Raw genomic sequence first — 230,686 nt, 5'->3', positions numbered from 1 at the left:
TACTTACCCGCAGGTTGTGAATAAATAAATATACTACAGCGCCCGATTTTTACCTAATCGTTGTATTTTTGTCCGACTGGGGTTATTTTTTCACTAAAAAATGGAAAATTAATATTAAACAATTAAAAACAGTTATATGTTGCTGTTTAATTGTGAACTATTAATTCTTTAATTACTGGCGCTCATGAAATATACCTGTTATGGCCATTCCTGTTTTGCGGTAGAGATCAAGGGCAAGAAAATCCTTTTTGATCCGTTTATTACACATAATGAACTGGCAGCAAAAGTAGCGATAGACACGATCACGGCAGATTATATTTTTGTTTCACATGGACATGATGATCATGTAGCAGACCTGGTGACCCTGGCAAGGCGTACCAATGCTACGGTGGTATCCAACTTCGAAATTACAGTTTGGGCAGGTAAGCAGGGTATTGAAAAGGTGCACCCGATGAATACCGGTGGTAAATGGCAGTTTGAATTCGGGACGGTAAAATGTGTCACTGCGCATCATTCCAGCGGCCTGCCGGATGGCTCCTATGGCGGCAACCCTATGGGCTTTATTTTCACAACAGAAGAAGGCAACTTTTACTATAGCGGGGATACTGCGCTTACCCTGGATATGCAACTGATACCCAGGTATGCCACTTTGGATTTCGCCATACTGCCCATAGGTGATAACTTTACCATGGACATAGCAGATGCCGCTATAGCAGCGGAATTTATTAAATGTAAAAAGATCATAGGCGTTCACTATGATACTTTCGGTTTTATTAAAATAGATAAAGCCGAAGCCCGGCAAAAATTTGATGCAGCAGGCCTCGAATTGTTACTCCCTGAAATCGGAAGTACAATAGACGTATAGCCGCAAATAGTTAATAAATCACACAATGGCTAGAGTAATCGCAATCGCCAATCAAAAAGGTGGCGTAGGTAAAACAACAAGTGCTATTAACCTGGCAAGCAGCCTGGCAGTGTTGGAGTTTAAAACACTGCTCGTGGATGCCGACCCTCAGGCAAACAGCACTACTGGTTTGGGTTTTGACTTGCGCAATATCCAGCAGAGCTTATATGACTGCATGGTAAACGATATTCAGGCAAAAGACGTGGTATTGGAATCCGATACCCCTAACCTGAAAGTATTACCCTCACATATTGACCTGGTGGGTGCAGAACTGGAGCTTATTAACCATCCTAACCGGGAACGGGTGATGAAGCAGGTGATAGATTCAGTGAAGGACGATTACGATTTTGTTATTGTGGATTGCTCCCCCTCCCTGGGCTTAATTACTGTAAATGCCCTGGTAGCTTCCAATTCTGTAATTATACCGGTACAATGCGAGTTTTTTGCACTGGAAGGTTTGGGTAAGCTCCTGAATACTATTAAAATAGTACAAAGCAGATTAAATACTGACCTGGAAATAGAAGGTATTTTAATGACCATGTATGATGGCCGTTTACGCCTCAGCAACCAGGTAGTGGATGAAGTAAAACAACACTTTGAAGAAAGTGTGTTCAATACCATCATTCACCGCAATACCAAATTAGGAGAAGCACCGAGCTTTGGTAAGTCAGTTATTATGTATGATGCTGCCAGCACAGGCGCCATCAATTACCTGAACCTGGCTAAAGAAATCCTGCAAAAGCATAACTTCACACACATTAAATCAGCAGATAAAATCCTGGCTATAAACGATGACCAATCCAAGTAAAAAAGAAGCACTGGGAAAAGGCATCCGCTCCCTTTTGCAAAATATTGATACTGATCTGAAGCACACGTCCAACGCGCTCGGAGAACAGGTAGTAGCTACTGTTACCGGTATAGAGCGGATTTTGCTGAGCCAGATTGAAGTAAACCCCAAGCAGCCCAGAAGGGATTTTGATGAACAGGCCTTACAGGAACTGAGCCAGTCTGTCAAACTGCATGATATTATCCAGCCCATTACAGTTGCCAAAATAAACAGCAAAAAATACCAGCTGATAGCTGGTGAAAGGCGTTTACGGGCTGCTAAAATGGCTGGACTAAAAGATATTCCGGCCTATATCCGCCAGGTAAATGACCAGGAACTGCTGGAGCTGGCATTGCTGGAAAATCTTCAGCGCGAAAACCTGAATGCCATAGAAATCGGCCTGAGCTACAAACGGCTGATGGACGAATGTACCCTTACCCAGGAACAGGTGGCAGACAGGATGGGCAAAGAAAGAAGCACCGTTACCAACTATATACGCCTGCTTAAACTTCCGCCTGATATCCAGGTGGCCGTACGCAATGCCAAACTAAGCATGGGGCATGCCCGCGCCTTAAGTGGTGTGGAAGATGTTGAAAAACAACTGTTCGTTTTTAATGAGGTGATGAAAAATGGCCTGTCTGTAAGACAAACAGAAGAACTGGTCCGTAAAATGAACCAGCCATCTGATAAAGGCCACGCTAAAAACTCCGTTAAAAATAAACTGGCGCCTGCTTACCAAAGAATAGAATCCAGCCTCGCAACACATTTTTCTACCAAAGTAAAACTGGAACGTAGCAAGAATGGTAAAGGAAGTATCAACATTGAATTTTATTCGGACGAAGAACTGGATAGTATCCTGGAAAAAATAGATTTATACGGTGGCTAACGGCACAGGAAACATATTTTTTTTACTGCGTAACTCTTTATTAATACTGCTGGCAGTGATTGGCTGCCATACACTGCAGGCACAGGATACCCTGGCGCCCGTAAAAAGGGTTGCAGACACCCTTGGTCATCCACCAGCTTTAGCAACAGATACGGTAAAAACAACTGTACGGAAAGATTCTACTACCATCAGTTTCCATCCTGCGCCGGCTCCGCACAGCCCCAGAAAAGCCACGCTGTATTCCGCAGTACTCCCCGGTTTAGGGCAGTACTATAACCGGGAATACTGGAAATTACCATTAGTATATGCCGCATTGGGTACCTGTACCTACTTCTTCATTACTAACCTGGACCAATACAAAACCTACCGGGATGCCTACCGCTTAAGAATGGATGGCAACCCAGATACACACGATAAATTTGAGGATATTTACAAAAATCCCCAGTCACTGAAAATATTAAGAGATGGTTACCGGGAGTATGTAGACTATTCCGTATTGTTTTTTGTGCTGGCTTACGGACTGAATATTATTGATGCTACGGTATTTGCCCACCTCAAACAGTTTGATATGTCCAACGACCTGAGTATGCGGATAAGCCCAACGATCATTAATAACCAGGCTATAGGCATAGGATTGCATATTCAGCTGGGCAAACAGAAAAAGAGCAAACAGGCCTGGGCCTATACGGTTAAATAACCTGTAATAAAAGCACTTCATCCGGAAAATATCCCACTTCCAGTATTTTTACATTACTAATCAACATAACTTAATAGCAGGTCATGAAAATAGCACTTATCGGATATGGAAAAATGGGACAAGCCATAGAAGCAATAGCGGTTTCCCAGGGCCATGAGGTAATTATCAAGATAGATATCAACAGCCAGCACCTGCTGGCCAAAGAACATCTTGGACAGGCAGATGTAGCGATTGAGTTTACAACACCTGAAACAGCTTATGACAATATCCTGAAATGTTTTGAGGCAGATGTACCTGTAGTTTGCGGTACTACCGGCTGGCTGGAAAAATTGCCTGATATCAAATCCAGGTGCCTGGCAGAAAACAAGGCCTTCCTGTATGCCAGTAACTTCAGCGTAGGGGTAAATATCTTTTTTGAGATCAATAAAAGACTGGCGGCATTAATGGCTTCTCAGCCCCAATATGATGTATGGATGGAAGAAATTCACCATACCCAGAAAAAAGATGCTCCCAGCGGTACTGCCATTACCCTGGCAGAGCAGGTACTGGAAAAACTGGACCGCAAATCCGGATGGGTAAACCAGGAAAGTAACCAGCAACAGGAACTTCCTATTATCTCTAAAAGAGAGGATCCTGCGCCTGGTACACATATAGTAACCTACACCTCTGCCATTGATGATATCACTATTACCCACACCGCACACTCCCGCCAGGGATTTGCTGCCGGCGCTGTAATAGCGGCTGCATGGCTGAAAGATAAAAAAGGTATCTTTACGATGAAAGATGTACTTGCCCTATAACTAGATGGTAAGCATCTTGTTAGGGCAAAACGTTAAATAATGCAGGAAGCTCTTATATTTGCCGAAATGTTCACCGCAAGTATTGCACATCCGCATAGGAATGCAAATCGTACTATATGTTATCTAAAAAAACACAATACGCTTTTCACGCATTGATTCATCTGGCCGAGCATGTGGATAAAGGTCCCATTCTTATTTCTGAGATTGCCCAGGAGAAGAATATCTCCATCAAATTCCTGGAAAATATCCTCCTGGAGTTAAAGAATGCAGGTATCCTTGGCAGTAAGAAAGGAAAAGGAGGTGGTTATTACCTCCTCAGGCCGCCGAAAGAGATCGCACTGGCCAAAATTATCCGGTTGCTCGATGGGCCTATTTCCCTGCTTCCCTGCGTAAGCCTGAACTACTATGAGCGTTGCGACAATTGTCGCGATGAAGCCGTATGTGGGCTCAATGAAGTCATGTCCAAAGTAAGGGATGCCAGTTTGAAGATACTGGAGAGCAAAACACTGAAAGATATACTGACCAGACAGCAGTAAAACAGGGACGCTCCTTCCCTGATGCACAGGCATGCCTCCGGCAGCACCTGCTGGTTCATCAACTAAATAAAACCACCAGGGTTCCTCCTAACAGGAACCCTGGTGGCATTTATAGCCCATAGCCCGCTCCGTCGGGCTATATTTTTTTCTCCCCCCTGTTTCCCTCCAACATATTAGTATTAATACCTCTTTATTAGCCCTCCCGGCCTCGCTGGATGGTAAACCCTTTTCAGGATTAACTAACAAAAGATGTAAACCTCTGGCAGGACTAGACCAAAATCAGGGTTACCCCTGCCATGGGCCTACGTTTCGTTAGGGATATCCCGTATATGTCCCGTATATGTCCCGTAGATATCCCGTAGATATCCCGACAATATAGCTGGTCGGGATATCTACGGGACATCTACGGAATATGTATGGACTATTTATAAGTACACATAGCACTACTGGTAGGTATTGTTGGGAGTAAAGCAGGGAATGACATAAAGTTGCCTAGTAATTACAGCATCCCTCCCCTGTAATTCCCTATTTATCCACAAAAGTGTTTTCCCGGGAAATAATTTCTTTCAATAGTCTATCTTTTTTATAGGTTTTATGTATTTTTGTATTAGCAGTACGTTTCAAAAGGGCTCGTTACTGTTGCTGGCACAATGTTTAATTTAAGGAAGTTACATGACAGACATTACTACCGCACTGGCCAATAAATCTGAGGCCGAAGCTATACAGTACCTGGTGGAGCAATACCCGGGGGCAGTAGCTTTTTCTACCTCCTTTGGCCAGGAAGACCAGGTAATTGCAGATATTATCTGGCGAAATAAGCTGCCCGTCAGGGTTTTTACGCTTGATACCGGCAGATTGTTCCAGGAAACCTATGATGTGATGGATCTTACCCGGGCGCGCTATAAGCAGCCTATTGAGGTGTATTTCCCCGAATCAGCAGATGTGGAAAGACTGGTGGCCGAAAAAGGTTTTAACAGCTTTTATGACTCTGTGGAGAACCGGAAAGAGTGTTGTCATATCCGGAAGGTCATCCCGCTTAACAGGGCACTGGAAGGGGTCAAAGTATGGATTACCGGCTTAAGAGCAGAGCAATCTGACAACCGGCATGATATGCAAACGCTGGAATGGGATAACAATCGTGGGTTGTATAAATATAACCCATTGATACACTGGGGATTTGATGAAGTATTAAGCTACCTGGACAAATACAACGTTCCATTCAACAAGTTACATCAGCGGGGTTATGTAAGTATTGGATGTGCGCCCTGTACACGTGCGATAGAACCAGGTGAACATCCCAGGGCTGGCCGCTGGTGGTGGGAACAATCGCACAAAGAATGCGGCCTCCACGGGTAAACCAACAACCACATAGTAGCCCCTTGCTATTATGCCACAATAAACGAATTTATGCTGGCAGCATACCGCTTACAGCTAACATCATTTGAACTTCTGATAATATGAGCAATAAAATACAATGGGAATTTCCGCAGGCACTAGAAGATGAAGCTATTTTCATACTTCGGGAAACAGCCGCCCAGTTTGAAAAACCGGCTATCTTGTTCTCCGGTGGTAAAGATTCTATTACTATCGTCAGATTAGCACAAAAGGCATTTTACCCTGGTAAGATACCTTTTCCGTTGCTGCATATAGATACTGGCCATAATTTCCCGGAAACCCTGGAATTCCGCGACTGGCTGGTCAACTCCCTGGGGCTGGATATTGTGGTAAGAAATGTGCAGGATAGTATTAATCAGGGCAAAGTACAGGAAGAAACCGGTAAATACGCCAGCAGAAATGCTTTACAAACCGTAACGTTACTGGATGCCATTGAAGAACTGAAATTTGATGCTTGTATAGGTGGTGCACGCCGGGATGAAGAAAAAGCCAGGGCCAAGGAAAGGATCTTCTCTGTAAGAGATGAGTTTGGCCAATGGAATGCCAAAATGCAAAGGCCTGAATTATTTGATATGCTTAACGGCAAAATCAACATAGGTGAAAATGTGCGGGTATTCCCCATTTCCAACTGGACTGAGCTGGATGTATGGAATTATATCCGCCGGGAAAAACTGGAAATTCCCTCCATCTACTTCTCCCATGAAAGAGAAATCATAGAACGGGATGGGCTGTACTGGCCTTATTCTCCTTTCCTGAATACTACAGAGGAAGAAGTGCCTTACCGTCAGAAAGTACGTTTCCGTACCGTAGGAGATATGACCTGTACAGCGGCAGTGATTTCTGAAGCAGACAAACTGGAAGATATTATTGCAGAAATCATGGAAGCCAAAATTTCCGAAAGAGGCGCCCGTATAGACGACAAACGTTCTGAGGCTGCAATGGAAAAAAGAAAACAGGCCGGCTACTTTTAACAGTACCATTCCCGTAGGGATGCCACCCTGGTTTTATCAAACCGCTCAATGATTAATTAAACAGATAAATCACCAAAGCTAAAAGCACATTGCAGCTAGCCTAAAATATAAAAATATGGAGGTTTTACGTATAGCCACTTCTGGTAGTGTTGATGATGGAAAAAGTACACTGATAGGCCGCTTATTATACGATACCAATTCTATTCCACAGGATAAAATGGATGCCCTGCATGCTGCCAGCAAGCGTAAAGGTCTTGATTTTACCGATCTTTCTTTATTAACAGATGGATTGGTGGCAGAAAGAGAACAGGGTATTACCATTGACGTGGCACATATTTACTTTTCCACGCCTGCACGTAAATATATTATTGCTGATACCCCCGGTCATATTGAGTACACCCGCAATATGGTAACCGGTGCTTCCAATGCGCAGGCTTCCCTGATATTGATTGATGCCCGTAAAGGTATCGTGGAACAAACTTACCGCCACTTCTTTATCTCTAATATGCTGCGCATTCCTTACCTGGTAGTGTGTGTAAATAAAATGGACCTGGTTGAGTATGATCAGGCGCGTTTTAACCAGATAGTGGAAGACTTCCAGCAACTCCTGGATCAGGCTCCCTTCAAAGTGCAGGAAGTGAAATTCATTCCTATTTCTTCGCTTTATGGAGAGAATGTAGTCAGCAAAACAGGTAAAATAGACTGGTATAGTGGCGAAACCTTGCTGGAATACCTGGAACAGGTAGCATTTGATCATGAAGACAGCAGCCACCCTGCCCGTTTCCCGGTACAACAGGTAATACGCCCCCGAACAGAAGCTTATCACGACTTCCGCGGCTTTGCAGGCAAAGTAGCCAGTGGCCATTTTAATGTAGGGGATGAAATTGTATCGTTGCCTTCCATGCAACAAAGCAGGATCAAAACAATTGAACAATTTGAAAAGCAATTAACCACCGCACATGCGAGAGAAAGTGTGGTCATCACACTGGAAGATGAAATAGATACCAGCCGTGGCAATATGCTGGCTAAAAAGGACAGCGCTCCTTCCCAGCTCAAGGAAATTACCGCACATATCTGCTGGATGGATCAGCAAAAATTACCCCTGGGCAAAACCTACCTGCTGCAGCATGGTATCAACCGGGTAAAAGCCAAGGTGCAAAGTATCCATCATGTGATAGACGTAACCTCCAATCGTACGTTAGAAGATAAAAAAGAACTTGGACTCAATGATATAGGCAAAATTACGCTGAAAACAGCGCAGCCGATCTTTGCAGACCCTTATCATATTAACCCCGCCAATGGCGCATTCATACTGGTGGACGAATCCAGTAATGCTACCGTTGCTGTAGGGTTTGTAGAATAGCAGGCACTGTACAACATACCGCTTTGTAACATACATCTTAAGCCAGCTTTAAAAAGAAAAAGCATTCAGATAATCCTGAATGCTTTTTCTTTTAGAAAGAATTGGTGTATGCGGAATATTTTATTTTTTCAGATTGTTTAACATATCTGTAGTCATTTTAGTCAGATCATATTCCGGCTTCCAGTGCCAGTCATTACGCGCTAGTTCATCATTAATACTTTCAGGCCAGCCATCTGCAATCTCCTGCCGGTAATCCGGTTCATAGCTGATCTCAAACGCGGGGATATGCTGCCTGATTTCTGCTGCTATTTCTTTGGGGGAAAAGCTCATGGCAGCAAGGTTATAACTGGAACGTACCGTTATTTTTGAGGCATCAGATTCCATTAATTCTATAGTAGCCCGGATAGCATCCGGCATATACATCATAGGCAGGTAGGTATCTTCTTTCAAAAAGCATTTGTATTTCTTTTCTTCCAGCGCTTCATGAAATATTTCAATTGCATAATCCGTAGTACCACCACCAGGAGCTGATTTATAGCTGATCAGACCAGGATAACGTAAACTCCTTACATCTACTCCATAGCGGTGATGATAATATTCGCACCAGCGCTCTCCTGCAAATTTGCTGATACCATAAATGGTGGTAGGCTCGATCACGGTATGCTGTGGTGTATTTTCTTTGGGGGAGGTAGCACCAAATACAGCGATGGAGCTGGGCCAGTATACTCTGTCAAGGCTTTCTTCCTTCGCAATATCCAGCACATTCAACAAGCTCTGCATATTGATGTGCCAGGCCAGTAATGGGTTCTTTTCACCGGTAGCAGATAAGATCGCTGCCAATAAATAAATCTGGGTAATATTGTGCCGGATCACCAGCACGTGCAACATCTCCTTATTCATCACATCCAGCGATACATAAGGTCCGGTACCTTTCAGCAGTTCATGTTCTTCCCGCAAATCAGACGCCAGTACGTTGGCATCTCCATACATTTTCCTTAACGCCAGCGTCAACTCCACTCCTATTTGTCCACAGGCACCTATGACCAATATCTTATCTTTCTTCATGCTTTATTAATTGAAGCCTTCTGTTTAATTCGTTGCGTAATATTACTGGCTTCCCGGATAATTATAAACAAAGCCAGATACGCATGACAATGCGGTAACAATTTTTAAATCCCCTACTTTAAAATAACAAGTTTAGCTCCTCTTTGTTTACAATATTATGACAAATTACCAGATCCCTAAAATGAAGTACCAGCGCGTACAAATGACAGATATGCACCTCCACTCTATTAACTTTCGTACCTTTGTGCACTTCAAGTAAAGTCCAATAGCGAAATATTATGAAACATTTAAAGTCATTGTTCAAGGACCAATATAATCCCGATAACTTTTTTCTGATTGCAGGTCCGTGTGTAGTAGAAGATGAAGCCTTACTGGTAAAAGTAGCAGAGAAAGTATCTGCTATCTGCAAGAGACTGGCCATCCCATATATTTTTAAAGCGTCTTACCGCAAAGCTAACCGTACCAGCATCCACTCGTTTACAGGGGTGGGAGATGTAGAAGGACTGGACCTGTTACAGAAAATGGGCCAGCAGTTTAACCTGCCGGTCACCACAGATATACATTCTGCTGCCGAGGCCGCGATGGCTGCTGCTTATGTGGATGTATTACAGATTCCTGCCTTTTTATGCAGGCAAACGGATATCCTGCTGGCTGCCGCAGAAACCGGTAAAGTAGTGAATGTAAAAAAGGGCCAGTTTGTAAGTGGGGAAGCCATGAAATTTGCGGTAGAAAAAGTAAAGGGTGCAGGCAATGATAAAGTGATGCTGACAGAACGTGGAACTACTTTTGGCTATCAGGATCTGGTAGTGGATTACCGTAATATTCCTATCATGCGGCACCACGGGGTACCTGTGATCATGGATTGTACCCATTCCCTGCAACAGCCTAACCAAAGCAGTGGTGTTACCGGCGGCAATCCGCAGATGATCAGTACCATTGCTAAAGCAGCTATTGCAACTGGCGCTGATGGTTTATTTATCGAAACACACCCTGACCCTGCCAATGCCAAATCTGATGGTGCCAATATGCTCCACCTGGATCACCTGGAAGCGCTGTTGGAACAGCTGGTAAAAATCAGGCAGGTGATTAAGGCTTAAATAAGTTTTGCAACGATACTCCCGGAGCTGGCTATTTATTTAGCCAGCTCTTTTTTATGCCGGATATAGCTATCCTGCTCCATACAACTTCCCTGGTAATTGAAATGGTGTCTTTAAAATTTTTCCGTAAATTCATAGTACACTTAAATTCATTCCCGCTATGATTAGTTTACACGAATTAAAGGCAGGCGACACTGTGCTCGTTTCTTATGAAGGACAACTCCAGGAAGGCAAAGTGATGGAACTGAATCCGGAAGACAAACAGGTATGTGTGCTTACGGGTGAAGAAAATGAGTTCTGGTATGACCTCGAAAGCCTCTTCCCCATCCCGCTGGATGAAACCCAGCTATTAAAACTTAAGTTCAAAAAAGACGAAGCGCTTTCCGGTAACGGTGGGGGGCAGGTATTTGTAAGAGGCCCCTTTTCAGTAAGGATCCGCAATGAAAATGGCCAAAAGCTGATTGACCTGCATTACCGGGATGAAACCCGTGCGCTTAAAGGTGATTTAACGGTGAATGAGCTGCAAAACCATTATATCGGAATGACCAATTTCCACCTGGAATAGCATATTAAACAGCATATAAAAGCAAAACCATGCGCCCACTAGCTCCGGACGCATGGTTTTGCTTTTATATGAAACAGGATTATTTCTTTTGTAACCGTAAGGTGTCTACTGTAGTCACACTGCCTACATTTACGGTAATACCATCTTTAATGGCGGCATTGTATGTGGTATCTGTAGGCAGGTAATGCAACGCGTAAGTGGCGGCATTTACGCCTTTTATAGTATACGCCCCACCCGCGCCGGTGTAGGTACTGGCTACCGTATCAGCCCCATTCAGGACAATAATAGCAGTTTTCACACTATCGGGCCATACAGCTCCCTGGATTGTACCTCCCTGAGCCGCCAGAATAGTACGGATTACAGGGTGCAACATGTATTTACCGCTATTACCGGCTTCATGAATGGACTTTGCTACATCAAAATCCAATAATAATTTATACAGGATACCATCTGTAACCGGCATGTTTATTTTCAGTTTCACCCCGGAGGATTGGCCACTGGGCGTTTGTAACTTAACAGAGTCGCCCCGGTTGGTTACTACCCAGTTATTATCTCCCAATACCAGGCGGATCTCTTTAATAGTACCGCTATTGATAGTGGCATCAGCCAGCACGGTATCTTTATCATTTACCAATGTCAATAAATTGTACATGCCCTTTTTGATGCCGGGTAAAGGCAGCCAGCCGTTATCATCATCTTCGGTGTAGCTGATGTTCACATCCTGAACGTCGATATAAACAGCCCTGAAATCGCCAGGATCATCTGTAAGGGCTACCTGTAAGCGGGATTTCCCGATCATGCTATTGGTATCATCATTTGTGCAGGATGAAAAAAACAAGGCGCCTGCAAGCACGAATAGGCCTGGCAAAACATGTTTCATTGTAGGTTTCATAAACTCGTTTTAGATTTTCAATAAAAAAATGGTACTCCCTGATAAAATATGGCATTCTCCCACATGACAATGGGCAGCTGTTAGACTATTTAAAACAGGAAAAGTTTAAGTATGCAGTATACAAACTTGTAAACTGGCGTTCAATCAGTTATTAATCAGGCGACTATAACGTTAAATTATTGAGCGGGTACTTACAGATAGCGTAACGGGTTTCTTCTGGCGTTCAGAATATAGTTTTTCATATTTACCCAGAAAGCAAGGATCATGTATACGATAACGGGCGACCCCATTGTAAGAAAGGAGGCATAGATAAAAAACAGGCGAATCCGCGAGGTTGCCACTCCCAGCTTTTCGCCTATAGCGGCACACACACCAAACGCGCGCCATTCCACGAAACCTTTAAAACGATTCATATATCAAATTTATCACAATCCATTGGTAAAAACAAATGGTTCCTCTTCCGGGAACGTATCCATTATGCAGGAATCATGCCTGACTATGGTAAATGCTTATAGGTAAATTATTTCATATAAGTATTCCAGGTCAGGTAATCCGGATAAATCGCGTTATTTCAGATTTTTTGCATAATTGGCATATTGTGTGCGTAATAAAACTGTCATACGCCAAAGGCCTCTACTATGGCTAATGTAAAGGGCATAAGCTCCCCCTGGTAAGCTGAAACAGCATAGTTGCTTATTACTATTTCTTTAAAAACTTGCTGAATTTAGTTAATTTCGCGGTGCAATTTTTAACCGCTCTTAAATAATTATTTCCCATGGTGTTTGATATTGACATGATTAAAAAAGTGTATGCGGCACTCCCGGGTAAAGTGGAAGCTACCCGTAAAATGTTAGGTCGTCCGCTTACGCTGGCCGAAAAGATCTTATATGCTCACCTGTACACCGCTACCACTTCTCCTTTTGAAAGGGGAAAATCCTATGTAGAATTTGCACCGGATCGTGTAGCCATGCAGGATGCAACAGCTCAGATGGCGCTGCTGCAGTTTATGACTTGTGGACGTGATAAAGTAGCGGTTCCTTCTACAGTACACTGTGATCACCTGATACAAGCAAAAGTGGGAGCTGCAGAAGATCTGGCCACAGCGATTGACACCAACAAAGAAGTATACGACTTCCTCTCCTCTATCTCCAATAAATATGGTATAGGTTTCTGGAAACCCGGTGCAGGTATCATTCACCAGGTAGTACTGGAAAATTATGCTTTCCCTGGTGGTTTGATGATTGGTACGGATTCCCACACTCCTAACGCGGGTGGTTTGGGTATGCTGGCTATCGGTGTTGGTGGTGCTGATGCGGTAGATGTAATGGCAGGATTACCATGGGAACTTAAAATGCCTAAACTGATAGGTGTAAAACTGAATGGTAAATTAAGCGGATGGGCTTCCCCTAAAGATGTAATTCTGAAAGTAGCTGGTATTTTAACCGTAAAAGGTGGTACCGGATGTATTGTGGAATACTTTGGTGAGGGAGCAGACAGTATGAGCGCTACCGGTAAAGGTACTATCTGTAACATGGGTGCGGAAATCGGTGCTACCTGTTCTGTTTTTGCTTACGATGATAAAATCAGCCAGTACCTGAAATCTACAGAGCGTGCGGAAGTTGCTGCCCTGGCAGATGGCATCAAGGAACATTTACGTCCGGATGCGGAAGTGTATGCTGATCCTTCCAAATACTATGACCAGGTAATTGAACTGGACCTGAGCGAACTGGAACCCCATGTAAACGGACCATTCACACCGGATCTGGCATGGCCTATTTCTAAATTTGCACAGGCAGTAAAGGAAAACAACTGGCCCGAAAAGCTGGAAGTAGCCCTGATCGGTTCCTGCACCAACTCTTCCTATGAAGATATTTCCCGTTCTGCCTCTCTGGCCAAACAAGCCATTGACAAGAACCTGGAAATGAAATCTGAGTTTACCATCACACCCGGTTCTGAGCTGGTACGTTTTACCATTGAAAGAGACGGTTTACTGAATACTTTTGACCAGGTAGGCGGTGTAGTACTGGCAAATGCCTGCGGCCCCTGTATCGGTCAATGGGCACGTCATATAGACGATCCTACCCGTAAAAACTCTATCATCACTTCCTTTAACCGCAACTTTGCGAAAAGAAATGATGGCCTGGCTTCTACCCATGCTTTTGTAGCTTCTCCGGAAATCGTAACTGCACTGGCCATTGCTGGTGATCTTACTTTTAATCCGCTGACCGATAAGCTGAAAACCAAAGATGGTAAAGAAGTAATGCTGGATGAGCCTACCGGTTATGAACTGCCTGTAAAAGGCTTTGCAGTGGATGATCCTGGTTACCAGGCGCCAGCTGCTGATGGTCGTGGCGTTCAGGTAGCAGTATCCCCTTCTTCCGACCGTTTACAATTACTGGAACCATTTGCTGCATGGGAAGGTACTGATCTGAAAGGATTGAAACTGCTCATTAAAGCAAAAGGTAAATGTACTACTGACCACATCTCAATGGCGGGTCCATGGTTAAAATACCGTGGTCACCTGGATAACATTTCCAACAACATGCTCATTGGTGCAGTAAATGCATTTAACGATAAAACAGATACCGTTAAAAACGAACTTACCGGCGAATACGGTCCTGTACCAGCTACACAGCGTGCTTACAAAGCTGCTGGTCTTGGATCTGTGGTAGTAGGTGATGAAAACTACGGTGAAGGCTCCAGCCGCGAACACGCTGCAATGGAACCCCGTCACTTAGGCGTGAGAGCGATCCTGGTAAAATCATTTGCCCGTATCCACGAAACCAACCTGAAAAAACAAGGTATGCTGGGTCTTACTTTTGCCAATAAAGAAGACTACGACAAAATCCAGGAAGATGATAACATCGATATCATTGGCCTGACTACCTTTACTCCAGGCAAACCACTGACAGTAGTACTGAATCACAAAAACGGTACTAAGGATGAAATACAGGTAAACCATACCTACAATGAACAACAGATTGAGTGGTTCAAAGCAGGTGGTGCACTGAACGTAATCCGCGCGCAAGCCGCAAAAAAGGCCTAATGCCTGATGAATAAATAAAAAAAGGCTGTTCCTGGAGGAACAGCCTTTTTTTATACCGTTTATGATCAGCAAAGTCACTACCTGTTTAAAAATTCCATTTGCGGATAATAGGCCCTTTCAAAGCAAATCTTCTCACGAGGCTCACCCGGAAGTTGCCCGTACCAAAAGTCTGGAAAGTGTTGGGGATGGGCATTTCACTACGTGTGGTCATGCTTACATAATGGATTCCCGCAAAGTACAGGCTGGAATTATAGCCAATGGAAGCCCTCACTGTATTATTCAACTGCCAGCCACCATCTCTGCTGATATAACCGTCTACCATATACAATTTAGTGTGGTTTACGCCCAGTCCACCGGTAAGTGAAAGTGTTAAAAAGAAGTGCTGTTTATAAACAAACGTATAGGCATATCCTGCGTTTATGGCAGCACTGATAATGGCGGTACGGTAATAATGCTGATCTCTTAAAAAACTTGCATCTGCAATATTGGTGGGAACCAGGGAAGAGTCTGCTTTGATTTTCACGCCAAAAATCTCTCCTCCCAATATAAAAGAGCCAGCACTTTTTTTCTGATATTCATTTTGCAGGTAAGCTGCCCTGTATGAAAAGCGGCTATCATTGAAGATATACTGCACACTCAGTCCCAGATCCAGGTTATACAGATCGGGCCGCAAAGGCAGTCCCTTTGCAGGGTCGTAATTACTTAATACCTTCCTGGGATTGTCCATATAATACCCCTTGTAATACTGGCCATAAAAGTCAATAACGAGTTTACGTAGATATAAGTGAGACTGGAGGTCCAGGTATTTAGTTTTACCAAACTTATCATCATTGTCATTAATAAAAGGCAGGTTAAATCCAAAATTAAGACCAATAAACTTATAGTTAAACCCAAATCCCACATTAAAATTACTATTAGGCCGGTATTCTATCTGCCGCTTATTTTTGGTATCTACAATGTCGTAATAGGTATACTTACGGGAACCGTACAAACGAAAGGTGATATCTTTAGAATGATCTTCTATATAACTGGAATCATTGATGGTTTCAAACCATTTGGGCATTTTTTGCCCCAATACCGGCGCAACCAATCCACATAAAGCTCCCGAAAGTAGTAAAATTTGTTTTTGCATACGCTTACAAACAACTGTATATCAATACACAAGATACATCACGAACACTTAATAATGGCAAAAACCATGCACATTGCCGGGGCATTTATTTAGGCAGCTCTATGACTTCCAGCTGTTGGATACGTCCTGCTTCCAGTTCAAACCGGACCAGGGTCTTTACTTTATGCCATCCTTGTTGCCCGCAGGCACCTGGATTGATATGCAATAACTGAAAAGCCGGATCGGGCATTACTTTCAAAATATGGGAATGCCCGCAAATAAATAGTTTAGGCGGTTGTTGTTTGATCTGCTCTCTTACTCCGGGAGCATATTTCCCCGGATAGCCACCTATATGTGTCATGAAAACAGCTACCCCCTCCATTGTAAACCGGAGTTGTTCAGGATACCGTACACGGACGTCTTTTCCATCAATGTTTCCAAAAACTGCCCTGAAGGGTTTAAATGCTTCCAGCTCATCTGCCACTTTGATATCACCAATATCTCCGGCATGCCATATTTCATCTACCTTATCAAAATATTGCATCACCTGCGGATGTAAATAACTATGTGTATCAGACATCAACCCTATCTTTTTCATATCAGCATTTTAAGAATTCCGACAGCCCTGCCTTTGCTGCAGGCTTATTCCTGCAATGATACAATTAATCCTAAAATCTTAGGATGATCGCTAAGAAACGCAGAGATTATATCGTATTTTATCCCCCTAAAACAACACCATTTCATGTATCATCATTCAGGCATTACTGGGAGATTATTGATTTTATGTCCGGACCGGCCAGGCATTGTTGCGGGAGTTTCTCAATACTTATATACATTGGGGGCTAATATCCTGGATGCCAGCCAGCACAGCACTGATCCCAGGGAAGGGCTGTTTTTTATGCGGATGGAGTTTCAGCTGGAGGGCTGTGAAATTACGGTACAGCAACTGGAAGCATCCTTTCAGGAACAGGTAGCCGGGCCATTGCAGATGGAGTGGCGTATTGACTATATCCACCGCCGCAAACGTATGGCCATCATGGTATCCAAATATGATCATTGTTTGATGGAACTGTTGTGGCGCTGGCGTAGTGGAGAACTGGAAGCAGATATCCCGTTTATCATTTCCAATCATCCGGACCTGCAGAAAATAACAATGGATTTTGATATTCCATTTCACTATCTGCCGGTAAATCCTGCGGATAAAAAGGCACAGGAAGCAGAAGTGATCCGGCTGATGCATTCCCATCAAACGGATTTTATCGTACTGGCAAGATATATGCAGATCCTCTCCCCTGCTTTCGTCAGCACTTTTCCCGGCAGGATCATTAATATACACCACTCCTTCCTGCCAGCCTTTGCCGGCGCCCGGCCTTACCTGAATGCCTATAACAGGGGGGTAAAACTGATTGGCGCCACAGCACATTATGTTACCAATGAACTGGATGAAGGCCCCATCATTGAACAGGATGTGGCCAGGGTAAGCCATAAGCAATCAGTAAACGATCTGGTAATGTTGGGGCGGGATATAGAAAGGCAGGTGCTTACCAGGGCTGTGAAAGCCCATATAGATGACCGGGTAATCATTCATGGCAACAAAACAATTGTATTTTAAGCAGCAGCATACCTGATAAAATACAGGGAACAGCGGGGCAATGCCTTGAACTGTTCCCTGTATTTTATACTAAAGTTGTTTTCTGATGTATTTAGCGAGCGCCTTGGCAGCATCCGCATAAGCTTCCTGAATACGCAAACCGGTATCAAAGTCGAATCCCATTAAACGGCCTTTGGCATCATTTACAGACAACTTAGCTACCACCTTTTCTTTATTGGCTGTTTCTACAATCCAGGCTTCCCCATCCATTTCTGCATTCTGGCGCCATACTCCCACATTAAAACCAGGCTCCGTGAAAGCTGTTTTAAAAATGAGGGTATACTTTGCAGCAGGTTCATTGCCAGCCGTTATCCCACCACTGTTGTCAGTAAACAGCTGGTTAAACTTAGGCTCAAAACGCCCTGCACGATCACTTACCCAGGCTTTTGCCCAGGTATCTCCCTTACCGGGTTCTTTCTTATTGTACTCTGCTGTTTTCTTTTGAATGTATTCCTCTTCGGAATCAAATTTCCCTACTTTCATGTGATCATAGGTAAATTCGGTATTGATTTTAGTTTCACCTTTCAGCTCAGCAAGGCTGCCGTCGGTTAATTTAATGCGCTGGGCAGATGCAGGAAGTACCAGTGCCATCAGCGCAAGGCCAGCCAGTACTTTTGGGATTAATTTCATGACTTGTGTGTTTTTGAGGCCCAAACTTATGAAAAATTCTGACTCCCAAAATCAGTTATACTACTGATTTTATAATATGTTAACCAATTCTGTCATTTGATAACCACCACGGATTTCTTTGTAACTTTAATACAGCCCCTTATGTTTTAAAGCTCCTATATGCTACATCAGGTATTACACGACTATTTATCGGAACAATGCCAGTCTGTTGCGGATGCTATACCCGCATTAACAGCCACTTCCAATGAAAAGGCCATTCATACACTCCGGGTAAGCGTAAAAAAAATAAGGGCGCTCTTTACCCTGGTGGCACACTTGCCGGGTTATTCCTTTGAGCTAAAAAAAACATTGAAAACATTAAAGCTATTGCAGGATGCCGCTGGTCATCTGCGGGACTTACAATTACAATCCAGCCTGCTGAAGGGTTATGAGCAACAATTTAAAACAGGCTATCCTTTACTGCGGTTGCTGCTTCGTAATAACCAGGCATTAGCCACCGCACAATTACAGGAAACCGTAGCCCGTATACCGGCGAAACTACCGGAACAGCTGCCTGAAAAACTACAGTTAAATAAGCAACATCATAAGCATACAAAAGCCACGGCAGAGATGGTAGCTTACCTGCAGCAGCAATATGAGGATCTTATCGTCCCTCCCCGCAATGCCCCGCATGAAGCATGGCATAGCTTAAGAAAAAAAGCAAAACGGCTACATTTCCAGCTCCACATCCTCCATACACATCTGCCGGATAAGATCAATGAAGCCGCCTTACACGCTTTAACAAAAAAAATGGGGGAGTTGCTGGGCAAGTGGCATGACCATCATGAGCTGTTATTGTTTATAAAACATAGTATACAACTGGCCAGAAAAGAAAAGATAGCTATTTCCACGGCTACTACCGGGCTGGTAAAGCAGGTAGCTGCCGATTGCCGCAAATACCTGGATGGCTGCACTGCTTTAATGCAAAAGGTGCCCGCTTTTTACATAACGGCTGCGCGAATTAAGAGATTATAGCGCGTGATAAGCCTGCACCGCTTCAAATATAATAGCAGCCCCCAGCTTAGCGGTACGATTATCGATATCCAGTGATGGATTTAACTCGGCCACATCTATTCCACGGACCTTACCACTTTGCAGTATATTTCTATAGCACTCCAGAAAAAGCCCGCCGGGCATAATCCCATTAAAAGCGGTAGCGCTCACCCCTGGGGCAAAGGGAGCTGCAAACACATCCATGCAGGTAGTTAAATATACGTGATCCACACTTGCAAGGAAGTGGGCTATTTCGGCCGACAGTGCCGTTTTATCCTGCAAATGAAAAGCATCTGCACTTACGTATGTAGCTCCGGCGGCTGTTGCCAGCTCAAACAATTGCCGGGTATTCCCCATTTGCTGTATCCCTAATGCCAGGTAATGAAAAGGTTGTTTCAACTGCAGGCTGTTCTGCCACAGCTGCCAGAACCCTGTACCTGAGCTCGGCCCTTCTGTACCGGGGATACGGATATCAAAATGAGCGTCAAAATTAATAAAGCCTACAGTCTTCCCCTGTTGTGCAGCATATTGGCTGATGGCACGTGCATGACCATACGTGATTTCATGGCCTCCACCTAATAGCATAGGTAAATATCCCGCCGTCAGGATGCCCGTGACCGCAACAGTAAGTGTTTCCTGTGCCTCTTCCAGGCTGGTGCCCTGACAGATGACATCTCCCCCATCCAATAGGAGCAGCTGTTCTTCAAAATGAACCGGAAAATTAGCACAGGCCTTACGCAAAGCCAGCGGGCCAGCGGCAGCCCCTACCCTGCCTTTATTACGACGTACGCCCTCATCACTGGCAAACCCCAGGAAAACAATACCTTTTTGCCCGGCAGATAATGCAGGGAGCTTTTCTGTCAGCAGATCCACCGGTTTGATCACCTGATGCCATCTTAAAAGGTCGGCCGCAGTTCCATCTACCCTGCCAGCCCACGCACCGGTTGCCGGTGCTGTGTAAAATGCTGCTGTTATCATACTGCAATAATTAGATCAGAACACCTCTTTTCCAAACCATGGCAGGCTTCATCTTGCCCTGAAAATAAAGGATATCCCGGTAATCAGGTGTAGGATAAGCCTGCATATCCGCCACGTACCCATTTTTTAATCCGGCTGTTTCAGATAACTGCAATGCTGCTGCTGCACGGGTAGTAAGTCCAGTCAATACTTCTGCGGTAGATAATTTTTCTGCTGCACTGATTACAGCAGCCTGTACCAGCAAGTCGCCCATTGGGGCAGATCCAGGATTCCAGTCACTTGCAATAGCAACACTGGCGCCGGCATCCAATAACTTTCTGGCAGGTGCATACTGCATCCCCAGGCCTAAAGAAGCGCCAGGTAATACTACCGCTACCGTATCTGCTGCAGCCAGCAAAGCAATTTCTTTTTCGCCACTGGCTTCCAGATGATCGGCAGAGAGGGCACCAGCGGCAACCGCTACTGCTGTACCGCCTGTACTAAACTGGTCGGCATGAACAGTAGCTGCCAATCCCATCTGGTGCGCCGCTTGCAAAAATGCTAATGCATCCCCCGCAGCAAATGCGGTTTCTTCTACAAAAATATCTACCCGGTCAGATAACCTTTCCTGTTTGACTACCGGTAGTAATTCCTTTAAAATCCAATCCAGATAATCCTTTTCGGTACCCGTGAAATCTTTTGGTTTCATATGTGCTGCCAGACACGTAGGAATAAGGCTGGCCTTTGTTTGCGCAGCAGCTGCCTGTATTGTACGCAACATCTTCAGCTCGCCATCCATATTCAACCCATATCCACTCTTCACTTCAATGGTAGTCACGCCCTCTTTCAGGTGGCGGTTAGCCCTTTCCACGAGGCCAGCCAATAAAGTATCTTCATCTGCCAACCGGGTTTTGGTAACGGAATCCCATATACCGCCACCTGCACGGGCAATCTCCAGATAAGTTTTACCCGCAATACGCATGGCATAGTCCCTGCTGCGGTTACCATCAAAACAAATGTGGGTGTGGCAATCAATAAACCCTGGTAACAGTACCATTGGCTTATCTATAAAACAAACTTCACAAGCAGGATATGCTTCCCGCAGGCTTTTAAACAAGCCTGTTGTGACAATCCTACCCCTGTCTACCACAATTCCACCTCCTGCAATCACCGGCAATTGCTCATCTGCTATAGCGCCCTTATGGGGCAAATCCACCATAGGCAATATCTGACTGAAAGGTCCTATCAATAGCATATTAGCTTCTAGCTTTTAGCCGTTAGCTTTTAGCTGCAGGCAATGAAAAAATGAGTTCTTTGCTTTTATCGGTCAGGCACATAACGCACCCTAATAGCTAACAGCTTATTACCAGACGTTGATTCCAAATCGTTCCCCCATCTCCTGTGCTTTTTCATAACCAGCATCTGCATGGCGGAAAATACCCAGTGCAGGGTCGTTGAACAGTACACGTTTCAGGCATTCAGCAGCACGGTCGGTACCATCTGCGATTACTACCATGCCTGCATGTTGGGAATATCCCATACCTACACCACCACCGTGGTGAAAAGATACCCAGGTGGCCCCCCCTGCAGTGTTGGACATCAGGTTGAGTAATGTCCAGTCGCTTACAGCATCAGAACCATCCTTCATCGCTTCGGTTTCACGATTAGGGGAAGCCACAGAGCCACAATCCAGGTGATCACGGCCAATTACGATCGGTGCTTTTACTTTTCCTGTTCTAACCAGCTCATTAAAAATGAGCCCTGCTTTTTCTCTTTCTCCCAATCCCAACCAGCAGATGCGGGCAGGTAATCCCTGGAATGCCACCTGTTGCTGTGCCTTCTGCAGCCAGTTAATAAGTCCGGTATTTTCAGGAAAAGCTTCCATCAATGCACGATCCGTGGTATAAATATCTTCTGGGTCACCGGATAAAGCAACCCAACGGAAAGGACCTTTTCCTTCGCAGAATAAAGGCCGTATATACGCTGGCGTAAAACCAGGGAAATCAAAGGCAGCAGGTTCTCCCCCTTCTTTTGCAAACTCCCGCAGGTTATTTCCATAGTCAAAAGTAACAGCACCTTTACGCTGCAAGGCCAGCATCAGCCCTACGTGACGGGCCATGCTCTGTAACGACTTTTGTTTATATGCCACCTCATCCTTTTTACGCAATGCAGCCGCTTCTGCCAGCGACAAACCATTGGGCACATAGCCGTTAATCGGATCGTGTGCAGAAGTCTGATCTGTCAGGATATCCGGGATAATATTATCTCTCAGCAATTTTTCAAGCAAATCACCTGCATCACTGACCAGGCCAACCGACAATGCTGCTCCTTTAGCTTTGGCTTCCATTACCCATTGAATGGCTTCCTCATAAGAATGTGTCATGCGGTCGATATATTTTGTATCCAGTCTTTTCTGAATACGCGCGGGGTCCACATCTGCCCCAAGAAAAACAGCCCCTGCCATGGTAGCCGCCAGTGGCTGTGCTCCTCCCATGCCGCCAATACCTGCAGTGACCAGCAGCTTACCGCTCAGGTTGCCATTGAAATGCTGGCGGCCGCATTCCATAAAAGTTTCATAGGTACCTTGCAAAATACCTTGTGTACCAATATAAATCCAGCTGCCTGCTGTCATCTGCCCATACATCATGAGGCCTTTGGCGCGCAGCTCATTAAAATGCTCCCATGTAGCCCATTTGGGTACCAGGTTGCTGTTGGCCAGCATTACACGGGGCGCCTGAGGATGTGTGCGTACAATACCCACCGGTTTGCCGGACTGTACCAACAGGGAGTGATCTTCGTCCAGTTCCAGTAATATTTCTATGATCTTTTGAAGCGATTCCCTGTTACGCGCAGCCTGACCAATCCCCCCATACACCACCAGCTCCTCAGGATTTTCCGCTACGGCTGCATCCAGGTTGTTCAATAACATCCGCAAGGGAGCCTCCGTTTGCCAGGACTTTGCATGTAATTGTGTGCCATGAGGCGCTTTATAATGCGGGTGCGCTGCAAAGGTTTTAATAAAGTCCGAACTGGTCATGATAAATACCGTTTAAAGATAAATGATGATGGGCAGCGGCCTCATTGGCTACTTCCACAAAAGATTGATTGGTGATGATTTCATGTAATGCCTGAATGTCATTGGCAAAAATGCGGTCTTTCTGTGCAAAGGAAACTTTCTCACGTGCGTAATTATGACAAGCCTCCAATACCGGGCCGGATTTAAGCGGCCTGCGGAAATCCAGTGCCTGTGAGGCATACAACAATTCTATAGCCAGTATATATTCCAGATTACCAATTACCTGGTTCAGCTTACGGCCGCTGACAGACCCCATAGATACGTGGTCTTCCTGTCCTAAAGAGGTAGGCACGCTATCTGCGCTGGCGGGGAAACAAAGTGTTTTGTTTTCAGTCACCAATGCTGCAGTAGTATACTGTGGTATCATGAAGCCGGAGTTCAGACCAGCGTCTTCAATCAATAATTTGGGTAATCCATAGCGGCCTTCCAGCATCATATAACAACGACGGTCAGCAATATTACCCAGCTCGGCCGCAGCTATGGTAGCATAATCCAGCGGCAATGCCATAGGCTGTCCGTGGAAATTACCGCCGCTGATCGTATCCTCCGCACTAAAAATGATGGGATTGTCTGTCACCGCATTCAGCTCTATCGTTGTTAGCTCTAGTAAATGCAGCCAGGCTGTTCTGGAAGCACCATGCACCTGAGGCATACAACGCAGGGAATATGGGTCCTGTACACGCCCGCAATCAGCATGAGAAGCCATAATCGCTGATCCGTCTACCAATGCTTTCAGACGGTGTGCGACCAGCTGATTACCCGCATACGGGCGGATGGCATGTAACCGGGGATCAAAGGGTTTGGCAGTACCCATCAGCCCTTCCAGCGACATGGCACCTATTACATCTGCTGCTTCCAGGGCGTTATACAAACGTTGTACTGCCTTCACTGCAAATGCCAGGATAAACTGTGTACCGTTAATAAGTGCAAGTCCTTCTTTGGGCCCCAGGACTACTGGCGCTATTCCTTCCTGTTGCAGTACAACCTCCATGGGTGTCTTTTGTCCTTTGTACCACACATGGCCAAGGCCTATTAATGGCAGGAACAAATGAGATAATGGCGCGAGATCACCGGAAGCTCCAACAGAACCTTTCTCCGGTACCAAAGGAGTGATACGCGCTTCTATATGCCAGATGATACGCTCCAGCGTAGACAATGCCACACCGGAATACCCCTGTGCCAGGGCCTGTACTTTGGTAATCATCATTATACGGGCAATTTCTTCCGGAATATTATCCCCTACGCCTACACTGTGGCTTTGCAATATATTGTACTGTAATGCACGGGTATCATCCTCTGATATTTTGGTATCACACAATGGCCCAAAGCCGGTATTAATGCCATATACGGTAGTATGGCTGGCTACAATGGTTTGTACATAACCATTACTGGCCCGTACTTTGGTAATGACTTCAGGTACCAGTACGCCCTTTAGCTTCCCGGCAGCAATATCCAATGCCTTACCTACTGTAAGCTGGTCTATACCATATTTAAAAATCTTGCTCATATGGTGGGTTCGTTAAAAAGATTGTTTTGGTGTATGATGCTCTTTATTTTATGGCGGAGATAATACGTTCCGAAAGAGGGGTTTCCTGCACCGCCCTTTCTACCTGCGCTATTGCCTCCAGTATTTGCTGACTCTGTTTGTTTGCTGTTACAAGCTGTGTCATGGCAGTGGTAATCGCTTCCCATACAGGCTGTATCTGATGCAACAGCTCCTCCCCTTTTTTCGTAAAAGCAACTAATTGTCTGCGGCCATCTTCCTTACAGGGTGCTGTCTTGACCAGACCTTTTTTCTTCAGGTTGGTGACCAGCTGGCTAACAGCGGAATGGGATACTTCCAGCTGAGTGGCAATATCTGTCATAGGCACAGATTGTTCCCTGGACAATACATAAAATACGGGAAACCAGCTGGCATCAAAGGCAATACCCGCCTGTTCATATACCTTATTCACCTCCATAAGAAAGTATTCACTTAACCTCCTTAAACGGCTGCCAAATACCAGATAACCTAATGACGGATAAAAACTCATATGCTATTGTTTATTGCAGGGGTGCTATTGCACTGTAACGAAGTTAACCCTGTCAGCGCTATTTATATAAGCACTTATACAATTTAACACAATAATAGGAAATATTATGCAATTATATAAGCACTTATATAATTATCTTTAAAAAACAGGAACCAGTCTTTTGGGTGGGTAGTTGGTATTACACTTCAGGAAATAAAGCGGGATTATTTCTTTTTGACATCAAACCAAACCGGGGAAGTATCTGTAACCTCCCCATTGTAATTGATACAAAGTTCTTCACCTTTTTTAATTTCGCGGCGGGTCATGATACTCATTGTATCCGCCTCAAAGTCCATCTCGTACTCACAGTTGGGTTCGTAGGAGTGGTTATAGATGGAACAATATCCTAAAGCCACGCAGGAACGTGTTTCCCGTGATCCCCACAGGAAAATATAGTTATGCAGCTTTGTTTTGTCTACTATGGCAGTATCATCGTACGACAATACCAGCACAGGAGAAACTTCAAGCAAGGTACCCGCCGGGATATTTTCTTTTGTAAAAACCCCACGGCCTTTGCCCTTTATTTTGTCGATATACAAGTATGGCTTAATCATAGCACTAAATCAGTAAAGAAGGCGTAAAGTAAAGGTAAAGCAGTAAGTTATCAAAATCAGGCATAAAAATTTTAGGTTTGCAACCCGAAAGGGCCGGAACCGGTTCAGGACAAAAGCAATAAGTATACCACGATGGGCCATACCAGGGCTCCATGTGTTTTAAAACAATCGTATGATCAATTACAATCCAAAAGAGTGGTTTACTTTTATTTTCCGTATCCACAAAGCGGATACCGTGCGGAAGCTATTCCCCATGTTCATCGCCCTGTCGCTTTATGCAGGACTTGTAGCGTTTCTCGAACTGGAAGTATGGAAGTTATCCGGGAACAGTGACCTTAAAAACATTTCTGTCATACACGGATTACTGGGCTTCGTCATTTCCCTGCTGCTGGTATTCCGTACCAACACTGCATATGACCGCTGGTATGAAGGCCGGAAGCAGTGGGGTACTCTGGTAAACAGCAGCCGCAACCTGTCGATGAAACTAGGGGCTATCCTGCCAGCTACCGACACGGCTGCCAGAGCATTTTTTAAGGTAATGATCCCCAATTATGCTTTTTGCCTTAAAAGTCACCTGCGCAATACCTATTTACCGGAAGAAATAATGCCCCTGCCCGGAGATATCCCCTTTAACCCAGACCTGGGAAAACACGTTCCTAATCAGGCCGCCATAATGCTAATGAACAGGATACATGAATTATACCGGCAAAATCACATTACGGGCGACCAGCTGATTGTCATTAACCAGGAACTACAATCCTTCACGGATGTATGCGGCGCCTGTGAACGGATCAAGAACACCCCTATTCCTTTTTCCTATAGCGTATTTATAAAAAAGTTTATCTTCTTTTATGTAATGACGATGCCATTTGGGTACGTTTTTGGCTTAGGGTACCTGATTATCCCCATGGTGGTATTTATATTTTATGTATTGGCCAGTCTGGAGTTAATTGCCGAAGAAATAGAGGACCCGTTTGGCCTGGATGCTAACGACCTCCCGGCAGATACTATTTGCGCCAATATCCGCAAACATGTATCCGAAATATTGTAGGGTATTGCTCTGGCAGCATCTTTATTATTGTTTACTTTCGTTCACAGAGTCAAAGGAATATGGAAAACGAAGCACTACTGGAAAAGTTCAGGACATTAGCGGATGAAAGCAATTTCCGTGAATTAAGTGTATACCTGGATGACCAGCTTATTACAGATATTGCTGAATTAATTCATGAACTGCCGGAAGATGCGGGAGCGATTATCAATCATCTGTCCATCGGCCGTGCTGCTGCGGCTTTCCGTATCCTGGAATTTCCCCAGCAGGAAGATGTGATCCGGTCATTGTCTGCAGCTAAAATTGCGGAACTCATGAATGAGCTGCCTGCGGATGACCGTACCGCCTTCCTCGAAGAATTACCCAGTGAGGCTGTAAAAGAACTCATTAAACTACTGGATCCTGAAGAAAGAAAAATCACCTTGTCACTCCTGGGCTATCGTGAAAACAGCGTAGGCCGTATCATGACCCCCGACTACATTGCAGTCAGGGAAGAATGGACAGTAGGGCAGGTATTAAACTATATCCGGGAATATGGGAAAGACAGTGAAACCATTGATGTAATTTATGTAATTGATGACAAAGGCCGCTTACTGGATGATTTCCGGATCAGAGAGTTTTTACTGGTATCACCGGATACAGTAGTACATACCCTAATGGATGACCGTTTTGTTACCCTTCACGCCAATGATGATCAGGAAGAAGCGATCCAGGTATTCCGGATGGAAAACCGGGTGGCCCTTCCGGTAGTGGATGATCAGGGCATCCTGTTAGGGATTGTTACCATTGATGATATGCTCTGGATTGCCAACGAGGAACATACAGAAGATATTCAAAAGATTGGTGGTACCGAGGCATTGGATGAGCCTTACCTCGACATGCCCTTACTGAAGCTGGTTAAAAAGAGAGCCGGGTGGCTGGTAGTGCTTTTCATCGGTGAAATGCTCACTGCTACGGCCATGGCATTTTTTGAAGATGAAATTGCTAAAGCAGTAGTACTGGCACTATTCGTACCCCTTATTATTTCCAGCGGAGGAAACAGTGGTTCACAGGCTTCCACACTTATTATCCAGGCAATGGCACTGGGAGAAATCACGTTGAGTGACTGGTGGCGGGTGATGCGCAGAGAAATATCTTCCGGCCTGTTATTAGGCAGCATCCTGGGCATTATCGGATTTACCCGAATTATGCTCTGGAATGCCATCAAACCTACGACTTATGGCCCGCATGCTCCTTTAATCGGAGCAACCGTTGGGGTATCACTGGTTGGGGTAGTACTTTGGGGTACCCTTTCCGGCTCCATGCTGCCATTGATACTGAAAAAACTTGGGGCTGACCCTGCTACCTCTTCTGCTCCATTTGTGGCCACCTTGGTGGACGTAACCGGACTACTGATTTATTTCTCCGTAGCATTTGCCTTTATGAGAGGCATACTACTTTAAGATACCCGGAAGACGGAGCATTATTCCCCGTCTTCTTCTGTCATCGCTTGTTTTTGCCGGATCAATTTAAAAGCCGCTGCTATTTCATCTACCGTTTGATCTACTATTACTAATTCCGGCTTCGTTACTACTTTTCCTTCCTCATACATGGTAAGTGTATAAGTTCCTTCTTTGGCCCCCTTCTGATACATCATCCCATAAATTTTCCCATCCCAGGATTCACAGGTACCCAGAAAATCGTCATCCTTAAAATACATGTTTGCAACAAAATACTGCAGGTCCTCTACCTCCAGAGAGGGCGTATTGCGCAAAAAGCTTAGTGCCATCCGGGATACAACGCTGCTGCCATCATTATCTTCTGCCAATTCATGAAAAGCCATTAACTGCGCCGCATCTGTTGCCTGCTCTATATACAACTGATGGTTTTTCCTGAAATAAGAAAAAGACCGTTGCTTATCTACTCCCTCCTGTTGGGCGAATGGATGATGAGAAAAATTCACCGTATTTTTCAACCGGCCATTGCGATCAAAACTTTCTATCTTCCTGCCATTAGGGTGATAAGTAATGCTTACGCTGTTCTTTCCAAAACTCGCTATCTTGTACCCATTCTCAATATGGCTGACATTAATAAACTCCCCATAATGCATGGCAAAAAGGCCGATGGTGTAAACGGTAGTTTTTTTATTCCTGACATACTGCACAATTTCCGCTACCCCACCCTGTACACTTGCAGGAATGATAGCCAATCCATTTTCCAATACGCCATCGGCAAACGTATTTTTAACATTCAGGGTAGTGGCAGTAATCTGATCATCTTTCTCCGCTTTCATCGTCATGTAAAGATCATTCAACACCTGAGATGTTCGTTGTCCATCTTTATAAAAATCGTATATCAGCCATTCACCCGACTTCGTCTTATGCTTAAAAAAGCCATTGTAGGGTTTTCCATTTTTATATACTCCCAATAAAAAAACACCTTGCTCTCCCAAATGACCCACAAATGGTTTGTTGTCATTTTCCATAACTGCATTTGTAATATACAATTGGGTATTGAGCTGTTTTACCAGCTGTTGCGTATTGTCAAAACAATCATAGCAATTGCTATATCCTTTAGACAGTTGTTCATTTTTCTGACATACATAATCACTCTTAGCTGCAGTGATTTCATTGTTCTTATTTAAATACAACATATTTTTCTGGGCTAAACCTGTGAGTGGTAAAAAAAGCAATAAAAACCAATACCGGTACATTATTTTACTTTATTTGTTAATAGGCAATCCTGCTTATCTATACAATGATAAACGATCATTGCTCACCAATACAAAGTAATGTATATGTGCCGGTATAGCATGCAAATCCGTATATAGTTTATCTTTTTCCGTTATATCCTTCGTAATGTTTATGCTCAAGGAGGGAATTATCCCGGTATTTATGAACGATGAACAGGTTACTAAAATCGGCCCTTCCGATAGAATCTACCAAAGGGTTGGCTTTCAGGGTATGTATAATAGGCAGGAGAGTATTACTATGCCCAATTACCAGCAAGCGCTTTCCCCAGTCGCCATGCCTGGAGATTTCATAAATCAGTGATTCTCCGGTAGTATCCGCAGCATAGAACACGGTATCCAGGTGTAGCTGTAATCGCATGGAATCGGCAGTTTGAATACTCCTTTCATAAGTGGTGGTATATATCTTAGCGATCCCTGAATCTTTGAGTAAGTGGTACAATGCCCCTGCCCTTTGCTGCCCCTGCAAGGATAAAGCAGGATTTTTTCCGGACTCAGTTTCTGCATGTCTGACCACAAAAAAGGTGCCTGTAAGAAAAGTGCTGTCTTCTGTGACCGGTATGGACTGATGCGCCGGCGATTTGGGCTGGCAAGCCACAAAAAGCAGCAGCAAAACAAAATATCTGGTCATTTTAGCTACATTTAATCTACAACAAAATAAAGCACTGCCATGAAAAAGTGGTTACCTCTTATCATTATTTTATTTGTATACGTCCCTGTTGCTGCCCAACAAATAACCCCGCTTACCGTAGAGAAAATCATGCAGGATCCCAAATGGATAGGCACTTCGCCGGATCATGTATTTTGGGGAACTGATAACCAAACCATTTATTTTGACTGGAATCCCGAAAAAGCACCCACAGATTCATTATATGCTGCAAGTACTAAAACAATACTCCCTCATAAAACAGCGGCATCAACAAGAGCCTTCATCAAAGCCAAAGCCGAAGGTACTTACAATAATAATAAAACGTTCCTTACCTACAGCCTCAACGGAGATATTTACCTTTTGAATATCAGCACTGATAAAACAATCCGCATTACACAAACTACCTCGCAGGAAAGCAATCCATTATTTCTGAAAGGAGATCAACAGATTGTTTATCAACTGCATAATGATCTTTTCCTGTGGGATAAAATAAATGGCACGACTACCCAGCTGACCAATTTTCAAAAAGGTAATAAACCAGATGAAAATCCACCCGTATTAAACCAGCAGGAAAAATGGTTACAGGCGCAACAACCTGAGTTACTGCAAATTGTGAAAGACAGGCAGGAAAAATCAGATGCTGCCAAAGCTTTCAACAAAACATACGCCCCTATACCATTGCGCGCGCTATACTTACAAGACAAGCGCCTGCAGAATGTAACAATAAGTCCGGACGGCAGGTTTGTTACTTACACTTTGTTTAAAGCACCTGCTAATGCCCGCAATACTATTGTACCTGATTATGTCACTAAAAGCGGCTTTACAACCGACATCCCCTCCAGGGAAAAAGTAGGCGCACCGCAGGGAACTTTTGAGAGTTTCATTTATGACCGGCAGCAGGATACTGTATTGGCTATCAAAACAGCTGCCATTCCCGGCATTAAAGATGTACCTGATTATGTAAAAGACTATCCCTCAAAAGATACCGCTGTTAAGAAAGTGGCCGACAGGGAAGTTATTATTAACGGACCGTATTGGTCGCCAGAAGGCAGTCGTGCGATGGTAGATATCCGTTCCCAGGATAACAAAGACCGTTGGTTAATGCTGCTGGACGCCACCAATGGTAATCTTCAGCTATTGGACCGTCAGCGGGATGAAGCCTGGATAGCAGGACCAGGCATAGGCTGGAGCTTTGGCGGTGCTAATCTGGGCTGGATAAATGAAACCACCTGCTGGTTTCAATCTGAAACCAGTGGTTATTCTCATTTGTATAAAATGGTCGTTAATTCGGGACAAAAAACAGCATTAACTACCGGCAATTATGAGGTACAGGAAGCCCAGTTATCGGCAGATAAAAAGTTTTTCTACATCATTACCAATGAAGTAGATCCCGGCGAAAAGCAACTATACCGGCTGGCGGTTAACGGAGGTGCTCCACAACGGCTTACCCAAATGTCCGGGGCGCATGAAACCAGTATTTCCCCTGACGAAAAGTGGATTGCCTTCCGTTATTCTTTTTCCAATAAACCATGGGAATTGTACCTGCAACGAAATGAGCCAGGTGCCAAAGCGATACAAGTCACGCACCAGGCCATGTCCGCAGCATTCAATACCTATGCCTGGCGGGTACCGGAAATAATTAAAGTTACCGCCCGCGATAATGCTCCTGTATATGCCCGCTTGTTTACGCCTGCACCTGGCAAGAAGAATGGTGCGGCAGTCATATTTGTACATGGAGCCGGTTATCTGCAGAATGCGCACAGGTGGTGGAGTAGTTATTTCAGAGAATATATGTTTCACAATATGCTTACTGATCAGGGATATACCGTACTGGATATGGATTACCGGGGCAGTGCCGGCTATGGCCGCAACTGGCGCACCGGCATCTACCGGCACATGGGCGGTAAAGACCTCGATGATCAGGTAGATGGTGCCAGGTACCTGGCTGACAAGATGGGGATTGATCCCAAACGTATAGGTATCTACGGAGGAAGTTATGGCGGATTTATCACGCTGATGGCACTATTTACCACACCAGATGTGTTTGCAGCCGGCGCAGCACTCCGGTCTGTTACTGACTGGGCCCACTATAACCATGGTTATACCAGCAATATTCTGAACGAACCCTACACTGATAGTATCGCCTACCGCCGCTCCTCTCCTATCTATTATGCCAATGGATTAAAAAACAGGTTACTGATGTGTCATGGAATGGTGGATACCAATGTACATTTTGAAGATATTGTCAGGCTCACCCAAAGGTTGATTGAGCTGGGAAAAAATAATTGGGAACTGGCAGTATTTCCTGTAGAAGATCATGGTTTTACCACACCAAGCAGCTGGACCGATGAATATAAACGTATAAAAAAACTCTTTGACGAAACACTTTTAAAATAAAATAACAATACCCGTAAAACGCCTGCTCACGCGTAATCTAATGGTGATCATACGGTTATCTTTATCCTTTCTTCTCCATTACCAATAGTATTTTGACAAAAAAATAGCATATTGCAAGGATAAACCTCATCAAATAATATTTTAACCATATGTGTGGAATCGTAGCTTACATAGGACAACGGGAAGCTTACCCCATCGTACTAAAAGGCCTCAAAAGACTGGAATACCGCGGTTATGACAGCGCTGGTGTTGCCATTATCAACAACGGATTACAGGTATACAAGAAAAAAGGAAAAGTAGCCTTACTGGAAGAAGAACTTGTTGGCAAGGATATGCATAGCCATATTGCCATCGGTCATACCCGCTGGGCTACCCATGGCGAACCCAGTGATGCCAATGCCCATCCTCATATTTCCGGTGATGGTAAACTCGCCATGGTGCATAACGGTATCATTGAAAACTATGCTCACCTCAAAAAAGAATTGCAAAACCTTGGGCATGTTTTTAAAAGTGATACGGATACGGAAGTGCTGATGCATTTCATTGAAGAAATCAAAAAAAGTAATCAGTGTTCTTTAGAAGAAGCATTACGTATCGCACTGAAAAGAGTAGTAGGTGCCTATGTAATCCTGATCGTGGATCAGGATAATCCTGGTACACTCATCGCCGCCCGGAAAGGAAGCCCGCTGGTAATTGGTGTTGGTAAGGGAGAACATTTTTTAGCTTCTGATGCTTCCCCTATTGTAGAATACACCAAAGAAGTAGTTTATGTAAACGACTACGAAATTGCCATTTTAAGGGAAGATGAACTGATCCTCAAAAATATTTCCAACGAAATACAGACACCCTATATTCAGAAACTGGATATAGAACTTGCCGCTATCGAAAAAGGTGGCTATGATCATTTCATGATCAAGGAAATATTTGAACAGCCACAAACCATTTTTGATAGTTTGCGCGGCAGGCTGGATGCCAAAAAAGGAACACTTACTATGGGTGGTATCCGCGAATATGCCGATATGCTTAAAAATGCTAACCGCATTATTATTGTGGCATGTGGTACCTCCTGGCATGCAGGCCTGGTGGCAGAATACATGATTGAAGAATTATGCCGCATTCCGGTAGAAGTAGAATACGCTTCTGAGTTCAGATACCGTAATCCTGTAGTGGGCCCCGGCGATGTGATCATTGCAGTATCACAGTCAGGCGAAACAGCGGACACCCTGGTAGCTATTGAAAGCGCCAAGGAAAAAGGAGCTATTATTCTTGGTATCTGTAATGTAGTAGGCTCTTCCATTGCCCGCGCCTCCCATGCCGGTGCATATACACATGCAGGCCCTGAAATTGGCGTAGCCAGCACCAAAGCATTTACCGCCCAGCTTGCCGTACTTTGTCTGGTAGGCTTAATGGTAGCCAAAGAAAAAGGAGCTATTACCCCACAGCGCTTCCAACACTTACTGGATGAGTTGGAAAATGTTCCGGAAAAAGTGGCAACCACACTGGAACTGAATGAGCAGGTAAAAAACATTGCGGCCAAATATAAAGATGCCCGCGATTTCCTCTACCTGGGCCGCGGATATAATTTCCCGGTAGCACTGGAAGGGGCATTAAAACTGAAGGAAATATCTTACATACATGCGGAAGGCTACCCTGCTGCTGAAATGAAACACGGTCCGATTGCCCTGGTAGATGAAAACCTGCCGGTAGTATTTGTAGCTACTAAGGATAGTTATTATGAAAAGGTAGTTTCTAACATACAGGAAATAAAAGCCCGTAAAGGTAAAGTAATTGCTGTCATTACAGAAGGGGACACTATTATTCCGGGAATGGCAGATGATATCATTGTAGTGCCTGAAGCAGATGAGCTGGTAGCCCCTATGATATCTGTTATCCCGTTGCAGCTGCTTGCTTATCATATTGGCGTACTCAAAGGGCTGGATGTAGACAAGCCAAGGAATCTGGCGAAATCAGTAACCGTAGAATAACATTATCATCAATGATCCCTCCGGGGGATCAGCAAATACTTCAGGAATATTCACGTAAAAGCAACTGGTGACAGGTAGTTTGCAGCAATGTAACTACCTGTTGCCGGTTATAACCGTTACAACATTATATCCATGAATAACATACAGAAAAAACCGCTTACAGCCTTGGGTTATAATTTTGTAGAAACCCCGCATTTACCCAAAGGAAAAGATGAATATTATCTTCGTGAGCAACAATGGGGGAAACATGGCGTATATCGTAAATTGACCGCTTATGAAATTGAGGCACTGGTAAGAAATGATAATACCTCCGACGACTGGAACAGTATTTTCGTTGCCAATGAATTTGACCCGCAGCTGGTACAGCACTGCCATTTTTTTGGAATGGTGCGGATAGGTAAACTGGAGCCGTACTACCTGGAATTTCATAATTTACGCCTGCCTGTAGGCTTGTATAACAGTACCATATGCGCCTGCGACTTTGGCGATAATGTAGTGGTCTATAACGTAAATTTTCTTTCTCATTATATACTGGGCAATGAAGTAATCGTAGCCAATGTTAATGAAATGGCTACTACTGACTACGCCAAATTTGGTAATGGCATTGTCAAAGATGGGGAGCCGGAAAATGTACGGATCTGGATGGAATTGTGCAATGAAAATGGTGGACGCAGTGTAATGCCCTTTGACGGTATGCTGCCGGGTGATGCCTATCTCTGGACACGTTATCGTGATGATGCTGCCCTGCAACAAAAGTTTAAATTATTTACCGAGAAACAGTTTGATAAAAAGCGTGGGTATTATGGCATGGTAGGTGACCGTACAGTCATAAAAAACTGTAAAATCATCAAAGATGTTACCATCGGTACGGATGCCTATTTAAAAGGCGCCAACAAGCTCAAAAACCTTACTATTAACAGTATGGCAGGCGCTGCTTCCCAGATCGGTGAAGGCTGTGAACTTGTAAATGGAATTATGGGTTATGGCTGCCGGGTATTCTATGGTGTTAAAGCCGTTCGTTTTGTAATGGCCTCCCACTCCCAGTTAAAATATGGCGCCCGTCTCATTAACTCTTATCTGGGCAATAATGCAACCATTTCCTGCTGTGAGGTGTTAAACTCTCTTATTTTTCCTGCGCATGAACAACATCATAACAACTCCTTTTTATGTGCAGCACTGGTGATGGGACAAAGCAATATGGCCGCAGGAGCTACGATAGGCTCCAACCATAATTCCCGGGGTGCTGATGGAGAAATCATTGCCGGACGAGGGTTCTGGCCGGGTCTTTGTGTAAGCCTCAAGCATAATTCAAAGTTTGCCTCTTTTACCATTATCTCTAAAGGCAACTATATGTCTGAAATGAATATTCCCATTCCTTTCAGCCTTATCCTCAATGATGAACATACCAACTGTCTGAAAATCATGCCAGGCTATTGGTTTATGCACAACATGTATGCATTGGCCCGCAACTCCTGGAAGTATGTAGACCGCGATAAGCGTACCGATAAAATACAAACAATAGAGTATGATTATCTCGCACCCGACTCCGTAGAAGAGATGATTGCTTCGCTTACGCTTATGGAAACAGCAGTAGGAAAAGCATGGTATGTATCTAAAGAAGAAAGCACAGATAAATTAACCGGGCAAACTATCCAGCTTAAAGGCCGGGAGTTACTAACACAGCATCCTGATGAAGTAGCCCGGCTGCAGGTATTTGCAGAAAACATGGAAAACAGCCACCGCCGGGTACAATTGTTGAAAGTACATAAAGCTTATGCCTGGTTCAAAGACCTCATTTTACTTTATGGTATTCGTAATATCATAGACTATGTAGACCAACAGGATCTTAATTCCCTTACCGCATTACAAACCATCGTTAAATCGTCCAAACGTGGTGCCTGGCACAATATAGGTGGTCAGCTTATGAAAGCAGATACACTGGAAGAATTAAAAAACAAAATCAGAAAAGGTAAAATCAATAGCTGGGACCAACTGCATGATAACTATATACAAATAGGGGAAGACTATTTTTATGATAAACTGCAGCATGCCATTGCAAGTATGTTACATGTACTTGAAATATCCCCCCGGGAATTTTCTACCCTCCATTTAAAACAATGCCTGCAACAATCTGTAAATACATTGGGTATACTCACGGAGAATATCTACCAGTCGCGCGAAAAGGATTACAATAACCCTTTCCGTAAAATGAGTTATGAAAACGAAGCCGAAATGGATGCTGTTATTGGCAAACTGGAAGATAATGGTTTCATTCAGCAAACGCGGTCATCACTTAAGGAGTACAAAAAGCAGGTAAAAGATATGATCAGAAAATGGGAGCTGTAAGGATAATGTACTATTCAATCCTGATCTCACTTAATGCCGGATTGTTGATAAAGCCCGGATCTGTAAGCGTATTCAGGAAGAAATACAATTCTCTTTTTTCCTTTTCGCTGAGAGGAATGCCATTCCGTACTAATGGATCTGTGGTATCCGTTTGTTCTACTCCATGGTCATAAAATTCAAATACTTTGGTAATATCAAAGAAACGCCCATCATGCATATATGGTGGGCTTTTAAGAATATTCCGCAGAGAAGGCACCTTAAATTTCAGTTTATCGCCGGTACTGTTGGTAATTCGCATGCGGCCTACATCATTGAGGGCTGGCAGATAGGGTAAGCCATTGCTGCGATAACTGAGATCGGTAAACAAGGGTTCTTTGTGGCAGGTTGCACATTTTTGCTGGAAAGTAGCATAGCCTCCCTGTTCTTCCGGCGTAAAACTAACCCCTGGCGCTTTACGCATGACGCTGTCATACTTGGACTCTCCGGATATCATGGTAGCCATAAACTGCACCAACGCTTTAAACAACCGCTCACTGTTAATTTCCTCTGAACCAAAGGCAGCTTTAAATTTTTGCCTGTACCCGGCATCTGCCTGTAAACGAGCAATCAACCGGCTCAGATCTTCCCCCATTTCATTGGGATCAGTAATAGGCGTGAGTGGCTGCATTTCCAGGTGATTAACGCCACCATCCCACATAAATTCCTTTTGCCATATCAGATTAAACAAAGAGGGTACTGTACGGAAGCCTATCCGGCTGTCAATACCGTGGCTCAAGGCATGATCAAAGTGGCCAAATGCAGCAAATTGCTGGTGACAAAAACCACAGGAAATAGTGCTATCCCGGGAAAGCCGGTCATCATAAAATAAATACCGCCCTAATGCAATACCCTCTCTTGTCAATTGATTTTTCGAAAAATCATATACCGGGGCGGGAAAGCCAGGAGGTAACTTCAAAACATAAGGTACAGGGCCGATATTACTGCTCTCCCCGTTACGACGGCAAGCCCAGGATAATACCAACAGGAACAGGCAGAATATTCCCAAGAAACATGTTGCTTTCCTGTACATCACAATGTATTATTGATTTTGGTATAGCTGTATTTAATTCAAAACACTTTTGATGGCAAACATTTTCCGGTAATTGTCGGCGATCTTCATTGCATCTGCACCAGGCACATGGCAGGCCGCAAACTCCTTAAAGCTGATGCGGTTCGGTTGATCAAACCAGGTATAGGCATCTGCGGTTACACTCACCTCTGGTATCTTTCCTTTGTCTACATTGACCGGTTCAGGAAAGCCCAGGGTTACCTGCCGCAAAGCATTTGTAGTACCTTTAAATCCTCCCACATGAAATTCCAGCAGATTCATCGTCGCATTGGAGACTGGTGATGTACCCTCCAGTTTGGCCATAATATAGCCACTATTCCAGGTCCAGAACATCCCGTTAGCCGGGTCTAATGCGCCGCTTTGCACCCCGCTTACATTGCGCGTACTATCTACGCCTATCCACCAGGAAATCCCCTTATATATCCCCGCAGGAACACCATCCAGCAAGATAGTCTTTGATCCCGGCTTCGCTTCATCTATCAGAAAATAAGCTGCTGGTTCTAGTACCACACTGGATCCATCCGTTTTTATTAATGAAAAATTACTCAGGTAGTATTTAAAGGTGGTAATGTTAAAAGATTCTCCTGCTGCATTTTTGTAGGTGGTGTTACCGAGTACTAATGGCTGCGTATTTACGAGGTGCGAAAAGGAGAGCTGTATAGTATCAGCAGGTGCAGGAGGCATTCCTTTTCCGGTATCACTTTTTGAGCAGGAAGTGAAGATGGCCGACAGGCTAAAAATTCCTGCAACCACCCAGGGCATGGTTATAAAATTCCGCAAAATCATAGTAATGCTTTCTGGTATTAAGTTACGATGATTTCGCGGAATTCCTGGATATAATTAGCTTCTCTTATAGCCTCTCCAGCCAAAGAAGAATACTACTACAAAACAAATTAACGGAACAACATAGGAAACAGCCGTACCTTCCTTATCCGCGATCAATCCCATCACCACAGGCACTAAAGCACCTCCTACAATGGACATGATCTGGAAAGAGGCCCCTTTTTTGGTATTTGCGCCCAATCCCTTGATCCCTAATGCGAAAATAGTCGGGAACATGATAGACATAAAGAAGAAGGTACCAATTAAAGCATAGGAAGCCACTGCACCATTTCCGGTCATTACCACTGCACACAAAACAATATTGATCACCGCATAAAGTGTCAATAACTTATTAGGTGCAATTGTTCGCATCAACGCTGTTCCTACAAAGCGTCCGCCCACAAACAATCCCAATCCCACAGAAAGTAAAAAGGAACCTTCCTGGCTGGAAGTGCCGGCCCAGTATTCTGTTACATAGTTAATAAACAAGGCCCCTACACCTACCTGTGCAGCAACATAAAAGAATTGCGCAATGATAGACCATACGAAATGCTTATGCGCAAACAAGGGGCGTGTATCCGCTTCCACTTCCGGTCCTTCTACCTTATCTTCCTTTATTTCAGGTAAAGGTGTTCTGTAAAAAAAGCCAGCGATCAACAGTACAATGACACCTATGATCACATAGGTCAATTGCACGGAAGACAAGTCATTTGTATTTTCACCAAAGAAAAGTGCACCGCCGATAATGGGGCCTAAAAAGGAACCCAGACCATTAAAACACTGCGACAGGTTTAATCTTTGTTCAGAAGTTTCTTTGGGGCCTAAAACAGTAACGTAGGGATTAGCCGCCGTTTCCAGAAAAGCAAGCCCGCTGGCCAGAATAAATAATGCCAGTAAAAAAGAATCAAAACTGGTGAAATGTGCTGCCGGATAAAACAGGAAAGCACCTATTGCATACAGCAACAGCCCTAAAATAATCCCTCTCTTATACCCGTACTTATTCATCAGCAACCCGGCAGGGAATGCCATCAGGAAATAAGCACCAAAATAGGCTGCCTGCAAAAGGGTAGACCTCATTTTAGTGATGTTCAACACTTCCTGGAAATGCTTATTCAATACATCTAACAGGCCATAAGCAAGGCCCCATAAAAAAAACAAGCTGGTTACCAGTATAAAGGGTATTAAATAACTACCCTGCTTTGCATTAGTACTGGTATAGGTGGAATTACCGACTGCGCCTCCGGCCATAACGGGTGAATTTATATGTTTACAATTAAAACGTGCTGTTTCAGAGCTGTGAGCCTCTAGCTAAGCGCTATCAGCTGTTTATCTTTCAGTTGATCATTATTATTTATTTAAAGCATCCGGAAGCAGGCGGACTGATAGCCGTAGCTAGTTAACCGATCTGTCCAAATGTGTATATCCTCCATCTACATATACTATTTGTCCGGTAGTATGTGATGACTTTGGAGATAATAAAAACACCGTCATATTACCAATCTCTTCCGCAGTAGTCATTCTTTTTTCAAGTGGTATATGCTTTACAATCGCAGCCAGTTTTTCTTTGGGATTAGGTAAAGAGTTAATCCATGTTTCGTATAATGGTGTCCATACTTCAGCAGGGATCACTGTATTTACACGAATAGCATATGGTAGCATTTCCACGGCCCATTCTCTTGTTAAAGCATTAATGGCTCCTTTTGAAGCGGCATACCCCGAAGTGTTTCCCTGACCGGTATCCGCTACTTTTGATCCGATATTTACAATATTTCCCCTTGTTTCTTTGAGATAGGGTAAGGCATAATGTGCCAGGTTATAATAGTGTGACAAATTATTTTGCAGTGATGTCATGAATTTTTCCGGAGAACCATTTTCCAGCCCAACGCCATCATTGGCTCCTGCATTATTCACCAGACCATCAATTTTCCCATATTGGTCTACCGTTAAGGCGATCACTTTTTTGCAGTCTTCTACTTTACCCAGTTCAGCAGTAATGGCAAATGCCCTTCCGCCCGTTTTTACAATTTCATCCACTGTTTTATTGTTATCCGCTGCATTTCGGCCTGCTATTACCACTATTCCCCCTTCTTCAGCTATCAGCTTAGAAATAGCTTCTCCAATCCCTTTGGCACCGCCTGTAACAATAATCACTTTATCATGTAATCCTAAGTTCATAACTGGTTTCCCGTTTTAATATTTATAACTTATAAAAATTCACTGCATTCTCTCCCATAATACCGTGCTGTTCTGCATCAGTTAATGCGCTGATATAATCCGTCAATAAAGCCTTTACCCGGCCATAATCACCAGCTACCAGACATACCGGCCAATCCGATCCAAACATCATCCGTTCAGGTCCAAATGCCTCTAATACCACATCCAGAAATGGTTTAAAATCTGCCGGCTGCCATTGTTGCCAGTCAGCTTCTGTGACCATACCACTCACTTTACAGTGCACATGTGGAGATTGCGCAATTTTCCGCATGCTGGCTGCCCAGTCCTTTATATCGCCTGTCTTAAAATATGGCTTTGCCATATGATCAATAACCAGTCTTTGCTCCGGGAACTTTTCTACAAATTTTTCCACAGCTGGCAGCTGTGTGGGGTATACGAGAATATCATATGTAAAATCATGTACAGCCAGCGCTTTAACACCATTGCAAAAGTCTTCTCTCAGCAGAAACATATTGTCCGGTTCTGCCTGTACAATATGCCTGAAACCTTTTAGCTTCTTTTCAGCAGCAAAATGAGATAAGCGTGCTGCAATATTTGCCGCGCGAAGATCTACCCAGCCTACTACTCCTTTTACAAAATCGTGTTCTTCAGCAGCTTTCAGTAAAAAAAAGGTTTCTTCTTCAGACTGGTCAGCTTGTACAGCAACACATCCGTCCACCTGATTGGCAGCCAGAACAGGAGCCAGATCTTCCGGCAGGAAATTACGCTGGATAACCTTCATATCATCCGTGATCCAGGCATCCCTTACCGGATTATAATGCCAGAAATGCTGATGCGCATCTATAACTGCACTCATAAAGAAAATATCTGTTTCATCATTACCCATTTTTCACCAGGCTGAGCACCGGATATTGCCTGCTGGAATTTCCACATATACTGTTCCCATTTCTGCACGATAGGGTCACTTGCATCCATAGCCGCTTTGCGCTCTGCAGAAAAGGTCTCGTCCACTTCCATAATCATAAACAAACGGTTGGAAAAACGATATATATCCATTACTGTAATTCCGCTATCCTGAATGCTTTTCTTTATTTCCGGCCATATATTCTTATGGATAGCCTCATACTCCGCTATCAGCGCAGGGTCATCTACCAGATCCAGTGCCAAACAAAACCTTTCCATGTATTTTATGATTATCGATGATCAATTTAAGGCCAACAAAAAAGCAGGTACAATCCTCCTCCTGCTTTCCTGTTGGCCTCAGGTAAAACTATTTGTAAGCTACTGCCACCTGACGGGAAGTACCTAATCCGTCAATTCCCAATTCTATGACATCGCCCTCTTTAATAAATACTTGTGGATTCATCCCTAATCCCACACCTGCAGGAGTACCTGTAGAAATTACATCTCCGGGCAGCAAGCTCATAAACTGGCTCAGATAAGAAACAACGTAAGGAACATTAAAAATGAAGTCAGAAGTAGAGCCGTTTTGCATCATCTTGCCATTCACGGTAAGCCATAAACGTACATTATTAATGTCTCCGATTTCATCTTTGGTAACCAGCCAGGGGCCTAATGGTGCAAAGGTGTCACAGCTTTTACCTTTTACCCACTGACCACCTCTTTCCAATTGGAAGGCTCTTTCACTGTAGTCGTTATGCAAACAATAACCAGCTACGTAATCCATGGCATCCTTTTCTTCCACATGGCTTGCTTTCTTTCCAATTACCACTACCAATTCTACTTCCCAGTCAGTTTTCTGGCTATTCTTTGGAATAACCAGGTTATCATTTGGCCCTACCAGGGAAGAAGTGCTCTTAAAAAACACGATAGGTTCCTGCGGAATCTGTGCATTGGTTTCCCGGGCATGATCGGCATAGTTCAAGCCAATGCAAATGATCTTGGAAGGCCGTTGTATAGGTGATCCCAGACGGGTACCTTCAGGCACCGGAGCACAGTCTTTTCCATTTACGGCCCACCATTGTGCCAAACGATCCAAACCATTTGTTTCAAAAAAACGCTCGCCGAAATCTTCTCCAAAAGCGCTTACGTCAAACATACCTGCCGCAGTAACTACGCCCGGTTTTTCTTCTCCTGGTAATCCAAACCTGATCAGTTTCATTTGAATATTTTTGTACTTTTTTAAAAATGATTATTGTTATTGTGCATCCGCTTTAATAATAGCTTTCAGCGGTGTTAGTTGCAAACGTCCTTTTTCCACGCGTATTTCAGTAACGCCTTCAAACTTATCATCCTTCATCATACCGAATATACAGTGATCCTGCTCGGCTGTTAACTGAATTACCGGTTTAAACCCATGTGGTACTCCTACCCTTTCTTTTTTATTGGCACCGCCGAACTCAGTATACAAGTCGGCCGAATCTTTTCCAGCCACTTCCTTTACTTCTACAATAAAGTCAGCAATGATCTTGCCTGACTGGAAGTTCTTCTGATAGTGATTTGTTGTTTCACCTGTTGTAGTTACTTTACCCAATCCCAGATCATTTTCCACATACTCCCAGATAGCTTTAGGGGGTGTACTTACATGAAATATTTTCAGATCTGTGCCATCCTGACTGGCATGAAAGTACCTGACTCCTTTATTATCTTTTATAACACCTATGTAGCAGCTATTCGGTTTATCCCATACTGTTCTGTACAAATCAGCATCCTGCATACCTGTAGCGATGGCCAGGTCAAATTCTTTTTCTTTTACCAGGGTATCAATGGTAAACCGGATCTTCACCAATTGTACCGCTTTATCCTTATCCGCAAATGATACCTGGATCGTACCAGCCGGCTGCGCTGGCACCAGCTTATCAACGGCAGCTGTATCTTCTTTTCCTTCCTGCCTTGTGCCAGATGATTGGCAAGCGGCCATACCTAATCCGGCCAGCATTATTATCACCTTACTGATGTGTCTCATAATGGAACATTTATTTGACTGCAATATAAAAGCAATTATAATGGCATCGCAGCCAATACAATCACAGTAGTATATATTCAGATAGCCTACTGCGTTCCTGCTTTCATTACTCTTCTTAAATATTAGTTATTCAATGTGATAAAACCACCATCAATCGGATAATCAGTTCCGGTAATAAAACCAGCTTCATCAGAACACAGATAAAGTGCCAGACTACCTATTTCTGCTGGTTTAGCCATACGGCCTATTGGTTGTGTCTTGCTTAATTTCTCAAACATCTCTGGTTCCCTGCCCGGATAATTTTTGGCCAGAAAGCCATCTACGAATGGAGTGTGAACACGTGCCGGTGAGAGACTATTGCAGCGGATATTATCATGAATATAATCCTTTGCAACAGAAAGCGTCATGGTAAAGACAGCTCCCTTACTCATGGAATAAGCAAAACGATCAGGGATACCTACACTGGCAGCAATAGAAGCTACATTTAATATTACCCCGCCTCCCTGCGCTTTCATTTGTTTGATCACGGCATATAAACAGTTATAAGTACCCTTTATATTTACACTATATATCCTGTCAAGATCCTGCTCAGAAGTATTCTCCAGGTTGCCAACGTGTGCTATGCCTGCACAGTTTACCAATATGTCTAAACGCCCATTAGCTTTGATAATACCATCCATTGTGCTTACCACCACAGCCTGGTCAGCTACGTTACAGGCATGCACCTGGGCTTTACCACCTGCAGCCACAATTTCTGCTACCGTTGCTTTCCCTCCTTCTTCATTGAGTTCCAGTATATGTACATCGGCTCCCTGTGTGCCGAAGCATTTTGCAATTGCTTGTCCAATACCGCTACCACCTCCGGTAATAACAGCCACTTTATGATCTAATCTGAACATGTTCATCGTGAAATTTTAAGGGTTCTAAAATACCTATTTTATTATGGGTAATACGATCCTTTTTTAACCGTATTTTGTACTTTCTTGCCCAATTTTAAGAATATTCAATAATTTTCTGTCAAATAATCACCTATCTCTCATTTTGGCGCATATGAAAACACCAATAAGCTCCTTCTATAAAGCAGTTTTATTTGCCTTCTTTATCATCACCAGCCACGTACTTTGGGCACAACCTATTCCACTTAATAAATATGGGCTGGAAATAGTAGACCAGATTGCATTATATAAACAACTAATAAGAAAAGACAGTAACCAACGTCTCGTAGATGTTACTGCGTATATTCCCGGAATACTAACAGATGTAAGATATGCTACAACAAATAATTTTACTAAAAAACAACTATATAATTATCCGGCGGTATATCTGCGGCTCCCTGCCGCGAAAGCATTAAAAGCGGTACAGGCTTCCTTAAGCCAGATGGGATTAGGCCTTAAAATATTTGATGGATACCGCCCTTATCAGGTAACAGAAAAAATGTGGGAAACAGTGCAGGATGACCGGTATGCCGCTGACCCCAAAAAAGGTTCCGGGCATAACCGGGGCGTGGCAGTAGATCTTACAATCATAGTATTAAAAACGGGCCTGGCATTAGACATGCCAACTGACTTCGATGATTTTACCGCAAAAGCGCACTTTAGCTATCTACCTGCCGACAGCAACATACTGGCTAATCGTACCCTGCTTAGATCGATGATGGAGCAACATGGGTTCCGGGCCCTGGAAACAGAATGGTGGCATTATTACCTGCCTGATTACAAAGCATATCCATTGATAGATATTTCTTTTGAGCTGTTAGCAATTAGCCTTTAGCTACTAGCTTCAATAAAATAAGCTAACGGCTAAAGGCTAACAGCTAATTGCTAGTATATTTTATTTAAGGCATCCACATAAGCATTTACAGATGCGTTCACAATATCTGTTGAGTAGCCGAAACCATAAAAAGTCTGACCACTATATTTCACGCTCATATTTACTTTACTCACATCCTCACTACCACCACGCATAGACTGAATACTGAATTCATCCAGCAGAATATCGTCTTTAATAATTTCATGAATCGCGTTGAGCGTCGCATTTACAGGGCCATTACCCGCAGCACTGGCTTCCTTCACTTCACCATTCACCTGCAATCTTACTGTGGCCATCGGGCGTAAGGGATCACCACATACTACCTGTAACAATACTACTTTAATGGCTTTGTCATCATAATTCTTTATATCCCCATCCCCCATCAATTGCAACAGATCGTGATCCTCAATTTCTTTCTTCTGATCTGCCATGGCCAGGAAGCGATGATATACTTCATCGAGATTAATTTTGTCCAGTTTATATCCCAGACGCTCCAGATGGTGTTTTAAAGCATGACGGCCACTACGTGCAGTAAGGATAATAGAATTAGAATTGATACCCACATCTTCCGGATTCAGTATTTCATAGTTCTCACGGTGTTTCAATACACCATCCTGGTGAATACCGGAGCTATGTGCAAAAGCGTTGCGGCCTACAATTGCTTTGTTCGGCTGTACCGGCATACGCATCATTGTAGAAACCAGGTTGCTGATCTCATATATCCCTTTCGAGTTAATACCGGTAGCATATCCCAGTGCGTGGTGTGTTTTCAGTACCATCGCTACTTCTTCCAGAGAGGTATTCCCGGCACGTTCGCCAATACCATTAATGGTACATTCTACCTGGCGTGCACCATTAATTACCCCGGCAATAGAGTTGGCCGTAGCTAAACCAAGATCATTATGGCAATGCACGGAAATAATGGCTTTATCTATATTAGACACATGATCCACCAGGTATTTGATCTTTGCACCATACTGATCCGGCAAACAATAGCCGTTAGTATCCGGGATATTCACCACAGTTGCACCGGCACTGATCACAGCTTCAATCATCCTGGCCAGATATTCATTGTCTGCACGGCCTGCGTCTTCTGCATAAAATTCAACATCATCGCAAAAACGGCGGGCATATTTCACAGCATCTGCCGCACGTTTCAGTATTTCATCGCGGGTGCTGTTAAACTTATATTTGATATGCATATCGGAGGAGCCAATACCGGTGTGGATCCGCTTACGTTTGGCAAAGCGCAGCGCATCTGCCGCGGCGTCAATATCCATCGTATTGGCACGGGTAAGTGCACAGATAACTGGCTCTGTAACAGCCTTGGAAATCTCTACCACGCTTTGGAAGTCGCCCGGACTGGAAATAGGAAACCCGGCTTCAATAATATCTACGCCTAAGGCCTCTAGTTTTTTGGCTATTTCAATTTTTTCAACGGTAGTTAACTGGCAGCCAGGGACCTGCTCGCCATCACGCAAAGTGGTATCAAATATATATACGCGGTTCTTGTCCATAATAAATTGAATGAAGGGAATACTATTACAGGAATACTTTTCCCGTGAATGAATCTGATTAGTTGTTAAATGTTGTTAGCTAAGGTTTTCTAAAACTTTGGCCCCCATGGCATCCGTACCCATAATAAAACTGTTGACGGTATGTTTGTTGGCAATATCCATAGTACGGAAGCCTTGTTTTAAAGTGGCGTCCACCGCCTTTATTACCCGTTGTGATTCCGTTTTCAAACCAAAAGAGATATCAAGCAGCAGCGCAGCCGACAGAATAGAGGCCAGCGGATTTGCCAGACCTTTGCCTGCAATATCATGGGCAGAACCGTGTATTGGTTCATAAAACCCTACTTTATCTCCCACCGAAGCAGATGCCAGCATCCCCATGGAGCCTGCTATCTGTGAGGCTTCATCTGTGAGGATATCTCCAAACAGATTACCGGTGAGGACCACATCAAAGCGCTTGGGATCCTTTATCAGCTGCATTGCCGCATTGTCAATGAACATATGTTCAGTTTCCACATCCGGATATTCTTTGGCCACTTCCTGAACAACCGCTCTCCACAAACGGCTGCTCTCCAGTACATTGGCCTTATCTACCGAGCAAAGCTTATTTCTCCGGGTGCGCGCTGCTTCATAAGCCTTCCGGGCAATGCGTTCTATTTCATACCTGTGATAAATCATCAGATCTGAAGCAGTATTTTTATCTTCTGTCAATTTTTTCTCTCCAAAGTATACATCTCCTGTAAGTTCCCTGAAGAACAAAATATCTGCTCCCCTGAGTATCTCGGGCTTGATACTGGAAGCCTCCAGCAGCTCATCAAACAATCTGATAGGGCGCAGGTTGGCATATAGGCCCAGTTCCTTTCTGATCTTTAGTAACCCTTGCTCCGGCCTTACCTTCAGTGTAGGATCATTATCATATTTAGCATGGCCAATAGCCCCAAATAAGATAGCATCACTGTTCCTTGCTTTCAGCAGTGTTTCTTCCGGCAGGGGATCTCCTGTAGCTTCAATCGCTACATGTCCCATAATACCTTCTTCAAATGTGAAAGTGTGTTTAAAGTTCTTTGCAATCGTCATTAAAACTTTCTGTCCCCATGCGGTTACTTCCTGGCCAATGCCATCACCGGGAATCACTAAGATCTTTTTGTCAACGCCCATTTTTTGTTTGTTAAAGCTTTGAGCCATGAGCTTTGAGCTACGAGCTCATGGCTCGAAGCTCAAAGCTCGTAGCTAATTAAAAATTATATTCCCTGCCCGCTTCATAAGCAACTACTTCGTTGCGCAGACTCAGTAAATAATCGATATCATCATATCCATTGAGCAAACAGGTCTTTTTGTAAGGATTAATATCAAACTGTTCCTGTTCTCCGGTAGTTGTTATTTTAATGAACTGGTTTTCCAGATCAATTTCCAGTGTAGTAGCAGCGTTTGCTTCAATAGCCTTAAATATTTTATCCAGGTATTCCTCACTCACCTGAATAGGTAAAATGAAGTTATTAAGTGCATTATTCTTGAAGATATCTGCAAAGAAACTGCTTACCACTACTTTAAAACCATAATCTCCCAGTGCCCAGGCAGCATGTTCCCGTGAAGACCCGCATCCAAAATTCTTTCCTGCTACCAGTATACGCCCACTGTATTGCTGGCTATTCAGCACAAACTCCGGTTTCGGGGTGTTATTAGCATCAAAACGCCAGTCACGGAACAGGTTTTCACCAAAGCCCTCTCTTGTGGTAGCTTTCAGAAAACGTGCAGGAATGATCTGATCCGTGTCAATGTTCTCAATTGGTAAGGGTACCGCTTTTGAAACAAGATGTTGAAATTTTTTGCTCATATCTTAATAATGACCTCCCCCATTTTTATATTGTTATTATTATATGTTACGCTTTCACTGCTATTAACCGCAGTCTTACGTACTCAGAATACCACCTGCCATTCCGGAAATTGGTAGGATAAAGATCATGCTGTACCTGTTGCATAATATCATACTGATCTTTTTCCGGAACGTTTTCAAAAAAGTGGTTCCCAAACATTTTCAGCCAATCGATAATCCCGTTTTCAGGATCTGCCAGTTGTGTAATCCGGTCAAAGTAATTTACCTGGTTCACCCGGAAACCAGCCTGTTCCAATAAAGTGGTGTATTCTCCTACAGAAGGGAAATACCAGAAAGGCCTGTAGGAGTATCCATGCAACTGCATCGCTTTTTCCAGGGCAGTAAGAATATCGCTCACATTGCCTTTACCTCCCATTTCCATTACCAGCCGGCCTCCTTTCTTCAAATGAGCATACATGCGGGCAATAGCCATTTCTTTTTCGCGCACCCAATGCAGGGTAGCATTGGAGAAGATTGCATCATATTGCCCTGGTAGCGTGAAGCTGGTCGCATTTCCTACCACAAACTCCACATTAGGATAGTGAACGCTGGCGGTAGATATCATGGCAGGGGAACTATCCATGCCCGTTACTTTTGCTCCGCTGGCAGCCAGCCTGGCGGTTAGTTCTCCGGTACCACACCCCAGGTCCAGTATTCTTTCGCCTGCCTTGGGCTGCAGCCATTCAATCAAACTATTACCATATTCAAATACAAAAGCATGTTTTTCCTTGTAGAGGCTGGCGTTCCATTGTTTCATGATCTTTGGCTTTTAGCAATTAATCCTTTACTTTATTTGCATCTCCACTCCGGGGGTTCGAATCCCGCATTCTCCGCAACCTCCTGTTAATCTTTAGACCATTTCCCGTACATCCATCACTTTACCGGCAATGGCTGCTGCAGCTGCTGTTAGCGGACTTGCCAGGAAGGTGCGTGCATTGGGTCCCTGACGGCCTTCAAAATTTCTGTTGGAAGTAGATATACAGTACATACCAGCAGGTATTTTATCTTCATTCATCGCCAGACAGGCAGAACATCCCGGTTCGCGCAGCTGAAATCCGGCGGCGGCCAGCACTTTATCAATCCCTTCCGCCTTTGCCTGTGCCTCTACCTGTTTAGATCCCGGTACAATCCATACCACTACATCATCAGCTTTATGCTTACCTTTTACAAAATCAGCTACCAGCCGCAAATCTTCAATGCGGGAGTTAGTGCAGCTGCCAATGAATACATAATCCACTTTTTTACCCAGCAGGCCACTACCCGGCTCCAAAGCCATATAATCCAATGATTTCTTAAAAGAAGGACTTTCCTTAATATCCAACTCCTCCAGGGCTGGAATATGTTGTGTTACTCCCATGCCCATACCCGGATTGGTACCATAGGTTATCATAGGCTCTATATCTGCGGCATCAAAAGTAAGCACGGCATCAAACACAGCATCTTCATCAGAGTGCAGTGTTTTCCAATAAGCCAGTGACTTGTCCCAGTCCGCTCCCTGAGGGGCAAACTCCCTGCCTTTGATATAATCAAAAGTAACGTCGTCTGGTGCAATGATCCCTCCGCGGGCTCCCATTTCAATACTCATATTGCAAATGGTCATCCTTGCCTCCATGCTTAAACCCCGGATTGCCTCTCCGCAGTACTCTACAAAATACCCGGTGGCACCGGAAGCTGAAATCTTTGATATAATATATAAAATGATGTCCTTGGATAATACCCCCCGCTTTAATGTCCCATTCACTTCAATTTTCATACGTTTGGGCTTATACTGAAGTATACACTGGGTAGCCAGTACCTGCTCCACTTCCGAAGTACCTATGCCAAATGCAACTGTACCAAAGGCACCATGTGTGGAGGTATGACTATCCCCACATACAATGGTCATACCCGGAAGGGTAATGCCAAGTTCCGGTCCGATCACATGCACAATACCCTGGTAAGGATGTCCTAAACCGTATAATGCTACGCCAAATTCAGTGGTATTCTTAGTCAGCATTTCCACCTGTAACCGGCTTAATGCTTCCTTGATAGGCAGATGCTGATTTTCAGTGGGTACATTATGATCTGCCGTGGCGTGGGTTTTCTGAGGGCGGAAAACGGGAATACCTCTCTTCTTCAAACCATCAAATGCCTGTGGACTGGTCACCTCATGAATAAAATGAGTGTTGATGTACACCGCATCCGGAAATCCCGGTTTACTGGCCACCACATGGCTATCCCAAATTTTATCAAATAATGTTTTTCCCATCCGTAATTTCTTTTAATTTAAGCGCTTATACAGATAATCGCTACTTTTAAGCTTCCTTTTAAGATTATATCTCCAAATCTAACAGGCATTATTTAATTGCCCTATAGTTAAATTTGCTATAATTACGATCCTTAAAAGCATTTGACAGTCATTAATAAATTGACTATCAACTAATTATAATACTTTATTAACGATGCCCAACAGTCAGAACGACGCCTTATTCATATTAATAAAAACGCTCACCAAAGCTGAAAAACGCAATTTCCAGCTGGCTTTTAATAAAAACAATACCAAAGAAGATGTCCTTTTTATCCAGCTTTTCAATACCCTGGACAAAATGAAGGATTACGACGAAGAACAGATTCTCAAAAGAATACCGGATATTAAGAAGCAACAGCTATCCAATGTAAAGGCGCATCTTTATAAGCATCTGCTGACCAGCCTCCGCCTCCTGTTTAAGCAAAAAGACCCATTGATTGATCTTCGGGAGCAACTGGACTATGCCCGGGTACTTTACAGCAAAGGCCTCTACAACCAAAGCCTCAAGATCCTTGCGAAAGCTAAAACCATGGCCGAGGAACAGGAAGAAGTAATGCTGATTTATGAGATTATAGAATTTGAAAAGCTGATTGAGTCGCGCCATATTACGCGCAGCCTGGAAAACCGGGCCGATGTGCTCAGTGAGGAATCCCGTCGTATTGAACTACAATTATCAAGTACCAGTAAGCTATCTACGCTCTCCCTGCGCTTATACGGCCTGTATCTGAAACTAGGCCATGCCCGGGATGCTAAAGATGCCGCTATGGTACAATCCTTTTTTGAGGAAAACAAACCACATCTGCAAACACAGCAGATGAGCTTTTATGAAAGAATATACCTGTACCAGGCCTATAGCTGGTATTACTACATTTTGCAGGATTTTGTAATGTACTACCGCTATACCCAAAAATGGGTAGATCTGTTTTCTGAATATCCTTCCCTTCAGAAAACAGACAAAGACCTTTATATAAAAGCGATGCATAACCTGTTGACTGCACACTTTTATACCATGAACCACAGCAAGTTCCTCGTAGCATTGCAGGAACTGGATACTTTTATAAAAGCAAACGGGGAAAATTTTAATGAAAATACCCGTACGTCTGCTTTTGTATACTTCTATACAGCCCGGATCAATCTGCATTTCATGGAAGGATCCTTCCAAAACGGACTGTCCCTGGTACCTGAATTGGAAAACCAGATCGCAGAGCACCAGCTCAAAATTGACCAGCACCGCGTGTTGGTGTTTTACTACAAAATAGCCTGTTTGTATTTTGGCAGCGGGGATAATAACAAAGCAATCACCTATCTCAATAAAATCATAAACCTCCGCATAGGCAACCTGAGAGCCGACATACAGTGTTTTGCACGGATACTCCACCTGATTGCACACTATGAGCTGGAAAACTACAGCCTGGTTGAATATCTCATTAAGTCAGTATACCATTTCATTGCCAAAAACAAAGATCTCGGGCAGGTAATGGAAGAAATCCTGAAATTCCTGCGTAAGAATATCTATGCCAATCCCAAAGCATTGCGCAATGCTTTTATAGAATTAAAAGAAAAGCTGGAACAGATTTCCCAGGATCCTTATGAACGGCGCTCTTTCCTTTACCTGGACATTATATCCTGGCTGGAAAGCAAAATAGCGGGTATTCCGGTGCAAACAATCATTAACCGGAAATTCATCAACAAAGAAAAAAGGATCTGATAAAAGAGGGTGCAGCTTATTTTACTAATCCTCCGGATGCAGTACCCGCCAACCATCAGGCCCGTTGTAGGTATATAGCTGCTGCCTGCTTTTGGAACCATCCGGAAATATACATACTTCTGTGACCAGGTAAAGATTCCTGCTGATCTTTTGGCGAACGGGAAAAGCCCGCAATATATTTTTGAATACAGGAAATCCATTTTCCTGCAAGCTTTTTCTAAAGGACAACTCCAGTATTTCCGCAGTACGCTCTACGATTTCACCATCCTGATATAATTCATTCATACGTTTGAGCAACATACGTGCTTCTTCCTGAAAATCCTTGCAGGCAATTGCCTTTTCAATATTGTGTTCATCATAAGCATCTTCCAGACAAAGGATGGCTCCCTCCGGTGTGGAAAAGTCATGCGGAAAATAATCTACCCCCTCATCAATATTAAGTCCGGTGTTTTTATCAAAATCAGCTATTTCATTTTCAGATAACCGGTCCCGGATAGCCCTGATTGTATACCCTCCGATAAGACGGCCATCCTCCAGTATCATCCAATCTGCAATACTCCCGGCATCAATACCTATCTCCTGACCATCCTTTATGCTATTAACAAATTGAGGTTTATTACCTACGATACCAAATAAATTACCTTCTTCATCAAAGCTGGGGGAGGTTAACCAGATATACTCCTGCTTGCCCTTGTCTTCTATTTTCACCTTTACTGAAAAATAGGTTTGTTCGGGGCGGGGTAACAACAAACTTTCCCTGAAGTATTCAAGCGTAAGCCGGGCCTTTTCCATGGCATCATTCATCCGCTCATCATCATCTGCTATAGTCACAACACCCGGAGGTACTCCTCCGCTCGCTGCTTTTTCTGCATGCCCTGAACGACGTTTACCAAATAATCTCGAAAATAATCCCATATACCAGGTTTCAAAAAAGATACCTTGTTTAAGATAAAAATAAAAAAGTGAATTTCGAAGTTTTTTTATCTGCTTTTGCAGATCCGGGTAACTTATTGAATAGCTTCTTTCAGTGGCTCGTATGTGGGATATCTTTTGAAAAAGATCCAGATAGCAGCTCCCTGCATCAACACAATCGCAGCAAGATGCCATTTCCCAAGTATCATGAACAACAATATAAATGCAATCAATAATACCCAACGCAGGTGCTTATCGGGGTCGAGGCGGGCAAAATACAATAAGCTCCGGAAAAGTAACAATGCCGAAAAGGCCAGCAACAATACTTTTAACAGATCGGCCGGCACCAGATGATGCCAGGTATTGACCACTACCATAATATACTCCGGCAAAAACAGGACCAGATACAACAGTGCCATTGATAAATATCTCTCAGACAATGACACCGGCAGATTACGGGTGAACTGCAATTGCTGATCTTCAAAATTCCTGTGCTGGAATATCAGCATAACGTGCGCAATGGTACATAATAGTACACCCAGCAATACCATCCGGATATCATATATATCCTGCTTCATTAGCCCAAATGTAAGCAGGAGCACAAATCCCGAAAACAATTTAGTACTCAGCAACATACGCGCATGGCCCGTCAATAATTCATATAAATAATAAAGTGCAGGAGGTTTTCTGAAGTGCTTATTCAACCACTGATTAAAACAACCTGAAAATGCAGTAATATCCGTATTACGCAACTTCCTTTCATATGTCCATACAGCAATGACACACATCAGCAGGTTAAAAAAGCATATACTCACAACAGGTATATATAGCTGATAACGTAGAGCAACAATTATCGCTATCAGTGAATACAGCAATACCGGAAAATATATGGAGATATGAATACATACCAACAGGCTTCTCCTCCTGCCGGTATTGCAGCCGCCCAATGTACTATATAGAAATTCATATCCTCTTGTGCTGAGGGTTTTCACCACATAATTCACGCATTTTGCATTATATAAAAACCATAACCCTAATACCAGCAATAAAAAGCTGGTATTGAACAAAAACCCTTTCATCAGCGAAAGGTGATAGGATAAAAGCTGACTACTTTCTACAGTACCGAAGAGCAGATAAAATAATAAAAGAAAAAAAACGGTGTTCCTGGTATAGAACCGGTGTGTGAATACTTTGGTCAGAATGCCTAATGCTATGCCCATCTTATCTGTAAACAATGTTTTTATGCTCCACGGCAAGCGTTGCGGTTACCGGCAATACACCTGGTGGTATTGGCTGGTGTGAGGTAATACAGAAAGTAACACCATCATCATAACACTCCTGTATCAGGGTATATAACACGGGTAAAGTGGCAGTATCAATAGTAATAAGTGGCTCATCCAGCAATATAACTGCTGGTGTACCAATAAAAGCCAGTAATAATGATAATTTTTTAAGCATTCCGCTGGAATAGCTGCTTACCGGGTTCTCCACAAATGCATCAATGCCCAGCAAAGTGGCCATCCTCCCTGTCATTGTGGTATCTCCTCTCTTGGTCGTGTTATATAATCGGATAAGATCCTTTCCTGTCAGAAATCCGGGATATACTGGTTCTGCCTCTGCATAGTTAACCAGCTGACGATAACGCACCGGTTGTCTTTTACTGCTGACTTGTCCTTGCAGTATAATTTCCCCTTCAAAAGGAATCAGGCCGGCCAGCATTTTCATGCAGGTAGTTTTGCCAGCTCCATTTTGTCCCTGCAGCCAATAAATCCCTCCTTTCAGCACTAGTTGGTCAATTGCCAGCACTTCGAAGGAGCCATAAAACTTTCTAACTTTTTGCAATGTGATAACTGGTGCCTGCATAAAAATAAATGTACAGTTTTCAGACTATTAATCCACTTTTCCCATGTCAAATAAATAAAATATATGCCCCATTCGCATTAAATATTTTCATCAATCAGGCAATTGAAAAATGGATGCACAAATGTGCGTTTCCCCCGGAACAAGGCATGTGTTTCGCGGCAAACCTAATGCTGTGCATACTTGCGAAATAGTTCACCTTTTTGTGAGATTCTTTTTCCACACCTGTTAAGAACTTTATCTCCCCTCCCTGTTAATCGTGCTTACATTTGCGATAGTTCTTACATTTTGCTGCTTTGGTTCCCGGTTGATACCGGGATTAATAGGGAATCGTGTGGAAATCACGAGCAGACGCGCTACTGTGATCCCGATTCCGTGCGCAAACGGTTTATGGTACCGGATACAAAGCCACTGTTTATCAATAGGTAAATGGGAAGGCATCCGGATACAGGGACAGCCAGGAGACCTGCCAAAACAGCCAAAATTTGTCAAAACCTTCGCGAGTTAAGGTATTGACGAAAGTGACATCCCCACCTCACAGTAGGATAGTTATCTTCCGTCGGGCCACCTTCTCTCTGCAGTTAACCATAAAATATTTTAACGTATGAACTACGAAAACGAAGTTTTACTCCGGGAGAACAAAGATCGGTTTGTGATATTGCCCATTAACTATCCCAAAATATGGGACATGTATAAAAAGCATGAAGCCAGTTTCTGGACGGCAGAAGAGATTGACCTGAGTGGAGATCTGAAGGATTGGGCCGGGCTGAATGATGGTGAACGTCATTTTATTTCACATGTACTGGCATTCTTTGCTGCCAGCGATGGTATCGTAAATGAAAACCTGGCTGTCAACTTCATGAGAGAAGTGCAATTACCGGAAGCTCGCTGCTTTTATGGTTTCCAGATCATGATGGAAAATATTCACTCTGAAACTTACGCACTGCTGATCGATACTTATGTGAAAGATCCTGCTGAAAAAGACAGACTTTTTCATGCCATTGAAACAGTACCTGCTGTTAAAAGAAAAGCAGAATGGGCATTACGCTGGATCGAAAACGGCAACTTTGCACAACGTCTGGTAGCTTTTGCGGCAGTAGAGGGGATTTTCTTCAGCGGCAGCTTCTGCTCCCTCTTCTGGTTAAAGAAAAGAGGATTAATGCCAGGCCTTACTTTCTCTAATGAACTGATCAGCCGGGATGAAGGATTGCATTGCGAATTTGCATGTCAGCTCTATAGTATGCTGGAACAAAAACTGCCGGAAGATGAAGTACGTGAACTGATCAGGGATGCAGTAGAAATTGAAAAGGATTTTATCGTGAACGCACTACCGGTAGACCTTATCGGTATGAATAGCCGTCTTATGTCTCAATACATTGAATTCGTAGCAGACAGATGGCTGGGCGAACTCGGATGTGCTAAAATGTTTAATACCCCCAACCCATTTGATTTCATGGAAATGATTTCATTACAGGGTAAAACCAATTTCTTTGAAAAACGCGTAGGTGACTACCAGAAGTCCGGTGTAATGGGCGGCGGCAGCAAAGAATCACAAACCTTTAGTTTAGAAGAAGACTTTTAAATAAGCCGTTAGCTATTGGCCATCAGTGTTTGGCTAATAGCTAACAGCCAAAAGCTAATCGCTATTTCTTTTACCCATTAAATTCAATACCCATGTTTGTCATAAAAAGAGACGGCAGAAAAGAAGCCGTTAAATTTGATAAAATCACTGCACGCATTGAAAAACTGTGCTACGGATTTAATCCGGAATATGTAGATGCCATTGACGTTGCTAAAAAAGTGATCCAGGGGTTGTATGACGGTGTAAGTACTACAGAACTGGATAACCTGGCTGCAGAAACAGCAGCTTCCCTTACCACAAAACATCCTGACTACGCCTTGCTGGCTTCCCGCATTGCCGTAAGCAATCTCCATAAAAATACCATCAAGTCGTTTTCCAAAACGATGAAGAAACTATATGAATATGTGGATCCCAAAACCAACAAACCAGCTGCTTTGCTGGCGGATGATGTATGGGAGATCATTAAAAAGAATGCAGACATTCTGGACTCCAACATCATTTATGACCGTGACTTTGCTTTTGACTACTTCGGTTTCAAAACGCTGGAACGTTCTTACCTGCTGAAACTGGATGGGAAAGTGGCAGAACGTCCGCAGCATATGTTCATGCGGGTATCTGTTGGTATCCATAAAGATGATATTGAAGCAGCTATTAAAACATATAACCTGATGAGTGAGCGCTGGTTTACACATGCCACGCCTACCCTCTTTAACGCAGGTACACCTAAGCCACAGATGTCTTCCTGCTTCCTGCTCACCATGCAAGGTGATAGCATAGAAGGTATTTATGATACCCTTAAACAAACCGCTAAAATCTCCCAGAGCGCCGGTGGTATTGGTCTTAGCATTCATAATATCCGCGCTACAGGATCTTATATCAGTGGTACCAATGGTACCTCAAATGGCATCATCCCCATGCTGCGCGTATTTAACGATACCGCCCGTTATGTAGATCAGGGTGGTGGTAAACGTAAAGGTGCTTTTGCAATTTACCTGGAACCATGGCATGCAGATGTATTTGAATTCCTGGATCTCCGCAAAAATCACGGTAAGGAAGAAATGCGTGCACGTGACCTCTTCTATGCATTGTGGATGCCTGATCTGTTTATGAAACGTGTAGAAGAAAATGGTGAATGGTCCCTGTTCTGCCCACACGAAGCACCAGGATTACATGAATGCTGGGGTGAAGCCTTTGAAGCATTATATACGCAGTACGAACAGGAAGGCCGTGCGCGTAAAAAAGTAAAAGCACAGGATCTCTGGTTTGCTATTCTGGATGCACAGATTGAAACAGGTACTCCTTACCTGCTGTATAAAGATGCGGCCAATCGTAAATCTAACCAGCAGAACCTGGGCACCATCAAAAGCTCCAACCTCTGCACAGAAATCATTGAATATACAGATGCAAATGAAGTAGCCGTTTGTAACCTGGCTTCACTTGCACTTCCCCGCTTTGTGATCGATGGTCAGTTTGATCATCAGAAATTATTTGATGTAACCTACCAGGCTACTATCAATCTGAATAAGATCATTGATAATAACTATTATCCGGTAGATGAAGCAGAACGCTCTAACCTACGCCACCGTCCTATTGGACTTGGTGTACAGGGCCTGGCAGATGCCTTCATCCTGATGCGTTATCCATTTGAAAGCGATGCTGCCAAACAATTAAATAAGGAAATTTTCGAAACTATTTACTTTGCTGGCCTTACCGCTTCTAAGGACCTGGCTGCAAAAGATGGGGCTTACCAAACATATCCCGGCTCTCCGGTATCCAAAGGTATCCTCCAGTTCGATATGTGGGGTGTAGAACCCACTGCCCGTTGGAACTGGGAGGCACTGAAAGCTGAAATACAACAACATGGGGTACGTAATTCCCTGCTGTTAGCACCAATGCCTACAGCGTCTACTTCTCAGATCTTAGGGAACAACGAGTGCTTCGAACCTTATACCTCCAATATCTATACCCGCAGGGTATTAAGTGGGGAGTTTGTAGTAGTAAATAAACACCTCCTGAAAGATCTGGTGGAACTGGGACTCTGGGATAATGATATGAAGAATAAAATCATTACCGCTAATGGTTCTATCCAAAATATCCAGGAAATTCCTACCAACATAAAAGAACTGTATAAAACAGTATGGGAAATAAAACAGCGTAATCTGATCGACATGGCGGCGGACAGAGGTGCATATATCTGTCAATCTCAATCACTGAACCTGTTTGTAGATACCCCTACTGCTGCGAAACTAACTTCCATGCACTTTTACGCCTGGAAAAAAGGCCTCAAAACAGGCATGTACTACCTGCGTACACAAGCTGCGACCCAAGCGGTACAGTTTACAGTAGAGAAACAAGGTGGCCAGCAAATGGAACCTGTGGTAGCTGCTCAACCTGTATCACTGGAAGATATTCCGGAAGGTGCAGTTTGCACCATGGAAGAAGGCTGTGTTACCTGCAGTGCTTAATATGAAACTGAAATAGTTTAAATAAATAGAGGGCTGACTTTTCCAAGTCAGCCCTCTATGTTTACATATGATGATTATCGTCCTATTCCTCTTCTTCAAACCCCCATGCTTCCAGTAAAGTGTTAAACTGTGCTTCCGGCAAACTACGCTGTGCATAATGTCCGGCTACTGTTTTCTGACGCATCGCTTCATAAATGGTTACTGCACAGGCCACTGAAATATTCAGTGAGCGGATAATTCCCATTTGGGGAATAATAAAATTTCCATCCGCCAGAGCTCTTACCTCCTCACTTACCCCTCCATGTTCATTACCAAATACCAATGCAATGGACCCTGTAAAATCTATTTCATAAAGTCCTACCGAATCGGCTGCCAGATGAGTAGTTAAAATGGTTTGATATTTTGCCCGCAATGCAGTCATACAGGCGGCTACATCTGTAAACTGATGCACTGTCAGCCACTTATAAGCACTGCTGGAGCTTCGGAATCCCCATCGTTTATGTTTCGGCGCTTTCGTAGTTATTACATATATTTCCTGTATCCCTACAGCGTCACAGGTACGCATCACCGCAGAAATGTTATGCGGATCTTCAACATTCTCCAATACCACCGTTAAATTAGCCTGACGGCGGTTTAAAACTGTCAATAATTTTTCCCTGCGTTCTGGTGTCATAATAGATAACAATATATTTTTTCAACTGCAAAACTAAGAAACTATTCCCGAAAGGGCTACCGTAGCCCTGTTTCATACCTATGCATTCCAAATTTCAACTTTACTTATTACCTTCACACAGTTTAAAAAATTTCTTTCTATGTTTAAAAGAATATTGAAAATTGTGATGATTGTAGTGGCAGTATTAATACTCGCTGCTATTGCCATCCCTTACTTCTTTAAGAATCAGATTGTAGCCAGGGTAAAAACTGAACTCAACAAACATCTGACAGCCAAGGTTGATTTTAAAGATGTGGATATCAGCTTGTTCCGGCATTTCCCCAAATTATCAGTAGCACTGGAAGAACTTCAGATTATTAATATGCCCCCTTTTGATGGCGACACGCTGCTGGCAGTAAAAAAAATAGATGTGGCCCTGAACCTGATGAGTGTCATCAAGGGTGGAAACATGGAAATCTACAATATCGCCCTGCAGCAGCCTCGTATACATGCTATTGTAAACCGCGACGGAGCAGCCAACTGGGATATCACCAAACCAGATACCACAACTGCAGCTTCAGCCGACACCAGCCAGCAACAATTCTCTTTAAACCTGCAACAATATAAAATTGAAGATGCCTACATCAATTATGATGACCAGCAGGGAAATATGCAATTAATCGTAGATGGACTAACACATCAGGGGAAAGGCGACTTTACACAGGATCAGTTTACCCTGCAAACCACTACACTCGCTAATGCACTGACATTCAAATATGGTCTGATTCCCTATCTGGCCAATACCCGTACTCAACTGGATGCAGATATACAAATTGATAATACCAGCAACACCTACACTTTCAAAAATGGTAAAGCTGTACTCAACAATCTGGAACTGGCGCTACAGGGATTTTTCAAACTGGTGAATGATTCTACCTATGGAATGGATATGAGCTTTAAAGCTCCTTCTACCCAATTTAAGGACCTCCTTTCCCTGGTACCTGCTATTTATAAACAGGATTTTTCCAAAATAAAAACAGAAGGTACTGCTGCATTTGATGGTTTTGTAAAAGGCACTTATGCTCCTGCACAAATGCCAGCTTTTGGATTAAACCTGGCGGTAAAAGACGGCTTCTTCCAATATCCCGACCTGCCTAAACCAGTAAAGAATATCCAATTGGCCCTTAAAATTACAAATCCTGATGGTGTACCCGACCATACCATTGTAGACATGCCTTCCGGCCATCTGGAAATGGATAATACACCACTGGATATGCGGTTGCTGATAAAAACACCTGTGTCCGACTTATACATTGATGGTGCTGCGAAGGGTAAACTGGATCTTTCCAAAGTAACCCAGTTTGTAAAGCTGGAAAACGGCACACAATTAACCGGTCTGCTGGATGCCGACATGACCGCTAAGGGTAATATGAGTGCTATTGAAAAACAGCAGTATGATCGTTTTTATGCAGCAGGTGTCTTACAGTTAAGTAACATGCTTTACAAGAGCAAAGATTATCCGGATGGTGTTAAAATAAACAACCTGTTGCTGCACTTTAATCCTAAAAATGTAGCGGTGCAACAACTCAACGGGCAATACCTGGGTACTAATTTTGAGGCTATCGGAGAAGTGAATAACCTGCTGGCATATATGTTTAAGAATGCGCCACTGGATGGGAAACTATCCGCAAAAGCAGATGAAATTAATCTGGATAAATGGATGGGCACTACTACTGCTGCACCTGAAGGAAATACAGCTGCAAAAACTGATACCGCTGCAGCAATGCCCTTTGCCGTCCCCTCCAATCTTGACTTCAGCATTCAGGCGGCAGTAAATAAAGTACATTACGACAAGTTGGATATGGCCAATCTCTCCGGCACCCTGTTGCTGAAAGATGAAACAGTTACCATGCAACAATTAAAGGCGAATGCCCTCCAGGGTAGTATGGAAATAAATGGAAGCTACAGCACCAGAAACAGTAAAGTGAATCCAGACATCAACGTGTCTTATAATGTGCAAAATCTCGATGTTCAACAAACATTTACTGCATTTAATACCGTTCAGAAACTGATGCCTATTGCTCAATTCCTGTCTGGTAAAATATCTTCCCAGCTAACGCTGCAGGGTAAGCTGGGTAAAGACATGAGCCCCATCCTGACCAGTCTTAATGGAGCGGGCAATTTATTGCTGATAGAAGGCTTCCTTAAGAAATTTGAGCCGGTTGACCAACTGGCTAACCAGCTGAACATCAGCCAATTAAAAGATATTTCACTCCGGGACATAAAAAACTATTTCTCATTTGAAAATGGTCGGGTGCAGGTGAATCCTTTTACAGTGAAAGTTAATGGTTTACAAATGCTTATCGGAGGTTCCCATGGATTTGATCAGAGCCTGGATTATACCTTACAACTGGCCTTACCCCGCAGTATAATGGGTAGCCAGGGGAATACCCTGATCAACAACCTGGTTACACAAGCCCAAAGCAAAGGGATTCCGGTAAATGTGAGCGATAGCATTCACCTGCAGGTATTAATGGCAGGCAATATCATGAAACCTACGCTTAAAACAGACCTCCGGGAAACGGCCAACCGTACCGTGGATAATTTGAAATCCCAGGCCACAGAACTGGTAAAAAACAAAATCGATACCGTTAAAAATGCGGTAAAAGATACCCTGCAACAAGTAAAACAACAAGCTGCCAATGCGTTGAAAGATGAGATCAAAAAGCAGCTCACTGGTGATAAAGACAGTGCGCAGACCGGACAAAAACCATTGCAGCAGGCTGGTAAACAGGCAGAACAAACATTAAAGAACACCTTTAATAACCTGCTTAAAAAGAAAAATAATACCGCAGATACTACGAAACACTAACTGAACTACTATCAACAGGAGAAGAGAAGAGGAGAAAGTATCCGGCAAGCTGTTTTCTCCTCTTCTTTTTACCCTTTCCTTGTTTTTTCGTAACTTTTAAGTGTATAACTCACTTAAAACCAGTGAAAAATGAAGGAGTTTCTGCATAGCACCTACTGCAATGCCAGTTTACTTGCAGCCATCATCTTCCTGTTTATGGGGTTCTTTATCCATCGTTATCCACCCCGTAGTACCAAAACCTGGTATGGATACCGTAGCGAGCTTTCTACCAAAAATACGGCCATGTGGCATGCTGGCAATAGATATGCTGCTTACATATCCCGCCGTATCGGCATTATCTTACTGCTCACCGGTATAGCCTGTGCCCTCTTCTTTGATCAGCAAACCCAGGTGTTTTATTACATTACTGTAGGGGCCGTTATTATCGGGGTACTCTATATGGTAGGATTTACGGAGTGGAAACTGGCTCAGGAATTTGATGAAACCGGTACTAAAAAGTAATTTTTACCATTTATACCCCTTAAATCCCCCCATTTACCCCCTTTTTTTTGCCTATAGCTAAAATGGACAAATTATAATCCGGGAATTTCAGGAACTTAGCAAAATGGTTTACCGCCTGCGTAAATTTCAATTATGAGAAGTCCGGAACAACATATGACACATGCTGAACTCATGGAAATGGTCTCTGAAGGGGTCATTGAAAACTATGTCTTTGGTTTTGCCACACCGGAAGAGGCTTCCCACTTGCGGATACAAGCAAATATTCACCCCTGGCTGCAAACAGAAATTGAACGGGTAGAGCTTAGCCTGGAACAATTGGCTTTTGCAGAGGCACCACTTCCACCGGTGCATATCAAGCAGCAGCTCATGCACAGGATATACCAGGAAAGCAGCAGTTATGAGCCGGTTACTCCAGCAGAGGACTACGGATATGATTACGCTCCCACTACCAATAATCACATTACAGTAGACAAAAACTGGCGTATAGTGCTGATCGCACTACTTACCGTTATTACCCTGTCTTTTATCGCAGGGGTTTATTTCTATTTCAAATCAGCAGGCTATTAAGCCTATTTACTGGAGGTCTGTCCTACATATTATCCCGGTCTTATCTATATCCTTTTCCCTTTCCACATTCCCTATCCGTTTTTTATCCCCTTTTTACCTGCTGCATCCATTTTGACAGGCATGCCCGATTTGGATGAGGTGGAACTTTCTATTCCTTTATAGTAACCTTTATAAAATGAACTGATTGTTTTTTTTATATTACACTATATATATGCAAGGGTTCCACTTGATGAAGGATATTCAACATATTAGCAGTGACCTGTTTGCCCGTCTGGCGCAAGACGATGAAGAGGCATTTACACAGATCGTTCATTTTTTTTATAAGAAAATGCTCCCGGTTGCTATTTCATTGGTCAGATCTGAAACAATAGCACGGGACATCATGCAGGATGTATTTTTGAAGTTATGGCTAAACAGAGCTTTAATGACGACTATTGAAAATCCGGCTGCATGGTTGCATGTGGTTGTGTCTAATACTACTTCCAATTACATCCGGGCGCAACTCCGGTATGACCTGCGGGTGAAAAACTCAATGGCAGATACCCCGGATACAGCGGAGATATGGACAGATGTAGATGCCAGATTTACCCAATCGCTTATAGATGAGGCGATCGGCGAATTACCTGCAAAGAGAAAGCTGATATTCCTGTTGAGCCGGCGGGAAGGGCTTTCCCGAAAAGAAATAGCCACGAGGTTAAGCATTTCAGAAAATACTGTACGGAACCAACTGACGGATGCTTTGCAATTTATCCAGGAGCATCTGAAAAGTAAAGGCGTATTTTTTATCCCTTCTATGATCCTTCTGCAAAACTGGTTGCAATAATTTTTTTTCTCCGGGTAGTACATTCATGGAAGCTGCGGTGTCAATGTATGTATGGAGAATAATATCCGACTGAATTACCTTTTACAAGGCCACATTGCAGCCAGCCTTTCCGATGAGGAAAAGCTGCAGCTCGTCCAATTACTGAACGATCCGGAACAATTAAAGATCTGGAATGAACTGATAAGTGAATTATATCAGAAAAATACGGATGATGGCATAAATGTGAATGAAGAAGAAATCGTAAAACTGGTACAGTTTATCTTAAAATCTCCCCATCAGGCACAAGAAAATATCACTGCTGCCGCTGATGATCTCCCGGCTCAGGTAAATGAACCATTGCTCAGCACTTCTACAGCAGATACCGCTATGGTACCTGCCCGTCGCCGCATCCATTTACTGAAAACCAACTGGTTCCGCTATGCTGCCGCTGTTTTGATACTCATCTTTGCTGGTGGCTATCTTTATTATCACCATACTTCCAAACAACCAATAGCCATTAACATCCATCCGGTCCACTCATCAAGGGATATACTCCCCGGATCGGATAAGGCTACGCTTACATTAAGTAATGGAAAAAAGATTGTATTGGATTCCTCTGCCAGCCAAATGATCAATGATGGCGACCTGGGGATCGGTAATAAAGACGGTACCCTTATTTATGGTAAATCAACTGTTGTTTCCTACAACACCCTGAGTACGCCCAAAGGCGGACAATATAAACTTGCATTGCCGGATGGCACCAATGTACTGCTGAATGCAGCCAGTAGCATCACCTATCCCACTTCCTTTCAGGGTAATAGCCGCATAGTAAGCATTACCGGAGAAGCCTACTTTGAAGTAACCCGGGACCCTATGAAACCATTTACAGTTAAAACCTATAAAGATGAGATTGTCGTGTTGGGCACTTCTTTTAATGTGAATAGCTATACCGATGAACCGGATGTAAAAACATCACTTTTAGAAGGGGCCGTACATGTTAATAATATAGTACTGAAACCAGGAGAAGCCTGTATGGGTGGAAAAATAACCACTACCGATCTTCAAAAGGACCTGGCCTGGAAAAACGGCGTGTTCAACTTTCATCATGTTAAGTTAAGGGATGCCATGCGCCAGCTGGCACGCTGGTATGATGTGGAGGTCCGTTATGAGGGAAAACATATGGATGTTGAACTTGGCGGGGAAATCAGCCGTAGCCTGACACTTAAACAGTTGTTGTCCGGCCTGGAAGACAAAGACGTGCATTTTAGCTTAAATGGAAGAATACTTACTGTAATTCAATAAATAAACAACCAAATGGACTTTTCAGGTTGACCGAAAAAAGAACCGGATCCTGCTTGCGACAGGATCCGGAGAAAGTTTCTGGTCAACATAACAAAAACTCAGGCATTAAGGAGTCTCTTCATTCGTCAACCAAAAAACCATACAAAAGTATGCAATTAACTGCTTTTATCCGCAGAAGGTTTAACGCGAGCGGATCTATCACCAAAATCATGCACGTTATGCAACTCACCCCTATTTTTTTACTAGGGCTTTGTTTAAACGTGGCAGCAAACGGGCTGGCACAAACAATGACTTTTTCCGGTACAGATGTCCCGCTGGAGAAAGTGTTTACTGCAGTCAAACAACAAACCGGTTACTTCGTCAGTTACAAAGTAAACCAGATCAGAGGCACCAAACCGGTTACCATCAACGCAAAGGAAGTACCACTGGAAACTTTCCTCCAGCGGATCCTAAAAGATCAGGCGCTCGAATTTACCATTGCGGTAAATACGATCTTTATCAAGAAAAAGGAAGCAGCACATTCCCCGGACATCAACCGGTTAATCCCCTTACCCGATCCGGCTATGCTTAATGTCAGGGTCAGGGGAACGGTATCGGATGAAAAAGGACAGCCGCTGGTGGGTGTTACCGTGGCCGTAAAAGGAACCAGCAAAGGGACTACTACGGATGGAGCCGGCCGGTTTCAGTTGTCCATCGATGGAGAACAGGAAGTAGAGCTGGAATTCTCTATTATCGGGTACCAGCTAAAAACGGTTAAAACAGGCAGCCAGACAGACTTAAGGGTTACGATGGTGGAACTGGTTTCCAAACTAAGCGATGTAGTAGTCGTAGCCTATGGTACACAGAAGAAGTCATCCGTAACAGCGGCCGTTTCCTCCTTAAAGGGAAAAGACGTTGCTTCCACACCGGTTACTAACCTGGGCAACAGCCTGGCTGGTCGCGTGCCGGGTGTAATTCTCCGGCAAAATAACGGAGAACCGGGTAATGACGGCTCTGATATCTATATCAGAGGTATTTCTTCTACCGGAGCCAACCAGCCTTTGCTGATTGTGGATGGTATCCCCAGAGACTTCAAACAACTGGACCCCAACACCATTGAATCATTCACGGTGTTAAAGGATGCTGCTGCCGTAGCTCCCTATGGGGTGGCTGCCGCCAACGGTGTAATCCTGGTAACTACTAAAAGCGGAAAACTAGGTGCGCCCACCGTTACTTATAATGGATATGTAGGCTTTCAGAATCCCACCGTATTCCCCCATTATGTAAACGGTTACCAATATGGTGTATTGCAGAATGCAGCAGCAAAAAATGCCGGACTGCCACTGCCCTACTCCGATTACGCGCTCCAGAAACTGAAAGATGGCTCTGACCCGGATGCATATCCCAATCCTGATGTCTACAATGATATCATCCAGAAAAATGCTATTCTAACAAACCATAATATCGAAGTTTCCGGTGGTACCGACAAAGTAAAATATTACGGTAGTTTTGGTTACCAGCTGCAGAAAGGTATGTGGCCGGCTACCAACAATAAAAAATACAACCTCAACCTTAATTTAAGCGCACAGGTTACCAATACCACAAGGATTACCTTTGGCATAAATGGCCGGGTACAAAATGCCAACTACCCATCTATCACTACCGGGCGTCTTTTTGAGTTGATTGGTTATACACATACCTCCAATGGCCCTTTATATTTCAGCAATGGAGTACCAGGTACTTATATTACCTCCAGCCTGTTAAACAGCGGCTATAATAAAATCAATACTACAGCCTTGTATTCTCAATTGTCCATCGATCAGGATCTCTCTTTTATCCCTGGCTTAAAAGCAAAGGTTACGGTGGCATATGATCCTACAATCGTAATGAACAAACTCTGGAGAATACCCATTCACAAAGGTACTGTGGATACTACCAAGCACCCTTATGTGATTACAGACGGAATTTTTGAGCAAACAAAATCCTCGCTGGACCAGAACACCTCTATGGCGCATCAGCTTACCTATCAGGGATCTTTGAGTTATGGAAAAGGATTTGGGAAAAGCAATATCAGTGCCCTGGCATTGTTTGAAGCGAAAAGTAATTCATCGCTCAGTCTTGGTGCTTCCAGAAGAAATTACAACCTGTCTATCGACGAGATTGGTATGGGTAGTTCCAGCGCTGCTGATATGACTACTTCCGGAACCTCTACGCAGGCCAGACAGGTGGGATTGGTATATCGGGTTACCTACGACTATTCCAATAAATATTTATTCGAAGCCAGCGGAAGATATGATGGAAGTTATTACTTCGCTCCCGGTCACCGGTTTGGTTTCTTTCCGGCATTTTCTGTTGGCTGGCGCTTGTCTGAAGAAAATTTCATGAAGAACAGCACCTGGGTTAATAACCTGAAGATCAGGGGATCATATGGTGAAGTAGGCGCTCTTGCAGGATCTGCTTTTCAGTTCCTGAGCACCTTCGGGGTTTATGGACCGGCTTATGTTATCGGTGGACAGGCTGTACAGGCCACCAGAGAACGGAATGAGAACAACCCTAATATCACGTGGGAAAGAGCGAAGAAAAGCGACATTGGTATTGAGGCTACTTTGTGGGGAGGATGGTTAACAATAGAAGCCGACTACTTTTATGAAAAAAGGTCGAACATGCTGATGAACCCTGACGTGATCGTACCTGCAGAGTATGGAATAGGACTGAGCCAGGTAAATGCAGGGGTAATGAAAAATCAGGGTATTGACCTCTCCCTGGGATCTTCCTATACGGTTTCCAAAGATCTCCAGATATCGCTCAGTGGGAACTTTACCTATGCAAAAAATACCTTGCTGAAAGTATTTGAAACAAGTACCACCTACAATAATCCTAACCGCAGAATAACCGGCAAACCCCTTGGAACACAGTTTGGCTATCATGCGCTGGGCTTCTTCCAGTTGGACGATTTTAAAGCTGATGGAGAATTGAAAGAAGGAATAGCTACACAGCCCTGGGGCAAAGTGCAACCTGGTGATATCCGGTACGAGGATATAAATGGGGATGGAAAGATCAACGACAATGATCTCACAAAAATCGGAAATCCGGTAGTTCCTCAGATTCTTTTTGGCATCACGCCTTCCGTGCGTTATAAATCGTTCACACTGGATGTATTATTCCAGGGGGCAGCCAAAACAAGCCTTTACCTGGACCGGCAGAACGCCTGGGCATTCCACAATGGTATGTCTGCGCTGGTGGAAAACATGAATTACTGGACACCTGAGAATCCAAATGCACTGAATCCCCGGATCACTTCCGGTCCTACCACCAACAATACACAGGTATCTTCTTTCTGGATGAAAAATGGCAGTTATGTACGTGTAAAAAGCGCTACGCTTTCCTATACCATTCCCCCTGCTATATCAAAGAAAATCGGCAGTCAGCATGCAAGAGCTTATGTGTCAGGTCAGAATATTTTTACCTGGACCAAACTGAAAAACTTTGATCCAGAAAGCACTGCCCCGTATTCCAATCTCTATCCACAACAAAAAGTTGTTAGTGTAGGGGTTAATATCATCTTTTAAGAATTTTAAAATATAGCATGATGAACAACGTAATTAAACGATTCAATATAAAGGTTGCGTCACTGCTTTTATTGACAGTGAGTGTGATTTCCTGTAATAATTTTCTCGAAGTAACACCTAAAGACCAGGTGTCTGCCAATACACTTTTTGAAAATACCACCAATGCAGATCTGTTTCTCAATAATGTATACACCGGATTACAAGGGCCTTTCACTACATATGACCCAACAGAGAATTTCTCAGATAATGCTATGAATGGAGTGGGTGGCACAGTAAGCAGGGTGCTCTATGCCACCTCCGTATATACCCCCAGCAATGCACCAAGTTATTGGGGATTGTATAACAATATACGGGCGGCCAATTTATTTATCCAGAATGTGACCAAGTCCGCACTCGATGAAACCTGGAAAAAACAAAGGCTGGGAGAAGCCCGTTTTCTGAGAGCATACTTTTACTCTGTATTGTGGACCTATTATGGTGGCGTACCTATTATCACCGATATCCTGAGCCAGAAGGATGGGGATGAAATGTTCAGGGCCCGTAATACCGACGAGGAAACCTTTAAATTCATTACAGACGAATGTGCCGCCAGTGCGGAAGACCTTCCCCTTCAGGCAGAAGCTGGAAGAGCTACAAAAGGAGCTGCCCTCACCCTGAAAGGATGGTGCGAACTGTTTGCAGCCAGTGCCCTGAAAAACCCCACCAATGATAAAGCCAAATGGGCAAAGGCTGCTGCTACCAACAAACAGGTAATAGATCTCAAGAAATATGATTTATTTCCTGATTACAATACCCAGTTTTTTGAGGAAAACAATGATAATATAGAAACGATATTCGCGAAGAAATATTTAGGTGGTACTTCACTCGGTGGCGGCCGGGAAGGCTTACAGGGAACATGGATTGTAGGTGGCATACAGCGTGCATATGGTGGTGTAAATCCTACTCAGGAACTGGTGGATGACTACGTAATGTCCAATGGCCTTCCTATTACCGATCCTGCTTCAGGCTATGATCCTCAAAATCCTTATGTAAACAGGGAGCAGCGGTTTTACCAGTCAGTTATTTATGATGGTGCTACCTGGTTAGGATACGAAATAGTTACCCGCCACGGTGCCGGCAGTAAGAATGAAACAGACCTGAGCAATATCAACGAATCTACCAACACAGGATATTGTTTGCTGAAAGGGCTGAACCCAAAGTATGCCATCAATGGAAATAATCAGCAAAACAGCGCCAATTTTATTATTTTCAGATATGCAGAAGTACTGCTTAGTTATGCAGAAGCGCAAAATGAAGCAGTAGGCCCGGATGCTTCTGTATATGATGCGGTTGACAAAGTGCGGGATCGTTCTGCGTTGTCAGGGCTACCCAAAAACCTGACCCAGGAGGAAATGCGTAAGGCTATCCGTCGTGAACGCAGGATAGAACTGGCCTTTGAAGAAAAACGCTGGTTTGATCTGATCCGGTGGAAGATAGCAGAGAAAAATCTGAACGGCACATTACATGCCATACTCATCGAAAATGGCGTATATAAGGTGATCCCTGCTGCAGAAGGTAAAAGAATATTCTATCCTGAAAAAAATTACGTGTACCCTATCCCGCAGTCAGCAATGGATAAAAATACAAAATTAGTACAGAACCCGAATTATTGACCCGGTGCATATATACTGTATTGCCTCCGCTTTTCAGGAGGCAATACAGTATTGAGCATGGGCCTCCTTAAAATAAATCCAGCAATATGAAACGTATCAGAGTAATTGATTTGAACAAAAACTTTCGCAAGTACTGTCATTCTGTGAAGCGTGCAGGCTATTGGCTTCCTTTTTCGCTCTTGCTGTTCTTCACTTCTTTTGTGGTACAGACAACCAATGCACAACTACGTGCTGCGGTAGTGAAGGTGGATATTACCCCTTCAGATCCGCAATATCTACTGGGCTATCAGGAGCGAAAATCAACGGGCGTGCTCGATAAGATCTATCACCGCATTGTGGCAATAGATGATGGTACTACGCAATTTTTTATCATTTCCTCTGATATCTGTCTTTATTCTCCTTCAGAATATGATAAGGTAGCTGCCAGATTACAGAAACAATATGGGATCAATCCTTTGAATGTATGGTGGTCTGTGACACATACACATTCTGCACCCGAAGTAGGGGTTACCGGTTTGTATGGAATCTATATGGGAGAACGCATGAAACACGAAATAGATGCAGCATATACTTCCATGGTAGAACAGAAATTAGTAGATGGTATCCTGGAAGCCCGTAAAAAGCTGGAGCCGGTACGCCTGGGTGTTGGCTGGGGATTTTCACAGGCCAATATCAATCGCCGTGCCCTGGATGTCAATGGCAAAGCCTCCCTTGGCATGAATCCGGACGGACCAGTAGATCGCCGGATAGGACTGCTGCGATTTGATAAGGCAGATGGCAGCCCTTTGGTATTGATTGCGAATTATGCTATGCACGGCACCGTTATGAGCGGGGCTAACCTTGACATCAGCGGTGATGCGCCGGGTGTGGTATCCGAATATGTAGAGCAAAAAATTGGCGCACCGGTGATGTATATTAATGGCGCAGCCGGCAACCTGGCGCCCATTTATAGTACTTATCCGAATTGGAGAGCCGGACACCTGACACAGTTTAAAGTGCTGCTGGGTGATAAAATACTGGAAGCCAATAAAAGAATTAAAACGGGTATTGATGAACTTAAAATGGTAACCGGCTCACTGACAGTGGAAACACCCCGCAAGCCGGGAATGGATTGGTCTGCCGACCTGGCAAAGTATTCCACTACAAAAGCAGGTGTTAATATGGTAAAACTTCCGGTACGCTTCCTGAAAATCAATCAGGATATAGCGATATGGAGTGCACCCATAGAGCTGTTTTGTGAGGTATCTAATGAAGTGCGCGACCGCTCCCCCTTTTCCCACACTTTTTATTTCGGATATACCAACGGCTGGTTTGGCTACATGCCTACTGCTGCAGAATGGCCACACGGCGGGTATGAGGTGGAAACCGTTTCTCCATTTACCGATGCTGCTGCTAAAGACCTGACTGAAGCCGTTGTCGGATATTTACAGGGGAACATGAAAACAAAGACACCTGCTGTAACACCTAAACGGAAAAAGTAGTATGCCAAAACGTGATTTCAAAATAAAATGTAATTTCAAAATGTTTCACTTCCACCGGTTTCATCCAACTTTAATATACTTATGCCTCTCCTTTGTGGTAACAGCTGGTTGCCACAACCAAAAGCCTGATGCCTCCTCCGGAGGTGTAAAAGCATCGGAAGCACTGGCTACGATGCAGGTACCGGAGGGCTTTAAAATAGAAATGATTGCAGCAGAACCACTGATTTCCTCACCGGTAGACATGGAGATCGATGAGTATGGGCGTATGTACGTTGTGGAAATGCACGGATACCCGCTTGATAAAAGCGGTACCGGCAACATCGTTTTGCTGACAGATACCAATGGCGATGGTATTATGGATAAACGTACCGTTTTTAAGGATAACCTTATGCTGCCTACCGGAATACTGCGCTGGAAAAAAGGAATCCTCGTAACAGACTCTCCCAATATTATCTACCTCGAAGATACCGATAACGACGGCAAGGCAGATAAGGTGGATACGCTGTTGACCGGCTTTGGCCTTACCAACCCTCAGCATAATCTGAACAGTCCTGTATATGGATTGGATAACTGGATCTATGCAGCGCATGAAGGGGTGGTGAAAACCAGGGACTATATGGAAGAATTTGGGGATGAAGGAACAGAAATTTACTACCCCGCTGATTCAAATGCGGTAAGGCTGCCACAGAACGCTGGTGGAAGGTCCGTTCGTTTCCGTCCTGATCATACCCAACTCGAAATGTTATCCAGCCGCTGCCAGTTTGGTCAAACCTTTGATCAATGGGGCCATTTGTTTGGATGCAACAACTCTAACCAGGGCTACCAGGAAGTAATCGCCAACCGTTATTTCGAACGTAATCCTCACCTATTGGTGTCAGATGCAACACAATCCATGTCCGATCACCTGGACGCTGCAGAAGTGTTTCCTACAACTACCAACCCTGACCGCCAGTTGCTCACGAATGTAGGGATTATGACTTCTGCCTGCGGGCTCACAGACTACATGGGTGATGCTTTCCCGGCGCCTTACAATCAGCACATCACTTTTATTGCCGAGCCGGTTAGTAACCTGGTACATGTTGATGTGCTCAAAGACAGCGGTGCCAGTTTTGTAGCCAGCCGGATCTTACCCAATAAAGAATTCCTGACTTCCACCGATGCGTGGTCAAGGCCTGTAAATATGTATGTAGGCCCTGATGGGGCACTGTATGTACTTGATTATTATCGCCGGGTAATTGAATCACCAGAATGGCTGTCGGACGAAGTGATTGCAGCTGGTGGATTATACGACGGGGTGGAGCAAGGCAGGATATACCGCATTACTGCTACGAACGGAGCAGCTGCTGCCTGGATGAAAGGGCTCCAGCTGGGAGATGCAAAAAGCACAGAGCTGGTACAATATCTCTCCAACAAAAATTCGTGGTGGAGAACAACTGCACAGCGTTTATTGGTAGACCGTGCAGACAAATCCGCTGTGCCTGCATTGATAGCAATGACGCAGCAACCCGCCTCCGACGTAGGCCGGTTACACGCATTATGGACATTGGAAGGAATGGGTGCACTCGGTGGAGAACAAATTATCGCGGCTTTAAAAGATTCCGTAGCAGGTATTCGTGAAAATGCTGTTAAACTGGCAGAACTGCATCTGTCAACAACACCGGAATTAGTCAAACCTTTGTTGTCTTTACAAACAGATCCTAACCATAAGGTGCGGCTTCAGTTGCTGCTGACACTGGGTTTCTTAAATACACCTGAAGCAGCACAGGCGAGAAATAAACTACTGTTTACTGACATTAACGATAAGTGGGCACAGATTGCAGCATTATCAGCCAACTCCTCACAATCCGCATCATTATTGAAGGAAATACTGAACAGGTATCAGAATGATGTTCCTGCATATGCTTCATTGGTACAACGGCTCACCGCAATGATGGGTGGTAGTGATAGTGCGTCAGTCATTCACCAGTTGATCGAAAAATCTACGGCCACACAATCTCCTAAAACAGAGCGGTGGCAAGCAGCAATACTGAAAGGACTGGCTCAGGGAATGAAAAACCGGAAGTCGTCATTATCAGTTTCAGAAGCCGATCAGCAACAGCTCATTAAAACATTTTTCACAAGTCCTTCAAACGATTTGCGGCGGGCATCATTCCAGCTTTTAAAAACAACTGGTATCTCTGATACTACCGTAAAAGCAGCAGTAATTGCCCAGGCGGTTGCTATTGCCAGCGATCCTAAACAGGCTGATGAAAAAAGAGCAGATGCGATAGACTTTATATCACTGGGAGATGCAACCACTCACCTGCCATTACTGGAAAAATTAATCGTTCCACAGGAACAGCTACGGGTGCAGCTGGCAGCATTACGTACTCTCAATACCATTCCTTCGAATGAGGGGGCGCAGTACCTGATCAAACAATGGCCGGTGATGACCACAGATGTCAGGGATGCTGCAATTAATGTATTTCTGGACAACCAGGACAGGATGGCATTGCTGATAGATGCGATGGAAAAAAACAAGATACAGACCACCAGTGTAAGCTTTAATACGAGTGTTGGGTTGATGCAGGTGCGGGATGAAAAGTTGCGGGAACGTGCCAGGAAATTGTTTACCAGGAATCAGGAACAAGCCAAAACCATCAACAAAGAATACCAGGCATCACTGGATTTAAAAGGAGACCCGGTAAAAGGAAAGGATGTATACATGCAGAGCTGCGCTATTTGTCACCAGATGAAAGGAGAACTGGGCGTGGCTTTCGGACCTGATCTGAGCACTATTCACAACTGGAAGAAAGAAGATATGCTGGCAAATATACTGGATCCGAATTTGTCCATATTGGGAGGCTATGATCTCTGGCAGATTGAAATGAATAATGGGGAATCTATCCAGGGAATCATCGCCACAGAAACAGCTACCGCTATTACAGTTAAGAGTAACGGTAAAATGGACAGGCTCATCAACCGCCAGGATGTTAAATCATTAAAATCGCTGAGTATGTCGCCAATGCCGCAGGGACTGGAAAAGAATATTGATAAACAGGCTATGGCTGATCTGCTGGCATTTTTACGGCAGCACTAAATAGCTGAAAATTCTAATAATTGTATTCTAAAAACATATTATGAAAATGCACGCTAAAGTAATGAACGTTCAACATGCAACGTATAGCTTCGGGGCCGGTGTTTTTTTCAGGCTGATTATTGTGCTGGCTTTCCTGCTATATGCGGCAGGACTTACGGCTAAAACACCTGGCAGCAAAACGCCTGGGGTTTTCCGTGCTGCGGTTGTAAAGATTGATATCACTCCTAACAGTCCAAAAATGCTGTTAGGTTATCAGGCACGGCAATCTACGGGTGTTCATGACCGTATTTACCACCGGATCATTGCGTTGGATGATGGGGTTAACCAGTTCTTTTTAGTGTCTTCTGATATCTGCGTTATCTCCCCTTCAGAATATGATCATGTGGCTGGATTATTGCAACAGCAGTTGGGCATCAACCCGCAAAACTTCTGGTGGTCATTAACACATACACATTCCGCACCTGAGGTGGGCGTACCGGGATTACCAGCCGTTTTTATGGGAGAACGTTACAAACATCCTGTGGACACTGCCTATACCAGAGAAGTAGAAGAGAAGCTGATTAATGGGATCATAGAAGCGCGCAAAAACCTGGCAGCAGCTAAGTTGGGCGTTGGATGGGGCTTTTCACAAGCCAATATAAACCGGCGGGCTATCGATGAAAACGGTAAGGCCTCTTTAGGGATGAACCCGGATGGGGAGGTAGATCGTCGGATAGGTTTAATGCGGATAGACAAAGCCGACGGGACTCCGCTGGTGCTGATCTCCAATTATCCTATTCACGGAACAGTACTGGGTGGTACCAACCTCGATATCAGTGCGGATGTACCAGGACTGGTATCTGAATATATAGAAGAAAAAACTGGTGTGCCCTTGCTTTTTATTAATGGTGCTGCCGGCAACCTGGCACCTATCTATAGTACCTATCCCAACATCAGATCAAGTCATCTGGGAGAATTTCGTGTATTGTTGGGCGATAAGATCCTGGCTGCCAATAAGCTGATCACTACTACCACAGGTACGGTGAAGTTAAATACCGGCTCCCTCATGGTGGAAACACCCCGGAGAGCCGGGCTGGGCTGGCCGGAAGATATGGGCAAATATTCCCGTACTTCCAAAACAGGGGATAATACCATCCTGTTGCCCATCAGGTTTTTGAAGATCAATGAAGACATCGCGATATGGAGTGCACCTGTTGAATTATTCTGTGAGATCTCGAATGCCGTACGTGAAAGCTCTCCTTTCCCCTTTACTTTTTATTTTGGCTACACCAACGGATGGCTTGGATACCTCCCCAGTGAAGACCAGTTTAAATACGGTGGATACGAAGTGGAAACGGTATGTCCGTTTACCCCTTCGGTTCAAAAAGACCTTACAGAAGCCGTTGTTGGCTATCTGCATGGCGAAATGCGGTCTATGGCCACGAAATAAAATCAGGCACATTTATTACAAAAGGCCCTTCGCTTTGTTAGCGGAGGGTCTTTTGTTTTGGAAAAGCATATTTGCAATACCAACAAAAAAATTTATCCGTTATAGGGCAGATACTGAAAATTGTATGTAGAAAATATTAATTTCAGGCGTTCTATTTACAAAAATAGATCTTCAATCACCATACTATGTTAAGATATATTAAATCAGCCTTCAGTGTATGTTTTATGTTGGCCTTATCCGGCGGGGTTGCTTACGGACAGATCGATCCAAGCCAGCTATGTAAGGGAAAATACTGGACAGAAGAACAGGGTAAGGAAAAGCTACAGGAATTTGCAAAGAGTTATCATGATAAAGCGAGCTGGGAAACCAGGAAGGAAAAGATCCGGCAAAATATTTTGCTGGGCGCAGGATTAACACCGATGCCTGAAAAAACACCCCTTAACCCGATTGTCCGGGATAAAAAAGTAATGGATGGATATACCGTTGAAAACGTAGCCTTCGAAAGCAGGCCCGGCTTTTGGGTAACTGGTAACCTGTACCGGCCTTTGAAGGTAAAGGGTAAAGTGCCTGGAATTTTGTGTCCGCATGGGCATTGGGAGGATGGTCGTTTCCGCGATGATATGCAGTTACGTTGTGCTGCGATGGCAAAAATGGGGGCTGTTGTATTTGCATATGACATGGTTGGGTTTGGAGAATCTACACAAAGCGATCATAAAAACCCGCTTCTGGTAAAGATGCAGACCTGGAACAGTATCCGGGCAGTGGATTTCATAACTTCCTTAAAGGGTGTAGACGAAAAACGTATCGCAGTTACCGGCGCTTCCGGTGGCGGCACACAATCTTTTTTACTCGCTGCTGTAGATAACAGAATTGCTGTTTCGGCTCCTGTGGTGATGGTGGCTGCCCATTTCTTTGGTGGCTGTGTTTGTGAAAGTGGCATGCCCATTCACAAAGCCCCTGGCTTGCAGACAAATAATGTAGAGATCGCAGCCTGCGCTGCACCAAGACCTATGATCATCGTTTCTGATGGTGACGATTGGACAAGGAATACCCCTGATGTAGAATACCCCTATATCAAACATATCTACTCATTTTACAAGGCGGATGACCGGGTGGAAAATGTTCATCTGGCCAATGAAGAACATGATTATGGCATTTCTAAACGACTGGCAGTGTATCACTTTTTTGCCAAGCACCTAGGGCTGCATCTCAAAAAGGTGGAAGATAAAAATGGTAAGATCGATGAGTCATTTATACAAATAATTCCCAAAGAAAAATTATCCGTATTCAACAACGAACATCCAAGACCCGCCAATGCCGCTACAGGCAATGAAGCAGTGGCAGCATTGTTTACAGGAAAATAAAAGAAAATCAGTATACGGATTGCATATTATAGAAACGTCGTCTCAGTTCTTTGAGACGACGTTTTATTTGAATACGTAAGGTTGGCATCTTCAACGCTGTAATTATAGCAATCTTATGCCTAGTCCTATTCCTTTACGGTACTACTAAAACAGCTGCCTGACAGTGATAGCAGGATCTTCTGCGCGTTTTCAATTCCTTTATGGTACTATTAAAATACTGTGCCGAAATCTTCCAAATGTCCGCCTGTATCACTTTCAATTCCTTTACGGTGCGATTAAAACAAGCTAATTAAGCCCATGAATGCAGTGAAGCCGAATTTTCAATTCCGCTACGGTCCAATTAAAACCCAGGGTCGATGCCAACTAGGAAATCAAAGTTCTTGCTTTCAATTCCGCTACGGTCCAATTAAAACCCGCTATTCCAACATCAGTAATCCCTTGCTCCCCACCTATCGGTTTCTAAAAATAAGCAATTTTTATCGTCGATCTGTAGTAGTACAAAAACAGGTGGAGAGCGACGACTCTCTAAACGATTGATTACAAATACAATTTAAGCCAATTATTATCAGCCTTCTAAACTACCCCCTTATTCCAGACTGTTCGACGATTATCTCTTTTTAATAACCAGTACTGCAGGTACAGGTCTTTGGGCACCTTTATCGGAAGGATAAATCGTATTCTTCCCAGCTACATACAAGCAGGAAGAACCACCACCATCCAGGTTAAGCGCTTCCACACAGCCCAGACTGATCATAATATCCGCGAGCTGAGGTAGAGAGGCCCCATCTGCAATACCTTTATGCCGTCCTTCAACAGCTAGTAGGATGAGTTTATGATCTTTCGTATAGCCAATAGCGGTTCTGGGATGCATATCCTGCTCAGCATACCCAAATTTATGTTCTTCCTTGCTGGTAATAAACACTTTGCCATCCTGTACCAATATCGGCCCTCCTCCTACTGCCTGACGCATACGCCATCTGTGACCACCAGATGGATATTTGCGGGAAGGGCGGTTATATTGCACCTGGCCATCAGGAGTAGTGATGGGAGCAGCAGGCGCTGAATATGCAAAGGGCTTATCTTTCCTGCCCACATTATACACCCAGGCAATATCCGCTTGCCGTTGTCTTGATATTCCAAATGCGCCTGTAGTAGGATAGATCGTATCAGCTTTCCCGGCTGTTGTCGGGTTGACGATCATTTTAGGATTTACTGCCTTAACTTTTCCATCAGATATTACTAAGTTCAGATTACTATTATCCTTAAAAGAGAAGAAAGTAGTGTTAACGACTGCCAGTGTATTATCCCCTTCTTTTGCTGCATATTGAGCAGGGGTAAAACGTTTGCCATCTCCGGTACGGGTTACGAAATCAAGTTGTTTATCTTTCAGATCTGCAATAAGATAAAAAGCCTGGAAAGGCTTTCCATCCAGCGTATCTTTAGTTTCAAACACACGAACAGAAGCTGGCAGATGGTTGTTATGATCAGCAGATTCCCGCCAATGTAACTGTGCTGTAGCCTCTGCCACCAATCCTGTTAATCCCAGTATTAACAATATCCTTTTCAAGTCGCTATCGTTTTAATTAATAAAAGTAGAAAACACCAGCCACTAATTATGCTCAAATAAAAGGGTCACATCGATTTAACCAGGAATTAATCTAACTAAAAAGGCGGTGTTTCAAAGGTACTTTTGAGACACCCGCCTGTATATAACCCAAAAAGATTATTAGAACCGATAGCCAATAGTCATTCTGAAATTACGGCGTGCTTCTACAATGTAATTATAGAAACCGGTAGCTGTAGTAGGTATAGAAGCAGCAGTGAGCAGTTGCTGATCATTGAGCAGGTTATTTACCAGCAGTGATACACTGTACTTTCCTTTCAGATAGCTAACGCCCGCATCCGTACGGAAATAGTTAGGGATACTGAACACTTTGGTGGCATTGCCCACATACCGGTCTGCCATCCACTGTATACCACCTGTTACACCAAACCCATTCAGAAAACCTTTACCCACACGATAATTAAGCCATGCATTAGTGATATGCGTAGCCGTGTTGGGGGTGATATTGCCTACTGTTTTCGTCGTAGCATTAGGCGCTTCCTTCGAAATCTTAGAATCCGTATAGGCGTAGTTCAGCGTTGCATTCAGGCCTGGAAGGACCTCACCATTGATATCTACTTCTACTCCTTTGGTAACGGTTTCGCCTAATTGTTCCTGTACATCTGCACCACGACTGTCTTTTATACCCAGGTTTACCAGAGAGTTCTGGCGGGCAATGCGGTACACCGTAGCAGAAGCTACCCATTTACCATCGAACCATTCTTTTTTAACACCAGCTTCCACATCTACTCCTTTTATTGGCTTAAAGGCATTCTGACTGGAATCTGCGCCTGGTACGGGTACAAAAGACTGGTCAAACAATCCATAAACGGTAGTGGATTTATCTATTGAATAGCTCAGCCCTACACGGGGCGTAAACACGTTATCCTTTATTTCAGCCCCCTTGGTTTTACCCACCGTTTCTGAATGAGTAAAGCGTCCTGCCAGGGATAAACGTAACTTATTATTAAAGAAGCCCAATTCATCCTGTATGTAGGCAGAAGTATAGTTCACAGCACTTACATAGTTACTGCCTCCTGCTCTGGTTTTTACACTCTGGCTGCGGTCTATTGCCGGCATAGCGCCAAAAGGCAGACTATAGATTGGATTATATACATTGAATACTTTTCCTTCTCCAAACTGAAGGGTACCAAGTGTTCTGAAATCCCCCCAGAACTTTTTATTCCCCATATCCACTCCTGCCAGTATCCGGTGACGCACAGATCCGGTATACTCTTCGCCGGAAACGGAAGCCTGTGCAAAACGGTTCTCCCCTACCTCATCTGCTACACTGAAAGACCGCTGCATATCTCCGTTTTCTTCTACGCTATTGGCCCAGGTGCTATTGGCTACCATACTGAAATTGAAGTAAGCTACCTGTGCATGTGCTTCCCACCTGTCATTCATTTTATGATCGAAATACAAGTAAGCACTGTGGTCTTTTAGTTTACCCGGCTCCATAGAAGGATCACCATAAAAGAAGTCATTGGAGATATTTTCGTCCAGCAATTTCCTTTTTGAGAATACATAGTTGCCATTGGCCAGGTACTTCGAAGTCTGATAAGTATATTCCAGTGTAACGGAGGTACGGTCATCTACCAGGTATTTTAATACAGGTGCAAACAGGTAGCGGTTATTATAATTGTATTTGGTATAATAATCTTTCTGTTGGCCTGCAATGTTCAGCCGGTATAGCAATTTGCCATCTTTGCTCAGCTTTCCATCAAAATCCAGCGCTGCACGATAGGTACTGAAACTACCCATGCTCACTGTAGCAGCCCCCTTGGTAATCCCGGTTGGTTTCTTGGTTACCACATTATAAAAACCACCGGGCTCACCACCTGCCAGCATAAATCCGGCAGGTCCTTTTACAAATTCAATACGGTCTATCATGGCAGCATCTTCTGCTGTAGGTCCCCAACTGGCTTCAATGTTCATACCATTCCTGAAAGCGGGGATCTTGGAACCACGCATACGGATATTGGCATACTGATTATCCCAGTGGCCCACACGGGTAGCCCCGCTTACATTACGGGTCACCCCATCCACTACATCAAATACCTGCTGATCAGCAATAACATTGGCAGAAATCACCTGTATATTCTGTGGTACTTCCAGGATAGGCGTTCTTAAACGTAATGACCCGGAAAGGCTATCATTTTTATACCGGTTCCTGGTACCGTTTATAATCACTTCTTTTAGCTGCTTATCGGTAGTTTCCAGCTCCAGCTTTACCTGAATAATCTGGTCCTCGGTCACCTCTACCTCCTGCGACATTGTTTTATATCCGATCAGCATCACCTGAAGTGTATAACGGCCAGGAGGCAGCTTTTTAAACACAAATTCCCCTTTTTCATTGGTCAGTGTGCCGCGGTTCTTTTCTTTGATCTGTACCGCCACATAAGCAGCAGGTTCACCATCTGATGTAACAACGATTCCTTTAATAGCAGATAATGGTTCTGTAACTGCCGATGCAGTAAAAGAAAAGCTGACAGTACATAATAGGCATAGCAGTAGCAATGCCCTGTTAATAAATAGATGCATATGGGTTGTTGAATTTTTCCTAAGAATGAGCAGCAAAACTAGGCACACAAAACAGCCCTCCTTTACGGATTTGGGAAAAGTTCTTGCGCAATAGGGAAAAATTGCCGGCCAACAACCCTTTTTAAAAGTCATCGAAAAACAAAGAGGGCATCCCAAAGCAATATTGAGATGCCCTCTTTTATATAATAATAATAATAATAATAATAATCCAGGTCAACTATAATTTCCCCTGTACATCGCGGTCTGGTATTTCATTATACAGTTCACGCATTTGCTGCAATTTGGCTTTACCATATGCCAAACGGGTAATTACCACAAATAATACCGGTACAATAAATATAGCCAGGAAGGTAGCGGTAAACATACCTCCCAGTACGGTCCAACCCATCGTTTTACGCGCTTCCGCACCTGCACCGGAAGATAATACCAGCGGCATGATACCTAAGAGGAAAGCGAGGGAAGTCATGATAATGGGGCGTAAACGCAGCTTCGCAGCTTCCACGGCAGCTGTTACCAGCTCCATCCCCCTGTCTACACGCTCTTTCGCAAACTCCACTATCAGGATGGCATTTTTGGCCGACAACCCAATAAGGGTAATCAACCCAATCTGTGCATATACGTTATTACTCAGGCTAGGCAGGAAGGTAAGTACCAGGATGGCGCCAAAGGCACCAATAGGTACTGCCAGCAGTACAGAGAACGGTACCGACCAGCTTTCATACAACGCTGCCAGGAAAAGGAATACAAAGATGATAGACAGGGCAAAGATGTACACCGTTTTGGATCCTGACAACAACTCCTCACGGCTCAACCCGGAGAACTCATAGCCATATCCATCCGGCAACACCTGTGCAGCTACCTCTTTCAGTGCGTTGATCGCATCACCACTACTATAACCCGGTGCAGGACCACCATTTATTTCCGCAGAACGGAACAGGTTGTAATGCGATATTACCGGTGCACTTTCTATCACCTTATAAGAAGTTAATGTGCTTAATGGCACCATACCTCCCGATTGGTTACGTACAAATATCTGCGACAGGTTCTTAATATCTCCGCGATAAGTAGAGTCTGCCTGCGCCAGTACACGGAAGTTACGGCCATAGATGGTAAAGTCGTTGATATAAGCACTACCCATATAGGTTTGCAAAGCCGTACCGATATCGGATATTCTTACACCCAGCTTTTTCGCTTTCTCACGGTCTATATCCAATTGATAACCTGGTGTCCGTGCGGTAAAGAAGGAGAACCCTCTTGCTATTTCAGGACGTTTGTTGATCTCTCCCAGAAATTGCTGTAATACCCCTTCAAAGGCCTTTACTTCACCAGCTGTTTTCTGTTGCAGTATAAAAGAGAAACCTGCTGTAGATCCTAACCCCGGAATAGCCGGTGGCGGAATTACCACCACATTGGCTTCCTTGTACTTGGCAAATTTTTGCTGTACCCTGGCTACCAATCCAAATATCTGCTGTGATTTCTCCTTCCGCTCATCCCATGGTTTCAGCTGGCAGAACATCGTACCACTGTTTGATTTGGTCGCAAAGTTAATTACGTTCAAACCTCCCAGTGCGGCATAGTGCGCTATCTCAGGAATACTGTCCAGATCTCTCATCATAGAGGTCAATACCCCTACCGTACGCTCTGTAGAGGAGGACTCCGGCAAGTCAAAAGTAATCAGCAAGCGTCCCTCATCTTCTGTAGGAATAAATCCGGAAGGTTTTGCTTTAAATAAAAGCATGGTACCCACCATGATACAAACCAGCAGGATGATAACATAGCGTGCCAGCTTAATACTTTTCTTCACACCTAATGAATAACGGGAGGTAGTATGACCAAACCATCTGTTAAACTTAAAGAAGAATTTATTCAGCCCCTTCGAATCCTTGCTCAGGTTCATCGGGCGCAGGATCAATATACACAGCGCCGGAGTTAATGACAGTGCCACAAATGCAGAGATCAATACGGAAATCGCGATTGTGATCGCAAATTGCTGATACAACCGGCCTACGATACCAGGGATAAATCCTACCGGCACAAACACTGCCGCGAGGATCAATGCAATGGCAATTACCGGCCCGGAGATCTCTTTCATGGCCTGGGTAGTGGCATCCTTTGGCGACATCTTCTCATGGTCCATATTATGTTGCACCGCTTCCACCACCACGATGGCATCATCCACCACAATACCAATGGCCAGTACAAACCCGAACAGGGTAAGGGTGTTGATCGTAAAGCCTAACGGTATAAAGAAGATAAACGTGGCAATAATAGATACCGGGATCGCCAATATTGGAATCAATGTAGCACGCCAGCTCTGTAAGAACAGGAATACTACCAGTACTACCAGTATCAGTGCTTCTACCAGCGTGTGCAACACTTCTTTGATAGACACTTTTACTACGGTTACTGATTCAAATGGTACTACATATTCTATATCTGCGGGGAACGATTTTTTCAGCTGCTCCATGGTAGCTACTACCGCTTCAGCTGTTTCAATCGCATTACTACCCGGTGCCTGGTATACCAGCAGATAGGATGCTCTCTTCCCATCCACAAAGTTATTACCTGCATAGTTAAACTTACCTAACTCTACGCGGGCTACATCCTTCAGATATACCAATGTTCCATCACTGGGGCGTGTTTTTACAACGATGTCCTCAAATTCCTTCGGTGTTGTCAAACGTCCTTTTACAAATATGGTATATTCAAAAGTCTGTCCGGTTTGCTGCGGTGGTGCCCCAATGGAACCCGCCGTAATCTGTGCGTTCTGTTCCTGTAATGCGGCACGGATATCATCAGCAGTAACACCCATTGCGGCCAGCTTGTCTGGCTTCAGCCAGATACGCATACTGAAGTCATCCGCACGGGTAAAGATATCTCCCACCCCTTTAGCTCTCAGCAATGCATCTTTTACATACACGTTCGTATAGTTATCCACAAATGTGATATCGTGTGTTCCCTTAGGAGAATACATTGCTACCAGCATCAGGATACTGGGATTACGTTTTCTAACGGTAAGCCCCAAACGCTGTACTTCCTGCGGCAATGTAGGCTGTGCAATACCTACCCTGTTCTGTACATCCAGGGCAGCAATATTGATGTTGGTACCTACCTCAAAGTTTACCGTCATACTCATCGCACCATTACTGGTACTGTTACTCTGCAGGTAGGTCATACCTGGGGTACCATTCACCTGTACTTCTACGGGTGTGGCCACCGTTTGTTCTACCGTCTGGGCATCTGCACCGGTATAAGTTCCGGTTACCTGCACCGTTGGCGGGGAAATTTCCGGATACTGCCCGATAGGCAGTGTCATCATAGCCAGCAGCCCTACCATTACCAATACAATCGATATAACAATAGCGGTTACTGGTCTGCGTATAAAAGTATTTGCAATCATCTTTCCTGCTGTTTTAACCTAACGATTCATTTTCCGGCTACCACGGGGTTATTTACCCGGCGCCTTGGCAGGCTGCTGTGGTATACCTATCTGTATCTTACCGCCATCGCGTAAGCGCTGGAAGCCTTCTGTGATCACTTTATCTCCTTGCTGTACACCTTCCATAATCACTACCTGGTCTTTCAGCTTAGGCCCTAAATGTACTTTGTGCTGCTCTGCAATGCTATCCTTTGCTATAAATACAAAGAACTCACCCATCTGCTCAATCACCGCCTTGTAAGGTACAATCACCCGCTCACCGGACTGTTCATTCAATACCATCAATACGGCGCTCATACCATCTTTCAGCTCATCCTTCGGATTCGCGAATTCGATCCTCACCCGGATAGTACCTGTTTGATTATCTACACCACGATCTATTGCGATGATCTTGCCGGCTTCTGTATAGGCCACCCCGTTAGGCAGTAATAAGCGGAAAGTAGAATCCTGTGCGCCTACTGTTTTGCCTTTGAATGCGGCAAAACGCGGGATATCAGATTCATTTACCACAAAATCTACGGCAATGGGATTTTCTGAAGAAATGGTGTTCAGCAAAGTGGAACCAGGGCTGATTTGTGCGCCCAGCTTCACCAGTGATATCCCTATCCTTCCGGTAAAGGGGGCTTTAATTAAAGAGTAGTCCAGGTCGGTACGTGCTGCAAGCAAACTGGCTTCTGCGGCGGCTACCTGGCTACGGGTGGTTTCCAGCGTAGCGTCTGCATTGTCTAATGTCTGACGTGCAATCGCATCCTGCTCGGCCAGCTGATGATAGCGGTCGGCATCTTTTTTAGCACGGTTATAGTTAGCCTTGGCGCTTTGAATGCTGGCTTCTGCCTGGCGGTAAGCGGCTTCATATTTCCGGCGGTCTATTTCATATAATGTTTTTCCTTTCTGTACTACCTCTCCGTCCTGGAAATAAATACCCGTGATAAAACCTCCTACCTGTGAGCGAAGTTCTACCTGGTTTAATGCCACCACTGTGGCGGGATATTTATCATAATAAACGGCTGATCCCGTAGCTGCTGGTACCACATTTACCGGCGTAGGCGGCATGGCAGGAGCACTTTTTGTGGCCGGCCCATTACAGGCTGTCCAGGAAAGCAGCCCAACAGTGCAAGTAAAAACAATGTAATTCTTCTTTTTCATATCCGTTCCGGTTACCATTTAATAATTAGCTGTTAAGGTTCCTAATGCTTTCTGCAGATCTATCTTGCTCGACAGTACCTGGTACATAGCATTAAAATAATTGAGCTGCGCAGAACGCAGGTCTGTTTCTGATATTATCACATCCAGATAGGTTTTTACACCTGCCTTGTATTGTAACTGCACCATGTTGTATACGTCTTTGGCTACTTCCAGGTTCTCTTTTAATACCGTATAATCATTCAGGTTACTCCTATAAACAGCCATTGCAGCAGTATACTGGGTATTGATCTGATTTTTCAGAGTAATAAAATCCCAGTCTATCCGCTTCAATTGCAATTCGGCCTGACGTATATTATGAATACGTTTGGACCCCTGGAAAATAGGTAAGGATAACTTTAAACCTAAGAGTGAATTCGGATAGTTGTGATCATACAACTTGGCAAATTCATTATGCTGATAGGCAAAGGAGTAGTTTATAAAAGCAGATAAAGATGGCAGAAAACTCCACTTATTATATTGCAGATCCGCTTTCAGCAAAGTTTGCTGTGTTTGTAATAACTGGTATTCTATCCGGCTCTTGTAATCTACCATAATGGCGGTGTCGGCAGCCAGCTGGGAGGTTACCTCTGTGGTATCATATACCAGCGACAGCTCGCTTCCGCCGGTAGGATAGCCCATCAATTGTTTAAGGTATTCTATCTTGGCAGTCAGTTGCTCCTGGGCACCTTTACGCTGCGCCCGGGTATTATTCAATGAAATGGTGGCCCGCTTGTAATCTATTTTGTCTACCACCCCACTTTGATACTGGTTGTACGCATCTTTCAAACTACGTTCCAGCCGCACAACATCTTCATCCAGCACTTCTATCTGCTTTTTGGTAAGCAATACATCATAATACCCTTTGCTCACATCAGAGATGACATCGATGCGGTTGCGGGTAGAATTCTGCCTCACCTGTTTACGTACGTCCCTGGCGGTATTACTGGCCAGTAACAGGTCGCGGCTAAACAGGTTCTGATTCAGTGAAAACAACGCGGCCGATGAATTGGTTACCCCTATTTTGGTGGGCTGGTTCTGAAAAAACGAAGTAGGCAACTCCAGGTAATGCTGGATATTATAATCCAGGTTCACCTGCGGATACCAGTCGGCCAGTTTACTCTTAATCGTTCTTTCGGTGATTTCTTCATCCAGCTGAGACTGCTTCAAAACGGGCTGATGCGCTAACGCATACCGTATACAATCCTCTACAGTGGCTTGAGATAATAGTGAATCGGGGGACTGCTGTGCATATATACTACCCGTGAGGAATAACATACTAATCACAACTACCGGAAAAAATACTTTCTTCATAAAAGGCTTTTGTCAGTCAGTTCTTCTTTGTACCAATCAGAATAAATGATAGCTGTATAAAGAGGGGATAAAATTATATGCCGAAACGTATAATCCTCTTATATAGATATCATTATTGTTTATACGCAATAGACAATATCTATCAAGCGTCATTAGCATTTCCCATACGGGCTACGCCTGCAACTTTTTTTGTTACGCTTCCATTAAAACAGGTAGGTTCAGGTTTCCTTAAAGAGGGGATTTATCGGAGACCTCTTTTTTTATTGAGGAGCAAAGATAATGTTCTATTAATAAAAAATCACCCATAAAGGGTGATTTTAATGTAATGTTTACAATGCTGTGAGTAATCTATTGTGGACGACCACTATGAATATGTTTCTCTGCATGATAAGATGACCTTACCAGCGGACCCGATTCTACATAGTCAAGTCCCATTGCATAGCCAATTTCACGGAGTTCGGCAAACTCATCCGGGTGTACAAAACGTACTACCGGAAGATGTTTGGGAGTAGGTTGCAGGTACTGGCCTAATGTTACAACGTCACAACCGTTGTCGGTTAAGTCCTGCATTGCCTGTACCACTTCTTCTTTTGTTTCGCCCAGTCCCAGCATAATGCCGCTCTTGGTACGCATACCACCTTCTTTTAACCGGCGTATCACTTCCAGGCTGCGATGGTATTTAGCCTGTATCCTTACCTGTTTGGTTAAACGCTCTACTGTTTCCAAATTATGGGAAACAATTTCAGGAGCTACGTCTATCAAACGCTGAAGGTTTTCCCATTGTCCGCGAAAATCAGGGATCAGCGTTTCCAATGTAGTATCCGGATTCAATGCACGGATGGCTTTAATGGTATTTGCCCAGATGATAGAGCCACCATCTTTTAATTCATCCCTGTCTACTGAAGTAAGTACGGCATGTTTTACTTTCATGATATAGATGGCCTCTGCTACACGCTGGGGTTCATCCCAGTCTACCGGCTCCGGCCTGCCCGTGGCGACTGCACAAAAACCACAGCTACGGGTACAGATGTTTCCTAATATCATAAAGGTAGCAGTACCGGCTCCCCAGCACTCGCCCATATTAGGACAATTACCGCTTTCGCAAATAGTATGTAATTTATGGGTATCTACCAGTCCTCTTACCTGCTTATAATTTTCTCCTATCGGGAGCTTCACGCGCAGCCAATCCGGTTTTTTAACTCGGGTGGCGGCTGGTTCTGCGGCTATTACGGGTAATTCTTGCATCGCTGATTCCTTTCTTTTAAAAAGCAAAGTTACTACTTATCTCCTATTCCATCGCTTACCAAACTGCAAGCTTACATATGCATTGAAAAAGAACTGTTTATGTTTATTATCCAATTCTACCATAATAGGCACTTCCTTGGTATAGTACTCTGCATTCACGCCCACTTCCAGTGCACTCACCACTTCATTGAAATGCGCCCAGTCAAATCGCATACCTGCTCTGGCATGTAATCCCGGTACCAGTTTAATTTCGCCCCAGCCCTTGCCAAAACCGGCTCCTCCGATAATGTCTGATGGTTTGATAAACGAAGTATCATACGTGGTGCCCGTACCATACTTCACCTGTATGGCACCTCCCGTATTCGGGTCCCGGATGTTCAGGTAATAAGGCTTCATCAGCCCCAGGGAGATGCCTCCATAATAGATAGCACTCACTTCTACCCCATTCTTATTACCTTTTCCTCCTATTAGGTACCGTTGTCCTATGCCCAGCTTTGCCTGGTAAAAATTGTTCTGCTTCAGGAAAATATAAGGCTTCTCAGAATAAGACTCTCCCCATGGACCGGTACCCAGGTATTCTCCGGCACGTTTATGCTCATGCGGGTCTTTCTTTTCTGCAAACTCAAACTGAAAGTAATTGACGATCTTCCGGTTCTTACGGTACCCCATTTCCAGAAAACCTCCCCAGCCATCCGTATTTAACCGGCCTCCTATAGAAAAATCACGCTCATACATATTTTCCCCTTCTTCTCTTTCCTTAAAGAGGGAAATACGCTTTAACTTCTTTTGCTCTTTCTCCTCTTTCTTCGATTGGCGGGACGGGTTATTGGTTTGCGCCTGCAAACTGCCGCCGATTAGTAGTAAAAGCAAGAATAAGTGTAATTTTTTCACAGTAATGGGCTATTATATATTTAATAAACGCTTGTTTTATAGTATTGTTACAAACCTACAGGTTTTTTTCTTAAAATTAGTTGCTGTCAGCCCACAAGGCCTTCGCTTCAGCTCCACAAATCCCCACCGGTATCACTATTCCCGGATGACTGTTCTATACCCGCTCACTGCCTGCCATTGACCAATTAATAAAAATACATTTATTTTACATTTCCAATCTTAAATAAATGACCATGCAAACCGCACAGATAATATATACCGGAGAACTTCGTACCACTGCTACCCATCTACAGTCTGGCACCGTCATAGAAACAGATGCGCCTGTAGACAACAACGGTAAAGGCGAACGGTTTTCTCCTACCGACCTGGTAGCTACGGCTTTAGGCTCCTGTATGCTGACTATCATGGGCATCACTGCCCGCCAGCACCAATGGCAAATTGAAGGCACCCGGGTAAGTATTCAAAAAATCATGGGCACCGAACCCCGCAGGATCACTGGTGTAAAAGTGAGTTTCGACTTTCCTGAAGGACACCAGCTGGGAGAAAAAGAAAGAACCATCCTCGAAAGAGCAGCACTTACCTGCCCGGTGGCCAAAAGTGTACATCCGGATATTTTGCAGGATGTAACGTTTAATTGGTAAGCTGTTAGCGGTTAGCCATAAATCATGATGGCCAGCTAAAGGCTAACAGCCAAAAGCTAATAGCTTTTTAAAATATGCCCTCCCGCAGCAATTTGGTACCTATTGCACATTGCAGGCAGCGCTTTTCGTCACAATAGTATTGTTTCAGCTGTAATAACGCCTGCGATTCCAGGGCGCATCGCTGGGGTACTCCCATGGTGTGCCATCCGGCCGTGATTTTATTCTCTTCTGCAGGTAGCTGGCTGAGCAGATGAAGGGCCTTTTCCTGGTATTCCCGGATCCCTTTTTGCTGACCATAAAGAAATAGTAGCGGCAATACCGTATTAATCAGGATGTTATGTACTGCTAAACGGGCAGGACGGGAAGTTTTTTCAACAGGATGATCAAACCGGTAATGAGTTTGCCAATACGCGGATGGCTGTACGGAAAATAATTGCTCCAGTGCTGCAATCGTTTCTGTTTCCAGAATCCTGGAAAATAAATGAGAGGATTGGTGTAATAATCCGGCAAAAGTGGCAATACGCATACTCGGAAAAGAGGCGGGACGCATGCGCAGCCAATTCCATGCATAAGGTACCAGCGGCTTCAACTGGTACTTATGCTGCAGATAGTGATATTCTTCCTGGAGCTGACGGGGATACTCCTCTATAAACGCTCCTTTTAACAACCCAGCCTGCCCGAACAATAATGCCTCCAGCTGCATTAAACCAGGCCTGTGCCGGATCAGTAAGTGATGCGGTAAAGATTGTGCCAGCTGTAAAAAGGGAAGGGCATTTACCGGTGTACCAAAGCTCTGGGCTACTGCCCAGTAGCATACCTCTTCCCAATTGTATTTGTTGTATACCAGCCAGGCCTGCATATTACTGGTTTTCCGCTCCCATCGCTCGGCCAGTAACCGCTCTTTCCAGCTATACCAGGTAAGCAATGGTACCTTAGCTGCTCCAAATGCACAGGGAACAAAACGAAGTGATTGTCTTAACTGCTCATACCTCTTTAATAACAATTTGGGAATATGCTCCTGCAAAACAATACAAGGCGTATATGGAGCTACCGGCGCGGCAATGTCATGCTCAAATACCACATGCAGGATGATATTGCTATACCGGGGATTATGCTGGTGCCCATGCCGGAACCAGTCAGATGTTTTAAGATGCAGCTCCACATTTCCCATCCATAAAGTATCGCCGATCCTGAGCCTCGCAGCAGTAAAATCAGGCCCTTCATGTTGATTGTGCTGTCCGGGATGCATCACCTGCACCTTTTCGCCGCTTACTGTAGTAAGCCCTTCCTGGCTAAATAAACGGAATTGCCAGATGTGCTGAAATAACTCTTCTGTGAGTAGGGGGTTAACACTCATTATATTAATGTTTAATTGTTGCATGCTTCCGGCTTATCCGGCATGACAAATTCCCGGATAGCTGATTTCAGTTAAAAAAACATCATAAAAGGAGAACAAAGTACCAATTTACGTAAATAAAATTAAATTTGATACCCATTTGGAAAATTCACCAAAGTACGCTTACCTTTGCACGCAGTTCTTTTACATGACTTATCCAGAAAGGCGGAGGGACTTGGCCCTGCGATGCCTTAGCAACCATCTCGTTGTAAAACGGGAAAAGGTGCTAATTCCGGCTTCAGTATACCTATACTGGAGATAGATAAGTTGGCAGAGAAACATCTTCGTTCCTATTAAGATTATTGAGCTCTTCCAACAACCGGAAGTGCTTTTTTTTTGCCCATACCCCTCCTTTCTCAAAGATTTGTTACGTTAAAACAAGAACATTTGCGGACATACGTGAATGAATGACATGGGCTATCCGTACCTTACGGATAACCACTAAAAAAACAGCACATGAAAACAGCTACACAATTAATACACAGCATTCCCATCGATGAGCTGACAGGCGCTATCTCTGTGCCTATTTATCAAAGCTCCACCTTTGTACAGGAATCGCCGGGCATTAATAAGGGCTTTGAATTTTCACGTGCCAACAATCCTACGCGCAAGGTACTGGAAGACCTGATCTGTAACCTGGAAGAAGGATATGCGGGCTTTGGCTTTGCCAGTGGGATGGCGGCTATTGACGCGGTCCTGAAACTGCTCAAAACAGGAGATGAAATCATGGCAGTGGAAGATACCTACGGTGGTATTTTCCAGGCATTCAATCATATGTTTGACCGGTTTGGTATTAAAGTAAACTATGTGGATACCAGCAACACAGATAAAGTACTGGCAAATATTACACCCAATACCCGCATTATCTGGCTGGAATCTCCTACCAACCCTACCCTTAAAATATCTGATATCAAGTCTATCAGTAAAATAGCCAAACAACATAATATCCTCCTGGTAGTGGATAATACCTTGTCCACTCCTCTGGTGCAGCAACCTATTGTATTAGGGGCGGATATTGTGATCCACAGTGCTTCTAAATACCTGGCGGGACATACCGATGTGATTGCCGGCCTCGTAGTGGTCAACAATAAATCCCTGGCCGATCAGATACGTTTTAACCAGAATGTTTCCGGTGGTATCCTCAGCCCTTTTGAAGCATGGCTTACGGTGAGAGGGATCGAAACATTATGCCTGCGCCTGGAAAAACAATGCAGCAATGCTATGACTGTTGCTACCTGGCTGGCAGCCCACCCGGCGGTTGACAAAGTATTTTATCCTGGTCTGGCTACTCATAAAAACCACCACATCGCCCGTAAACAACAAAAGTATTATGGGGCTATGGTAAGCTTTTCCCTGAAAAATGATAACATTAAAAATGCCATCCGCATCGTAAATGCTACTAAACTTTTTAAACTGGCAGAAAGTTTCGGAGGAGTGAAAAGTATGCTCAATCATCCTGCTACCATGACCCACCGGGTTATCCCGGAAGACTTCCGTAAAAAGGCCGGACTCCAGGACTCCTGCATCCGCCTGTCTGTTGGTATTGAAGATGCGGAAGACCTGATCAATGATCTCAAGCAGGCACTGGAAAAATTAAATCACCCGGCCGGCAAACAGATTACCATTTTACAGTAATACACCATTCAGCAAAATAAAAACAGCTTACAGCTACCGGCGCAAAGCCTGCAGCTCATCAAACCAGAAGTATAAATAAAGTATGGAAAAAAAAATCATCAATTTAGGCATTTTTGGATTCGGATGCGTAGGACAAGGGTTATACGAAGTACTCAATAGAACAAAAGGTATTAATGCCCGTATCAAAAAAATATGTATCAAAGATCCTTCTAAACCACGGTCTATAGATTCCAGCTATTTTACTACCGATAAAAATGAAATACTGCAGGACCCTACTATCGATGTGGTGGTAGAACTGATCAATGATACGGAGGCGGCTTTTGAAATTGTAAGCACTGCACTCCGCAATGGCAAAGCAGTGGTAAGTGCCAGCAAACGCATGATCGCAGAAAACCTCCCGGCGCTTTATCAGCTGCAGGTAGATAACAAAGTGCCTTTCCTCTATGAAGGCTCCAGCTGCGCCAGCATTCCCATTATCCGCAACCTGGAAGAATATTATGACAACGACCTGCTCAATGCAGTGGAAGGTATCTGCAACGGCTCTACCAACTATATACTGACAAAAATTTTTGAAGAGAACCTGAGCTTTGAAACTGCGCTGCAACAAGCACAGGATAAAGGTTTCGCCGAAACGGACCCTACCCTGGATATAGAAGGCTACGATCCTAAGTTCAAAATCGTTATCCTGCTATTACATGCCTTTGGCACTTTTGTAAAGCCGGAAGAAGTGTTCAACTTCGGGATCCATCACCTGAACGATTTTGATATCCAGTTTGCCAAACAAAGAAACTGTACCATCAAGCTGATCGGTAACTGCCGCCGTCAAAACGGAAGCGTATTTGCTTATGTACTGCCACACCTGATTAAAGAACATAACCTGCTGTCGGATGTGGATAACGAGTACAATGGTATCCTGCTGGAAAGCGCATTTACCGACAAACAATTCTTTGTAGGTAAAGGTGCTGGTGGTACTGCTACTGGTAGTGCCGTATTATCAGATATCTCTGCATTGCTTTATAACTACCGGTATGAATACAAAAAGATCAAACAAGCTAACCAACCGGCATTTACCAATGATGTACAGTTAAAAATATACCTGCGGTATAAAAACCCGGAACATGTGGAACTCTCCGAGTTTTACAGCATCTCTGAAAAGTATGAATCTCCTACCTGGCGTTATATAGTAGGGGTCATTAACCTGGAGAAATTAAAAGAAGCAGACTGGCTTACCAACAAAGATGTAAACATCCTGGTGCTGGAATAATATTTGCGTTTTACGCTCAACCAACCAATCTCACGGCGCAATTTATTTGCGCCGTTCTTTTTTTACATCGTTTCCAATACTTCCAGCACCTTACTTACCGGAAGTCCCATCACGTTATAAAAACAACCATTGATGCCATCAATGCCTACGGCGCCTATCCATTCCTGGATGGCATAAGCACCAGCTTTATCAAAGGGTTGATAAGTATCTATGTAATAAATGATCTGCTCTTGTGTGAGTGGTTTAAAATGTACGGCAGTGGTTTTGGAAAAGGCTTGTTCTGATGTGCCTTGTCTGATCACTACACCGGTGATCACCTGGTGCGTGCGCCCGCTTAATGCCGTTAATATACGGATAGCATCTTCCCGGTCAACTGGTTTTCCTATAATGGTCTCATCCAGTACCACTACCGTATCTGCTGTAAGCACAATATCTTCCGAAGTGCATAATGTGGCTACTGCTGCCGCCTTCTGACGGGCAATATGTACAGGTACCTCTGCAACTGGCATGCCCTCCGGGAAAGTTTCTTCCGTTGCTACCACCTTTACTTCAAATGCAACACCTGCCTGTTCCAGTAATTGTTTACGCCTGGGCGACTGAGAAGCCAGGATCACCCGTTTACCCTTATACATCAAAGAAAAAGTTTAAAGAATATCATTGATAAAATACCAGTGAGCATCACCCATTTTACCAGGGAGCTTACTTTATGATAATGGGCAGGCAGATGCGCTTTTCTTAATAACACCCAGGCATATATGCAAGGCAATTGTACAAATACCAGCAGGTATACAATGGCGATCCACCAACCTAAGATCCATACCCGGAGCTCCACCATCACCAACAATAATTGTAATGCCAGGAACAACCCATCACATAACCGTTTAGCTGGCTGCATGCCCCATACGATGGGAATGGTCCGGCAACCATCCTTGCTGTCCCCTATCATGTCTTCCAGGTCTTTTACCACTTCCCGTACCATAGAGATGATAAAAGCAAATAAGGCATAAATACCTATTATCTGGATCAGCTTACGGCCCACCGGAGACATAATAGCCTCAAAGCTTTCATAGATCTGTTTTTCATAAAAACCTACCACCACCACAGAAAGCGCCGTCAGTAAGGATATCACCACATTACCGATCAATACCTGCCGCTTAAAGGAAGTGGAATAAAACCACAACAAAAGGGAACTGATCACCTGTGTTAATCCCAGGTATATCTGTCCGGTTTTCCAGGCTACAATAAATCCAAGGGAAACACCTGCCATATTAAAAATGGTATGCCAGGCCATCGCCCAGCGGCGGCTGATAATCTTATCTACCACCATTTTATCCGGCTTGTTAATAATATCAATGTTGATATCGAAGTAGTCATTGATAATATATCCACCGGCTGCAATTAATATGGTGGATAATGATAGTAAAAAAAACTCGCCACCGGATAAGGAAGGGACCTCGCCGCTTTTCACCAATACCGGTGCCACTACACAGTATTGCAATAAAAACTGGGTAAGTGCTATATATATAAGATTAGGATATCTTATTAGTCTGAAAAATGCTGGTAAAAGCTTCATGGTTTCAAAATTGCGGTAAATGTACTACGACTATATGCTCCGCACACTGTCGTCCATCATCCAGTGATCATTGAGCTTCAGTACTTTTTCTATTACTTCCCGTACACAGCCCTGACCTCCTCCCACAGGAGAAATGTATCTGCAAATACTTTTAATTTCCGGTACCGCATCTGCCGGACATACCGCCAGTCCTACCATTTGCATAGGCCGGTAATCCGGGATATCATCTCCCATAAACAGGATTTCCTCCCATTGTAAACCATGCTCCAGCACATAATCTTCCAGCTTTTCCTTCTTATCATGTACGCCGGTGTAAATATCACGGATGCCTAATCCCTGCAACCGGCTTACAACGCTCTCCGACTTGCCCCCTGAAATGATTACCACCCGGTAGCCCATCTTCACTGCCAGCTGCAACGCATACCCATCCTTAATATTCATCCTGCGCGATAACTCCCCGCCTGGCAATAACTGCACTGTACCGTCCGTAAGCACACCATCCACATCCAATACAAAAGTTTTAACCGGCTTAAACAGCGAAAGTACATTCATTTGATCCTTGATTTTTATAAGCAGCTATTTCTGACTATCCCGCCATTCATATACCCAGGTACTCTGAATCATTTCCAGATGCCCTTCATTGCATTCTTCCCGTTTGCCCTCAAAATTCGGCAACTGCAATACCCATTCCAGCAGGTCGGTAAAACGGATACGGTAGATCTTACTCTCTGTAAATTCTGCGCCGAAACGTTCATACAGCTTAATCGCTATATCTTCATAGTCTTTCCAGTGAATGGGGGGTTCAAAATGCAGCATAATATGATTAATTATGGATTTATTAATTACCTATTCCCCATGGATCAACGTCTGATCCGGAATAGTTACCAGCACCTGTCCACCACTTTCCTGTAAAATACACTGACAGCTTAAACGTGAATTTAACCGCGGATTACGCGCCCGGTCTATAAAGTCCTCCTCCCGGTCTGTAATCTCTTCTACCAGTTCCTCCCCGCTATCTATATAAATATGACAGGTACTGCAGGCACATACCCCACCGCAATTATGATGCAGGCGGATGTTGTGCTTAAGTGCTACTTCCAGGATCGAGTCTCCCTCCGGTGCATTTTTAACGGTTACTTCTTCCAATCCCTGCTGCTCAAACTTAAATGTAATATTATACATGCCCATCATTTAAAACAGACCGCAAAAATATTTTTTAAAAGCCACTTCACCAAGGTTATTACAAACGGGGGCCTGCCATATAATATATATTATATGAATAGCGTCCCCCCTGGCAGTTAGCGCTGACCGGCATGAAACTGGTAAATACTGTCGGACAATACCTGATACACCAGCTGTAGCTGGTCGTCCCCTTCCAGTAGGGAGCGGTGCAGAGCCATTGTAATCTCGTCCTGCCGGAGTGCGGGGCCTGTTTGCACCGCCTGGGGCGGATATTTCTCCAACCGGTCAAAGGTTTCCTTAATAATGGGCTGCAACAGGGTAAAGTCCAGCGATTGTTGCTCACAATACGCTTTGGCCCTGGCAATCAGGTGGTTGGTAAAATTATTACACAACACGGCAGTCAGGTGTAGGCGGAGCCGTTGGGCCGATGGCATTACCTCAATACGGGAGGCAATACTCTGGGCCAATGCCTGCAGCCGGCGGAGTACCTCATCATTGCTGGCCTCCATTATAATAGGTATAGGTGGGTACGTTTTAATCTCTTTACGGATAGATTGCAGGGGATATAAGACACCTGTATGGGTCGAGATCCGGGAAATCGCGTCCAGCGATACGGCCCCCGAAGTATGTGCTACAATCCTTTTTCCCAACCGCAGCTGGTCGTTCAGCTCTGGCAATGCCGCGTCACTTACCGCCAGCAGGTAGGCATCTGCATCCATATGGATATCCGTCATATCGTCCGTATACGGTACATTCAGTATTTCACCCAGCTCCTTCGCATGCTCCCTGTTACGGCTAATCACCTGCACCACCTGATGTCCATGCAGCTTCAGCAGGTGACCAAAACAATGTGCAATATTGCCAGCGCCTATAATAACTATATCCATTTTATTTATTTTTTATAAAAGCCCCTCTAAGTATGAATATACGTAAATAAGCTCCATACCCGCTAATTTCATTACATTACAAAAAATTGCAACATTAGAAAAGTAGCCTTATTTTTTATTTTCAACCTACTTTTATATACTTGCAAAAATCGCATTTGTATTTTTTTTACAAAAATTTGCGTATTTAGTAGCGCAATAAAGCACCGTTCATGGCAAAAAATCTAGTTATAGTTGAGTCCCCAGCAAAGGCCAAGACCATTGAAAAAATATTAGGTAATGACTTTGAGGTCAAATCCTGCTTCGGTCACATCCGTGATCTGGAAAAGGATGACATGGGGATTGACATTCCAAATAACTTCAAACCTAAATATATAGTTCCTGAAGATAAAGAAAAGGTGGTGAAGGACCTGAAGAAGCTGGCCAAGGAAACCGATGAGGTTTGGCTGGCAACGGATGAGGACCGTGAGGGGGAAGCCATTTCATGGCACTTATGTGAGGTATTAGGCCTGGATCCGGTAAATACAAAACGGATCGTTTTCCATGAAATCACCAAATCGGCGATCGAAAAGGCAGTCAGGCAACCCCGTTTGCTGGATATGAACATGGTACACGCCCAGCAGGCCCGCCGTATCCTCGACAGAATAGTAGGTTTTGAACTATCTCCCGTACTCTGGCGCAAAATGAGTATGCGCAACTCCCTCTCTGCCGGCCGGGTACAATCTGTAGCAGTAAGGCTGATCGTGGAAAGGGAACGGGAAATCAACGCTTTTAACTCTGTAAGCACATTTAAAGTTGAGGCCTGGTTTACCGGCAAAGATATCAGTGGTAAAAACATCTCTTTTAAAGCCGAAGGCCCTACCAAGTTTAAAACAGCGGAAGACGCAGAAAAGTTCTTGCAGCAATGCGTAGGGGCGGCTTATACTGTTAAAGACATCCAGGTTAAACCGGGGAAAAAATCTCCGGCGGCGCCATTTACCACCTCTACCCTCCAGCAGGAGGCCAGCCGTAAGCTGGGATACAGCGTGTCTAAAACCATGCTCCTGGCGCAGAAACTGTACGAAAGCGGGAAGATCACCTATATGCGTACCGACTCCGTAAACCTGTCTGATACCGCCCTGGCTAATATCCAGAAAGAGATCAACACCAGCTTCGGGGAAAAATACCACCAGCACCGTAAATTCAAAAATAAAAATGAGTCGGCACAGGAAGCGCACGAAGCCATCCGGCCCACTTATATGGAAAATCATACCGATGATGACAGTGATACTAAAAGACTGTACGACCTGATCTGGAAACGCACCATTGCCAGCCAGATGAGTGATGCAGAACTGGAAAAAACCATCGCCAAAATAGATATCTCCACCAATCACGAGGAACTGACCGCCAGCGGTGAAGTACTCAAATTTGACGGATTCCTGAAAGTATACCTGGAAAGCCGCGATGAGGAAGATGTAACGGAAGAAGAGGAAGACCAGGAAGGTTCTCTGCCGCCTTTAACAGTAAAACAGGCGCTGGACCTGAAAGAAATGAAGGCTACTGAAAGATTCTCCCGTCCGGCACCACGCTATACGGAAGCCAGCCTGGTAAAGAAACTGGAAGAACTGGGCATCGGCCGCCCGTCTACTTACGCGCCTACCATCACCACTATCCAGAAACGTAACTACGTTGAAAAACGGGATAAGGAAGGCGTGAAAAGAGAATACCGCATCCTCTTACTCAAGGATAACCAGATCAGCAAAAATACCGACTCAGAAAATACCGGTGCGGAAAAGTCCAAACTATTCCCTACCGACCTGGGCATGATCGTTACAGACTTCCTCAACCAATACTTTGACTCCGTAATGGATTACGGATTTACTGCCAAAATTGAAGAAGAGTTTGATGAAATTGCAGGCGGTAAACAGGTCTGGAACAAAATGCTCAACAACTTCTACCAACCCTTCCATAAAGCAGTACAAGACACCCTGGAAAATGCAGAAAGGGTGAAGGGAGAACGCCTGCTGGGTGAAGATAAGGAAAGTGGAAAACCTATCGTGGCCCGCATGGGACGCTATGGCCCGATGATCCAGATAGGTAAGGCAGAAGATGAGGAGAAACCCCGCTTTGCCAAACTGAAAGCTACCCAGAGCATTGAAACCATCACCATGGAAGAAGCGATGGAATTGTTTAAACTGCCCCGGACACTGGGCCAGTTTGAAGGTAGTGATGTAGTGGTAAACATTGGACGCTTTGGTCCTTATGCACAACATGACAAACAATTCTATTCCCTGAAAAAAGAAATGGACCCTTATACCGTAGAACTGGATGAGGTAGGGCCATTAATCGCGGAAAAACGTACCGCCAAAAGTGAACGTACGATCAAAGTATTTGAAAAGGAAAAAATCCAGATCCTGAAAGGCCCTTACGGACCTTATATTAAACAGGGACTGCGGAACTTTAAAATACCTAAAGAGAAAATAGATACTGCTGCCGACCTGACGGTGGAAGAAGCGAAGGCGATCATTGAAGACGTAAAAGCCAATCCTCCTAAAAAGAAAGCACCTGCAAAAAAGAAAAAGGCCTGATAGTTGCAACAGGCAGTCGGCAGTTGGCAGCCGGTAGTATAATACCGCCGGTTGCAGATTTCTTACTGCCAACTTATAGCGCATATGCACGAGAACAACGAAATACATGCTTTATTTCATCTCCTGGATGATCCGGATCAGGAAGTATTCGACACCGTAGCCAATAAAATATTATTGTACGGTAAAGAAATCATCCCTAACCTGGAAAACCTGTGGGAAAACACGATTGATGAATCTATCCAGGAAAGGATAGAACTGCTCATCCATCGCGTGCATTATCATGATCTTCAGGAAGCATTGCGTATATGGGGCCGTCATGAAGTACCCGACCTCATGGAAGGGGCTATCCTGGCTGCCCGGTACCAATATCCCGATCTGCAGCCTGCTCAGGTGCTGATGGAAATAGAACGTATCAAACGTAATATCTGGCTGGAGCTGAATAACTATCTCACTCCCCTGGAACAGATCAATGTGCTCAACAGCATGATCTATAACTACTTTGGACTGAAAGGGGAAGAAGTATCCTACCAGCGCAAAAACCAGTTCTTTATGAACCAGGTGATGGAATCCAAAAAAGGAAACCCCCTCACCAATGGTATCGTATACCAGAGCCTCTGCGCTATGCTGGACCTGCCCGTATATGCGGTAAACATTCCCCGGCAGTTTATCCTCGCTTATTTTGACACCTTTATAGACTTTACAGCGCCACTTCATCCGGACGATTACCGGATCTTGTTTTTTATAGATCCCATCCAGGGCCAGATCTATACCCAACAGGATGTGGACACCTACTTAAAGCGGGTTTCGGTACCGTCAGTGCCCTCCTACTTCAAACCACAATCCAACAAGCAGATCATCCGCTTCCTCATGGAAGAACTGTCCAAATGTTTCCAGGACGATAAAGACGCCTATAAACAGGATGAACTTAAAAACCTGGCCAGCATCCTGGAGGATTAATACCCTCACTCCCATCCCTGCTTATGCACCACTTCCTGCGCCGTTCATTTATGAACAATCCCTGTACAAATCCGGCCAGTTTACACCCATTTATAGAACCATAGAAGATTGACTTTCAGCATGATACAATCCTGGCATTTTCTTAGTGACAGCAGGGCAATGCTATATCAACGATCTGATAACCGGTAAAAACCGATATAATGCTTAAAAGCTACTTTAAAATGGCCTGGCGCAGCCTTACCAAAAACAAGGTATCCGCTATTATCAATATAGGCGGCCTGTCTGTAGGGCTGGCCATGGGAATCATGATACTCCTGGTCATCGTGGATGAATGCAGCTACAATAAGTTCCATGCGCATCTGAAAGAGATCCACCTGGTCATGATCAACCAGGATATGAATGGGGATATCGGTACCGGACGCCTCACCCCTGGCCCGCTGGCAGCCAGCCTGCGTAATGAAATACCGGAACTTAAATATGTGGCCCGCAGCACCCAGGGCGGTGCAGAACTGGTGCGGGCAGGCGAAAAAAGCTTCTATGAAAACACCCTCTATGCAGACCCCGACTATTTTAATATGATGAGCTTTCCCGCACTTGCGGGCAACCCGGTAGCGGCACTCCAAGAACCCGGCTCCATCGTCATCACCGAACGTACGGCCATCAAACTTTTTGATAGCAAAGATGTGGTGGGTAAATTACTGGTGCACAACAATTCCCGCTCTTTAAAGATAGCTGCGGTGATCCGGGATGTGCCAGACAACAGCAGCAACAAATTTGATGTCATACTGCCCTTCTCCCAACTGGAGCAGGAAAACACCTGGGCCACCAAATGGGACGACTACCGGCTGCTAACCTGGGTACAACTGCAGCCTAACGCTAAACTGGCAGTAGTGAATGAGAAACTGAAAAAACTATTCCTGGATAAACAGGATGAACAAAACACGACCTTGTTTGCCTACCCATTTGCCCAACTGCGGCTGCATGGTAACTTCAGAAACGGTAAACCTGACGGGGGGACCATCAATACCATCATCCTGCTGGGCATTGTAGGGTTGTTTATATTGCTGATAGGTTGTATCAACTTCATGAACCTGGCTACTGCCCGCTCTGAACGGCGTGCACTGGAAGTAGGCCTGCGCAAAACCATGGGCTCCTCCCGTAAACTGATCATTTTCCAATTTCTGAGCGAAGCGCTGCTGATGTCTTTGATAGCGCTGGTATTAGGGATCGTGCTGGCCAAACTGGCACTACCGGGATTTATGCGTATTTCCGGAAAAACATTTGTTCCGGATTATGCCAACTGGCAAATCTGGACATTGCTGATCATCCTGGGTGTAGGAACCGGGCTGATAGCAGGCAGTTATCCTGCCTTTTACCTGAGCCGCTTTCAGCCTATCCGGGTGCTTAAACAGATGGCGCCTGCCGAAAAAGGAGGCAGCCTGTTGAGAAGGGGGCTGGTCACCTTCCAGTTCATGATCTCTATTTTTCTGATCATTACCACCATTGTTATCGTCAAACAGATTCGTCACCTGGAAGGCAGGCCGGTGGGTTATGATCCGGAAAACCTGGTAGATATCATGGCCAGGGGAGAGATCAGCAATAAATTTGATATCGTCAAAGCGGAACTCCTGCAGGTTCCGGGTGTGAAAGGGGTATCTGCCAGTGATGATAATATTGTAAGATTGAATGGTGCTATGAATGGCGTAGACTGGCCGGGCAAAACGGCCGACCAGGATTTTTACATGAATGTAACCGGTGTGCAATATGACTGGACCCAAACCACCGGCCAGAAAATAGTAGCAGGCAGGGATTTCAGCCCGCAATACGCCACTGACTCTACCGCTGCCTGCCTTATCAACCAGGCGGCAGTAAAGAAAATGGGATTGAAAGATCCGGTGGGCACAAAGGTGGGCGGCCGTATTGTTGTGGGTGTATTACAGGATTTTGTGTTTAATAACCCTACCGCTGCAACGAAGCCAGTGCTTGTTTTACTGAAAAATGGCGGTATGGGGCATCTTTTTGTACGCATTTCGAATAATGAACACTGGCAACAACAGATGGCGCAGATAGAACAGATCATAAAAAAGCACAGCCCCGGTTTTCCATTTGAATATCATTTCGCCAATGAAGAATACCAGCAAACTTTTAACGAAGCCCACCAATCCGGGCAGATGTTAAATGTATTTGGCGGGATGGCTATTTTTATTTCCTGCCTGGGCCTCTTTGGGCTCTCCGCTTTCCTGGCAGAGCGCCGCAATAAGGAAATGAGTATCCGGAAAATTCTGGGTGCCAGCGTTAGCAGTATCTGGCTGGCCTTATCAAAAGACTTCCTGAAACCGGTAGTGATAGCTTTTATCCTGGCGGCACCGCTGGCAGGATGGGCTATGCAGCAAATACTGCAGCGCATGGACTACCGGATTGAATTATCCTGGTGGATGTTTGCATTGGCAGGCATATTGGCCATTGTCATTGCTGCCCTCACGGTAAGCTTTCATGGTATCAAAACAGCTTTGGCCAACCCCGTGAAAGCACTCAAAGCAGAATAAATTCCATCATAAAAAACAACGCCGGCCAAAGTGCTTTTCACTTTACGGTCGGCGCTGTTTATATAGCAAGATATTTTATGTTAGTTTTCCTGCAACTTCCTTTTCATCTTAGGTAAAGAAAGTACAATCAGATCATTCATGACATTTACCGCTTCATCCAGGTAAATGTCTTTTGCCCGGAACTTGATCCAGTCTTTATTCCTGGTCAGTTTGGAAGAATCACCAGACATTTTATCCAGGTCGGATTTAATGTTCACGATGTTCAGTTCTTTCACCTTGTCATTCACCGCATCATATTTCTTTAAAGCAGCTGTATTGCTTTTCTGCTCTGCTTTAAACGTTTGCATATTGAGCGAATAGGTTTCCTGCTTTTCCAGGTTCCTGACAGTAGCGATATTTTCATTCATCAGTTTAAAGGCAGCACTTGCAGCTACTCTTTTTGCACTTCCCTTCTGTAATGCTTCTACATCTACCGGATTAGTCCAGGGGGTGTAAGTAGCTTTAGGAATTTCATCCCAGGCCAGTGCATCTTTATCTTTCTTCTCCCCTACTTCATAGTAAGGATCAGGTAATACGATGTCTGATGCTACCCCTCTCAGCTGCGTAGAACCACCGTTTGCACGGTAAAACTTCTGCTGGGTAAGTTTTAATCCACCCAGGCTGCTGTTAGGATCTTTGCTGGGGTAAAAGTCGTCCAGGTTAAACAAGCGCTGTACAGTGCCTTTACCGAAGGTAGACGTGCTGCCAATGATCACCGCCCTCTTATAGTCCTGCATGGCTGCAGCCATAATTTCGGAAGCGGAGGCACTGTATTCATTTACCATTATAGCCAGCGGACCATCATACTGTACATTTTTATCCCGGTCGCGTAGCACTACAGCATCACCACCACGGGAACGTACCTGTACAATAGGACCTTCCGGAATAAAGAACCCGGCCATCTGTACCACATCCTGCAAAGAACCACCGCCATTAAAACGCAGATCCAGAATCACACCATCTACTTTTTCCGCTTTCAGCTTCTGTATTTCCTTAGCTACATCATCGGCACAACGAGCACCGTTACGGTCATTAAAATCATTATAGAATTCAGGCAGATAGATATACCCGATCTTATGCTCTCCATTGATGATAGCAGACTTCGCAAAGGTTTCATCCAAGATAATTTCACCACGGGTGATAGCCACATCCTTTACAGTGCCATCTACACTTTTGATCGTGAGTTTTACCACAGTTCCTTTACCGCCACGGATCAGTTTCACGGCTTCTTCTATATCATAACCGGCAATATCCACGGGCTCCTTATCTGCCTGTGCTACTTTCAGGATCACATCATTGGCTTTCAGTTGTCCCTGTTTCCAGCTGGGACTACCAGTAACAATGCTCACAATCCTGATCTTACCATCTTCTTCTTTCAGCTGGGCACCGATACCGTAGAATTTACCTGCCATCTGCTCTTCAAAAAGTCTTTTTTCTGCTGGCGGGAAATAATCAGTATGAGGATCCATCGTAGTAGTGATAGCATTTACGTACATGCTGAAGCGTTCGTTATCATTCTGCTTATTCTTTAAGCGGTCAAAATAACGATCGTACAATTTCTTCACCTTATCACGGGCTTCTACCTCCAGTTGCGTATCCGTTTTAGTCCTGATATCATCTTTGCTATCTTTTTTAGCCTTTTCCTTCTCCCGCATTTCCTGGAGGTCAGTCAGCTTTTCCAATGTGCGGTATTTCAGCACTTTGCGCCAGGCTTCCTTACGGGCGGCTTCATCGGCCGGGAAATCTATCTTTTCCGGATCCAATACTACTTTTTCTTCCTGGGTGAAATCAAAAGGCTGGGCCAGCAACTGCGGATAAATAGCGGCGGCTTCTGCTACCCGCTTCTTGATCAGCTCGTTAATGCTGCGGAAACAATCCAACGGTGCCCCTCTCAGTTCATCGTCAATATGCGTGGATAAACCTTCCAGACCTTTTATATCACTCTGGAGAAAAAACTTCTTCTCCCCGTCCAGGTTCTTTAAATACTTGGTAAATACTTCTTTGGAAAATGCATCGTCCATTGGCTTAGGCTGGTAGTGCCCTTCTTTCATCATCTGACCGACCAGGCTCATAATCACCTCGTAACGGCCCGGAGGATCTTCCGTATGGCCTAATTTATTAAAGGCTAACACCCCTGCGGATATGCTCAGCAACACTACGGGTATAATCACTTTCATTCTCATATATAATCCAGATTGAACGTTATGTGAACGTTATCACGTTACCAAATATAAAATAAAATCACCCGCCAGTTGCGAAAATGATTCGCTTTTAACAAAAGATTACCGTGCAAAGCACGTGCTAACCGTTGCCCATGGCTACCTCAGCAACCCCTATTACCACTGGTCCCTCTCTGACTGCACTCATCAGGACTCCTCACCTTTTACCCTAATATCGGGCCAAATATCTTCGTCCGGCCCCCACGCTCTCCGGATTCCTTTCAAACGCTTCGGACACCTAAAGATACTACGCTATTTCACAAGTTTATATACTGCTCCTTTAAACCCATCCCGGGTGGAAGAACTGGTAAGCATATACAGCTCTCCGGCCTCATCTTCTCCCCAGCTCAGAATCTGTAAACTCTCTGCTGGTTTTCCGCTCAGTTCCAGCTCCGCTCTTTCCCATTTATTCCCTACCGGTACCAATACCCATGTTTTACCATTATAATCCCCGAATACATATTGCCCTTTCAGCTCCGGCAATGCCTTACCATGATACACATATCCTCCGGTGATACTGATCCCGTCCCCATGATCATATTCGTATATAGGAGGTATCAGCGCGCTTTTATCTGCGCCGGCAGGTACATTAAAATCGTGGAATCCTTCCATAATACGCCAGCCATAATTCCCCCCTTTGGTGATGATATCCACTTCTTCATATTTATTCTGCCCTACATCCCCGGCAAATAACCGGTTTGTGGCTTTGTCGAAAGAAAAACGCCAGACATTCCGGAGGCCATATGCCCATATTTCCGGTTTCACCCCTTCCTTACCCACAAATGGGTTGTCTTTAGGTACCTGATAAGGATCTCCGTTTACATCAATACGCAATATCTTTCCGAGCCAGGTGCCCAGGTCCTGCCCATTTCCGGTAGTGCCATGCCTGTCGCCGCCACCACCGCCATCGCCCAGGGAAACATACAGGTAACCATCCGCCCCGAACGCGATCTGCCCACCATTATGATTAGACTCCGGCTGTTCTATTTCCATCACTATCCTTTTAGAAGCCATATTGGCCTCATCAGGTTTGCCGGCGGTAACCGTAAACTCCGCCAGCCGGCTTTTATGGTTACTCCCCCTGGTACGGGATGGTACACTATAGTACACATAAAACTTACCATTTTGCTTAAACTGTGGATGAAATGCCATACCCAGCAAGCCACGTTCATCATACCCCGGATTGATCGACACCATTTCCCCGCTTACATCCAGGAATGGCTGCGTTAATAATTGTCCGTTGCGTACGATCCACACCTTTCCTTCCTTCTGGCAAAAAAACAAACGGCCGGAACCATCCCGCGGTACCGCCATGTTTACCGGAGAAATAAAATGGTCAGTTACAAGTTGCAACCGCGCCTTACGGGCCGGAGGACCATCATCCGTTCCCGTTACGGGCAACAAAGGACTGATAAAACTACTGGCCAGGAAAAACACCAGGCTACCCAATATTAAGCGGCATGTTTTCATACTATAAATATAAGCTATTAGCTGTTAGCTGTTAGCCTTTAGCTGTAAGTAGTTGCGCAATTATAAACCGCTCAAACAATAAATGCAGGAGGCTAACAGCTAAAAGCTCTTTCTACTATCTTTGCGTCAAAATTCTTCAGCTTGGATAATTCGGTAAATATAAAAAACGACCCATACGCGTCTCTTCGTTTCCCGGAATTTAACCATTACCTCGTTATACGTTTTGCCATTGTATTTGCCCTCACGATGCAATTCGCTATTGTGGAGTGGAGAGTATATGAACTGGCACGGGATCCGTTTTCCTTAGGCCTGATTGGCCTGGCAGAAGTAATACCCGCCGTACTCCTGGCCCCCTTTGCAGGGCATATGGTAGATAAGCTGGAGAAAAGAGGCGTACTGCTGAAATGTGTGATTGCTTACCTCGGTATCGGCACCGGATTATTTCTGCTTACCTGGGATGTGACTACCCAACACCTGTCAAAAACAACGGTGCTGGCTTTAATATATGCGTTGGTGTTTTGCGGGGGTATTATACGTTCCTTTACCAGTCCGGCAACCTTTACCTTACTTTCCCTGCTGGTACCCCGGACACTGTATGCCAATGCATCCACCTGGAGCAGCTCCGCCTGGCAGATAGGCGCTGTGATAGGTCCGGCCCTGGGTGGGTTATGTATTCACTGGTTTGGGGTACACTGGTCTATATTACTGGTAGTAGTTGTTTTCTTAGCGCCCCTGATCAGTTTGTTACAGATCAAACCCAAACCAATCTACTATAAATCCCAGGGCGAAAGTTTTGTGGAAAGTATTACCAAAGGCATGCGCTTTGTATGGCAAACCAAGGTAGTACTGGGTGCCCTGGCACTGGATATGTTTGCCGTATTGTTTGGTGGTGCGGTAGCCATGCTGCCGGCCTTTGCCACCGATGTACTGCATACGGATGCACTGGGCTATGGCTTATTGCGGGCAGCGCCTGCTGTGGGTGCACTGGTTACCATGTTCATCCTCGCACATAGACCGCTGGTACACAAGCCAGGTATCAAACTGCTGGCAGCGGTATTTGGTTTCGGCTTATGCATAATTGTATTCGGCCTGTCCAAAAGCTTCTTGCTGTCTATGCTGGTGCTGTTACTTAGCGGCTCACTGGATGGGGTGAGTGTGATTATCCGGCAAACGATCCTGCAACTGAAAACGCCGGATGATATGCGTGGACGTGTAGCTTCCGTGAGCTCCATGTTTGTAGGTTCCTCCAATGAGCTGGGTGCTTTTGAAAGTGGATTCATGGCCCGCGCTATTGGACTGGTACCTTCTGTAGTATTTGGTGGATGCGTTACCCTCGGCGTAGTCATTACCACTTATGTGATTTCTCCGGCCATGCGAAAACTGGACCTGAAGCCCTAGACAGCTATTCCTGCCCGTGTACCAGCAGGTATTGCCACTACAGCGGCAATTCTTTTTTCAGTTTTTCCAACACAAAATATACAGCCGGGCAGATGGTAGAATTAAGATAGGTGATATTAGGCCTTTTAAAAAAATGGTAGCTGTCTGTATAGGGGTAATTTTCGCAATCACCGGGGCGGGCAGGATAAATGCTGCAATAGTTATCACTATCCAGGAACGGGCAGGGGCTGGATTTGGTAACATAATCCCCCTCTTTGTCCATCAGCAGGTATTGGTCTATTACCGCCGCTTCTTTCATGCCAAGGTATTTGGCAATACGCTTAATATCGGGTGGCTTAAACCGGGGGCTGATCGTTTTACAGCAATTGGCACATTGCAGGCAGTCTATATTGCTGAAAGCTTCTTCGTGCAAATCGGGCAACAGCTTTTCCACACCACGGCCCCTTTTGGATTGCAGCTTTTGCAGGTACTGTTTGTTCTGCTTTTGCTTTTCCTGTGCCTTTTCCTCCCAGTTTTCTAATAATTCGTTCATCGGCGCAAAGATAGGAAAAAGCAGGTGCAGTTTTACAGGGGTAAGGTACATGGAGCTGGGCTTTCCCCGGATATACTACAGGAATGTCTGTACCTGAAAGCCCCTCACATATGACAATCAGCTGACAATCAAACAGTTCTTTAAAGGCTGGCAAATCAGCCTTTTAGCACATCATCACAACGGTTTGGCGGTTGCTAAAAATCATCATAGTTTTGCGCATTCTTTCAAATTACCTGCTATATCATGGATCTTTTTGATATTCAACAAAATGAATTTGTGCACCGTCACATCGGGCCAAATGAAGCACAGACCAACCAGATGCTGGGTACCATTGGCGTATCAACATTGGATGAATTAATCAGCAAAACAGTTCCTGGCGCTATCCGTATGCAACAGCCGCTTGCTATACCAGCCGCCATCAGCGAAAGCGATTACCTCCGTCACCTCAAAGCAGTTTCCCTGAAAAACAAAGTATGCCGCAATTATATCGGCCAGGGTTATTACGACACCATTACCCCCAGTGTAATTCTGCGTAACGTTTTTGAAAATCCGGGATGGTATACACAGTACACCCCGTATCAGGCAGAGATTTCCCAGGGTCGCCTGGAAAGTTTGCTGAACTACCAGACCATGGTAAGTGATCTTACCGGTTTGCCCATTGCCAATGCTTCCCTACTGGATGAGGCTACTGCTGCTGCAGAAGCCATGGCCATGTTCTTCAGCGCATTGAACAAAGACCATGATAAGCTTACCCGCCCTAAATTTTTTGTAGACAACCAGGTGTTTCCACAAACACTGGATGTAATATATACCCGTGCCACCCCACTGCATATCGAAGTAGTGACCGGAGATTACAAAACCACACAGCTGGATGAAAGTTACTTTGGCGCATTGGTACAATACCCGGACAACCTGGGTACGATAGCAGACTATCGTAGCTTCATAGACCAGGTGCATGCTGCAGGGGCTTATGTAGCGATGGCTACCGACCTGTTGGCATTAACCCTGCTGACCTCTCCCGGCGAACTGGGTGCTGATGCGGCATTGGGTTCTGCACAGCGTTTTGGTGTACCATTAGGGTTTGGCGGTCCTCATGCCGCTTTCTTTGCAGTAAAGGATGATTTCAAACGTGCTATCCCCGGCCGTATTATCGGGGTGAGCATCGATGCCCAGGGTGGACGCGCATTACGCATGGCATTGCAAACCCGCGAACAGCACATCAAACGTGAAAAAGCTACTTCCAATATCTGTACTGCACAGGCATTGCTGGCTAATATGGCGGCTATGTATGCAGTATATCACGGACCTCAGGGCCTGAAAGACATTGCCACCAGGGTATCCCTGCTGACCAATGCGCTGGCGCAAAGCCTGCAGGCAAAAGGATTACAGCTGAAATCCACGCAGTTCTTTGATACCATCATTGTAACGGGTGCGGATATAGCTGCTGTAAAAGCTAACGCTGCTGCTGCGGATATCAATTTCCGTTACCTGGCAGATAACCTGATTGGTATCTCCCTCGATGAAACGGCTACCATCAATGATGTAAATGATATCATCAAAGTATTTGGTGCAGCACCTGTGCAGGCAGCTAACCTGAAGGAAGGTAATAATATTCCTGCCAGCCTGCAACGTACTTCACCTTACCTGCTGCACCCGGTGTTTAACAGCCACCACAGCGAATCTCAAATGATGCGCTACCTCAAATCCCTGGAAAACAAGGATTTGTCGCTCAATACTTCCATGATCTCCCTCGGTTCCTGCACCATGAAACTGAATGCAGCAACCGAAATGATCCCTTTAAGCTGGAGCCACTGGAGCAAAATGCATCCTTTTGCACCTAAGGATCAGGTGGGTGGTTATCTCCAGATTGCAGATGAACTGGGCGATTATTTAAGCAAGATCACCGGTTTTGATGCCTGCAGCCTGCAGCCTAACAGTGGTGCACAGGGCGAATATGCCGGTTTGCTGGTGATCCGCCAGTTCCACGAAAGCCGTGGTGAAGGACACCGTAATATCATGCTGATCCCCATCTCTGCACACGGTACCAACCCTGCTTCTGCAGTAATGGCCGGCTTTAAGGTAGTAGTGGTAAAAGCACTGGAAAACGGGTATATCGATGTAGCTGATCTGAAAGCCAAGGCGGAAGCACATGCGAAAGACCTGGCAGGTATCATGATTACCTACCCTTCTACCTATGGTATTTATGAAGAGAGTGTAAAAGACATCTGTGCTACTGTTCACCAATATGGTGGTCAGGTATACATGGATGGCGCCAATATGAACGCCCAGGTAGGCTTAACCGCACCAGGACTGATCGGCGCAGACGTATGCCACCTGAACCTGCACAAAACATTTGCCATCCCACATGGTGGTGGTGGTCCTGGCATGGGCCCTATCTGTGTAGCCAAACACCTGGCGCCTTTCCTGCCTGGCCACGTATCCCTGCAGGCTGATGCAAAAGCCAATGCCGTATCTGCAGCACCATTTGGTTCTGCCAGCATCCTCCTTATTTCCTATGCTTACATCCGTATGCTGGGTACTACAGGCGTGAAAATGGCATCTGAATATGCTATCCTCAATGCGAACTATATGAAGGCAAGACTGGAAAAATCATACGACATTCTATACAGTGGCAGCGGCGGTACCTGCGCACACGAGTTTATTGTAGACCTCCGTCCTTTCAAAGCCAGCGCTGGCATTGAAGCGGAAGATGTGGCCAAACGCCTGATGGACTATGGCTTCCATGCGCCTACTTTAAGCTTCCCCGTACCCGGCACTATCATGATCGAACCTACGGAAAGTGAAGATAAAGCCGAACTGGACCGCTTCTGCGACGCCTTGCTGTCTATCCGCGAAGAAATCCGCGCAGTAGAAAACGGTAGCGCCGACAAGCAGAATAACGTACTTAAAAATGCGCCACATACCCAGTTTGTGATCACCGCCGATGACTGGTCATTACCTTATGGCCGCCAACAGGCAGCGTTCCCGCTGGAATATGTGAAAGCAAATAAATTCTGGCCTGCTATCAGCCGCGTGAATAATACACATGGCGATAGAAACCTCATCTGCACCTGCGAACCGGTAAGTGCTTATGAAGAAGCAGAAGCATAATCAAGGGAAACAATTGTTGATATACAGGGCTGGCCATCAGGGCCGGCCCTTTTACTTTATACCAGGCGAACTAACTGTTTTTGCTCCATAATAGAAAATGTATATTAGTATCTCATTATCCGCACTTATATTATCTACATGCCTGAAATCCTACATCCCAAACGCTTAATGCTGCTTGTAAGCAGCATTATTGTTATTGCCAACTACATTCTTTACGGCAACACCACTACGGATATCCATTTACATGATACATACTTTGTACTCAGCGGGGGCTTTATAACAGCATGCCTGGTGTTCTTATTGGGGCTGGAAACATTGCTCTATTTCCTCTCTTCCAATTATCGCCAGTTTATCACATTACAATACCTGCATATCGCCAGCATTTTCATTTTTTGGATAACATACATCGTTTTCCCTTTTGGGGCCACCCCCACTCCTCCTTCCTCACCTAGCTATTATAATCTGAGTGCTTACGAAAGCTATATGATAATGCCCCATCTTCCATTTATAATTGCCTTGCTGCTTTTTGTTTCCGGTCAATTTCTATTCGTCTTTAATCTTTTAGCAGGATTTATAAGAGGAAAAAAAACATCCCTATAAATTACCCCATTATTTTAACAGGATCATTACAAATAGTATATTTAGTATACCTAAAGCTGCCAACATCTATGAGTGATCCAAAGATCTACTTCACCTTACTGGTATACTTGAAAAAAGGACAGCGGGACATGTTTCATTCCTACGAAAATAAAGTACTCCCCTTGCTTCCTGCCTATAACGGCACTTTGGAATTTCGGATCCAGACCGACAAGAAGGAAGATGATACAGAAGTACCGGATGAAGTGCATGTCATCTCCTTCACCAACATGAAAGATTTTGAAGACTACCGCAATGATGGGGAACGCAAAAGACACCAGGAAATGTTCCATCAATCGGTAGAAAAAGCCATGCTGATACCAGGCAGAGATATTAAAAACAAGTAAGGCATCTCAAGGTGCTTTAAAATACCTCATCGATAAGTATAGGCTTTCTATATTGTTATGGTATCTACATCTTGCAATAAAGCACAGACCTTCACCCTTAAGAACCTGGCAATCCTAAACAAAGTAGCTACATTAGGTTGGCTATCATTGGTACACCACCTGGAAACTGTTTCCGGCTTAATATTTAAATGGATTGCTAAATCCTTATTGGTTACCTTTTTTTCAGCAAGCACAACCTTTATTCTGTTATACTCTACTTTTTCCATACGCTTTTGAGCTAATAAGCGAATATAATTAACTGATTATTAGTCATTATAGTTAAAATATAGTCATAATAATGATAATTAAAGATATAATATTGATTATTTAATTTGTAATAATGATAATAATTGTTATCTTTATTTGAAATAGAATTATTTTAATTAATCACATTGATATGAAAAAAATGTTCCTAAATACATCTTAGGAATGTAGCTTTGCGAACACTTAAAATAATTTAAGCGCGTTTGCTTTATACTCGGCGACTGAAAACTACGACCTTTCACATGACTCCGGGAAATAAGGTAAATCGCTCACATCACAGGTGTGGGCGTTCTTATTTGGAGTCAGGGGTGTCGTAGCCCTTCAGCGCCAGTAAGAATAGCCTGCACCTTGTTTTATTATAGTTAACCCACAGGCCTCCACTAATTAATTGTTTCATTTTCCGCCCAAAGAATTTTAAAGCTGATAGCACAAGGCCATAGGAGTTGTTGTGTCTGAAATATTCTAACCACTAGGAGTACAAGATGAAATCCTGTGTTTGTTGCACTTGTATTGCTTTTTCTCTAAATCTACTGCTTTATGAAAGATGTGAAAATTTCTTATCCGGAGTGGCATAATAAACCCTTCCGCTTAACAATTGACCAGTTGAGAAATCCTCAGCAGGTTTTAGAAGCTTTCTGTTGCGAATATCCACTTGCTGAAGTCCGGTCAGCCTTATGGGAATGGTTTACGGCAGCATTGAGTGATGAACATGCCAATATGCAATCTATCGTAGCACTATATGAAAACATAGATAGACTAATAGAAGTAATACATATCCTGAATTCTAAAAACCAGTAACATGAAGAACCACACCGTTTATTTTATTTTTTATCGGCAAGGGAATCATAAACTGCCCTTAAACCAAACATTGAAAATTGAATTTCAAACTTGGGAATCTTGTGGCAGTTTTATTGGCAGTGGTTATATAGAAAAAGAAGGTGGCAGTATTTTAGCTATCGCCGGGCATAAAAAGCCACAGTTAATCCCTGCTATGAAAAAGGAGCTTCAAAAAGGAATCCCCAATGTGGATGGAGCAATGGCAGTTGAGTTGCTGTATTTGCCCCAAGGGGTGCAATTGCGCTCGGCGGTTAATAATTGAGGCTGTTTGAGGGAATTATTGTTTGATAACCCGTAATGTGAGAAGGGGACGCTTTTGCGTCCCTTTTACCTTATGTACAAATTCATTTGCCCAACATCGTTATGGTCAATTTCTCCTCGTTTCAGATCTATTAATGAAATAACATACTTTTTACTTGCCTTTTCAGCTCTCTGACACTCCATTTTTCTTTTTTTGCTTGTTTTACATAAAAGTTGATCTCCAGATCGTTATCGGCTTTTAATATTTCAACATAATGGCTCCAACTCAATTGTCCAGACAGTGTCTGAGCAATTGGGAATTTTGCGTAAAGCATGCGTATCTGGAATAAATTTGACCTGCTAAATCCCTTTCCATATGCTTGAGTTAAGTCTTTAGAAAGCCGGTAACCAACTCGATTTGTACCACCGGTATCCCTAAAAAATGACAATTCTCCTCCCCGCATGACAATTCACTTAAACAGCAGCCAAAACTCTCTCCCAGGGGGATTGTAAACTGCCACCAGGACTAAGATAGCAAGAGGTAAACCTATACCAGGACTAACCTCCCTACAGCAAAATCAGGGTTAACCCTATGCTGGGCCTACGTTTACTTAGGGATATCCCGTAGATATCCCGTATATGTCCCGTATATATCCCGTAGATATCCCGACAATATAGCTGGTCGGGATATCTACGGGATATCTCTGGAATATATATTGGTTATTCTTGGGTAATTAACAAGTAGGCGATAGCGCTTACCGGGATCAAAGCAGGGTATTCCATGGGCTTAAAGTGGTGCAAACAAGCGCATTATCATAATAAAAATTATATATATTAATTTTAATAATTAAAGTTTATGTATATATTAGTGTTTTGAAAAACCGATATACCTATGATGGACTACTCTTTTTTAACCACTGAAGAGAACTTTTTGCTGCAGGAAGCCCTGCGAAAGAACAAAGCCCAGTTAATTAAATTTATAATGATCGGAGTAGGCCTGTTAGTACTGGCAGCGGTGATTCCGCAGGTGTTCCTGTACTCCCGTCATTCTTCCGGAGATGCGGATCAATCCCAGTTTTCCTACACCAATGTCTGGTTCTGGCTGTGGTTGTTATCCTTTGTGGTAGCCCTGGTATTTGCCCTGATCAAGGTAACTGATATCCGTTACTGGGCATTAAAGCGGGATCTGGTAGCCCTTCAGAAAGGGGTGATCCATGTGCCGCTGGAAGCAGTATATCTGGAAAACAGTGATACGCAAACCAACTTCATGGTATTGCTGGAGAATAAGCGGAAACGGTTGTTTTACTGGATGCGGGGACCTTTGGATGGCTTTAAGGCAGGGGATCAGGTAGAGATCATTTTTGCCAGATATTCCCGCGTTATTATCAGCATTACCAAAAAATAAACCTGTTATCGCTGCAATAAATCGCTAAAAGTGCGTGTTTTCCTGAGGGGTGGCACGCCTTTTATTTTTTGGGAACCGTGTAATTTTTAGCGCTTCTTTTAGTATCTTAAGGGAGGTATTTTTAATTCCGTGGGAAGGACTCATACAACATTTAAACAGGTAAAACAGCATAATTGGTAATCGTTAGCCCTTTCATCAGCCAGCAAAACCAAAATGTTAATTTTATTTAAAAATGTCCTTTTGTATGATGGAATGAGCATAGAATATATATATTTGGAGTTATCAATAAATTGATTACACCCTGTCCATGCGAATGTTTTTAACCTGTAGCAGCATCAGTCCGCGCCAACCAGGTAAAGAACTTTTCCCGTCCTAAAAATGTTTCCACATATTTTTATAGCCATGTGAATATCATGCAGGATTTCACATAGCAATATTACAGCAAGCCGGGATTACGCATAGGAACAGGAACAGGATAGTATCAATAATATCAAAATAAACGCAATGGCAATTAATTTACAAAAAGGACAAAAGATTGATATCGGTCTTAGCAAAATCAGTGTGGGCCTGGGCTGGACACCCAACGAAGGTACCGGGTACGACTTTGACCTCGATGCATCTGCTTTTATGATTGATAGTAACCGGCAGATCCCTGGAGAAGGTTATTTCATTTTCTATGGCAATACAGATTCGCCGGACAGTGCATTACATCATACAGGTGACGATCCTACAGGTGGTAACAGTGCGGGCGGTGATGACGAAACCATACAGGTGAATTTAACCAATGTGCATGCAGACATAAAAGAGATCCTCTTTGTAGTAACCATCCACGATGCGGTGGCACGCAAACAAAACTACGGACAGGTAAGGGATTCTTATATCCGTATTGTAGATGACAATACAGGTCAGGAAATTGCAAAATATGAGCTGGGAGAAGATTTTTCCATAGAAACCGGTGTGGAGTTTGGCAGACTATATCTGCGTGATGGCAAATGGAAATTTGAGGCTTCCGGTATTGGCTACCGGGAAGACCTGGCTTATTTCCTGGGCAAATATTACAAAGGACAAATCATTAAATAATCAACAAAAAACAACTATGGCTATCAACCTGGTAAAAGGTCAAACCATTGACCTGCGCAAAAATGACAAAGGAGAAAGTTTTGACCTGTCTACTGTTACCATCGGTTTGGGATGGGACGTACGCAAGAAAGCCGGTGGCGGCTTCTTCGGCAAATTGCTGGGCGGCGGTCAGGAAGAAGAATATGATCTGGATGCGGTAGCATTCCTGTTGGATAATAATGGTAAAGTAGCCAACCTGGGACGTACGGCTCAAATGAGCAACGGCCAGAGTGTGGGGCTGTATGAAGGGGATGTGATCTTCTTCAACAGTATGCGCCACCCTTCCGGTCAGATCTGGCTTACCGGGGATAACCGTACCGGTGCCGGTGATGGGGATGATGAACAGATCATCGTAAAACTGGACACCCTGGATGCCAAATACGAAAAAATACTTTTCCTCGTAGCTATCTACCAGGGCAGACAACGCAAACAACATTTCGGAAATATCGAAAATGCATTTATCAGAGCGGTAGACAACAAAGGCAAGGAAATTGCCAAATTCAACCTGTCTGGCAATGATACTTATAACAATATGTGCTCCATGGTATTTGCAGAAGTATACCGTAAAGATGGTACCTGGAAATTCCGTGCTTTAGGTGATCCTAATCAGGCAGATAGCTTTGTGGAGATCCTGAAAAATTATGTATATCAACAATAGCTAACAGCTATTAGCTGTTAGCTTTTAGCCATTAGCTAAATGCAGCGAATGATAGCCGGATTGCTTTCAGCTGGCTTTACAAAAGCTAACTGCTAACAGCTAATAGCTAACAGCTCTTTTTAAATTATTCCAATGAGAAGATTACCCGTTTATTTAGTCCTTGATACGTCTGGCTCCATGAGTGGAGAACCGATTGAAGCGGTAAAAAATGGCGTACAGGTGCTGGTTTCTACCTTGCGCCAGGACCCTTATGCATTGGAAACGGCTTGCATAAGTGTAATTACGTTTAACAGTACTGCCCAGCAGCTGATTCCGCTGACAGACCTCTCTTCGTTTCAAATGCGGGAAATTTCCGCCAGTGGTGGTACCTCCCTGGGAGCTGCGCTGGAGCTTACAGCGCAATGTATTGACAGAGAAGTATTAAAATCCACACCGGAAGTAAAAGGCGACTGGAAAGCATTGGTATTCATCATGACAGATGGTATCCCTACCGATCAATGGCAGTCCGGACTGGCGGCATTTAAACAACGTAAAACCGGTATTACCGTAGCCTGCGCTGCAGGTAACGGCGCAGATACTTCCGTGCTGAAACAGATTACAGATGTGGTGGTAACACTGGATACCGCCGACTCTGCCACTATCAAAGCATTCTTTAAATGGGTGTCTGCATCTATCAGCACCGGTAGCCAGAAAGTGGAAAATACACACAAAGAAGTAGCAGGGCTGAATGAATTACCCCCTCCTCCTCCTGAAGTAAATATTGTGGTTTAATAGTATCATCACAAACAACAAAAAGGTAAACAACAAAAACTAAAACAGCTAAAGGCTAACTGCCAACAGCTAACAGCTTAAGATGACTAAACACATTTCATTCGATCTCTGGATGACCCTTATCAGGTCTGATCCCCGTTTTAAACAGGAACGGGCACTCCTGTTCCGTTCTTTTTTTGGATTAACCGTTCCTGAAGCACAAGTATTGTCTGTGTTCCGGGAAACTGACCTGCTGGTAAACAGGATCAATGAAATTGTAGGTAAAAACATCCTTCCGCACGAAATGTACCTGATTAACCTGAACAAATTAGGTGCTGATCTGGAACACATTACCGTTACTGAGCTGGATGCTTTTTATGCCTTGTCCGAGGAGTTGTTTTTCAAATATGCGCCACAGTTATTATGTGCAGAAACGCCGCTGCTGCTGGAACAATTAAAAGACAACGGGTATACGCTGAACATCCTGAGCAATACCGGATATATTCCCGGCAAAACCTTGCGTAAGCTGTTGCACCGGCTGGAGCTGGAAGACCAGCTTTGCTTTCAGCTGTATTCTGATGAAACAGGTTTTTCCAAGCCAGCACCGGAAATGTTTGCACTGATGATCTCTGCAGCAGGGAAATTACATGATGGTCAATTAAATGCGGCGCAGATTTTGCATATCGGCGACAACAAAGTAGCTGATATCGCAGGCGCCAACAAGGCGGGCATGCAAAGCTGCCTGGTCATTAACTACGAAAACAATTTAAAGCAACTTTTTTATGACACCGGCATTTGCCTTACATAAAATCACCTGTGCACACAGCTTCTCTTTTGATGCTGCCAGCTACAGTCGCTTTAAATTTGGCGATGGAGCAGTGGCCGAAACATTCGGCAAAGACCTGGCAACAGGTTTTATTCAACAATATGGCGCAACATTAAGGGAAAGCAAACAACAACTGGTAGTATTACCCAGTCCGTATGCAGCCATCCCTACCGCCTCCCATGCTATGACAGTAGCATTCAATAAAGTGCTGAACCGTTACCTGGCTTTCCATGGGCTTTCGCCGCTGGAAAATGCCAAAATACACCGCTTTAAAACTTACAGTGTGGATTATGGGGCACTGGATATGAACAGCCGCCTGGCACTTATCATCAACGATAAGTATCATATGGACCGTTCCTTCCTGCTCAATAAAACACTGGTTTTTATAGACGATATTAAAATAACAGGCAGCCATGAAATGATTATCCGCCGCCTGCTGGAGCAGTTTTCCCTGCCCAACACAGCTTATTTCCTGTATTATGCAGCATTAAGCCAAACGGATATTCATCCCAATATTGAAAACACCCTGAACTATTACGAGGTAAAAACGATCCATGACCTGCACGATATCGTGAATCAGGCACATTTCATTTTTAACACCCGTATAGTAAAATATATCCTGCTGGCGCCATTCGCCGACTTTCTGGCTTTTGTATCACAGCAAACCAATACGTTTTTAACACAGCTGGTGGATTTAGCTATCAGCAACGGGTATCATCAGATGCCGGAGTACAAACTGAATTTTGAATATTTATTTAACCTTTTACATAAAAACGAATTATCATGGCAATCAACCTCCAGAAAGGCCAAAGAGCCAATATTGACCTCCCAAAGTTCACCGTCGGTTTAGGATGGGATGCGAACGAATCCAGTACAGGAGAAGGCTTTGACCTTGATGCTTCTGTTTTCATTGTTGGTGAAAATGGTAAGATCCTGGCTGATGAATATTTTGTGTTTTATAACAACCTGAAATCTCCGGATGGTGCCGTAACACATACCGGCGATAACCGTACCGGTGCAGGAGATGGTGATGATGAATCCATTACCATGGATCTTTCTGTTATCAATCCTGCTGCCAAAGAACTTTGTGTGGTAGTAACCATTCATGAAGCGGCTGCCCGTAAACAAAACTTTGGCCAGGTGCGTAACTCTTTCATCCGCATTTATGATGCTGCTACCAACAACGAACTGGTGAAGTATGAACTGGGTGAAGATTTTTCTATTGAAACCGCAGTAGAATTCGGCAGAATCTACAAACGCGAAAACCAATGGAAATTTGAAGCCGTAGGTGTAGGCCAGAAAGGCGGGCTGGAAGATTATCTGAAGAAATACGCTTAAAAAGCTGTTAGCTGTTAGCCTTTAGCTTTTAGCTGCCTGCAGTTTATTGAAGACCATTTGTTCCTAAATATTCGCTGCATTATGCTAAAAGCTAATAGCTAAAGGCTAAAAGCTTAAAGACTATCAACCGCTGCATTCAGCTAAAAGCTAAAGGCTAATAGCTAATAGCTCAAAAAAAATATATGCGAAGACTACCTGTTTATTTACTCCTGGACACCTCCGGTTCCATGCGGGGGGAGCGTATTGAAGCTGTAAAAAACGGCTTGCAGGTACTGGTGTCCAAACTCCGGCAGGATCCTTTTGCGCTGGAGTCTGTTTGGATCAGCATTATTACTTTTGACAGGGAGGTAAAACAATTAATGCCACTTACCAGCCTGGAATTACTGCAGCTACCCGAAATTATTCCCCCTGAATCCGGCCCTACCAATATGGGGGCAGCCTTAATGATGCTGTGCGACAAGCTGGATGCAGAAGTGAATAAAGGTGATGAAGCCCAAAAGGGCGACTGGCGCCCGCTGCTGTTTCTGATGACAGATGGACGGCCTTCCGATCTGGCTGCCTTCCGGGAAGTAATTCCTACAATAAAAAGTAAGAACCTGGCCAGTATCGTAGCTTGTGCTGCCGGAGCGGAAGCTCAGGACAGCTACCTGAAAGAACTGACAGATACCGTAGTACACCTGGATACTGCCGACAGCTCGACCTTAATGTCATTCTTTAAATGGGTGTCTGCCTCTATCGGTACCGGCAATAAAAGCGTGGGTACCACAGAAGATATTCAATTACCACCACCACCTGCAGAAGTGCATGTAGTGATCTGATCATTCCCTGTTACGATATACCGCTATGTTTTATCTTTTGCATATCCTGCTGAACGTGTTGATTGTTGGACTGTTCCTATATTCCAAATTATTGCCTTACAAAGACCGGCTGAATAACCAGTATAAAAATATATTCAACTTTTTCAGCAAGGTGTTTGAACCCATCTTTAATTTACTGAAAGGAATCTTTAAACCTTTTCAGGTGGGCAACGGCTTAGCAGTAGACATGACACAGATCGTGTTATTGATCATTTTGTTAGTACTAAATAATTTCATCCGATGAGAAGACTACCCATCTATTTTCTGATTGATGTTTCCGAATCTATGGTAGGAGAACAGATCCAATATGTAGAAGAAGGACTGGCTACTATTATCAAGGAATTGAAATCAGATCCGTATGCACTGGAAACCGTGTACATCTCCATTATTGTGTTTGCAGGACAACCCAAAACAATTGTTCCCCTTCAGGAAATTATCAGCTTCTATCCACCAAAATTTCCCATTGGTGGTGGTACTTCATTGAGCAATGGCCTCGGCCATCTCATGTACGAGCTGAGAAAAAACACGATTAAAACCACCCCTGATCAGAAAGGCGACTGGAAGCCCATCATCTTCCTGTTTACAGACGGTGTGCCTACCGATGATACCAAAGCTGCCATCCAGGAATGGAAGCAGCAATGGCAGCGCCAGACCAACCTGGTAGCTGTTTCTTTTGGTAGTGATACAGATATGCATGTACTGCGGGAACTGACCGAAAACGTACTGCTGTTTAAAAATACCACCCCGCAATCCTATAAAGAGTTTTTCAGGTGGGTAACCGCCTCTGTCAAATCCAGCAGCGTAAGCGTGGACAACAACGGCTCCGGCTTTGAACTGGCTCACCTCAACGGGGATGTTATTGCCAAAGTAGATCTGGACAAACTGCCTCCGCAGCAAAACTATGTTGATACCAATTACGCGGTTTTTGCGGCACAATGCCAGCGCCTGAAAAAACCTTACCTGATTAAATACGGACGGTATGAGAAACCGTCCAACATCAGCGGAATGGATTTCCAGACCCTCGGTTATCACCTGAAAGGTGCTTACCCCGTGGATAACAGCTATTTTGAACTGAGTGCCTCCCCTGGTGTAAATAACCGGGTCAACAGTGACGAGCTGGAAGGATTTCCGGCATGTCCCTGCTGTGGCAATCAATACGGCTTCACCTTATGCCAGTGTGGTAAAATTCATTGTATCGGCAATGAAAAAACAGCCACCTGCCCCTGGTGCGGCTCTACCGGCGATTATGGATTTGGTGCCGGTAATATGGATATTAACAGAACACAAGGATAATACATTGCATGAGCCTGGTAAAGAAATATGTGGAGAGTTTACTGCTGTTGAACAATATCAATGTTTCATCACATCAACATGCATTTTTTAATACATTCCTGACTGATGCGGCTATCTTAGATGCTTATCAGCAGGTCAAAAAAAATCAAAGTTTCATATTGGAATCCTGGAAAGAAAGATCAATTACGGAAGAGATCAGGCAAAAACATATACCGCTGCCCAATGCTACAGTAGGGAAAATATACAGGTATGTATTTGACCTGGCTAAGCTGGGCCTGCAGGATATTGGCAGCTTTGAGTGGACGATGGATGACGCTCTGGGCATTTCTTTTGATACAGCAACCAACACCTTTACCGGCACTCCCCAACAACAGGGAGAACATCTGCTGACATTACATTACAAATTGAAAGACAGCAGTGAAGACAAGCCTTTCTTTGTAAAGGAATTGCGGCTGATTGTAAATCCGGACCCTAAATCATTATGGCAAAATCTGCCTTCTGATGAGCAGGATGAATACTGGCGCCCGGATAATATCAGCGCCCATACTTCTTTTGGGAATAAAAAGCTGATCATCGGCTCAAAAAGAGGCCGCAGCCATGCCCATGAAGGCCGCTTCCGGGATGATGCCTTTGCATATAGCTATGCTACCACCAGCGGCTGGGGGCTGATTGCAGTGGCGGATGGGGCCGGCTCTGCTAAATACAGCCGGAAAGGCGCTGCAATTGCATGTGATGCGGTACACGAATTTTTTGACATCCTGCTCACCAGTGATAAAATACAGGAGATTGAAACAGCCGTCAATGCCTATACTTCCCAGGCATCCGAGGCGCTGCAGAAGCAATTAAGCAGTCTTTTTATTGACCAGCTGGGTAAGGCAGCCTTCTTTGCGCAATCAAAAATAAAAGAGGAAGCACAACGGAAAGAAGCGGATATAAAAGACTACGCTACTACCCTCATCTTTACCATGACACGGAAATTTGCTGCAGGTTATGTGATCTGCTCCTTCTGGGTGGGTGATGGCGGCATTGGTATTTTTGATAACACCAAACCGGAAGTAGTGGTATTGGGTACGCCTGATAGTGGTGAATTTGCAGGACAAACAAGGTTTCTGACCATGCCGGATATTTTTGCGGACAGCTCTTATGCCAACCGAATCCGTTTTAAGATTGTACCAGACTTTACCGCACTGGTGCTGATGACTGATGGTATTACTGATCCTAAATTCCAGACGGATGCCAACCTCAGCAAAACAGCAATGTGGCAGGAATTATGGGCCGACCTCGGTGGAAAAAATGCGGACAACTGCAAAATAGATTTTGCCGCAGCGCCGGAAACAGCAGCTGCCATGCTGATGAACTGGCTCGATTTCTGGTCGCCAGGTAATCATGATGACCGGACTATTGCTATTTTGTATTAAAGTGAACGGCTAAGATAGTCATAGCACTAATCAACAAAACACAAAAGCTAGCAGCTAGCGGCTGGAAGCTGGTAGCTACAAACAACAAACCACAATGATCAAAACCGTAAAAGCTGCCGGTGGCAAAACATATCAGTTTGTAGATGATGGGAATCCCATGCAGGGAGGAATGAAAGATGTGTATTTTAGCCCGGACAAATCCTATGTAGTAGCTTTTTTTCGTGATAAACAGGATTTCAATTCCAAAGAGCGCTTGAATAATATTGTCACCACTTTCCGGGAGCGGATCTTTAATCAGGCAGGCGGTGAATATTGGAAAGACCTGTTTTGCTGGCCTTATGATATGGTAGAGCACAATGGTCAAACCGGCATCATTGTGCCGGTATATCAAAAGCAGTTCTTCTTCCAGACAGGCTATAATCCTGCCGCCGCACAAATCGCCTCTATAGTAGGAAAAGAAAAAGAAGGCAAATGGTTTGCCGCCTCCCAGTTCAGGAATGCCAATTTCAAACTACACCTGGATAAAAGTGAGCTGGGCGACTGGTACAAATATTTCCTGGTATGTATCAGGATAGCGAGAGCAGTGAGGCGTATGCATGCAGCCGGACTCGCACACTCTGATCTGTCTTACAAAAATGTGCTGATAGATCCCTGTACCGGCAGTGCAGCCATTATTGATATTGACGGGCTGGTAGTGCCGGGCAAATTTCCGCCGGATGTAATCGGTACACCGGACTTTATTGCGCCGGAAGTAATGAGTACCAAAAACCTGGCAAAGGATGATCCTGCCAGAAAACTGCCCAGTATTGCTACTGACAGGCATGCTCTGGCGGTAATGATTTATATGTATCTGTTATACCGCCATCCCTTAAGAGGCGGAAAAATTCATGATACAGATCCACAAAAAGATGAAGAATTAGGGATGGGAGCCAAAGCCTTATTTGTAGAACATCCTACAGATACTTCCAACCGGCCTAAACTAAACCAGGTAAAGCCAACACAGCTGCCATGGGCAGATGTGAATAAAATCCCCTATTCCATTTGCGGCCCTTATTTAAAAGAGCTGTTTAACAAAGCATTTATAGAAGGCTTACACAATCCGGCGATGCGGCCCACAGCCGATGAGTGGGAACATGCACTGATCAAAACAACTGATCTGATGCAGCCCTGTCAGAACCTGAACTGTGGCCAGAAATGGTTTGTATTTGACAATAGTACCAAACCCGTTTGTCCGTTCTGCAATACCCCTTATACAGGGCAATTGCCGGTATTAAATTTCTACTGGTCCAGAAAAGCGGGTAGTTTTGTACCTGAAAATCAACGGCTCATGGTATATCATAATCAGTATCTTTATCCATGGCATGTAAATCGTAATATTACACCTAATGAAAAGCTGACAGCGGAGCAAAAGAAACCAGTAGGCTACTTTGTATTTCATCACGGTAAATGGCAACTTGTAAATCAGACACTTACATCACTCAGGGATGTAACGGAAAACAAGGAAATACCCATTAATTCCATGGTAGAGCTCACAGACGGCAAACAATTGCTGCTGTCTAAAGAAGAAGGCGGCAGGCTGGTCATTATTCAATTAGTCAATAACTAAACACACGCATTTTAACAACAATATATAATGGATACACTCATTAATCACCCCGGTATACTTACCGGTTTCGGAGTTCTGGTAATTGTAATGCTCATGCTCGACCTTGGCGTTTTTAACAAGAAAAGCCATGAAGTGAGTAACAAAGAAGCGGCTATCTGGTCTATTGTCTGGATCTCACTGGCAATGCTCTTCAGTGGTGTAATTTATTACATCATGGGTTTTGAAAAATTCACCCAGTTCCAATCGGCCTACTGGATTGAGAAAGCGTTATCTGTGGATAACCTGTTCGTTTTCATCCTGGTATTCTCCTTCTTTAATGTACCCAAGTTCCTGCATCATAAAGTATTGTTCTGGGGTATTATTGGCGCCCTCTTTTTCCGCGCCATCTTTATCTTCACCGGCGTAGGGCTGATCAATCTTACCTATTTACCGGAAATGAACATTTTTGGTACTGCTGTAAGGATCAACGTTGTACTCAGCCTGTTCGGGTTCTTCCTGATCTATGCCGGTATCAAATCTGCGTTTGCTGGTGAGGATGACGACGATGAAAAAGATTTCAGCAAAAGCCCTGGTGCCAGAGTGATCTATAAAATGTTTAAGGTAAGTAAGGAATTTGATGGTGATAAATTCTTTACCATTGAAAATGGCGTTAAGCTGGCTACTCCCCTGCTGGTGGTAGTGGGTGTAATCGAGTTTACAGACGTACTGTTTGCCGTAGATTCCATCCCTGCTATCTTCGCTATTGCTCCCGACGATCCGTTCATTCTGTACACTTCCAATATCTTTGCGATATTAGGATTGCGTGCTTTGTACTTCCTGCTGGCCAACTTCATCTACATGTTCCGCTTGCTGAAATATGGCCTGGCCATTATTCTTAGCTTCATCGGTATCAAAATGGTGATTGCGCCATTCTTCCATATCTCTTCTCCAGTGTCTTTAGGCATTGTAGGTGGCGTATTGGTGATCTCTATGCTGGCCTCGATTATCATTCCAGCTCCTAAAGAAGAGGAAACCAAAGAAAAAGAAGCGGAAGCGAACGTATAATAAACCGGATGCTTAACATCCTCCTTCCTGTGGGGGAATCTTATAAAAGGGCTGACCATTAATTTTGGTCGGCCCTTCTTTCTATCCGGATATCTTTAAACGATGCGCTCCTTATTTTTGGTTCGTCCGTAAATAATTTCCGTAAAATCCTGCTTAACTTTGAAAGATCAACAATCATATGGGTATGAATAACCCAGGCCTGATAACCCTTTAAAACAACACTATATGAATATTGAACAATTCCGCGACTATTGCCTGTCGCTGGCCGGTGTAACAGAAGAATTTCCCTTCGGAGAACAAACCCTGGTATATAAAGTGATGGGAAAGATATTTGCCCTGACAGATATTGACAACTTTGAGAGTGTCAATCTAAAATGCGATCCAGAAGAAGCAGTGGAATTACGGGAAAGATATGAAGGGGTGACACCTGGGTATCATATGAACAAAAAACACTGGAATACTGTGAGTATGGAAGCCGGTATTGCTAATAAGCTGCTATATGAGTGGATCAGAAAATCGTACGACCTGGTAGTAGCCTCTCTTCCTAAAAAGGTCCGGGAATCACTGCTGTAGCTGCTGCCACCCGTGTAAAACCGTCACCCGGAATCTGAAATATTCAGTAATTTACCGCCCTATCTAAACTTACCACATATGAGAAAGTGGCTGCTATTGGCCTATGCTGTGCTGTTTGCATTTCCAACTATTGCAAAAGCCATCAATCAGGATTCCCTCTGGATGTACCAAAACTACACGAAAAAAGAAGTTTACATTACGATGCGCGATGGCGTAAAGCTCTTCACCTCCATTTATCTGCCCAAGGATAATGCTGTGAAACATCCCATTTTAATGACACGCACCCCTTATTCCTGTGCTCCTTACGGAGCAACTGATTTCCGTCCGTTATACCGCAATCATTATAATCAGTATCTGCGGGAAGGTTATATCATGGTAATACAGGATGTAAGAGGACAATGGATGAGTGAGGGCACCTTTGTGAATGTACGGCCTTTTAACCCTGATAAAAAGGGCAAAAAAGATATTGATGAAGCCAGCGACAGTTATGATACCATTGACTGGCTGGTAAAAAATCTTCCCGGCAACAATGGTAATGTGGGGGTATTTGGTATCTCCTATCCCGGTTTCTATTCTACCATGGCCGCATTAAGTAATCATCCCGCATTAAAAGCGGTAAGTCCGCAGGCCCCCATCAGCGACTGGTTTATCGGAGATGATTTTCACCACAACGGTGCCTTTATGCTGGCAGATGCTTTTTCTTTCTACACCGCATTTGGTTATCCACATCCACGGCCCACACAGGTAAGTCCGCCCGCATTTAAATATTACACCAAAGACAACTACAAATTTTACCTGGAAACAGGCGCCTTAAAAAACTTTTCTGTCCTGATGGGCGACTCCGTTGCTTTCTGGAAGGACTTGTATGCCCATCCTACTTATGATGCCTGGTGGCAGGCACGTAATGTACGTCCTCATCTCAAAAACATCAAACCGGTGATGCTGGAAGTAGGCGGCGTATTTGATGCAGAAGATTGCTTTGGGGCATGGCAAACGTACCAGGCCATCGAAAAACAAAATCCCGGCGCCAATAACCACATTGTAATGGGCCCCTGGTATCATGGACAATGGGCTGCTAATGACGGTACCCATCTGGGTAATGTACGTTTCGGTGACAACACTTCTACCTGGTATGCGGATAATATAGAAGTGCCCTTCTTTAACTACTATCTGAAAGGAAAAGGCGCCGCACCCGACATCGCAGAGGCTACTATTTTCATCACCGGAGCAAACAAGTGGGAAAAATTCCAGCAATGGCCTCCTGCCGGGATGACACCCACGCCCCTATATCTTCAGGCCAACGGAAAGCTGGACTTCACCAAACCCATTACTGCAAACAGCTTTAGCGAATATGTAAGTGATCCGGCCAAACCAGTGCCTTATACGGCAGACGTACATTCCGGCCGTACGATTAACTACATGACGGATGATCAACGCTTTGCCGCCCGCAGGCCGGATGTATTGGTATTTGAAACACCCACGCTGCCACAGGATATTACCCTGGCAGGCCCCGTTGTTGCCGACCTGCAGGTGAGCATCAGCAGTACAGATGCCGACTTCATTGTAAAAGTAATAGATGTATTCCCGGATGATTTTAAGTATGAAGAAGATGCACCAGCCGAACACCGCCGGGTACCCTCCGTTACTTATCCCATGGGAGGATACCAGATGCTGGTACGTGGAGAGATCATGCGGGGTAAATTCCGTAACAGCTTCGAAAAACCGGAAGCATTTGAGCCAGGGCAACCTGCCACTGTAAAGTTTACGCTGCCTGATATAGCACACACTTTTCAAAAGGGACACAAAATAATGATACAGGTACAAAGTTCCTGGTTCCCACTGGCCGACCGTAATCCACAGAAATTTACGGATATATATACTGCTGATGACAAAGATTATCAGAAGGCTACCATCCGGATATTACACGATGCAGGGCATCCGTCCAATATCCTGCTGCCCGTTTTGAACGTAAAGTAAACAGGGTTTACTATCTTATAGCAGAAAAAGAGGCTGATTTACCGTCAGCCTCTTTTTTTATGACAATTGTTGCCCGTATCAGTTATTTTACATATTTTACAATCGTAAGTAACTCCACGGTATTTTTTCTTGCCTGTATAAATTCCACATTATGAAAACGCGCCCGCCTTTTGCCAGACTTTTAGCATGTATTACCATCCTGTTTGCTGGCATTTTTACCGCACAGGCCCAGCAGCTTGCAGGATGCTGGAAATTACAGTCAGGCAGTGATCAGCCGCAAACTACCCGCATTATTGAAGATGACTACTTTATGGAAACCGTCTATGATATAGCTGGTAAAAAGTTTATCAATACCCATGGGGGCATCATAAAAGCAGCCAACAAGCAGGTAAAGGAAACCATTGAATTTCACACCGCAGATAAAAATGTCATTGGCAGTTCCCTGGAGCATCCTTATGAACTGAAAAAAGATGTACTGGTGATTACCCGCAATGGCAAGCCAGAAACCTGGCATCGCATAGATGATGGTAAAGGAGCATTGGCCGGCAACTGGCGTATTACAGAACGGGAACAGGACGGGAAGATGCATCCGATTCCGGAAAGCCCGCGTAAAACCCTGAAGATATTATCCGGCAATCACTTCCAATGGGCTGCTATTAATACTGCTACCAAAGAATTTTTTGGCACCGGTGGAGGTACCTACACTTTTACCAATGGCAAATACACAGAAAACATTGAATTCTTCTCCCGTGATAACAGCCGTGTAGGCATGTCGCTTTCCTTTGACGGCAGCGTAAGCGGCAACCGGTGGCACCATTCCGGATTAAGTTCCAAAGGCGACAAGATCTCCGAAATATGGTCCAGGTATAAATAACTATTTCCAGGCCGTTCGTTCTCCCATTACCACTGGTACCACTTATGCCTTGCATAGGATAGGGCCAGCTATGCCATAGCTATAACTATCCTCAGCGGCCTCCCCATACCAGTATGCCTCTTACATAATAAATAAATTCATTGTGTCATCAACTCGCCGAAATCAGTAACTTGCAAGCCCAATTGATAACATCACTATTTATTATGATTAAAAAGTACCTATTCCTGGGCGCACTTGCGGTATTCTCCTTACAGGGGTACAGCCAGACTGCCGCTAAGCCCAAAGCAAAACCGGCAGCCAAACCAGCGGCTACCGCAACAAAACAACTATTAAAAACCAGCATAGATTCTGTGAGTTATGGCATAGGACAGGATATTGCCAACAACCTGAAAGCACAGGGCATGGAAAATATCAATACTGCTGTACTCGCAAAAGCCATACAGGATGTATTAAAAAACAATCCTCCACTTTTAACAAAAGAACAGAGCAATATGAGCATTAGTAATTATCTGCAACAATTAAAAACAGAAAAAGCCACCAAGAATAAAGCCGAAGGGGAAAAATTCCTGGCAGAAAATAAAGCAAAAGCCGGCGTGGTAACATTAGCCAGCGGATTGCAATACCAGGTAATCAAGGAAGGTACCGGCGCCAAACCTACTATCAATGACAAGGTAAAAACACATTACCATGGTATGCTGATAGACGGTACTGTATTTGACAGCTCAGTAGAAAGAGGAGAACCTATCTCCTTCCCGGTGAGCGGTGTGATCAAAGGCTGGACAGAAGCCCTCCAGTTAATGCCTGTAGGCTCCAAATGGCGTTTATTCATTCCTGCCGACCTTGCATATGGTGATCGCCAGGCAGGCGCTAAAATAGGCCCCGGATCCACTTTAATCTTTGACGTGGAATTGCTGGATATAGAAAAGTAATTACCTGTTGGTTTAAATAAAGAAAAGAAAGGGGAACAACGATATACCGTTGTTCCCCTTTCTTTATTATCATGAGTTACCAGCTATTTCCAGATCCTGCCTGTACGCTGTTCCAGCAGCATAAAATCTGCCAGCACCATCGCCGTAACAGCTTCCAGCACTACCGGTACGCGTAAAGCGATACACAGATCATGGCGTCCTTTTACGCTAAAGTCTTCCACCTGTCCGCTTTTAATGTTCAGCGTATGTTGTGGTTTAGGCGTACTGGAAGTAGGTTTTACTGCCACCCGGAATACCAGGGGGTTACCATTGGTAATGCCCCCTACTACGCCACCAGCATGATTGGTGGCAGTTTTACCGGAAGCATCTATAATAGCATCATTATGTTCTATGCCTTTCATCTTTGCAGCAGCAAAGCCTGCACCAAATTCTATTCCTTTAATAGCCGGAATAGCAAATGCAGCATGCGCAATACAGGATTCTACGGAGTCAAAAAATGGTTCACCCAAACCTACTGGTAAGCCATCCACCACACACTCCACGATACCTCCTACGGAATCTTTGGCAGCAATCGCTGCCGCCAGTCCTTCTTCCGCATCTGCCAGTCCGCCTACTTCTTTCAAAGATGCATTTACCTGTATACCTTCTCCTAATATCTTTTTGGCGATTACCCCGGCAGCTACCAGATTAAGCGTAAGCCTGCCACTGAAATGACCACCACCACGATAATCTTCAAATCCACCGTATTTCCGGGTAGCTACAAAATCAGCATGACCAGGACGGGGAAATTCCCGCAGCTTTTCGTAATCCGTGCTGCGTGTATTATTGTTTTCAAACAATATAGTAACAGGCGCACCGGTAGTATGGTCATTGAATACACCGGATTTGATAAATGGCAGATCATCCTCCTTACGGGGAGTAGTGCCTTTTGCACCCGCTTTACGTCTTAACAGATCCGGCAGAAAATCTTCCTGCCTTAAAGGGATGCCCGCCGGCAATCCGTCAATATTTACACCTACACTTTCTCCATGCGATTCCCCAAAAACATTTACCCTGAAAATTCTGCCAAAACTATTCACCGCTGTTTGATTTAAGATTTATGATTTCGGATTTTACCTGTCTGTTGCGTATTACTTCCCGCCTGCTAAGCATGTTGTGCTATGCTCACCTTGCCACCTATCTGCTGCAAATGTTCATAAAATTCCGGATATGATTTATTAATGGCCTCTGCATTTTCGATTACCACAGGCCCATCAGCTGTTAATGCCGCTACCGCACAGGCCATCGCAATACGGTGGTCATTATGCGAATGTACATTAGCCCCTTTTATACCTGTACCGCCATGTACCAGCATTTCATCCTCCTGCAGGTCAATACGTATGCCCATCTTTCCAAATTCCTCCTGCAGGGTTACGCCACGGTCACTTTCTTTATGTGCCAGCCGGCTCACCCCTTTTATTTTCGTAGTACCCTTGCAGTTAGCTGCCAGTGCTACCAGCGGCGGAAACAGATCCGGACAGTCTGTAGCATCAAATTCGAAAGGCTGTAATCCACCCTTTTCTATAATGATGGTAAACATACCGGGCATCATCTGTGCTCCTGCATCTTCCAGCGCTGTCAATATCGCTTTATCCGATTGGGCAGATTGTGTATTTAAATGATGTACCTCTGCCTTGCCGGCTACTGCAGCCGCCACCAGTAAAAACGCGGCACCGCTCCAATCTCCTTCTACGGTATATTCGCCTGCTTTATAGGCTTGTTTTTTACCAAAATGGAATTGTTCAAAATTCTTTTGTTCCACCTTCACTCCAAAATGCGCCATCAACTGCAGGGTTAATGCAATGTAAGGCTTGCTTTTCAGGTCTTTTACCGTGATAGTGACATCTTCTGCTGTGGCACCATATGCCATCAGCAATCCGGTCAGAAACTGGGAGCTGAGTGAACCATCGATCGTAATATCTTTAGGATGCAGCGGCCCCTGTATTTTCAGGGGAAGCCTGCCGCCCTGGGTGGTGCATTGTACATCCAGCTGGGGCAATACCTCCTGGAAAAAATCCATAGGACGGGTAGCCAGACTGCCATGACCATCAATGGTGATAGCCGAGGCAGCTAATGCTGCAATAGGGGTAAACATACGGATACCCAGTCCTGATTCTCCACAGTTGATCGTACTTGCCGGCTGTTGTTCCGCTGCTGAAGGTTGCATACCATTTCCGGTAATCTCGAAATAATCTTCTCCACGCTTTACAGTGGCACCCAGATTTTCCGCTACACCTAATGCTGCCAGGCAGTCATTACTTAAGCCGGGGTTCCGGATAATACTTTTTCCTTTTGCCAGCAGTGCTGCTGCAACGGCACGCTGCATGGCACTTTTTGACGGATTGGCGGTAACAGTGCCTTTTATACTAGCTGGTGATACAGTTACTTGCATAATATTTTATGATCTTTGCAATGAAGGACATTGTAACGCTATAGACAATTACTCCTCCACCATATTATCGTTCTAATCCTTACCTGGTTGGGGTTGTTACAACTCCTCCAGTAACTCTTTCAGGGTTGCCAAAGGCACTGGCTGCGTTACGGCCTTTCCTATTTCTTCCAATAAAACAAAATGGATCACATCCTTTTCCCGCTTCTTATCCAATTTGAAAATGTTATATACTTCTTCCTTATTGGAGGTAAGGGTAACCGGCAGCTGATAATCATTTATCAGGCGGATGAGGCGGTTCGTCTGCTCTACCGGCAAACCGGTAAGTTTCTCAGAAATTTTGGCGGCCGCCACCATACCAATGGCTACCGCTTTTCCATGTGCAATACTTTCCAGCTTTTCCACTGCATGCCCCAGAGTATGCCCAAAGTTTAACCAGCGGCGGGCGCCGGTTTCCAGCTCATCTTCCAGTACTACTTTGGTTTTACTATCTACTGACCGTTCTACCAGGAATTCCAGGACTTCCACATCTCTAGCCAGCGCTTTGTCCCGGTTCACTTCAAGATAATCGAACAATGCTGCATCCATAATGCAGGCATATTTTATGATTTCAGCAAAGCCGTTATGCCACTCTTCTGCCGGCATGGTAGCGGGCAATGTGTAGTCAAACAAAATAAACTCCGGCTGACGGATGATGCCCAGCATATTTTTGTGCTTACCATGGCTCACCCCGTTTTTACCACCTAAAGAGGCATCTACCTGGGCCAGCAAAGTAGTGGGTACAAAACCAAACGGAATGCCCCGCATATAGATACTGGCGGCAAAACCAGCCATATCCGTTACCATACCTCCACCAATACCTACGAGTGTAGTTTTGCGATCTGCCTCCAGTTCTATCAGCCCATCAATGATCTCTTGCAATACTTCCATATTCTTGTGATCTTCCCCATCAGGGATGACCAGCTTTTTCCAGCCCTGCAGCTTGTCGCCGTAATGTTTATCCACATTTTCATCCAGGACTAATACTGTTCTGGCAATATCTACATAATTACCCAGTTGCAACAGGCTTTCTCCCATCAGATAACGGGTGGCCTGTTGCTGGAATTGGTATGATAACGTTTTCATTTATTTAATAAAAGCTTTTGGTAATTAGCTGCCAGCATTTAGCATGACGCTTTTAGCTCCCGGCAATATGGCCAACAGCTAAAAGCTATCGGGCTAAAGACTATTTTTCATCATTCATTACTTTATTCTGACGGTTGATAGACTCCAGGTGTATCGCATCAAAATATTTCAGGATGAATTCTTTTGTCAGACCTAATTTTTCACCTTTTTTGATATTACGGTCCAGGATTTCATTCCAGCGGTTAGTTTGTAGGATGGTAACGTTATTTTCCTTTTTGTACTGACCGATTTTCTCTGCTACTTTCATACGGTTGCCCATCAGTAACATGATTTCATCGTCTATCTGATTAATCTGTCCACGCAGTTTATCCAGTGCAGAGTTAAATTCTTTTTTGTCAGTACGCTCATGACGCCATACAATACCATCCAGTATTTCGGCCAGTCTTTCCGGAGTCACCTGTTGTTTGGCATCGCTCCATGCGTTGTCCGGATCTACGTGTGTTTCCAGCATCAGTCCATCGTAATCCAGGTCAATCGCTTCCTGAGAAACTTCCTGTAAGATATCGCGACGGCCGGAGATATGGCTGGGATCACAGATCATTGGCAGCTCAGGCATACGGCGCTTTAATTCGATAGGGAGGTGCCACATTGGCGCATTGCGGTATTCGGTATTGCCATAGCTGGAAAAACCACGGTGAATCAAACCTACTTTGGTGATACCTGCTTTCTGGATTCTTTCTACAGCACCAATCCACAATTCCAGATCAGGGTTGATAGGATTTTTGATCAAAACAGTAGTATCCACTCCTTTCAGGGCATCTGCTATTTCCTGTACAGAGAAAGGGTTTACTGTGGTACGGGCACCTACCCACAAAATGTCTACACCGAAATGCAAAGCATCTTCCACCTGCTTAGCAGTAGCTACTTCTACCGCCAGCGGCAAAGCAGTCAGCTCACGTGCTTTTTGTAACCAGGCCAGTCCCTTGGTACCAATACCTTCGAAAGAACCCGGACGGGTACGGGGTTTCCAGATACCAGCACGCAGTACATCCACCTTGCCGGTTTTGGCCAGTGCCAGTGCGGTGGCCAGCACTTGTTCTTCTGTTTCTGCACTGCAGGGACCAGAGATGATCAACGGCTTTTTATCAGAAGACGGATCAGAGAATTTAGTTTTTGCTAAGATTTGTTCCATTGTTATGTGATTTATTGCAGGCCTGTGATCAATGCGCTTTAGCCCGCTGTGTTTATTGTTAGTTTTTAATACCTGTTTATGCGGTCCTGTTTTACTTCAGGATCTTTTTAATCTTATTCGATTTCTGGATCAGTTTGTAAAACGCTTCATAGTCTTCTTCCTCCAGCAGCGTTTTCATTTGCTGCAACTGATGAATATGTTCATCCAGCACATCCAGCACATTACTCCGGTTATGCTTAAAGATGGGTACCCACATGTCAGGAGAACTTTTTGCCAACCGCACGGTAGATTCAAAACCACCACTTGCCAGTTCAAATATGCGTCCCTGTTCTTTTTCTTTTTCCAGTACTGTTAATGCCAGTGCAAAGGAAGTAATATGGGAAATGTGGGAAACATAAGCCGTATGCAGATCATGCTCCTCTGCATTCATGTACACCAGGCGCATCTGTAGCTTATCAACGATCTGCTCCACCACTTCCAGTGCATCTTCATCGCTGTTCTTTACATCACACAATACCATCGTTTTTTGCAGGAACAGGTTCCGGACAGCCGCTTCAGGACCGGAATACTCGGTGCCGGCCATCGGATGGGCAGCAACGAAGCGTCCTCTTTTTGGATGACCGGCAACGAGTTGCAGTATTTTTTCTTTAGTAGATCCCACATCCATGATCACATGATCCGGTGTAGCATTGTCCAGGATATCCGGTAAAATTTTCAGTAGTGCATCTACCGGAATAGCCAGTATAATGAGCTTGGAGCGTTGCATCGCATCCTTTAATCCTGCCCCTTCATCAATAATATGCAGCTCCTGTGCTTTCTTTAAATTGTTTTCCTGTTGGTCCACTCCAATGATCCAGTTAGCCAGGCCCTTCTCTTTCAGGCTGATAGCCAGTGAGCCTCCTATTAAACCAACGCCAACTACTGTTACGATCATATTATTTCTGTTACGAATGATTAATTATCTGTGAAGGATTACCGTTTAATGTTCTTTATTCTCTGAATCGCTTCTTCAAACACCTTTTCATCTTTACAAAGGCTTACGCGGATATAACCGTTGCCATTGCTCCCAAATATGCCACCAGGTGTAATGAACACATGCGCCTTTTGCAATACCTCATCACTCAAGGCAAAGCCATCTGTATAACCTGCCGGGATCTTAGCCCATACAAACAGTCCTACCTGGTCTTTACTGAAAGTACATCCCAGTAATTGCAGCAGGGCAAATACCTTCTCCCTGCGTCCGGTATAGATGGCATTCAGCTCCTCATACCATTCCTTTCCCAGCTCCAGCGCTTTTACAGCTGCCATTTGCACAGGCTGGAACATGCCGGAATCCATGTTGCTTTTAAAACGCAACACTTCATTGATCCATTCGGCCTTTCCGCACAGCATCCCTACGCGCCATCCGGCCATATTTGATGATTTGCTCAGGGAGTTCAGTTCCAACACCACATCCTTGGCCCCTTCTACCTGTAAAAGGCTTTCCGGGTGTTCATTCAGGATAAAGCTATAGGGGTTATCATGACAGATCAGGATCTGATGCTGTTTGGCAAAAGCGATCAATGCTTTGGCAAAAGTTTTATTCACCCGTGCACCGGTAGGCATATGCGGGTAGTTCACCCACATCAGCTTTACCTTACTCAGATCTGTTTTAGCCAACGCTTCCAGATCGGGCAGCCAGCCATTTTTTTCTTCCAGGTCATATTCTGCAATAGTAGCACCACTCAGTTGTACCGCAGAGCGGTAAGTAGGATATCCCGGATTGGGGATCAGGGCCACATCTCCTTCCTGCAGGTAGGTCATGCAAATGTGCATAATCCCTTCTTTGGAACCGATCAGCGGCAGCACCTCTGTATCCGGATTAAGTGTTACCTGATAAAAATGCTGATACCAGTTAGCCATAGCCTGACGTAAAGCAGGAATACCTTTATATCCCTGATACGCATGGGTATTGGGCAATAAGGCGTTTTCATGCAATGCTGCCACCACAGAAGGATGCGGGGGCAAGTCAGGACTACCTATTCCCAGGTTAATTACCTGCGCACCCGCTTTGTTCATCTCATCTATTTCACGCAGTTTTTTGGAGAAATAGTATTCTTCCGTGTGCTGTAATCTTTTGGCTACCTGTATCTGAATGCTCATCTGGTAAAAAATATAAATTGATTAATGTGTTTTTCCCTTTTTATAAATGCCTAGTACTGTTAAATGTTCGGTAAGCGGTGTGATTTGTTTGAGTCCCCGCTCGAAATGTTGCAGGTCTTCAAATTCCAGATCAGCATGAAAGTAGTAGTTCCATTCTTTGGCTGGAATAGGAAAGGATTGCAGTTTGGACAGGTTAATACCTGATTGTGCCATCTTTGTCAGTACTTTGGCCAGGGCACCACTTTCATGGGAAGTCTGGAAGTATACAGAGGCCTTATTCGCATCTGCTTCCGGTTCTTTCCCATTGCGGGATACCGCCAGGAAACGGGTATAGTTGTTTTTTGCGGTCTGGATATTAGGCGCGATAATGTCCAGTTCAAATATTTCTGCCGCCAGTTTGCCTGCAATAGCTGCCGTGCTTTTCAGTTTCTTTTGCCTTACGTGTTTGGCACTCAGGGCGGTATCTTCTGTTTCCACCAGCTTCATATGGGGATATTGCTCCAGAAAATCAATGCATTGCAATAATGCCATAGGATGAGAATGCACTTCTTTGATATCTGCCAGGGTTTGACCAGGTAATACCATCAGGTGCTGGTGTATTTGCAGGTAAATTTCCCCGGTGATGTGCAGCCCGGAATTTTTCAGGAGGCTGTAATTAGGCAGGATACTGCCTGCTATGGAGTTTTCAATCGCCATGATGCCAGCATCTACATCCGGTTGCTGCTTTACTTTTTTTACCAGTTCTGAGAAAGAAGCGCAGGATTCAATTTCTACCTGTTTCCCATAATATCCCCGGGCAGCTACCTGGTGGAAACATCCTTCAAATCCTTGTATGGCAATACGCATATGATATAAAATATTTAATCTTTTTGATATTCAGCACCTTATCTGACGGTCATACAGGGCTGATTCGGAAATATGAAATAAAAAGGGTCCCGGCTCTGCGGGACCCTTTTATTGTAATTTTTATGTTGATTCGCTTATTACAAAAGAGTCCCTTGCTTCTTCGCAAAAAAGAAGTAAAAGAAAAAGTAAAAAAAGTAACTGGTGAAACTCTGATGTAACATATAATGATTTGTGTATAAATTAAAAAAGGGCCTCCTGATCAGGAGGCCCTTTTTGTTAGTTCTTTTATCTTCTTACAAACGACCCTCCTATTTCTGGAAACAGAAATAATAAAAACCAAAAAAGTATCCAAAGGTCGATTGCGTTGTCATATCAATTTTTAATTGCAGAACAAAAATACGCCACGATTTGAATTATCCAAACCCCAAGAACAAAAATTACATATTTTTCAATATCACCCCTATCCTCTTAAATATTATCTAACAAAACTTGCAATATGGCCCTTGGGGGCATAAAAAAACCGCTGCCCGGTTAAGGACAGCGGCTATTATTAAAACCTTTAATTGCTTTGCCTGAATTAGTGTTTTACTGAATCAGCAGCAGCTTTGATAGAATCAACAACTTGATTAGCAGAATCAGCGATAGCGTTAACTTCAGTCTGAGCAGCGTTAGCTGTAGAATCGATAGCCTGAGATGCAGCGGTTGCAGTTGAATCAGCAGCTTCGCCGGTTTTAGCGCCTTCGCCACATGCAACTACGAATAAACCGAAAGAAAGTGCTAAGAAACCAATTTTAAGAGCGTTCTTCATTGTACTATGTTTTTAGGATTTTTGAATTAATTTACTCTTTATACCAGGTTTGAGAAAAGGTAACCCATCTTTGAAAAAATTTTTTTTTCGCTACTTTGGGTTACCAAAAGCATATAACTGTATTAAGAGTGAAGACTAATCAAAACATAGAACGGGACCGGGAATTATTGGCAGGCGTAGCTAGGAATGATGATAAAGCCTTGGAAACCATTTATGTAGAAAACTTTCCGGTAATATTAAGGATGGTACTCCTAAATAATGGTTCTGAGGATGATGCGAAGGATATTTTCCAGGAAGCGATCATCATTTTATATGAAAAGGCCCAAAAAGAAGATTTTGCCCTATACAGCAAGCTGAAAACATTTCTTTATTCCGTCAGCAGGCATTTATGGCTAAAGAAGCTCCAGGGGTCTTACGGACAAAGTACTTTAACAGTTGAGCTGGAAGATGTTACGCCCGCAGAAGATGTAATGGCAGAACACGAATCGAAAGATTTACAGTTCAAAATCATGGAAGAGTCCCTGGGGAGCATAGGAGAACCTTGTAAAACGATTCTGGAAGACTATTACCTGCATAAGAAATCTATGCAGGACATTGCAGAAAAATTTGGCTATACAAACGCGGAAAATGCCAAAAACCAGAAGTATAAGTGCCTGATGCGGTTGAAGAAAATATTTTTTGAGCAATATAAACATTGATAATACTTAAAGCGGCGAGCGGCGATGAAAGAAGACTTGATTTTACTACGCGAAATAGAACGCTATCTGGAAGGTGAGATGAGCGTACAGGAAAAAGCAGCATTTGAAGCACTGCGCCAAAGCAACCCATTAATTAACAAGCAAGTAATTGATCACGAGTTATTTCTGCAACAATTGGGGGGCTATGGCCAGCGTATCGCATTGCGCAAAAAACTGGACCGGATCCATCAGTCTATGGATATGACAGCAGCCCGTGCCGCCGCCCAGCCTGTACAGGGCAAAGTAGTGTCCATGCGCAGAAAAACATTTACCAACCTGGCTGCTGCAGCCTGTATAGCCCTGGTTACCTCCCTCTCTACGATCGCTGTTATGCAAAATGCCTCTAAAAATAAGGCTACTGCACAATATGAAGACGTTAGAAGGGTCCTTAATAATATACAACGTTCCCAGAACGCCCTGATGAATGATATTAAGAATACGCCCAAAGCGCCTAAAAATCCAGGTACTTATGGCGGAACCGGCTTTGCAGTATCCGGCAACGGATATATCATCACCAACTACCATGTAGTGGCCGGCGCCGATTCTTTATATGTACAGAATAATAAAGGAGAGGCCTATAAAGCAGTCAGTATCTTTGAAGATATCTCCAGCGACCTGGCTATATTAAAGGTATCTGACTCTACGTTTAAATCACATACCCTCCCTTACGCACTGAAACCACAAAATATTCACCTGGGTGAAGAAGTATTTACCATGGGATTCCCCCGCGATGAAATCGTTTATGGTAAAGGCTATATCAGTGCACAAACCGGTTTTAACGGAGATACGGCAGCCTACCAGGTGTCTATCCCTGTAAATCCGGGCAACAGTGGCGCTCCGCTGATGGACAGCAAGGGTAATGTAGTAGGTATCATTACCGGCAAACAAACGACTTCGGACGGGATCGCTTTTGCAGTAAAATCAGCCCATCTGAAACGCCTGCTGGAAGAAATGCCGAAAGATAAACTGCCTAAAAAAGAATGGAACCACAGAAATAACCTGGAAGGTATGAGCCGGGTAGACCAGATCAAGAAACTCGAAGAGTTTGTGTATATGGTGAAAGTATATAACTAAGGTTCCTCTCCATATTCATAGCCGTTTTTTAGTATAAACAAGGAAGGCTACCCTGCGCAGGGTAGCCTTCTTTTATTTTTACAGCCAGCAACTGTCTTTAACTTTTGGCTCCTTCCCCAGGCGCGCATATACAGGCAATAATCGTCAGGATGGCTGTTGCAATAGCCGCAACTGTCCGGACCGTGTTCCAACTGTTCCATTTGGCTTCAAAAGCAGCCCTTTGCCGTGCCATCGCCTCAATAGCCGCAGGATCTATTTTGAATGCATCCAATGCCTGATTCAGCGGAATATTTCCGGCTACCGTTACCCCAAATACCCCGATTACATATACTGCGGTAGCAGCCAGAAGGCACCAGAACCGTACAGACAAAGGCGTACCATAGTGCAGCCAGGTGCATACCGGCAATAACACCAATGCACCCATAAATCCGGCAAAGAATACAGGATTGAGAATGGCCCGGTTGATTGACTGCATAGCCGACAGGTACATGATATCCGGCAACCGGCCCAGGCCCGGATTTACGGAACAGGAATACGCGTAAAACAGGCCCGCCATCAGTGCAGTGGCAATCGTGGTAATGGCCAGAAAAATGTTAATGAATGTATGCATGGTAATAAGATAATGGTAAAGGTAAAATGATACAGATACCTGAAATAGAACAAAACCGACAACGCTTTGTTCTTCTCCTCACGCTGCTGGTATGTTTTAGAAACCTGTCTGACAGAAAAGGCCACCTGTTAAACAGGTGGCCTTTTCTAAAATATGATCAAGTATTTTATCATTTCTTCCAGGCTTTATACTTATCTGTTATCCAGTAAAGCAGATCCTGGTGATTAAGTACCCGCATGGTATCATAATCCGGATAATTGTCGCGCATAAACAGCTGAAGTGAATCTCCCTTTAATCCGGTTACCTGGCTTACCAGCAATGGTGTAAACCGGGAATCTATATATTTCTCCTTCTCCATTTTATCAAACAGTTTCTTAAATTCTCTTTTCTGCTTTTCCTTTTTAGAAAACCGGGTAATTGGACTAATAGTGATACCTGCCCCTTCCGGAGTATTACCCCTTCCTCCTACCAGCTTACTATCAGCGTTGTTCAGAATATTACCATATTGTTCCCGCCGCGCCATGGAATCCAGTTGATAAGGCGTGTATTTTGTGGTTACTTCTACTCCTTTCAGAAACTTACCTGCTACTTCCATCTTTACATTCAGGGTTTCAGTACCACTGCTTTCCAGTACGGTTAACGTATCAGATTTATAACCCAGAAAGGAAAATATAAGTACATCATTACGGCTGGCAGCTATTTTATAAAAACCACCCTGATCTGATGTTGTTCTTTTATTGGTATTTTTATTAAATATGGACGCATAGGGCAATACCAGGTTATTATCCTTATCCGTAATCATCCCGGTTACCGTAACCTGGGCTTTCGCCAGTGGCACTATGGCAATGCTGAGAAAACAACCTACTATCAATATGCGTAAACAATGTATCATAGCTAAAATATTAACTTACTGTACAGATAGGGCTACAAAATAGGCATTATTACAAATTTCGGACCCGCCTGCCTGTTAAATAAAACAAAAAAATCCTCTCATTTTAAGAGAGGATTTTTTATGGGGAGGATGAATAATTACAAATAAATGGGGTCCAGATGAAAGTTTTGGGGGAATGGACAAAATACATTGGGGGTGGATGAAAAATATTTGGGCAATGAATGAAACCGTTGGGGCGGATGAAATGCTTGGGGAATAATGGATGAAATATTGGGTAAACAATGAATTATAATACCCTTAAAACAAATACTGTGCCAAAATAGAATTCACTATCCTTTCACCTGTACGGCCGTATGAAACACCATGCTTTTTCCACTATCCAGGGTAAGCAATCCCATCCCGTTATTAAATGCGTTGGGCGCACCGGTAAGGCTTTCTATGGCAATACTCTTACGATGCGGGGGAATATAAATCTGTAATACCGGATATCTGGTACCAGGATAAAAAGAAATCGTGATATCCTTTTTGGGATCACGCAGTGTGCATAACGGTGAAGATTGTGTGAAATCAAGCATAAAAGAATTATCCAGGTTTACCCCTGCTAAAGAGCGGCTTTGCTGAAAGTCGCGATAGGGCAATAATTTCCCGGTGGGGATCAGTTGTGCATTAAATTCCACTATTTCGCTGGAGGCAAATGCCAGCTCCAGTTCATCCACCGGCGAACCCGTTGTAAAATAGGGATGCCATCCATCCATTAGTGGCATAGGACTGGCCCCATGGTTCTCAATGGTGGTAGTTACTTCCAGTTTATTCTCAGGCAACAACCGGTATACCGCTTTGCAGATATAATGGAAGGGGTAGCCCGCATCCTGCCCCTTATAGCTGTACTCCAGGGTCACCGCCGCAAAATGTTCGTTTGTTTCCTGCTTTGTAATAACAAAAGCAGCATCATACAGCAGGCCATGAATAGCCTTACCCGGCGCTACCGTTTTTTCTATGGTATACTCCTGCTGTTGCCACTGGTAAACAGCATCTGGAATGCGGCATGCAAAAGGGCTTAGTTTTACATTTTTAAAGCTCTCCCGGAGGTTCTCCTGGTAATCCTGCAAACTATCGTAACTGTCAATAATATTCAGGTCGCCCCCCTTATGTTTTATAATGAAGGCATGCAGCAAGGCACCCTGTGCCGGCACAATTTCTACTTTTGTACCATTGCTGTTGTCTGTTAGTGCGGTGATTTCAAAACCTGCGTGTTGATAAGTATGTATGCTAAATGTCATAAAACGGCTTATTGAATAGCAGGCAAAATACCTATTAATGGGCGGAAGTGCAAACGGGACCAGCGCTACTTGGGGCAGGCTTCATGGCGTATAGGTATAAAGCAGCAAGACAGGCCTGATATCAGGCCTGTCTTGCTGCTTTATAAGAACGTATCGTTGTTAAATATACTGGTTAATAATATTTTCCAGCCACTCCTGCTTACCACTTATCTGTTTGGGTTCCCCATTGGCGATGGCGAAGTCACGCAGGTCTTCCAGGGTCAGTTTCCCTTCTTCAAATTCTTTTCCTTTGCCACTGTCGTAAGAGGCATACCTGTCCTTCCGGAATTGCTTGTAAGCGGATTGTTGCAGTACCTTTTCCGCCACAATAGCCGCACGGGCAAACGTATCAATCCCACCGATATGTGCATGAAAAATATCTTCCAGATCAGTAGAATTACGGCGTGTTTTAGCATCAAAGTTTACCCCTCCCCCGCTAAATCCACCTGCTTCCAGGATCACCAGCATACTTTCGATCAGGTCATTGAGGTTCATGGGGAACTGGTCTGTATCCCAGCCATTCTGATAATCACCCCGGTTAGCATCAATACTTCCCAGCATACCATTGTCTGCCGCGATCTGCAGTTCATGCTGGAAGGTATGCCCCGCCAGGGTAGCGTGGTTTACTTCTATATTTAGTTTAAAGTCTTTATCCAGACCATACTGACGCAAAAAGCCGATTACCGTAGCGCTGTCATAATCATATTGGTGCTTGGTAGGCTCACAAGGTTTAGGCTCAATAAAAAAGGTGCCCTTAAATCCTTGTTTACGGGCATAATCACGTGCTACACCCAAAAAGCGGCCCAGGTGATCCAGCTCTCTTTTCATATTGGTATTCAGCAGGGTCATGTATCCTTCCCGGCCACCCCAGAATACATAGTTCTCGCCTCCTAATGCGATTGTAGCATCCAGTGAATTTTTTACCTGCGTACCGGCATAAGCTAATACCGAAAAATCTGGGTTGGTAGCTGCTCCGTTCATATAACGCGGATTACTGAATACATTAGCAGTACCCCACAACAGTTTTACCCCGCTGGCTGCCTGCTTTTGTTTTGCATAATCCACTATCTGCTGCATCCTGCTTTCATATTCACGCAAAGAGGCGCCTTCATCTATCAGGTCGATATCATGAAAACAATAGTAAGGCACACCCAGTTTGGTAATAAATTCAAAGGCAGCATCCATTTTATCCTTACCGCTTTGTACAGCATCATTGGCCGCCAGCCAGGGAAATGCTTTGGTGCCAGGCCCAAAAGGATCTCCCCCTGTGCCACAGAACGTATGCCAGTAAGACACCGCAAAACGGAATAATTCTTTCATTGATTTACCACCAATCAGTCTGTTCTCATCATACCATTTGTATGCCAGCGGATTATCTGACTGAGGGCCTTCATATTTGATTTTGCCAATACCTTTAAAATACTCCTGGTTACCTAATGTAATACTCATAACATTGCATTTTTAATTCCTGCGGTAAGCAGATAAGATAAATTAGTTAATTTTTTGAGCCAGTGCTGTCAGCCATGCTCCATAAGCATCCTGATACAGCGCTTTCTTTTTGGGTTCCGGTTGAATGGTAGCAATACATTCCATACCCCGGAAGGCATCTGCCAGCTCATAATGCCCTGCTCCTACACCGGCTGCACGGGCTGCTCCCTGCGCACCATCTGTATTATACAGTTCAATCACCACATCCATCGTATTGGCAAACGCTTCCTGGAATAAAGGGCTCAGGAACATATTGGCATGACCAGCTCTAACCCGGTGTATATTCAATTGCATCCCGGCCATGATATCTACCCCATAAGCCAGTGCAAATACAATTCCTTCCTGCCCAGCACGCAACAGATGCGCTTTGCCATGCACATTAAAATTCAGGTTGCTAACTGTAGCGCCTATATTCTTATTTTCAAGAATACGTTCCGCACCATTCCCAAACGGGAATACCTGAAGTCCACCAGCACCCACAGGCGCCTGGGAGGCAATGACATTCATCTCATCATAACTGATATTACCAGCTATGTTTTTCAGCCAGGTATTCAGGATACCGGTGCCGTTCAGGCACATTAATACTCCATTACGGATATGCTCCGAAGTGTTATTAACATGCACAAAAGCATTCACCCTGCTGCGGTCATCAAAGGCATGCTGATCATGTACCGCATACACCACCCCTGAAGTACCGGCTGTGGTAGCAGCTTCTCCAGGCTGTAATACATTGAGCGAAAAAGCATTATTGGGCTGATCGCCTGCACGGTAAGTAACCGGGGTACCCACTGCTAATCCCAGTACCGTAGCAGCTGCAGTACACAATGTACCCTGTAACCCAAAGGTGGGAACGATATCTGCCAATAGTGACGGATCAATTTTGTAATGCTCCAGCAGGGCTGCCGAAATGCTTTGGGTACTAAAATCCCAGAAAACACCTTCAGACAATCCCGATATGGTAGTACAGGCATCACCGGTAAGGCGCATGGCAATAAAATCGCCCGGCAACATGATCTTATGGATACGGGCATACACTTCCGGTTCATTTTCCTGTACCCAACGTAACTTAGAAGCTGTAAAATTGCCGGGTGAGTTCAGCAGGTGCTGCAGACAGTATTTTTCTCCCAGCGCAGTAAATGCCTGATTACCGGTTTCCACAGCCCGGCTGTCGCACCAGATAATAGATGGTCTTAATACCTGCTGGTTTTTATCCACACATACCAGCCCATGCATCTGATAGGCAATACCAATACCTTTCACCTTCATGGGATCAAAGGTATATTGCTGCCGGAGCAGGTTGGTAGCGTTGATTACCTCCTGCCACCAGCTTTCCGGATCCTGCTCTGCCCAGTTGGCATGTGGTACCTGTATGGCCATTTCCCGTGCGGGACTCACCGCAGCGGCCACACATTTGCCCGTATCTGCATCCAGCAAAGCTGCTTTCACAGCGGAAGAACCTATATCATACCCAATAAAATACATGCAATGCTATTTAAAAATTGTTATCCGCCCATTTACCAGAAAACAGTATACAGTGCGGCCAGTAATCCACAAATAATTAAGGCGCCTATTGTAAACGGCGTAGATGTTTTAAACATAGACGCATCTATCTCCAGGCCCTTAGGATTGTTTTTACTATTTGGATCTGCCAGGGAAATAATCACCATTCCCACTACACAGATTACAAATACAATTCCCATCCTGTCTATAAAAGGAATTTCATATACCCCGGCAGCATTAGGTACGGCAAAGCCAATACTGTAAAGGCCGGACAAGTCTACCCACATAGGAATAAATTTCAGCAGGATGGACAAAACAAACCCAACAATCATACTAAATAAAGCAGCGCTGGAGTTCGTTCTTTTCCAGAAAAAACCTAGTATAAACATGGCAAAGACACCCGGAGATACAAAGCCGGTATATTCCTGTATAAACTGGAAACCACCCTTTTTATCAATCCCCAGGAAGTTGGAAAGCGCTATAGCGATCAACAGGGAAACGATCACTACGGTACGGCCCATTTTTACTACCTGCTTTTCATCGGCGTCCTTATTAAATATCTTCTTATAAACATCCAGAGAAAAAATTGTGGCGATACTGTTCGCCTTCCCGGCCAGCGAGGCAACTACTGCGGCTGTCAAGGCTGCAAAGGCCAGCCCCTTTAATCCTACCGGCAGCAGGTTTAACAATACGGGATAGGCATTATCAGGGTTCAGTTCTCCTCCCTTTACCATTTCTGTCTGGAACATTCCCTGCTGGTGTAATACAAATGCAGCAATACCTGGTAATACTACAATCAGCGGCATCAGCATCTTCAGGAATCCGGCAAACAGTAATCCGTTTCTCGCTGTTTTCAGATCGGCTCCCAACGCCCTTTGTGTGATGTACTGATTACATCCCCAATAGTTCAGGTTTACAATCCACATCCCCCCTACCAGGATGGATAATCCTGGTAAATCCAGGTAATGCGGATCATCCTTTTTTAAGATCATATGGAAATGGTCCTGTGAATGCTCCGTCATCAGCTTAAAACCGTTGATCACCCCGGTTTGGCCGAAGTGTTCTGCTACCAGGGTAAGTGCCAGATATGTAGTGGCCAGGCCCCCCAGTATCAGGAAAAATACCTGTATCACATCCGTATAACCGATTACCTTCATACCACCCAGCGTAATGAATATGGCAAACAAGGCCAGCAACGACATACACACGTAAAAGTTAATACCTGAAATCGTATTAATAGCCAGTGCGCCCAGATACAGAATAGACGTCAGGTTCACGACTACATACAGCAGTAACCAGAATACTGCCATAATCGTGCTTACCGTTTGGTTATACCGCTGTTCCAGGAACTGCGGCATGGTATAAATCTTGTTTTTAAGGTAAATAGGCAGGAAAAAGATCGCCACCACCAGCAAAGTAGCTGCTGCCATCCACTCATAAGTGGAAATAGCCAGCCCCATCGCAAAGCCAGAACCAGACATCCCTATAAACTGCTCAGCAGAGATATTGGAAGCAATGAGGGAAGCACCGATAGCCCACCAGGTAAGAGAGCCTTCTGCCAGAAAAAAGTCTTTGGTGTCTGTACTGGATTTTTTCTTTTTCTGATAGATATAATAACCATATCCGGCTACTATAAAGAAGTATATCAAAAAGACAGCGTAATCAAATAAGTGTAAGCTCTTTTCCATAAAAATTCATACGTGGTTATAAAAAATAACAGATCAAGATAGTAAACTAATTTTTAAATGTACAATTTACAATAATAAAAAACGTACAAAATACATTTAATAAAACAACCGCAGCTACCACTGCGGTTGCTATGTATGAAAATTCAGGTTTTTGAGCTAGCCGATGAATACCAGTCAATTGAATATTTTATTTAACGTTCGTTAATTTAAAGGTATATGCATACTCGCAGGGCACCTCATTAACAGACAGTTTGGGAACAGCCACTTCTATCCCATCTTTCAGTTGTTTCCATTTCAGGGGCTTGTTAATACCCAGCATGGTAACAGTAGTACCGGTGGCAGGTGTTACATTTTTTATCACCAGCTTGCCCTCCGGCATACGTGGTACGATAGCATATACATCCTTGCCTTTTGAGGTAAAGAAGATTTCCTTTACAGCAAAACCCGGATCCGGATCTACCGTTTGTTTCAGAATAAAATCCCCTCCTACATAGCCACCGCCTTTGGGTTTCCAATTCCTGTCGCCAGCGGACCATTGCACCGCCTGTTTCCATTTGCGGGTATCATAAATGGCTTCTCCGTTTACGTCCAGCCATTTACCTACCTGCAGCAATCTTTCCTGCATAATAGGGGGTATTTTACCATGAGCATCCGGCCCGATGTCCAGCAACAGGTTACCACCATTGCTCACAATATCAGTAAGCATCAGCACCAGGGTTTGTGGTGAGTTATAGTCACTGATATCTTCATTCCTGTTATAGCCGAAGGAATACCCAATACCCCGGCATTCTTCCCAGGGCTTGTTGAAAGTAGCGCCTGCTTCATACTCGGTGGTATAGTAACCACCGTGTTTATGCCTTGCCTTTTTTCCCCAGCGGTCATTTACCACGATGCTGTCTTTTACTGGTGAATCATTATACAGCCAGGATAAAAACTCCCTGGATTTCCAGGTGGTATCGGTTTGATCCCATTCTCCATCAGGCCAGATAATATCCGGTTTGTAATTGTTGACCAGTTCTTTCAGCTGCGGCATCATGTGATTGTCCACATAACTGTTCACATCTTGCTTATACAAGGGATTATACCATTCATAGAGAGAATAATAGTATCCCATTTTAAGACCTGTTTTTTTAACCGCTGTGGTCAGGTCTCCCAGCAGATCACGTTTGGCGCCGGCATCCATGGCATTCCATGGGCGGCCAAATGCTTTGCTCGCTTCTTTGCTGGGCCAGAGTGCAAATCCTTCGTGATGTTTGGAGGTAAGCACTACATACCTGGCACCCGACTTTTTAAACAGGTCGGCCCAGGCATCCGGTTCAAAACTTTCAGCCTTGAACTGATCGGCAAACTGATAGTAGGAAAAGTTTTCGCCAAACATTTTCTTATGGTAATCGGCTACTTCTGTGCCGGTAAACTTACCTTTCCCGAACAGGGATTTAGACTGCAGCCAATGCTGATACCATTCCGCATATACGCCTTTAGGCGCCCATGCAGGTACAGAATACATCCCCCAGTGAATAAAAATGCCAAACTTTCCGTTCTCAAACCAGCCAGGTACAGGCCTGCTGTCGATTGATTCCCACGTAGGCTGGTACTTTTTGGTTTGTGCCATCAGACTGAATGGCATCAATAACAAGAGTAAAAACTTAAGACATCGCATGGTATTGTTCATTGTTTATTTATTGTTCAAACTTGCATTCAGTGTTACCGTAGCCCCTTTAGCCGGTTGTATGGTAGTTACTTTATCCTGATACCTTACTTTGATAGCCTGCCCTGTCTGAGAAGTGATCCTGGCCTCCACCAGCTGATGTGCTTTCCATGTCATAGCTACCGTAAACCCACCCCGGGCTTTAAGACCGGTAATATTTCCTTCACTCCAGGCGGCGGGCAATGCCGGTAACAAATCAAGATCCTCCTCCTGGCTTTGCAGCAGTGCCTCTGCAATGCCTGCTCCACTACCGAAGTTGCCATCAATCTGAAAAGGAGGATGATCATCAAATAAATTACTGTAAATGGATTTGGCAAATAATGCCTGTACATTTTCAAACACCTTTTCCCCATCCCTTAGTCTGGCATAAAAATTAATGATCCAGGCACGGCTCCAGCCAGTATGCCCTCCACCATGTGACAAGCGGTATTCCAGCGTTTTACGTGCACCGGCCAACAGCTCAGGTGTGGTTTCATTGATTTGTGTGCCAGGATGCAGGCCAAACAGATGCGACATATGACGATGCCCCGGTTCAGGTTCCTCATATGCTTTGATCCACTCCATAATACGGCCATCCCTACCCAGGCGGGTAGGTGGCAACTGATTCATGATGGCTTGCATACTGTCTGCAAACTGCTGATCCTTGTTTAACAGGTGGGCTGCTGCTATATACTGTTTCAAAAATTCCCTGATAATCTGGTTATCCATAGTAGGACCATAGGTGAGTGATTCCCCTTTTCCTGTAACGGGATGTTTGAAGGAGTTTTCAGGAGAATAGGCTGGAGAAGTGACCAGATAACCTTCCGGACTTTTTATTAAAAAGTCCTTGATAAACAAGGCGTGCTCCTTCATCACAGGATATGCTTCTTTTTCAAGAAATTGTTGGTTGCCCGTAAATGCATAATGCTCCCAGAAATGTAAACACATCCATGCCGTGGCCATTGGAAAAGTACCGTAATACATTGCATTTTGCAGGCCGGTTTTACCAAATGCATCTGTAGCGTGGTGCATTACCCATCCACGGGCGCCATACATTTTCCTGGCAGTAATACGGCCCTGTTCCCGGATATTGTCCATGAATGCAAACAATGGCGTGGTGGTTTCCGGCAGGTTGGCCACTTCCGCCTGCCAGTAGTTCATTTGCAGGTTAATATTAGTATGGAAGTCGGCCTGCCAGGGTGCTTCTATATGATTGCTCCAGATACCCTGCAAATTGGCTGGCAGCAGTCCCGGTTTGCGGGAGCTGCCGAGCAACAGATATCTGCCATATTGAAAAAGTAAAGTAGTCAGGTAAGGATCATAGGCGCCCTTCTTTACCGCATTCAGGCGTACATCCGTAGGGAGGTCTTCCTTTGTTGCCTCATTACCTGAGAGCTGAAAATTAACCCGCTTCATATAACTGCTATGATCAGCAATATGTGCAGCCTTCAGCTGTGCATAGCTCTTGGATGCATGTTGCTGCATACTTACTTTCAGCTTATTCACCGGATCAATATGATTGGCAATAGACAGGTGCGCAAAATCATAGTTCGTAGCCCCGTCAATATATAACACCAGGGCATTGGCATGTTGCACTACCAGGCTATCTCCTTTTGCTGTGAGGCGGCCACCTTCCGGTTTTACCAACACGGCACCCGCAAATTTCATGTGCTTTCCTTCCGGTCCTTTATCTTCCTGATCATTTTTATCATCGATCTGCCCGGATAACAACAATTTATTCCCCTCCCATACCCTGGTACTGCAATCCGTATAAAGCATGGCAGCCATTCTGGGATCAGGCCTGTTAAGGAATAAAGTAGCATGCAGGGCACCTGGTTTACTACTGGTGATTCTAACGGCCAGGATATTACCCGGAGCAGTAGCAAACACCTCCTGCCGGTATTGGATGCCATCCACCTTGTACTGGCTGGTTACAATACCTGTATTCAGGTCCAGCTCCCTGCGGTAATCTGTATAACCGCTGCCTCCGGGTAAGATGTTCAGGTTCATTAATGTCTGATAAGAGCGGAAACTACGGGCTATGCGGGTGGAGTTCTCCCCATCTACAGCAAGCATATTAGGCGCTGCCAGCTCGGAAGCGGCTTCATTCTTATCTGCAAACAGCAATTGCCTGACTGAGTCCAGCACTTTCAATGAATTAGGATTGGCATCATTGAATTTCACACCCGCCCATACACTCTCTTCATTGATCTGGATAATTTCTTTTTCGGGATGGCTGTATACCATAGCACCTAAACGGCCATTGCCTACCGGCAGCGCTTCCCGCCAGTCTTTGGCCGGCTGGGTATACCATAGTTTCAGCGGAGTAAACTCCTGTGCCAGCAAAGGCTGTGCAAACAGTAATATAAACAGGGTACAGTAACTGTAGCTGATTTTCATAACTGAAGAATAATTGACTAAATATAGCGATCGGTAATAGCTATTACAAGCCAGGGGTAATTATCTATCAGGAAAAGAGAAAATATCAGTCAGGTACCAATCAAATAAAAGGTTTTCCGGATTATGCCATCATACCGGCCAGCTGTGCTCCTACGGCAGTGCCAATTGCCACTCCCATTCCGCCCATCCGGACGCCCAGGTAAATATTGCGGGAATGCTGCCGGATAATTGGCTCCCGGGTAGCACCAAAGGCCATGATCCCTACCCAGCGGTCGGCTATTTTAAAAGGATGATGCGGTAAAATGATGGTGCGCAGCTTTTCTTCAAGCTCCTGCTGAATAAGATAGTTAAATTCAAAAGTGGTAGTCGTTTCTCCGGAAAAGTCCAGGTTACGCCCCCCTCCAAACAATACCCGCCCCTCTAATTCCCGGAAATAATAATACCCTTCATCCATATGAAAAACACCTGTAAATGGTAACCCTCTGACAGGTTCAGTAAGAAGTACCTGTCCACGTCCCGGGGCAATATCCAGCTCCGGCAGTAGCTTTTGAGTAAAGGCATTGGTACAAACTGCGAGATGATGGCAGGTAAAAACAACTTCCTCCTGAAGCATACCAACAGGCACTACAACGTTAACGCCTGTCTGTAACTCTTCAATATGGCTAACGGTACAGCCGGTTTTAATTTCCACCCCCTTATCAATAGCGATATCAATGAGGGTACGCATCATTTTGCCGGTATGCAGCTCCCCTTCGTAATTATTCTGTACCAATGCCTGGGTGTAGGCAGTATTAAAACCAAATGCCGCTATTTTTTCACTGGCCATGGTATACGCTTTCCCTCCCAGCACGGGATACAACAGCTCATTTACCAGGTCCAGCTGCTCCAGGGCAGGTAGTTGTGCTGTTCCTATCAGCTCATAGCTACCCTTTTCCTGGTATTCCATATTATGATCCCCTATCCGCTGACGCAGCATACGCAGTCCCTTTTGCCGTAATGCCAGCAGCGCAAGCACTTCAGCAGCAGGCATTGTTTTGAGGTCGGATAATATTTCTGTAAGACTGCCTATACAGGCAAAGCCTGCATTTTTTGTGCTGGCACCGGTAGGCAATATTTCCCTTTCCAGTACCAGCACCCTCGCACCGGGGCTTTTTTCCTTTATGCTGATCGCTGTGGATAGCCCTACAATACCACTACCTAATATGATATGATCATACTCCAGTAAACTTTGCTTTTCCCAGTAACTTAGCATACAACTCCTTTATTTGAACAATAAATTATGAAAAAGCGGCCGGCAGGCATCCTGCTTTCCTGAAGTTAACATGCAGCTAATACCTACCTGCCGTTAATAAACTTTTATCACCTGTCCGGTCACCATCCCTTCCACACTTTTTACAAAACCAGCCACTACCCTTTCCATGCTCACCGGCACATGCCCCGGAAAGATGGGTCCAAACTTTTCGCGGGAATCTTCTACTACTCCGGGACTTACCGCATTAATGCGAACACCATTACCCAACTCCATCGCAGCAGACACTGCAAAAGCATTTACAGCCGCATTTACTACGGCCAGGTTGCACGAATCTTTTACAGGATCTTCTGCCAGGATACCGGTAGTAAGGGTAAAAGAACCATTAGGACGGATATATTTCCTGCCTTCCAGCACCAGGTTAATCTGCCCCATCATCTTACTTTTGATCCCCAGGTAAAAATCCTCCTCCGTCATCTTCTCAAAACTTCCCCAGTAACCGCCTCCGCTGGCGCTTACTAAAGCATCAAAGGGGCCTACAGCTTTAAACATCGCTGCAATTGAAGCAGCCGAAGTAATATCCACTTTTACGGGGCTGTTATGTGCACTCACCCCTATAATTTCATGTCTTTTGCCTAGTTCCGCGGCTACAACTTTACCAATAGTACCAGTGGCGCCTACTATAATGATCTTCATGTGTTCCTTTTTTGAAATGATTAAATTATTAAGTTCCGCAGGGTTATTACTGACCAGCTACCGGGGGCATAAAGGTCTCCCCGCCACAGGTGCATTGTTGTATAATTTATACAAAAAACAGTAAACTTTTAAGACAATCCTTTCTACCGGGGTAAACTTTCATTTCGTTTGGGTGTTGTAACTTGCATAAAATGTTATTATCATGATTGCAACAAAAGCATATGCGGCACAAGATGCTACCACCCCCCTGGGGCCATGGAACCTGGAGAGAAGAGAGGTAGGTGCACACGATGTACAAATTGAGATCCTTTACTGCGGAGTATGCCATTCTGATATACACCAGGTGCGTAATGAGTGGGGAAATTCCATGTATCCGATGGTACCCGGACACGAAATAGTGGGAAAAATAGTAAAAGTAGGTGAGCAGGTTAAAAAATTCAAAGTGGGTGACCTCGCGGGCATCGGTTGTTTTGTAGACTCCTGCCGGGTTTGCCCGAACTGTGTAGCTGGAGAGGAACAGTATTGCGAAACGGGAGGTGCCGGCACTTATAACGGACTGGAGATGGACCGGAAAACACCCACCTATGGCGGATATTCCACCCAAATAGTAACGGATGAAAAATATACGCTTAAGATTTCCCCCAATCTGCCACTGGAAGGGGTAGCACCCTTGTTATGCGCAGGTATTACCACTTACTCTCCCTTGCGTCACTGGAAAGTGGGTAAAGGACACAAAGTAGGTATCCTTGGTCTGGGCGGACTGGGTCATATGGCGGTTAAGCTGGCAGCTTCTTTTGGTGCAGAAGTAACAATGCTCAGCACCTCTCCTTCCAAAGAAGCGGATGCCCGCCGCCTTGGTGCGCATCACTTTGCGCTAACCTCTGATAAGGAAGTGCTGAAAGGACTCCGCAACAAATTTGACTTCATCGTCAACACCGTTTCTGCACCGCATGATTACAATGTATATCTCAACCTGCTTAATACCAACGGCGTAATGATATGCCTGGGAGTACCTCCCGAAGCCTCTACCGTACCTGCCTTTAACCTGATAGGACAACGCAGGAGCATTGCAGGCTCATTGATTGGCGGCATCAGGGAAACTCAGGAAATGCTGGACTATTGCGCGGAACATAACATCACTTCAGATGTGGAAGTAATAGATATCAAAGATATTAACACCGCATATGAAAGAATGCTGAAAGGAGATGTGCGTTATCGTTTTGTGATAGACACTAAAAAGAGCTTTTAGTAATAGCTGTTAGCCTTTAGCTGTTAGCTGTTAGCCTAATGCAGCGGATGAAAAGAGCGAATTACTCATTTATTAGCCTTTAGCGGTTGGCTGGCATTACTAATGCTAAAAGCTAACAGCTAAAGGCTAATAGCTAATAGTTAATAGCTCTTTATACCAGATACCCAAACAGGTTATCATCCTTATTCAGCTCGGTATAAGGGAAATTATATTTACGGAAATTAGCGATCAGTACATCATAATCTTCGCGGTTTTTCAACTCTACGCCTACTAATGCCGGACCGGTTTCTTTATTGTGTTTCTGGATAAATTCAAATCGGGTGATATCGTCCGTAGGGCCTAAGATCTGATTTACAAATTCTTTCAGCGCTCCCGGTCTTTGTGCAAAACGCACAATGAAGTAATGTTTAAGGCCTTCGTATAGCAGTGAGCGTTCCTTTATCTCCTGCATACGGTCAATATCATTGTTTCCGCCGCTGATCACACACACTACCTTTTTGCCTTTGATCTCTTCCGCAAAATCATCCAGTGCTGCGATTGACAATGCCCCTGCGGGTTCTACCACGATGGCATCTTCATTATATAATTTCAGGATAGTGGAGCACACCTTGCCTTCCGGCACCAGGTGCATTTTATCCAGCACACCTTTACAAATTTCAAAGTTGAGTGCACCTACTTTTTTTACAGCTGCCCCGTCTACGAATCGTTCAATTTCATCTAATGCAACCGGAGCACCATTTTCGAGGGCCCGCAGCATAGAAGGCGCACCTTCCGGCTCTACCCCGATGAGCGTTGTTTTAGGGCTGTATGTTTTAAAATAGGTACCTAAGCCTGCGGCCAGGCCGCCGCCACCTACCGGTACAAATACAAAATCTATCGCGGTCTGGTCTTCCAGTATTTCCACTGCCACGGTCCCCTGCCCTTCAATAATTTTAGCGTCGTCAAATGGCGGAATAAATGTCATGCCTTCCGAAGCCGTAAAAGCCTGGGCAACGGCAGCACAATCATCAAACGTATCCCCTATCAGGCGTATTTCAATATTATCCCCACCGAACATGCTCACCTGGTTCACCTTTTGTTTGGGCGTGATAATGGGCATAAAAACCACTCCTTTAATACCTAATGCCTTGCAGGCATAGGCAAAACCCTGCGCATGGTTACCAGCGCTGGCACAGGTAACACCTTTGGCAAGTTGTGAAGCAGGCAGGCTGCTGATCAGATTATAAGCACCCCTGAGCTTATAGGAGCGTACAATCTGCATATCCTCTCTTTTCAGATATACATCACAATGATAACGTCTGGATAAAGTGGCACTATAAGAGAGTGGGGTACGGGTTATTACCGGCTTGAGCTTTACCGCTGCATCGAGGATATTCAGCGGGTTAATGCTTGTTAATGTTTGGTGCATGAAAATATTTTTGAATTACAGGTAATCAATTACGAGCAACGGCGCTGTACGAATCATACCGGACCGCTCCGCATTCGTAACTGACTACCTGTAATTACAGATTATGCGTTGTTTGGCCTTAACTTGCGCACAGCAGCGCCTGCCTGCCACATTTCGCTTTCGCGCAGTTCTTTCAGCTCTTCATCCAGCTTTTCACGATAGTCTGTGGTGCTGTTGGAAGCGATAGAACGGGCAGCTTCTTTACCTGCTGCAACGCTGGCGTATAATTCTTCAAATACAGGCTGTGTAGCTTCTTTAAATTTCTTCCACCAGTCCAGCGCACCACGCTGAGCAGTAGTAGAACAGTTAGCATACATCCAGTCCATACCATTTTCTGCTACCAATGGCATCAGGGATTGTGTCAGTTCTTCAACAGTTTCATTGAATGCTTCTGAAGGAGAGTGACCGTTTTTGCGCAGGGTTTCGTACTGAGCAGCAAAGATACCCTGGATACAACCCATCAAAGTACCACGCTCACCGGTAAGGTCAGAGAATACTTCTTTTTTGAAATCTGTTTCAAACAGGTAACCGGAACCTACACCGATACCCAGTGCGATAGCACGCTCACGGGCACGGCCGGTAGCATCCTGGAATATAGCGAAGCTGGAGTTCAACCCCTGACCTGCCAGGAATAATCTGCGCAGAGAAGTACCGGAGCCTTTAGGAGCTACCAGGATCACATCTACATCAGCAGGAGGAATGATGCCAGTTTGTTCTTTGTAAGTAACACCAAAACCATGGGAGAAATACAAAGCTTTACCTGCGCTCAGGTTTTGCTTTAAGGTAGGCCACAGGGCAATTTGTCCTGCATCAGACAGTAAGAACTGAATAATAGTACCTTTTTGGGTAGCTTCTTCAATTTCAAACAAAGTTTCACCAGGTACCCAGCCATCAGCTACTGCTTTATCCCAGGTTTTACCTTTTCTTTGTCCGATAATTACGTTAAAGCCATTGTCTTTAAGGTTCAGTGCCTGACCAGGGCCTTGTACGCCATAACCGATTACTGCTATCACTTCATTTTTAAGTACTTCCCGTGCTTTTTCCATTGGGAATTCTTCTCTGGTTACTACGTCTTCCAGTACCCCGCCAAAATTGATGGTTGCCATGTTCTGATAGTTGTTTGTTTAATGTTTAATAATGTTAAAAAGAGCTGTGAGCCATGAGCTGTGAGCTTCGAGCTAAAAGCCCGTGGTTCGTAGCTCACGGCATGTGCAGCTAGCTAGCTTTCAAATTGTCCGTTTCTACCTGGGCTAAATCCTTCAGGTGATCATGGAAACGGCGGCTCCATTTTACAATGGCTACCCGTCCGCTTTTGGAATATTCTATTAATCCGTACGGTTCCAGTTTCTTCAGCATTGCTATCAACTCCTGCTGGTGACCGGTTTTCTCGATCACAAAGTAGTCGGCAGTAATGGTTAAGATGCGTGCCTGGTTATCGCGGATCAGCTGCTCAATGTTGCCATTGTGCAATGATTTTGTAGAGATCTTGTATAATGCCAGCTCCTGGTATACCACCTCTTCTTCTTCATGTACAAAAGCACGATGAATTTCTATCAGTTTCTCTATCTGGCCAATTACCTTATCCAGTTTTTCCCGGTCTGATAATACCGTGATGATGAACTTATACACGCCAGGGATTTCAGTTTCCGCCGTGGTAAGACTGGTGATATTGATATGCCTGCGGGTAAAGATAATGGTGATACGGTTGGTGATCCCTATACGATCTTCCGTGTACACCGTTACTGTATATTCTTTTTGCATAAAAGTTAAGTTCAGGTTCCTCACTTGCCCTCTCGCTAAGGAGAGGGCCGGAGAGGTGTTTGCTCTAATAGTTGACTTCTATCTTGGTACGCTTTTTTTTCAAAAAGCGGAAGAATCAACCGTACTACTCAAGTCTGATAGCAGAAATAGGAGCTCCTGCCGGTACCATCGGGAATACATTATCCTCCTTTTCCACCACTACTTCCAGCAAATACGCTCCCTCATGTGCAATCATTTCATCAATAGCAGCCACTATTTCTGAACGATCGGTCACCTTTTTACCGGGTATAAAAAATCCTTTGGCTATCTGTACAAAATCCGGATTGGTCATTTCAGTGGAAGAATAGCGCCTGTCGAAAAACAGTTGCTGCCACTGGCGTACCATCCCCAGGAAGTTATTGTTCAGGATCACTATTTTCACCCCTATTTTAGACTGATAGATAGTGCCCAGTTCCTGAAGCGTCATCTGAAAACAACCATCTCCGATGATCGCAACCACTTCTTTTTCCGGTGTCCCCATCTTAGCCCCCATCGCTGCCGGCAGCGCAAAGCCCATGGTACCCATACCACCGGAGGTGATATTGGTATTCGGGTTTTTAAACCGGTAGTAACGGGAAGCGATCATCTGATGCTGGCCTACATCCGTTACCAGTACCGCTTCTCCTTTTGTTCTGTCGGAGATCATGCGGATCACTTCCGCCATTTTCAGGCCGCCTTCTTCCGGAAACAGTTCATTCTTCTGCACTTTCTCATACTCTTCTTTATCTGCTACCCGGAATTCAGCTATCCACTCTTTATTTTCCTTCTTTTCTACCTTTTCCAGCAACGCCTGCAAGGCTGGTTTGGCATCCGCGTGTACGGCCACATCTGCTTTAACGATCTTGTTGATCTCTGCCGCATCAATCTCGATGTGGATCACTTTAGCCTGACGGGCATACTGACTTACGTCGCCGGTGATACGGTCATCAAACCGCATCCCTACGGCAATCAACACATCACATTCGTTGGTCAGAATATTCGGGCCATAGTTACCGTGCATCCCCAGGAAACCAGCATAAAGCGGGTGATCTACCGGCACAGCGGAAAGCCCTAACAGCGTAGATGCTACTGGGATTTCTGCTTTTTCTGCCAGTGCAATCAGTTCCTTTTCCGCACCGGATAACAATACTCCGTGACCGCAGAGGATGAACGGTTTTTTAGCGCTGTTGATCAATACTGCCGCTGCATCAATAGCTGCCTCATTCAATGCTGGCAAAGGCTGGTAGCTGCGGATGTATTCACATTGTTTGTATTGAAAATCCAGTTTACCAAACTGGGCGTTCTTTGTAATATCTACCAGTACCGGACCGGGGCGGCCATTGCGGGCGATGTAAAAAGCCTTGGCAATAGCGCCGGGAATATCTTCCGGGCGGGTTACCTGTATATTCCATTTGGTAATAGGCATGGTGATGCCAATTACATCTGTTTCCTGGAAAGCATCTGTACCCAGTAATACGGAAGCTACCTGCCCGGTAATACATACCATGGGCGTGCTGTCCATATAAGCGTCTGCCAGGCCGGTTACCAGGTTGGTGGCTCCCGGACCGGAAGTAGCAAATACTACTCCTACTTTGCCGGAACTACGTGCATATCCTTGTGCAGCATGTGTAGCCCCTTGCTCATGACGGACCAATATATGATGTACCACATCCTGAAAATCGTACAGTGCATCATAAATGGGCATAATAGCGCCTCCGGGATAGCCAAAAATAGTTTCCACACCTTCTTCTACCAGAGAGCGGATTACGGCTTCAGCACCGGTAATAGTTTCGGGGGCGGATATCTGTGAGGACACCCGCTTATCAGACTTCTCAGTCTTCATCGGTAACACATCCTTCTGTTGCATTTTTTACAAGTTTTGCGTATTTGAATAATACTCCGTTTGATGCCTTCAGTGCCGGTTTTTTCCACTGCGCCTTACGGGCTGCCAGTTCTTCCGCACTTACCTCCACATTGATCAGGTTCTTCTCTGCATCTATTTCTATAATGTCATTGTCTTTTACTAATGCTATGGTGCCGCCTTCAAAGGCTTCCGGCGTAATATGCCCTACCACAAAACCATGCGTACCACCGGAAAAACGGCCGTCGGTGATCAACGCTACGCTTTTGCCAAGTCCTACACCCATGATAGCAGAAGTAGGTTTCAGCATTTCAGGCATACCGGGAGCACCTTTAGGGCCTACCTGGCGGATGACGACGACATCACCGGATTTTACCCGGCCCGACTGAATACCTGCGATCAATTCAAATTCACCATCAAATACCCTCGCCGGTCCTTTAAACCTCAATCCTTCTTTACCTGTAATCTTAGCAACTGAGCCCTGTTCGGCCAGGTTACCAAATAATATCTGAATGTGCCCGGTTTCCTTTAAAGGTTTTTCCAGCGGCACAATAATGTTCTGTGTTGTAAAGTCAATGTCAGGAACACTTTCCAGGTTCTCTGCTATTGTTTTGCCGGTTACGGTGATACAATGTCCGTGCAGGCGTCCCTGTTTTAACAGGTATTTCATCACTAACGGCACACCGCCAATGTGGTGCAGGTCTTCCATCAGGTATTTACCACTTGGCTTCAGATCTGCAATCAATGGTGTTTTATCACTTACATCCTGGAAATCTTTCAGCGAAAGCTGTATACCTACTGATTTTGCAATGGCAATAAAGTGTAATACCGCATTGGTACTTCCACCCAGGGCCATAATTACGGTGATCGCATTTTCAAATGCTTCACGGGTCATGATATCACGCGGTTTCAAATCCCTTTCCATCAGCAAACGGATATACTTACCCGCTGCCAGGCACTCTTCCTGTTTTTCTTTGCCTATAGCCGGATTAGAAGAGCTATAAGGCAGGCTCATACCTAATGCTTCAATACCTGAAGACATGGTATTAGCAGTATACATACCACCACAGGCACCTGCACCTGGGCAGGAATTCTGGATGATACCTTTAAAATCTCCTTCTTCCAGCTGACCAGCTATTTTCTGGCCCAGTGCTTCAAAGGCAGAGATGATATTCAGGTCCTGTCCCTTGTATTTACCAGGAGCAATAGAGCCACCGTATACCATGATAGACGGACGGTTCAAACGTCCCATCGCCATCAATGATCCCGGCATGTTTTTGTCGCATCCCGGTACGGTGATCAAAGCGTCATAGTACTGTGCACCACATACTGTTTCAATAGAATCAGCAATCAAATCACGGCTAACCAACGAATAACGCATACCATCGGTACCATTGCTGATACCATCGCTAACGCCTATAGTATGAAAAATAAGTCCTACCAGGTCATTTGCCCACACCCCTTTCTTTACGTCCAATGCCAGATCGTTCAGGTGCATATTACAGGTATTGCCGTCATAACCCATGCTTACAATACCCACCTGCCCTTTCTTCAGATCTTCCTCAGTTAACCCGATCCCGTACAGCATTGCCTGTGCAGCTGGCTGCGTAGGATCCTGGGTGATAGTTTTGCTGTATTTGTTTAATTCCATTGCTTTATGAATTTCTGATTAACCCTGTTTTGAAGCAGGGCAAGCTATTTCCAATTTAAAAGTAGTGTGCAAAATACCCGGTACAGGGGTGTTATTCAAACCTACAATTTTCAAATAAACGGTATTCAAATTGGTGATTTTCGCCGCTATCCTTTACTGGTACCCGATATCGTGATAACGGTTTTACAACTCCCAAGTGAAAAAACAGCCCGGAAGCTGAAAGAATAAAGCAAAAAGCCTGTTCAGGTGATTGCTTGCTTAAGGTGCTGCATTCAGCGTTAAGCTTTTTGCTTTATGCTTTGGTGTGTTTGATTATTATGCCAATTGCGCTTCGCGCTTGAATTCTGTTTCCAATACCCTGGCCTGATAAGCCTGTTGCAGCACTTTACCCAGGGAAGAAGCCCATGGCTTGCTGAAACCCTGACCATCGAGTGAATCCCAGCCCACTACTTCTGCTGCAGTACCGCAATAGAATACGCTTTCTGCCTGCTTCAACTCGTCGATAGTAAAGAATTTTTCTTCCAGAGGAATGCCCAGTTCGTGGCAAAGTTCAATAACGGTGGCGCGGGTAATACCGGGGAGGATGTGTCCGGGAGGAGGAGTGAAGATTTTTCCGTCTTTTTCAAAGAAGATATTAGCACCCGGGCCTTCTGCTACATTACCATTCATATCCAGCAATAATGCTTCATCGTATCCTTTTTGTTTTGCTTCCTGCGATGCCAGGATAGAATTTACGTACAGTCCCGCCGATTTTGATTCTATCTTAAACGCTTTCGGATTTGGACGTTGGTAAGAAGAGGTGGCTACCCGCAGCAGTTTTTCTCCCAGATAAGCACCCCACTCCCACGCACATATCATGATGTTGGATTCTGTAGCCGCTTTCAGGGTCATATTCGGCGGACAGAAAACCAGCGGCCGGATATATCCTTCTTCCATACCATTCATCTCCAGCATCTTGTAAGTAGCTGCGATCAGTTCTTCATTATTGAAAGGATAAGGAATATGGATCAGTTCGCAGGAACGCTTCAAACGGTCAAAGTGTTCCTTGGCCTTGAATATCTTTACCTCTCCCTTAGCCGTTTTGTAAGCTCTTAACCCTTCAAAAACAGCGTAACCATAATGCAATGACTGACCATACAGGTCTTTCTGGGCCGATGCGGCTTTGAGAAATTCACCATCAAGATAGATAATGGTGTTCTCGTTGTAGTAACTATACATAGATTAGAAATTATTAAGCTTCCGGTTGTTATGATGTATTCAAAAAAAAATCGCCTTCCTCTTTGCGGAGGAAGGCGATCCATATTTTCAGTGATTATATACACGTCTACCTATCCTCCATGCTGGTGGCTAATAATGACAATGACAATCACGACGAGCGTAATAGCCCAGTTCAACTGGGGCACGATGTGATTTACTTTTATATTGTCTTTATTAATCCACATACGGGAGGTGTTCGTTTTTACTGACGAATACAAATGTATTGGTGAAAAAAATAAAAAACAATAACCTCCCCAATATTTCGTCATTTATTAAACAATGATTCGCTTTTTGAAAATATTTAAAATAACATCTAAATAGCTGAACATTTTCTAAGACAATGGCAATTTTGTTATAAAACAGCCCACCCCATTTACTGCATCTCCTGCTCAGTTTACCCCTTACTGCAGGTATCATGCAGTTATGCACAGCTACTAAAATAAAAGAAGGAGCTGATAAAATACCAGCTCCTTCCAGATCATTTTTATCATTATGCTACATTACGCAACCAGGCATTTGTCAATGATAGCCTGCAATGGCGCTTCTTTTTCAATCAGCTTTTGCAGTAATACCAATTGGTTTTTAGCACGGTCGTAATTATGTGTTGCATATTTAATCGGATAATAAATATCGCCGTTCAGATAATCTGCCAGGAAACGGATTCCCTGCATATAGATCATAAACTTACCAGCAAAGAACAGGTGGTCCTTTTCTACCTGAGACAAGCTGCTGCCTACCTCTTCCAGGTATCCTTTCATCAGCGCCTCGAAATATTCATCGCGGATCATGATCAGACTGAAATCCTTTTCTTCTTCTGATACCGGGCATACATAAGTACGTACCATATCTCCCAAGTCAGAAATGATCTTGCCAGGCATTAAAGTATCCAGATCACATACACAGATGCCGGAATACGTGCTTTTATCCAGCAATACATTGTTGATCTTGGTATCATGATGCATCAGGCGATCTCTGAAATCAGCATTGGTTTTCAGCTTTTCATAAGTCACCGCAATATCTGAATACCGCAGGAACTCATTGATCATTTCTTCTGCCGCCGCTTTCCTGTCTTCCCGCGCTGTACGGATCGCATCCTGAAAGGCGCTGTAGCGCAGGGTAAGATTATGGAAGTTGGGTATAGAGGCTTTAAAAGGTTTCAGATCGATACCATCCAGGTATTTAGCCAGTTTTCCAAACTCCCGGGCAGCTTCATATGCCTGCTTGGGGCTATTGGCTTCATCCACTGTTACGGAATTGGCAATAAAGGGGATCATGCGCCAGTATTCGCCATCCATTATAAACAGTTCCTTGCCTTCAGTGGTAGGAATAGGTGTAATGAACAGGTAATCCGGATAGTGCGCTGCCAGGTAATTGGCCGCCAACCGTTGATTGGAGGCTATTACTTCCGGCTCTTTGAATACGTTGATATTGATCTTCTGTATTACGTATTTACTGCCATCCTGCTTTTTCTCTACCAGGAAGGTGTTATTGATGTGCCCGGAACCGAACCGGTGTATCTCTACCTGCTCAGGCGTCAATCCAAAGGCCTGCAGGATAGACGTATTCAGCTTTATTTCCATAAGTTATCTGGGTATTCTCCGTTATTAACCAAAGCAGACAAGCTTGCCTGCACACCGGGGGCATCTTCTTTATAAGTAACACCAAACCATTGTGCACTGGTAGGTAATACTTTTACCACGCCTTTCTCGCGCTGGATAAACTCATCTACCACGATAGGAATGAAGAATTCTGATTTAGGCTGATTAATGCCTTTATCCAGGAACTCACGGAATAATTTTTCGCTCAGGTCAAATACGGAGGGATCAAAACCCCAGAAGTTCATTGAAACGGAAGTATTGGGTTTCAACGGGTGTTTGGTACCATCTCCATCTTCATAAATGATCTGCTCTCCTTCTTTGACGATTTTGGTCCTTTCATTGATAGAAGCCAGGTTACCATTACCATCTACTTCGCAAACACCACGGGAAACAGAACCAAAATCACTGATGGTTTTGTCCAATTGATAGCCTACTACACTGAATGTCTTTGGGTTACAGTCTTTATTCAGGAAAGCCGCCATCTTTTCAAAAGAATCACGGCCATAAAAATCATCTGCATTGATTACCGCAAAAGGCTCATTGATAGCGTTTTTAGCGCATAATACCGCATGTGCAGTACCCCATGGCTTGGTTCTGTCTGCAGGAACTTCATGCCCGGTTACAAAGGCACTCATTTCCTGGTATACATAGTCGGTAGCCACACGGCCTTTCAGTTTAGGTTCAAAAATCTCTCTGAAATCAGCTTCAAACTCCTTCCGGATTATAAACACAATTTTGCCAAAACCGGCGCGGATGGCATCATAAATAGAATAATCAACAATGGTTTCCCCACTGGGGCCAAACTGTTGTATTTGCTTTAAACTACCATAACGACTAGCCATTCCGGCTGCTAAAATCAATAAAGTCGGTTGCATTGTTCTGATATTAGGTTTTAATTTCCAATCCCTTAACTAAAAATATCGGCGCTAAATTTACTCGATTAAAACTATTTTCACGCTTTCTTTTTGTGGTAAACGATTTTTTAAACTCATATTTTAACTGATGATGAAACGATTTTTTGTGCTGGGAGTCCTTACCATGCAGCTTTTCACGACTGTTGTAGCGCAACAGAAAACCAACCCGGAAGACATCAAAGAAAAAATGCAGTGGTTTGCAGACGCTAAACTGGGCATTTTTATTCACTGGGGCATTTATGCTGTAAAAGGGGTGGATGAATCCTGGTCTTTTCATAACCGGAAAATTTCCTATGCGGACTACATGCAACAGATGAAAGGGTTTACGGCCGCACATTACAACCCGCAGGCATGGGCTGATCTGATCAAGGAATCCGGTGCCAGATATGCTGTAATGACCACCAAACACCATGATGGGGTAGCACTGTGGGATACCAAATACAGTAAACTCAATGTGGCTAAGGCTACACCTGCCAAAAGGGACGTACTTACCCCATTATATGCGGCATTGCGTAAAGACGGGATCAAATGTGGGGCCTACTTTTCATTGCTGGACTGGAGCCACCCCGATTATCCCGGCTTTCTGAAAGACAGCGCCAGATATGATATGAAGCAACATCCTGAAAAATGGCAACGCTTTCTGCAATTCAATAATGGGCAGCTGACAGAACTGATCAATAAGTTTAATCCGGACCTGTGGTGGTTTGACGGCGACTGGGAACATAGTGCCGAAGAGTGGAAAGCAGCAGATATAAAAAAACTGCTCATCAGCCATAATCCCAATACCATCGTAAACGGCCGCCTGCAGGGATATGGTGATTATGATACCCCTGAACAGAATTTTCCTATCACCCGCCCCCATTTTCATTGGTGGGAACTGTGTATGACCATCAACAATAACTGGGGATACCAACCACAGGACAAAAACTGGAAAACACCTTACGAGATCATTTCCATTTTTGCTGATGCAGTCAGCAATGGAGGCAACCTCCTGCTGGATATTGGTCCTAAAGAAGATGGCACCATCCCGGAAGAACAAGTACATGTACTGAAAGGACTGGGCGCCTGGAACAAAAGAAATGGTGCGGCGATCTTCGGAACCATCGGAGGTATTCCCATGGGGCATTTCTATGGCCCTACCACCCTCTCTAAAGACTCAACTACCTTATACCTTTTCCTGCCAGGAAGAATGAGCGGGCAGGTAATGCTGAAAGGCCTGATGAATAAGATTGAAAGCATTACTGTACTGGGCAATGGCACCCAACTGCAACACAAAATCGTAGGCAAGATTTCGTGGAGCGCTGTACCTGGACTCGTTTATATTGATGTACCTGAAAACGTGTTGGATAAATACATGACGGTACTGGAAGTGAAGCTGGACAAACGGATCAAGCTGTATCGCGGGCAAGGTGGCTTTTTAACCAATGAAGATTAAGCTTATTCCTAACCATAATGTCATTGGACTATTCAAACATAAAGCTGGAAAACATACAACCAACATGGCTGCCACCTCAACTACGGGCAGCCATGTTGCGTCTGGACCTGCTGCATCCGGACATATCCGGCAACAAGTGGTTTAAGCTCAGGCATAACCTGGCACTTGCCCGGGCGGCTGGTAAGCATACCATCCTCACTTTTGGAGGAGCTTACTCCAATCATATTGCAGCTACTGCAGCTGCCTGCAAAATGGCAGGCCTGCAATCTATAGGGATCATACGGGGAGAAGCAACGGCCACTCCCAGCCATACCCTGCTGCAGGCAGCGGCCCAGGGGATGCAGCTGGAATTTGTTTCCCGGGAACTTTACCGGCAAAAAGAGGCCATTCCCTGGACAACACAATTCCCTGATGCCTACCTGATACCGGAAGGCGGGCATAATGCTGCTGGCGCCCAGGGGTGTGAAGCAATCCTGTCACTGGTACCTACGCAGGAATTTTCCCATATCATCTGTGCAGTGGGTACCGGCACCACCCTGGCAGGGCTTATCAACAGCGCCCTTCCCCACCAGCAATTATCAGGTATCGTAGTACTGAAAGGCGCCCAATACCTCGCGGATGAAGTGGCATCTCTGCTGAAACCCCGCCTGCAGATAGCCGCAACGCAACCAGCATCAGCTACTCCCCCCTCCTGGCAATTACTACATCACTTGCATGGCGGTGGATATGCCCGCACTTCCCCGGCGCTAATAGATTTTATCAATACTTTTTACCGGGAAACCAGTATTCCGCTCGATATCGTGTATACCGGAAAAATGATGTGGGGATTCCGGGAACTGGTCCAGCAGGGCTATTTTCCGGCAAACAGCCGTATCCTGCTGATACATTCCGGAGGCTTGCAAGGCAATCTTTCCCTTTCTTCCAACGTTTTATGCTTTTAAAAAGCCGTTCCTTATATTTGAACCGGTAGTTGTATTTTTGCCACCTTTAATAGTATTCGGATTTCTTAGCATATGAAGCAGATAGCGCGCGTATTGATTGTTTTATTCATCGTTTTATTCTCAGCAGTTTCGGGCAAATCACAGGAATATACGCCTCCGGTTTTACCTGATTTCTCCGCCTCTATCAAAACAGGAAAAATACAACTGGACTGGATTTCCGGCTTCCGCGGGGTGCAACAAATCGGGATACAGCGCTCCCTCGACAGTGTGCTTAACTTTAATACCATTGGCTACGCAGCTGAACCGAATGAATCCAGGAATGCATACCTGGATAATAAACCACTCCCCGGCAACAACTACTACCGCCTGTTTATTCTATTTACCAACGGTAAATACTTCTATAGCAAAACCGTGCTTTCTGTACCTGACAGCACGATCAGCGCCTCCAAAAAGATTGAACTGGGAGATGTAAAGGATGCTGTTCCCAACGGTAAAACAGTGGAAAAACCCTGGCATCCCTCCAACTATGTATATACCACCGCAGATGGTAATATCAACATCCAATTGCCTGATGCGCTGCAAAAAAAGTATTCCATCAAATTCTATGAACCTAACGGCGTTTTTCTCTTTGAAATAGATCACGTAAAACAACCTTTCCTTATACTGGAAAAAGCCATTTTCCTCCGCTCCGGCTGGTTTAACTTTGAATTATTTGAAGATGGTAAGCTGAAAGAAAAATGGAGCATCTTTATTCCGCTGAATTATAGAAGCTAAATAAAGAGCTGTTAGCTATTAGCTGTTAGCTTAAATGCAGCGGGAAATAGCTATTAGCTGTTAGCTTTTAGCCATTAGCTTAATGCAGCGGATGAAGAAGAGCTTTTAGCTGTTGGCTATTAGTCTTTAGCTAAAATATAGCGAATGAAGGAGCTATGCCAGAGGCATTGAGCAAAAAGCAACTAAAGTGGAGAAAAATGCAATAATAGAGCTAATAGCTAATAGCCAACAGCTAATAGCTTAAAAAACCAGCTCCGCATCAAATACTTTTGCAAAATGCTGGCGTAACCTTTCTTTTACTTCTTCCACAGGCAGTTCACGACCCAACTCCTGCTGCATGGAAGCCACCTGTTTATCCACAATGCCGCAGGGTACAATGTTATTAAAGTAGTTCAGGTTGGTATTTACATTCAAGGCAAATCCGTGCATGGTGACCCAACGGCTGCAACGAACACCCATTGCACAGATCTTACGTGCTTTAGATTTATCTTCCGGATCCAGCCAAACCCCGGTTTCCCCCTTGGAACGGCCAGCAGGGATACCATAATCACCCAAAGTATTGATAATCACCTCTTCAAGGTAGCGCAGGTATTTTCCAATATCCGTAAAAAAGTTTTCCAGGTCCAGAATGGGATAACCTACTATTTGACCTGGACCATGAAAGGTAATATCCCCTCCCCGGTTGGTAGGTACCAGTGAAATTCCTTCCTCTGCCAGTTGGCCGGCACTTACCAGCAAGTTCTCCATATGCCCGCTTTTTCCGATAGTATATACCGGTGGATGCTCGCAGAAAAGCAGATAGTTGGTGGTAGGTGTTTCCACTACCTCTATATCAGCGGCCGTATTTCTGGCACGGCTTGATTTAATAGTCACATTTTCCTTCAGCAGCTGTTCCTGATAATCCCACGCCTGCTGGTAATCTATTATCCCTAAATCCCTTACCCTTATTTGCTGCTTTCCCATTTGATAGCTTTCTTTCAATTTTCTGCTTTCAGGTGACCACTATTCCACCTGCGCCTGCAAAGATATTCAATTTCAAAATGCCCACTCTCATTGTTCTTTTTCCCACCTTTTTGCTTTCTATTCCTTTACGGTACAATTAAAACAAGCAGTCGGGCATCTCCGAAACCCCGCAAACAGACTTTCTATTCCTCTAATTTCTATTTTCCTATGGGTACAATTAAATCCTCTAGCCGGTCGATATAAGCATCAATGACAACAATCTTTCTATTCCATTCAGGTTCGATTAAGTACATCAATATTAGCCATTTTCTCTAACACACCTTACTTATTCATAATCAATCAATTGGAAATATAATTTTTATACAAGACAGGTAAATCCCTACCAAAATCAGCCATAAATCAGCCACCACCCTATATTTCGTCATAGATATCCTACCTATATCCTACCCTTTACCTACCTATAAGCTACCCATATCCTACCCTAAAGAGGGGTAGGATATCCCTGGGATATCTATGGCTTATCCGTAGCAGATGATTAGCTCAAAGAAGGCTTCTTCCTATCTTTTTTCCGGTTATTCCTGGAGGCAGCCTGCCCGTTGCCTGCCCTGTTCCACATCTGGCCGGGAAATTCTACCTTTGCAAAAAATTGTACGTAAATGGCCGACGAATTGCTGGAACTGGAAGACGAGCTGGAAAGCGGTGAGGGGAGTGAAGAAATGTATGAGCGGGTGAATATGACGGTAGACAAGGGACAGGAGCCCCTGCGCATCGACAAATTCATGATGAACCGTATAGAAGGCGCCACCCGGAATAAAATACAGCAGGCTTGTGAAGCCGGCCTGGTGCTGGTCAATGATAAACCTGTAAAGTCTAATTACAGAATAAAACCAGCCGACCGGATCATCGTTTATTCCCATAAAAGCCCGGAGCACACGGAAATCATCCCGGAAAATATTCCTTTAAACATTGTTTTTGAGGACGAGGATATCATGATCATTGACAAACCCGCCGGTATGGTGGTACATCCTGGCTGTGGTAATTATACCGGCACGCTGGTAAATGGCCTGTCTTACTATCTGGGGGATAAAACCAAGCCCACCGAGCCGGTAAATCCCCGCTTTGGACTGGTGCACCGGATTGATAAAAACACGACCGGACTATTGGTCATTGCCAAGTCGGAGAAAGCGATGACCGACCTGGCCAAACAATTCTTTGATCATACTGTACAACGCCGTTACCTGGCCTTGGTATGGGGCGATTTTGATGAAGATGAAGGTACTATTGTAGCGCACGTAGGCCGTCATCAACGCTTTCGCAAAATCATGGATGCCTATCCGGATGGAGAATATGGCAAAGAAGCCATTACCCACTATAAAGTATTAGAGCGGTTTAATTATGTGTCGCTGATAGAATGCCGGCTGGAAACAGGCCGTACCCATCAGATCAGGGTACATATGCAGCATATTGGCCATTCCCTGTTCAATGATGATACCTATGGAGGTAACCGCATCGTAAAAGGCACCATCTTTGCCAAATACAAACAGTTCGTGGAAAACTGCTTTGAGATAATGCCCAGGCATGCCCTTCATGCCCGCACATTAGGATTTATCCACCCGCGTACCCGGAAACCGGTACATTTCGAGAGTCCGCTACCCGATGATTTTACCACAGTACTGGAAAAATGGAAACGTTATGTAACTGCCCGGCCGCTGGAAATGTAACAGCTAATCTGCAACCGGAAAATATTTTGGCCTGTTAACATCCAATTCACATTTGCATGTTTTTACCGGGTTACCTTTAACAAGATTGAAGGAAGTTAATTTTTAGCGAAAGCAGGCAGCCTCAAAACTGCCTGTTTTTATTTTATCCCCCTGATCTCCCCCTTATTCAGATTAATTCTATTAAAAATATCCTATATATCTATTATTTCTACTAATTTAGCAGCCATTACCATGTTCTTTCATGAGAAGCCTGTTACAATCCCGGGTGTCGAGCCTATACTTATTCCTGGCAGTATTTACTGCATATATGATGATCACCGCTTCATCTGCTGCCGGTATGCCGGAAACTGCCCGGCGGCTCACCAACTTCAGTTATTCTACTACCTGCCTGAATGATAGTACGGTTTTTATCATTGCCGATACTACCGCCATTGATTCGGCAAAGTGGCAGTTTGGCGATCCTGTATCAGGCGTAAAGAATACAGCCAACAGTAAACGCCCCTATCATTTTTATCAGGCCACAGGCAGCTATACCGTTACCCTGAGCGCTTTTAGAAACGGGGTGGAAGAAATTACCACACAAACCATTACCATCGTAACACCGGAAAGGTTTTATATAGGTCCAAAAGACCAAACCCTGTGCGAAGGGAATACTTTGCTGTTGCAGGCCCCTGTGATACCTGGCGCTACCTATTTATGGCAGGATAGTTCTACGGCCTCCAGCTTCCTGGTAGCAGAAGAAGGTACCTATAAAGTCATGATCAATGGGTGTCTTTCTCCAGACTCTACTAATATCTTTTATACGCCTATTCCCACCATTGATCTGGGAGATGACCATACCTTGTGTACCGGCGAAAAAGTAATGCTGGACGCATCTGCGCAAAATTGCAGTTATCAGTGGAATACAGGCGCTACTACGCCTACTATTGATGTCACTACAGCCGGTTATTACGAAGTAACCGTAAGCCCCTTGGGATGTGCGGATATAATAGCCAGCGTCACCTTTAATTTCACCGGCCCGGAATATACACCGCCATTTTCCCTTGGCCCCGATACCCTGCTATGCCCGGGAGAATCTGTCATCATCAATGCCCCTGTAACGGGTGCTACCCGTTATCGGTGGAGCAATGGCAGCAATGCATCTTTTATATCGGTAAGCCGGCCGGCTACCATCTGGGCCTATGTGCTGGTCAATGATCTGTGTGAAGTGGTGGATACTATGGAGGTAAATTACAATGCGCTCCGCAACATTGATCTGGGGGGAGATACTACTGTATGTAAGGGCGAAAACCTGGTACTGACCGCTGATTATGGTACAGGTACCTATCTTTGGCAGGATGGTTCGGAGCAGGCTACCTTCTATGTAAAAAAGCCCGGGTATTATTATGTGCAGGCCAAAATAGGCCGATGTGAATCGTCGGACACCATTCACGTTAACTATGATGATACTTTACGGATTAATCTGGGGCCCGACCTGCTTCCATGCAGGGGAGAAACAGTAGTCTTACATCCCGCCGGTGCGGGTGCTGATTATAAGTGGCAGGACAGTAGCCGGGTGCCGGTATATCAGGTAACCACTTCGGGCATTTATGCAGTAGTAGCACACAACACATGCGGATGGGCGGATGACCAGGTAACTGTTACATTTGAAGATTGTGAATGCCAGCTGTTTATGCCTACTGCGTTTAGTCCTAACGGTGATGGAAAAAATGATTATTTCAAACCCCTTTACCGGTGTATACTTGGAGAATACCAACTCAGTATTTATAACCGCTGGGGAGAGCGTTTATTTTTTACTACCGATCCTCAGATAGGGTGGACGGGAAAGCGACAGGGCACTCCGGTAGATGCCGCCACTTATATTTGGGTGATGGATTACAAAATAGCTAAAACAGGAGAAGCGGTTCATAAAACAGGCATGGTTACAGTGGTATACTAGCCTGTAGCAATTATCTTGAAAAATCATGGAACCTGGCTACGAAAGCAGCCGTTTCCCGCTTCTTAAACGGTACATTCCAGGTGCCATTGTAAGTAACCAGTGCCGGGATTAACAAACCATATTGTTTGGTCATCTGCACATTCATCTTCACATTAAAATCAAACAGCAGCGTTTTGTAGGAAAGTGAATATTTGCGGCCCAGAATTTCAAAATTATCTTTGTTAAAATAGGTAATCAATTCATCTATCACCACATCTGCCCGGTCTATCCGGTTCAGGTCTTTCTTGGCCTTCGCAGTAAACACATAGCAGGGAGTAGTGCCCAGGTAATCTTCTGCCGAGATGGAAAAATCATAAAACCGCATTACTTCCGGATCAAAGATAGCCACTTTAGCACCTATAATAGGCACTCCCCGTATAGGCTTTCCCGGGTTAAAAATCAATTGTTTTAACTGTGCCTTATGTTTGGCCAGGCTGCCACTGGATTTTTCCACGGGTTCCCCATCTTCATCCGTGCATACAGTACCTTTTGTAATAAACAGGTTCCCATATAATTCGGCCGTATAATAATTATACTTACCCCTGGAGGTATAAAAGTCACCGGTTACAGTTTCATCCAGCACTTCCATAGTTCGGCACTTGCCCGTCATGACCTGTTTGGTATGGCTTTTCAGCGATGCCTGCACCTCCCCTTTTTTATTAAAAACACGGATATCATTTTCAGCAGAAAACCCGATAATATGAAGATTTTTAAAAGCGCGATAAAAAGTAGTATCCTCTTCTACCCTTCTGATAAAGCTATTCACATCAAAGCCAATACGCTTTGCCTGCACCACCACCTCATCCAGGTTCACTGTCATCCCCTTATACCTAGCCGTATCCTGAGCATAAATGTTATTAAATGGTAACAAACAAACTGTTACGCATACAGCTATACAATTGCAGATTCTTCGCATATCTGCAAATTATGAATTTTCTGTAAAAGTGCATGATACCTTCCCGGCTATATACATGTGGCCCGTAGATACGGGACTGCGGCTATTCTTTTTCTGCACGGAACAATAATAACAGGTTATTCTTTATGGCAACAGGGGGATGCTGCGCCTGAACGTTGATGTAATATTCCATACCCTGGCGGGAAGCATCTACCGCTTCAGCCACCTCCGGAAACTGTACCATGGCTGCTTCCAACTTCTGAGCATCTTGTTCAGGAGCTATCCCAGCTATGTACATTTCGATTAATCCGGATGATATGAAACGTTGTGCGTTCACCAGTTAATGCTGTTTTAAAATATTCCTTAATTGCATAATTGCGTTGCGCATCCTCGTTTTCACAGTACCCAAAGGAATCTCCAGCACCTTAGAAATTTCTTCCTGGGTACATCCCTTGTAATATGCTAAATCAATAATAATCCGCTGTTCCTTACTTAGCTTGTCGAGGACCTTCGCTAACCCAAGATGATCTATAGATTGGTATACGGTTAAATGACTAGTATATAGATGTACGTCATTATCAATGTCTTGGATTTTCTGATCCAGCTTGTGCGCCTTGGAACGCAGCATATCAATAGCTGTATTCCTGGCGATATTCAGCATCCAGGTAAACAAGCGGCCTTTCTCTATATCATACCGGTCAATGCTTCGCCATATCTTCATAAAAACTTCCTGTAAAACATCACAAGCCGATGTTTCATCATTCAATACTTTAAACGCTACCCCATACAAGGCAGGAGAATAATGATCATATAAATAACTGAAAACCTTTTCATCCCTGGCCTTTAAGCCACGTACCAATTCAGCTTCCGTATATGTTAGGGGAGATTCCAAAACAGATTGGATATTAAATGTTTATGAATGGGAAACCAAGCGAGTGAATTAACACAACAAAAGCGCCTTTATCAGCTACCGGTTTGTGTGTCAATACAAAAAGTACTGTTGCTAAAATGGTTACATGCGGGCAAGTGACGGAAAGATAATCATTAAAAATGATATTGAATCATGGGGTATAAAAATCGGCAGGTACTGTGTTATCAGGAGCAATAGGGTTATCCGGCTACTTTACCGGCTACAAACATCTGGTCCATGGAAGGTTTTACACTCCCACCTTTCTTTTCAAGTGTTACTGCAAATACCTGGGCATTAGCAATCGCTTTCATTTTCTGCATTGCTTTATCCATACCTTCTCCCATATCAAATACGCCGGCATCCACAGGTTTTCCATTTACGATGGCCCATAACTGGTATTGCATATCAGGAGCAGGTTCGGGCAATACCTGTGCCAGCAGGTATACGTCCTGTGATTCAGGATTCCAGCATACGGTGACTACTTTGCCGGTATGTTTTCCAACACCCAGCATTTTGATCCACTTAAAGCCAGGATCTTTCATCAGGTCGAGCTCTTTCTGTGCTGCAGTCAGGCTGGTCTGATACTGCTGATTGCCCGCCATCAGTGCTTGCTGTTCAGTAAGCACCTTTTCATAGCGGGTTTTAAAATCAGTATATTTATTAAAGTAGATATAATTAAATACTGCACTTCCCAGCAACAAGACAATAGCAGCGGCAGCAGCATATTGCCAGGAACGGCCGGGGGTTGGATATTCGACAGGTTGTTCTGCAAAAGTTTGGGCAAAAGTGTGGACGGGCGTTCTCAATTCCTGTGGTAATTGCATTTCACCTTCAGGAGTATTCTCTTTAGCAAGCATGTCCATTATTCTCGACTTAATACCCACAGGGGGCACTATTGCATGCATTTTCACGTACTGCTCCATATCATGCTGGCAGGATGTTGCTGCAGCTTTTATTTCCGGATTTTGTGCTATCACTTCTTCCACTTCCTGTACTTCCCGTACAGAAAGCAGACCAGCTATGTAGCTTTCAATGATTCCGGATGATATGTAACGTTGTACATCCACTGATTTACGCCTGTTTTAATATATTTCGTAATTGAATAATCGCATTACGCATTCTCGTCTTTACAGTGCCTAAAGGAATATCCAGTACCTTGGCAATTTCTTCCTGGGTACATCCTTTATAATAAGCCAGATCTATAATTATACGTTGTTCTTTATTTAATTTTTCTACCACTTTGGAGAGTCCCAGGTGATCAACAGACTGGTGTACGGCCATTTGTTGTTCCAGCAGATAATTGCCGTTGCTAATGTCCTGCACTTTTTGTTCCAGCTTATGCGCTTTGGAACGGAGGGTATCAATAGCTGTATTACGCGCTATATTCAACATCCAGGTAAACAGGCGGCCTTTGGTGGCATCATACCGGTCTATATTCCGCCAGATTTTTACAAATACCTCTTGTAAAACGTCGCTGGCAACACTTTCATCATTGACCACTTTTAAGGCCACGCCATACAATGCAGGGGAGTAATGATCATATAAATAGCCGAATATTTTTTCGTCCCTGGCTTTCAGGCCATGAACCAATTCAACTTCAGTATATGTAGGTGCAGATCCCAAAATGGATATGAATATTAGGTGTTTTCGGATACCAAAATAGAGGATTCTTTTAACATTACAAAATTTTACCCTATTTTATTTAGGGAATACCATCTTGTAATCCACGCTGATTTTGCCTTTGGTGATATTCTCCAATTTTCCTTTCAACATTCTTCGCTTAAGTGGCTTCAAATGATCAATAAACAGTTTGCCGTCAATATGATCATATTCATGAAAAATCACACGGGCTGTGATACCATTAAAAGTGCGCTCCTGAGGTTGGAAATGCTCATCTACATAGCGGATAGTCAGACTTTCCGGACGGCTTACGTCTTCTCTTACCTTGGGAATACTCAGGCATCCCTCATTATAATCCCATTCATCGCCATCAGTAGCTACGATATGCGCATTGATAAATACCGCTTTTACGCCTTTATCGTCCGGGTAGTCCTTCTTTTCATCCTCTTCCAGTCCTTCAATAATCTGCAGGCTATCTACCACAAACAACCGGATGGGCCTGTTTACCTGCGGAGCAGCCAACCCTACCCCATTGGAACCATACATAGTTTCCCACATATTAGCGATCAGCTCCTTTAAGTTAGGGTAATCTGGTGTTATATCATCACATACTTTCCTTAAAACCGGATGTCCGTAGGCTACTATCGGCAATATCATTCCTAAAAGTTATTTCAGATTTGTAAAATAGCAAATTTTGCAAAGATACAGTTTTATCAGCTAAAAGCTATCAGTGTAACGAATAGCGCAACAAAACCTGTTAAGTATGAAACTGCAGATACTCCTGCAGAATAATGGTAGCACTGATCTCGTCTACCAGGGCTTTGTTCCGCCGTTCTTTTTTCTTCAGCCCACTATCCAGCATGCTCTGAAAAGCCATCTTTGAGGTAAAACGTTCGTCCATTTTTATGATTTCCATAGCAGGGAAATGCTTTCTTAAGATGCGGATACATTCTGTCACCAATGCGGTGGCATCTGTTGTAGTACCATCCAGGTTCTTTGGCTCTCCTATCACGATTGCCTCTACTGTTTCCTGCTGCATGTATTTTTTAAGGTATGGTATCAGGTCGTGTGTAGCTACTGTAGTAAGCCCGCTGGCAATCATTTTAAAAGGATCTGTTACCGCCAGTCCCGTTCTCTTTTTCCCATAATCGATTGCCATAATACGTGCCATGCAGTGTCCTGTTTATTAATTTTTAGAAGTTATTTACTTTTTGTGCTCCTTTACCAATAAGCTTTATTCAAATAGCTTTGCTATGAAAGGAACAGCATATCGGCAATACAGAAGATAGCGAATACCACACTGGCTATACCATTGGTGGTCATGAAAGCAATGTTCACCTTGCTGAGATCATGGGGTTTTACCAGCAGGTGCTGGGAAATGAGCATCACAATAAACACCACTGCCCCTATCCAGAATAACCAATGAAATTGTCCTAACACTCCTACACTAATGACCAGTACTGCGGCTAATAAGTGGAGCAGCTCTGAAAACCTTAAAGCCCCCGCTTTTCCCAACCAGGCAGGAATCGAGTTCAATTGCTGGGAGCGGTCAAAATCTTCATCCTGCAGGGAATAAATGATATCAAACCCGGATACCCAGCACAATACCAATAGCGAAACTAATACCGGCAGCACTGCGAAGTAGCCGGTTACCGCCAAATAAGCCCCTATCGGAGCCAGCGATAAACCCACTCCTAACACCAGGTGGCAAAAAGCCGTGAACTTTTTGGTATAGCTATACCCCAACACCACCAGCAAAGCTACTGGTGACAGGAAAAAACACACCAGGTTGATAAACCAGGTGGTAGCCATAAAGAGTACCGCATTGGCAATAACAAAAAACAGCGCATTATTGGCTGAAATGACGCCTGCCGGTATTTCGCGTTTTGCGGTACGTGGATTCAATTTATCAATGTCTACGTCCAGCCACCGGTTAAAAGCCATCGCCGCACTACGGGCAAACACCATACAGAGTATCACGAGCAAAAAAAGCTGCCAGCTGAAAACATGGTCTGTTTTGGTAGTAGCCATAAAAAAACCGATCAGCGCAAATGGCATGGCAAAAATGGTATGGCTGAATTTGACCAGCGAGAGGTACTTATTAACCGTACGAATCATAATTTATTTTTTAAGCGGCCGCTTTTCACCTTTTGTTATTATCCGGCTAAAAAACGGGCGCCTTTATTTTCCAAGCTTCTTAAAGATATCCCATACCACAATACCCGTACTTACGGAGATATTAAGGGAGTGTTTCATACCCAGCTGCGGTATTTCAATGCAGCCATCCACCACTTTCATCACTTCCGCATCCACTCCGGTCACTTCATTTCCAAACACCAGCGCCAGTGGCTGTGCATTTCCCGGTTCAAATACATCCAGCATGGTGCTGTTAGTAGCCTGCTCTATAGCCATCACCTGGTAACCCGCCTGTTGCAGGTCGGTAACAGCTTCCATCGTAGTGGGAAAATACTGCCACTCCACCGTTTCTGTTGCACCCAGCGCCGTTTTATTGATATCCCGGTGCGGAGGTACCGGTGTATAGCCACACAATATAATGCCCTGCAATAAAAAGGCATCAGCTGTCCTGAATACAGAACCTACATTGTGCATGCTCCTGATATTATCCAGTACCAATACCACCGGGGTCTTTTCCGCCTTTTTGAACTCAGACACCGTTTTGCGGCCCAGTTCCTCCATGCTTAATTTTCTCATCAGGTGCAAAGATAAAGAAATGTACTAATGTGGTGATCTGTAAATACTACCAGCCGGATCATCCCGTTTATTGTCCCCCTCCCCTTCTATTATTCTACATTTCTCCATTAGCCATTAGTCATTATATTTGCGCCATGGCAAAAAACAAATCCGAAGAAACCCCACTCATGCAGCAACATAAGGCAATAAAGGAAAAGTATCCTGATGCCATTCTGCTATTCCGTGTGGGTGATTTTTATGAAACATTTAATGAAGATGCGATTATTGCTGCCCAGGTACTGGGTATTGTACTTACGAAAAGAGCAAACGGGTCTGCTTCTTATGTAGATCTGGCAGGCTTCCCACATCATGCCCTGGATACTTACCTCCACAAACTGGTAAAAGCAGGGCACCGGGTAGCCGTATGTGATCAGTTGGAAGACCCTAAAGAAGCAAAAGGGATTGTAAAGCGCGGGGTAACAGAAATGGTTACGCCGGGTGTAGCCATCAATGATAAATTGCTGGAAAATGCCAGCAATAACTTCCTCGCAGCAGTACACTTTGGGGGAGATGTTACGGGGGTGTCTTTCCTGGATATCTCTACCGGCGAATTTTATGTAGCCCAGGGTAATATAGAATATATAGACAAACTACTGCAAAGCTTCAAACCTGCTGAAGTAGTATTTGCCAAACAACAGCAAAAGAACTTCCGTGCTACTTTTGGTACCCGCTTCTATACCTACACGATGGAAGAGTGGATATTCACCAATACCTACGCGGAAGAAATCCTCCTGAAACATTTTGCCACACATTCCCTCAAAGGGTTTGGTGTAGAAGGATTAACAGCTGCGATTATTGCTGCGGGGGCAACGCTTCATTATCTGAAAGACACGGAGCATCCCCATCTGCAGCATATTGCAGCTATGCAGCGTATTGACCAGGACGATTTTCTCTGGATGGACCGCTTTACCGTACGCAATCTGGAAATACTCAACAGTAGCGTAGAAAACGGGCATACTCTCCTTAAAGTACTGGATAACACGGTTTGCCCTATGGGTGCCCGTCTGTTAAAACGCTGGCTGGTATTTCCATTACGCGATATCCACCTGATTAATGAAAGACTGGACACCGTAGCATTTTTTATCCGGGAAACAGATCTGGCACATGCCCTCCGAAGCCATCTTAAACAAGCAGGAGATCTGGAGCGGCTGGTATCAAAAATCCCCTTGCGTAAAATAAACCCCAGGGAAGTATTGCAATTTGCACGGTCTCTCCAGCAGGTACAGGCTATTCAGCAATTGCTTAATAACACCAGTAATGAGTACCTGTCTCAACTCAACGGAAAACTGGATCCCTGTGCCACAATTATGGACAGGATTCTGCAGGAGATTGTAGAAAACCCACCGGCGCTTGTTAATAAAGGGGGAATTATACAGGAAGGTATCAATGCTGAGCTGGATGATCTTCGCCGTATCGCCAATTCAGGTAAAGAATACCTGTTGCAGATACAGCAAAAAGAATCAGAAGCCACCGGCATTCCATCTTTGAAAATTGCGTTCAACAATGTGTTCGGTTACTATCTGGAAGTAACCAATACGCATAAAAGTAAGGTACCTGCAGCCTGGATACGGAAACAAACGCTGGCTAATGCCGAGCGGTACATCACACCGGAGCTGAAAGAATATGAGGAAAAAATCACCGGTGCAGAAGAAAAAATCCAAAGCCTGGAAATACGCCTGTTTGATGAATTATTACAGGCGCTGCAGCAATATATTCAGCCTGCCCAGTTAAATGCACAGTTGCTGGGCCGGGTAGACTGCCTGCTGTGCTTTGCTTATAATGCTGTACAGTATAAATACCGCCGCCCCAATATTACAGATAGTTACCAGCTGGAGATTAAAGATGGCCGGCATCCAGTAATAGAAAGAGGCCTTCCTGCCGGGGAAGCATATGTGGCCAATGATATGCTGCTGGATAAAACACAGCAACAGATCATTATACTTACCGGTCCGAATATGAGCGGTAAATCTGCTTTGCTCCGGCAAACAGCTCTGATTACCCTCATGGCCCACATGGGGAGTTTTGTACCGGCCTCTTCAGCAGAGATAGGGCTTACCGACAAGATATTTACCAGGGTAGGTGCTTCAGATAACCTGAGCGGAGGCGAATCTACGTTCATGGTAGAGATGAATGAAACGGCCAGTATTATCAACAGTATTACCCCCCGCAGTCTGGTCATACTGGATGAAATTGGCAGGGGAACCAGCACTTATGATGGTATTTCCATTGCGTGGAGCATTGTAGAATATCTTCATGACATGACGCCACATAAGCCCAAAACGCTTTTTGCCACCCACTATCATGAACTGAATGAGTTAGAAAACAAACTGGACAGGGTAAAGAATTTCCATATCACGAACAAAGAATCCGGTAATAAAGTGATCTTTTTACGGAAGCTGGCGCCCGGTGGTAGCCGCCATAGCTTTGGTATTCATGTGGCTAAGATGGCAGGCATGCCTCCCCAGCTGCTGCAACGTGCCAATGAAGTGCTGGCACAGCTGGAGGAAAAGCATATTGAAGCACCGCTACAGAAAAACGTTAAAAACCTGACTGTCCCCACCACCAAACTGCAACTGAATATTTTCGATGCCCACAGCGATACCTTTAAAGAAATGCGGGACATGCTGGAAAGCGTTGATATCAACAGGCTCACGCCTGTAGAGGCATTGCTCAAGCTTAGTGAAATAAAAAGCATCTTAAAGTAGTCAGGCAGTGTGATAACAGCATTTTCTTTCTCTGCAAGCTGAAAATACACCATATAAAAAACTCCGGTATATACCGGAGTTTTTTTCTCATAAGCATTGTTTCTTCGTTAACAATTTCCGACAGTGGTTTCCTGCTAATGCTTTTACCACAACAGTAATATGGTGATGTGGCCGGGTAACAATTATCTACACCCTACTCCCTTTAAATTTAGTTTATAACAAGTGAACGGGAAACAATTGACACGTGCTAAATAGTAGTACTAAAACGTTTTAGCTAATTATTCTAAAAAAAACCTGCATTCCCACTTCACACATTCTCTTCACACTACAAGTTTATCACGATAAAAATTATGGTTTCAAACTTAAGAAAATATTATTAGAAGGTGAGAAAAAAAATTTTCTCCCATTAAATAACGGGCTAATAAAAAACCGGCGAAGTTAAGTAGCTGTTATATTTACAGGGGTTGTATCAATTTTTCTTTTCATTCAAAAAAGAAATCAAGTGAACAGCTGCCATCTCATCAAATGCCCCATTATTATTTTTTAACCAGGCAGCAGCCTCTTTTGCCTGACCGGCAGGTAATGCTTTCAAAAAGTCTTTTTCTTTTAATGCTACTTTTTTATTGAGGTTTTGACCATGCAGGTAGTAGGTATTTTTCTTGATGTACTGGTCAAAATTATTTCCTCTTTCAATAATACCATTATTCACATAATCTGCCCGGCGCAGCTCCACATTTACATCTTTCAGTAAACTATAATCACCGGTTACCAGCATTTGCATATATCTCCCTTTTCCATCTGCCAGCAGGTTTACATATCGATAAGTGGTATCTCCATTTTTAAAATGGAAAGCCTGCACATCTTTGAGATCAGGAGCATAAGCTTTTTCCTCTCCGGCTTTTATGATGACCTGTTGTTTCTGTTGGTCAAAATTGGCCTGATATACCACAGAGCGTGCTACTTTCTTATTGCCCATGGAGTCCAGCGTCATAGCAGTCCATTGCTCAAAAAGATAAGGGGTACCTTTGGTATTTTCCCTTGGCTGAAAAGTGATCGCAGAGAAAAAGGTGGCGGAACGTTCAAAATTAGTAAGGATATCAGCTATGCGCATAAAATTTGCATTGGTGGTATCCTGTGCATGCAGGGATGAGAATACTGGAATGAATAACAGGAAGAGGGCTAGCTTTTTCATTGGGTATTAATTTAATCGCAACTACATATCCTAAAAATACTGTTTTTTAGCCAATCCGTAAAAATCATAAAAAGGGGGTGTCTTTCCGGTAAAAGACATCCCCTTTCACTATTTAGCCCTCCGCCGGATTATTATTGCACCTGCCAGAAGATTTTGTTGTATGCACCATCCTGCGCCGCTACCGCAGCGAAGTTTTCCGCATTCAGCGTACGTTCCTTATCAGGATATAGTAACCTGAGCGGAGGAGTAGGCATGGTGGTGGTGCCGACATCCTTCGGAAAAAATAATTTGGGATAACCACTCCTTCTCATTTCAGCCCATGACTGAGGGCACATCATCACTCCAAAATCCACCCATTTTTGCAAGCCGATCTTATTCAGTTTCTCTTCCTTACTGCCTGTATAAAGCACCTTTGTGCTGGCCAGCATATGATCGATTTCCAGATCAGTAGCCGCCGCCGCAGGGGAGCCAAATTTGCTTAGCCCATTGATATAAAAATAATAGGCAACAGACTGCCGGATTCCTGCTTCATAGGCATCCTTTGCAGCCCCTCCGCCCCATCTTTCATAAGCCTCTGCTTTACAAAAACTTACTTCAGCAGCAGTTAAGATGATGCCAGGAAAATACTCATTCCGGACAAACGTCACAGAGTCAATGCGGGAAACAAAACCGGAAGCAATGGAATCCGTCTGGCGACCTCCGTCCCATGACAACGGCACTCCAAAGTATTCGCCGGTTTTATTCTTAGCAAAAAACACCCGTAATCTGGGATCTCCCGATGGCTTCATCAAAGAATCCAGCATATAACCCGGAGCAGGATTATTGCCTATCCCTTCCCGCATATCCGTAGATAACAAATCCGGCCCTTTGGCCACAATCTGCACATTCTCTCCCACATTATCTATCAGGGGATACTGCGTAGGGTTACTCAAAATGGTTTGTACAATACTTTTTGCTTTATTTTCATCTTTATTGGAAATACGCATTGCCAAACGTAATAGCAAGGAGTTACAATACTTACGCCATTTCATCAGATTACCTCCCAGCACAAAATCCTGTTTAGCCAGCTTGTTCAGATAAAACTGTTCCGGCTGGGCCGTAGCCAGGTAGTCGCTGATCCGTTTCAGACTCGACAAAGCAGTGTCATATACATCCTGGCCTTTATCGTACTTAGCCAATGTCAGTGAACCTGTAGCATTCAATAATCCTGCAGAAGAAAAGGGAATATCTCCCCAGAAATCTACCATTTGTGTGGCCTGGTCCAATACAAAAATGCGGGCTGTTTCTAAAAACAATAGGTAACCCTGCTTATCAGCATCTGTGGTCAGTGCATTGTATTTCTTCTCTATTTCTCTGAAAGATGCAATGGGACCTGCAAAGTTAGAACCTGGTGATGTGTAAAAATCATTCCACCGGTCCTGCGTATAGTTGACCGCCTGTTCATACATCCGGTTAGTACCTGCAAAACCAACCGTTTGTGTATACCGGCCTATTTGCGGTGCTATAAATGTATACAGGTTCCAATAATTCGGTATGATACGCCTGTTTTTAAACAACCCGCTATATAACCCGTCTATAGTGGCATTGGTTGTTTTTTCAGGATCATAATACCGCTCATCAAACTGGGATTTTTTACAGGCCGAAAAACCACCACCCGCTATAATCGCTGTTACTAGTATTACAATATACTTTTTCATTTTTCTCAATTTTAAAGCTGATCAATTAAAAACTCAACCTGAGGTTCACTCCCATTGTACGGGATGCCGCTGTAGTACCAGCTTCTACCGCCTGGCTTACAAAGCTGGATCCTACTCCCACTTCCGGATCAAGGTTGGGTACAGATTTATACAGGTAAAACAGGTTTCTTCCAAAAACCCCAACAGTCAGATGCTGCATTTTTATTTTGGTAGAAAGTTTTACCGGTAACGTATAATTTAATGACAGCTCACGGAATTTAATATAGTTATTGTCGAATATAGCGCCTTCATATGCATTGGTAGAACCTGATCCGGGCCATGCCCCCCAGCTGTAGGTGCCGAGGTAATAGTTAGCGGCTTCCAGCACCGTTTCATTCTTTTTCCCATCTGCCGTAACACCATCGATGATCACCCCATCATTATATACTTTTGCGCCGGATGGGGCAGGTTGCTGCGCAGTGATCAGCACATTTTTGCCATCTGCATCTACATAATATGGTAACCCACCATGTGCAGCATCACGTCCCCACAAAGTACTGTTAAACATTCCTGCTCCTATGCCGTAAAAATTGGAAGTAGATATAATCTGACCTCCCCAACGGAAATCCAGCAGGAAGTCCAGATTGAAATTCTTATACCGTAAACTATTGCTCAGCCCTCCGGTTAAATCCGGTTGAATGTTTCCCATCTTCACCTGGTGGTCAAAGTCAATAACATAGTAGCCATCTGCATCCACTACATATTGTCCCTGCGCATTTTTTAAACGTTTATACCCCATAATATCACCTGCAACGCTACCTACTTCAGCAGTTACCAACAGTGATCCGTTATCTACATTAGACAGTACAAGTCTGTCCAGTCCCGGTGTCAGGCTCTTTAATTTATTCTTATTATACCCCAGCGTTCCACGAAGGTTCCAGTCAAAATTCCGTCCGCTGACAGGTGTACCATTAATGGCCAGCTCTATACCATAATTATTCAGATCGCCCACATTCTTCCAGATAGAATTAGCGCCTGTACTGGATGGTACAGTAAGGTTAATAATCTGCCCCTTAATCGTATTATTATAGTAAGACACATCAAAGCCAAAACGATTATTAAACATCCTGGTTTCCCATCCTACTTCCACTTCATGTTTACGTTCGGGTTTAAGGTCGTTGTTACCATAAGAGCTCTGCGGCAATAAAGCAGGTACCCCGTTCAGCGTATAACCGGTATATACAATATTGGCTGCATAGATGCCCGGTGAGGAAGCTACTCCGCCATAAGAGAGCCGTAGTTTACTATAGTCAACAAAGCGTGGCAATTGTAAGGCCTTGGTCAACTCGAGAGAAGCACTTACACTGGGATAAAAGTAGCTGTTATTGCCTGGAGCCAGTGTGGATGATCTTTCGTAACGTCCGGTTCCTTCCAGAAACAGGAAGTTCCTGAAGTCAACTCCCAGTATACCAAATAGCCCATCCTGCTGGAAAGATTGTCTTTTAGTACCGGAGGCATCAATCGTATTTTTAGACGCATTCAGGCTGAACCAGTTTTCCTGTGTTAGTCCGCCGGCGGTACTTATTCCAACAAACCTGTTTTCTTCGCGGCGGGCCTGGTATCCAACACTTGCATTAAACCCGAAGTTGGTGCTGATTTCTTTATTATAGGAAAGTAAGAGGTCGCCATACACAATGTTATACTGATTGCTGTTAGTACCAAATGAGCCGGATTCTCCAAAAGACAATGGGTATTCCGCCCTGCTCTTATTCTGAGAGGTGTATCCGGTAAAATCATCCCCTATTCTACCCCGGAATTTCAGGCCTTTAACTATTTCATAATTCAGGGTAACACTGGCTAACATACGGTTTGATTTCTCATCATAACTGTTTTCCAGTTGCTTCCACAAAAAGTCCATAAAGTCATAAGCCCGGATATTATATTTCAGGGCTTCTTCCGGATCTTTAGCAGTATCATCATACTTTACCCACTTATACCCTTTGGTGGTTTTATACTTGTTGAAGTACACATCCATATAATCAGCAGGGCTAAAAAAACCACCATAGTTTGCAGTAATACGGTTAATCTGTTCCGGGCGGTTATGCACTGATTCATTGATGTATGAAACAACAATGTCTGTGCTTACCTTGGAATTTACTTTATAGGTACTATTGAAGTTAAAAGTGTTTTTGCTCTGCTTTCCTCCTATCTGTACCCCTTTATAATCATTTCTGGTATAAGAAAAACGGTAGTTCAGCTTGTCCGTAGCATTGGAAACTGCCACATTAGCAATAGAACTATAACCATCCTGATAAAACTTTTTCCAGTTATCTGTATGCCCTATATATTTTCTGAAACTACCATCCCAATAGTATATTTCCCGTCCATCGAACTTCGGCCCAAACTGTCCATAGGCACGAAATATGGGTCTTACTGCATTTTTACCATCGATAGTTCCCATATTGATCCAACCATCATCGTCTGATCCGAAACTGGATTTGTTCGTTGCCCTGTCGTAACCAGGGCCATAGGTAGATTGCATATCAGGTGTTACCCCAACTTTTTCCACACCATAGGAATAATTAAAATCAATCCCTAAACCACCACGCATAGTACCTGATTTAGTAGTGATCATTACTACGCCATTGCTTCCGCTTGACCCATACAATGCAGTGGCAGCAGCTCCCTTCAGGATATTAATGTCTGCAATATTATCCGGATTAATATCCAGCAGGCTATTACCACGTATCCTGGTATCTGCCCAATAACCATCATTATTAACAATATCATTACGTATTGGCACCCCATCCACAACAATAAGCGGCTGGTTATCGCCATTGATGGAATTGAGTCCCCTGATTTTGATAGTGACTGCACTGGTTCCACCACCCGGAGCCGACTGGATTCTTACGCCTGCCGCTCTTCCATATAAAGCAGAAGCAAAGTTGGTAGGAGATGCTTTGATGATATCTTCTCCCGACACGGTAGATATTGCATATCCCAGTTTGCGTCTGTCTTTCTTAATACCCAATGCCGTTACTACTACTTCACTCAATCCTTTGGTGTCTGCTGCCAGTTGGATAGCCACCGTGTTCCTGCTGCCTATGGCGATTTCCTGTTTTACATATCCAATAAACGAAAAAATCAAAGTGGCATTCGGAGATACCCGTAACTTATAAGAACCGTCTGTAGCAGACAATACACCATTGGTGGTGCCTTTTTCCTGTACACTCACTCCCAATAATGGAGTTCCCATTTCATCCTGCACGGTTCCCGTAACAGTCCTTTTCTCCTGTGCCAAAATGGTTTGACAGCACAGGAGAAAAAGAACCGCGCATACTTGTAGCGTTCTTTTCATTGTTCACTGTTTTTGAGATGAATACTTGTAGGTTGAATAATTGGCAGGCAACATCATCATGAATACCAACAGCTGCAGCAGCTGGTGTTCATTTACCCGCAACATCGATTTTTGGTTGAATGTTTCTTTACTTGCAGACCTTATACATCCGCGCATCTTCAGCAATAATACAGTGGACATACCACTCCCGGTACCGTTTTACGGCGATTAATTTCATTGTTCACTGTACCATAAAAAGGTCGGGCAGTTAGCCACTTAACTTAGCTAACTGGTATTAAAAGATGCGCAACTTCAGATGATAGCGATCTTTCATTTGTTCACTGTGTTTTTAATAAGTAATTGTGATATGTAAAACTACCGGTACTTTACTGCGCTGCTGGCTTATCATAACGGCCATTACAGACTTTCCTGTACAACGTTCATAAGCATAAATAAGAAGTAATTGACTGTTCCTCTTTGGTTGATACGCCGAATAACAAGCTTTCTAACAATAACAAGTGTGCTGACAGGGCTAAAACGTTTTAGCCTTTTACTCTAAAAAAAGAACCTGCGGTCCTTCAAGGATCAAAACAAGTCCTTTTTTCTAACTCAAACTTATTGAAACTTTTCAGTATGGACAAATATTTGATGATTTATTTTTGATCATTTGTGAAAGCGTAATTAATCTTTGTTAAAAAAAGATCAGTGTTGCTGAAAAGGTATATGATCCCCCGGTTAGGTTACCGGAGCATTACGGGAATTTTGGCATTTATCTGCCGCGAAGATGATTCCCTGATCATTAGCTCCGGTGTTAAAACAACATGTTGTGAGGTGGAAGAAGAATGGTTCAGTTCCTTCATCAGCAGCCCTACAATTTGCCGGCCCATTTCCTGGATTGGCTGTGCTATACATGTAATAGAAGGGCTATGCAGCCGGAACAGGTCCAGGTCATCAAAACTTACAACGCCGATATCCACTCCAATACGTAAACCAAGTGAACGGATACTTTCAATCCCATAAATCCCCAGGTAGTTGGTAGCAAAGAAGATAGCGTCCAGCCCTTTTACGCTTTGCAGATACTTAATTATTTCCTGCGCCAGCGCTGCCCGGTCCATTTCAAAAGGGATTTTTTTAACCACTGTTTTATTAAACGTAACCCCATGATCCTTCAGTGCCGCGGCAAATCCGTCAAACCGGTCCTTCATCTGAATCTGATCAGAAGTAGTAGTTACAATCGCTATTTTTTTATATCCCTGGTTTACCAGATGCGAAGTAGCAGCATAAGCACCACCATAATTATCAACTATAACATAATGAGAACTTACATTAGGGAAGTAACGGTCCATCAGCACCACTGGTTTATTGGTATCTTTCAGCAGCTCTATTTCCTTATCCAGGTGCTTTGTTGGGGTAATAATATAACCATCCACCTGGCGGTACCTTAATACCTCCAGCAAGCCTTTTGCCTTTTCCACGTTGTCTTCCGTGCTACCATACAGCACCTTATATCCATATTTATCCGCTTCATCCTCTACCACTTTGGCCACACTGGCAAAAAAACTATTAGCAATATCTTCAACAATAAGACCGATTGTTTTGGTTTTTCCTGTACGTAATCCTCTGGCCAGCTGGTTAGGCCTGTACTTGAGTTTGGCTGCAATTTTCTGAATTTTCCTGCTTACATGCTCGCTTATTCTTTTTTCCTTTGCTTTCCCATTAAGTACAAATGACACAGTTGTAGGAGATACACCTGCCTGAGTTGCTATATCTTTGATTGATATTCCCTTCATATATTTAGCTGAATCGATTTAGCCTGAGCGTAATATACTAAATCCCTTTTAAATAGTGCATAAATTGTCCGATTGTACTTTTTCCGGATCTTATTCCTATCAAATTATCAGGAATGATGTTTTTTTAACCAAAATTTAATAATTTGGCATCAATCATAGGAAAGCATAGTGCTAGAGGGCAGCATAATATAAGCATTTAAATTAATACTTAATGAAACCCATTCTTATTAAAGTTGGGGCTTTTGCCGATAATCAGATCACCATTATTGAAAGAAGTGATCCCTATTTCAATACACCGTTTCATTTTCATCCTGAATGTGAGCTGGTGTATGTAACCGAAAGTCATGGAAAAAGAATTGTTGGCGACAGCATTGAAAGCTTTGATGTAGGAGATATGGTATTCCTCGGTCCCCATATTCCACATGTATGGTATAATGATGAAGCCTATTACGCCGGGAATGAAGAACTCAAAGCAAAGTCCGTAGTTATCTATTTCCCTAAAGACATTTTTGGGGAAAAATTTTATGGATTACCGGAAACCAAAGCCCTTTCTGAGCTCTTCCACCGTGCACAAAGAGGTATGAAAATTATTGGTGACACACAGGAAAGTCTCAAACATGAGATTTTGTCCCTGCCCCGTAAAGAAGGTCTGGAAAGAATTATTTCTCTGCTGAACATCTTAAAAACATTATCTGAAACGAAAGACTGCTACTATCTTGCCAGCACAGGCTACTCCCACGCATATAATGTAAAGGATAATCATAAAATTGATGAAGTGTTCAAATATGTAATGAACAACTTCTCTAAAGAAATTTCATTGCAGGATGTAGCCAGCATTACGAACCTATCTCCGCAATCCTTCTGCAGGTTCTTTAAAAACCGTACTAAAAAATCCTTTGTTCAATTCTTAAACGAAGTACGCATTGGCCATGCCTGCAAACGACTCACTGAAGAAGACTGGTCTATTGCAGAAATTGCTTACTCCTGCGGATTTAAAAACCTATCGAACTTTAATCGCTTTTTTAAAGAAATAGTAGGCAAAACACCTAAAGAATATAAGAATGAGCTTCGCTTAAAGGAAGCCTAGGCACCCAAACTTACTTTTAGCTGTTAGCTATCCGCAGCTGGCAGCTAAATTAAATTACTAACTACTTGCTACACAATAACATTAGTTAACTTCTTTAACGGGGAAGCTCCCTCCAGCTAATTCCGGATAAAAATTTTATTATCCCAATTCAAACAATATCCTTACTTTCATTTCAACATTTATCAATCAAAACACTCACTTACTCCTGTCATTAAATGTACAGTGGTTATACAGATCAGCAATTATTATCGCTCCTAAAAGACGATAACATAACGGCTTTCAACACAATATACAACCGCTACAGTAAAATGCTGTACCTGTATATTTTCAGCAAGCTCGATACGGGCGAAATAAGCAAAGATGTGTTGCAGGAGCTGTTTATATCCCTATGGGAGAAAAGACATACGCTTTCCATCCAGGAATCCCTCAAACCTTATCTCTATCAGGCTGCCCGTCATAAAATTGTAGATATCTACCGTAAAAATGCTACTTACCGTAAGTACCTGCAGCAACTGATAGAACATTTTGATGCTCAACCACATACTATTACGGAATCTATCGATTATAAAACCAAAACCCAGGAACTGTTTGAAGCCATTAATCACTTACCGGAACGGATGAAAGAAGTATTTATGCTGAGTCGGTTTGAAAACCTGACAGTTGAGCAGATTGCAAGCCGGTTGGGGCTTTCCCAGCAAACGGTTAAAAATCAGATTACAAAAGCCCTAAAGATCCTGAGGGCTAACTATGCCAAGTCTGATGTGATACTTATTATCTTCTCCAGCTACCTTTTAGACAAATTTTAAGGCGGATACAACTTATTTTCCCTTCCGGATAGTACTAATGAATGCCTCACACGACTTATAACTGGATTACCTAAAAATGAGCATAGGTGGATATTGAACAGATAAAAAATATATTGGAGCGCTACAAGCAAGGACAGTGTACAGCAGAAGAGGCGAACACCGTAGAGGCGTGGTTTGACAGCATTAACCGGCACCAATCCACTTTAGTTGATGAAGACTTCCTGGAGTTAGAACTGGAAGAGGTAAGACAAAACCTCCAGGAACACATCCATCCTAAGCCCATACGTAGTTTAAGGCCCTGGTACTATGCAGCAATTGCCGCTGCCATTGTAGTAGCCGCTGTTCTTTTTCTGTTTAAATTTTACAATGGCGCTACTCCCCCATCACCTGTTGCAAGACAAACTGTAACGCCCTCCCAGCCCGGCAAAAGCAATCGCGTTATCCGGAATGGTTATATGGAGATTACTACTGCCAGGGGAGGTACTGAAAGAATCGCTTTAGCAGATGGCAGTACCATCATGCTGAATGCCTCCAGTAAATTACGTTATCCGGTTACCTTTTCACCTCAACAAAGGGATATTTACCTCGACGAAGGGGAAGCTTTTTTTACGGTTGCCAAAGATCCACAGCGCCAGTTTACAGTACATACGGCAGAAATTGCGACGACTGCATTGGGCACCTCTTTTAACATCCGTGCTTACGCACACGAAAACAAAATTACAGTGGCCCTCCTAACCGGAAAGGTTAAGATTGATAAAGATCAACACCAGGATAAAACAGCTAAGCCTCTAATACTGCTCCCAAGTGAACAGGTAAGCTATGACCGCATATCTTCCCATCTGGTAAAGACAACCTTTAGCAAACAGGAAGATATCATAGGATGGAAACAGGGATTACTTGTTTTTAAAGATGCGTCCTATAATGAAGTAATCACCGAGATTGAAAACCGGTACGGTGTAACAATTGTCAACCAAAGCGATAAAACAGAATGGAAATACAATGGCTTTTTTAAAGATGAAAGCCTGCAGGATGTTATCGAAACCATTTGCATAAGTAAATCCCTTTCTTACACAATTAAAAACGATACAATTTATCTGGAAAACAAAAACTAAGCTCATATGAGGGCAAACATACGGCTCCTGAACGTTTGTTTTCCGATGGGGCTTATGCTACTGTTTTTGTTCGGAGGAAGTATAGATATTAAAGCCGGTGCCAATATTCAGCTATCTGACCCTAAAGATATCCTCGTAACCATAAAAGTAAAAAATAAGCTTATTGAGGACGTGATGACGGATATCTCAGCAAAAACCGGCCTGAATTTCCACTACGACAAAACAGATCTGAACCTGAAGAAAAAAGTAACGCTCAGCTGCAACAAAACACCCATTGATGAAGTACTTAACCTGTTAGCCGAACAAACCGGATTAAAATTCACCCGTAAAAACAATAAGATTATTGTAGGTACAGGTGGTAGTACGGAGGGTGAAACATCCAAAGTCTCTTTAATCAACAGTGCTTCTCTTACCAGGGAAGTAAAGGGTACGGTACGCGATAACAATGGCGTACCGTTGCCTGGTGTTACGGTATGGATAAAACACAACAATAAAGGCACCCAAACCAACAGTGATGCTACCTATACCATTAATGCCAGTCCCGTAGATATACTGGTGTTCAGATATGTGGGCTTTTTTACCAGAGAAATAACTGTTGGAAATCAAAGTCAGATAGACGTTACCCTTTCAGAAAATGTGAACGCACTCAACGAATTTGTAGTAACAGCATTAGGCATACAAAAAAAATCGCGCGAGCTTACCTATGCTACCCAACAATCCGACAATGATGACCTGACCGGTGTAAAAGATGTTAATGTCATTAATAGTCTGGCTGGTAAAACTGCAGGGGTTACCATTACCCGTAGCGCTTCAGGTGTTGGTGGTTCCGCAAGGGTTACTTTAAGAGGTAATAAATCTACCCGCGAAAACCAACCGCTATATATCATAAACGGAGTGCCCCTGGCTAATTTTACGCCTTCACAACCTACCGATATATGGGGACAATCCGGGTTGATTATAGGTACCGGAGGCAGGGATGGCGGAGATGGTATCTCTAATATTAATCCGGACGACATAGAAAGTATCAGTATTCTGAAAGGGGCTTCTGCAGCTGCATTGTATGGTAGCCAGGCAGCTAATGGCGTTATTGTCATTACTACTAAAAAAGGGAAACCCGGCAGGGGGCGTATTGATTTTTCCTCCAGTCTTACCCTGGAAACACCTATGTTGATACCTAAATTACAATATCGCTATGGCCAGACAGTAAAACCCTTTATTGATGGTCAGGGGAAACCCCAACCCGGCTCCCTTCATAGCTGGGGCGATCCTGTTAATGTACCAGATCACGTAAAAGGTTTCTTTAGCACAGGTACTACCCTGATTAATGCCATCTCATTAAGCGGAGGAACGGAGGCAGCACAAAGCTATTTTTCCTATTCCAATACTACTAACACCGGGATTTTACCCACCAATAAATTCAGCCGGCATACTTTTAATTTCAGAGAGACCCTGCAACTACTAAATGATAAACTGAACGTAGATGCCAACATTCTCTTTCTGGCACAGGAAAGTAATAACCGGTTGTCTTCCGGCTTATATTACAGTCCTTTATCCGGTTTATACACCTTCCCAAGGGGCCAAGATTTTGATAGCTATAAAAACGAATTCGAATACGCAGATAAAAGCCGTGAACTCAACCTTCAAAACTGGTGGAATATCAGAAATGACAAAGACTGGGTAGGACAGGATGACCAGCAAAACCCGTATTGGGCACTGCACCGCAATCTCCGGAAAGATAAAAGATACCGGGGGTTAGCATCGCTGACCTTAAAATACCAGTTGTTTAACTGGTTATCCCTGCAGGCCAGGGGGAGCTTCGACAAATCACTGGACCAATATGAACTGATGGCTTATGCAGGTACACAGGCCACACTCTCTCCTTCCAACGGCAGATATATACTGGAAAAAGAATTCAATACACAATTCTATGCAGATGTATTTGCCAATACCAACTGGAAACTTTCCAGGCAACTGCATATGGCTACCACGCTTGGGTGCAGTATTACAGATGTGAAGGCCCACGACCGTGCATTTAATGGTGCCAACCCCTATGCAAACCCGGGGCTAAGCTACGCCAATAAGTTTTCTGTATCTAACATTCTGGGCACTTCCATGGATGCGCAACATAACATAGAAAACAAACAATTGCAGGCACTTTTTGCAAGCGTACAAATTGGATTGAAGGATTACCTGTTTCTGGATATTACGGGTAGAAATGACTGGTCAAGCACCTTTGCTTTTACACCTACCATGCGCTCCGGCTATTTTTATTATTCTGCCGGTATTGCTGCTGTGGTAAGCGATATGATTAAATTGCCTTCCTTTATACAATTTGCAAAATTGCGTACCTCTTTTGCTAAGGTAGGCAATGATATCGCGCCTTATGTTTCCCGCCCTGCCCGTTTTACGCTTCAGACAATTGCCGGTGTTACAAGGGTAGCTTTCAACAAAGGCGCTCCTTACCCTGGCGTTTACCTGGAGCCGGAAAAAAACCAGTCCTTTGAAACAGGAGCCGAACTCCACTTCCTCAATGGAAGAGTACTCCTGGATATTACCTACTACAAAAACAATAATTACAAACAATATATGGAAGTGCCTGCGCCTCCGGGATCACGCTATCTCACCTACTATATCAATCTTGGTTATATTCAGAACCAGGGCTGGGAATGCATGTTGACCACCATGCCTGTTAGCACCAAACATACTACCTGGACCTCAGGCCTTAATTTTTCACACAACAAAAACACCATAGTAAACCTGAGTAATAACAATATCCCCGGAGCAGGGCCAGACAACAGCTTTGTGCTGACAGATTATGGAGTGAACCTCTACGGCTCCTTTATTAAAGAAGGTGGCTCCTGGGGAGATATCTACACCAATAAAGAACTGGTGACTAACGAAAAGGGGCAGTATATTATTGACAGCAATGATAAGCTGACTACCAAAAACATCTACAAAAAGGTAGGCAACCCCAACCCTGATTTTGCTTTAGGGTGGAATAACACAATTAGCTATAAAAAGATTTCTCTTAATTTTTTAATAGATGGCAGATTTGGTGGCCAGGTGATGAGTGTTACACAAGCGATTTTAGACGGATATGGCGTAAGTGAAGAAAGTGCTGCAGCGAGAGATAATGGAGGGGTGCCTATCAATGCCGTACAGGAAAATGGACAGGCTTTTTCAGGTAAGATGGATGCCCAGAAATATTATACCACTATTGGTGGGCGGGCAGGCATTGGTGAAATGTATATGTATGATGCCACCAACATAAGATTACGGGAGTTAAGCCTGGGCTACAATATTCCATTGCGGAATAAACTGGTCAGCCATATAAAGGCCAGTATCATCGGAAAAAATCTTTGCTTCCTGAAAAGAAGCGCCCCATTTGATCCCGAAGTGAGTATGTCTACAAGCAATGCATTGCAGGGAGTAGACGTATTTGGATTGCCAGCTACCCGTAGTATAGGCGCCAGTATTAAAGTGAGTTTCTAAGTAAAATATTAAACGGTTATGGTTATGCCTAAAGCGCTTTATAACATAATTATCAAACCCTCCGCTTTGTTAGCAGGGATAGTTATATTATATACCGGCTGTACCAAACAATTTGAAAATATTAATAAAAACCCGTACGACTTTACAGAGGAGGAATTAAAAGCAGATTATGAATTGCTGGGTGAACCACTGGCACAGGCCATGCTTAGTATTCTGCTGGCGAATGATCCTCCAACAGCACAACTACAGCAAAATCTTAATGCCGACGTTTATTCCGGATATATGATGACCCCTACTCCCTTTGAAGGGAATATCAATAATACAAACTATGGCCTGCTAATGCCGTGGAATGTAAAACCATGGTTGGTAAACTATGGAAATATAATGACCAACTGTGATTTCGCACAAAATAAAGCAAAAGGGAAGTACCCCGACTTTTATGCATGGGCACAAATAATCAAAGTAGAAGCTATGCACCGGGTAAGTGACATTTATGGCCCTATTATTTACACAAAATATGGGATCATTAACCCTGATCATAGTATTGATTTTGACTCGCAACAAGCGGCATACTACGCTTTTTTCAAAGATCTTGATGAGGCAATAAAAGCATTGACCGCTTATGTAGAAAGTGGTGCTAAACAGCGGTTCGCTGTATTCGACATGGTATACAAAGGGGACTACCGCAAATGGATCCGGTTTGCCAACACACTCCGTTTGCGCCTGGCTATACGGATATCCGGTGTTGATCTCCCAAAGGCCAAAGCAGAAGGTGAAGCAGCACTGCAACATCCTTATGGGTTATTAACCAGTGCTGACGAAAACTTTAATGTCAACATTGAGCCGGTTACACATCCCCTTAATATTATGTGCTATACCTGGAGTGATATCAGGATGGGGGCGCCGATGGAGTCAATACTCACCGGATACAACGATCCCCGCCTCCCGCATTATTTTGTACCCAGCAACGCTGCCACCAATAGCTACAATGGTATCAGAAATGGGATTAACATTCCTGCTAAAGACCTCTACACCGGTTTTTCAAAATTGGTAAAATTCGAGAACAAGATCCTTTTTATGACCGCCGCGGAAGCCTGGTTTCTTAAAGCAGAGGCTGCACTTTACGGATGGGCTGGTAGCGGTGATGCGAAAAACAATTATGAGAAAGGAATTGCAACTTCTTTTACGCAATATGGTCTGTCCAGCTATTTCAATGCCTATGTAAATGACAATACCAGCAAACCCAGGCCTTATAAAGATCCAAAAAATCCGGCTAATGACGTCCCCGCCGGCAACATTCATTTAAGTACTATCACTATTAAATGGGACAACAACGCATCTATACAACAAAAGCTGGAACGTATTATTACACAAAAATGGATCGCCATGTACCCGGAAGGCCAGGAGGCCTGGACGGAATTCCGGCGTACAGGGTATCCCAAATTATTTCCCGTGGTAATTAATAACAGCGGTAATACCATTTCTACGGAAGCTTTCATTCGCCGCATCAACCTTCCTTATATTGAATACACTACTAACCCAATAGGTGTTGAAAAAGCATTAAAAACACTGAAAGGCCTTGACAATGGTGGCACAAAACTATGGTGGGATCTGTAATTTTATATAGTGTATTAAATACCCTTTGTATTAACAGCATAAAAAATTAAAAATAATTTAATTCAGGATAGTACTTCTGTTCTCTTCACGCGACTCCTTACTATACACAAAAAAAAGCAATGCTAATCCCGCATCAATAGCGGGTGTGCGGATGCTATCCAAAAGGTGAAAACAGATAACGTAAATAAATAAACGAAATGTTGTCAGCTATGCAGCTACACCTGTAGATACTTCAATTAACACATTTTTTAAAAGTTTGTGACTTTCGGTGCCGTTGTACGGCACAAGGGATTCCTATTGTCATTCACGGTCCTTAAAAAAATACTACTGCTATATACAACTACAAACTATCAATCAGCATTTAAGTGATCAGTTAAGGTTAAAATCTATTTATCAAACCAAAAAAGGCACATATGAAAACAAACTTACGCCTAATGAAAGTGTGCGTTGCTACCGGCCTTACGCTAACTTCAGTATTGGCATCCAGTGCTTACATTACAGCATCCGGAGCTGGCAAGTACCTGCATTCCGGTTATGCCGCTTTAAATGCACTGCACACCTCTTCTTTATTAAGTATCCAACAGGAAAAAGAGGTAACCGGTACTGTACGCGATAACAAAGGGACTCCCCTTCCAGGTGTTACGGTACAGGTAAAAGGTACTTCCAAAGGCACTAAAACAGATGCAAACGGACACTATAAACTACATGCAAACGCCGGGGATATCCTCGTATTCAGCTCTATTGGCATGACCGGAAAAGAGCTGACTGTAAATGCCGGCAGCGAGTTTAACATAGCACTGGATGAAAGCGTAAGAGGGCTCAGTGAACTGGTAGTAACCGCCCTCGGTGTTAAGAGATCTGAGAAATCAACTACCTATGCTACCCAGCAGTTATCCGGGGTAGAACTGACCAAAGCTAAGGATGCCAACTTAATGAATGCCTTATCCGGTAAAACAGTAGGGGTAACCATTGCCCGCAGTAGCTCCGGTGTTGGCGGATCTGTTAAGGTATTGCTGCGTGGTAATAAATCTGCAAATGGCAGCAACCAACCCCTTTATGTAATTGATGGGGTACCAATGACCAACTTCTCTACCCAGCAACCTAACAGTACCTGGGGTGGTAATGGTACAATCAATTATTCCCCTGGCCGTGATGGTGGAGATGGGATCAGTAACCTTAACCCGGATGATATAGAAAGCATCAGCGTACTAAAGGGTGCTTCTTCTGCTGCATTATATGGCAGCCAGGCAGCAAATGGGGTAATCCTCATCACCACTAAAAAAGGTGGTGCCGGACAAACAAGAGTAAATTTCTCCTCTAACTTAACTATTGATCAGGCAGCCTATAAGCCAAAGTTTCAAAACAGCTATGGACAAACAGATCCCAAGGCTACTCAAAGCTGGGGAGCAAAAATTAATAATGCCCAGGATAACTTATCTGATTTTTTCCGTACCGGAACTACGCTTACCAATGCCATCAATTTTTCTGCCGGGTCCAATATCATGCAAACTTACTTCTCCTATGCCAACACGCTTTCCAATGGTATAGTGCCAGGTAATAAGCTAACCCGTCATAATCTTAATTTCCGCGAAACAGGGCATTTCCTGAATGATAAACTGACTGTGGATGGTAATGTGAACTACATTGTTCAAAAGGTAAATAATGGCCCTGTATCAGGCCTTTATTTTAATCCACTCACCGGGTTGTATCTGTTTCCAAGAGGGTTGGACATCTCTCCTTATAAGAACAATTATGAGATCATGGATCCTGAAAGGCAGTTAATGAAACAAAACTGGCCTTTTGATGAAGATGTTCAGCAAAATCCTTACTGGATCCCCAATCGGAACGGCAGTGTGGCTGACCGCTACAGAACCATGATCAATGTGAGCGCTAAATACGATCTGACCAAAACGATTTATTTACAGGCAAGAGGAAGTATCGATCGTACCAATGATGTGTATGAATCAGACATTTATGCAGGTACACATCCTGTTTTATCTTCCAAAGATGGTCGTTTCATATACAGCAATCAAACTACTACCCAGAGCTATGGCGATTTCATTGCCAACTTCACCATTCCGGCCGAGAAGTTTAAAATAAACGCGATCCTTGGTACAAGTATTACCGATACCAGAACCAAAGGAGAAACCTTTGATACCTATAATAACGGATTGTACATCCCTAATGTATTTACGATCCAGAACATGATCATGCCCACTTACCTGGCAGCTACGCTTCCGGAAAACCGCTCACAACTGCAAGCCGTTTTCGCTAACGTAAACTTATCTTTTAACGACTGGGTATTCCTTGACCTCACCGGCAGAAATGACTGGTCATCTAATCTCAGTTACACCAATAACTACTCTTATTTCTATCCATCAGCGGGGTTAACCTTTATGTTGAACCAGATGTTTACCATGCCGGAAATAGTGAACTATGCAAAACTGAGAGGTTCATATGCAGTAGTGGGAAATACAGTGCCCGTTTACATCACCAATATCCAAAGCCATCTGGGCTCCAATCCCGGCACCGTAAATTTCAATACCCGCAAACCTTTTGGTGAAATGAAACCGGAAAAAACCCGTTCATTGGAATTAGGAACATCCTGGCGCTTTGTTAGCAACAGGTTGAATTTTGATTTCACCTACTACAAAACAAATACCATCAACCAATACTTTGAAATAACCGTTCCACCAGGAACTGGCTTCAGCACCCGCTTTATCAATGGCGGTAACCTGGAAAACAAAGGGGTTGAAATTATGCTGGGTTACGACATCTTAAAAAACAGCCAGCTTACCTGGAATTCAGCAGCCAATTTCTCCACCAATAAAAACACCGTTAAAGAGCTGGCACCTGGCATAGATCAGTTTATCCTGACAGAGGCTGCCAATAACAGCTACCAATCTATGATAGTAGTAGGTGGATCTTATGGTGACATTTACGGAAAAAAATTACTGCGCGATGAGCAGGGACGCGTTAAACTAAGCGACAAAGGTAAACCATTGTCAGAAGATGCGTTCACGCTCATTGGAAATCCAAATCCTAAATGGCAGGCCGGCTGGAATAATAATATCGGCTACAAAAACTTCTCTCTCAGCTTCCTGATTGATGGCAAGTTTGGTGGGCAGGTATTATCCATGACACAATCTATGCTTGACCTCTATGGTGTTTCCAAAGAAACCGGTGATGCCCGTGATGCAGGTGGTGTTAACGTAAATGCCGTAGATGACCAGGGAAAAGCTGTTAATAAGGTAGATGCAGAAACATGGTACACTTCCGTAGGAGGTAGAGCCGGTGTATCCGGAGAATACATTTACAGCGCCTCCAATGTGAGGTTGCGTGAAGTTGCCCTGGGCTACTCTTTACCACTGAAAGGTACTTACGTAAAAGCATTGAAGCTGTCTTTAGTAGGCAGAAATCTGGCCTATATCTACAAAAAAGCACCATTTGATCCGGAACTGACCATGTCTACCGGTAATGGCCTGTCTGGTGTAGATGTATTTTCTCTGCCGGCTACCCGCAGCTTTGGCTTAAACGTAAATGTTTCCTTCTAAGTACTAACGCATTAAATAAGCAATGATGAAAACGAATCATAAAATTTACTCCGCACATCACCGGCTGCTGTCTGTTGTACTGCTGGCTGTTGCATTATTTGGAACGGCCTGTACTAAGAATTTCGAAAAGTATAATACAGATCCTACCGGCCTGTCTCCTGATCAGTTAAAACCCGACCGTAATTACCTGGGATTGATGTTCCCGCAGATCCAATCTTCTATTTACTATAACTACAACAATACCGACTGGGAATTTCAATTGCAGCAGAACCTGGGTGCAGATGTTTTTTCCGGTTATATGATGTCTCCAAATCCGTTCTCCACTGGTATCACCAATTTTAATTATGGTCTGCGGGAGGGCTGGAACGGTACAGCTTTTACGGTTCCTTACAACAACGTGATGGCGCCGGTTACAGAACTGGCACGTCTGGGAGCCCGCAAAGATGCACCTGATTTCTGGGGGATTGCCTTAATCCTTAAAGTAGAAGCAATGCATCGGGTTACGGATGTTTATGGTCCCATTCCATACAGTAAATATGGAGCCAGCAGCACTGCAGCTGCTTATGATAGTCAGGAAGAAGTGTATAATGCTATGTTCAAGGATCTCGATACCGCCCTTACTAATCTGAAAGCATTTACAACTGCTAATCCCGGTAAAACACCGTATGCCAAATTTGATATGGTGTACAAGGGTGATTATAAGCAATGGATCAAATTTGCCAACTCCCTGCGTTTAAGATTGGCTATCCGTATCTCGTATGCAAATGCCACCAAAGCAAAAGCAGAAGTGGAAAAGTCACTGGACCCAATTAACGGAGGCGTGCTTACCGCCAATACAGACAATATGCTGGTATCCGGCTATGGTTTAAGACATCCGCTCCGCACCATGATCGACAATTGGTCTGACATGAGCATCAATGCTTCCTTACAGTCTTACATGGCAGGTTTTAAAGATCCCCGTATTGGCAAATACATGGACTCAACTTCCTATGCAAAGGCCAAAGGCAAATACCTGTACCTGGGCATTCGCGGAGGTTGTAAAATGCTGGCCAAGCCAGCTTACAGCGGATACTCCACTCCTAACTTCAAGGATAATAAAACATTTACTCCCAACACGCCTATCCAGTTAATGACAAGTGCGGAAGTATATTTCCTCCGTGCAGAAGCTGCACTGAAAGGCTGGACAGAAAAAGCCTCCCCACAGGAGCTATACGAAAAAGGGGTACAAACCTCTATGGAACAGTGGGGAACTGCTGCTGGCGCCAGCGCTTATCTGAATGATGCTGTCAGCACACCTGCTGCATATGTAGATCCGCAAAATGCAGCCAACAATGCACCAGTACCCTCTACCATTACGGTTAAATGGGATAATGCGGCTTCGGACGAAGAAAAACTGGAACGGATCATTACACAAAAATGGATTGCAATGTTCCCGGAGGGTCAGGAGGCCTGGTCAGAATTCCGCCGTACTACTTATCCTAAAATATTCCCTCCGGTAGAAAACTATAGCAACAACACGATCAATACAGATATTCAAATCAGGAGATTACCATTTCCAAGTACAGAGTATACTTCCAATAAAGCAGAAGTGGAAAAAGCAGTGCAGTTATTAGGGGGTGGGGCAGATAATGGGGGAACCCGCTTATGGTGGGATAAGAAACCGTAATTTTTTTCAACCAAAATACTGAACCTCTTTTAAAGTTTCATTTCACACAAGTCACATACATACATTACATGACAGGCCGTTTGTATTCCTACAAACGGCCTTCCTGTTATTACTTATTTAATGCCATTAAAGAAACGGCTGAAAAACAACATATGATATTGTATTGAATTCGCCCAATATTCCCAGGTATGGCTACCTGGCCTTTCGCTATAGTCATGTGCAATTCCGCGTTCCATCAGCTTATCATGCAGGTTATGGTTCACTGCATAGAAAAAATCTTCTATTCCGCAATCTATTATCAATGCCAGTTTACCTGGTTTTAACTGCTCTACCACATTCATCACAGTATTGTTGTTCCAGTTCTCCGGCTGCTCTTCCAGGGTACCAAGTCTTTTGGCGATATCCCAGTTTTTGGGAAAAGGACGGATATCCACTCCCCCGCTCATGCTTCCCGCAGCACCAAATGTTTCCGGATGCCGTACCGCCAGGTACAAAGCACCATGCCCGCCCATGCTTAATCCTGTAATGGCCCGGTAACGGCTTTCTGCACGGGTACGGTAGTGTGCATCAATATAAGCCGGTATTTCTTTGGCTACCAATGTTTCATACCGCATACTATTATCTATTGGGCTGTCAAAATACCAACTGCTGAACCCGCCATCAGGGCATACCAATATACATTGGTAAGTATCAGCGAGCTTTTGTATTGAAGGTACTTTCTTTATCCAGTCGCTATGATTTCCGCTGTATCCATGCAGCAGATACACTACGGGAAACTGCTGCTTCCCTTTTTTATAAGTATCTGGTGTGATCACCACACATTTAAAATTACGGCCCATAGCCTGACTCTTAATAGCAACAGTATCTACTATCCCTGCTTTTAACTCTCCTGCCAAACAAAACAGTACAAATACCCAGATAAAATACTTCCTCATTGTGATTTCTATTTTCGTCCAAATTAATATGTTAAACCGAAGCTTGCAAACCGCTTGAAAAAGGGAGATGAACATTTTTTTTCATTTCTGATTAAAATGATTACATTTGATATCATATTGATATCATAAAAATAACCCTTATGGAAAAAGTTACCAGACCCGTTTCGGGCTATCTCGCCTTTGTACTGGCAATTGTATCATTGCTGGCAGCTATTTATTTTATGGTCTTGTTTGCCCAAACAACCAATCAGGGATATGTGTGGGCAGCAATAGCCATCTTCATCTTCTTTATATTCATGTCCAAAGGCATCATGATCATCAACCCCAATCATTCCAGGGTATTGACCTTCTTTGGTAAATATGTAGGTTCAGTAAAGGAAAATGGGCTGCTTTGGGTAAACCCGCTTTTCAAAACCTATAATCTGAGCTTACGGGCACAAAACCTCAATGGGCAAATGCTCAAAGTAAATGACAAACTTGGCAATCCTATTGAAATAGCCGCTGTGATTGTGTGGAAGGTACAGGATACTTACAAGGCAGCTTTTGAAGTGGCCGATTTCCAACAGTATGTGGGTGTTCAGAGTGAGGCAGCAGTACGCCACCTGGCTACCAGTTATGCCTACGATATGATGGAAGATGAAAAGGCAGAAATTACCCTCCGTGATGGCGGCGAAAAAGTAAATGAGATGCTGGAACTGGAGCTGAATGCGCGCCTGGCTCCTGCAGGTATTAATGTACTGGAAGCCCGTATCAGCCACCTGGCTTATGCATCAGAAATTGCAGGCGCTATGCTGCAACGCCAGCAGGCTACAGCAATTGTGGCTGCCCGTAGTAAAATTGTAGAAGGTGCCGTAGGTATGGTGGAAATGGCCCTGTCAAAACTATCTGAAAAAGGCATCGTTGCACTCGATGAAGAGCGCAAAGCGGCAATGGTATCTAATCTGCTGGTAGTGCTTTGCGGAGAGTCTAAAGTTAGTCCGGTGGTAAATACAGGAACGTTACACAATTAAGAAGGTGAAAACTTCCTCACCAGAAAAAACTGAACGGAGGCATCATGGCAGAAAAGAAAACATTCGTATTAAGGATAGACGCGCAAACTCATGAAGCCATTGAAAAATGGGCTGCGGATGAGTTTCGTAGTGTGAATGGTCAAATGGAATGGCTTATTCACCGGGCACTGAAAGAAGCCGGCAGAATGCCAAAGCCCCAACCCGCTAAAGAAAACAACACACAAAATAAAAAAGAAAAAAAATAGCAGGATACCAGGCATCCTGTATAAACCGCATGGGCCGGTACTGAAACAGTACCGGCCCATGCCTGTTTTTAGCATACCGCTGTTTACTCCCTTGCAGCGCGCTGCATAGGATTATCTCCTGTAGATGCTCCCCTTGGCACCACCTTGGTTCTAAACAACTCAAATCTTGAAGGAGTAGCTGTTCTGGGCCAGCTGTTATTATCTTCATCAATATCTGCCGTTTCACGCTGTGGATCCAGCTTTATCGCGGCTACCGTTTTATCTTTTGCAAACACCTTGGTAACCTGATACTCATTTTTACGCCAGATATAAGCTGAAATCCGGTCTGTTGCTTTTGTTCCATCCGTAAAAGTCCATTCAATAATCAAGGGCATTACCAGGCCGCCCTTATTAGAAAATGTTACTTCATAAAAGTTCTTTTTACTATCGTACATCCGCTTTTCTTCCGGAGACAGAGAAGCGTAAAACTGGTTGTACGCTATTTTAGCAGCCGGCTTTACCTCAAACCGATCCCATTTACTGTAAAAATCCTGCAGGCTCGTATCCTGATCTACCGCAAACTTTACACCTGCTGTTTTATTACGCTGCCTGGCCAGATGATCAGCATTACGATCATAAGCCGCTTTGGCAGCTGCATTTTCGATAGCGGGATCCTGCGTATCCATCCGGTACCATTTCACACTATCTATCGATATATCCACCGGTTCAATTCCAAAAAACCATCCCCGCCAAAACCAGTCCAGATCCACTGCAGAAGCATCTTCCATAGTACGGAAAAAATCTGCGGGTGTAGGATGCTTAAATGCCCAGCGCCGTGCATACTCCCGGAAAGCAAAGTCAAACAATTCCCTGCCCATCACTGTTTCTCTTAAAATATTCAGCGCAGTGGCCGGTTTAGCATAAGCATTAGGTCCAAACTGTACGATGTTCTCAGAATTGGTCATGATAGGCTCCAGCTGCTCCTTCGGCATCTTCATATAATCCACAATTTTATGTGCTGGCCCCCGGCCGGAAGGGAAATTATTATCCCATTCCTGTTCCGTCATAAACTGGCAGAATGTATTCAGCCCTTCATCCATCCATGTCCACTGCCGCTCATCTGAGTTCACAATCATAGGAAAGAAGTTATGCCCTACTTCATGGATAATCACGCCAATCATCCCGTTTTTAGTTGCCTCCGAATAAGTACCATCCTTTTCTGCCCTGCCATAGTTAAAGCAGATCATCGGGTATTCCATACCATTTGCTGCCTCCACCGAGATCGCCACAGGGTACGGATAAGGAATAGTATGCTTTGAATAGGTTTTTAAAGTATGCGCTACCACTTTTGTAGAATACCTGCGATAAAGCGGATAGGCTTCCGGCCCATAATATGACATGGCCATTACCTTGTTACCTTCTACCTGCGTGGCCATAGCATCCCACACCAAACGGCGGGAAGACACCCAGGCAAAATCACGTACCTGCTGTGCTTCAAATACCCATGTTTTCTTTGCTGTTGATTTTTGCTGCATGGCCTTTTGTGCTTCTGCCAGTGTAACTACTTCTACCGGCTCCCTGCTGCTTTGTGCCTGCTGCCAGCGTTGGTATTGTACAGCGCTCAGCATTTCCCTGTAATTCTGACATTCTCCGGTGCCTCCTACCACATGATCGGCTGGTACCGTCATGCGTACCCGGAAGTTGCCAAACGTCAGGGCAAACTCTCCGGCTCCATTAAACTGTTTATTTTGCCACCCCTGAAAATCTGAGTACACTGCCAAACGGGGATACCATTGCGTAATGGTATACAGGTAATTATCATCTTCCGGAAAATGCTCGTAACCACCTCTGCCTCCTATGGTCATACGGTTGGGGATATTGTACCACCACTCCACTTTTAAACGGTATTTCTCACCTGGCATCAATGCTTTAGGTAAATCCACCCGCAACATGGTTTGGTTAATGGTATACGGCAAGGCATTTCCATTTCCATCCGCCACTTTTACGATTTTCACACCCAGCTCTTTACCGTAACCCAGTATGCCATTCAAATCCTTCATGGTCATTTTATCCGACATCCTGCTGCCGTTAAACTGCTGATTGTCGCTATTAGCATCATGCTCGTTCTCGTCCAGCTGTAACCATAAATAAGTAAGTGGATCCGGGGAATTGTTATAGTAGGTAATGGTTTCAGCTCCCGTTAGCTTTTGCCTGGTATCATCCAGCTCAGCTGTAATATCATAATCAGCCCTTTGCTGCCAGTAACGCGGTCCTGGTGCACCTGAGGCAGAGCGGTACATATTAGGGCTTTGCAGCATAGTACCCAGCTGCTCAAAGCGATTACCATGATTGGAGCCATTATGCTGTGCACTAATGCCCGTAACGTAACAAAACACCGCTGCCAGCAGCATTATTTTTTTTCTCATAAACAGTCAGATCAAAATATATACTGGTATCGCGCTATGCTTTTACCAGGTCTTCAAAACGGCCTATGGCCATCATAATTGCAATGCCGAAAATGGCAGAAGAAATAAACATGTTCCAGTCCCTTCGTTTTACGCCGGTAAGATTTACAATGATGCCTCCTAATAACAATACTACTGCAACAATAAGAATCTGTCCAAATTCAAGCCCTATATTAAAAGCCATGAGTGGTTGCCAGATACTTGTCTGGCTACCCAGCAAACTCTTCAGATAGTTCGAAAATCCTAAACCATGCACCAGGCCAAAAAAAAGTGCGAAGAAATAATTGAGCCTTAATTTTTCCGGTTGATTGTCCCTCCGGCTGATATTAGCCAGGGCCGTAATACATATAGTTACAGGTATCAGAAATTCTATCAGTGGCGTAGGTATCTGTATAATATGTAAAACACTTAATGCCAATGTAATAGAATGCCCCACTGTAAATGCAGTTACCAGTATCAGTACTTTTTTCCAATCATTCAGTAAATAAACCGCACACAATACCGTGATGAACAAAATGTGATCATATGCGCTTAAGTCTGCTATATGCTGCCACCCTAGCTGAAAGTACAAGGGGAAATCCTGCATTGCCTATATTTTTTCTATTTTCGGTAATTATATAAATACTGATCAAATTAATAAAATATTTTACTCCAATGGGCTTATTATTTTGTAAATGGTGGTTGACTGCATGGATCACACTGATGCATCCTTTCTATGTGAGTGTAACAGAAATAAGACATAATGCCCCCAAAAAAGAGCTGGAAGTGAGTTGCAGGATTTTCGCAGATGATTTTGAAAAAGCCTTAAAAGCACAGTACAATACTACTTTTGATATTATCCGTCCTGCTGATCGCAAACAGGTAGATGCCCTTATCAAAGATTATTTAAGCAAACATCTGGTGATTACTATCAATGATAAAGTGACCCCGTTGTCCTATCTGGGCTATAAAATAGAAGAGGATGCTGCCTGGTGCTTTCTGGAAGCTCCCCATGTACCCAACGTGCAAAAAATAGCTATTAAAAACGATATCCTCTACGAAGCACATAGCAATCAAATCAATATGATTCACGTAGTAGTAAATGACACGCGCAAAAGTACAAAGCTGGATAATCCTGAATCAACAGCCTCCTTTAAGTTCTAAGATGAATGCCCTACTCTTTCCGGATTGCAACCTGCTGCCGCTGATAACCGATTCCTCCCAGCATATCGCTTCCTGTTATGATAGCAGTATAAGTACCCGTTTGATCTGCTGCGTAAAATGATACACTGGCTTTCCCGTTTTCGTCTGTCACCACATCCGGAATCCAGTGAATAGTAGCCCGTAAATCTTTCATGGGCTGATTTACGTCCGTAGCTATGTAACGCGGACGGTAAAATGTTCTGGGCCATACAAAAGGAATAGGCTTGTATACATAGGTGCCTGGGGTTTTCTTCTGTAAGGGACCATGTCCTCCACGTGTGGTAATTTCAATGTAAGTTACCTCCTGTCCCTTTTGTGCCAGGGCCATACGTTCCTCCACGCTCATATAGCGGCTTTTGTAATTTGCTGAAAAGCCGGCACTGGACATCACCTCAATTCCTTTTATATCTTCAGCCGTAAAATACTCCAGCTGGCTCTTTAAGTAATTTCCGTGGTCATTAATATTTGAAAAACCTGGTGTTTCACTATAGAAAAAATCTACGTCCATCCCGTCTATTACAAATTTCACCTCTGCGTTCTGCAACAGATATCCCAGCCCTTTTTTATTCACAAACCCCCAATGAAATCCTTTCACCCGCTGCAACAATACCTCTTCCAATGTCATTTTTCCGGCCTCTTTCATGACTGCCTCATCCAGCACCAGATCCGCTTCTCCGGGATCATTAAGGCTTTTAGACCCTGCTACCCCTTTTTTGGCATTTACCACCACTTCCTTTAACGCGTGTCCTCCTAACCGTATTTTCTCTACTTCCTGCCGGAAAACACTATTATTTTTCACATACTCCAGCAACGTAGGATCACTGTTCACATTCCAGGGTAATACCGGGGGTACTGCCAGTGCAGAAAATACAGGTGGTTTAAATTCATCTACCTCTACACCTACATTAAAACTTTTGCCCCTTCTATTCCTGGCCTGTACTACAAACCCTACCGTATCCAACGGAGGAAAATCAGTAAATACAAAACGTCCCTGATCATCAGTAAGCGTATCCTTCAGCAGCAGCGGGCTAGTAGAAAACAACATCACCCCGGTACGTTTTACCGGTTTGTTGAACGCATTCAATACGGTGCCCCTCACCATAAGTCCAGGCTCTGCAGGATAAAGAAGCGATGGCGGTGTAAATACCTGCTCCCAGTTGTATCCTACCCATCCTTGTGTTAGCAGCAAACAATCCAAAGCTTCTCCGGCATGTGCATCGCCGGAAAAAAAATAATAATCAGGATCTTCAATATACCCTTTCAGATCAGCGCACAGCTGCAGGTAAGAGATCATATTTCCATTGCCCGGTAATTGCTGGTTTACCTGTGCATCATCTGTAACTGCCAGGGAAAAGCTACCCTGTACCGGCTTGCCAACTGCATTGGTAACACTGATTTGCATATCAATACTATCTCTGGGATGATAAACCGTTTTATCCATTGTCATTTTTATTTGCAAATGCTGATGGCGGTCTATAAAGATGATTCTTTCATTTACCGGCTGCCTGTTCATATTCAGCAGTGTAAAACGGGCTACCCCTGTGGGAAACAGCTCCTTTGCCACTTTTATCTGCATGCTGCCATTGCCAAAGTGCACTACTGCCGCATACTGTATCCCATCTGCTGATTGTGCAATTAATAAGTAGGACTGTCCACTGCCTTTCTCTACAATATCTTCACTGGATGCAAGCAATACCAATACAGAATCTTTTCCGGGGATATTCATTACCTGCATTTGTGTACCTGACTGATGGACCGCCGGTAGTGAATAGGTAAGCTTACTGCTGTCCGGCAATAATAACTGCGCCGTATAAGTTTCTCCTGCTTCCGGTACCATATTAAATGTACCCATTCCAAGATGCTTTGCCGTAAAAGTGGCAACTTCTTCCTGATGACTATTAACAATTTTCCCATGCACAGGTACGCCCTTTCCATCTTCTCCAATTGCTTTAAATCCTATTCTTGCCGGCTGACCATTAATCCAGCTGCCTCCTTCCGGCATAAATTGCAAATCAGTGTTTTGCGGCCGGTTCAGCAGAAGGGGTATTCGTAATGTTTCTCCCTGCTTTCCTTCCCGCGCTTCCAATACCAACGGTCCCCCTTTTTTCCCAGGCGTTTCAAAGGCTATATCTACTTTCCCATCCGTAGCAGTGGATGCCTGGTTCTTATACACCACTTTTTTGCCCTGTAATACTTTTATATCCAGGTCGGCTCCACTTACAGGCTTGTTTCCACCATCCTGCCATTGTAATTGCAAACGGGCTATTTCATTGGCATGATCTTTCAATAGTTTTAACTGTGTATGCACCCGCCGGTCCTGGTTGCCCCCAGCAATTACAAATTGCCGGGAAAAAATATACTCCTCTCCAAAATTGCGCATCCAGTTAGTATAGGCTCTCAGGGTATAACTTCCTGCCGGAAAACGGTCTTCATCCAGTATGATATCTCCCCACGTAAGGCCGCCTACCATCGGCAGACATATACGCTTCACCAAATAATTGCTATCCCTGCTCAGCTCCAGGTATAAGAGCCCACTCTTTAAAGTATAGGTAAAATCAGCAGCATTGAATAAATATGCCTTAAACCACATTGTGTCTCCTGTAGCATAGGCTGTTTTGTCGAAATGGAGATATGCTTTTTCTACGGGCAGGTACTGCCGGAAACTATCCGCAGCTGTCACAACATGTTTCAATACATCCAGTGGAGGAGTACCTTGTGGATAAATTTTGATACTACTTAACAAACAACAGCACAGACAAACAAACAATTTCATCGATAACGTGGCATGATATCTAAGGGTTCCCATGAAATAAATTTAATGGCTCCTTTAAAGATATATATTCCGGGGTTTATATTTTACCCCGGTTATCCACAAATTTCACAGGTTTCCGGCTACCTTCCGGCATTTGCATCTTTATAATTTCAGTCTGGCCGCAATAACGGACCTGTGGTATAACGCGCAATTTAGCCTGCAGGTAAGATTTTATCTTACGATCCATTTCTTCCGACTCTTCCAATGGCCACAAGTGCAATAGTATTTCATCTGTTCCTATTTCATTGGAAAACACCTCCACCACAAATTCCTTTACCTCTTCCATCTCATTCAGTAAATCAAAAAGCGCCGGTGGGTACAAAGTAGTGCCTTTATACTTGATCATTTGTTTTTTGCGCCCTATCACCGGCGACAACCGCAACGTATTGCGTCCGCATACACAGCTTTCGGTATAATGCCGGCAAATATCACCGGTTTTATATCTTAACAGCGGCATCCCTTCTACCCCCAGGGTAGTAATGGTTACCTCTCCCTCTTCTCCTGGCGCTACCGGCTGATTATTATCATCCAGCAACTCTACATACAACAACTCAGGATGCTGATGCCCCCCCTGTCCGGCTTTACATTCTGTAAAGGCGGTTTGCATCTCTGTAGAAGCATAAGTAGAATACAACTGTATATTCCATTGTTCCGTAATCCGCTTACCCAGTACATTCAGGGAAAAATCTACATTACGGATGTTTTCTCCTATACAAACGGCCTTTTTAACAGAAGAAGCATTAATATCTATATGATGTTCTTTTGCAAAGGCAATAAGCTTTACAATAAAGGAAGGTACCGCTACTATAACGGAAGGCTGTATACGGCGGATGTTCTCCCACTGCAGGGATGGCACACCCGGTCCTACCCTCAGTACACCTGCGCCCAATTTACGTATCCCGGAATAGTAGGCCATTCCTGCCATAAACTGCCGGTCGAGGGTAAGCATCAGCTGGTACACATCGTGTGCAGTGCCATCTGCACAACAAAAAGAAATATATTCATTGTACGTGAGGCGCTGCAAATCCTTTTCCGTCAACGCAATAATCACGGGTTTTCCCAATGTACCGGAAGTGGTAGTATATTCCGCAATTTTGCTTTTATCCACACATAAAAAATCCCAGTTATGCTCCTGCAGGTCTTCTTTTGTTACGGGAGGAATCCTGCTCAGCTCTTCTAATGAAGTAATCTCTTCCAAGCGTACATTATGCTGTGCAAACCATGCCTTGTAAAAAGGTGAAAACTGACGCAGGTACCCCAGCAGATGCAGCACTTCCTTTTGCTGGTATTGTCTGATGGTATCTTTTGATCGTAATTCAATATCTGGTATGTACATAATGTTTACGCTTTATATAATCTTCACACGCCTGGTATCAGCTTTCCACTATTACCATAGCAATAGCGGTTGTTTTTACATGGGATAAAGAAACAAATATCTTTTTTATTTTTAGCAGTTCATACTGGGCCGCTGCATTCCCGACCAGATACAATTCAGGTTTCCCAACACTGTTATTCCTGGTTTCAATCTCATCAAAATTGATATTTCCATTACCCCATCCGGTACCTAATGCCTTCAGCAGAGCTTCCTTGGCGGCAAAACGTGCTGCATAGCTCTCATACTTGCCTCCCTGCTTTTCACAATAGGCTATTTCATGCGGGGTAAAGATCATCTCCCGGAAGCCATTTCCTTTCATGATCTTTTCCGCTACACGGTCTACTTCTACGATATCCGTACCAATACCTGTAATCATAACTTTTCCAGTTGTTTTCTGATATGATCTTCTTCTCCTTTCGTAGCAATTACCTTTGTTAATGCGGTTTCATAATATACTTTCGCTTTCGCTAAATTTCCCCGTTTAAATTCATAATCCCCTGCCAGTACATAGGTATGATAAAATTCAGGATTAGAGGCAATCAACGCGGCGATATCCACCTGTTTTCCCTGCCTGATCTGTTCCTTCAGCTCCCGGTACGTAACAAATGACTGGTAGTCTTTCGTCTGTAAAAATGGGTCTGCTGCAATGTTTTGCGCACTGTCATATACTTCATGATTTGCCGACAATCCATGCATCCCAAATATTTTATTCAGGTCATAGGCAACAAACTGTCCCAGCTGCCAGGGAGCAGTAGATACCCACACCATTCTTTTTCCGGGTTCAAATACAATGGCGTGATGGGCGATAAACTGGTTGATCGCTTTCTCGTTGCCCATACCGATATCCTTATTGTGCACACCATAACGGTCACGTAAAATATCTACTGTTTTCTGTACGGTATTAGGTCCTTTCTGTTGCAGTAGCTCCGTTAATCGCTCATACCGGTAAGCTGATGCACTTTCCTTTATCTGTTCCTGATTAGACGCCAGTTTTCCCAGCGTATCTCCCTGGAAGTGATTGGTACAAGTGATAAAATGTTGTTTTGGGTCATACAGGTCCATTCCTTCCGGTGTTTTTTCAATCACTACAGCGCGATTATCTTCGGCAGATCCGATCAGGAAGGATTCAGATACAAACATCTTCCGTTTTTCCGCAATGGCCCATGCTTCCCGGATATTACGCGCATATTGCAGTATTTCCCTGGCTACCAGTGATACCGGTGTAGCTGATCCATCCGGCACACTTGTTTTTGCGGCATTAATGGTTACCGTTAATCCATGCTCATTCATGCCTGATACTACCCCTGTAAATCCGGCCCAGGTAACCATCATAAAACGGTGCCCGGCTTTGGGCTGATAAAATGCAACGATCTTTTCTTCCGCAAATTTATCGCCCACATAAAAATCAAAATTCCGCCCTATAATCAGATTACTATCAGCTGAATGATCATCCCAGGTAGCGAAAGAAGTACAGCCCACCAATGCCATGCTTTGCAAAGCATGCCCTATATCATGCGCTGCATGGTAATTCATGATACGCTCATAGTTAGTCCCTATATAATCATATTGGTCTGATGCGGAAAAAGACACCCCATAAATTTCCTGCTTATATTCGTCAATCACATTTTCACTCAGATGGCGGTTAAACCAGCCAATGAAATACTTCAGGAAGTGCAGATAGGATGTGGAAGGAATCATCTGTTTGATCTGTGCTACAAAATGATCTTCTTGTCTTTTCACCAGTTCCGCTGTCAGCTTACCATTAATCACGCCTCTTTCAAAGGCATCCCCTGCTACATACAGTTCATATAATCCACTATTGCTCTTACGGAACCAGTTGTCTCCAATAGTATAACAAAGCGTATCCAGCTGATGCCGCTCCAGTTGTAAAGCATGTTTATCCGCCACCTTGGGGGGATCAATATGCGATACAGACACCAGGTAAACCGCCAATGCAATCAATAAAACAATAAACCCTCCTGCGATAAACAACAGGATACGCCCCAATTTCCGCCAACCGCTACGCTGTTTTTTCAAAAGAAAATATTAAAAGTTAAAAATCAAATGTTACTGATATGCCTTATTTCTTATTAATCTGGTCTACCAGGTATTCCATCCCCAATAATTCTGAACAGGTTAGCACAGCGCTGATAGTAACGCCCAGTATACCATGCAGGTTCAGATTCTGACCGGTAAGATACAAATTTGACAGTTTTGTCCGGGTGGCCACCATCGTACGGATCGGATCACGGTAATCCTTCTGCACCCCATACATGCTGCCATCTGCTATGCCCAGATAATCACGGAAAGATAACGGGGTGGCGACATAGTAAGTTTGGATACAATCACGGAATCCAGGGTGCTTCTTTTCCACCACATCCAGCAGCCGCTCTGCCCGCGCCATCTTGAAAGCATCATAATCGGCGCCTCTGTTATTCTCCGATAACACTGTATTAAAGGTATCCTTCCAGGGAGCTACCTCCTCATAGCGCATGTACGTCATGATGGATACACTGTCTGCATATTTATCCTGCCTGGACCCGGCAGAAGCGAACAAGGCATAAGTAAGTGGCCAGTTATCTGTATGATAGCTGGTGCCTGCCCAGGCATCCGGTGTATCATGATAGTAATAGTTGTAATCCAGATAAGGAAAACGCCCTGGTTTTAACACGATGTTCAATACAAAAGGCGCTACCGTGTTTTCCAGCCCCTGCATACGCCGGCGGAAAGCACTGTGCAATAAGTCGCTCTCTGTCATAGCTACCGTTTGCGCCGGATGCAAATTGGAAATGAAATGATCTCCTTTTACCTCCCGGCCATCAGCCAGCCTGATATGATCTACCCGGTTACCATCTCCCACAATATTTCTGACTGCCATATTACGGATAATAGTCCCGCCATTTTCAGTAATGCAGCGGCTTAGCCACTTTCCTATCTGGGAACCGCCATCTACACATTTCCATGCACTTTGAATGTAGCTGTTTAATACCAGTGCATGAATATAAAATGGCGTTTTGTCTGCCACCCCTGCATATAAGAGATTATTGCCTGCCAATACGTTTTGTAATCGTTCATTACTGGTGATGGTACGTAAAAAATCTACCGTACCCACATGTAATACACTTTCCTTTTCCTGGTAATGCCCGGCTCTCAGGTTATATAAGGGAAACCGGCTGCAGACCTCCTGCATTTCATGTACATAAGCATTTAGTGCTGCCCGTTCGTCAGGAAAATCAGGCAACAACTGCGCAATAAAATTGTCGTATCCCTGCGCCAGTCTATATTCCCCCTTATCATCTTTAAAAGTAATGCGGTCAAAGCCATTACGGTCCAGCCGTTTTAGCTTCAACTTCTCCATGATGCCCAGATAGTCAAACACCTTATACAAATGTTCTCCCTGGGCCAACCCGCCAATGTAATGCACACCGGAGTCAAAGATTACTTTATTACGGGCATAGGTTTGCAGACTGCCACCTATTTGTTTATTCTTTTCAAATATGCATACCCGGTACCCATGCTTGCTTAACAAAGCACCACATACCAGCCCTCCCAACCCACTGCCTATTATGATCACGTCATAGTTATGCATATTGCTGTTGCGGCATTTTTTTAATGACAAATATTACATTGGAGGTATATCGTGGATTATTCACCGCCTCCATTGTAGCTCCATATTTATTTACTAAAGCTTTCATCTGCGTAGCAGAAAAAAACGACAACTTATGCTGCGTTTTATTAAAACCCATAATGCGTGTTGAAAATAATTCGGTCAGTCGTGTATTCTTATGCTGCCGCTTCAGATCCTCATCTCCATCCCTAATGAGGATCATCCCTCCTGGCGCAAGCTGGGCAATGCATTGTTGTAACAAACGTTCCTGCTCTTCGGGCAGCAGGTAATGCATCACGTCGCTGATGATAAATACATCCTGCTTGCCGAAGTTATAATCTGTAATATCTGCACAAACAAAGTTCAGCTGCTCTCCTTTCAGATAACAATGATTGGCAGTTGCAATCTTCTCTTCATCATAATCAATGCCGGTGATCTGCCGCCCTGCCGCTAAAAAATGTAGCATATAAGACATAAATCCATAACCACAACCAATATCCAATATGCGTCCTTCTAATGGCAGCAGGTGATGAAACAGTGCATAGTTATCTTCCAGCTTTGTTTTAATACGCATGTACCATTCCAGTATAGGCCCTTTATAGATAAAGTTATACTTCAACTGCTCCCTGAAATAAGCGGGTACTTCTATTTCCTGCCGCAGCAACTCATACTGTTGCCTGAAATAGCGGCTTATTTTTTTAGTACGCTCACTATACCCTTCTCCATAGTCTTTGTTATCCGGAGTAATACGGGGCAAATATTTTACGGTTACCGTACCATTCTTTAGCAGGAAATCACTTTTGCTCATGGTATAAGCAGTACCATGGATAATCAGCGGCAGAATATCCAGCCCCAGTTGTTCTGCAATATAGAAAGCGCCCTTATGAAACCTGCGGATGGCGGTTGTAGGAGAGCGGCTGCCTTCCGGATACACTACAATAGAATATCCTTCTTCCACTTTCTTACGTAGCCGTTCTATACTATCTTCAGCGCCATCTGCTACCGGATAGTACTCCGCCATTCTTACTACTGCTCCAAATACCGGCGAACGCCATACCCACTCGTTTGTCAGCAATATCACTTTAGGCCGCTGCATAGTGGATACCAGGATATCCAGAAATGACTGGTGATTACTGATAATCACCGCGGGCTTTTCCAGCTTTTCGTTTAATGGATTAATTGACTGCTTAGTCACATTACCCATAATGTTCAATACCGAACCGGTATACTTCGACAATATTACATGAAACAGGTACCTCCCCTTTGCCTTATTAAAGGGATTTAAACGCAGTAATATAAAGCCGATGCCCGTCATGATAAAACTACCCAGCGTAAAATAAGTAAACGAAAAAACGGAAAGGGTCCATCCCGTAAATGTCCATGGTGCCCAACCTCTTTTTACCCGGTTCGTAATCATCCAGTTAAAAAGAAAAGGAATCAATACCTGGGAAATCAATACTACACACCAGATACCTATGATAGAAATCAGGGCAATGGATTTCAGCGAAGGGTGCGCTGCAAATATCAATACCCCCAGACCCAGTATGGTAGTAATCGCGGAAAGGAAAATAGATGATTTAAAAGACGACAGATGTTTCTTGCCGGTTTTATACTCCTGCAATAAACCATCCATTGTAAAAATGCTGTAATCATCTCCCAACCCAAAAATGAAAGTGGAGAGAATGATGTTTACAATATTGAACTTAATACCAAACAGCCCCATAATCCCTAATATCCACACCCAGCTCACCAGCATAGGGATAAAGGTGATCAATGCCAGCTCTATCCTGCCATAAGAAATCAGTAATGCAAAAAACACCAGTAAAGAAGTCATCCAGGCAATGCTGTTAAACTCATCACGGATCACTTCCACCAGCCGGTTGGCTGCATATTGTTTATCTAATACCGTGGTATGTGCCTGCTGATCCAGAGCGGTATACACTGCCTGTTTCTGCTGCGGATCTACTTTTAACAACGTTACCAGTGAAGTCATCCCCTTCTTTTCAGTGATGAAATCCCCCATGGTACCATTACGTAAAACCTCCAACGCTTCCGGAGGCATCACGTTAAATGGCTTCTCCAATAACCGCTCAAACGGGTCAAAAGCGGTAGCGCTGAATCCTGCTGCCACCCCCTGCTTGCGTAAAAAAGCCAACAATTGTTGTTGCTTCTCCGGTGTCCAGTATTTTTGCCAGCGTGCGATACGTACTTGTTGCTCCTTCTCGGACAATAGTAACCCCTGCACTCCTGTATATCTTTTTACGATGCCCTTTTCCTGCAACTGATGAATAACAGGCAATATTGCCTCACTGTTTTCCAGCGCCGCTTCCAGATTTTTACCTTCTGTGACTACATATACAGACTGGGCCGTATAAGCATTGATATGATTCAACTTGGTTTCTGCCGCCTTTAATTCCGGCGTCATGAAATTCATCCGCATCATATCACTTTCAAAAGACACTTTTTTGGCGGTAAAAAAGAACAGGATGGTTAACAGGCATATGCCAGCTATGAGGTATTTATTACGTTCCGGCCGGTACATCGATAACCTGTCCAGCCAATTATCCTGATGCACGGGTACCTGCTCCGGTTTGCGGCCCATCACGATCCAATGGGGTAAAAAGATCAGGGAAAATAATGCGGCCCCGATAAGGCTAAACGCAGCAAACAATCCAACATCCTGCAGCATGGGAGACTTCACAAACTGCAGGCACAGAAAGCCGCCTACCGTGGTAAAACTGCCCAATGTCATGGGGGTGGCAAGGTCCCTGATTACCTCCCGTATATCCGGCAAATGCCGGTAATGATTAAACACGTGCAGGGAATAATTTACGGCAATGCCCAATACTACAGATCCTGCTCCCAGAGCGATTACGGATATATGCCCTTTCACGAGGTATACCCAGGCCAACGAAAACAACCACCCAAAAACTACGGGCAGCATTACCAGCAATGGAGCTCTTTTCTTTTTAAAGAACAAGCCTATCAAAACAATCAGTAATACGACTGTAATGCCCTGCGTTAACAAGGTATCCTGCCGCAACTGCTGCGCATTGCCTGCAGAGACTGCCGTACCACCAAAATAGCTGGCACTGATATCAGGATGTTGTTGCTGCAAACTATCTATTAATCCATCCATTCCATGCAGAAAAGTGGCATTCACTTTAGTAGCGCTGGGCGGGTTGGCTGGTGTTATAAATAACATCAGGTGCCGGTGATCCCTGGTCAGAATATATCCGTCATACAGTTCAAACTGCTCATCATACTGCAGCTGCTGCAATTTTTTAATCCCCAGCCAGGAGATCCCTACCGGATCGGCCTGTATCATCTTCTTCAGTACCAGCCCCGCCGGCGATATAACTGTACGGTAATTATTCTCCAGTGTCTGCTGTAATTGTGCCGGGGCTATCAGGGAATCTATACGCTGATAATCCTGCGGTTCCAGAAATACGGGTAAGTGGTCCTGGATCACCTGCATCAGATCCAGGATAGTACCATCTTCTGCCTGTGCCTGTATCTGTTTAATGTATGGAGCCAGCTGCTCCCCTGCACGGGCACTGATCTCAGCTGCAAATGCGGTAAGGCTATCCGGCTGTGCTTCCTGTGTAGTATCTTTTTGGGAAATGGTCAGTATCAGCTTATCCGCAAACTTGGAATCCTGGAATACCTGCTGCAGTTTATCCAGCTTTTTATCCTGTGGAAGAATACGGGTAATATCTTCCTCCAGCCGGATCTTTGAAGCAAAATACCCCACCAGCAAAAAACAAGCAATGGCACTCGTCCAGAATGCTGCTTTATGCCGCTCAAAAAAATTATAAATGGCTACAAAAAAGTTGCCCATACTTTGTTCTTTAAAGCTATTAGCAGTTGGCTGTTAGCCTTTAGCACCTGCCCGCTCCAGGCAGCTAACAGCTAAAGGCTAATTGCTAACTGCTTTTTTTCTAAAAACCGTCAACAGTACATATGAACACAGCACAGCAAATAATCCGGCTAAAACAGCCAGCGTAATACTGCCATAGATATACTGTAATATATTGTTCTGCACATCTTCCAGTGTCAGATTTCTGCTGAATATGATCCCCGTAGCATCTTCACCTACCCAAATACGTCCTGTTATAAAACTCAGGAAAACAATCAGCGGGATCATGGGAGGAATACTGATATTAGCTGCTATGATTACCAACACTTTGTTCAGGCGGAATAATACCGATAGTAAAATGGCAATCATCATCTGAAATCCCCACAATGGAATAATACCCATAAAGATTCCCAGGCCAATAGACAATGATTTTTTCCAGTTAGATTCCTGTTTGTTCAGCAACTGTTCATGCCACATCTTTTTCCAGTTATCCCCTTTGATCAGGAAACGGAAAAAGTCCCTTGGCTTGATATATAAAAAAGTAATGAGTACCAGTATCGTGTTCAATACACTGATACGCGAAAAATCCCGTAATGGCCGGAAGTGGGATACCCTTTCTTCCGCCGGTGGATAATACACCTGTATGGGCACCCAGTCAATTTTAATCCCTTTCCAGGCACATCTCACTAATACCTCTATTTCAAACTCATATTTGTTGCACCAAAAACGCATATCCTGCATCAGGTATAAAGGGTATAAGCGGTAGCCCGACTGTGTATCAGGCGCTTTGATCCCCGTTTCCACATAAAACCAGAAGTTGGAAAATTTGTTGGCAAATGTGTTTTTTCCGGGCATATTCTCCTGTTGCAGATTCCTGGCCCCTATCATCAGCGCATTCTTTTCCTCTTCCAGCTTTTCCAGAAAAGCAGGGATATCTGCAGCAAAATGCTGCCCGTCGGCATCCATTGTAATTACATAATCATACCCCTTACGCAGCGCATAAGCAAATCCCTCCCGCAATGCAATACCTTTTCCTTTATTGGGGGTATACGCCACACGTTGCACATCAGGGAATCCATCCAGGATTTGTGCCGTACTATCTGTACTCCCGTCATTTACTACAATCACATGTGGCTGATAAGCTGCCAGGGATTGAATAACCTTACCCAGTGTGGCTGCATTATTGTAAGTAGGAACTAAGATCGCTATCCGCAGATTTGCAACGGCCTGCAAGTGTGCGCTGGTAACATGAAACGGTTTTACTGATATGTTAAGCTCCTGATTCAACAATTTTATTAAAATATTATAGATGCATCAATGCGTAAAGGGGCAAATTTACACATTCACTCCTTTACGCATTGGTACAAGTCCTATTTTCACATTTCCACGGAGAATATGCCCTGGAATTTCAAAAACACCTTATCATCCCGCTTAATAGCTGTGGTCACTTTGATCTGATCCCCTTCTTCGGCATATTGTAACACTACATCCGCCAGTGGTTGTTGTACAGGGTCAATCATATTGAGGAACTTCATATTTGATGCCTTTTGCAACAATACCTTTTTGCCCAATGATCCTTCCAGCAGCTCCTGTATAATCTGCATCATACATACACCAGGTACTACCGGCTGTCCGGGAAAATGTCCTCCGAATATCGCATGCGCCGCATTCAGCTCAATCGTTACGGTACGGTTGCCTGCGGTAGATTGCTCCTGTACTATTTTGTAAAAACTTCCTGCCAGCATTATTTTTCTACACGTTGTAATGAAATATTAAAGTTAAATCCGGTATGCTGTATCCGGATGGTATCCGGTACCTGATCCCGGTAATGTTGCATCCATACCTGCACCACTGGTTTACGGGGTGATGCCTTTTCAATACGTACCAATTCCGTACAGCCAGGGTCCGTAATATAATAGTTATTCCCCTTGTCTGTGGGCACCACCACATACTGATGAACCTTGTCACGGGCCACATAAGCCTCCCGCAGGTCCGGCCTTAATAATACCAGCTCAAAATCCTGCTGCAATGTTTTTACTATCGCCGGCTTATCCATTTTAGGCAATAGGTAATGCTTGGTAAACACCCCTTTTTTATCAAACTCAAAATCAAAGAATTTGAATCCCATTTCATTCGCAAACACTACCCGTAAGCTACTGTCTTCCATTTGTTTGAAAAACAATAATCCGCTTAAATGATGTTTAAGCACATTTACCTGTGTGCTATATAAAGTATTGGTAAATGCAGGCCGGAACTGGCGTACACAAGCTACCTCTCCTTCGGCACGCTGCAGGCTGCGGTAAGTAGATCTGCAGCCACACAACAGACATATAGCCAGTAAACTATTTAATACTAAATACCGCATCCGGAATATTTACATTCACCTGCTTATTCACAAAGCTGATCGCGGTGTCGTCACCGGTTATTTCATGCATAGTTATTTTTACCACAGCATAATCCTGCTTGCTCACCAGCAAATGAATCGTTTTAAAAAAAGCAGCCAATGCCTTATTAACCGGTTTCAACTCCAGCTGATAATACTGTGCATTTTCCATTACCTGTGCCTGGAAAGCTTCATTATCCAACACATTTCCCTGTACACAGTCTATCATGATTTTATTGATCTGCTCAAACAGTTTATTGGATTTAGCTGAAACCCGGTTTTCCTTTTGTGTGTCTTTTGTTTTGATATCCTTGCCATTCATCACCAGTAAATAGTAAGAAGGCTGCTGGTACTCCATACGCACTTTATTCTCTCTTTTAAACCAAAACTTTCCTTTGGATACAATCTTATCCGACAACATGCTCAGGTTTTTTTCCTGCACAAAATCGCTCTGCAGGCTCTGGGTTTGCTGTGACACTTTGGCAAACTGCTGTTTGAAAGCGGCAGGATCAGCTACCACTTTAAACCCCGTTTGTGCCCATAGTGCCATACTAAGCAGGCATCCCCCCATCATCATTATCCATTTACGCATAAGCAGGTATCTTTAACAGATCATCTATATGTTTGATCGTATATCCTTCCTGACGGATATACGCTATTAGCTCCGGTAATATCTGTATGGTAGCCTCACTGGTATCATGCAACAGGATCACTGCCCCCGGATGTAATTGTTTTACCACCCTCGCCAGCAACTGCGCTTTATCTTTTATCACTGTGTCCAGTGAGCGGATACTCCACCCTAGTGGAAAATATCCTCCTTCCTGTATAGCCTTCCGCAATGCCGGATTGGTAACCCCATAAGGCGGCCGGAACAATAATGGTTTTTTCCCCGACACCTCCTTTACCTCCGCATCCATCTGCTGCATATCTGCCAGCATGCGTCCGGAAGTAAACATGTCAAACCAAAAATGATGCGACCAGGTGTGATTACCAATCAAATGCCCTTCGGCTATTATCCGCCGGAGCAACTCCTCATTTCCCCGGATATTTCTTCCAATACAAAAAAATGTGGCAGGCACCTGCTGTTCACGCAGCAGATCTAATAACTGCGGGGTATGCTGCGGATGCGGGCCATCGTCAAAAGATAAAGCTACCACCTTTTCGTCAGTAGTAACGGCACAGGTAACAGGCAGGTAAAATCCGGCTGCTATCCGGCAGGATCCCCAGGCAGCAATAGCGATATAAGCTACTATCAACCCGGCAAACCAGCTCCAGTGTACCCGGTATCCTGCTATCTGCAACAGCAGTAACCCCGACAGTAAACCGCCAGCTATCATATTTGTGGTCCGGTAAGTCAGCATACCGTCAATAAAATTAGGGAATGATGGGTATCCTGGTGCTGATTGCAGATCAAAATCCTGTTAATTCTTGTGGGAACAGTACCTGCAAACAATACTCCGGCAGGGACTTCCTGCGTTTGCAGGATCTTATTACCCAACCACAAAGCAAAAGCGGATGCAGTAGGGTATTCTCCACACAATTGTTTAAATGTAGCCACCGGTTTTCCGGCAAACAGGCTCGTTTCCATTGCTGTAAAGCCCTGGTCTGTCGCTGTATCTCCATTCCTTCCGGTAATCACCAGGTCAATAGCTGCGGCTGTCACTTCCTGTTCATCCAGGAAGCGCTCCACTTCCTGCCATAGTGCTGCAGGAGATGCCGGCTTATACAGTGTTCTTAAACCTGTTATCTCAGCGGCAGTATGGGCTCCTTTTGTGGTACCCAGTGTAAAAAAAGCAGCTCCTTCTCCGGCAATAGTGCCGTTGGCAGGCTGTTGCAATAAAGTAGTATTCATCACCGGCCCGGTTCGGTAAAGACCAAACCGTGATAAAATGGTATGACTATGCGTGGTTATTTCATCCAAACCGCCCACCAGTATGCGTTGTGCTGTGTTCTCCCGTAACAGCATGATGGCATCCAGCAAAGCGCTTTCAAAAGAAAAACCCTTGTGTACAAAAGTATTGTTGTAAGCATTACACCCCAGTAACAAGGCTATCTGTCCTCCTACCGTATTGTGGGTAGACTGTATAAAAGAAGTGGGTGTCAGCATTTCCTCCTGTTGGTTCACCAGCTTGGTCAAAAACACGCCGGTATCATCCAGGCAACCATAGGCCGTACCGGTGATAATAGCATCCGGCATTTCCACCCCTGCTTCCTGCAAACTCAGCTTAGCCGCGCCTACGCCCATTTTAACCACCCGGCTCATCCGGCGTATCTGTTTGATGTCTATCCACTGCTTATAATCCGGATCTACGGTACTTAAGCGTGTGCCTTCATAAGCCCTGATAGCAGGCAACAATGCACCTTCCACCGCAGTTTCCTGCGGCGATATACATCCCGTGCCTTGTATGTAGATCTTCATTTTTAGCTGTTAGCTTTTAGCCTTTAGCTGTTAGCTATGGCTTTGTTGTTTTAATTGGTGCCTTTATGATTGTCTTTGATGCTGTTTTGCTATTCTTTTAGCTTTCCGCTTAGTAAAGCTAAAAGCTAACTGCCAACAGCTAAAAGCTCGAAAATACCACACTCGAACAATTTCCCCCGAAACCAAATGAATTGGACATTACATGCGGCAGTTTATTGCCACTCGAAAAGGTGGTAGCCGGTGTAATGGAAAACTCTTTCATGGGTGTGGTAAAATGTGCATTGGGATAAATAATTCCCTCCTTCACTGCCAGTGCTGAAAACACGGCTTCTATTCCTCCGCTGGCACCCAGGGTATGTCCGGTAAAGGATTTGGTGGAGCTTAATGCCGGGATGTTTCCGTTAAACAACCGCTGAATAGCAATTCCTTCGGATACATCGTTATTTTGTGTGCCGGTACCATGTAAGTTGATATAAGCGATATCGGCAGGCCGCAATCCACTCATTTCCAACGCTCCTTTCATTG

189 protein-coding genes and 2 riboswitches (1 of these 191 cut by a window edge) are annotated in these 230,686 nt (G+C 44.2%); of the genes, 82 read left to right on the top strand and 107 right to left on the bottom strand.

Annotation, left to right across the window (positions count from 1 at the left end):
• The first annotated feature begins 184 nt into the window (after positions 1-184).
• From ABR189_RS26835 to ABR189_RS26795, 9 genes are all read left to right on the top strand, one after another.
• Entirely contained in the window at positions 185-865 is a 681-nt protein-coding gene (locus tag ABR189_RS26835) for a metal-dependent hydrolase (RefSeq protein ID WP_354663582.1), read from the top strand.
• Positions 866-890: 25 nt separating this feature from the next.
• A complete protein-coding gene (locus tag ABR189_RS26830; protein ID WP_354663581.1) occupies positions 891-1,712 on the top strand; it encodes a ParA family protein in 822 nt (273 codons plus the stop codon).
• Positions 1,696-2,616, top strand: a complete 921-nt coding sequence (locus ABR189_RS26825) for a ParB/RepB/Spo0J family partition protein (protein WP_354663580.1) — start codon at positions 1,696-1,698, stop codon at positions 2,614-2,616. Before ABR189_RS26830 ends, ABR189_RS26825 begins: the two co-directional genes overlap by 17 nt.
• The gene (locus ABR189_RS26820) at positions 2,609-3,313 is read left to right on the top strand and encodes a DUF5683 domain-containing protein (protein ID WP_354663579.1); all 705 of its coding nucleotides are present in this window, start codon (positions 2,609-2,611) and stop codon (positions 3,311-3,313) included. The genes ABR189_RS26825 and ABR189_RS26820 overlap by 8 nt, the downstream gene beginning before the upstream one ends.
• Before the next feature lie 83 nt (positions 3,314-3,396).
• The gene (gene dapB / locus ABR189_RS26815) at positions 3,397-4,113 is read left to right on the top strand and encodes a 4-hydroxy-tetrahydrodipicolinate reductase (protein ID WP_354663578.1); all 717 of its coding nucleotides are present in this window, start codon (positions 3,397-3,399) and stop codon (positions 4,111-4,113) included.
• 116 nt (positions 4,114-4,229) lie between these two features.
• Positions 4,230-4,649 carry an RrF2 family transcriptional regulator gene (locus ABR189_RS26810; RefSeq protein WP_354663577.1) on the top strand — a complete coding sequence of 140 codons (420 nt, stop codon included), beginning with the start codon at positions 4,230-4,232 and terminating at the stop codon, positions 4,647-4,649.
• Positions 4,650-5,321: 672 nt separating this feature from the next.
• The gene (locus ABR189_RS26805) at positions 5,322-6,005 is read left to right on the top strand and encodes a phosphoadenylyl-sulfate reductase (RefSeq protein ID WP_354663576.1); all 684 of its coding nucleotides are present in this window, start codon (positions 5,322-5,324) and stop codon (positions 6,003-6,005) included.
• 101 nt (positions 6,006-6,106) lie between these two features.
• Complete coding sequence (gene cysD / locus ABR189_RS26800; RefSeq protein WP_354663575.1) at positions 6,107-7,015, top strand: sulfate adenylyltransferase subunit CysD; 909 nt, start codon at positions 6,107-6,109, stop codon at positions 7,013-7,015.
• 115 nt (positions 7,016-7,130) lie between these two features.
• Positions 7,131-8,378, top strand: a complete 1,248-nt coding sequence (locus ABR189_RS26795) for a sulfate adenylyltransferase subunit 1 (RefSeq protein ID WP_354663574.1) — start codon at positions 7,131-7,133, stop codon at positions 8,376-8,378.
• Positions 8,379-8,498: 120 nt separating this feature from the next.
• Here the strand turns inward: ABR189_RS26795 and ABR189_RS26790 are convergent, their stop codons facing one another.
• Positions 8,499-9,443, bottom strand: a complete 945-nt coding sequence (locus ABR189_RS26790) for an NAD-dependent epimerase/dehydratase family protein (protein WP_354663573.1) — start codon at positions 9,441-9,443, stop codon at positions 8,499-8,501.
• Positions 9,444-9,721: 278 nt separating this feature from the next.
• On the opposite strand from ABR189_RS26790, the gene kdsA reads away from it, so the two are divergent.
• Complete coding sequence (gene kdsA, locus ABR189_RS26785) at positions 9,722-10,540, top strand: 3-deoxy-8-phosphooctulonate synthase (RefSeq protein ID WP_354663572.1); 819 nt, start codon at positions 9,722-9,724, stop codon at positions 10,538-10,540.
• A 160-nt stretch (positions 10,541-10,700) separates the two neighbouring features.
• Positions 10,701-11,105, top strand: coding sequence for a hypothetical protein (locus tag ABR189_RS26780; protein ID WP_354663571.1), 405 nt, complete (start codon positions 10,701-10,703; stop codon positions 11,103-11,105).
• 79 nt (positions 11,106-11,184) lie between these two features.
• On the opposite strand, the gene ABR189_RS26775 is transcribed toward ABR189_RS26780, so the two are convergent.
• The gene (locus tag ABR189_RS26775) at positions 11,185-11,997 is read right to left on the bottom strand and encodes a DUF4382 domain-containing protein (protein WP_354663570.1); all 813 of its coding nucleotides are present in this window, start codon (positions 11,995-11,997) and stop codon (positions 11,185-11,187) included.
• Positions 11,998-12,188: 191 nt separating this feature from the next.
• A complete protein-coding gene (locus ABR189_RS26770; protein WP_354663569.1) occupies positions 12,189-12,410 on the bottom strand; it encodes a PspC domain-containing protein in 222 nt (73 codons plus the stop codon).
• A 362-nt stretch (positions 12,411-12,772) separates the two neighbouring features.
• Here ABR189_RS26770 and ABR189_RS26765 point away from each other — a divergent pair, with 362 nt between their 5' ends.
• Positions 12,773-15,043, top strand: a complete 2,271-nt coding sequence (locus tag ABR189_RS26765; protein WP_354663568.1) for an aconitate hydratase — start codon at positions 12,773-12,775, stop codon at positions 15,041-15,043.
• An 85-nt stretch (positions 15,044-15,128) separates the two neighbouring features.
• Here the strand turns inward: ABR189_RS26765 and ABR189_RS26760 are convergent, their stop codons facing one another.
• Both ABR189_RS26760 and ABR189_RS26755 read right to left on the bottom strand, forming a co-directional pair.
• A complete protein-coding gene (locus ABR189_RS26760; RefSeq protein ID WP_354663567.1) occupies positions 15,129-16,175 on the bottom strand; it encodes a DUF4421 domain-containing protein in 1,047 nt (348 codons plus the stop codon).
• 85 nt (positions 16,176-16,260) lie between these two features.
• On the bottom strand, positions 16,261-16,752 hold the full coding sequence (locus tag ABR189_RS26755) for a metallophosphoesterase family protein (RefSeq protein WP_354663566.1): 492 nt from the start codon (positions 16,750-16,752) through the stop codon (positions 16,261-16,263).
• A gap of 144 nt (positions 16,753-16,896) precedes the next feature.
• Here ABR189_RS26755 and purU point away from each other — a divergent pair, with 144 nt between their 5' ends.
• Positions 16,897-17,766 carry a formyltetrahydrofolate deformylase gene (purU, locus tag ABR189_RS26750; RefSeq protein WP_354663565.1) on the top strand — a complete coding sequence of 290 codons (870 nt, stop codon included), beginning with the start codon at positions 16,897-16,899 and terminating at the stop codon, positions 17,764-17,766.
• Between the two features lie 69 nt (positions 17,767-17,835).
• On the opposite strand, the gene ABR189_RS26745 is transcribed toward purU, so the two are convergent.
• Positions 17,836-18,435, bottom strand: a complete 600-nt coding sequence (locus tag ABR189_RS26745; RefSeq protein ID WP_354663564.1) for a hypothetical protein — start codon at positions 18,433-18,435, stop codon at positions 17,836-17,838.
• 159 nt (positions 18,436-18,594) lie between these two features.
• On the opposite strand from ABR189_RS26745, the gene ABR189_RS26740 reads away from it, so the two are divergent.
• The gene (locus ABR189_RS26740; RefSeq protein ID WP_354663563.1) at positions 18,595-19,449 is read left to right on the top strand and encodes a CHAD domain-containing protein; all 855 of its coding nucleotides are present in this window, start codon (positions 18,595-18,597) and stop codon (positions 19,447-19,449) included.
• Here ABR189_RS26740 and hutG read toward each other — a convergent pair.
• The 6 genes from hutG to ABR189_RS26710 all read right to left on the bottom strand — a co-directional run bounded on the left by hutG (position 19,444) and on the right by ABR189_RS26710 (position 26,126).
• A complete protein-coding gene (hutG, locus tag ABR189_RS26735) occupies positions 19,444-20,445 on the bottom strand; it encodes a formimidoylglutamase (protein ID WP_354663562.1) in 1,002 nt (333 codons plus the stop codon). The two genes, ABR189_RS26740 and hutG, sit on opposite strands and share 6 nt — an antisense overlap.
• Positions 20,446-20,455: 10 nt before the next feature.
• A complete protein-coding gene (gene hutI, locus ABR189_RS26730) occupies positions 20,456-21,679 on the bottom strand; it encodes an imidazolonepropionase (RefSeq protein WP_354663561.1) in 1,224 nt (407 codons plus the stop codon).
• Positions 21,680-21,787: 108 nt separating this feature from the next.
• The gene (gene hutU, locus ABR189_RS26725; RefSeq protein ID WP_354663560.1) at positions 21,788-23,461 is read right to left on the bottom strand and encodes a urocanate hydratase; all 1,674 of its coding nucleotides are present in this window, start codon (positions 23,459-23,461) and stop codon (positions 21,788-21,790) included.
• Positions 23,439-25,007 (bottom strand): histidine ammonia-lyase, encoded by a 1,569-nt coding sequence (gene hutH, locus ABR189_RS26720; RefSeq protein WP_354663559.1) that lies wholly within the window; start codon positions 25,005-25,007, stop codon positions 23,439-23,441. Before hutH ends, hutU begins: the two co-directional genes overlap by 23 nt.
• 43 nt (positions 25,008-25,050) lie before the next feature.
• A complete protein-coding gene (locus tag ABR189_RS26715) occupies positions 25,051-25,533 on the bottom strand; it encodes a MarR family winged helix-turn-helix transcriptional regulator (RefSeq protein WP_354663558.1) in 483 nt (160 codons plus the stop codon).
• A 203-nt stretch (positions 25,534-25,736) separates the two neighbouring features.
• Positions 25,737-26,126, bottom strand: a complete 390-nt coding sequence (locus tag ABR189_RS26710) for an SET domain-containing protein (protein WP_354663557.1) — start codon at positions 26,124-26,126, stop codon at positions 25,737-25,739.
• Between the two features lie 172 nt (positions 26,127-26,298).
• Here ABR189_RS26710 and ABR189_RS26705 point away from each other — a divergent pair, with 172 nt between their 5' ends.
• Both ABR189_RS26705 and mgtE read left to right on the top strand, forming a co-directional pair.
• Positions 26,299-27,177 carry a bestrophin family protein gene (locus tag ABR189_RS26705; RefSeq protein ID WP_354663556.1) on the top strand — a complete coding sequence of 293 codons (879 nt, stop codon included), beginning with the start codon at positions 26,299-26,301 and terminating at the stop codon, positions 27,175-27,177.
• Positions 27,178-27,236: 59 nt separating this feature from the next.
• A complete protein-coding gene (mgtE, locus tag ABR189_RS26700) occupies positions 27,237-28,616 on the top strand; it encodes a magnesium transporter (protein WP_354663555.1) in 1,380 nt (459 codons plus the stop codon).
• 20 nt (positions 28,617-28,636) lie between these two features.
• Here the strand turns inward: mgtE and ABR189_RS26695 are convergent, their stop codons facing one another.
• Both ABR189_RS26695 and ABR189_RS26690 read right to left on the bottom strand, forming a co-directional pair.
• Positions 28,637-29,806 (bottom strand): hypothetical protein, encoded by a 1,170-nt coding sequence (locus tag ABR189_RS26695; protein ID WP_354663554.1) that lies wholly within the window; start codon positions 29,804-29,806, stop codon positions 28,637-28,639.
• Between the two features lie 178 nt (positions 29,807-29,984).
• A complete protein-coding gene (locus ABR189_RS26690; RefSeq protein WP_354663553.1) occupies positions 29,985-30,533 on the bottom strand; it encodes a histidine phosphatase family protein in 549 nt (182 codons plus the stop codon).
• Between the two features lie 39 nt (positions 30,534-30,572).
• Between ABR189_RS26690 and ABR189_RS26685 the strand changes: the two genes are divergently transcribed.
• The 3 genes from ABR189_RS26685 to ABR189_RS26675 all read left to right on the top strand — a co-directional run bounded on the left by ABR189_RS26685 (position 30,573) and on the right by ABR189_RS26675 (position 37,279).
• Complete coding sequence (locus ABR189_RS26685) at positions 30,573-32,948, top strand: S9 family peptidase (protein ID WP_354663552.1); 2,376 nt, start codon at positions 30,573-30,575, stop codon at positions 32,946-32,948.
• Positions 32,949-33,097: 149 nt separating this feature from the next.
• A complete protein-coding gene (gene glmS / locus ABR189_RS26680; RefSeq protein ID WP_354663551.1) occupies positions 33,098-34,933 on the top strand; it encodes a glutamine--fructose-6-phosphate transaminase (isomerizing) in 1,836 nt (611 codons plus the stop codon).
• A gap of 132 nt (positions 34,934-35,065) precedes the next feature.
• Positions 35,066-37,279 carry a DUF4954 family protein gene (locus ABR189_RS26675; protein WP_354663550.1) on the top strand — a complete coding sequence of 738 codons (2,214 nt, stop codon included), beginning with the start codon at positions 35,066-35,068 and terminating at the stop codon, positions 37,277-37,279.
• Positions 37,280-37,289: 10 nt separating this feature from the next.
• Here the strand turns inward: ABR189_RS26675 and ABR189_RS26670 are convergent, their stop codons facing one another.
• The 9 genes from ABR189_RS26670 to ABR189_RS26630 form a co-directional block, all read right to left on the bottom strand.
• Entirely contained in the window at positions 37,290-38,324 is a 1,035-nt protein-coding gene (locus ABR189_RS26670; RefSeq protein WP_354663549.1) for a cytochrome-c peroxidase, read from the bottom strand.
• Between the two features lie 57 nt (positions 38,325-38,381).
• Positions 38,382-39,173 carry an MbnP family protein gene (locus ABR189_RS26665; protein ID WP_354663548.1) on the bottom strand — a complete coding sequence of 264 codons (792 nt, stop codon included), beginning with the start codon at positions 39,171-39,173 and terminating at the stop codon, positions 38,382-38,384.
• Between the two features lie 54 nt (positions 39,174-39,227).
• Entirely contained in the window at positions 39,228-40,457 is a 1,230-nt protein-coding gene (locus tag ABR189_RS26660) for a sugar MFS transporter (protein WP_354663547.1), read from the bottom strand.
• A gap of 144 nt (positions 40,458-40,601) precedes the next feature.
• Positions 40,602-41,384, bottom strand: a complete 783-nt coding sequence (locus ABR189_RS26655; protein WP_354663546.1) for an L-fucose dehydrogenase — start codon at positions 41,382-41,384, stop codon at positions 40,602-40,604.
• Between the two features lie 22 nt (positions 41,385-41,406).
• Positions 41,407-42,240 carry an amidohydrolase family protein gene (locus tag ABR189_RS26650; protein ID WP_354663545.1) on the bottom strand — a complete coding sequence of 278 codons (834 nt, stop codon included), beginning with the start codon at positions 42,238-42,240 and terminating at the stop codon, positions 41,407-41,409.
• Positions 42,237-42,566 (bottom strand): L-rhamnose mutarotase, encoded by a 330-nt coding sequence (locus ABR189_RS26645; protein ID WP_354663544.1) that lies wholly within the window; start codon positions 42,564-42,566, stop codon positions 42,237-42,239. The genes ABR189_RS26650 and ABR189_RS26645 overlap by 4 nt, the downstream gene beginning before the upstream one ends.
• Positions 42,567-42,654: 88 nt before the next feature.
• Positions 42,655-43,506, bottom strand: a complete 852-nt coding sequence (locus tag ABR189_RS26640; RefSeq protein WP_354663543.1) for a fumarylacetoacetate hydrolase family protein — start codon at positions 43,504-43,506, stop codon at positions 42,655-42,657.
• A gap of 36 nt (positions 43,507-43,542) precedes the next feature.
• Positions 43,543-44,310 (bottom strand): hypothetical protein, encoded by a 768-nt coding sequence (locus ABR189_RS26635; protein ID WP_354663542.1) that lies wholly within the window; start codon positions 44,308-44,310, stop codon positions 43,543-43,545.
• A 122-nt stretch (positions 44,311-44,432) separates the two neighbouring features.
• Complete coding sequence (locus tag ABR189_RS26630) at positions 44,433-45,215, bottom strand: SDR family NAD(P)-dependent oxidoreductase (protein WP_354663541.1); 783 nt, start codon at positions 45,213-45,215, stop codon at positions 44,433-44,435.
• A gap of 145 nt (positions 45,216-45,360) precedes the next feature.
• On the opposite strand from ABR189_RS26630, the gene ABR189_RS26625 reads away from it, so the two are divergent.
• The gene (locus ABR189_RS26625; RefSeq protein WP_354663540.1) at positions 45,361-46,080 is read left to right on the top strand and encodes a M15 family metallopeptidase; all 720 of its coding nucleotides are present in this window, start codon (positions 45,361-45,363) and stop codon (positions 46,078-46,080) included.
• Positions 46,081-46,130: 50 nt separating this feature from the next.
• On the opposite strand, the gene ABR189_RS26620 is transcribed toward ABR189_RS26625, so the two are convergent.
• The 5 genes from ABR189_RS26620 to leuC all read right to left on the bottom strand — a co-directional run bounded on the left by ABR189_RS26620 (position 46,131) and on the right by leuC (position 51,754).
• On the bottom strand, positions 46,131-47,636 hold the full coding sequence (locus ABR189_RS26620; protein ID WP_354663539.1) for a 2-isopropylmalate synthase: 1,506 nt from the start codon (positions 47,634-47,636) through the stop codon (positions 46,131-46,133).
• A gap of 75 nt (positions 47,637-47,711) precedes the next feature.
• A complete protein-coding gene (leuB, locus tag ABR189_RS26615; protein WP_354663538.1) occupies positions 47,712-48,791 on the bottom strand; it encodes a 3-isopropylmalate dehydrogenase in 1,080 nt (359 codons plus the stop codon).
• A gap of 76 nt (positions 48,792-48,867) precedes the next feature.
• Positions 48,868-49,467 carry a 3-isopropylmalate dehydratase small subunit gene (gene leuD, locus ABR189_RS26610; RefSeq protein ID WP_354663537.1) on the bottom strand — a complete coding sequence of 200 codons (600 nt, stop codon included), beginning with the start codon at positions 49,465-49,467 and terminating at the stop codon, positions 48,868-48,870.
• Between the two features lie 46 nt (positions 49,468-49,513).
• Positions 49,514-50,263, bottom strand: coding sequence for a class I SAM-dependent methyltransferase (locus ABR189_RS26605; protein ID WP_354663536.1), 750 nt, complete (start codon positions 50,261-50,263; stop codon positions 49,514-49,516).
• Between the two features lie 93 nt (positions 50,264-50,356).
• Complete coding sequence (gene leuC, locus ABR189_RS26600; protein WP_354663535.1) at positions 50,357-51,754, bottom strand: 3-isopropylmalate dehydratase large subunit; 1,398 nt, start codon at positions 51,752-51,754, stop codon at positions 50,357-50,359.
• Between the two features lie 193 nt (positions 51,755-51,947).
• On the opposite strand from leuC, the gene ABR189_RS26595 reads away from it, so the two are divergent.
• Complete coding sequence (locus ABR189_RS26595; protein WP_354663534.1) at positions 51,948-53,501, top strand: hypothetical protein; 1,554 nt, start codon at positions 51,948-51,950, stop codon at positions 53,499-53,501.
• Between the two features lie 24 nt (positions 53,502-53,525).
• On the opposite strand, the gene ABR189_RS26590 is transcribed toward ABR189_RS26595, so the two are convergent.
• The 3 genes from ABR189_RS26590 to ABR189_RS26580 all read right to left on the bottom strand — a co-directional run bounded on the left by ABR189_RS26590 (position 53,526) and on the right by ABR189_RS26580 (position 56,276).
• A complete protein-coding gene (locus ABR189_RS26590; protein WP_354663533.1) occupies positions 53,526-54,416 on the bottom strand; it encodes a YegJ family protein in 891 nt (296 codons plus the stop codon).
• Between the two features lie 92 nt (positions 54,417-54,508).
• Complete coding sequence (locus ABR189_RS26585; RefSeq protein WP_354663532.1) at positions 54,509-55,669, bottom strand: hypothetical protein; 1,161 nt, start codon at positions 55,667-55,669, stop codon at positions 54,509-54,511.
• Positions 55,635-56,276, bottom strand: coding sequence for an ABC transporter ATP-binding protein (locus ABR189_RS26580; protein WP_354663531.1), 642 nt, complete (start codon positions 56,274-56,276; stop codon positions 55,635-55,637). Before ABR189_RS26580 ends, ABR189_RS26585 begins: the two co-directional genes overlap by 35 nt.
• Positions 56,277-56,553: 277 nt before the next feature.
• Positions 56,554-56,761, top strand: a riboswitch (cobalamin riboswitch).
• Between the two features lie 116 nt (positions 56,762-56,877).
• Between ABR189_RS26580 and ABR189_RS26575 the strand changes: the two genes are divergently transcribed.
• On the top strand, positions 56,878-57,855 hold the full coding sequence (locus ABR189_RS26575) for a ribonucleoside-diphosphate reductase small subunit (RefSeq protein WP_354663530.1): 978 nt from the start codon (positions 56,878-56,880) through the stop codon (positions 57,853-57,855).
• 92 nt (positions 57,856-57,947) lie between these two features.
• Entirely contained in the window at positions 57,948-60,320 is a 2,373-nt protein-coding gene (locus tag ABR189_RS26570) for a ribonucleoside-diphosphate reductase subunit alpha (RefSeq protein WP_354663529.1), read from the top strand.
• 82 nt (positions 60,321-60,402) lie between these two features.
• On the opposite strand, the gene ABR189_RS26565 is transcribed toward ABR189_RS26570, so the two are convergent.
• Positions 60,403-60,993: a TrmH family RNA methyltransferase gene (locus ABR189_RS26565; protein ID WP_354663528.1), complete on the bottom strand. Its 591-nt coding sequence runs from the start codon at positions 60,991-60,993 to the stop codon at positions 60,403-60,405.
• A gap of 139 nt (positions 60,994-61,132) precedes the next feature.
• On the opposite strand from ABR189_RS26565, the gene ABR189_RS26560 reads away from it, so the two are divergent.
• The 11 genes from ABR189_RS26560 to ABR189_RS26510 all read left to right on the top strand — a co-directional run bounded on the left by ABR189_RS26560 (position 61,133) and on the right by ABR189_RS26510 (position 79,569).
• A complete protein-coding gene (locus ABR189_RS26560) occupies positions 61,133-63,844 on the top strand; it encodes an AsmA family protein (protein ID WP_354663527.1) in 2,712 nt (903 codons plus the stop codon).
• Positions 63,845-63,973: 129 nt separating this feature from the next.
• Entirely contained in the window at positions 63,974-64,345 is a 372-nt protein-coding gene (locus tag ABR189_RS26555) for an SdpI family protein (RefSeq protein ID WP_354663526.1), read from the top strand.
• A 132-nt stretch (positions 64,346-64,477) separates the two neighbouring features.
• Positions 64,478-64,912, top strand: coding sequence for a hypothetical protein (locus ABR189_RS26550; RefSeq protein ID WP_354663525.1), 435 nt, complete (start codon positions 64,478-64,480; stop codon positions 64,910-64,912).
• Positions 64,913-65,123: 211 nt separating this feature from the next.
• Positions 65,124-65,735, top strand: coding sequence for an RNA polymerase sigma-70 factor (locus ABR189_RS26545; protein WP_354663524.1), 612 nt, complete (start codon positions 65,124-65,126; stop codon positions 65,733-65,735).
• A gap of 51 nt (positions 65,736-65,786) precedes the next feature.
• On the top strand, positions 65,787-67,016 hold the full coding sequence (locus ABR189_RS26540; protein WP_354663523.1) for a FecR family protein: 1,230 nt from the start codon (positions 65,787-65,789) through the stop codon (positions 67,014-67,016).
• Positions 67,017-67,165: 149 nt separating this feature from the next.
• Positions 67,166-70,564, top strand: a complete 3,399-nt coding sequence (locus ABR189_RS26535; protein ID WP_354663522.1) for a TonB-dependent receptor — start codon at positions 67,166-67,168, stop codon at positions 70,562-70,564.
• Between the two features lie 17 nt (positions 70,565-70,581).
• Complete coding sequence (locus tag ABR189_RS26530) at positions 70,582-72,216, top strand: RagB/SusD family nutrient uptake outer membrane protein (protein ID WP_354663521.1); 1,635 nt, start codon at positions 70,582-70,584, stop codon at positions 72,214-72,216.
• An 86-nt stretch (positions 72,217-72,302) separates the two neighbouring features.
• The gene (locus ABR189_RS26525) at positions 72,303-73,697 is read left to right on the top strand and encodes a neutral/alkaline non-lysosomal ceramidase N-terminal domain-containing protein (RefSeq protein ID WP_354663520.1); all 1,395 of its coding nucleotides are present in this window, start codon (positions 72,303-72,305) and stop codon (positions 73,695-73,697) included.
• 40 nt (positions 73,698-73,737) lie between these two features.
• Entirely contained in the window at positions 73,738-76,776 is a 3,039-nt protein-coding gene (locus ABR189_RS26520; RefSeq protein WP_354663519.1) for a PVC-type heme-binding CxxCH protein, read from the top strand.
• 40 nt (positions 76,777-76,816) lie between these two features.
• On the top strand, positions 76,817-78,205 hold the full coding sequence (locus tag ABR189_RS26515; RefSeq protein ID WP_354663518.1) for a neutral/alkaline non-lysosomal ceramidase N-terminal domain-containing protein: 1,389 nt from the start codon (positions 76,817-76,819) through the stop codon (positions 78,203-78,205).
• Between the two features lie 185 nt (positions 78,206-78,390).
• Positions 78,391-79,569, top strand: coding sequence for an alpha/beta hydrolase family protein (locus ABR189_RS26510; RefSeq protein ID WP_354663517.1), 1,179 nt, complete (start codon positions 78,391-78,393; stop codon positions 79,567-79,569).
• A 607-nt stretch (positions 79,570-80,176) separates the two neighbouring features.
• Here the strand turns inward: ABR189_RS26510 and ABR189_RS26505 are convergent.
• The 7 genes from ABR189_RS26505 to ABR189_RS26475 all read right to left on the bottom strand — a co-directional run bounded on the left by ABR189_RS26505 (position 80,177) and on the right by ABR189_RS26475 (position 91,766).
• A complete protein-coding gene (locus tag ABR189_RS26505) occupies positions 80,177-81,136 on the bottom strand; it encodes a phosphodiester glycosidase family protein (RefSeq protein WP_354663516.1) in 960 nt (319 codons plus the stop codon).
• 159 nt (positions 81,137-81,295) lie between these two features.
• Complete coding sequence (locus tag ABR189_RS26500; RefSeq protein WP_354663515.1) at positions 81,296-83,716, bottom strand: TonB-dependent siderophore receptor; 2,421 nt, start codon at positions 83,714-83,716, stop codon at positions 81,296-81,298.
• 217 nt (positions 83,717-83,933) lie between these two features.
• Complete coding sequence (locus ABR189_RS26495; protein WP_354663514.1) at positions 83,934-87,116, bottom strand: efflux RND transporter permease subunit; 3,183 nt, start codon at positions 87,114-87,116, stop codon at positions 83,934-83,936.
• A 48-nt stretch (positions 87,117-87,164) separates the two neighbouring features.
• Positions 87,165-88,301 (bottom strand): efflux RND transporter periplasmic adaptor subunit, encoded by a 1,137-nt coding sequence (locus tag ABR189_RS26490; RefSeq protein ID WP_354663513.1) that lies wholly within the window; start codon positions 88,299-88,301, stop codon positions 87,165-87,167.
• Positions 88,302-88,319: 18 nt separating this feature from the next.
• Positions 88,320-89,651 carry a TolC family protein gene (locus ABR189_RS26485; RefSeq protein WP_354663512.1) on the bottom strand — a complete coding sequence of 444 codons (1,332 nt, stop codon included), beginning with the start codon at positions 89,649-89,651 and terminating at the stop codon, positions 88,320-88,322.
• A gap of 348 nt (positions 89,652-89,999) precedes the next feature.
• Entirely contained in the window at positions 90,000-90,896 is an 897-nt protein-coding gene (lipA, locus tag ABR189_RS26480; protein ID WP_354663511.1) for a lipoyl synthase, read from the bottom strand.
• 36 nt (positions 90,897-90,932) lie between these two features.
• Entirely contained in the window at positions 90,933-91,766 is an 834-nt protein-coding gene (locus tag ABR189_RS26475) for a hypothetical protein (protein WP_354663510.1), read from the bottom strand.
• 248 nt (positions 91,767-92,014) lie between these two features.
• On the opposite strand from ABR189_RS26475, the gene ABR189_RS26470 reads away from it, so the two are divergent.
• Entirely contained in the window at positions 92,015-92,428 is a 414-nt protein-coding gene (locus ABR189_RS26470; protein ID WP_354663509.1) for an OsmC family protein, read from the top strand.
• Between the two features lie 67 nt (positions 92,429-92,495).
• On the opposite strand, the gene ABR189_RS26465 is transcribed toward ABR189_RS26470, so the two are convergent.
• Complete coding sequence (locus ABR189_RS26465) at positions 92,496-93,785, bottom strand: DUF2851 family protein (RefSeq protein ID WP_354663508.1); 1,290 nt, start codon at positions 93,783-93,785, stop codon at positions 92,496-92,498.
• Between the two features lie 189 nt (positions 93,786-93,974).
• Positions 93,975-94,093, top strand: a riboswitch (SAM riboswitch).
• A 187-nt stretch (positions 94,094-94,280) separates the two neighbouring features.
• Between ABR189_RS26465 and ABR189_RS26460 the strand changes: the two genes are divergently transcribed.
• Positions 94,281-95,459: a trans-sulfuration enzyme family protein gene (locus ABR189_RS26460; protein WP_354663507.1), complete on the top strand. Its 1,179-nt coding sequence runs from the start codon at positions 94,281-94,283 to the stop codon at positions 95,457-95,459.
• Positions 95,460-95,541: 82 nt separating this feature from the next.
• Positions 95,542-96,723 (top strand): homoserine dehydrogenase, encoded by a 1,182-nt coding sequence (locus tag ABR189_RS26455; RefSeq protein ID WP_354663506.1) that lies wholly within the window; start codon positions 95,542-95,544, stop codon positions 96,721-96,723.
• 62 nt (positions 96,724-96,785) lie between these two features.
• Here the strand turns inward: ABR189_RS26455 and ABR189_RS26450 are convergent, their stop codons facing one another.
• The 6 genes from ABR189_RS26450 to ABR189_RS26425 form a co-directional block, all read right to left on the bottom strand.
• Positions 96,786-97,355, bottom strand: a complete 570-nt coding sequence (locus tag ABR189_RS26450; protein WP_354663505.1) for a Maf family protein — start codon at positions 97,353-97,355, stop codon at positions 96,786-96,788.
• Entirely contained in the window at positions 97,355-98,296 is a 942-nt protein-coding gene (locus ABR189_RS26445) for a geranylgeranylglycerol-phosphate geranylgeranyltransferase (RefSeq protein ID WP_354663504.1), read from the bottom strand. Before ABR189_RS26445 ends, ABR189_RS26450 begins: the two co-directional genes overlap by 1 nt.
• A 30-nt stretch (positions 98,297-98,326) precedes the next feature.
• A complete protein-coding gene (locus ABR189_RS26440; protein ID WP_354663503.1) occupies positions 98,327-98,848 on the bottom strand; it encodes a KdsC family phosphatase in 522 nt (173 codons plus the stop codon).
• Positions 98,849-98,872: 24 nt separating this feature from the next.
• Positions 98,873-99,112 (bottom strand): Fe-S cluster assembly protein IscX, encoded by a 240-nt coding sequence (iscX, locus tag ABR189_RS26435; protein WP_354663502.1) that lies wholly within the window; start codon positions 99,110-99,112, stop codon positions 98,873-98,875.
• A 30-nt stretch (positions 99,113-99,142) separates the two neighbouring features.
• Positions 99,143-99,478, bottom strand: coding sequence for a 2Fe-2S iron-sulfur cluster-binding protein (locus tag ABR189_RS26430; protein ID WP_354663501.1), 336 nt, complete (start codon positions 99,476-99,478; stop codon positions 99,143-99,145).
• Between the two features lie 116 nt (positions 99,479-99,594).
• Complete coding sequence (locus tag ABR189_RS26425) at positions 99,595-100,365, bottom strand: Rossmann-like and DUF2520 domain-containing protein (protein ID WP_354663500.1); 771 nt, start codon at positions 100,363-100,365, stop codon at positions 99,595-99,597.
• A gap of 209 nt (positions 100,366-100,574) precedes the next feature.
• Here ABR189_RS26425 and topA point away from each other — a divergent pair, with 209 nt between their 5' ends.
• The 3 genes from topA to ABR189_RS26410 all read left to right on the top strand — a co-directional run bounded on the left by topA (position 100,575) and on the right by ABR189_RS26410 (position 106,432).
• On the top strand, positions 100,575-102,929 hold the full coding sequence (gene topA / locus ABR189_RS26420) for a type I DNA topoisomerase (RefSeq protein WP_354663499.1): 2,355 nt from the start codon (positions 100,575-100,577) through the stop codon (positions 102,927-102,929).
• 84 nt (positions 102,930-103,013) lie between these two features.
• Entirely contained in the window at positions 103,014-103,886 is an 873-nt protein-coding gene (locus tag ABR189_RS26415) for a transglutaminase-like domain-containing protein (protein ID WP_354663498.1), read from the top strand.
• A 200-nt stretch (positions 103,887-104,086) separates the two neighbouring features.
• Positions 104,087-106,432 (top strand): ABC transporter permease, encoded by a 2,346-nt coding sequence (locus ABR189_RS26410; RefSeq protein ID WP_354663497.1) that lies wholly within the window; start codon positions 104,087-104,089, stop codon positions 106,430-106,432.
• Positions 106,433-106,512: 80 nt separating this feature from the next.
• On the opposite strand, the gene ABR189_RS26405 is transcribed toward ABR189_RS26410, so the two are convergent.
• Both ABR189_RS26405 and ABR189_RS26400 read right to left on the bottom strand, forming a co-directional pair.
• Positions 106,513-108,654, bottom strand: coding sequence for a carboxy terminal-processing peptidase (locus tag ABR189_RS26405; protein ID WP_354663496.1), 2,142 nt, complete (start codon positions 108,652-108,654; stop codon positions 106,513-106,515).
• Between the two features lie 288 nt (positions 108,655-108,942).
• Complete coding sequence (locus ABR189_RS26400) at positions 108,943-110,160, bottom strand: PQQ-dependent sugar dehydrogenase (RefSeq protein WP_354663495.1); 1,218 nt, start codon at positions 110,158-110,160, stop codon at positions 108,943-108,945.
• A 141-nt stretch (positions 110,161-110,301) separates the two neighbouring features.
• Here ABR189_RS26400 and ABR189_RS26395 point away from each other — a divergent pair, with 141 nt between their 5' ends.
• Positions 110,302-111,558: an MFS transporter gene (locus ABR189_RS26395; protein ID WP_354663494.1), complete on the top strand. Its 1,257-nt coding sequence runs from the start codon at positions 110,302-110,304 to the stop codon at positions 111,556-111,558.
• A gap of 37 nt (positions 111,559-111,595) precedes the next feature.
• Here the strand turns inward: ABR189_RS26395 and ABR189_RS26390 are convergent, their stop codons facing one another.
• Positions 111,596-112,090: a YkgJ family cysteine cluster protein gene (locus tag ABR189_RS26390; protein WP_354663493.1), complete on the bottom strand. Its 495-nt coding sequence runs from the start codon at positions 112,088-112,090 to the stop codon at positions 111,596-111,598.
• Between the two features lie 243 nt (positions 112,091-112,333).
• Between ABR189_RS26390 and gcvP the strand changes: the two genes are divergently transcribed.
• The 3 genes from gcvP to ABR189_RS26375 all read left to right on the top strand — a co-directional run bounded on the left by gcvP (position 112,334) and on the right by ABR189_RS26375 (position 116,184).
• The gene (gcvP, locus tag ABR189_RS26385; protein WP_354663492.1) at positions 112,334-115,201 is read left to right on the top strand and encodes an aminomethyl-transferring glycine dehydrogenase; all 2,868 of its coding nucleotides are present in this window, start codon (positions 112,334-112,336) and stop codon (positions 115,199-115,201) included.
• A gap of 138 nt (positions 115,202-115,339) precedes the next feature.
• The gene (locus ABR189_RS26380; protein ID WP_354663491.1) at positions 115,340-115,801 is read left to right on the top strand and encodes a hypothetical protein; all 462 of its coding nucleotides are present in this window, start codon (positions 115,340-115,342) and stop codon (positions 115,799-115,801) included.
• Positions 115,802-115,869: 68 nt separating this feature from the next.
• On the top strand, positions 115,870-116,184 hold the full coding sequence (locus ABR189_RS26375) for a hypothetical protein (protein WP_354663490.1): 315 nt from the start codon (positions 115,870-115,872) through the stop codon (positions 116,182-116,184).
• Between the two features lie 47 nt (positions 116,185-116,231).
• Here the strand turns inward: ABR189_RS26375 and ABR189_RS26370 are convergent, their stop codons facing one another.
• Positions 116,232-116,450 (bottom strand): helix-turn-helix transcriptional regulator, encoded by a 219-nt coding sequence (locus ABR189_RS26370; RefSeq protein WP_354663489.1) that lies wholly within the window; start codon positions 116,448-116,450, stop codon positions 116,232-116,234.
• Between the two features lie 574 nt (positions 116,451-117,024).
• Between ABR189_RS26370 and ABR189_RS26365 the strand changes: the two genes are divergently transcribed.
• A complete protein-coding gene (locus ABR189_RS26365; protein WP_354663488.1) occupies positions 117,025-117,285 on the top strand; it encodes a hypothetical protein in 261 nt (86 codons plus the stop codon).
• A 1-nt stretch (position 117,286) separates the two neighbouring features.
• The gene (locus tag ABR189_RS26360) at positions 117,287-117,586 is read left to right on the top strand and encodes a hypothetical protein (protein ID WP_354663487.1); all 300 of its coding nucleotides are present in this window, start codon (positions 117,287-117,289) and stop codon (positions 117,584-117,586) included.
• 130 nt (positions 117,587-117,716) lie between these two features.
• On the opposite strand, the gene ABR189_RS26355 is transcribed toward ABR189_RS26360, so the two are convergent.
• Positions 117,717-118,028: a DUF1016 N-terminal domain-containing protein gene (locus ABR189_RS26355; protein WP_354663486.1), complete on the bottom strand. Its 312-nt coding sequence runs from the start codon at positions 118,026-118,028 to the stop codon at positions 117,717-117,719.
• Between the two features lie 428 nt (positions 118,029-118,456).
• Here ABR189_RS26355 and ABR189_RS26350 point away from each other — a divergent pair, with 428 nt between their 5' ends.
• The 17 genes from ABR189_RS26350 (at position 118,457) to bamJ (ending at position 134,231) form a co-directional block, all read left to right on the top strand.
• A complete protein-coding gene (locus ABR189_RS26350) occupies positions 118,457-118,969 on the top strand; it encodes a hypothetical protein (protein WP_354663485.1) in 513 nt (170 codons plus the stop codon).
• A gap of 504 nt (positions 118,970-119,473) precedes the next feature.
• The gene (locus ABR189_RS26345; protein ID WP_354663484.1) at positions 119,474-120,049 is read left to right on the top strand and encodes a TerD family protein; all 576 of its coding nucleotides are present in this window, start codon (positions 119,474-119,476) and stop codon (positions 120,047-120,049) included.
• A gap of 16 nt (positions 120,050-120,065) precedes the next feature.
• Positions 120,066-120,746 carry a TerD family protein gene (locus ABR189_RS26340; RefSeq protein WP_354663483.1) on the top strand — a complete coding sequence of 227 codons (681 nt, stop codon included), beginning with the start codon at positions 120,066-120,068 and terminating at the stop codon, positions 120,744-120,746.
• Between the two features lie 132 nt (positions 120,747-120,878).
• Positions 120,879-121,517 (top strand): vWA domain-containing protein, encoded by a 639-nt coding sequence (locus ABR189_RS26335; RefSeq protein WP_354663482.1) that lies wholly within the window; start codon positions 120,879-120,881, stop codon positions 121,515-121,517.
• A gap of 82 nt (positions 121,518-121,599) precedes the next feature.
• Positions 121,600-122,304, top strand: coding sequence for an HAD family hydrolase (locus ABR189_RS26330; RefSeq protein WP_354663481.1), 705 nt, complete (start codon positions 121,600-121,602; stop codon positions 122,302-122,304).
• Positions 122,279-123,172 carry a phosphoribosyltransferase family protein gene (locus tag ABR189_RS26325; RefSeq protein WP_354663480.1) on the top strand — a complete coding sequence of 298 codons (894 nt, stop codon included), beginning with the start codon at positions 122,279-122,281 and terminating at the stop codon, positions 123,170-123,172. The genes ABR189_RS26330 and ABR189_RS26325 overlap by 26 nt, the downstream gene beginning before the upstream one ends.
• Entirely contained in the window at positions 123,106-123,660 is a 555-nt protein-coding gene (locus ABR189_RS26320; protein ID WP_435575339.1) for a TerD family protein, read from the top strand. Before ABR189_RS26325 ends, ABR189_RS26320 begins: the two co-directional genes overlap by 67 nt.
• Positions 123,661-123,842: 182 nt before the next feature.
• Positions 123,843-124,478 carry a vWA domain-containing protein gene (locus ABR189_RS26315; RefSeq protein ID WP_354663479.1) on the top strand — a complete coding sequence of 212 codons (636 nt, stop codon included), beginning with the start codon at positions 123,843-123,845 and terminating at the stop codon, positions 124,476-124,478.
• A gap of 25 nt (positions 124,479-124,503) precedes the next feature.
• Positions 124,504-124,761 carry a hypothetical protein gene (locus tag ABR189_RS30085; RefSeq protein WP_494337653.1) on the top strand — a complete coding sequence of 86 codons (258 nt, stop codon included), beginning with the start codon at positions 124,504-124,506 and terminating at the stop codon, positions 124,759-124,761.
• Entirely contained in the window at positions 124,758-125,810 is a 1,053-nt protein-coding gene (locus ABR189_RS26310) for a TerY-C metal binding domain-containing protein (RefSeq protein WP_354663478.1), read from the top strand. Before ABR189_RS30085 ends, ABR189_RS26310 begins: the two co-directional genes overlap by 4 nt.
• 8 nt (positions 125,811-125,818) lie before the next feature.
• Positions 125,819-127,228 carry a PP2C family serine/threonine-protein phosphatase gene (locus ABR189_RS26305; RefSeq protein ID WP_354663477.1) on the top strand — a complete coding sequence of 470 codons (1,410 nt, stop codon included), beginning with the start codon at positions 125,819-125,821 and terminating at the stop codon, positions 127,226-127,228.
• A gap of 94 nt (positions 127,229-127,322) precedes the next feature.
• The gene (locus ABR189_RS26300) at positions 127,323-128,834 is read left to right on the top strand and encodes a helix-hairpin-helix domain-containing protein (protein ID WP_354663476.1); all 1,512 of its coding nucleotides are present in this window, start codon (positions 127,323-127,325) and stop codon (positions 128,832-128,834) included.
• A 27-nt stretch (positions 128,835-128,861) separates the two neighbouring features.
• Positions 128,862-129,878, top strand: a complete 1,017-nt coding sequence (locus ABR189_RS26295) for a TerC/Alx family metal homeostasis membrane protein (RefSeq protein WP_354663475.1) — start codon at positions 128,862-128,864, stop codon at positions 129,876-129,878.
• A 225-nt stretch (positions 129,879-130,103) separates the two neighbouring features.
• Positions 130,104-130,451 carry an MmcQ/YjbR family DNA-binding protein gene (locus ABR189_RS26290; RefSeq protein ID WP_354663474.1) on the top strand — a complete coding sequence of 116 codons (348 nt, stop codon included), beginning with the start codon at positions 130,104-130,106 and terminating at the stop codon, positions 130,449-130,451.
• A 78-nt stretch (positions 130,452-130,529) separates the two neighbouring features.
• Complete coding sequence (locus ABR189_RS26285; protein ID WP_354663473.1) at positions 130,530-132,428, top strand: CocE/NonD family hydrolase; 1,899 nt, start codon at positions 130,530-130,532, stop codon at positions 132,426-132,428.
• A 151-nt stretch (positions 132,429-132,579) separates the two neighbouring features.
• A complete protein-coding gene (locus ABR189_RS26280) occupies positions 132,580-133,302 on the top strand; it encodes a hypothetical protein (RefSeq protein WP_354663472.1) in 723 nt (240 codons plus the stop codon).
• Positions 133,303-133,505: 203 nt separating this feature from the next.
• The gene (gene bamJ / locus ABR189_RS26275; protein ID WP_354663471.1) at positions 133,506-134,231 is read left to right on the top strand and encodes a BamJ family beta-barrel-assembly machinery protein; all 726 of its coding nucleotides are present in this window, start codon (positions 133,506-133,508) and stop codon (positions 134,229-134,231) included.
• Positions 134,232-134,314: 83 nt separating this feature from the next.
• On the opposite strand, the gene ABR189_RS26270 is transcribed toward bamJ, so the two are convergent.
• From ABR189_RS26270 to ABR189_RS26235, 8 genes are all read right to left on the bottom strand, one after another.
• A complete protein-coding gene (locus tag ABR189_RS26270; RefSeq protein WP_354663470.1) occupies positions 134,315-135,310 on the bottom strand; it encodes a chorismate synthase in 996 nt (331 codons plus the stop codon).
• Positions 135,311-135,375: 65 nt separating this feature from the next.
• Positions 135,376-136,662, bottom strand: coding sequence for a 3-phosphoshikimate 1-carboxyvinyltransferase (gene aroA, locus ABR189_RS26265; RefSeq protein ID WP_354663469.1), 1,287 nt, complete (start codon positions 136,660-136,662; stop codon positions 135,376-135,378).
• Between the two features lie 96 nt (positions 136,663-136,758).
• Entirely contained in the window at positions 136,759-137,784 is a 1,026-nt protein-coding gene (gene aroB, locus ABR189_RS26260; protein WP_354663468.1) for a 3-dehydroquinate synthase, read from the bottom strand.
• Between the two features lie 100 nt (positions 137,785-137,884).
• Positions 137,885-138,976 (bottom strand): chorismate mutase, encoded by a 1,092-nt coding sequence (locus ABR189_RS26255; protein ID WP_354663467.1) that lies wholly within the window; start codon positions 138,974-138,976, stop codon positions 137,885-137,887.
• A gap of 91 nt (positions 138,977-139,067) precedes the next feature.
• Positions 139,068-139,910: a prephenate dehydrogenase gene (locus tag ABR189_RS26250; RefSeq protein WP_354663466.1), complete on the bottom strand. Its 843-nt coding sequence runs from the start codon at positions 139,908-139,910 to the stop codon at positions 139,068-139,070.
• 38 nt (positions 139,911-139,948) lie between these two features.
• Complete coding sequence (locus ABR189_RS26245; protein WP_354663465.1) at positions 139,949-141,118, bottom strand: pyridoxal phosphate-dependent aminotransferase; 1,170 nt, start codon at positions 141,116-141,118, stop codon at positions 139,949-139,951.
• Positions 141,119-141,139: 21 nt separating this feature from the next.
• On the bottom strand, positions 141,140-141,964 hold the full coding sequence (locus ABR189_RS26240) for a prephenate dehydratase (RefSeq protein WP_354663464.1): 825 nt from the start codon (positions 141,962-141,964) through the stop codon (positions 141,140-141,142).
• Positions 141,965-142,541: 577 nt separating this feature from the next.
• Positions 142,542-142,772: a hypothetical protein gene (locus ABR189_RS26235; RefSeq protein ID WP_354663463.1), complete on the bottom strand. Its 231-nt coding sequence runs from the start codon at positions 142,770-142,772 to the stop codon at positions 142,542-142,544.
• 128 nt (positions 142,773-142,900) lie between these two features.
• Here ABR189_RS26235 and ABR189_RS26230 point away from each other — a divergent pair, with 128 nt between their 5' ends.
• Together ABR189_RS26230 and ABR189_RS26225 are read left to right on the top strand one after the other, a co-directional pair.
• Positions 142,901-143,470, top strand: a complete 570-nt coding sequence (locus tag ABR189_RS26230) for an RNA polymerase sigma factor (RefSeq protein WP_354663462.1) — start codon at positions 142,901-142,903, stop codon at positions 143,468-143,470.
• A 24-nt stretch (positions 143,471-143,494) separates the two neighbouring features.
• Positions 143,495-144,583: a S1C family serine protease gene (locus ABR189_RS26225; protein ID WP_354663461.1), complete on the top strand. Its 1,089-nt coding sequence runs from the start codon at positions 143,495-143,497 to the stop codon at positions 144,581-144,583.
• A gap of 97 nt (positions 144,584-144,680) precedes the next feature.
• Here ABR189_RS26225 and ABR189_RS26220 read toward each other — a convergent pair whose 3' ends face one another.
• The 10 genes from ABR189_RS26220 to ABR189_RS26175 all read right to left on the bottom strand — a co-directional run bounded on the left by ABR189_RS26220 (position 144,681) and on the right by ABR189_RS26175 (position 158,112).
• Entirely contained in the window at positions 144,681-145,193 is a 513-nt protein-coding gene (locus ABR189_RS26220) for an anthrone oxygenase family protein (protein WP_354663460.1), read from the bottom strand.
• Positions 145,194-145,362: 169 nt separating this feature from the next.
• On the bottom strand, positions 145,363-146,085 hold the full coding sequence (locus tag ABR189_RS26215; protein WP_354663459.1) for a carboxypeptidase-like regulatory domain-containing protein: 723 nt from the start codon (positions 146,083-146,085) through the stop codon (positions 145,363-145,365).
• Between the two features lie 329 nt (positions 146,086-146,414).
• Entirely contained in the window at positions 146,415-147,365 is a 951-nt protein-coding gene (locus tag ABR189_RS26210; protein ID WP_354663458.1) for an aldose 1-epimerase, read from the bottom strand.
• 159 nt (positions 147,366-147,524) lie between these two features.
• Positions 147,525-148,853: a xylose isomerase gene (gene xylA, locus ABR189_RS26205; RefSeq protein WP_354663457.1), complete on the bottom strand. Its 1,329-nt coding sequence runs from the start codon at positions 148,851-148,853 to the stop codon at positions 147,525-147,527.
• Positions 148,854-148,895: 42 nt separating this feature from the next.
• The gene (locus ABR189_RS26200) at positions 148,896-150,374 is read right to left on the bottom strand and encodes a xylulokinase (protein ID WP_354663456.1); all 1,479 of its coding nucleotides are present in this window, start codon (positions 150,372-150,374) and stop codon (positions 148,896-148,898) included.
• 32 nt (positions 150,375-150,406) lie between these two features.
• A complete protein-coding gene (locus ABR189_RS26195; protein ID WP_354663455.1) occupies positions 150,407-152,080 on the bottom strand; it encodes a sodium/sugar symporter in 1,674 nt (557 codons plus the stop codon).
• 187 nt (positions 152,081-152,267) lie between these two features.
• Entirely contained in the window at positions 152,268-153,740 is a 1,473-nt protein-coding gene (locus ABR189_RS26190) for an alpha-L-fucosidase (protein ID WP_354663454.1), read from the bottom strand.
• Between the two features lie 15 nt (positions 153,741-153,755).
• Positions 153,756-156,167 carry a glycoside hydrolase family 95 protein gene (locus tag ABR189_RS26185; protein ID WP_354663453.1) on the bottom strand — a complete coding sequence of 804 codons (2,412 nt, stop codon included), beginning with the start codon at positions 156,165-156,167 and terminating at the stop codon, positions 153,756-153,758.
• Positions 156,168-156,288: 121 nt separating this feature from the next.
• Complete coding sequence (locus ABR189_RS26180; RefSeq protein WP_354663452.1) at positions 156,289-157,419, bottom strand: NAD(P)/FAD-dependent oxidoreductase; 1,131 nt, start codon at positions 157,417-157,419, stop codon at positions 156,289-156,291.
• A 93-nt stretch (positions 157,420-157,512) separates the two neighbouring features.
• Positions 157,513-158,112 carry a short chain dehydrogenase gene (locus ABR189_RS26175; protein ID WP_354663451.1) on the bottom strand — a complete coding sequence of 200 codons (600 nt, stop codon included), beginning with the start codon at positions 158,110-158,112 and terminating at the stop codon, positions 157,513-157,515.
• A gap of 202 nt (positions 158,113-158,314) precedes the next feature.
• On the opposite strand from ABR189_RS26175, the gene ABR189_RS26170 reads away from it, so the two are divergent.
• Complete coding sequence (locus tag ABR189_RS26170; protein ID WP_354663450.1) at positions 158,315-159,361, top strand: NAD(P)-dependent alcohol dehydrogenase; 1,047 nt, start codon at positions 158,315-158,317, stop codon at positions 159,359-159,361.
• Positions 159,362-159,512: 151 nt separating this feature from the next.
• Here the strand turns inward: ABR189_RS26170 and ilvA are convergent, their stop codons facing one another.
• The 8 genes from ilvA to ABR189_RS26130 all read right to left on the bottom strand — a co-directional run bounded on the left by ilvA (position 159,513) and on the right by ABR189_RS26130 (position 169,829).
• Positions 159,513-160,769, bottom strand: coding sequence for a threonine ammonia-lyase IlvA (gene ilvA / locus ABR189_RS26165; protein WP_354663449.1), 1,257 nt, complete (start codon positions 160,767-160,769; stop codon positions 159,513-159,515).
• A gap of 101 nt (positions 160,770-160,870) precedes the next feature.
• The gene (gene ilvC / locus ABR189_RS26160) at positions 160,871-161,914 is read right to left on the bottom strand and encodes a ketol-acid reductoisomerase (RefSeq protein WP_354663448.1); all 1,044 of its coding nucleotides are present in this window, start codon (positions 161,912-161,914) and stop codon (positions 160,871-160,873) included.
• A gap of 109 nt (positions 161,915-162,023) precedes the next feature.
• Positions 162,024-162,569 carry an acetolactate synthase small subunit gene (gene ilvN, locus ABR189_RS26155; protein ID WP_354663447.1) on the bottom strand — a complete coding sequence of 182 codons (546 nt, stop codon included), beginning with the start codon at positions 162,567-162,569 and terminating at the stop codon, positions 162,024-162,026.
• A 124-nt stretch (positions 162,570-162,693) separates the two neighbouring features.
• Complete coding sequence (gene ilvB / locus ABR189_RS26150) at positions 162,694-164,454, bottom strand: biosynthetic-type acetolactate synthase large subunit (protein ID WP_354663446.1); 1,761 nt, start codon at positions 164,452-164,454, stop codon at positions 162,694-162,696.
• Positions 164,420-166,099, bottom strand: coding sequence for a dihydroxy-acid dehydratase (gene ilvD / locus ABR189_RS26145; protein ID WP_354663445.1), 1,680 nt, complete (start codon positions 166,097-166,099; stop codon positions 164,420-164,422). The genes ilvB and ilvD overlap by 35 nt, the downstream gene beginning before the upstream one ends.
• Before the next feature lie 315 nt (positions 166,100-166,414).
• Positions 166,415-167,317, bottom strand: coding sequence for a branched-chain amino acid transaminase (locus ABR189_RS26140; protein WP_354663444.1), 903 nt, complete (start codon positions 167,315-167,317; stop codon positions 166,415-166,417).
• 539 nt (positions 167,318-167,856) lie between these two features.
• Entirely contained in the window at positions 167,857-168,936 is a 1,080-nt protein-coding gene (locus ABR189_RS26135) for a phosphotransferase enzyme family protein (protein WP_354663443.1), read from the bottom strand.
• Positions 168,927-169,829, bottom strand: coding sequence for a sugar phosphate nucleotidyltransferase (locus tag ABR189_RS26130; RefSeq protein ID WP_354663442.1), 903 nt, complete (start codon positions 169,827-169,829; stop codon positions 168,927-168,929). Before ABR189_RS26130 ends, ABR189_RS26135 begins: the two co-directional genes overlap by 10 nt.
• 127 nt (positions 169,830-169,956) lie before the next feature.
• Between ABR189_RS26130 and ABR189_RS26125 the strand changes: the two genes are divergently transcribed.
• The 3 genes from ABR189_RS26125 to ABR189_RS26115 all read left to right on the top strand — a co-directional run bounded on the left by ABR189_RS26125 (position 169,957) and on the right by ABR189_RS26115 (position 173,018).
• Entirely contained in the window at positions 169,957-171,303 is a 1,347-nt protein-coding gene (locus ABR189_RS26125; RefSeq protein ID WP_354663441.1) for an alpha-L-fucosidase, read from the top strand.
• A gap of 23 nt (positions 171,304-171,326) precedes the next feature.
• Positions 171,327-172,244: a 1-aminocyclopropane-1-carboxylate deaminase/D-cysteine desulfhydrase gene (locus ABR189_RS26120; protein WP_354663440.1), complete on the top strand. Its 918-nt coding sequence runs from the start codon at positions 171,327-171,329 to the stop codon at positions 172,242-172,244.
• A gap of 72 nt (positions 172,245-172,316) precedes the next feature.
• On the top strand, positions 172,317-173,018 hold the full coding sequence (locus ABR189_RS26115) for a hypothetical protein (protein WP_354663439.1): 702 nt from the start codon (positions 172,317-172,319) through the stop codon (positions 173,016-173,018).
• Positions 173,019-173,258: 240 nt separating this feature from the next.
• Here ABR189_RS26115 and lipB read toward each other — a convergent pair whose 3' ends face one another.
• On the bottom strand, positions 173,259-173,999 hold the full coding sequence (lipB, locus tag ABR189_RS26110; RefSeq protein ID WP_354663438.1) for a lipoyl(octanoyl) transferase LipB: 741 nt from the start codon (positions 173,997-173,999) through the stop codon (positions 173,259-173,261).
• 638 nt (positions 174,000-174,637) lie between these two features.
• Between lipB and ABR189_RS26105 the strand changes: the two genes are divergently transcribed.
• Positions 174,638-175,702 (top strand): RluA family pseudouridine synthase, encoded by a 1,065-nt coding sequence (locus tag ABR189_RS26105; RefSeq protein WP_354663437.1) that lies wholly within the window; start codon positions 174,638-174,640, stop codon positions 175,700-175,702.
• A 241-nt stretch (positions 175,703-175,943) separates the two neighbouring features.
• Complete coding sequence (locus ABR189_RS26100) at positions 175,944-177,641, top strand: T9SS type B sorting domain-containing protein (RefSeq protein ID WP_354663436.1); 1,698 nt, start codon at positions 175,944-175,946, stop codon at positions 177,639-177,641.
• A 10-nt stretch (positions 177,642-177,651) separates the two neighbouring features.
• Here the strand turns inward: ABR189_RS26100 and ABR189_RS26095 are convergent, their stop codons facing one another.
• The 9 genes from ABR189_RS26095 to ABR189_RS26055 form a co-directional block, all read right to left on the bottom strand.
• The gene (locus tag ABR189_RS26095; RefSeq protein ID WP_354663435.1) at positions 177,652-178,596 is read right to left on the bottom strand and encodes a hypothetical protein; all 945 of its coding nucleotides are present in this window, start codon (positions 178,594-178,596) and stop codon (positions 177,652-177,654) included.
• Positions 178,597-178,678: 82 nt separating this feature from the next.
• Positions 178,679-178,912, bottom strand: a complete 234-nt coding sequence (locus ABR189_RS26090; protein ID WP_354663434.1) for a hypothetical protein — start codon at positions 178,910-178,912, stop codon at positions 178,679-178,681.
• 3 nt (positions 178,913-178,915) lie between these two features.
• Positions 178,916-179,467 (bottom strand): RNA polymerase sigma factor, encoded by a 552-nt coding sequence (locus ABR189_RS26085; RefSeq protein WP_354663433.1) that lies wholly within the window; start codon positions 179,465-179,467, stop codon positions 178,916-178,918.
• A 218-nt stretch (positions 179,468-179,685) separates the two neighbouring features.
• Entirely contained in the window at positions 179,686-180,552 is an 867-nt protein-coding gene (locus ABR189_RS26080) for an anti-sigma factor (protein WP_354663432.1), read from the bottom strand.
• Between the two features lie 4 nt (positions 180,553-180,556).
• Positions 180,557-181,108, bottom strand: coding sequence for an RNA polymerase sigma factor (locus ABR189_RS26075; protein ID WP_354663431.1), 552 nt, complete (start codon positions 181,106-181,108; stop codon positions 180,557-180,559).
• 75 nt (positions 181,109-181,183) lie between these two features.
• Positions 181,184-181,762 carry a peptide deformylase gene (gene def / locus ABR189_RS26070; protein WP_354663430.1) on the bottom strand — a complete coding sequence of 193 codons (579 nt, stop codon included), beginning with the start codon at positions 181,760-181,762 and terminating at the stop codon, positions 181,184-181,186.
• 100 nt (positions 181,763-181,862) lie between these two features.
• On the bottom strand, positions 181,863-182,276 hold the full coding sequence (ruvX, locus tag ABR189_RS26065; RefSeq protein WP_354663429.1) for a Holliday junction resolvase RuvX: 414 nt from the start codon (positions 182,274-182,276) through the stop codon (positions 181,863-181,865).
• An 80-nt stretch (positions 182,277-182,356) separates the two neighbouring features.
• Positions 182,357-183,223 (bottom strand): UbiA-like polyprenyltransferase, encoded by an 867-nt coding sequence (locus ABR189_RS26060; RefSeq protein ID WP_354663428.1) that lies wholly within the window; start codon positions 183,221-183,223, stop codon positions 182,357-182,359.
• A 63-nt stretch (positions 183,224-183,286) separates the two neighbouring features.
• Positions 183,287-183,817, bottom strand: coding sequence for an RNA methyltransferase (locus ABR189_RS26055; RefSeq protein WP_354663427.1), 531 nt, complete (start codon positions 183,815-183,817; stop codon positions 183,287-183,289).
• A gap of 134 nt (positions 183,818-183,951) precedes the next feature.
• Here ABR189_RS26055 and mutS point away from each other — a divergent pair, with 134 nt between their 5' ends.
• Positions 183,952-186,561: a DNA mismatch repair protein MutS gene (mutS, locus tag ABR189_RS26050; RefSeq protein ID WP_354663426.1), complete on the top strand. Its 2,610-nt coding sequence runs from the start codon at positions 183,952-183,954 to the stop codon at positions 186,559-186,561.
• Between the two features lie 469 nt (positions 186,562-187,030).
• Here the strand turns inward: mutS and ABR189_RS26045 are convergent, their stop codons facing one another.
• The 4 genes from ABR189_RS26045 to ABR189_RS26030 form a co-directional block, all read right to left on the bottom strand.
• Entirely contained in the window at positions 187,031-187,753 is a 723-nt protein-coding gene (locus tag ABR189_RS26045) for a hypothetical protein (protein ID WP_354663425.1), read from the bottom strand.
• 131 nt (positions 187,754-187,884) lie between these two features.
• A complete protein-coding gene (locus ABR189_RS26040; RefSeq protein ID WP_354663424.1) occupies positions 187,885-189,450 on the bottom strand; it encodes a SusD/RagB family nutrient-binding outer membrane lipoprotein in 1,566 nt (521 codons plus the stop codon).
• 25 nt (positions 189,451-189,475) lie between these two features.
• A complete protein-coding gene (locus ABR189_RS26035) occupies positions 189,476-192,787 on the bottom strand; it encodes a SusC/RagA family TonB-linked outer membrane protein (RefSeq protein WP_354663423.1) in 3,312 nt (1,103 codons plus the stop codon).
• Between the two features lie 719 nt (positions 192,788-193,506).
• Positions 193,507-194,556 carry a LacI family DNA-binding transcriptional regulator gene (locus ABR189_RS26030; RefSeq protein WP_354663422.1) on the bottom strand — a complete coding sequence of 350 codons (1,050 nt, stop codon included), beginning with the start codon at positions 194,554-194,556 and terminating at the stop codon, positions 193,507-193,509.
• Positions 194,557-194,767: 211 nt separating this feature from the next.
• On the opposite strand from ABR189_RS26030, the gene ABR189_RS26025 reads away from it, so the two are divergent.
• The 7 genes from ABR189_RS26025 (at position 194,768) to ABR189_RS25995 (ending at position 207,890) form a co-directional block, all read left to right on the top strand.
• Positions 194,768-195,643, top strand: coding sequence for an AraC family transcriptional regulator (locus ABR189_RS26025; RefSeq protein ID WP_354663421.1), 876 nt, complete (start codon positions 194,768-194,770; stop codon positions 195,641-195,643).
• 215 nt (positions 195,644-195,858) lie between these two features.
• Complete coding sequence (locus ABR189_RS26020) at positions 195,859-196,449, top strand: RNA polymerase sigma factor (protein ID WP_354663420.1); 591 nt, start codon at positions 195,859-195,861, stop codon at positions 196,447-196,449.
• Positions 196,450-196,535: 86 nt separating this feature from the next.
• Complete coding sequence (locus tag ABR189_RS26015; protein ID WP_354663419.1) at positions 196,536-197,561, top strand: FecR family protein; 1,026 nt, start codon at positions 196,536-196,538, stop codon at positions 197,559-197,561.
• 6 nt (positions 197,562-197,567) lie between these two features.
• The gene (locus tag ABR189_RS26010; protein WP_354663418.1) at positions 197,568-201,053 is read left to right on the top strand and encodes a SusC/RagA family TonB-linked outer membrane protein; all 3,486 of its coding nucleotides are present in this window, start codon (positions 197,568-197,570) and stop codon (positions 201,051-201,053) included.
• A gap of 24 nt (positions 201,054-201,077) precedes the next feature.
• A complete protein-coding gene (locus ABR189_RS26005) occupies positions 201,078-202,670 on the top strand; it encodes a SusD/RagB family nutrient-binding outer membrane lipoprotein (RefSeq protein ID WP_354663417.1) in 1,593 nt (530 codons plus the stop codon).
• 413 nt (positions 202,671-203,083) lie between these two features.
• On the top strand, positions 203,084-206,224 hold the full coding sequence (locus ABR189_RS26000; RefSeq protein ID WP_354663416.1) for a SusC/RagA family TonB-linked outer membrane protein: 3,141 nt from the start codon (positions 203,084-203,086) through the stop codon (positions 206,222-206,224).
• 25 nt (positions 206,225-206,249) lie between these two features.
• Positions 206,250-207,890, top strand: a complete 1,641-nt coding sequence (locus ABR189_RS25995) for a RagB/SusD family nutrient uptake outer membrane protein (RefSeq protein ID WP_354663415.1) — start codon at positions 206,250-206,252, stop codon at positions 207,888-207,890.
• A gap of 113 nt (positions 207,891-208,003) precedes the next feature.
• Here the strand turns inward: ABR189_RS25995 and ABR189_RS25990 are convergent, their stop codons facing one another.
• Positions 208,004-208,825, bottom strand: a complete 822-nt coding sequence (locus ABR189_RS25990) for an alpha/beta hydrolase (protein ID WP_354663414.1) — start codon at positions 208,823-208,825, stop codon at positions 208,004-208,006.
• A 140-nt stretch (positions 208,826-208,965) separates the two neighbouring features.
• Between ABR189_RS25990 and ABR189_RS25985 the strand changes: the two genes are divergently transcribed.
• Both ABR189_RS25985 and ABR189_RS25980 read left to right on the top strand, forming a co-directional pair.
• Positions 208,966-209,835 carry an SPFH domain-containing protein gene (locus ABR189_RS25985; protein ID WP_354663413.1) on the top strand — a complete coding sequence of 290 codons (870 nt, stop codon included), beginning with the start codon at positions 208,966-208,968 and terminating at the stop codon, positions 209,833-209,835.
• 44 nt (positions 209,836-209,879) lie between these two features.
• The gene (locus ABR189_RS25980; protein WP_354663412.1) at positions 209,880-210,080 is read left to right on the top strand and encodes a type II toxin-antitoxin system antitoxin; all 201 of its coding nucleotides are present in this window, start codon (positions 209,880-209,882) and stop codon (positions 210,078-210,080) included.
• Between the two features lie 83 nt (positions 210,081-210,163).
• On the opposite strand, the gene ABR189_RS25975 is transcribed toward ABR189_RS25980, so the two are convergent.
• Positions 210,164-212,485, bottom strand: coding sequence for a M1 family metallopeptidase (locus tag ABR189_RS25975; RefSeq protein ID WP_354663411.1), 2,322 nt, complete (start codon positions 212,483-212,485; stop codon positions 210,164-210,166).
• A 34-nt stretch (positions 212,486-212,519) separates the two neighbouring features.
• On the bottom strand, positions 212,520-213,110 hold the full coding sequence (locus ABR189_RS25970; protein ID WP_354663410.1) for a HupE/UreJ family protein: 591 nt from the start codon (positions 213,108-213,110) through the stop codon (positions 212,520-212,522).
• A 68-nt stretch (positions 213,111-213,178) separates the two neighbouring features.
• Here ABR189_RS25970 and ABR189_RS25965 point away from each other — a divergent pair, with 68 nt between their 5' ends.
• Positions 213,179-213,667, top strand: coding sequence for a DUF6702 family protein (locus tag ABR189_RS25965; RefSeq protein WP_354663409.1), 489 nt, complete (start codon positions 213,179-213,181; stop codon positions 213,665-213,667).
• A gap of 10 nt (positions 213,668-213,677) precedes the next feature.
• Here the strand turns inward: ABR189_RS25965 and ABR189_RS25960 are convergent, their stop codons facing one another.
• The 13 genes from ABR189_RS25960 to ABR189_RS25900 form a co-directional block, all read right to left on the bottom strand.
• Positions 213,678-216,512 carry a carboxypeptidase-like regulatory domain-containing protein gene (locus ABR189_RS25960; RefSeq protein ID WP_354663408.1) on the bottom strand — a complete coding sequence of 945 codons (2,835 nt, stop codon included), beginning with the start codon at positions 216,510-216,512 and terminating at the stop codon, positions 213,678-213,680.
• Between the two features lie 43 nt (positions 216,513-216,555).
• A complete protein-coding gene (flxY, locus tag ABR189_RS25955) occupies positions 216,556-217,854 on the bottom strand; it encodes a flexirubin biosynthesis putative acyl-CoA ligase FlxY (RefSeq protein WP_354663407.1) in 1,299 nt (432 codons plus the stop codon).
• A 37-nt stretch (positions 217,855-217,891) separates the two neighbouring features.
• Positions 217,892-218,269, bottom strand: a complete 378-nt coding sequence (acpS, locus tag ABR189_RS25950) for a holo-ACP synthase (protein WP_354663406.1) — start codon at positions 218,267-218,269, stop codon at positions 217,892-217,894.
• Complete coding sequence (locus tag ABR189_RS25945) at positions 218,266-219,930, bottom strand: C45 family autoproteolytic acyltransferase/hydrolase (protein WP_354663405.1); 1,665 nt, start codon at positions 219,928-219,930, stop codon at positions 218,266-218,268. Before ABR189_RS25945 ends, acpS begins: the two co-directional genes overlap by 4 nt.
• Before the next feature lie 43 nt (positions 219,931-219,973).
• Positions 219,974-221,482 carry a phytoene desaturase family protein gene (locus ABR189_RS25940; protein ID WP_354663404.1) on the bottom strand — a complete coding sequence of 503 codons (1,509 nt, stop codon included), beginning with the start codon at positions 221,480-221,482 and terminating at the stop codon, positions 219,974-219,976.
• A complete protein-coding gene (locus ABR189_RS25935) occupies positions 221,475-225,341 on the bottom strand; it encodes a 1-acyl-sn-glycerol-3-phosphate acyltransferase (protein WP_354663403.1) in 3,867 nt (1,288 codons plus the stop codon). The genes ABR189_RS25940 and ABR189_RS25935 overlap by 8 nt, the downstream gene beginning before the upstream one ends.
• A 78-nt stretch (positions 225,342-225,419) precedes the next feature.
• Positions 225,420-226,646, bottom strand: a complete 1,227-nt coding sequence (locus ABR189_RS25930; protein ID WP_354663402.1) for a DUF2062 domain-containing protein — start codon at positions 226,644-226,646, stop codon at positions 225,420-225,422.
• Positions 226,647-226,735: 89 nt separating this feature from the next.
• The gene (locus tag ABR189_RS25925; RefSeq protein ID WP_354663401.1) at positions 226,736-227,104 is read right to left on the bottom strand and encodes an ApeI family dehydratase; all 369 of its coding nucleotides are present in this window, start codon (positions 227,102-227,104) and stop codon (positions 226,736-226,738) included.
• Positions 227,104-227,724 (bottom strand): flexirubin biosynthesis protein LolB2, encoded by a 621-nt coding sequence (lolB2, locus tag ABR189_RS25920; protein ID WP_354663400.1) that lies wholly within the window; start codon positions 227,722-227,724, stop codon positions 227,104-227,106. The genes ABR189_RS25925 and lolB2 overlap by 1 nt, the downstream gene beginning before the upstream one ends.
• Positions 227,702-228,334, bottom strand: a complete 633-nt coding sequence (gene lolA2, locus ABR189_RS25915; protein ID WP_354663399.1) for a flexirubin biosynthesis/transport protein LolA2 — start codon at positions 228,332-228,334, stop codon at positions 227,702-227,704. Before lolA2 ends, lolB2 begins: the two co-directional genes overlap by 23 nt.
• Positions 228,327-229,103, bottom strand: coding sequence for a polysaccharide deacetylase family protein (locus tag ABR189_RS25910; RefSeq protein WP_354663398.1), 777 nt, complete (start codon positions 229,101-229,103; stop codon positions 228,327-228,329). Before ABR189_RS25910 ends, lolA2 begins: the two co-directional genes overlap by 8 nt.
• Positions 229,097-230,161, bottom strand: coding sequence for a beta-ketoacyl synthase chain length factor (locus ABR189_RS25905; protein WP_354663397.1), 1,065 nt, complete (start codon positions 230,159-230,161; stop codon positions 229,097-229,099). Before ABR189_RS25905 ends, ABR189_RS25910 begins: the two co-directional genes overlap by 7 nt.
• A 139-nt stretch (positions 230,162-230,300) precedes the next feature.
• On the bottom strand, positions 230,301-230,686 hold the 3' portion of the coding sequence (locus tag ABR189_RS25900) for a beta-ketoacyl-[acyl-carrier-protein] synthase family protein (protein WP_354663396.1). The gene runs 814 nt beyond the window's last position; only the last 386 of its 1,200 coding nucleotides appear in the window; its start codon lies beyond the right edge, outside the window — the gene reads right to left on this strand; it ends in the stop codon at positions 230,301-230,303.

Source organism: Chitinophaga sp. H8 (genome assembly GCF_040567655.1).
GTDB classification, from domain to species: domain Bacteria; phylum Bacteroidota; class Bacteroidia; order Chitinophagales; family Chitinophagaceae; genus Chitinophaga; species Chitinophaga defluvii.
The sequence above is the reverse complement of the archived record's forward strand: the minus strand, read 5'-3'. Positions and strand labels throughout refer to the sequence as shown.

Excerpts from the sequence above, each read along its gene's own strand:
- ABR189_RS26835 (WP_354663582.1), top strand. The coding sequence starts at position 185 with ATGAAATATACCTGTTATGGCCATTCCTGTTTTGCGGTAGAGATCAAG.
- ABR189_RS26830 (WP_354663581.1), top strand. The coding sequence starts at position 891 with ATGGCTAGAGTAATCGCAATCGCCAATCAAAAAGGTGGCGTAGGTAAA.
- ABR189_RS26825 (WP_354663580.1), top strand. The coding sequence starts at position 1,696 with ATGACCAATCCAAGTAAAAAAGAAGCACTGGGAAAAGGCATCCGCTCC.
- dapB (WP_354663578.1), top strand. The coding sequence starts at position 3,397 with ATGAAAATAGCACTTATCGGATATGGAAAAATGGGACAAGCCATAGAA.
- ABR189_RS26810 (WP_354663577.1), top strand. The coding sequence starts at position 4,230 with ATGTTATCTAAAAAAACACAATACGCTTTTCACGCATTGATTCATCTG.
- ABR189_RS26805 (WP_354663576.1), top strand. The coding sequence starts at position 5,322 with ATGACAGACATTACTACCGCACTGGCCAATAAATCTGAGGCCGAAGCT.
- cysD (WP_354663575.1), top strand. The coding sequence starts at position 6,107 with ATGAGCAATAAAATACAATGGGAATTTCCGCAGGCACTAGAAGATGAA.
- ABR189_RS26795 (WP_354663574.1), top strand. The coding sequence starts at position 7,131 with ATGGAGGTTTTACGTATAGCCACTTCTGGTAGTGTTGATGATGGAAAA.
- ABR189_RS26790 (WP_354663573.1), bottom strand. The coding sequence starts at position 9,443 with ATGAAGAAAGATAAGATATTGGTCATAGGTGCCTGTGGACAAATAGGA.
- kdsA (WP_354663572.1), top strand. The coding sequence starts at position 9,722 with ATGAAACATTTAAAGTCATTGTTCAAGGACCAATATAATCCCGATAAC.
- ABR189_RS26780 (WP_354663571.1), top strand. The coding sequence starts at position 10,701 with ATGATTAGTTTACACGAATTAAAGGCAGGCGACACTGTGCTCGTTTCT.
- ABR189_RS26775 (WP_354663570.1), bottom strand. The coding sequence starts at position 11,997 with ATGAAACCTACAATGAAACATGTTTTGCCAGGCCTATTCGTGCTTGCA.
- ABR189_RS26770 (WP_354663569.1), bottom strand. The coding sequence starts at position 12,410 with ATGAATCGTTTTAAAGGTTTCGTGGAATGGCGCGCGTTTGGTGTGTGT.
- ABR189_RS26765 (WP_354663568.1), top strand. The coding sequence starts at position 12,773 with ATGGTGTTTGATATTGACATGATTAAAAAAGTGTATGCGGCACTCCCG.
- ABR189_RS26760 (WP_354663567.1), bottom strand. The coding sequence starts at position 16,175 with ATGCAAAAACAAATTTTACTACTTTCGGGAGCTTTATGTGGATTGGTT.
- ABR189_RS26755 (WP_354663566.1), bottom strand. The coding sequence starts at position 16,752 with ATGAAAAAGATAGGGTTGATGTCTGATACACATAGTTATTTACATCCG.
- purU (WP_354663565.1), top strand. The coding sequence starts at position 16,897 with ATGTATCATCATTCAGGCATTACTGGGAGATTATTGATTTTATGTCCG.
- ABR189_RS26745 (WP_354663564.1), bottom strand. The coding sequence starts at position 18,435 with ATGAAATTAATCCCAAAAGTACTGGCTGGCCTTGCGCTGATGGCACTG.
- ABR189_RS26740 (WP_354663563.1), top strand. The coding sequence starts at position 18,595 with ATGCTACATCAGGTATTACACGACTATTTATCGGAACAATGCCAGTCT.
- hutG (WP_354663562.1), bottom strand. The coding sequence starts at position 20,445 with ATGATAACAGCAGCATTTTACACAGCACCGGCAACCGGTGCGTGGGCT.
- hutI (WP_354663561.1), bottom strand. The coding sequence starts at position 21,679 with ATGCTATTGATAGGACCTTTCAGTCAGATATTGCCTATGGTGGATTTG.
- hutU (WP_354663560.1), bottom strand. The coding sequence starts at position 23,461 with ATGACCAGTTCGGACTTTATTAAAACCTTTGCAGCGCACCCGCATTAT.
- hutH (WP_354663559.1), bottom strand. The coding sequence starts at position 25,007 with ATGAGCAAGATTTTTAAATATGGTATAGACCAGCTTACAGTAGGTAAG.
- ABR189_RS26715 (WP_354663558.1), bottom strand. The coding sequence starts at position 25,533 with ATGAGTTTTTATCCGTCATTAGGTTATCTGGTATTTGGCAGCCGTTTA.
- ABR189_RS26710 (WP_354663557.1), bottom strand. The coding sequence starts at position 26,126 with ATGATTAAGCCATACTTGTATATCGACAAAATAAAGGGCAAAGGCCGT.
- ABR189_RS26705 (WP_354663556.1), top strand. The coding sequence starts at position 26,299 with ATGATCAATTACAATCCAAAAGAGTGGTTTACTTTTATTTTCCGTATC.
- mgtE (WP_354663555.1), top strand. The coding sequence starts at position 27,237 with ATGGAAAACGAAGCACTACTGGAAAAGTTCAGGACATTAGCGGATGAA.
- ABR189_RS26695 (WP_354663554.1), bottom strand. The coding sequence starts at position 29,806 with ATGTTGTATTTAAATAAGAACAATGAAATCACTGCAGCTAAGAGTGAT.
- ABR189_RS26690 (WP_354663553.1), bottom strand. The coding sequence starts at position 30,533 with ATGACCAGATATTTTGTTTTGCTGCTGCTTTTTGTGGCTTGCCAGCCC.
- ABR189_RS26685 (WP_354663552.1), top strand. The coding sequence starts at position 30,573 with ATGAAAAAGTGGTTACCTCTTATCATTATTTTATTTGTATACGTCCCT.
- glmS (WP_354663551.1), top strand. The coding sequence starts at position 33,098 with ATGTGTGGAATCGTAGCTTACATAGGACAACGGGAAGCTTACCCCATC.
- ABR189_RS26675 (WP_354663550.1), top strand. The coding sequence starts at position 35,066 with ATGAATAACATACAGAAAAAACCGCTTACAGCCTTGGGTTATAATTTT.
- ABR189_RS26665 (WP_354663548.1), bottom strand. The coding sequence starts at position 39,173 with ATGATTTTGCGGAATTTTATAACCATGCCCTGGGTGGTTGCAGGAATT.
- ABR189_RS26660 (WP_354663547.1), bottom strand. The coding sequence starts at position 40,457 with ATGGCCGGAGGCGCAGTCGGTAATTCCACCTATACCAGTACTAATGCA.
- ABR189_RS26655 (WP_354663546.1), bottom strand. The coding sequence starts at position 41,384 with ATGAACTTAGGATTACATGATAAAGTGATTATTGTTACAGGCGGTGCC.
- ABR189_RS26650 (WP_354663545.1), bottom strand. The coding sequence starts at position 42,240 with ATGAGTGCAGTTATAGATGCGCATCAGCATTTCTGGCATTATAATCCG.
- ABR189_RS26645 (WP_354663544.1), bottom strand. The coding sequence starts at position 42,566 with ATGGAAAGGTTTTGTTTGGCACTGGATCTGGTAGATGACCCTGCGCTG.
- ABR189_RS26640 (WP_354663543.1), bottom strand. The coding sequence starts at position 43,506 with ATGAAACTGATCAGGTTTGGATTACCAGGAGAAGAAAAACCGGGCGTA.
- ABR189_RS26635 (WP_354663542.1), bottom strand. The coding sequence starts at position 44,310 with ATGAGACACATCAGTAAGGTGATAATAATGCTGGCCGGATTAGGTATG.
- ABR189_RS26630 (WP_354663541.1), bottom strand. The coding sequence starts at position 45,215 with ATGAACATGTTCAGATTAGATCATAAAGTGGCTGTTATTACCGGAGGT.
- ABR189_RS26625 (WP_354663540.1), top strand. The coding sequence starts at position 45,361 with ATGAAAACACCAATAAGCTCCTTCTATAAAGCAGTTTTATTTGCCTTC.
- ABR189_RS26620 (WP_354663539.1), bottom strand. The coding sequence starts at position 47,636 with ATGGACAAGAACCGCGTATATATATTTGATACCACTTTGCGTGATGGC.
- leuB (WP_354663538.1), bottom strand. The coding sequence starts at position 48,791 with ATGGGCGTTGACAAAAAGATCTTAGTGATTCCCGGTGATGGCATTGGC.
- leuD (WP_354663537.1), bottom strand. The coding sequence starts at position 49,467 with ATGAGCAAAAAATTTCAACATCTTGTTTCAAAAGCGGTACCCTTACCA.
- ABR189_RS26605 (WP_354663536.1), bottom strand. The coding sequence starts at position 50,263 with ATGAAACAATGGAACGCCAGCCTCTACAAGGAAAAACATGCTTTTGTA.
- leuC (WP_354663535.1), bottom strand. The coding sequence starts at position 51,754 with ATGGGAAAAACATTATTTGATAAAATTTGGGATAGCCATGTGGTGGCC.
- ABR189_RS26595 (WP_354663534.1), top strand. The coding sequence starts at position 51,948 with ATGCCCAACAGTCAGAACGACGCCTTATTCATATTAATAAAAACGCTC.
- ABR189_RS26590 (WP_354663533.1), bottom strand. The coding sequence starts at position 54,416 with ATGGGATTATTTTCGAGATTATTTGGTAAACGTCGTTCAGGGCATGCA.
- ABR189_RS26580 (WP_354663531.1), bottom strand. The coding sequence starts at position 56,276 with ATGCAGGCACCAGTTATCACATTGCAAAAAGTTAGAAAGTTTTATGGC.
- ABR189_RS26575 (WP_354663530.1), top strand. The coding sequence starts at position 56,878 with ATGAACTACGAAAACGAAGTTTTACTCCGGGAGAACAAAGATCGGTTT.
- ABR189_RS26570 (WP_354663529.1), top strand. The coding sequence starts at position 57,948 with ATGTTTGTCATAAAAAGAGACGGCAGAAAAGAAGCCGTTAAATTTGAT.
- ABR189_RS26565 (WP_354663528.1), bottom strand. The coding sequence starts at position 60,993 with ATGACACCAGAACGCAGGGAAAAATTATTGACAGTTTTAAACCGCCGT.
- ABR189_RS26560 (WP_354663527.1), top strand. The coding sequence starts at position 61,133 with ATGTTTAAAAGAATATTGAAAATTGTGATGATTGTAGTGGCAGTATTA.
- ABR189_RS26555 (WP_354663526.1), top strand. The coding sequence starts at position 63,974 with ATGAAGGAGTTTCTGCATAGCACCTACTGCAATGCCAGTTTACTTGCA.
- ABR189_RS26550 (WP_354663525.1), top strand. The coding sequence starts at position 64,478 with ATGAGAAGTCCGGAACAACATATGACACATGCTGAACTCATGGAAATG.
- ABR189_RS26545 (WP_354663524.1), top strand. The coding sequence starts at position 65,124 with ATGCAAGGGTTCCACTTGATGAAGGATATTCAACATATTAGCAGTGAC.
- ABR189_RS26540 (WP_354663523.1), top strand. The coding sequence starts at position 65,787 with ATGGAGAATAATATCCGACTGAATTACCTTTTACAAGGCCACATTGCA.
- ABR189_RS26535 (WP_354663522.1), top strand. The coding sequence starts at position 67,166 with ATGCAATTAACTGCTTTTATCCGCAGAAGGTTTAACGCGAGCGGATCT.
- ABR189_RS26530 (WP_354663521.1), top strand. The coding sequence starts at position 70,582 with ATGATGAACAACGTAATTAAACGATTCAATATAAAGGTTGCGTCACTG.
- ABR189_RS26525 (WP_354663520.1), top strand. The coding sequence starts at position 72,303 with ATGAAACGTATCAGAGTAATTGATTTGAACAAAAACTTTCGCAAGTAC.
- ABR189_RS26520 (WP_354663519.1), top strand. The coding sequence starts at position 73,738 with ATGTTTCACTTCCACCGGTTTCATCCAACTTTAATATACTTATGCCTC.
- ABR189_RS26515 (WP_354663518.1), top strand. The coding sequence starts at position 76,817 with ATGAAAATGCACGCTAAAGTAATGAACGTTCAACATGCAACGTATAGC.
- ABR189_RS26510 (WP_354663517.1), top strand. The coding sequence starts at position 78,391 with ATGTTAAGATATATTAAATCAGCCTTCAGTGTATGTTTTATGTTGGCC.
- ABR189_RS26500 (WP_354663515.1), bottom strand. The coding sequence starts at position 83,716 with ATGCATCTATTTATTAACAGGGCATTGCTACTGCTATGCCTATTATGT.
- ABR189_RS26495 (WP_354663514.1), bottom strand. The coding sequence starts at position 87,116 with ATGATTGCAAATACTTTTATACGCAGACCAGTAACCGCTATTGTTATA.
- ABR189_RS26490 (WP_354663513.1), bottom strand. The coding sequence starts at position 88,301 with ATGAAAAAGAAGAATTACATTGTTTTTACTTGCACTGTTGGGCTGCTT.
- ABR189_RS26485 (WP_354663512.1), bottom strand. The coding sequence starts at position 89,651 with ATGAAGAAAGTATTTTTTCCGGTAGTTGTGATTAGTATGTTATTCCTC.
- lipA (WP_354663511.1), bottom strand. The coding sequence starts at position 90,896 with ATGCAAGAATTACCCGTAATAGCCGCAGAACCAGCCGCCACCCGAGTT.
- ABR189_RS26470 (WP_354663509.1), top strand. The coding sequence starts at position 92,015 with ATGACCATGCAAACCGCACAGATAATATATACCGGAGAACTTCGTACC.
- ABR189_RS26465 (WP_354663508.1), bottom strand. The coding sequence starts at position 93,785 with ATGAGTGTTAACCCCCTACTCACAGAAGAGTTATTTCAGCACATCTGG.
- ABR189_RS26460 (WP_354663507.1), top strand. The coding sequence starts at position 94,281 with ATGAAAACAGCTACACAATTAATACACAGCATTCCCATCGATGAGCTG.
- ABR189_RS26455 (WP_354663506.1), top strand. The coding sequence starts at position 95,542 with ATGGAAAAAAAAATCATCAATTTAGGCATTTTTGGATTCGGATGCGTA.
- ABR189_RS26450 (WP_354663505.1), bottom strand. The coding sequence starts at position 97,355 with ATGTATAAGGGTAAACGGGTGATCCTGGCTTCTCAGTCGCCCAGGCGT.
- ABR189_RS26445 (WP_354663504.1), bottom strand. The coding sequence starts at position 98,296 with ATGAAGCTTTTACCAGCATTTTTCAGACTAATAAGATATCCTAATCTT.
- ABR189_RS26440 (WP_354663503.1), bottom strand. The coding sequence starts at position 98,848 with ATGAATGTACTTTCGCTGTTTAAGCCGGTTAAAACTTTTGTATTGGAT.
- iscX (WP_354663502.1), bottom strand. The coding sequence starts at position 99,112 with ATGCTGCATTTTGAACCCCCCATTCACTGGAAAGACTATGAAGATATA.
- ABR189_RS26430 (WP_354663501.1), bottom strand. The coding sequence starts at position 99,478 with ATGTATAATATTACATTTAAGTTTGAGCAGCAGGGATTGGAAGAAGTA.
- ABR189_RS26425 (WP_354663500.1), bottom strand. The coding sequence starts at position 100,365 with ATGGATATAGTTATTATAGGCGCTGGCAATATTGCACATTGTTTTGGT.
- topA (WP_354663499.1), top strand. The coding sequence starts at position 100,575 with ATGGCAAAAAATCTAGTTATAGTTGAGTCCCCAGCAAAGGCCAAGACC.
- ABR189_RS26415 (WP_354663498.1), top strand. The coding sequence starts at position 103,014 with ATGCACGAGAACAACGAAATACATGCTTTATTTCATCTCCTGGATGAT.
- ABR189_RS26410 (WP_354663497.1), top strand. The coding sequence starts at position 104,087 with ATGCTTAAAAGCTACTTTAAAATGGCCTGGCGCAGCCTTACCAAAAAC.
- ABR189_RS26405 (WP_354663496.1), bottom strand. The coding sequence starts at position 108,654 with ATGAGAATGAAAGTGATTATACCCGTAGTGTTGCTGAGCATATCCGCA.
- ABR189_RS26400 (WP_354663495.1), bottom strand. The coding sequence starts at position 110,160 with ATGAAAACATGCCGCTTAATATTGGGTAGCCTGGTGTTTTTCCTGGCC.
- ABR189_RS26390 (WP_354663493.1), bottom strand. The coding sequence starts at position 112,090 with ATGAACGAATTATTAGAAAACTGGGAGGAAAAGGCACAGGAAAAGCAA.
- gcvP (WP_354663492.1), top strand. The coding sequence starts at position 112,334 with ATGGATCTTTTTGATATTCAACAAAATGAATTTGTGCACCGTCACATC.
- ABR189_RS26380 (WP_354663491.1), top strand. The coding sequence starts at position 115,340 with ATGCCTGAAATCCTACATCCCAAACGCTTAATGCTGCTTGTAAGCAGC.
- ABR189_RS26375 (WP_354663490.1), top strand. The coding sequence starts at position 115,870 with ATGAGTGATCCAAAGATCTACTTCACCTTACTGGTATACTTGAAAAAA.
- ABR189_RS26370 (WP_354663489.1), bottom strand. The coding sequence starts at position 116,450 with ATGGAAAAAGTAGAGTATAACAGAATAAAGGTTGTGCTTGCTGAAAAA.
- ABR189_RS26365 (WP_354663488.1), top strand. The coding sequence starts at position 117,025 with ATGAAAGATGTGAAAATTTCTTATCCGGAGTGGCATAATAAACCCTTC.
- ABR189_RS26360 (WP_354663487.1), top strand. The coding sequence starts at position 117,287 with ATGAAGAACCACACCGTTTATTTTATTTTTTATCGGCAAGGGAATCAT.
- ABR189_RS26355 (WP_354663486.1), bottom strand. The coding sequence starts at position 118,028 with ATGCGGGGAGGAGAATTGTCATTTTTTAGGGATACCGGTGGTACAAAT.
- ABR189_RS26350 (WP_354663485.1), top strand. The coding sequence starts at position 118,457 with ATGATGGACTACTCTTTTTTAACCACTGAAGAGAACTTTTTGCTGCAG.
- ABR189_RS26345 (WP_354663484.1), top strand. The coding sequence starts at position 119,474 with ATGGCAATTAATTTACAAAAAGGACAAAAGATTGATATCGGTCTTAGC.
- ABR189_RS26340 (WP_354663483.1), top strand. The coding sequence starts at position 120,066 with ATGGCTATCAACCTGGTAAAAGGTCAAACCATTGACCTGCGCAAAAAT.
- ABR189_RS26335 (WP_354663482.1), top strand. The coding sequence starts at position 120,879 with ATGAGAAGATTACCCGTTTATTTAGTCCTTGATACGTCTGGCTCCATG.
- ABR189_RS26330 (WP_354663481.1), top strand. The coding sequence starts at position 121,600 with ATGACTAAACACATTTCATTCGATCTCTGGATGACCCTTATCAGGTCT.
- ABR189_RS26325 (WP_354663480.1), top strand. The coding sequence starts at position 122,279 with ATGACACCGGCATTTGCCTTACATAAAATCACCTGTGCACACAGCTTC.
- ABR189_RS26320 (WP_435575339.1), top strand. The coding sequence starts at position 123,106 with ATGGCAATCAACCTCCAGAAAGGCCAAAGAGCCAATATTGACCTCCCA.
- ABR189_RS26315 (WP_354663479.1), top strand. The coding sequence starts at position 123,843 with ATGCGAAGACTACCTGTTTATTTACTCCTGGACACCTCCGGTTCCATG.
- ABR189_RS30085 (WP_494337653.1), top strand. The coding sequence starts at position 124,504 with ATGTTTTATCTTTTGCATATCCTGCTGAACGTGTTGATTGTTGGACTG.
- ABR189_RS26310 (WP_354663478.1), top strand. The coding sequence starts at position 124,758 with ATGAGAAGACTACCCATCTATTTTCTGATTGATGTTTCCGAATCTATG.
- ABR189_RS26305 (WP_354663477.1), top strand. The coding sequence starts at position 125,819 with ATGAGCCTGGTAAAGAAATATGTGGAGAGTTTACTGCTGTTGAACAAT.
- ABR189_RS26300 (WP_354663476.1), top strand. The coding sequence starts at position 127,323 with ATGATCAAAACCGTAAAAGCTGCCGGTGGCAAAACATATCAGTTTGTA.
- ABR189_RS26295 (WP_354663475.1), top strand. The coding sequence starts at position 128,862 with ATGGATACACTCATTAATCACCCCGGTATACTTACCGGTTTCGGAGTT.
- ABR189_RS26290 (WP_354663474.1), top strand. The coding sequence starts at position 130,104 with ATGAATATTGAACAATTCCGCGACTATTGCCTGTCGCTGGCCGGTGTA.
- ABR189_RS26285 (WP_354663473.1), top strand. The coding sequence starts at position 130,530 with ATGAGAAAGTGGCTGCTATTGGCCTATGCTGTGCTGTTTGCATTTCCA.
- ABR189_RS26280 (WP_354663472.1), top strand. The coding sequence starts at position 132,580 with ATGAAAACGCGCCCGCCTTTTGCCAGACTTTTAGCATGTATTACCATC.
- bamJ (WP_354663471.1), top strand. The coding sequence starts at position 133,506 with ATGATTAAAAAGTACCTATTCCTGGGCGCACTTGCGGTATTCTCCTTA.
- aroA (WP_354663469.1), bottom strand. The coding sequence starts at position 136,662 with ATGCAAGTAACTGTATCACCAGCTAGTATAAAAGGCACTGTTACCGCC.
- aroB (WP_354663468.1), bottom strand. The coding sequence starts at position 137,784 with ATGAAAACGTTATCATACCAATTCCAGCAACAGGCCACCCGTTATCTG.
- ABR189_RS26255 (WP_354663467.1), bottom strand. The coding sequence starts at position 138,976 with ATGGAACAAATCTTAGCAAAAACTAAATTCTCTGATCCGTCTTCTGAT.
- ABR189_RS26250 (WP_354663466.1), bottom strand. The coding sequence starts at position 139,910 with ATGATCGTAACAGTAGTTGGCGTTGGTTTAATAGGAGGCTCACTGGCT.
- ABR189_RS26245 (WP_354663465.1), bottom strand. The coding sequence starts at position 141,118 with ATGAGCATTCAGATACAGGTAGCCAAAAGATTACAGCACACGGAAGAA.
- ABR189_RS26240 (WP_354663464.1), bottom strand. The coding sequence starts at position 141,964 with ATGCGTATTGCCATACAAGGATTTGAAGGATGTTTCCACCAGGTAGCT.
- ABR189_RS26235 (WP_354663463.1), bottom strand. The coding sequence starts at position 142,772 with ATGAAGAACGCTCTTAAAATTGGTTTCTTAGCACTTTCTTTCGGTTTA.
- ABR189_RS26225 (WP_354663461.1), top strand. The coding sequence starts at position 143,495 with ATGAAAGAAGACTTGATTTTACTACGCGAAATAGAACGCTATCTGGAA.
- ABR189_RS26220 (WP_354663460.1), bottom strand. The coding sequence starts at position 145,193 with ATGCATACATTCATTAACATTTTTCTGGCCATTACCACGATTGCCACT.
- ABR189_RS26215 (WP_354663459.1), bottom strand. The coding sequence starts at position 146,085 with ATGATACATTGTTTACGCATATTGATAGTAGGTTGTTTTCTCAGCATT.
- ABR189_RS26210 (WP_354663458.1), bottom strand. The coding sequence starts at position 147,365 with ATGACATTTAGCATACATACTTATCAACACGCAGGTTTTGAAATCACC.
- xylA (WP_354663457.1), bottom strand. The coding sequence starts at position 148,853 with ATGAGTATTACATTAGGTAACCAGGAGTATTTTAAAGGTATTGGCAAA.
- ABR189_RS26200 (WP_354663456.1), bottom strand. The coding sequence starts at position 150,374 with ATGTATTTTATTGGGTATGATATAGGTTCTTCCGCTGTGAAAGCAGCT.
- ABR189_RS26195 (WP_354663455.1), bottom strand. The coding sequence starts at position 152,080 with ATGGAAAAGAGCTTACACTTATTTGATTACGCTGTCTTTTTGATATAC.
- ABR189_RS26190 (WP_354663454.1), bottom strand. The coding sequence starts at position 153,740 with ATGCGATGTCTTAAGTTTTTACTCTTGTTATTGATGCCATTCAGTCTG.
- ABR189_RS26185 (WP_354663453.1), bottom strand. The coding sequence starts at position 156,167 with ATGAAAATCAGCTACAGTTACTGTACCCTGTTTATATTACTGTTTGCA.
- ABR189_RS26180 (WP_354663452.1), bottom strand. The coding sequence starts at position 157,419 with ATGCTAAGTTACTGGGAAAAGCAAAGTTTACTGGAGTATGATCATATC.
- ABR189_RS26175 (WP_354663451.1), bottom strand. The coding sequence starts at position 158,112 with ATGAAGATCATTATAGTAGGCGCCACTGGTACTATTGGTAAAGTTGTA.
- ABR189_RS26170 (WP_354663450.1), top strand. The coding sequence starts at position 158,315 with ATGATTGCAACAAAAGCATATGCGGCACAAGATGCTACCACCCCCCTG.
- ilvA (WP_354663449.1), bottom strand. The coding sequence starts at position 160,769 with ATGCACCAAACATTAACAAGCATTAACCCGCTGAATATCCTCGATGCA.
- ilvC (WP_354663448.1), bottom strand. The coding sequence starts at position 161,914 with ATGGCAACCATCAATTTTGGCGGGGTACTGGAAGACGTAGTAACCAGA.
- ilvN (WP_354663447.1), bottom strand. The coding sequence starts at position 162,569 with ATGCAAAAAGAATATACAGTAACGGTGTACACGGAAGATCGTATAGGG.
- ilvB (WP_354663446.1), bottom strand. The coding sequence starts at position 164,454 with ATGCAACAGAAGGATGTGTTACCGATGAAGACTGAGAAGTCTGATAAG.
- ilvD (WP_354663445.1), bottom strand. The coding sequence starts at position 166,099 with ATGGAATTAAACAAATACAGCAAAACTATCACCCAGGATCCTACGCAG.
- ABR189_RS26140 (WP_354663444.1), bottom strand. The coding sequence starts at position 167,317 with ATGTATAGTTACTACAACGAGAACACCATTATCTATCTTGATGGTGAA.
- ABR189_RS26135 (WP_354663443.1), bottom strand. The coding sequence starts at position 168,936 with ATGGAAATAAAGCTGAATACGTCTATCCTGCAGGCCTTTGGATTGACG.
- ABR189_RS26130 (WP_354663442.1), bottom strand. The coding sequence starts at position 169,829 with ATGCAACCGACTTTATTGATTTTAGCAGCCGGAATGGCTAGTCGTTAT.
- ABR189_RS26125 (WP_354663441.1), top strand. The coding sequence starts at position 169,957 with ATGATGAAACGATTTTTTGTGCTGGGAGTCCTTACCATGCAGCTTTTC.
- ABR189_RS26115 (WP_354663439.1), top strand. The coding sequence starts at position 172,317 with ATGAAGCAGATAGCGCGCGTATTGATTGTTTTATTCATCGTTTTATTC.
- ABR189_RS26105 (WP_354663437.1), top strand. The coding sequence starts at position 174,638 with ATGGCCGACGAATTGCTGGAACTGGAAGACGAGCTGGAAAGCGGTGAG.
- ABR189_RS26100 (WP_354663436.1), top strand. The coding sequence starts at position 175,944 with ATGAGAAGCCTGTTACAATCCCGGGTGTCGAGCCTATACTTATTCCTG.
- ABR189_RS26095 (WP_354663435.1), bottom strand. The coding sequence starts at position 178,596 with ATGCGAAGAATCTGCAATTGTATAGCTGTATGCGTAACAGTTTGTTTG.
- def (WP_354663430.1), bottom strand. The coding sequence starts at position 181,762 with ATGATATTGCCGATAGTAGCCTACGGACATCCGGTTTTAAGGAAAGTA.
- ruvX (WP_354663429.1), bottom strand. The coding sequence starts at position 182,276 with ATGGCACGTATTATGGCAATCGATTATGGGAAAAAGAGAACGGGACTG.
- ABR189_RS26060 (WP_354663428.1), bottom strand. The coding sequence starts at position 183,223 with ATGATTCGTACGGTTAATAAGTACCTCTCGCTGGTCAAATTCAGCCAT.
- ABR189_RS26055 (WP_354663427.1), bottom strand. The coding sequence starts at position 183,817 with ATGAGAAAATTAAGCATGGAGGAACTGGGCCGCAAAACGGTGTCTGAG.
- mutS (WP_354663426.1), top strand. The coding sequence starts at position 183,952 with ATGGCAAAAAACAAATCCGAAGAAACCCCACTCATGCAGCAACATAAG.
- ABR189_RS26045 (WP_354663425.1), bottom strand. The coding sequence starts at position 187,753 with ATGAAAAAGCTAGCCCTCTTCCTGTTATTCATTCCAGTATTCTCATCC.
- ABR189_RS26040 (WP_354663424.1), bottom strand. The coding sequence starts at position 189,450 with ATGAAAAAGTATATTGTAATACTAGTAACAGCGATTATAGCGGGTGGT.
- ABR189_RS26035 (WP_354663423.1), bottom strand. The coding sequence starts at position 192,787 with ATGAAAAGAACGCTACAAGTATGCGCGGTTCTTTTTCTCCTGTGCTGT.
- ABR189_RS26030 (WP_354663422.1), bottom strand. The coding sequence starts at position 194,556 with ATGAAGGGAATATCAATCAAAGATATAGCAACTCAGGCAGGTGTATCT.
- ABR189_RS26025 (WP_354663421.1), top strand. The coding sequence starts at position 194,768 with ATGAAACCCATTCTTATTAAAGTTGGGGCTTTTGCCGATAATCAGATC.
- ABR189_RS26020 (WP_354663420.1), top strand. The coding sequence starts at position 195,859 with ATGTACAGTGGTTATACAGATCAGCAATTATTATCGCTCCTAAAAGAC.
- ABR189_RS26010 (WP_354663418.1), top strand. The coding sequence starts at position 197,568 with ATGAGGGCAAACATACGGCTCCTGAACGTTTGTTTTCCGATGGGGCTT.
- ABR189_RS26005 (WP_354663417.1), top strand. The coding sequence starts at position 201,078 with ATGCCTAAAGCGCTTTATAACATAATTATCAAACCCTCCGCTTTGTTA.
- ABR189_RS26000 (WP_354663416.1), top strand. The coding sequence starts at position 203,084 with ATGAAAACAAACTTACGCCTAATGAAAGTGTGCGTTGCTACCGGCCTT.
- ABR189_RS25995 (WP_354663415.1), top strand. The coding sequence starts at position 206,250 with ATGAAAACGAATCATAAAATTTACTCCGCACATCACCGGCTGCTGTCT.
- ABR189_RS25990 (WP_354663414.1), bottom strand. The coding sequence starts at position 208,825 with ATGAGGAAGTATTTTATCTGGGTATTTGTACTGTTTTGTTTGGCAGGA.
- ABR189_RS25985 (WP_354663413.1), top strand. The coding sequence starts at position 208,966 with ATGGAAAAAGTTACCAGACCCGTTTCGGGCTATCTCGCCTTTGTACTG.
- ABR189_RS25980 (WP_354663412.1), top strand. The coding sequence starts at position 209,880 with ATGGCAGAAAAGAAAACATTCGTATTAAGGATAGACGCGCAAACTCAT.
- ABR189_RS25975 (WP_354663411.1), bottom strand. The coding sequence starts at position 212,485 with ATGAGAAAAAAAATAATGCTGCTGGCAGCGGTGTTTTGTTACGTTACG.
- ABR189_RS25970 (WP_354663410.1), bottom strand. The coding sequence starts at position 213,110 with ATGCAGGATTTCCCCTTGTACTTTCAGCTAGGGTGGCAGCATATAGCA.
- ABR189_RS25965 (WP_354663409.1), top strand. The coding sequence starts at position 213,179 with ATGGGCTTATTATTTTGTAAATGGTGGTTGACTGCATGGATCACACTG.
- ABR189_RS25960 (WP_354663408.1), bottom strand. The coding sequence starts at position 216,512 with ATGGGAACCCTTAGATATCATGCCACGTTATCGATGAAATTGTTTGTT.
- flxY (WP_354663407.1), bottom strand. The coding sequence starts at position 217,854 with ATGTACATACCAGATATTGAATTACGATCAAAAGATACCATCAGACAA.
- acpS (WP_354663406.1), bottom strand. The coding sequence starts at position 218,269 with ATGATTACAGGTATTGGTACGGATATCGTAGAAGTAGACCGTGTAGCG.
- ABR189_RS25940 (WP_354663404.1), bottom strand. The coding sequence starts at position 221,482 with ATGCATAACTATGACGTGATCATAATAGGCAGTGGGTTGGGAGGGCTG.
- ABR189_RS25935 (WP_354663403.1), bottom strand. The coding sequence starts at position 225,341 with ATGGGCAACTTTTTTGTAGCCATTTATAATTTTTTTGAGCGGCATAAA.
- ABR189_RS25925 (WP_354663401.1), bottom strand. The coding sequence starts at position 227,104 with ATGCTGGCAGGAAGTTTTTACAAAATAGTACAGGAGCAATCTACCGCA.
- lolB2 (WP_354663400.1), bottom strand. The coding sequence starts at position 227,724 with ATGCGGTATTTAGTATTAAATAGTTTACTGGCTATATGTCTGTTGTGT.
- lolA2 (WP_354663399.1), bottom strand. The coding sequence starts at position 228,334 with ATGCGTAAATGGATAATGATGATGGGGGGATGCCTGCTTAGTATGGCA.
- ABR189_RS25910 (WP_354663398.1), bottom strand. The coding sequence starts at position 229,103 with ATGCTGACTTACCGGACCACAAATATGATAGCTGGCGGTTTACTGTCG.
- ABR189_RS25905 (WP_354663397.1), bottom strand. The coding sequence starts at position 230,161 with ATGAAGATCTACATACAAGGCACGGGATGTATATCGCCGCAGGAAACT.